We start from the raw sequence: 230,686 nt of genomic DNA, 5'->3' as shown, positions 1-230,686 counted from the left end.
CCAGGAGACAAAGCCCCAAACGATGGAGAGTACACGGAAGTTGGGGAAAAAAGCTTTGTCACGGAAATTCAGAACCCAAAGCGGGTAACGTTGCAAAAAGGTGAAGCTTTTCCCGAAACAAGCAATCATAATCGCAAGTGGAAGAAGCTGACCAAAGCCCGCGTCCATTAATCGCAATACTTTTTTACGATCCATGTATATAAAACGGAATAAAGCACATAATACAATCAGGCGGTGCACGAGAGAGGTGTGGTTCCGTTGGACAACGAAGCCGATCATTCGCTGTTGGAGATTCATCACGTAATTTAAGAAGCAAGTGGTTATGTGTAGTAAGGCCCTTCGTCTGAAGCACGCGTATTGCTACGTGCAGTACACCAAGTGTCTGATTGTTACGACCGATTGTTTCCTAACAAACAAATGCACCGCCGGATAAAGAGCCCTTCGGGGCTCTTTGTTTTTCGTTCGAGTCATTAATGATGCATCTGATATGGATACATGTTCAATACATATTCGATAAAACGTTATACCAAAAAAGACTTTCCTAATGGAAAGTCTTCTTATCGATCTTTTTATTAAACTCAATGTGTATTGAGTAAATTACAATTGAAGTGGCGGAAAGGGTGGGATTCGAACCCACGCACGCTGTGACACGCCTAACTGATTTCGAGTCAGCCCCCTTGGGCCTCTTGGGTACCTTTCCGCAGCAATATTGATTATAGCATGATCATTTACAGAACGCAACACTCCTACGGAGCCTGCATGTAAACGTTATTACGCATACTGCATACCGAATTATTGCAAGATCAGGATTCAGTGGAATCTTCGGCTGAACGCAGTACCTTCTTCATGTTTTTCTCGAATTTCGCTCTAGGAATCAACACGCTGTGTTTACATCCGACACACTTAATCCGAATATCCATACCCATACGAATGATCTCCATCTCATTGCTGCCACAGGGATGCTGCTTCTTCATCTGCACGATATCCCCAAGCTGGAAACTTTTACGCTCCACCTGTGCCATCCCCCTCATCTTTCTCCAAAGCTACTGCCTGTTCCAATACAGCTTGATTGCTCATCTCATGATACTCCAGCGTTTTCTTCACATCGCCCTGAATCTGACGTTCCACCGAAGCACGAGAGTTAGGCATACATTCAGCCACAATTCGCACCACATACTCAGATGTAGACATCGACTGTATACCGAGCACATCCGGCACCTTCACAATATTTAGGTCACGCTCTTCAATCCCAACCAAAGACTTTTTCACCAGATGTACTGACTCATCGAGACTTAAGTCCGCCTTCATCGGAATATCCACTACAGCCAGCGAATTCGACATGGAGTAGTTCGTTACACTTGCAATCGCCCCGTTTGGGATAATGTGCACTTCGCCTTGCCAGCTGACCAGTTTCGTTGTTCTAAGTCCGATCACTTCAACCGTTCCCTTGTAGGTTCCCGTCTGAATAACATCCCCCACAGCGAACTGGTCCTCCAATATAATGAAGAAACCGGTAATAACATCCTTGACCAGACCCTGTGCACCAAAACCAATGGCAAGCCCGAGCACACCGGCACTCGCGAGTAGAGGTCCAACTTGGATATTGATCTCAGATAACAGTAGCAGAATCATAATAAAATTACATGTTATGGAGGTCGCATTTTTCAACAGTTCCCCTACGGTTACGAACCTGCGCGGATTCACGCGAATCTTGCCTTCCTGCTTGCGTTCCATGGAACGATCTATAATCCGATAGACTACCTTAATGACAATACGGGTGATGATAAAAATAATGATGATCCGGATTGAGCTGAACATAATGTTAAGCCACATATCGGGATCTGCAATTTTGTTCCAGACTTTATCCGTCCAACGAAGGGCTTCACCAACGGCGGTTGCGGCACCACTAGCTGTAGTCCCTTGAGCAAACTGAAATGGCAGCATCCATCATGCCTCCTCTACATCGGTATGTTATCATAGCTGTCTTCTGTTTTGAAATAGAGGCCTCGGATCTCTACGAACTCATTACGAATGATCTTTTGCACTCGCTCCAGATCCTCTTTTGGAAACTGAATACATAGCGCACACCCTGCTGTAATTTCTTTTGGTGTAGGGAACAAATCAATCTCTATCTCAGCGAACTCCAGCAGCATTTCAGCACGCAGTGCCTGCTGGGTTGAATCAAATGCAATCAGCATCCAATCGTTAATCCATTCGTCCATGTCCGGCTCCTTTCGCCATACGTCCAACCCTAGAGAAAAAGCTTGTCCTCGTGAAGTATAAAACGCTCTACCTTTCCATATACTGTTACTACTATTCCAAGGGAAAGGATAGATCCTATGAATCCTACTTCGCGTTCCTTTTCATCACAAGACATGACCAGTTTGAAAATCCCCCATACCGATCCAAGTATTCACTCGGCCATTACCCATCGTTTAATGTTCCATCTCTATAAAGCCCATTCTCTGCAAAATGTAGTGATTGTCTGCATCGGCACAGATCGCTCAACAGGCGACTGCCTTGGTCCTCTGGTCGGATCAGCCCTTTCCAAGTGGGACAGCCCTTTATTCCATCTATATGGTACCTTGGATGAACCAGTCCATGCGATGAACCTGCAAGATACACTCCACAACATACAGAAAACACACCATAACCCTTATGTGATTGGCATTGACGCCTGTCTCGGTCAATCATCCAGTGTGGGATGCATTCAAGTTGTGAATGGTCCACTCAAGCCGGGTGCGGGGGTAAATAAAGAATTACCGCCGGTCGGCGATATCCATCTGACAGGTATCGTTAACGTCGGCGGCTTTATGGAATACTTTGTTCTACAGAACACACGGCTCAGTCTTGTTATGCGCATGTCCGAGATTATTTCCAGCAGTCTATACTCGGCCATTCGGGAATGGCATACACGTTCTACTCTGCTTGCTGTGCCAGAGTAATAGCTTCCTTTTCCTCTGGGGACAGAGTATACGTGGACTCTCCCCCTTTAAGAGGTTTGGCATATACGTAAGAACCGTCACGGTTATATATCCCCGTAAGAATCATGCCATCCTGGCTATCGTTAATCATGGCCATTGAGAAGCTCAGATCACTGCCACGCTCTCCATATGCATTGTACCTTTTCACGCCAACTTTACCTTGAATGCGGGTCAGCTTTTGCATGACAACTTGCAGCTGATTCGTTTGCAGTTTGTGTTCATCCTCAATGCTGTCCATCTGAATTTTCAGATTAACCAGCAACGATTCCAGGTCCTCTACTCCACTGCCAGCCATCATGGCTTCATATTTACGTTTAAACTTTCGTAACTTTGCCCCTTGAACAATACTCACAATCAGCAAGATCACCGTAAGTAATGCCATTCCGCCAATAATCCATAACAGCTGTTCCAGAATCAGCTCGTTTAATTCAGCCATGTAATTGCAACTACCCCTCTATATTTTTGATCAGATTAACGTCTGTCCTGTAATATTATCATTCATTATAAATCAACCCGATATCCATAAGCTTAATCAAGCAACCCTGTATCAAATGAGTTCATCATTTCAACTCTAATCTAGTCTGCCTCAGTTAATTCCAACACTGCCTTAACGAGTGCTTCCACATGTTCTCTAGTTGAATTGTATCCCACACTGGCCCTTACTGCTCCGGTAGCGGTTGTACCAGCAGATTCGTGTGCAAGCGGTGTGCAATGAAAACCGGAGCGAACCGCAATCCCATAATTCCGATCTAAACGGAAGGCCAGTTGTGCTGAATCATACCCATCTACAGTAAAAGATACTAATCCGGTGCGTGGCTGTCCAATCTCTGGACCAAGCATTCGAATGCCCTTAACGGATGACAGCCCATCCATCATAAGTTGGGTCAGTTCCCACTCATGTTGGTAGATGACCGCTGGTGTCATCTCAAGTACATGTTTCACACCCGCATTCAGCCCTGCGATCCCGACTGTATTCGGCGTCCCCGCTTCATACCGATCAGGACGCACCTTTGGCTGCTCTAGAGCTTCTGACTGACTTCCTGTTCCTCCATGAAGTAAAGGCTCTATATCGAGCTCTGGAGCAATGTACAAGCCCCCTGTACCCTGAGGACCGAGCAGTCCCTTATGCCCTGGAAAAGCCAACATATCAATGCCCAATTGTTGTACATTCACAGGTATAACCCCAGCACTCTGAGCTGCATCTACCAATAAGATCGCCTGATGTTTACGACATAGGAGCGAAATTTCTCCAATAGGAAGAATACTGCCAAGCAGATTCGAACTATGTGTACATACCACCAATCTGGTATTAGAACGAAACATACGTTCCATTTGCATCAGATCAATGGCTCCCGCAGCATTAACAGGTACATAATCAATCTCGACATTTCGGAGTCTGCGCATATACTCTAGTGGTCGTCTGACTGAGTTATGTTCAGCCATGGTGGCAATCACATGGTCGCCCTCTCTGAGCGAGCCTTGAATCGCTAGATTTAGCGCTTCTGTCGTATTTGATCCGAATGCAATATCATTCGCATTTTTGATTCCAAAGATATTGGATATGGATTTTCTCGCCTCGAACAATACACGACTTGCCTGAACAGCCATACGGTGACTTCCTCTGCCAGGATTAGCTCCGGCAATCTCCAATGCACTCAACATCGCATCACCGACAGCAGGTGGTTTGGGCCAAGATGTTGCTGCATGATCTAGATAGATAACTCCCTCCACCTCACAACCACCTCTGTCCCATAAATTAATAATTCGCCTGCACGTATTGCACATATAACCCTATAAACAAAGAATGACATATCGTTTCTCCATGGTACAGAGGCGATATGTCATGACATGAGTAAGCCCCGCATGTTGTTAATGAATCATAGACCCGACTGTTATTGTAACAATTCCAATAGCCGTTCCAGATCCTGTTGACTGTAGTAGTTGAGCTCAATTTTACCTTTATCTTTATTGTGCTTGATTTTCACTGTGGTTTTGAAACGTTCACGAAGAGATTCTTCCAATGTATCAATGAATGGATCTTTCTTTTTTAACTTCGATTTGGCTTTAGCCTCACCTGTTTTGGAGCGATCCAGTTGTTGAACAGCTTCCTCCAACTCACGTACACTCCATTGCTGATCAATGGTCTGTTTCGCAAGTTGCTTCACTATAACCTCGTCTTTAACACCCACGATCGCACGTGCATGTCCCATAGATAATGTTCCACGTGAAACATGGTCTTTTACTTCTTCGGGCAATGATAACAGACGCAAGAAGTTAGCAATGTGAGAACGTGATTTACCTACTTTTACAGACAACTCTTCCTGAGTCAACGCGAATTGATCCATTAACCCCTGATAAGCAACTGCAACTTCCATAGCGTTCAGATTCTCCCGTTGCAGGTTCTCGATCAACGCAATCTCCATTACCTGCTGATCACTGAAGTTGCGGACTACAGCCGGTACCGTGGCATTACCACAATATTGCGAAGCTCTGAACCGTCGTTCTCCGGCGATAATCTCATAACCTCGTAATACAGGACGAACAATAATGGGTTGTATGACACCATGCTGACGAATGGACTCAGCCAGTTCATGTATTGCGCCCTCATCAAATACTTTACGTGGTTGATAGGGGTTAGCCCGCAGTTGACTAATCGGGATTTCTACGACTTTATCATCGTCATTAATTGAAAGCGAAGGAATGAGGGCATCAAGACCTTTTCCAAGCCGCTTACTCATAAGAAATCACTTCCTTTGCGAGCTCTAAATACACTTCCGCCCCTCTTGAACGAGGGTCATACGTGATAATGGATTGACCATGAGATGGTGCTTCACTAAGCCGTACGTTACGCGGAATAATCGTTTGATATACTTTTTGTTGAAAATACTTTTTCACTTCTTCAATAACCTGAATTCCCAGATTGGTCCGCGCATCAAACATCGTCAGCAATACCCCTTCAATCTGCAGGGATGTATTCAGATGTTTCTGTACCAGACGAACCGTATTGAGCAACTGACTTAATCCTTCAAGTGCATAATACTCACACTGAATCGGAATGATCACCGAATCGGAAGCAGTCAACGAATTGATCGTTAACATACCAAGAGATGGTGGACAATCGATCAGTATGTAATCATAGTTTTTTTTCACCATGGCGAGTGATTTTTTCAGGCGAACTTCCCGTGATATCGTGGACACCAATTCGATCTCGGCTCCGGCAAGCTGAATCGTTGCAGGTATGATATGAAGGCCTTCAATCTGAGTCTCCAAAATTGCTTCTTGAGGAGGAACCTCATTAATAATGACATCATATATACAATTAGCCACATCTGCTTTATTGATTCCGACTCCGCTGGTTGTATTCCCCTGAGGGTCAATATCGACAAGCAATACTCTTTTCCCGAGTGAAGCCAGTCCTGCACCCAAGTTAACAGATGTCGTCGTTTTCCCCACACCGCCCTTTTGATTTGCTACGGCCATAATCTTAGACAATTACTTCACCTCAAATAAAATAGGAGTCTTTTCTGTAGGTTGTGAGATATTGTTAACAAAAAGCAGGCGGCTATCGTCCACACAAACAACAACTACCGTTCCATCAATATACCGTTCTTTAAAAATGTTTGACCTAACTTGCTTTATAGACATAAAAAGCGGCCCATTGCCGCCATAAGCTTCAATTATTTGCGTTTTGGAATATGGATAACGATCTCATAATGATCCTCATGGTCTGCTTCTTTGGTTTTGATGTCCAGACCAGAGCCAGTTACCATATCAATGGATTGGCGAATTGTATTAAGTGCAAGCCTTACATCCTTGGTAAAGGAAACACGTCTAGATTTTTTAATCTTGGAAGATTCCTTGTAGAAGGCAACACGTGCCTCTGTCTGTTTCACATTCAATTCTTTTTCGATAATCTCACCGAGCAACTTCATCTGCAGTTCTTCCGTATCCAGAGAAAGTAATGCTCTTGCATGCCGTTCAGAAATTTTGCGTTCCATCAATGCAGCTTTAATGCCGTCCGGAAGCTGTAACAACCGAATTTTGTTCGCGATGGTTGACTGGCTTTTGCCGAGTCGTTGTGCCAGACTTTCCTGTGTCAATTGATGCAAGTCGATGAGCTTCTGATAAGCGACAGCTTCCTCAATGGAAGTCAATCCTTCACGCTGCAAGTTCTCAATCAGTGCAATGGATGCGGCCTGAGAGTCGTTGAATTCACGCACAATAGCCGGAATCGTATCCAAACCCAATTTTCGAACTGCACGCCAGCGACGTTCCCCGGCAATAATCTCATATGATCCATTTCGCACGCGAACGACAATAGGCTGAATTACACCATGTGTTTTGATCGTCTGCAACAACTCATCAATTTTATCATCATCAAAAATAGTACGGGGTTGATATGGGCTGCTCACAATTTCATTAACCGGAATCTGTTTGATCTCATCTCCGTTATTGCGCTCCGCCAAACCAAACAACTTCGAAAATTGTTCTTTCATTCCGCAGATTACCACCTAGTTTCGTAATAGCTCCCACAGTCTTTGCAGGTGCTTCTTATTCAATAAGCGACCTTTCACATGCATCGTTCTTGGAATAAGTTTTGCCTTTCATAACGCTTTCTGTCATGCAACATCGAACGCATATCCATCTATCTATACATATAATCTATGATCGCTGTGACCCAGGATCGGATACTTCTATTCTATCATCTTTTCTATCATAATCCTATGCTTACCTATTCTTTAAACTCTGCTAATTATCCTGCTTTTTCTTTGTGAATATTGGAAATATGACGACTTGCACACATTCAATTAATGAAATTGTTCATGAGTTACTGTGCGTAAAATTCATCAATACAGGTTCTTTAAAAGATATGTAATACGAAGTATTTGTAATGTTGATCCAGTCCTCCATTTTAGAAAACAAAAAAAAGAGAATGTTTCACGTGAAACATCCTCTTCATCCATGTCTAAAATTCTATTTTGTTTTGACTTACTTCAAAACCATCACGCAACTATATCAGCGGAGTCTTCATTGGAGTACCTGGTTTACGCGGATACTTATATGGTGTCTTATCAAATTTCTGAATCAGAATGATGTGACGCTCTGATTCTTCAACCGGCAGCTGGAAAGGATGAACGGCCTTAACCCGTCCTTTCAGCTGATTGAAGCTGAACTCCGCTTCCTTCATTTCTTCACGCGGGTCTCCGCCCTTCATGGCAGCGAATATTCCACTTTTACGAACAAACGGAAGGCAGAATTCATTCAGCACAGCCAGCTTGGCTACTGCACGCGCCGTAACGAGATCGTAGCTGTCACGATACCCTTCTTTGCGTCCAATCTCTTCAGCACGTCCATGGACCAATTCCACATCAGTCAGACCAAGGATATCTACCACATGCTGTAGAAAGCCAATACGTTTATTTAATGAATCAATGATCGTAAGCTTAATATGAGGAAAACAGATCTTCAGTGGCAATCCCGGAAAACCCGCTCCTGATCCAATGTCAGCAAGCTTATTCACTTTGGTCATGTCAGTATAAAAAGCCAGCGATACCGAATCATAGAAATGTTTTGTATACACTTGCTCCCGATCCGTTATGCCCGTCAGATTCATCTTTTCATTCCAGGATACCAGTTCCTGATAATACAGTTCGAATTGCTCCAACTGGAGTTCGCCCAGCTCTAATCCATGTTTCTTTAAGCGCCGCTGCAGTTGCTGTTGAATATCGTCCATTATTGTCCCCTTGCTGCGGTTACACGGTTATAATGCTCCAGGTAGACCAGCAGAATGGAGATGTCGGCAGGAGTAACTCCAGCAATACGAGAAGCCTGACCAATCGAGATTGGACGAATCGTAGCGAGCTTCTGTTTGGCTTCCATAGCAAGACCATGAATCTCATCATATACGATGGTGTCCGGAATTTTCTTTTTCTCCATCTTTTGCAAACGTTCCACGTGGATCAATTGTTTCTCAATATAACCCGCATATTTAATTTGTATTTCCACTTGTTCTTTCATATCTGCTGTCAGTTCTACCTCAGATGGTGAGAGCTGTTCAATCAGTTCATACCCCAGCTCCGGGCGACGCAGCAAGGTAAGCAACGTACTGCCATCCTGAATAGGTGTAGATCCGTACTCTTCCAGCTTGGCATTCACTTCAACCGGGCGAGCTTTAGCCACTTTCAGACGTGCAACTTCCTGCTCGACTTTCGCCTTTTTATCCAGGAATTTCGCATAACGCTCTTCAGGGATCAGGCCAATGTCATGTCCGATTTCCGTCAAACGCATATCTGCATTATCATGGCGAAGCAACAGACGATACTCAGCGCGTGAAGTCAACAGACGATACGGTTCATTTGTACCCTTTGTAACCAGATCATCAATCAGCACGCCAATATAACCTTGGGAACGATCCAGTATTACCGGCTCTTTCCCCTGTACTTTGAGTGCAGCGTTGATTCCAGCCATAACACCTTGTCCTGCTGCTTCTTCATAGCCAGAGGTACCATTAATCTGACCCGCCGTAAACAGACCTGGTAGACGTTTAGTTTCCAGTGATGGCCACAATTGTGTAGGCACCATCGCATCGTATTCAATCGCATAACCATTACGCATCATTTCCACTTTTTCCATACCTGGAATGGAACGCAGCATAGCCAGTTGAACGTCTTCTGGCATACTCGTAGACAACCCCTGTACGTAATACTCGGATGTGTTCTTGCCTTCCGGCTCAAGGAATATCTGATGTTTCGGCTTGTCGCTGAAACGAACAATTTTATCTTCAATGGAAGGGCAATAACGTGGTCCGGTTCCTTCAATAAGCCCCGAGAACATCGGAGCACGATGCAGATTATCATTAATAATCTGATGTGTATCCACAGATGTATACGTCAACCAGCAAGGCAACTGCTCATTATCGGAAGATTCTGTTTCATAGGAAAAGAACTTCGGCTTGTCATCACCAGGCTGAATTTCGGTTTTGCTAAAATCAATCGTATCCTTATGCACACGTGGTGGTGTACCCGTTTTGAAACGAACCAGATCAAAGCCCAGTTCACGCAAATTCTCTGACAATTTAAGAGAGGGTTGTTGATTGTTCGGTCCACTCTCATACATCAACTCGCCCATAATTACTTTACCGCGCAAGTATGTGCCTGTTGTCAGAACGACCGCTTTAGCCCGATACTCTGTTCCGGTCTGAGTCACAACGCCTACACATTTTCCGTCTTCAACGATCAGTGAATCAACCATACCCTGACGCATCGTCAGATTACGTTCATTCTCCATTGTTTCCTTCATTTTATGCTGATAAGAGAATTTATCTGCCTGAGCACGAAGCGCGTGAACAGCAGGCCCTTTACCCGTGTTAAGCATCCGCATCTGAATAAAGGTTTTATCGATATTCCGTCCCATTTCTCCACCAAGTGCATCAATCTCACGGACAACATGTCCTTTAGCCGGTCCCCCAATAGATGGGTTACAAGGCATAAAAGCCACCATGTCCAGATTGATCGTAATCATTAGTGTTTTGGACCCCATACGAGCTGCGGCCAGCGCGGATTCCACACCAGCATGTCCTGCACCAACGACGATTACATCATAACTGCCGCCATCAAAAGCCATTCCCGTTTACCTCCTTATTCCGCTGCATTTGGTGTAACTCACGCAGACGGATCATGTTCTACAATAATGAAACTACTTCTAACCGTTCATCGGAACTTGCATTCCTATCTATATGAAACCAACACGTAATGGCTACAATATCATTCTATCCTTTGACAACAGGCAGAAATTGTACCTTTCTATCATACACTACGATTTAAGTCAATCGGCAGTATATTTTTTTACTTTCCTAGACAGAACTGGGAGAAAATCTGATCAATTAATGCATCATGTGCTGTATCTCCAACAATCTCGCCTAAATGCTCCCACGCCAAACGAACATCAATCTGTATCATATCAATTGGAATGAACTGCTCTGCTGCTTCATAGGCATCAACCAGGGACTGCTTCGCTTTTTTGAGCAAGGCAATATGACGCACATTACTGACATAGGTCAGATCTGCGGACTCCAGTTTACCACTGAAGAATAGCGTAGAGATGGCATCTTCCAGTCGATCCACACCCAGATCATCTTTCACCGACATCGGTACAAGCCGTTCTTCCGGAATGTAACGAAGCAGCACGTCACGTTCTACCTGTGGCGTTAAGTCCATTTTATTCATAATGATTATCGATTGTCTACCACGGATTTGTTCCAATAATTCAATCTCATCGGGATGAAGTGGCTCCGCAGCATTCACAACCATCAAGATCAGATCGGCTTCACTTACCGCAGAGCGAGAGCGTTCTACCCCGATCTTCTCAACAACGTCCATCGTTTCCCGTATTCCTGCCGTATCAAGCAACTTGAGCGGGATATTATTGATCGTAATGAACTCCTCGATTACATCACGAGTTGTTCCTGGAATGTCCGTGACGATGGCCCGGTTGTCTTGCGCAAGTGTATTCATCAATGAGGATTTACCTACGTTAGGTCGTCCAACGATAGCCGTCGTGATACCTTCTCGCAGGATCTTTCCTTGCTCTGCTGTAGTCAGCAATTTATCAATTTCAGTCATAACCTGACTGGACTTTTCTTTAATAAAATCAGACGTTAACGATTCCACATCATGCTCGGGATAATCGATATTCACTTCAATATGTGCCAGTGTTTCCACCAGTGTATATCGTAGATCACGCAATTTGGAGGACAGCTTGCCTTCAACCTGTTTCAGCGCAACCGAGAAAGCTCGGTCCGACTTGGAACGAATAAGATCCATGACACCTTCCGCCTGAGACAGGTCAATCCGCCCATTAAGGAAAGCACGCTTCGTGAACTCACCGGGTTCAGCCAGACGAATATCAAGCTGCAATAGGAGGTCCATGACCCGTTTTACGGACACCACACCACCATGCGCACTGATCTCCACCACATCTTCTGTTGTGAACGAGCGTGGTGCTCGCATGACCGTAACCAATACTTCCTCAATCTTTTCCCCATTAACGGGATCTATGATATGACCATAATGAACCGTGTGAGATGCTGCCTGAGTTAAAGGGGTTTTGCTGCGAAAAATCTTTTCCGTCTCCGACACTGCTTCCGGGCCGCTGACCCGGATCACGGCGATACCCGCCTCTCCGACAGCCGTTGATATCGCTGTGATCGTATCACTGATCATGGTTATCTCTCCTTGCTCTATTTTAAAATTGCCGCCCCTCAGGGGACGCCATATCCATTTTCAAATCTATTAATGATATATCATATGACATGTTGTTTATCGTATTAAGTCCACTCTTTACTTGTTCTACGCACCTTATCAAATTGCTTCTGTACGAAAAAAGCAATGGCTTCTGCACCGGGCAGGAAGCCATTGCGTCTTCAATTTCGTGTTATTTCGTCGTAATAACCACACGCCGATTAGGCTCCTCGCCCTTACTTAACGTCTTAATCTGCGGGTGATTTTGCAGTTTTGCATGGATGACTTTTCGTTCGAGCGGTGGCATTGGTTCCAGTACAACTTCCTTACCGGTACGGATTGCTTGTCCAGCCAACCGTTCAGCCAGATCCTCCAGCGTCTTCCGCCGACGTTGACGGAAATTCTCCGCGTCGAGCACAATTCGAACGAAGCTTTCCGAATATCGGTTCGCTACAATGTTCGTTAGATACTGAAGCGCATCCAGCGTCTGTCCACGTCTGCCAATAATCATGCCCAGATCTTCGCCGGCAATATTGAAGATATGTCCATCCCGCTGTTTTTTGATATGCACTTCAACATCCAGTCCCATACCTGCTGCGACCTCTTTCAAGAAAGCAGCCGCTTCTTCATAGGGATTTTTAGCTGCAACATCCTCGAGTAATGCATCTACTTCAGACTTGTATGCAGCTGGCTTGATCGGCTGTGGAACAACTTCCGGTACAGGCAATAATTTCACTTCAACTTTGGCCGCCCTCACCCCGAACAAACCCAGGAATCCTTTTGACGGCTGCTCTAACACTTGTATCTCGACCTTGTCCCGACTTACGCCAAGCTCGGTCAATCCTTGGTTTACAGCATCTTCAACGGTTTTTCCTGACGTAATGACTTTGGTCATTTCGATTTTTTGGCCCCTTTCGACCCTTTTCCAGAGACGGTCGCTTTGCCACCGTTTTTGCGTTTAGCTCCATTTTTGGAAGAGCTATTCTGCTTCACGTTGACCTCAGCTACGATTTTATCATTATTCCGGTAAAGGAAATAGTTTTGCACGATCGTGTAGATGTTACTGTAGAACCAGTACAGCGGAAGTGCTGACGGGAACTGATAAGACATCACGAAGATCAAAATCGGGTACACCCACAGCATAAACTGCATCGGACCAATTTGCTGTGCAGGGTTCATACGCATCATCATCCAAGTTTGAATGAATGTTGTGATGGCAGCCAGCACTGGCAAAATAAACAGGTGATCGGGTGATCCGAGCTGGAGCCACAAGAAATCATGCGTTCTCAGACTGGAGTTTCCGTAAATTGAGTTATAAAGTGCGATGTAAATCGGCATCTGAATGATAAGTGGCAGACAACCGGCCATCGGATTAACTTTGTTCTCCTGGAACAACTTCATCGTTTCTTGCTGAACTTTCTCAGGTGTATCTTTAAACTTGGCTTGAATCTCCTTCAGCTGCGGCTGAATCGCCTGCATAGCTTTGGAGCTACGGACTTGTTTCATTGTTAGTGGTAAAATCAATGTCCGTACAATAAGCACCATCACGAGGACGGCCAGTCCATATTCACCTTTGAACCAGTTGGCGAATGTATCCAGCGCCAGTGAGAACCAGTACACAACATTGGCTTGCCAAAAAGAATCACTATTCTTTAGATCTTCCGTAGTAACCCCAGCTCCTTGTGGAGTACATCCGGCGAGTACAGTGACCATTGCAATGACTGCAATGAGGAGAATCCACTTCCCCTTTGATGTCTTCAATCGCGACACTTCATAACCCCTCTCTTAACCAATCCATTCCATCGTAAAATCATACCATAATTAGGAGGACAAATAAACCGAAGCTTACCGCTTGCTCGACTTCAAAAGAGAGCCCTTTCGCATCGCATGTAGCAGGCTTTTTTCCATTTCCTTATAGGGCATGTCCAGTGCACCTTTTCTGACGATAAAAATCAGATCCATCTGCGTGACGATCTCATGCTCATGATGACGAACAATTTCCTTGATCATGCGTCTCATCCGGTTGCGTACGACAGCGTTTCCGATTTTCTTGCTGCATGATACGCCGACCCGAAATTGTTCCGTATCTTTACGGCGACAGCCATACACCACGAATTGATGATTGGCAAACGATTTCCCATACCGGTATACGCGACTAAAGTCCGCCCGGTTTCGTAGACGCAGTCTTTTATACACGGCGCTTCTCCTTGCTCTTCTCCACCAATGATATTGACGGAGGCCTCATTACTGATTTAGTATAGGCTTTCTTGAATGACGGTAAACCGCCTTGGCGACAACTTCATTTGGGATGATTGTTAATCAGCTACTTGAACTGATACGCATTCATCCGGGATGAATGTTGATTGGCCATTTAAACCTATCAACGATTCATCATTATATAAGGTAAGTTTTCGAAAAATGGAAAACTCACTCAACATACATTCGCGTGTGTGTTCAGCACTTTTTCGCAGACCATTCAGACCTGATCTATAGCAGCATCCAGTCTGATTTGAGCTAATTAAGAAAAAAAAGACCACCACGGTGGTCTTCAATGCATTAAGCACTCAGGTTTTTACGGCCTTTAAGGCGACGTGCGGCCAAAATTTTACGGCCGTTGCTCGTGCTCATTCTTTTCCGGAAACCATGAACTTTTTTACGTTTGCTAACGTTCGGTTTGAATGTAGGTCTCAATGTATTGCACCTCCTCACAAGGAAATACTTATGTGATGAATCACTTTCATCTTCACAGAAAACACCTTTATATATTTAACCATGATCACCTGGAAAAGTCAACTGCATGGCGCAAGGCTTCTCCCTCTTTTATATACACTCTTCATCCCACCCATAGTAATGACCACAGTCCGTTCACTTCAATACCAATTTCAAGCCCCGAAGAGAGTCCTGAAAGTTATCCCCAGACCCCGATCAGATGACCATATTTCAGCATTTATAGTTATCCACACCCTCCAATACCCGTTATCATCTTTATTACATCCTGTTTAAAGTTATTCACATGTGGATAATGATTATAGGCTATTATTATCGTCGAATTCTAAACAGGTTGTATCCGCTTCAATTAAGGTTTACAAGCTTTTGAGAAAGGTGTAGGATAAAAATCACATCTTGTATACAAGTATATGGATGAAGCCGATTTACTTATCCGCCTTTAGTAGTCCTTTGAAAAAAACATTAGCCGTTAGCTTGTAGCTACAGACTATGGATTGAACTGAATGTCCAGTCCGCAAAATAGTTATGCTATGATCAGTAATGAACTGATTACTTATTAATAGGAGCGTTAGCCATATGTTATTTCCTTCTTCCTGGCTCCAAGGGGCTTCCCGTGGTGAAGCCATTGCCTGCGAATTAAGGCTGCGGATCATCAGCGGTACCCTTCGACCTGGAGAGATTTTGTCGGAAAACCGAATTGCGGCTGATTTTGACAGCAGTCGTTCACCTGTCCGTGAAGCGTTACGAACATTGTCCAATGAAGGACTTATTCGACTTGAACGTATGGGGGTCGTTGTCATTGGACTACGAATCAAGGATGTTGAAGAATTGTATGATGTCCGTTTCCTGATTGAAAGTTTTGTGCAGCAGCGACTTGCTGGTGATGTCCCAGAATCATTAATCACCCAGCTGCGTAACGTGATCGACAAAATGCAACTTGCTGGACGGCATCAGGACGCCGTCGAATTCGCCTATCAGGATCTCGTTTTCCACGAGACCATCATTGAGGCTGCTCAGCATTCCCGTATTTCACATCTATGGAAGAGTATTCGATATGTTGTGATGACCGTTATGCTGCTCACAACGCGCAGAGTATTTGTTCAAGGCGAGCAGAAAGTAAGCGCTGTAATTGAGAAACACCTTTTGCTCGTTGAAGCTCTTGAATCAGGTGACAAGATGCTCATTCAGGCTGGAGTCCGCACGTATTTCCAAGATTCTGGCAAAACCCTGCACGAAAGCTTTGATTCCTAATCGATGCAAGGCGTTTGCAATCATATCCGTCGTGAATGATTGCGACTTAACTTGTCGACAAGTATACAAATGCGATTTTGTTTCAAATTTGGGCATGATAAAACTACATTTTTCGCCAACACCTTCTGCGGTACTGGTACAACTTTAATTGTTGACGCTAATTTCACTTGTAAGCGTTCTATATCAGAAATAAAGGAGCACACAACATCATGAGCACTCTTTTTGGACTATCCCACAACGCAACATTATTGGTTTGGACGTTAATTGCGATCGTTTTTCTGATCGTTTTGATCTCCAAGTATAAATGGAATCCCTTTATCACCCTGCTGTTGTCCGCATTAATGCTCGGTTTGCTTACAGGCATGAAACCTGCCGATGTGATCTCTTCCATTACCGGGGGACTTGGCGGCACACTTGGAACCATCGCAATTGTTATTGCTCTCGGTACAATGCTTGGTAAGATGATGGCCGAATCTGGTGGTGCCGAGCGCATTGCAACTACATTGGTTGATCGGTTCGGTGTAAAACGTGTGCACTGGGCCATGATGATCGTTGGATTTATCGTTGGTATTCCCGTTTTCTTCGAAGTTGGCGTGATTTTGATGATCCCCATCATTTTCACCGTTGCACGTAAAACCAACATGTCTTTGCTGCAGATTGGTATTCCCATTTTGGCCGGTTTATCGACTGTACACGGTTTGGTCCCACCCCACCCAGCGCCAATGATAGCGATTGAAGCCTTCAGCGCGGATCTGGGTAAAACCATTTTGTACTCCCTTATTGTTGGTATTCCTACAGCGATTATTGCAGGTCCTTTGTTTGGTAAATTTATTGGTAAAAGAATACACACCGAACCGCCAGCAGAACTGGCTGAACAATTCGCAACCAAAACAAACAGCAACATGCCTGGGTTTGGTATTACCCTGTTTACCATATTGCTGCCGGTTATTTTGATGCTGATTGGTTCCATAGCAAGCATCATTGACCCAAATGCCACGAGCGGTTTCACCGTTTTCAGTGAATTTATCGGTCATGAGATCATTGCTTTGCTCATTTCAGTTGTATTTGCCCTCTTTTCACTCGGCTTTGCACGTGGATTCACCAAACACGATATTTCCCGTTTCACCAGTGAATGTCTGGCGCCTACGGCGACCATCATTCTCATTATTGGTGGAGGCGGTGCCTTCAAACAGGTATTGATCAATAGTGGTGTGGGTAACGCGATTGCTGAAGTCGCTACCCATGCCAACATCAACGTGATCCTGTTTGCCTGGCTTGTCGCTGGTCTCATTCGTGTAGCTACCGGTTCAGCAACCGTAGCCATGACAACAGCCGCCGGTATTGTCGCTCCAGTGCTTGCACTCACACCAGGGGCCAATATTGAGCTGGTTGTACTCGCCACAGGTGCGGGGTCACTCATCTTGTCTCATGTAAACGATGCGGGATTCTGGATGATCAAAGAATTCTTTAATATGAGCGTTTCCCAGACATTGAAAACGTGGACCGTTATGGAAACACTATTATCTGTAGTGGGACTGATCTTTATTTTGCTCCTGAGTACAGTGGTATAAATGGAGTATCTATAGTAGAAAGAAATTAAAATCTCATCGCTTTCTGGAGAAAGAAGGATTAAATACATGAACAACTATATGATTGGGATCGATATTGGTACCACCAGTACCAAATCCGTATTATTTACCGAGCAAGGCTCTGTCGTCAGTACCTCAACGCAGGAATACCCTTTGTATACCCCGGCACCCGATGTTGCCGAGCAGGACCCTGAAGAGATTGTGCAAGCAGCCCTCCGTTCTGTGCGAGGAGTTATGGATCAGAGTGGTGTTGCTGCCGAGCAGATCCTGTTTGTATCCTGTAGCTCGGCTATGCATAGTGTCATTGCCATGGGACAGGATAATAAACCCTTAACCCGTTGCATCACCTGGGCGGATAATCGAAGTGCAGCTTGGTCTGCCAAGCTGCAAGAGAATGGATTGGGCCATCGCATTTATCTGCGCACAGGTACACCGATCCATCCCATGTCACCGCTGACCAAATTAATGTGGCTGCGCCACGATGAACCTGAACTTTTTGAGAGTACCGCCAAATTTATTTCGATTAAAGAATATCTGTTCTTCCGTCTATTCGGACAATATGTCGTCGACCATTCCATCGCTTCCTGCACAGGTTTGCTCAATCTGGAACAACTGGACTGGGACGCAGAGGCCCTTGAGGTTGCAGGCATTACACCCGACCATCTCTCGAAGCTTGTACCTACAACACATATATTAGAAGGAATGAATCACGAATCGGCTGAAAAAATGGCTCTCTCCCCCTCTACGCCCTTTGTTATTGGCGCAAGTGATGGGGTTTTATCCAATCTCGGCGTAAACGCCATTGAACCTGGTGTTGTCGCAGCAACCATCGGAACCAGCGGGGCCATTCGCACTGTCGTGGACCGTCCGGTTACCGATCCCAAAGGTCGAACCTTCTGTTATGCCCTCACAGAGAATCTTTGGGTCATTGGTGGACCTGTGAATAACGGTGGCATGCTGTTTCGTTGGGTGCGGGATGAATTCGCCGCGTCTGAAGTGGAGACAGCGAAACGACTTGGCATCAATTCCTATGATGTACTGACCAAAATTGCCGAACGTGTCCGGCCGGGATCGGAAGGGCTTCTGTTTCATCCGTACCTTTCGGGCGAACGTGCCCCTTTATGGAATCCGGATGCCCGTGGCTCCTTTTTTGGCTTAACACTCCATCACCAGAAAGAGCATATGATTCGTGCTGTCCTGGAAGGGGTTATTTTCAACCTATATACGGTACTGCTCGCCATGGAAGAACAGATTGGGCAACCTACCTCCATTCAAGCCACCGGTGGGTTTGCACGCTCTCCTCTCTGGCGCCAGATGATGTCTGATATCTTCAATCAGGAAGTGGTTGTACCCGAGAGCTTCGAAAGTTCCTGTCTGGGTGCCGTCGTGCTTGGTTTGTACGCTACAGGGCGGATCCAATCGCTTCATGCCGTTTCTTCCATGGTCGGTACAACGCATCGGCATACCCCTGTCAAAGAGAATGCTGTACTCTACCAAGAGCTGCTGCCCATCTTTATTCGGATTTCTCGCAAACTGGAAGAGGAATACGCAGATATCGCTGAATTCCAGCGTAAGATGTCCCTTCCCCGTCTCTAAATCATCAATCCATACTTCGTCTCCGCACCAAAAAAAGAGGGTGTCCTCTAAAACCAAAAATCGGTTTTAGAGGACACCCTCTTTTGCTATACACGCATAATCTATCCTTTGATTTCATATTATACATTTATACACTTCAACCTCCATATTCGAGTATCAGCTTACCTCTTGATCCTGATAATTCTCATTACATATGTCTCAAAATGAAGTCATCTATGTCCATTATTCTTATACATTGCCATCACAGAATTACCATCTGCTCAGAAAATACACCACTGATCTTGTTCAATTAAAAGCATGAGTTTACTCCCCTCTCCGTCTCCCATCCAGACACTGAATTCGTCGCTTTCATCATCGCCCCATTGGCAAGAAAAACGCGAGGGTGAGAGGTCACTCTTTTTCTGATCTCAATCATGCTTCGTTTTTACTTCACGGTTATCCACAGACAGGTTATTCACAAACGAAGAATACTTTTACACACAATTTGGCATCATTTGACGGATAACCTGTGTATAAGACATTTTTGGTTTTTGGGTCATTCTGTCGAAAATTAAACAGTTTATAAACAATATATTGTGTTGTGACTAAAAATTATACACAAGTTATTGAATTTGTGGATAAAATCACGCGATACGTTGAAATGCGGGGTTTCTTTTGCTATGATTGTATTACTTTTGGATGTGAATATGTGATCTGACCCATAATATTATCAACAGCCTGTGGATAAAGTTGTGAACAATTTTCCGTTGTTCATACTTTTTTTGTTTTCGACCTGCGGGGGTTTGGGGATAAATTCAACAATATATCTCGTATTTCGACACTGCATCATGGCTTAAGCCACACTTGGAACATGTAAAAGGAGTGACAGTCTGTGGACAGCCATACTTCTGATTTATGGCAGCAAATTTTATCAATCATACAAAACAAACTCAGCAAACCCAGCTTTGACACCTGGTTCAAAGCAACCAAAGCCACCAAGCTGAATGACCGTTCAATCGTCATTTCCGCACCAACCACGTTTGCCGTCGAATGGCTGGAGAGCCGTTACACCAAATTGGTTGGCTCGACGGTATACGAGTTGCTTGGCAAGCAAGTCGATGTGAAATTTGTCATCGAAGAGAACAAGCCTGCTGAACCGGACCCGCAACTGCCGGCTCCAACGCCTACAGTTGTACAGGAAGAAGCCGTACTCAGCATGCTGAATCCGAAATATACGTTCGATACATTTGTCATCGGGCCGGGCAACCGTTTTGCCCATGCCGCATCGCTGGCGGTCGCTGAAGCGCCCGCCAAAGCTTACAATCCTCTCTTTCTGTATGGAGGAGTAGGTCTCGGTAAAACTCACTTGATGCATGCGATCGGACATTATGTTCTGGAGCATGATCCGGGCAGCAAAGTCGTTTATTTGTCGTCTGAGAAATTCACGAACGAATTCATTAACTCGATCCGTGACAACCGCGGGGAGAGCTTCCGTAACAAATACCGGAGCGTCGACATTTTGCTCATTGATGATATTCAGTTCTTGGCGGGAAAAGAATCAACACAAGAGGAATTTTTCCATACGTTTAATGCGCTGCATGAGGAACGGAAGCAGATTATCATCTCCAGCGACAGACCACCGAAGGAAATTCCGACATTGGAAGAACGGCTTCGTTCTCGCTTTGAATGGGGGTTAATCACGGATATCCAGCCTCCAGATTTGGAGACAAGGATCGCAATTTTGCGGAAAAAGGCACGTGCGGAAAACTTGGATATTCCGAATGAAGCGATGATGTACATTGCCAACCAGATTGACACCAACATCCGTGAACTGGAGGGCGCCCTGATTCGGGTCGTTGCTTATTCTTCACTGACTAATCAAGATGTAACCACTCATCTGGCAGCTGAAGCACTGAAGGATATTATTCCTTCCAGTCGTCCCAAAATGATCACTATTCATGACATCCAACAAAAGGTCGGCGAGTATTATAGCCTTAAGCTTGAAGATTTCAAAGCACGGAAACGGACCAAGGCAGTTGCTTTTCCAAGACAGATTGCCATGTATCTCTCTCGTGAACTGACAGACTTTTCTCTGCCCAAAATTGGGGAAGCATTCGGAGGACGAGATCACACCACTGTCATACATGCTCACGAAAAAATCTCCCAAGCGATTAAAAACGATCAGGATCTGTATAAAGTTATCAACAACTTAACCGAAAAAATAAAGAATCCAACCTGAACAAGTCCCAAGCCTATGCACAACGTATACACATGTGGATAGGCTTGGGTGTACGGGTTTATACCCACTTATCCACATATTCAGTGCCCCTATTACTATTATTACTAAAAAGATCTTAAAGATATCATCTCCAAAATAGCCATTTCGGAGCTTAGCCTTCGGCCTTTGAAAAACACCTTTTAACACCCCAACACCCAAAAAAACAGCTAGGAGTGAAACCATGAAAATCAGCATAATGAAAAACTACTTAAACGATTCCATACAGCAAGTATCCAAAGCGATCTCAAGCCGTACGACGATTCCGATCCTGAGCGGTATTAAATTCGACGTGAATCATCAAGGTGTAACGTTGACAGCAAGTGACACCGATATATCCATTCAATCCTTCATCCCGCTTGAAGATGGAGATAAAAGCGTAGTTCAGGTAGATCAACCCGGCAGTGTAGTTTTGCCAGCCAAGTTTTTTGTGGAGATCATCAAGAAGCTGCCATCACAGGAAGTGCACATGGAAGTCAAAGAGAACTTCAACACCTTTATCTCCGCAGGTGCTACCGAAATTCAACTGGTAGGTCTGGATCCGGAAGAATTCCCGGTACTGCCAAGCATCGAAGAAAACCAAACCGTCTCCATTCCAGGAGATTTGCTGAAAAATATGATCAAACAAACGGTCTTCTCCATTTCCACACACGAGACTACTCCAATCCTGACAGGTGTACTCTGGAGTTTGGGTGACAACGAATTGAAATTTGTGGCAACAGACCGTCACCGTCTTGCTACTCGATCAGCAATGCTGGATAATGCAGAAGGTATCCGCTTCAACAACGTGGTCATTTCCGGTAAAACGCTGAACGAACTCAGCAAAATTGTTCCGGATCAAAACACCCTTGTGGATATCGTTGTTGCAGATAACCAGGTTCTGTTCAAAATCGACCGTGTATTGTTCTACTCCCGTATTTTGGACGGAACATATCCGGATACTTCTAGAATTATTCCAACGTCATACAAAACAGAACTTGTTTTAGATACAAAAAAATTAAGTGAATCCATTGACCGGGCTTATTTGCTGTCGCGTGAAGAGAAAACAAACATCGTGCGTATGCAAACGATGGATTCGGGATCCGTTGAAATTTCTTCAAGCTCTTCCGAGCTAGGTAAAGTAAGAGAAGAAATCGAACCTGCCGAGTTTACAGGAGATCCGTTAAAAATCTCGTTCAACTCTAAATACATGCTGGATGTGCTGAAAGTTGTTGAAAGTGAGCAACTGATGATCGCTTTTACAGGAGTCATGAGTCCAATTATCTTGAAACCGCTGGATGACAGTCACAGCCTTTACGTGATATTGCCATATCGGACGACCAACTAACGAAAGGAAGATCATAGTGAACCAAGTTACGATTCGTACGGAATATATTAAGCTTGATCAATTTTTGAAACTGGCTGATTGCATCCCAACTGGAGGTATGGCCAAAGCTCTGCTTCAGGAAGGACTTGTACGTGTGAATAAAGAGCCTGAGGAACGCCGGGGACGTAAGTTATACCCTGGGGATATCGTTGAAGTGGACGGAGAAGGCACATTCGAAGTTGCTGCAGAATAAGAAGACCAGTTCGATCCTGCTGCCTCCTGACGGACGGGATAAAAGGGAGGTTACCGCGTGTTTGTGAACAGCATTGATCTGCAGAATTTCCGCAATTATGAACATCTGAGACTGGATTCTTTTGGTCCCGTAAACTTGTTGATCGGGCAAAATGCCCAAGGCAAGACCAATCTTGCAGAGGCGATTTTTGTACTTGCACTCACCAAGAGCCACCGTACATCCCGTGATAAGGAGTTAATCCGTTTCGGTGAGGAACGTGCCAGACTTGCAGCAGAGGTCGACAAAAAGTACGGATCGGTCAAGCTTGAACTATCTTTGTCGCAACAAGGCAAAAAAGCAAAGATTAACGGTCTGGAGCAGCGCAAGTTAAGTGATTTTGTCGGAGCGCTCAATGTGGTGATGTTTGCACCGGAGGATCTGGAGATTGTAAAAGGCACACCGGGGGTCCGCCGCCGGTTTCTTGACATGGAGATTGGACAGGTTGCACCTGGCTACCTGTACCACCTGCAGCAATACCAAAAAGTGCTCGTCCAACGAAATAATTTGCTTAAGCAGTTATGGGGAAAAGGGGCATCGGCCCAGACCATGCTTGAGGTGTGGAATGAACAACTGGTCGAGCATGGTGTTAAAATCGTCAAAAAAAGGAAACAATTCATAAAGAAACTGCAAAAGTGGGCAGAAACGATTCATCAGGGGATCACTGGAGGCGGAGAAGTCTTGCGGCTGGCCTACCTTCCTTCCTTCAGCGAAGCCGCTGAGGAAGATGAAGCTGTCTTAATGGACCAATTTATGATAAAATTATCACAAATGAAAGAGCAGGAGATTCGCCGAGGCACAACCCTTAGTGGGCCGCATCGGGATGACCTGTCCTTTTTCATTAACGATCGGGAAGTACAAACATATGGCTCGCAGGGGCAGCAGCGCACAACGGCGTTGTCCCTTAAACTTGCGGAAATTGAACTGATTCATGAAGAAATCGGAGAATATCCAGTTCTGTTGCTGGATGATGTTCTGTCCGAGCTGGACCCTTTTCGCCAGACGCAGCTGATCGAAACGTTCCAGAGCAAGGTGCAAACCTTTATTACGGCTACGGGGATCGAGAGCCTGAACGTTGACAAGCTCAAAGATGCCAGTATTTATCACGTTCATGCCGGACAGGTTGAACGCTAAGGAGTGAGGGGCTTATGTACATTCATCTGGGCGGTGAGAAGATCATCCGTTCTTCCGAATTGGTCGCTATTTTTGATATATCGATTGAAAAATCCTCAAAGATCTCCAAGCAGTATGTCACGCATGCCGAGCAGGAAAAAACAGTGGAACACATCGGCGAAGAGGAAGCCAAGTCCATTGTGGTGACCAAAAACATTGTGTACTACTCGCCTATTTCCTCAGCCACGCTGAAAAAGCGGGCTCACATTTTTCCAGATCTCTAGCGTTGTGTGGCATAAAATTAGTTAACGCATATTTACGATATTGAATCTATAGAAGTAGGTGAAAGGCATGTCTATGAATCAACCGTCATATGATGCGAATGAAATTCAGGTCCTTGAAGGATTGGAAGCCGTACGGAAGCGTCCGGGCATGTATATCGGTTCCACCAGTTCCAAGGGCCTGCATCATCTGGTCTGGGAAGTAGTGGACAACAGTATTGACGAAGCGCTTGCAGGTTACTGCGACCACATTGAGGTCAGTATCCATGAAGACAATAGCGTGACTGTAGTCGATAACGGACGGGGTATTCCTGTCGGCGAACATACCAAAATGAAACGTCCTGCACTTGAGGTAGTTATGACTGTCCTCCATGCAGGGGGAAAATTTGGCGGCGGTGGATATAAAGTATCCGGTGGTTTGCATGGTGTTGGTGTGTCCGTTGTGAATGCACTCTCTGAAAAAGTGGTTGTAACGGTTAAACGTGAGGGACATATCTATCAACAGGAATATCGCCGTGGAGCTCCACAGTATGACCTGAAAGTGATCGGTACAACCGACGAAACAGGAACAACGGTTAGATTCCATCCGGACCCTGAAATTTTCACGGAAACAAGAGTGTTCGAATATGACATCTTGCTTGCCCGGATTCGTGAGCTGGCATTCCTGAACAAGGGCATCGGTCTTACATTGACGGATGAGCGTACAGGTGCAACCAACTCGTTCATGTACGAAGGCGGCATTATCGAATACGTCTCCTACCTGAACCAGAAGCGCGAAGTCCTGCATGAGAATCCAATTTACGTCGAAGGTTCCAGAGATAACATTCAGGTGGAAGTTGCCCTGCAATACAATGACAACTACACCGAGAATATCTATTCCTTCGCGAACAATATCAACACGCATGAGGGCGGAACGCACGAATCAGGTTTCAAGAGTGCCCTTACACGGATCATCAACGACTATGCTCGTAAGGCGGGTGTAATCAAGGACAGCACGGGGAACCTTTCCGGAGATGACGTGCGTGAAGGCTTGACAGCTATTATTTCGGTCAAGATTCCGGAACCGCAATTTGAAGGACAGACAAAGACCAAGCTGGGCAACAGCGAAGTGCGTGGGATTGTCGAATCCTTGTTTGCCGAGAAGCTGCAGGAGTTCCTGGAAGAGAATCCTTCCGTATCCCGTCGCATTTTGGAAAAAGGGCTGCAAGCAGCACGTGCGCGTGAAGCTGCCCGTAAAGCCCGTGAACTGACACGTCGTAAAGGTGCACTCGAAGTAAGCTCACTTCCAGGTAAACTGGCAGACTGTTCATCCAAGGATGCTTCAATCAGCGAATTGTACATCGTCGAAGGTGACTCTGCAGGCGGATCAGCAAAGCAAGGTCGGGATCGTCATTTCCAAGCCATTTTGCCACTGCGTGGTAAGATTTTGAACGTGGAAAAAGCTCGTCTCGACCGGATCTTGGGTAATGCGGAGATTAGAGCAATTATTACGGCAATGGGTACGGGTATTGGTGATGACTTCGATATTGCCAAAGCACGCTATCACAAAATCATTTTGATGACCGATGCCGACGTTGATGGTGCTCATATCCGAACACTATTGCTGACATTCCTGTATCGGTACATGCGTAAAATCATTGAGGCAGGTTATGTATATATTGCACAACCGCCATTGTTCAAGATTGAGCGTAACAAAGTGATTCGTTATGCCGGTTCAGAGAGAGAGCGAGATGAAATTATTGCAACGCTCGGCGAAAATGCGAAATTCAACGTTCAGCGTTACAAAGGTCTTGGCGAGATGAATGCCGGACAATTGTGGGAAACGACGATGGATCCGGAGAGCCGGACCATGATGCAAGTATCGATTAATGATGCCATACTTGCTGATACCATGTTTGACACCCTGATGGGGGATAACGTTGAACCGCGTCGTGACTTTATCCAGGAAAATGCAAAATACGTGAAAAACCTCGACATTTAACATATTCGAAGAGGCGCCTGAGAGGGCGCCTTTTTTATATTAGGGAAGGTATGGAACAGGGAAGGCGTATACTTAGATCTCCGTAACCCTTTGTTATCTGCGTACACGTTTTTTGGCAGATGAAGCCTGTGCTTTAGGGGATGGCCGGGAGCTCTTACCCTTTTTGGAGGGCAAACGACCGTACGCAATCGCATAACGTTTGATCTTCCGGTACGCCTCCTTGTCCGGTAATAAGCCAAAGGCGTAAATGCCTGGCAGTGTGTTGACTTCAAGAATCCAGGGACGCCCTGCTTCGTCTAGCGCAATATCAATACCAATCTCTTTGAGTCTTGGAAATGATGTTTGCAATTGCACAGCGGTATGAATACCTAAGCGGTACAGCTCAGTGCGAAGTTTTTTGAAGCCATCCTGGTGAAGATGGGGGAGTACGAGTTCTTCAAACGTGGCCAATCGCCCACCGCCATGAATGTTGGTGATGATTTTACCAGGGGCAGCAACACGTCCCAGAACACCTGTTGTTTCCCAGTTGTGTTGCAGATTTTTCTGAGTTAACACACGCAAGTCAAAAGGCAAATCTTCATGCTTCATCAGCGATATTCCCTGTTGAATGATATAATCACGTTCCTGAATGCGATCATTCAGTGCTCGTTCGAGTTCGTACAGAGAATGAAATGATCTCTCCTCTGTACCGTATTGGAGATGATATGTTGTTGTGAGATAGGTAGCTCTGGAGATAATAGCACTTGCTTCGGGTTCATCAGGCAGGTTTCGATCATTGGTTTCTTCCGAAACCTCTGCATCTGTGGTGGAATCTTCGGAATTAACAACAGGTTCGTATAAACGGGTTGTTCTCACCCGCATAACGCCATTACCGTAAGTGCCACGGTCCGGTTTGATATAGTTGGACTCAAATAATTCAGTCATTCGTTCCAGAGTTTGACGGCTATATTTTCGGGTCACTGGGATATATTCATTCACAATGCGACTGCGTTGTAACACGGCTGTTTTGGCCCATTTGCTGGAGACGCGTTGGATACCCAAGATTCATCAGTCCTTTCATGTTTTGTTCAGTTCTAAAGAGGGACCAGACACGGAGAAATCAAAGGACAAGAGACGATTTCAGTGGTATAATAGAGAAATATGGCGTTTTGTGCGATGAGCTGCACAATTTGCAGTTTGATCGTAGGACGGGAATGGCTTTAGCCTCGGTAGGCACAGTACATATGCCGTTTTTCTAGCATTGTATGTGCAATTGGGGAGGAAGGCAGGGCGTATCCCCAGACACGCAGAAGTTCCCGGAAGAAAGGCTATTGCCCAGCGGACGTTTAATTGTGTAACTTTTGTGAAAGTAATATAATAAAGAGTAGCGTTCTTGCGCGGTTTTAGCCTTGTTAGGCTTTTCACATATAATCAACTTTTTTGCATGACGGAATGGAACGTTTGTTGAAGGACAAGAAGGAGGTCCAGCATGGCGGAAGAAATGAACTCTCAGATTACAGATCGGGATATAGGCGTCGAGATGCGTGAATCGTTTATGGATTATGCGATGAGCATCATCGTTAGCCGTGCCTTACCTGACGTGCGTGATGGATTGAAGCCGGTTCACCGGCGTATTCTGTACGCGATGTCAGAGCTCGGCATGACACCCGATAAACCACATAAAAAATCAGCCAGAATCGTCGGCGAAGTTATCGGTAAGTATCACCCACACGGTGACTCTGCTGTTTACGAGACGATGGTACGGATGGCACAGGATTTCTCCCTGCGTTATATGCATGTAGATGGACATGGTAACTTTGGATCGGTCGATGGTGATATGGCAGCAGCCATGCGTTATACCGAAGCACGTTTGTCCAAGATTGCTATGGAAATGCTCAGAGATATCAACAAGGATACGATTGATTTCCAACCAAACTATGACGGTGAAGAACATGAGCCAATCGTTCTGCCTGCTCGTTTTCCTAACTTGCTTGTCAATGGGGTCGGCGGGATCGCGGTAGGTATGGCTACCAATATTCCTCCTCATAACCTGGGTGAGGTCATTGATGGTGTACAGGCCATGATTCAAAATCCGGACATTACATCCATGGAACTCATGGATTACATTCAAGGACCAGACTTCCCTACGTCCGGCTACATTTTGGGCCGCTCAGGCATTCGCCAGGCGTATCAGACCGGACGTGGTTCAGTAACGATGCGGGCTAAAACCAACATCGAAGAGAATAACAACAAGGCACGAATTATCGTTACAGAGTTGCCTTATCAGGTAAACAAGGCGAGACTCGTTGAGAAAATCGCCGAGTTGGTACGTGATAAAAAGATTGATGGTATTACTGACCTTCGTGATGAGTCTGACCGTAATGGTATGCGGGTTGTAATTGAGCTTCGCAGAGACGTGAATCCGGGGGTTGTCCTGAACAACCTGTACAAACATACATCGATGCAATCCACTTTCGGGATTAACATGCTTGCGATTGTTAATAAAGAACCTAAAATCCTGAACTTGCGTGAAGTGTTGTATCACTACCTGCAGCATCAGATTGAGGTTATTCGCAGACGTACGCAGTTTGAACTGAAAAAGGCTGAAGCTCGTGCACACATTCTAGAAGGTTTACGTATTGCGCTGGATCATATCGACGAGATTATTACGTTGATTCGTTCATCCAGTAATGCGGATGCAGCAAGAGAAGGTTTGATTGAGCGCTTCTCACTCAGTCATGATCAGGCTCAAGCTATTCTCGATATGCGTTTGCAACGACTCACAGGTCTGGAACGCGAACGTATTGAAAATGAATATAACGAACTGATGGTCAAAATCAGAGAGTATCGCGAAATTCTGGCCAATGAGCATCTGGTGCTTGAGATTATCAGTACGGAGCTGCAAGAGATCCGCGACCGCTTCAGCGATGATCGTCGTACGGAGATCACTGTAGGTGAAGAGAGTATTCTGGATGAGGACCTGATTCCACGTGAAGAGGTTATCATTACGATTACTCATACAGGCTACGTGAAACGTCTGCCGGTATCCACATACCGCAGCCAGAAACGTGGTGGACGTGGGGTCGTGGGTATGGATACGAAAGATACCGACTTTGTCGAACATCTGTTTGTGACCAACTCCCACAATTACCTCATGTTCTTCACTGACAAAGGTAAAGTGTACCGTCTCAAAGCTTACGAGATTCCAGAGCTTGGACGTACCGCACGGGGAACGCCGATTATCAACCTGATCCAGATCGAGCAGGGCGAGTCGGTCAATGCCGTAATTCCGGTCCAGGAATTCGAAAGTGACAGATACTTGTTCTTTGCTACCCGCCAAGGGGTTGTGAAGAAGACGCCACTTGAGGATTACACCAATATTCGCAAAGGCGGCTTGATCGGTATTTCCTTACGTGATGATGACGTTCTGATCGATGTTAAGCTGACCGATGGATTGCAAGAGATCATCATGGGTACAGCTCACGGAATGTCTATTCGATTCTCGGAAGGTAACGTACGTTCCATGGGACGAAGCGCAACCGGGGTTAAAGGGATTACATTGGATGAACAGGATGCTGTTATCGGCATGGATGTAGTTGATAAAGAGCTTGATGTTCTGATCGTTACAGCCAAAGGTTACGGTAAACGTACACCTGTCAGTGATTATCGGATGCAGACTCGTGGCGGTAAAGGGATCAAGACTATTAATGTCACAGAGAAGAACGGCTCAGTAGTCAGCCTCAAAATGGTTAAAACCGAAGAGGATCTGATGATTATTACGTCCAGCGGTACGTTGATCCGGATGAGCATGGAAGGCATATCCACTATGGGTCGATACACGCAGGGTGTGAAGCTGATTCATATTCGTGACGAGGATTCAGTAGCTACAGTCAGCCGAATTGACAAAAATGAAGAGGAACCAGACGATGAGTCGCTTGAAGGCTTGGAAGGCGAGGAGTCCCAAGCTCCGGAAGTAAGCTTGGAAGAAGGCACCGTTTCTGACGCTGAGGTTAATGAAGTTGAGGGCGACGACGATTCCGGTTCGGAAGCATAAAATAGAATTTTATAAAGACTGATCTCTTTGAGATTGGAAGAAGATTGCGAGGGCTCCCACCGGGAGCCCTTTTGTTTGTATAAAGGAATCTCTTCTTTTATTCTTCCGAATCTGGGATGTACAGCCTGATTCCTGAGTAATATAATGGGAAATATCATGAAAAACCGGGACTATGGTCTTGTTTGTATTAACATAGAAGAACGATGAGTGAGGGGAATACACATGGGATTAATCACCCTGTCAGAAGTCAAACCAGGACTCAAACTTGGGAGTGATGTGCAAACACTTCGCGGCAACGTTCTGCTTCAGAAGGGAAAAGTCATTTTACCCAAGGATATGGAAGTGCTCAGAGCTTTTATGATTCAACAGGTAGATATTGAACAAGAAAGAACGGTGTCGAGTAGTACAGGAACCAAAGGTGCATCTGTGTCCGCAGGAAGTTCTGCCAATGACAACAATGGTGAACGGGCAGGGAAGACAGGGAACGTCACCACAGCTCCTGTAGTAACGTCTTTGCAGGATGAGTATGAGAAGATGGTCGGACTAACCAAAAATGCTTTCCTGTCCTCTCTGGCGGCTGAATTACCGGTCTATGAGTTACGTACACAGTTGGAGGCAGTGTTTGCACATCTCAAACAATATAATGTGCTTACCTTCAGTCCACGAGTAATGCAAGAACATGATTATGTATATCACCATGCCGTACTGAGTGCGATCACATCCTATCAACTGGCTCAATGGATCGATCTCCCCTCCAAGGATTGGATGCAAGTGGCTTTTGCAGGCTTGTTCCATGATATTGGTAACAACAAGGTAGATCCGCAGATACTCCATAAACCATCCACGTTGACGGCTACAGAGCAGGAAGAGATTCGTCAGCATACGAAATATGGTTATCAGATCCTTAAACAGGCAAAGGCCATTAATGAGGGAGCCAGACTTGCAGCTTTACAGCATCATGAAAAAGTGGATGGTTCAGGCTACCCGTTGCAGCTTAGTGGGACGCAGATTCATATCTATGCGAAGATTGTAGCTATCGCTGATATTTTCCACGCCATGACGCTGGAGAAGATCTACCGCAAGGCACAATCACCATACCTAGTCCTAGAACAGATCCAAAGTGAGGCATTTGGGAAATTGGACCCTGCAATTGTAAGAGTATTTGTTCAACGGTCGACCCAGATCCATAATGGCATCCGAGTAAAACTCAGCAATAACCAGATTGGAGAGATCGTATTCTCTGATCGAGATCATCCTACACGGCCTATGGTGTCAGTAGAAGGAACCATCATTAACCTGATGCAGCAACGGCAGCTTCACATCCAAGAGGTTATCGGATAACAATAGATATTAAAGTAACTTGATGAGAGGGCCTTTCTTTTATAGAGAGGCTTTTTATGTGAGATAAATGTGGAAATGTAGAAAAAAACAAAAAGATTATAGAAAGATATATAATTAATCAAAAAAAGACTTGCATTCAATATCTGTACATGGTATATTCTAATTCCGGCCAAGAAAACACGCTTTACACGGTGCGGCAAGCAAAAGAAATAAGATTCGAAAGAAACTTAAAAAAAGAGCTTGCAAAGTTGGTTCGGATGTGATAAGATATAAAAGTTGCTGAAGAGAACGACATTCGGTAAAAAAATAAGTTTGATCTTTGAAAACTGAACAACGAGTGAGTAAACATTCTGCTTGCAGAATGAACGCGAAAGTTTGAGACAAGCCTTGGCTTGAATCGGCTGGAGCACAAATGAGATTTTTAATCTCGTCAGATTCAAAATGAGCTTATCGCTCTTTTCAATACTTTATTGGAGAGTTTGATCCTGGCTCAGGACGAACGCTGGCGGCATGCCTAATACATGCAAGTCGAGCGGAGTTGATAGGAAGCTTGCTTCCTTGATACTTAGCGGCGGACGGGTGAGTAACACGTAGGCAACCTGCCCTCAAGTTTGGGACAACTACCGGAAACGGTAGCTAATACCGAATAATTGTTTTCTTCGCCTGAAGGAAACTGGAAAGACGGAGCAATCTGTCACTTGGGGATGGGCCTGCGGCGCATTAGCTAGTTGGTGAGGTAACGGCTCACCAAGGCGACGATGCGTAGCCGACCTGAGAGGGTGATCGGCCACACTGGGACTGAGACACGGCCCAGACTCCTACGGGAGGCAGCAGTAGGGAATCTTCCGCAATGGGCGAAAGCCTGACGGAGCAATGCCGCGTGAGTGATGAAGGTTTTCGGATCGTAAAGCTCTGTTGCCAGGGAAGAACGCTTGGGAGAGTAACTGCTCTCAAGGTGACGGTACCTGAGAAGAAAGCCCCGGCTAACTACGTGCCAGCAGCCGCGGTAATACGTAGGGGGCAAGCGTTGTCCGGAATTATTGGGCGTAAAGCGCGCGCAGGCGGTCATTTAAGTCTGGTGTTTAATCCCGGGGCTCAACCCCGGATCGCACTGGAAACTGGGTGACTTGAGTGCAGAAGAGGAGAGTGGAATTCCACGTGTAGCGGTGAAATGCGTAGATATGTGGAGGAACACCAGTGGCGAAGGCGACTCTCTGGGCTGTAACTGACGCTGAGGCGCGAAAGCGTGGGGAGCAAACAGGATTAGATACCCTGGTAGTCCACGCCGTAAACGATGAGTGCTAGGTGTTAGGGGTTTCGATACCCTTGGTGCCGAAGTTAACACATTAAGCACTCCGCCTGGGGAGTACGGTCGCAAGACTGAAACTCAAAGGAATTGACGGGGACCCGCACAAGCAGTGGAGTATGTGGTTTAATTCGAAGCAACGCGAAGAACCTTACCAGGTCTTGACATCCCTCTGATCGATGCAGAGATGTATCTTTCCTTCGGGACAGAGGAGACAGGTGGTGCATGGTTGTCGTCAGCTCGTGTCGTGAGATGTTGGGTTAAGTCCCGCAACGAGCGCAACCCTTATATTTAGTTGCCAGCACTTCGGGTGGGCACTCTAGATAGACTGCCGGTGACAAACCGGAGGAAGGTGGGGATGACGTCAAATCATCATGCCCCTTATGACCTGGGCTACACACGTACTACAATGGCCGGTACAACGGGCTGCGAAATCGCGAGATGGAGCCAATCCCAACAAAGCCGGTCTCAGTTCGGATTGCAGGCTGCAACTCGCCTGCATGAAGTCGGAATTGCTAGTAATCGCGGATCAGCATGCCGCGGTGAATACGTTCCCGGGTCTTGTACACACCGCCCGTCACACCACGAGAGTTTATAACACCCGAAGTCGGTGGGGTAACCGCAAGGAGCCAGCCGCCGAAGGTGGGATAGATGATTGGGGTGAAGTCGTAACAAGGTAGCCGTATCGGAAGGTGCGGCTGGATCACCTCCTTTCTATGGAGAATCGTTTCCTGCAACGGAAACATTCAAATACGCAGCTTAGCTGCAAAACACTCACTCGTTGTTCGGTTTTGAGAGCTCAAACTCTCAAAACAGCTTGCTTTTGCATGGAGCTTGTTCTTTGAAAACTAGATATCGAAACGAAACAAACGCGAATTAGAACATTCCTTTTTAGCTGAACTTGTGTTAAACAAGTTTCAATAAAAACGGTAGTCAAATTGCTTTTGTGATGGTATCGGGTGAGAGCGACTTTTGGCTTTGCGCAAGTAAAACAAGGGAAGCGAGCGACCGAAACCGGAACAAAATGGTTAAGCTACTAAGAGCACACGGAGGATGCCTAGGCGCTAGGAGCCGATGAAGGACGTGGCGAACAACGAAACTGCCTCGGGGAGCTGTAAGCAAGCTTTGATCCGGGGGTGTCCGAATGGGGAAACCCAGCTGGGGTAATTTCCAGTTACTCATAACTGAATACATAGGTTATGCAGAGGCATACCAGGGGAACTGAAACATCTAAGTACCCTGAGGAAGAGAAAACAATAGTGATTCCGTCAGTAGCGGCGAGCGAACGCGGAGAAGCCCAAACCAAAGAGCTTGCTCTTTGGGGTTGTGGGACGTCTCACATGGAGTTACAAAGGAACCGGTTAAGCGAAGAGGTCTGGAAAGGCCCGCCAAAGAAGGTAAAAGCCCTGTAGTTGAAAGTCTGTTCCCTCCGAGACGGATCCCGAGTAGTGCGGGGCACGTGAAACCCCGTATGAATCCGGCAGGACCATCTGCCAAGGCTAAATACTTCCTAGCGACCGATAGTGAAGCAGTACCGTGAGGGAAAGGTGAAAAGCACCCCGGAAGGGGAGTGAAATAGAACCTGAAACCGTGTGCTTACAAAAAGTCAGAGCCCGTTTTAGGGGTGATGGCGTGCCTTTTGTAGAATGAACCGGCGAGTTACGTTCCCGTGCAAGGTTAAGGTGAAGAGCCGGAGCCGCAGCGAAAGCGAGTCTGAATAGGGCGACTTAGTACGTGGACGTAGACCCGAAACCGGGTGATCTACCCCTGTCCAGGGTGAAGGTGCGGTAACACGCACTGGAGGCCCGAACCCACGCATGTTGAAAAATGCGGGGATGAGGTGGGGGTAGCGGAGAAATTCCAATCGAACTCGGAGATAGCTGGTTCTCCCCGAAATAGCTTTAGGGCTAGCCTCGGAAAACAGAGTCGTGGAGGTAGAGCACTGATTGGGTGCGGGGCCCGCAAGGGTTACCAAGCTCAGTCAAACTCCGAATGCCATAGACTTACTTCCGGGAGTCAGACAGTGAGTGCTAAGATCCATTGTCAAAAGGGAAACAGCCCAGACCATCAGCTAAGGTCCCCAAGTGTGTGTTAAGTGGGAAAGGATGTGGAGTTGCACAGACAACCAGGATGTTGGCTTAGAAGCAGCCACCATTGAAAGAGTGCGTAATAGCTCACTGGTCGAGTGACTCTGCGCCGAAAATGTAACGGGGCTAAACACACCACCGAAGCTATGGCTTGATGCTTTGCATCAGGGGTAGGGGAGCGTTGTATAAGGGTTGAAGGTGTACCGTAAGGAGCGCTGGACATTATACAAGTGAGAATGCCGGTATGAGTAACGAAAAGATCAGTGAGAATCTGATCCGCCGAAAGCCTAAGGGTTCCTGAGGAAGGCTCGTCCGCTCAGGGTAAGTCGGGACCTAAGGCGAGGCCGAAAGGCGTAGTCGAAGGACAACAGGTCGAAATTCCTGTACCACCGTAAGCCGTTATGAGCAATGGGGGGACGCAGTAGGGTAGTGACGCGGACTGATGGATGTCCGTCTAAGCAGTAAGGCTGATGTGTAGGCAAATCCGCACATTGTAAGGCTGAGCTGTGATGGGGAGCGAAAATTATAGTAGCGAAGGTCATGATCTCACACTGCCAAGAAAAGCCTCTAGCCAGGTGATGGTGCCCGTACCGCAAACCGACACAGGTAGGCGAGAAGAGTATTCTAAGGCGCGCGGAAGAACTCTCGTTAAGGAACTCGGCAAAATGACCCCGTAACTTCGGGAGAAGGGGTGCCCCGGTAGTGTGAATAGCACGAGGGGGCCGCAGTGAAAAGGCCCAAGCGACTGTTTAGCAAAAACACAGGTCTGTGCGAAGCCGTAAGGCGAAGTATACGGGCTGACGCCTGCCCGGTGCTGGAAGGTTAAGGGGAGTGGTTAGGAGCAATCCGAAGCTGTGAACCGAAGCCCCAGTAAACGGCGGCCGTAACTATAACGGTCCTAAGGTAGCGAAATTCCTTGTCAGGTAAATTCTGACCCGCACGAATGGCGTAACGACTTGGGCGCTGTCTCAACGAGAGATCCGGTGAAATTTTAATACCTGTGAAGATGCAGGTTACCCGCGACAAGACGGAAAGACCCCATGGAGCTTTACTGCAGCTTGATATTGAATTTGGGTACGATCTGTACAGGATAGGTGGGAGCCTTTGAAACGTGAGCGCCAGCTTGCGTGGAGGCAACGTTGGGATACCACCCTGATCGTATCTAGGTTCTAACCTGGTACCGTAATCCGGTGCGGGGACAGTGTCAGGTGGGCAGTTTGACTGGGGCGGTCGCCTCCTAAAGAGTAACGGAGGCGCCCAAAGGTTCCCTCAGAATGGTTGGAAATCATTCGAAGAGTGCAAAGGCATAAGGGAGCTTGACTGCGAGACCTACAAGTCGAGCAGGGACGAAAGTCGGGCTTAGTGATCCGGTGGTACCGCATGGAAGGGCCATCGCTCAACGGATAAAAGCTACCCTGGGGATAACAGGCTTATCTCCCCCAAGAGTCCACATCGACGGGGAGGTTTGGCACCTCGATGTCGGCTCATCGCATCCTGGGGCTGAAGTAGGTCCCAAGGGTTGGGCTGTTCGCCCATTAAAGCGGTACGCGAGCTGGGTTCAGAACGTCGTGAGACAGTTCGGTCCCTATCTGTCGTGGGCGTAGGAAATTTGAGAGGAGCTGTCCTTAGTACGAGAGGACCGGGATGGACGTACCGCTGGTGTACCAGTTGTTCCGCCAGGAGCACCGCTGGGTAGCTATGTACGGACGGGATAAACGCTGAAAGCATCTAAGCGTGAAGCCCCCCTCAAGATGAGATTTCCCAGTATGTAAGACCCCTTGAAGACGACGAGGTAGATAGGCTGGGGGTGGAAGTGCAGCAATGCATGGAGCTGACCAGTACTAATCGGTCGAGGGCTTATCCAATTAGCAAGTTGTAATTCGCATGTTTCGTTTCGAATCTAGTTTTCAGAGAACAACAACTCTGAAATGTAAGCTATGCGTTTGGTGGCGATGGCGGAGGGGTTCCACACGTACCCATCCCGAACACGACCGTTAAGCCCTCTAGCGCCGATGGTACTTGGACCGCAGGGTCCTGGGAGAGTAGGACGCCGCCAAGCAAAGAACCACTGCCGATGATATTCGGTGGTGGTTTTTATTTGTTTATAAGAATTAAATATGATAAGTGGAAGCTCTGACATGATCGATACTGGAAGGTAACATTTTTGTTACGGATAACAGCGGCAAAACCAGTATAATAGGACTATGTTAAATATGCTAAAAGTACCTGACCACAGAGCTGGAATGTGCAGCTGTGAAAAGGAGGGTGTGTGTGTTAAGTTGGCGGAGACTTGGACTACAATCATTTCTGTTGCTTTGTCTGACCGTTGTTCTAGCAGGATGCGGTGAAGCTTCAGGATCTGTATGGACTTCATATGAAGGCGCGGTGAACGAGAAGAGTTTTCCGGTGCCGAAAGTAGCGAATAAATCTGACCAGTCTGAAAATAATTCGGATATGGATTATGTTCGATATACGCTGTCTGGTATTAGTGAGAGTACTAGCTTGCCTGAGGTATATCTAGACGAGATTAAAAGCTGGGGTTGGACAGAGAGGCAAGCCAAGGGTACATCCAATGAATCCAGTACCTTGCGTGTATTTGCAAAGGAAGGACATACTGTGCATTTAGCAGTTCATGATGGTTTCTTTACACTAATGGTTCCTAGAAATGATGCTACTCAAACGACAGTTAAATCATTGGATGAAGATGATTGAGCTGGTTCAGGTATGGTTTGGTATGATTAATTAACGCTGTGATGTTCCTTATAATATAGTAAAGCTCCCGTGTACTTGATCGGGGGCTTTTTGTTATTTGGCGAATTAGGTTTTAGTAATGATTGGAGAAGCTATCACGTATGGTGGATCAGTGGTCATACATGTTCAGAAGGAATGGAGCAGCTTCTTTTGTACACGTATAGGTGGTATGTGTGCTTGAAGCATAGGGGAGTGTGGAGCGCTAAAAGTAGAGGGGGAGAGATATAAGTTGCATAAAGGTATTGAGGTAATGAAAGGCTGATGGAAGCGACCATAAGGGGGATAGAGCTGAGACTGAGTGAGAGATCGCTTAAAGGTGTAAGATCTACGAGATATCTGGGGTTATGAGGATATGGAGCAGCGGGAGGAAAAGAGGAGAAGAACGGAGCCACGAGTGGGGATAACTCATTTAACTATGCCCATGCTGTGGATAATGGATGAGAAGGGAACAATAAATAAAAGTTATCCACAGTGGATAACCTTTATTTGAGCATGTGAGGCTGAGTCAACTGAACGATACACGATTATGTTTTTGCATCAGATTATTCGAAGGGCTCAGCGGTTATGTATTACAAGTAAGTAAGGTACATTGAGTATTGCATAAATGAGGGAGTGTTATTGCAGATAATATGAGACATCTTGTTCATTCAATTTGATGAGTCCGTCTTTGCGCTCGCGGGAGAGAACCATTACAACATATAAGCGAGGACCCAGCAACCACAAATGCCAGAAGATCAGCGAGAGGGTGAAGGACAATGGCGACCATATCAAACATACTGTAATGATACATAATCCAATCCAGCTCATGTTAAGGTGTACCCGGACAAACATACGGAAGCTAAAATGCTGATCAGGGATATAACCTAACCAGGGCATACGCATATTCCAGCGCCAGCGTTTGGCGTAAGAGGTACGGACCAGCAGTAATATGGTTCTGGCGATGACATAATGAATCCAGATGGTGATTGGACCTGCCAGTACAAAAAAGAAGAGGCCAGTCCAGGAGAATGCGAGTAGATTGAATAAGAGCATGATGACCGGCAGACACAGATAGCTGTAAATGACACTGCGGGCGATAGCCTTTTTTTTCAGAAGCCGGTATTGATAAAATGTTGCTTTATTCTCCGGTTCGGCGATCATACGATTATATATCCTCCTTCGGATTCACGTTTGTGTGGGGTAGGTATTCGTTTTTCTTACACGAGTAAAAGGGAATGAATCATACATGTATGTATATATGAACCTTGTATCTCACGCCATGACGATTGTACAAGATATTGAGATTCGACGGAGCTTATCTCAGTATACTCCCGAATACAAGGACTGTCAGGCTTTGATATCGTTATCATGTATTATATATCGGCTGGGATTCCAAGTTTTTTTAAGGAAATTAAATATAAGTTTGAGTCAGGCCAAGGGATACGTGATGTAGAGGTAAATGCGATGGAATGTAGGATAACTGTATATACATAAGCAGGTGAATGTTCTTGTAGGGAGAATGAATGTATTTTTCGGTACAGACACCCAAGAGGGGGTGGGCGAATATATATATTTTATAGAAAGAAAGCACTATGAAAATGTTTAAAATAATAGAAACTGTGCAATACTGATAGTAAACGTAAAACAAGGTGGGATGGTTCATGGAAGAACATGCCGAACACACATGTATTATCTGCGAGCAAAGAAAAAGAGAAGGCATTTTTATTGTATCTGAATTCATATGTGACACTTGTGAAGCAGAAATGGTTCATACTGACGCGCAGGATGCCAAGTACAATTATTTTATTCATCAAATGAAGCAAATTTGGGTACAAAAAAACGCATAATAAATGTTGCTAATAGAAGTAGAAGCGAAACATCACATTGTAACGATGCTGATGTGTATAGAGGCCCAATGGGCCTTTTTCTGTTTTTAAGAGGAGAGATTGTCTTGTATGCCATCTTGGGAAGGCGTATGCTGATATAATGGTATAGATCATTTGCAGTAGAGCGTGTGGAGATGGGGAAGAAATGCTTTCCTTGGATTAGGAAGCATTTTGGAGCGCATAGGGCGCACATTATATATGTACAGGATGGTTATTTCATGGATCATAAAAATAAATCAAGTAGAGCCCCTTTATATGAAGCGTTGCTTGCGTATCGTGATTCGAAGCAGCGTTCTTTTCATGTGCCTGGGCATAAGAATGGACAAGCTTATCGACATTTGGTAGAACAAGCAGAAGCAGGGCAATCTCCAGCTAAGGATTTCGTTAATGAGGAACACCAGCACAACGGTGAGATTCAGAATGATGGAGATAAGAATGTTAATCATAAGGTAGAGCGTTTCAGTTCGGTGGGTGAACATGGGGCTGATCTAGAGAGCGGGAAACATTTTGGTGACGAAGGGGTTCGTTTGGAAATAGAACTGACACCAGTGCGTTCATTTCTGGAGATGATGGAGATGGATGTTACGGAGATTACGGGCACCGACGATTTGCATCATCCGGAAGGTGTGATCCAGGAAGCACAGGAGCTTGCGGCAGATTGTTTTGGTGCGGAGGAGAGTTTCTTCCTTGTGGGAGGCAGTACGGCAGGTAATTTGTCTCTATTGCTAACTGTGTGTGATGAGCCAAACAGTATTGTGCTGGTGCAACGGAATGTGCACAAATCGGTTATTCACGGGTTAATGCTGGCAGGCGCAAGAGCTGTATTTCTGGAGCCGTGGGTCGATCCTGCGTCTGGACTTGCGGTCATGCCGTCGGTGGAGACGGTTCAGGCTGCTGTCCAGTCCTATCCTGAGGCAAAGGGAGTATTAGTCACGTTGCCCAATTATTACGGCATGGGCGCTGATCTGACGCCCATAGCCGAGGTATGCCACGCCGCTGGCATGCCATTGCTCGTGGATGAAGCGCATGGCGCGCATTATGGGCAGCATCCGGAGCTGCCTGTCTCTGCACTGTCGTGCGGAGCAGACGGTGTCGTGCAGTCGACACATAAGATGCTGACGGCTTTCACCATGGGTGCCATGTTGCACATTCAGGGACCACTGTTAAACCGGTCCCTGTTAAGGCAACGCCTGGCCATGGTGCAAAGCTCAAGCCCATCATACCCGGTGATGGCTTCGCTTGATCTGGCGCGCAGGCTACTGCATGTGCAGGGCGCGAGCACATTCACGGCGGGGTTCGCCGCCGTGAATGCCTTTAAGCGCGGCCTCGCGGAGCTGCCGCGCTTTCAGTTGCTGCAGCCTGCACAGCCGCTGCAGCCAGAACCGCCAGCCGGAACAGCGAAGCCGGCTGGCATGTCCGTGTCCGCTGCGCAGCAGACACGGGAGGGTCTGACCGCGGCGGCGATGCCATCTGCCGCGGGGTATACCGCTCAGGACCCATTCAAGGCCGTCATCTATGACGGCGCAGGGGTGCTGAGCGGTTATAGGCTACAGCAGCAGCTGGAAGCATGCGGCTGTGTGCCTGAGATGAGCGACGAACGGTACGTCGTCTTGCTCTTCAGCCTGGGCTCAACGGTGCAAGATGCTCAGCACCTGTTGCAAGCTTTACACCATATCAGCTCTGCCGATGGGCATGAGCAGAACCAATCCAATACAGAGCCATCGCAACAGATTGCGAAAGGTTCGGCACATTATATTTCCACGTGGAACAATTTACAAGAAACCACTCGCTACTCGGAACCGATCTCCTTTACACTGCAACCAATTGTGGAGACGAATACGATCAATGTGCCGATAGAAGAAAGCGTAGGCTGTCGATCAGCTGAGATGGTAGTCCCGTATCCTCCAGGGATTCCGCTTGTATATCCGGGTGAACGTATTAGTCTATCGATGGTGGCACGTATACAACTCCTGCGGGATGAGGGTGCAAAATTTCATGGGGTATCCGATGCATCTCTACAGTCATTGAAGGTTATGAAGGAATGAAGGGAACACATGAGGATCTGAATTGCATTCACCAATAGGTAGGCAATATGACCAATACGGATAGCGATACCGGACCCTACACATGTGAGGGTCTCTTGGTCATTAATCTAGTTGCTAGGGCGTGTCTTCAAAATCAGGCATGCAATACGTTGAAGGATGTCAGGGTCCAACAGCTTGAAGTCAAGGATTGCTGATCCTGGCGAATTGTCCAGACGATTTTCTAAGAAACCGAGGACGTCTTATTTAGCCTTCGAGTCCTCCTTTTATTTTGTAAGGAACCTGAGACACGTTATTAACCATATTGACCTAACAAACACGCTGTAAACGGCTGGTTATTCCAATATACCGTGTTTCAGATTCCTTAGATTGCTGCGGGCGCTTCAAATCGCTGAATAAGACGTCACAGGGTCGTTAGCCCTCCCGCTCCGTGCCCTGCTCCAGACACATTCAGTTTGAAGACACGCTTTAGTTCAACTTATATAGATAGACATAAGAAAGAAGGGAACACTTTGGGTATTCCGCTAAAAAAATATACAGGAATAGTCCTGCAAGTTTTGTTGATGTACGGTTTTTATTGGATTGGCAACTTGATTCAAGCTGTATTACATCTGCCGTTAACAGGCAGTATTGTGGGCATGATGGTATTGTTTGTCACCATTCAACTGGGATGGATCAAAATGAGCTGGGGAGAAGAAGGGTCGACGTGGCTTCAATCTCATCTGCAATTGTTGTTCATCCCGCCAACTGTGGGCATTATTAATCATTTTGATTTTTTTAGAGCGAGCACCTTGTTATTGGTTCTGGGTTTGATCGTTAGCACATTAATCACATGTCTGATATCTGCCAAATTAAGTGAGTGGCTTATGACATGGAGATCGTCTCATTCAGGCAAAAAGGAGGCGATCACTTGTCAGCATTCATCCTCGGAATTGGAATGATCGCGCTAACCATCGCTGTATATATTCCAGCTACTCGTCTATATAAAAGGCTGAAATGGCCGATCCTTATGCCTGTACTCACAACGACTGCCATCCTGATCCTGATCTTGGTAATCTCCGGTATAAAGCTGGATACGTACATGCTGGGTGGCAAATGGATACAGGAGCTCTTGGGTCCAGCAGTTGTATCGCTCGCTTTTCCCTTGTCCAGACATCTGCATGTGCTGAAGCAAAATATCATTCCAATTGTGGGTGGAACAATCGGGGGCAGTATTACAGGTGTCTCCACGGGGGCGTTGATCGCCATTCTGCTTGGCTATCCTCAAGAGATGGTCATCGCTTTATTGCCAAAATCAGTGACAACTCCTGTGGCTATTCAACTCGCTAATCAGGTTGGGGGGAATGCCTCATTCACATCGCTGTTTGTGATGATTGCAGGATTCTCAGGGATATTATTAGGGCCGATGCTCTTGAAATGGGCCAAGGTCCGCAGTAAACATGCCTATGGAATTGGACTGGGTTCAGCGTCTCATGCCCTCGGCATGGCAAGGTCTTTTGAATATGGAGAGAATGCGGTAGCCCTCAGTTCAGTTTCCATGATTGTCAGTGCTATTGCCGGATCAATTATGCTTCCATTATGGGTATGGATTATCTACGGTTGAACGCTTTACTTTGTTGTTCATGTTGGAGTAACTGCTGACCTATAGTATGATAGAAAGAAACAAGCTTGTATGATCTTGGTGTTATTAATACGTACCGATATAGCTGTAGCTATACACCTCTGGGCGGGGGATATCATATCTTGTAGCAAGAGGGTCTAAGCATATTCAATTACAGCAGCAATAGATGCAATTATCGACATAGAAAGCAGGGAAGCATATGCAGGGCAGAGGTAAATTCATTACGCTGGAAGGGGGAGAGGGTTCCGGTAAAACAACGATGATCGGTAGAATAGGTTCTTATTTTGAAGAACGGGGTATACCTTACGTAGTTACGCGAGAGCCTGGTGGAATTGAGATTGCGGAGAAAATACGTTCAATTATTCTGGACCCTCTTCATACGGCAATGGATGCTCGAACCGAAGCGCTATTGTATGCAGCTGCACGCAGCCAGCATCTGGCGGAGAAAGTAGAGCCTGCGCTGAGAGCTGGAAAAGCAGTCATCTGTGACCGATTTGTCGATAGCAGTCTGGTCTATCAAGGCTACGCCCGTGGACTCGGGATAGAGAATGTATGGGCCATTAACCGTTTTGCGATTGGTGATCTCATGCCGGATGTGACCTTATATCTGGACATTGAGCCTGAAGTGGGGCTTGCCCGGATCGATGCTCATGATGGCCGCGAAGTGAACCGTCTGGATCTGGAAAATCTGGAGTTTCACCGTAAAGTGCGAGAGGGTTACTTCCTATTAAAAGAGCAGTTCCCGGAACGGATCAGAGTTATCGATGCTTCCATGAAGCAGGAGGATGTCTTGGCAGCAATGATTTTGTCGCTGGAGACAGGGATTTTGAAGGATTTTGACGAGTAATTGTCTAATATATAGACAGGGCATTTGATAAAGGTGCTTATTCTAAAGGAGGTTATGCAGGATGAAACTGATTGTTGCGATTATACAGGATAAAGACAGCAACCGATTATCCAGCGCATTGGTCAAAGCAAACTTTCGGGCAACGAAGCTTGCCAGTACGGGCGGATTTTTGAAGGCAGGCAACACGACGTTTATGATCGGTGTCGATGATGGTCAAGTCGAATCCGTAATGAACGTCATTCGCAGCAGCTGTAAGGTTCGTGAACAGCTCGTGACTCCGGTCACACCGATGAGTGGAACAACCGACTCTTACCTGCCGCTACCTGTTGAAGTTCAAGTAGGCGGAGCTACTGTATTTGTTCTCCCGGTAGATCGCTTCGAACATTTCTAATTAAACCTATTGCATGGATCCCATGAGGGTCCTTCATGATTGATAGCATGTTGGAAACGATGGATGCAAGAAGAGTTAACAGAGTTCGTGCGTGCCACTTACGGAACGCCTTTTTTGACGAGAAAAATCAGCATACTCTTTCCGGATGAGCATTTCCCAGCTGGGGGAATGGTTCATTTCGGAAAGAGGTTGACTACAAAGAACTAGTCCTTGATGGTGATGTGTATCTACCATTATATATAGAGTGTGATCAGCATATATAAAAGCCTCATTCTCACGCACAGGCGCAACGCGCACTGTGCTGATGGGCGATTGGCTAACTATGATAGAAAGCGGGCGTATCCATGAAAATCAATCCTGGATTCAGACCGATTCAGAGCGGGATCAGTTCTACTGATTCAGGTTCCAAACCGGTTCAATCCAAAAATTTCTCTGATATGATGAATCACCAGGGGGAACGGGCCTCACAAGCTGAACTGAATCGCCGGTTTAGTGAAATCCAGCTTCAGGGAGATCGCTTGGCACGTTCCATGACGATTCGTGAACTGAAGGCGTATAAGCAACTTGTTAAAAGGTTCCTGGAAGAGACCGTTCGTCGCGGTGTATCCATGAAAGAGACAAGGGGTTGGGATCGTCGTGGCAGAGGTAAGCGGTATAAGCTGATTGATGAAATTGACTCCGCTCTGTTATCCATGGCTGATGAATTGCTGGATACAGAAGAAGGAAAAATCTCTCTATTACAACAAGTAGGCGAAATTCGGGGGATGCTTATTAATTTAAGCTTCTGAGGAGGAAGTATGTCCTTTCAACAGATTATGGGTCAACAAGCGGCCAAGAAAATGTTACAAAGCAGTTTGAGACGTAAGGCAATAAGCCATGCGTATTTGTTTAGCGGTCCAGCTGGTAGCGGGCAACGGAAGACGGCAATTACCTTTGCCAAGGCAATATTCTGTACAGAGCTTGAAGATGACGCTTGTGGGCAGTGTCTTGAATGTCGTAAGGTAGATCATGGTAACCATCCGGATCTAACCATGCTTGCACCAGATGGAAACAACATTAAAATAGATCAAATCCGGGATCTGCAACGTATCTTTTCATACCGATCAGAGGCAGGCCATCCCAAAGTATATATTATAGAACAAGCCGAGAAAATGACGGTGCAGGCAGCAAACAGTTTGCTCAAATTTCTGGAGGAACCGCAGGTACCAGCAGTCGGCATCCTGATTACAGATAATGGACAGGCCATGTTGCCAACGATCCGCTCACGCTCCCAATTGGTACCGTTCAGCGCACTGAATCCGGAAGAGATGCTGCAATCACTAATTGAGGAAGGGCACCCTGCCAATCTGGCTCGCTCTGCCGTCCATTTAGCGTCAGGATTGGAAGCATGTAGAGAAATTCTCCAGCAGAATTGGTTTGCAGAAATTAGAAACGTAATGTTACAATTAGGGAAGGAGTCCCTGGGTAGAGGAAGTACATCATTGATCTCTGCACAGCAGAAGCTTTTTAAAACCGGACTCTCTGAACACCTGGACATGCTGCTTAGTTTGTTCCATCTATGGTTTAGGGACATGCTGTATGTTCAGTACGATAGGCATGAACATATCGTTTTTATAGATCAGTTAGACATGTTATCTCAGTTGGCACATACCCGCAGCACAGAGCAGTGGGTCTCCTATATGGATATGGCCGCAGCATGCAGAAAAAAATTGCGTTTCAACGTCAATGGCCAGCTTTGTCTGGAGCAATTTTTGATCGGTTTGGCATAAGACTGGGAGAGGGCAAAGTCAGCTCCAATCATATGCAAACGGTTATAACTTCGGCCGGTTCCCTAAGAAGACGGGGCTTCAGACGAAGTGGGGTTGGCTTACAAGGGGGTTAATTTTTTGTACAGTGTAGTGGGTGTCCGTTTCAAAAAAGCGGGCAAAATTTATTACTTCGATCCCCTGGACCTTCCCATTGAGAAAGAAAACTGCGTTATCGTGGAGACAGCGCGGGGGGTTGAGTACGGTAAGGTTGTCGTAGGTAAGAAGGAAGTGGGCGAGTCCGATGTGGTGTTGCCGCTGAAGAAAGTCATCCGCGTTGCGGGCGATACAGATGCCCGTGTGGTTGATGAGAACAAACGTGCAGCCAAAGAAGCATTCGGTACTTGTTTAAATAAAATCAAAGACCATGGCCTCAAAATGAAGCTGGTCGATGTGGAATTTACGTTTGATCGCAATAAAATTATATTTTATTTTACAGCTGAAGGAAGAGTTGATTTCCGGGAGCTGGTCAAGGATCTGGCAAGCATATTCCGGACACGAATCGAGCTGAGACAGATTGGTGTACGTGATGAAGCGAAGATGCTTGGCGGAATCGGACCTTGCGGCCGTGTGTTGTGTTGTTCTTCCTGGCTGGGAGACTTTGAGCCGGTATCAATCAAGATGGCTAAAGATCAGAGCCTGTCACTGAATCCGACGAAAATTTCAGGGTTGTGCGGAAGACTCATGTGCTGTCTGAAATTTGAGCATGATAACTATGAAAGTGTGAGAGAAGAACTGCCAGCTGTAGGCAAATTGGTCGTCACCTCATTGGGTGAAGGAAAAGTTGTCGGAATTAATGCCGGTAGCCGCACAGTCCATGTTCAACTGTTCGACATCAGTAAAGTCAAAGAACTTCCGCTGGATGACGTCGTTATCAAGTAAACCATAAAGGTTGCTTCGGGGTGGAAACTTGGAAAAGAAAAATCTGTTTACGCACATTCATGAAATGGAAACCCAACTGGGTCAGTTGCACGGTGATTTAGGAGAGTTAAAAATGATTGTGAAGGAGCTGCTTGAGGATAATCAGCGGCTTACCATCGAGAATGAGCAGTTACGCAAACTGCTCAAACGTGAGGCTCCGGCAGATCTGCCGATCTCTTCAGCACTCGCTCCTGTAGCAAGACCAGCAGGTCCGGCTACAGGCGAGGATGTTGTGGGTGAAGGGTATGATAATCTGGCCCGGTTGTATCACGAAGGCTTCCATATCTGCAACGTCTATTATGGACATTTGCGGACGGAAGGCGATTGTCTGTTCTGCCTGTCTTTTTTGAATAAATGAAGTGACCGTAGGGATCCCCTACGGTTTTTTTTCAAGGTTATAAACCTAAACTAAACAAACATGAGATATAGAGTACCGGAGGATGAGCGTAACATATGGAAGAAAATGAAGTTGTGTTACATGAGTCAGAGCGGATTGATGATCTGCTCTCTCATGATCTGAGAATCATTCAAAGTGATGAAGTGTTTAGTTTTTCGATGGATGCCGTATTATTAGCCCGGTTTGCTTCCGTACCTAAACGGGGTCGTATACTTGATTTGTGTACGGGTAACGGGGTGGTTCCCATTTTGCTTACAACGCGTACGCAGGCTAGTCTGGAAGGGATCGAGATTCAGCCACGTTTGGCTGATATGGCGCGTCGCAGTGTGCAATTAAATGCATTGGATGAGTCGATTATGATTCGTGAAGGTGATTTGCGAGAACTGGTGAAAGAAACAGGACATGCTGTATACGATGCAATAACGGTTAATCCTCCATACATGCCCCTGAATGGCAGTGATCTCAAGATGAATACACATCAGGCAATGGCACGTCATGAGATCGGATGTACCCTGGAAGAAGTGATTCAGGCGTGCAGTCGACTTGTACGTAATGGCGGCAAAGTATCGATGGTTCATCGTCCACAGCGCCTTGCAGAGATTATCTCACTCATGCGCGAATATAAGCTGGAACCAAAACGGATTCGGATGGTACATCCCCGTGCTCATCTGGAAGCCAACATGGTGTTAATTGAAGGAATGAAAGATGGTAAACCGGAAGTTAGGATGCTTCCTCCACTCATTGTCTACAATGAAGAGGGGAAATACTGCGAAGAGATTATGGATATTTACTATGGTCAGCAACATGCTGAGCGTACTACGAAAGGAGGGCTTTAGATGACTTTGCATATTCAAAAAAGCTATGCGGAGCAGCCTGAAGGATCAGGCAAGCTCTATCTGGTTGGAACACCCATTGGTAATCTGGAGGATATGACCTTCCGTGCCATCAAGACATTGCAGAGTTGTGACATCATTGCAGCAGAAGATACACGCCAGACCCGAAAGCTGCTTACCCATTTTGAAATTACACCTTCGATGCTGTTTAGTTATCATGAGCATAATAAGGGGGCGAGTGGACCTGAACTGATACGCTATATAATAGAAGGAAAAAATTTGGCACTCGTCAGCGATGCCGGTTTGCCAGCCATTTCGGACCCTGGTTCTGACCTTGTACAGCTTGCATTGGAAGCCGGAATAACGGTCATTCCCATCCCGGGGCCCAATGCTGCGTTGTCTGCTCTGATCGTGTCCGGATTACCGACGGAGCGTTTTACATTCGGCGGTTTTTTGCCGCGGGAGAAAAAGGACATGCGAAAAGTGCTGGAGGCTTTTGACGAATCCAACGGGACTTTGTTATTTTATGAATCGCCTCACCGTATTCGGAAAACATTAGTCCACCTCGAAGAAATTCTGGGTGATCGCTCGATTGTCCTGGCACGTGAACTAACCAAGCGTCATGAGGAATTCGCAAGGGGTACTGTGAGGGAATGCATAGACTGGCTTGAAGAACATCCACCTCTTGGCGAGTACTGCTTGCTGGTAGAAGGCATTAAGGAAGAGGAGCGTAAGGCTGAGCGCGAAGCATGGTGGCAGCTCATGTCACTCGCGGATCATGTCAGCCATTATGAGGGTGAAGGACATAACCGCAAAGATGCAATGAAAAAAACGGCTACCGATCGCGGTCTGGCGAAGCGTGATGTATATAATGCATTAATCGAGTAGTAATCTAACCAAATATCTTCTGTTGTGGTTAACATAACCTGAAAAGAAGCTTATATCCAACCTTAGTGGAATATTAAAAAGAGCAGAGTGGCTAAAAAAAATTCCGAACAAATTTCATCGTTCTCTCCCAGTTCGCGTGTGACAGAATCATTTTGGGTAATGGAACCCATAACAAGGCAAAAAAATACCTTCCGCGGTGGGGTTCACACCGGGAAGGTCATTAAGGAATATTAAAAAGGTTAGAAATAACAATTTAGATAAGTCCAGTATACCTGGTTTTTCTTATTTTGTCACAGGTGCAGGGATTTCGGAAATACATTCGTTACAAACAATTTTACCTTTGAAGTAAGTAACGTTCTCTGCATTACCACAGAAGATACAAGCAGGCTCGTATTTTTTCAACATGATGCGCTCGCCGTCAACGTAGATTTCCAGAGCATCTTTTTCACCAATACCGAGCGTACGGCGCAATTCAATTGGAATAACTACCCGTCCCAGTTCGTCCACTTTTCTTACAATACCTGTTGATTTCATCATTATAATCAGTGCTCCTCTCAGCTAACTATCTTTGTCATTATTCGACATTATTTTATGTTTTATGATACTCATCATACCAACGATTCCCAAATCAGTCAACCTTAAAATTAGCTTAAAATTAAGGCTGTTTTTCACAAGGTTACTGGTGGTAAGGGATTGGAAGCCATTTTTCGCATTTAAACCTCAATGTCAGCTTTGTCGATTTGGAAAACGACAAAACTACTTCATTCGACAAAGTTCGTCATATGGTGTCGAATCTTAGGTGAATCGCAGAGCTCAAAGCGTTAATATAAAAGAAATTAAAGGAGTGAGTCGACATGGAACAACGTTTAACGGAAGAGAAAGTATTCAAAGATCCGGTACATAATTATATCCACGTGCAAGATCCGGTTATATGGCAGTTAATTAACACCCCGGAATTTCAGCGTTTACGCCGGATTCGTCAACTAGGTACTTCTTACCTTACCTTTCACGGAGCAGAGCATAGTCGGTTCTCACATTCACTAGGTGTTTATGAGATCACACGCAAGATCATCTCTCAATTTGAAAGAAGTCATTATTCGGATTGGCCGAAGGAAGAAAAGATTGTAGCTCTGTGTGCAGCTCTACTTCATGATCTCGGGCATGGGCCATTCTCTCACTCCATCGAGGAAGCTTTTGACATGAATCACGAAGATTGGACTTGTCGCATTATTACAGGTGATACCGAAGTAGGGGCGATCTTAAGACGGTATGCTCCTGATTTTCCTGAGAAAGTAGCGTCTGTCATTCAAAAAACGTATGAAAAGCCGATTGTGGTGAACTTGGTGACCAGTCCGCTTGATGCAGACCGAATGGATTATTTGCTCAGGGATGCCTATTTTACAGGTGTAAATTACGGCACGATTGACCTTGATCGTATCCTTCGGATGCTGCGTCCTTATCATGGGCGGATTGTAGTCAAGGAGTCAGGCATGCATGCTGTGGAGGATTACCTAATGTCTCGGTATCAGATGTATTGGCAGATTTACTTCCATCCGGTAACTCGTAGTTCTGAAATTATATTGCGGCAAATATTCAAGCGAGCGAAAACACTCCTACAACATGGTTTTCAATTCCGCTTCATGATTGATCCACTCCCTCAATTATTTGAAGGAGAATTATCCGTGGATGAATATTTGCAGTTGGATGAAGCATTAATTCAGACGGCATTTACGCAGTGGCGCAAGGAGGACGATACTGTTCTGAGTGAGTTATGCGAACGTTTTATGGATCGCAAGTTATATAAGTATGTAGAGCTTGAACAGGTCGACTTGACAATGATGGAAGAGATTCGGGAAGCTTTTGTACAGGCTGGCCTCGATCCCGAATATGATCTTGAAATTGATTTTCCTTCGGATAATCCGTATGATGTGTTTCGTCCGGATGAATCCACAGATAAGCAGATTCTTCTTCTGGATCGACAGGACAATTTACGTGAGTTGTCAGAAGTATCTGACATTGTCCGTTCCATCAGTGGGCTTCACCGAGGGAAACATCATTTGTATTACCCGCAAAACAAGGTGGATGCGATTATTCACGAATTACCGTCACATATACGCCCCTATTTCTTGTAATCGTGTGGGTATAATCCGATGAAGAATTTCGATATCAAAACACTTTCTAAAAGAGCTATTTTCCATGATACAGTAATCTGCTTTAATGGGGAGTATATGTAGATCGACATAATTTTGTAAATACAAGCAGGCAGAATGAGCACAATTAGCAATATATAGATCAGAATATCCGTATATCTTCTATATATTGTAGTTGTGAAGAAACAAGCGTAATGATGTAATACACAGATTACCCAAAATGTTTTATGTATGAGTCATTGAATTATTGAATTTTACAAATTGGATTTTGAAAAAGAAGATAGTCGTTATTTCGACATGAAGGGAGATACAGACATGATGCTGTTCGACACACATACACATCTGGATGCACCACAATTCGACGAGGACCGCGAGGACATGATTCAGCGTGCTGTGGATGCAGGAGTTGGTCGCATGATCAACATTGGCTTTAACCGGGAGACAATTCCAACCACAATGAAACTCGCTGAAACATATGACTTTATATATGCAGCTGTAGGGTGGCATCCCGTAGATGCGATCACAATGCAGGAGGGCGATTTGGAGTGGATTGCATCTTTATGCAAGCATGAAAAAGTGGTTGCGATCGGTGAGATTGGATTGGATTATCACTGGGATACTTCACCAAAAGAAATACAGCATCGCGTATTACGACAACAAATTGCTTTGGCGCGTGAAGTGAACATGCCAATTGTCATCCATAATCGGGATGCACATGAGGATATCATAAGAATTTTGCGTGAAGAGAAAGCGGGTGAAGTTGGTGGTGTGATGCACTCGTTCTCAGGCAGCTGGGAAACAGCAAAAAGTTGTCTCGATATGGGCTTCCATCTCTCCTTCGGAGGACCGATCACATTCAAAAATGCAAAGCAGCCCAAAGAGGTGCTGGAGAAGGTTCCTATGGACCGTTTTTTCATTGAAACAGATGCTCCATATTTGACACCTCACCCTTATCGTGGGAAGCGAAATGAGACAGCGCATGTACGTCTGGTTGCAGAGGCAGCTGCGGAAATTAAAGGCATTTCGGTGGAGGAAATTGCTGCAATAACAACCAAAAATGCCATGGAACGATTTGGGATTCGTTAAAAAAACGAGCAAATGAGGTGAAAAAGGCAGGTAAGCGGAGGTAATTTGCCCTTTGATCCAAATAAATCAAGAATATTACAATATTTTAACCAAATATTCAGAAAAACGTACTTGATCAACGCTTTACAACATGCATCAAAACAGGATATCATCTTTTCAGTGAATTGTTGTGCGGAAAATTGGACAGATGTTCGGGGGATGAACAAAGGGACACTTTCCGATGAAACAACATTACTTTCATGAATCAGTCTCGCTGAGTCTCCGTTATCGGAGAGCGGGGGAACCAATAGGGCTTAAACATCGGTGTATTTGGCCGATGCGCAACGTTCGCTGACCCAAAAGCAGCGAAGGGAACTGCGAAGCCGTATTTGATTTCTTCTTTGGGTCTCGGGGTGAATTCAAGGGCGTCCGCCATGAGCGGGTGACCCAAGATAGGGCGGCTCTCTTTCGCCCGAACCCGACAGCTAACCTCGCAAGCGGAAAAAGAGAGGCAACCTCGTGCATGAATTTCCGATATTCAGAATCATTCGGAAGCCACGGAAGAGTTCCTCTTACACTCTTTCTTTGGCTTTTTTGTTTTTGAATAAAAGAAATATTGTCATCATACGGTAGGTATTCAGGAGGATGACATCATGTTGCGAAGATTGATTCATGGTGCAGAATCGGATTATGTTGGTCCAATCTGTGTTCTGTAGAAAATTTGGTATAGTCACGTCAAAGACATCATGCATTACTTTAGACGGCGAGGCTATGAAGGAGGACGGAGAAGTGGGCACATTCCAACCAGAAGAGACCCATGAGTCACGATCATCCAGTAAGTCTTTCGCGTTGCGGTGGAAGCATGAGAACATGCGTCAAATGGCATTGATCGCGATTTTCTCAATTGCGCTTACAATCATGATCTTGTTAGTCGTTTACGGTCAGGCCGGGAAACAAATTTCGCTGGTTATTGATGGCAAAGCTCAGGTGGTAGAGACTCGTACAGGAATGCTTCAGGAAATGCTGGAGGAGCAGTCGATCACAGTCAGCCCTCACGATAAGGTATCCATGTCCATGAATGGGGCGATTACAGATGGAGACCGAATCGTTATTGAGCGGGCCGTTCCAGTTAACATTACGGCAGACGGAGACACCAAGACTCTGTATACAACCGATTCATCGGTAGAAGATGCAATTCAAAAATCAGGTATTCAAGTTGAAAGTAATGATAAAGTGTATCCGGCGCTTGGAACTGCGATCAAAGCGGAGATGAAGATCCGTGTAGTGCGCGTAACAAAGCGTACAGTGGAAGTAGAGCAACCGATCGCTTACAAAGTCATTAAAACGGCTGACCCTAGCTTATACAAAGGGGATAACCGTGTCGTTGTGAACGGCAAAGAAGGCACAATTGTGCAGCATATCGAAAAGGTATTTCAGGATGGAGAATTGGTCTCCAAAAAAATGGTCGGCAAATCTGTCGCGAATAATCGTGTAGATAAAGTGATCGCTGTCGGCACCAAAGCAAAACCGGTCGTGAAAGAACCTGAGATTCAGACCGTATCGGCTCAAACGTCAACAACCAAAAAGGCTACAACAACGAACTCGAAGAAAACATCTGCCTCGGGCAGCAAAGTGATTACCGTATCCGGGACTTCTTTTAAATACTCCAAAGTACTTAAAAATGTATCCATGACTGCCTACTCTTCCGAAGAGCCTGGCATTGGAACTAAAACAGCTTCCGGTACTCGTGTAACGGAAGGACGCACCATTGCGGTTGATCCCAAAGTCATTCCAATTGGCTGGTGGGTATATATCGAAGGTCTGGGATTCCGTCGTGCGGAAGATACAGGCGGTGCCATTAAAGGCAACAAAATTGATGTGTATTATGACAGTGTGAAGCATGCCCTGAATTTTGGACGTAAGAAAGGCAAGACGGTCTACGTGATCGGTCCGGTGAAGCCGGAAGCGAACTAAAATCGTTTTACTTTGAAATGGGAATGCTATAAAATAGTTGCATGAATGATTCATGCGGAATATGCGGCGGAGGAGTCTGAATTCAGTCTCCCCCGCCGTTTGGCAGAGAAGAGGATATTCCTCTTCTTTTTGCGTTAGAAAGGAAGAAATGGAACATGATAAAAGAAATCATTGTGGTGGAAGGCCGTGACGATACGGTAGCTATCCGTCGGGCCGTGGAAGCCGATACCATAGAAACAGGTGGATCAGCAATCAACCAACGCATTCTGAAGCGGATTGCGCTTGCTCAGGAGAGACGGGGAGTCATTGTACTGACAGATCCGGATCATGCTGGCGAACGCATTCGAAAAATTATTGCGAACAAGGTGCCAGGCTGCAAACATGCCTTCATTCCGGAAGCCGATGCAACGCGCAAAGGGGACATTGGGGTGGAGAATGCCTCACCAGAGGCGATCCGTCATGCTCTGGCGCGCGTACATACTTCATACGAAGGTGCTCCGAGCCTGATCGATTGGGAGGACCTGATCGCGGCAGGACTTATTGTGCATCCGCAGGCTGCTGCACGTCGCATGGAGATGGGCAATCTGCTGGGCATCGGTTATTGTAACGGTAAGCAGTTCCACAAACGCCTCAGTGTATTTCAGATTACACGGGAAGAGTTCTCTACAGCATTAGCGCAAATTGAACGTGAAGGATTGTGAGCATATGAAGAACATGGAAGAGACGATTGAAATTGCAACGCCCAAGCGTACGAAAGAGATTATTCAAAGACACGGATTCTCATTTAAGAAAAGTCTGGGTCAGAACTTTCTGATCGATCAAAATATACTGAACAAAATTGTTAATGCAGCCGATCTGGACGAGTCCAAGGGCGCACTGGAGATCGGGCCGGGTATTGGAGCCCTCACGGAGCGACTGGCTCGGGTAGCCGGTCCCGTCACAGCCGTAGAGATTGACCAGCGCTTAATCCCAATCCTGGGAGAAGTGATGCAGCCTTATTCGAATGTACGTGTTCATCATGGGGATGTGCTGAAGCTTGATCTGGCTGAGTTGTTTAATACGGATTTTGCATCCGTGGACAAAGTCAGTGTTGTGGCTAACCTGCCTTATTATGTAACGACTCCAATCATGATGAAACTGCTGGAAGAGAAACTGCCGGTAGACAGCATTGTTGTCATGATCCAAAAAGAAGTGGCTGAACGCATGGCTGCTGCACCTGGATCAAAAGACTACGGTAGTCTAAGCATCGCAGTTCAGTACTACAGTATGCCGGAACTTGTGTGTATTGTGCCTCCTACGGTCTTCATTCCGCAACCTAATGTGGAATCAGCTGTCATTAAGCTGAAAGTGCGTGAGCAACCACCAGTGGAGATTCCGGATGAAGCACACTACTTCGAAGTGGTACAGGCTTCTTTTGCCCAGCGGAGAAAAACAATCTCAAACAATTTGAAGGCACGTTTCTTCACAAAGGAGAACCGGGAACAGGCAGACATTCTGCTGGAGCAGGCAGGTATTCAACCTTCCCGACGTGGAGAGACGTTGAGTCTGCAAGAGTATGCCACACTCAGCACCGTAATGTGGGAAGCAGGGGTACGTGCAGCGCTGTAAAATTTGAATGAACCAAACCGGGTCTTTGCCCATACGATGGGGTAGAGGTGATTACGTTGATGAATATCGGAGACTTGGTCGTTCGGAAGTCATACGGCGGCGATGTGACTTTTCGGGTGGAAGGCCTCCAGTTGGATGCTGCGGTCATTAAAGGGACTGAGTTCCGGCTGATTGCCGATTCCCCGGTGGACGATTTGATACAGGTTCCCTACGAACCACAAAGCGCCAAGACCAGACAGGCGCATATTAAAGCACATCAGACCCTGTCCCGTCTGCAGCAGAATCGTATGGAACAGGCTGAGCGGAATCGTGAAGGTCTGGTACAGGATTGGTCTGCCCAGCAGGAACCGGCTTATTTTGAAATGCCTGGAAAGGTGCTTCATCTGGATGGAGATCCGAACTATTTGAAAAAAAGTATGGATCTCTATGAGCAACTTCGTGTACCCGCAGAGGGACAGTATGTCCATGAATCGGCAATGGCAGATACCTTATACCGCTTATTACCCAAAGTACGTCCGGATATCGTAGTTATTACGGGTCATGATGGGGTGTTAAAGACACGTCAGCCCTATGACTTATATAGTCTTGGTAGCTACAAGAACTCGCAAAATTTTGTATCGGCCATTCAGGTGGCCAGACAATATGAACGCCATCTGGACGCCCTCACTATTGTTGCAGGGGCCTGTCAGTCCCATTTTGAGGCACTGTTGCGCGCTGGAGCGAACTTTGCCAGTTCCCCAGGCAGAATTCTCATTCATGCACTTGATCCGGTCTATGTGGCAGCCAAGGCCTCCTTTACTTCTGTGCGCGATACGGTCAACATGAGTGATGTTCTGCACAATACCATCAGTGGTAGCCAGGGTGTGGGTGGTGTCGAGACACGGGGGAGTTACCGGGTAGGTCTGCCTGGGCTGAATGATTTATCTACGCTAAAAGTGAACCCGTCGGCAGTCTGATGTAGGCCATTTAAAGTCCCAATTTGGGGCTTTTTTTGTTTGCAAAAAAATTCATTGACAACAACTTTTTGATGCTGATATAATAATTAGTTTTGATTTGACAATGACTGTAAAATCCGGTATAATGGACAAGAAAAGAGGTGGTCGTCGACAATGGCTAAAAACACGCTGTTGGATATCAAACGCAATCTCGATGCACATATTGGTCAGAAAATTATGTTGCGGGCTAATGGTGGCCGCCGTAAGACCATTGAGCGTACGGGTGTATTGGAAGAAACGTACCCTTCTGTTTTTATTGTTAAGCTTGATGAGGAGCAAGAAACCTTCAAGCGAGTATCTTATAGTTATGCGGATATACTTACGGAATCGGTGGAAGTCATGGTTTATGACCCGGGCAGCCAGACGCATAGCTCCTATATGGAGACGTAAGTATCGATTTACAGGCGATTCGCCCCACAAGGCGGATCGCTTTTTTGTTTTCTTTAAACATCAATTCACCCTCTATCGTAACCCATACATACTCAGGAATGAGCGAGGAACGGTCACGGCATACTATATGGACAGGTGAAGGGACAGTTTCTTAAGCAATGCAGGAAACTGAATATAGCTTGGTGACAAAATGTCCAAAACGTGAACGAACAACGAACTCATCACATTATGAAGGATACTTTGGAGGAGGATGGTTCATGAGTCGCAGAAGAAGAAGTGTCATGTCAGAGGATCTGAAGAATGAGCTCGCGAAAGATCTGGGCTTCTATGATACGGTGCAACAGGAAGGCTGGGGCGGAATTAAAGCCAAGGATGCAGGAAACATGGTAAAACGTGCAATTCAACTTGCTGAACAGGCTGCGCGCAAATCTTAATCCGTTTCAAGCAGACTGAAAAGCGGGGAAATCCGTCAGGAACAACCCCGCTTTTTCCCCTTAGATGCGGAATACAAATGACTTGACAGCCCCATTTTGATATAATATGTTAAGTTGTCTTAGGGAAAAGGTGAGGACGGGTGAACGCCTTGAAAATTTACGAAAAAGCGCCTGCTAAAATTAATTTGATGCTGGACGTTTTACATAAAAGAAGCGATGGATTCCATGAAGTTGAAATGATCATGACCATGGTCGATCTAGCTGATCGGCTGGAAATGTCGGAGCTGCCGCGAGATACTATTTTCATCTCCAGTCAGGCAGGTTATATCCCGCTCGACGAGAAGAATCTGGCTTTCCAGGCAGCCAGACTCATTAAGGAGCGCTATAACGTGCGTACGGGCGTCCATATTCATCTGGATAAAAAGATTCCAGTTGCAGCTGGTCTTGCCGGCGGCAGCAGTGATGCAGCAGCAACGCTGCGTGGATTGAACCGTCTGTGGCGGTTGAATATACCGGATCACGAACTGCAGGAGCTTGGAGCTGAACTCGGGTCGGATGTTCCATTCTGTATCACAGGAGGGACTGCACTCGCTACAGGCCGTGGTGAGAAGTTAACTCCCATTCCTAATCCGCCGCAATGCTGGGTAATTCTGGCCAAGCCTCCGATTAATGTGTCTACAGCCGATGTGTACGGAAGGTTCCGCAGTGACAAGATTGTTCGTCATCCGAGTGCAACTAAAATGGAGCAGGCTATACGCAATCAATCATTTACGGAAGTCTGTGACCAGATGGGCAATGTGCTTGAAGATGTGACGTTGAAGCTGTATCCGGAAGTTCAGCATCTGAAGGATGCCATGATTCGATTGGGTGCAGACGGCGTGTTAATGTCTGGTAGCGGTCCAACGGTATTTGGCCTGGTTTCCAAAGAATCCAAGGTTGCCCGGATATACAATGGTCTGCGTGGGTTCTGTAAAGAAGTGTACGCTGTACGTATGTTAACGTAAAATTCGCTTTTATAATGTACAAACACGTATAAAGGTGTTATATTCTTAAATAATTATTCGGATTTGGATGTTTCCGTGATCGTGAGGATGGATCTCTGTGAAGAAGTTAAAACGAAGCGCAAGGCTGGTTGAAATGACGCAATACTTATTGTCCAGACCGCATACGGTTATTCCGTTGACCACATTTGCCGAACGTTATGGTGCCGCAAAGTCTTCAATTAGTGAAGATTTGGCGATTATCAAAGAAGTGTTCGAAGAAGGTGGGTCAGGAGAACTGCATACACTGGCTGGAGCAGCCGGGGGAGTAAGATGGATTCCGAAGGTATCCCGAGAACTGGCACTGGCATTTGCGGAGCGGCTCTCGACCCAGCTCGCGCAACCTGATCGGATCTTGCCTGGAGAATACCTGTATATGTCCGACTTGCTTGGTCAGCCCGCATTGATGAATGAAGCCGGCAAGATTTTTGCAACGGCCTTTGGCAATATGAATATTGATGTGGTTATGACGGTAGAAACCAAAGGAATTCCATTGGCTTATGCAACCGGTGCCCAGCTCAACCTGCCTGTCGTGCTCGTACGCAGGGACCATCAGGCTACAGAAGGATCGGCCGTAAGTATCAATTATGTATCCGGGTCCCATAAAAGTCTGCATACCATGTCCCTCTCTCGTAGAGCGATGCGTGAGCATTCCAGAGTACTTATTGTGGATGACTTCATGAAGGCCGGGGGTACGGTGCAAGGAATGATCGATCTTTTGGCCGAGTTTAATGCTACAGTAGCCGGGGTAGGGGTACTGGTGGAATCTGGTTCTGTAGATTCAGAAGAACGCTTGTTAACAGATTATGTATCTCTGGCGAAACTGACAGCGGTTGATGCCAAGAGCAGACAGATTTCCGTCAAGCCTGGCAACTATTTTGACCTGTAGAAAGATGACGAATGTTATGTCGTTAAAAGGTCTTTTCCATCGACCTGGCACTAACGTTGTCGAATTGTGTATTAAATAAAAAAATTCCTGAAATTAGGAAATTTTTGTGGTTATAAAAAGAAGGAGTTCGTATATGCTGTGTGGAATTATACACCAAGTTCTGATGGAAAAAGGTGGTGAACACACACATGCAAATTACGGATGTCAGACTCCGCCGTGTTAACTCGGAGGGGAGAATGAAGGCTATCGCATCCATTACCATCGATAACGAATTCGTCGTTCATGACATTCGTGTCATTGATGGTAACAACGGAATGTTTGTTGCTATGCCGAGCAAACGTACTCCTGATGGAGAGTTCCGTGATATCGCCCACCCGATCTCTTCCGGTACGCGTGAGAAGATTCAGGCAGCAGTTTTGACTGAATACGATCGTGCGGCAACTGAGGAAGAAGTCATTGAAGAAGGTGCCTGAGAACATTATTGGGGTTCGAAGGAAAAGAGAGCCATGTCTTATGGCTCTCTTTTCTTTTTGACCGGAATAAGATATATTCAGTATTGAGTTTATTAGCAGAGAACAAAAAGCGCATCGTGCGCTTGGTGGCAGGGCGGCATCTTAGGAATCATTGGGATTCGGTTAAGCTCGCAGGTACACGGCGTATACATATAGGTCACGATTCGTTGGTGTCCGCGTTGTTACGTGTGATTACAGAGACAGCAGGCGATGAACAGGACCGGCTTGAAGCCGGCTGAACGATACTCATTGGATATAGATCAGCAATGCATTTCAATGGGATTTTCAGAACAGGAGGTCGTTAATTTTGAAACGAATGGCAATCGTTCTTGCCGCAGGGCAAGGAAAACGAATGAAATCAAAATTGTACAAAGTACTGCATCCCGTATGCGGTAAACCTATGGTTGGACATGTGCTGGATGCAGCACTCAGCGCAGGCGTTGAACGCAGTGTGGTTGTAGTCGGTCATGGTGCCGAAGCGGTGCAGTCATTTTTGGGTTCCAGAGCGGAGTATGCACTTCAGGCGGAACAACTGGGTACAGGTCATGCAGTGAAGCAGGTTAAATCCTTGCTTGGCGGCGAAACAGGCTCTACGATTGTGGTCTGCGGAGATACACCACTTGTGACCAGTGAGACGTTGGAAGGTCTGATGAAGCTGCATGAGAGCAGCGGAGCAGCAGCCACAGTTCTTACGGCTCAGTTGGACAATCCCAAAGGTTATGGCCGCGTCATTCGCGGAGAAGATGGATCTGTACAACGGATTGTGGAACAAAAGGATTGCACAGAGCAGGAAGATGCTGTGAATGAGATTAACACAGGCACATACTGTTTCGATAATGCAAAATTGTTCGCTGCCTTGGAAAAAGTGACGAATCAGAACGCTCAGGGAGAGTATTATCTCACAGACGTAGTTGGCATTTTCCGCAATGATGGAGAAGTGGTTGAAGCTTACATGTCGGATGACATCGCAGAATCCATCGGGGTTAACGACCGACTTGCACTTTCGCAAGCCGAAGCCTTCATGCGTGAACGTCTTGCCGTACGCCATATGTTGAACGGTGTGACAATCATTGATCCGTCATCGACATATATCGGAGCGGATGTTACGATTGGATCAGATACAGTTTTGTATCCGGGGACAATCCTCAAAGGCACAACTTCCATTGGTGAAGCATGTCATATTGGTCCTCAGGCAGATGTGGAAGACAGCGTTATTCAGGACGGAGTTACGATTAAACATTCGGTAGTATCCAATGCCGAGGTTGGTTCTGATGCAACGGTAGGTCCATTTGCTAATTTGCGTCCAGGGACTAAACTGGGTCGCAACGTAAAAATTGGTGACTTTGTTGAAGTGAAAAATGCTACAATTGATGAAGGATCCAAAGTATCTCATCTCAGCTATATTGGGGATGCCAAAGTAGGGAAAAACGTAAATGTTGGATGCGGGGCAATAACTGTCAATTATGATGGTTATAATAAAGCTGTGACAACGATTGAAGATGATGCTTTTGTAGGCAGCAACGTCAATCTGATTGCACCAATTACGGTAGGAAAAGGCGCTTATGTGGTTGCTGGCTCTACCGTTACCCATTCCGTTCCCGAGAATGATCTGGCCATTGCTCGTCCACGTCAGGAGAATAAACCTGGTTATGCGGAGAAGATTCGCGGACGTGCCAAAGCCAAGAAACAAAATGCCAAACCCCAATAAGGGGTTTTGATAACAAGATTGCCTCCCGAAGATCGGGGAGGTGCCGACATGTCGCAGACGCTTATTGATTCCAATGAACCAGCACGGAGGGTTTTTATTTTATGACTTATTTTGATTCGAAATTAAAAATATTTACTTGCAATTCTAACCCCAAGCTTGCCCATCAAATTGCTGATTATATCGGGATCCCCATGGGTGAATCTCACACAACCAGCTTTAGTGATGGCGAGATTCAAGTGAAACTCTCCGAGAGTGTTCGGGGTTGTCACGTTTATATCGTGCAGTCCACTTGCTTGCCGGTTAATGATAACCTGATGGAAATGCTCGTTATGATTGATGCACTCAAACGGGCATCTGCCAAGACGATTAACGTCGTTATTCCTTACTATGGCTATGCAAGACAGGATCGCAAGGCACGTTCACGTGACCCGATTACAGCGAAACTGGTTGCTAACCTGATTGAAAAAGCGGGTGCAACCCGTGTCATCGCGATGGACTTGCATGCAATGCAGATCCAGGGATTCTTCGACATTCCAGTCGACCATTTGCTTGGCGTGCCAATTCTGGCTCAATATTTCCGGTCGAAACAGATCGAAAATCCGGTTGTTGTGTCGCCTGACCATGGTGGCGTAGTGCGCGCACGTAAACTGGCTGATTTCCTGAATGCACCCCTGGCGATTATCGATAAACGTCGTCCTGAGCCAAATGTGAGCGAAGTGATGAACATTATCGGTAACATCGAGGGTAAAACAGCTATCCTGATCGATGACATTATTGACACGGCGGGAACGATTGTACTGGGGGCGAATGCTCTGATGGAAGGCGGCGTAAAAGAAGTATACGCGTGCTGTACTCACCCGGTATTGTCCGGACCTGCGATGGAACGTTTGGAGAATGCACCATTGAAGGAAGTCATCGTGACGGATACCATTCCAATTACGCATGCTAATCCGACAAGCAAACTCAAAGTGTTGTCTGTAGCGCCTTTGCTCGGAGAAGCGATTATCCGGGTTCATGAGGAATTGTCAATCAGCAAGCTGTTTGAAATTGAATAAGGATGTCTGCATAAAGTAGTAGAGGGGTTACGTTTTCCGGTTCAATGGAAAATGTAACCCCTGTCGGCGTGCCGTTTTATTAAAAGTGAAACAGACGCTGGTCAGCTAATACCCCGGGCGGGAGATAAATCGGAAACGACGCCGATGAAAAAGCGTGTCGGCAATTTCGACGAATTGATTATCGAAACGTGTGATTAGACCAATCTCAATATGGGTGTCGCGGTCGTATACCTGTACAGGTACGTGATATTCGAGATGATAGATAAAATCGCTATGTTGAGTCAGTTGTCCATTGTCTTCGCGCAAAACCCGCTCACCTTCCTGGGTCGATAAAATATTAACTGTGAACACTACAGTAAATCGATCTTTACTTTCTTGATATTATATGAAATATAAGATTCGAAGTCTATGCCTCACCTCAGGCTAATCCGAAGGAGGGAACAAGATGAAGTGGATTGTCGGACTTGGAAATCCAGGCTCGAACTATGCCAAAACCCGTCATAATATCGGTTTTATGGCACTGGATCGGTTGGCTGATCGTCATAATATCTCCATTACACAGAATAAATGTAAAGCGCTGATTGGAGAAGGCAATATTGGCGGTGTGAAAACCGTACTGATCAAACCAATGACCTATATGAACTTGTCTGGTGAATCGGTTCGAGCATATATGGATTTTTATAAAGTTAGTCTTGAAGATCTGATTGTTGTGTACGACGACATGGATACAGAGATTGGCAAAGTCAGATTGCGTTACCAAGGTAGTGCAGGCGGACATAATGGAATCAAGTCCATTATTCAGCATACCGGTACACAGCAGTTTAACCGGGTGCGCATGGGAATATCCCGGCCTGAACCAGGACATGCCATTGTTGATTATGTACTGTCGACATTTATGAAGAAAGAAAAGGAAGCCCTTGATCAGACCATTGAGCAAACATGTGATGCCCTGGAGCATAGCTTGACTCATACGTTTGAACAAACAATGGCGAAGTTTAACGGTTAATTTTGTAAGACATACTGGTAAAATGATCATAAAGACGGGTTCGATTCAGCCATACTGGACATACTGGATGTATAAACCATGTTCAGGAGGCATAAACATGTCAGTGAATTACGTATGTAGGCATTGCCGTACCTTTATTGGACGAATCGATTCTGCCCGGATAACGGAAGTAGAGCTCGGCTTTCATTTCTTGACCCCCGACGAGCGGAGGGATATAATAGCGTATAATTCCGGTGGTGACATTACCGTTCGGATTACATGTGATTACTGTAAGGAAGCCCTGGAGCACAATCCGGAGCTTAGCCTGCTCGCGAGTCCGCTTCAGTAGACATCGCCTGTACAGGATCGAATGACAGTTGAGGGCGGTTGCGTAATAACGCTCCACCTTTTATAGCCTTGGCAGCCTGCTGAGGCTTCTTTTCAGTTGGCATGAAAGTCATGGCTATCTCGAAATCAGGCTCAGCCGCATCAACAGATGTGGCAATGTTGCGAGTAATCCGATATGATGAAACAGGACAAAAAGGAATTTGTATCCATTTTAATAGTGATGCTACGCGTATGCGTGAGATAATCAAGTAAGTTATAAGAGAGGTGCCCCTTTTGTTACAAGCACTTATACAGGCTTTTTCCAAAGATCCGGACTTCGGATCCATTACAGCCGGAATCAAGTCCGGCATGAAGGAACAATTGGTTTCGGGTTTATCCGGCTCGGCGCGTCAGATTATGCTGGCTGCCTTGCATCAGGAAATGAACCGACCATTGCTCGTAGTAACACATAATATGTTTTCAGCTCAAAAAATTGCAGAAGATTTACAGGAAGCGCTTTCACCTGATCAGGTGTTGATCTATCCTGCCAACGAACTTGTCGCTGCGGAAGCTGCTGTTTCCAGCCCGGAAACATTGGGTCAGCGTATTGATGTGTTGGTCCGTTGCGCCCAGGGATTCAGGGGCGTTGTTGTTATTCCTTTTTCGGGGGTAAGACGTTATGTTCCGCTTCCGGAAGTGATGGCCAATGCTCGAATTTTGATCAAACAGGGTAACACACTTCAACTGGACTCCTTCCTGCTGGAGATGGTAAAGCTCGGATACGAGCGTGTGGAACGCGTGGAATCTCGTGGTGAGATGAGTGTACGCGGAGGTATCATCGACTTCTATCCGGTTACTTCATCGATCGCATATCGGGTGGAGTTATTTGATGATGAGATCGACTCCATTCGGACATTTGATCCAGCAGATCAGCGTTCGATTGAACGGATTGAAGAAATTACGGTTTTACCATGCAAGGAGTTAATTGCAGATCGTGAACGTATGGAAAAGGCTGCCGATGCGGCTGCTCTTTTGCTGGAGCAACAGCTGGAGAAAATGACGGACCGGCAGGCGAAGCTGCGTCTTCGTGAGGAAATTCACCGGGAGATCGAGCTTTTGCGGGAACACGTGTATTTCTCCGAAATGTATAAATATATTTCTCCGCTCTATCCGGAGAACAAAACGATCTACGACTATATGCCGGAAGATACCCTGCTGGTTCTTGATGAGCCTGCCAGACTATCGGAGACATCGAAACAGCTGGACCGTGATGAATCAGAGTGGAACCTACATTTGATGCAAAACGGAAAAACACTTCCGGATCTTCCATTATCCGCAGACGGTGATGAACTCTTGTATGAGCGTCCATTCCAGACGCTGTTTATGTCGATCTTTTTGCGCCAAGTTCCACACACTCAACCACAAAACATTCTGAACTTCATCAGTCGTGGTATGCAGGATTTCCATGGACAGATGAACGTACTGAAGGCAGAGATGGAGCGTTGGCAGAAGGCCGGAGTCAAAGTGCTCATGCTGGCGAACGGTGAGGAGCGACTCGAGCGGATGCGCCGGGTACTGATGGACTATGATATTCTAGAGCCAGAGATGATGATCGGTAATTTGCAAACGGGATTTGAAATGCCGTCCATTCATTTGGCTGTTGTGACCGAGGGCGAGATGTTCTCGCAAAAACAGCGTAAAGTACGCAAACCGATTCGGAATGTGGATAATGCTGAACGGATCAAATCCTATAGCGAGCTAAAAGTGGGCGATTATGTCGTTCATCAGAACCACGGGATTGGTAAGTACCTGGGGATCGGCACCCTCGAGGTTGGCGGTATTCATAAGGACTACATGCATATTCTCTATGCGGGTGGAGACAAACTGTCTGTACCTATTGAGCAGATCGATCTGATTCAAAAATATGTTGGATCCGAAGAGAAAGAACCGAAAATATACAAGCTGGGCGGCAATGAGTGGACACGGGTTAAAAATAAAGTCCGCACATCTGTACAGGATATTGCTGATGATCTGATTAAGCTGTATGCAGAGCGTCAGACCTCCAAAGGGTTTGGGTTCGACAAGGATTCTGCGGAGCAGCAGGAGTTTGAGGACATGTTCCCTTACGATGAGACACGTGATCAGGTGCGTGCGATCGAAGAAATCAAAAAGGACATGGAACAAAACCGTCCAATGGATCGTTTATTGTGTGGGGATGTTGGCTACGGCAAAACCGAGGTGGCTATTCGGGCTGCATTTAAAGCAGCTATTGAAGGCAAACAGGTGGCTGTACTCGTGCCAACAACCATTTTGGCACAGCAGCATTTTGAGACGTTCCGTGAGCGCTTCTCCGGTTATCCGTTCAACATTCATGTGCTTAGCCGGTTCCGTTCCCGTAAAGAGCAGAATGAAACAGCCAAAGGCATCAAGGCAGGCACAGTGGATATTGTCATCGGGACGCATCGATTGCTGTCGCAGGATCTGGTGTTCAAGGACCTGGGACTGCTCATTGTTGATGAAGAACAGCGCTTCGGTGTAACCCATAAGGAAAAACTGAAGAAGCTGAAAACCAATGTGGATGTGCTGACACTGACGGCAACGCCGATTCCGCGGACGCTTCATATGTCCATGCTGGGTGTGCGTGATCTGTCCGTTATTGAGACTCCACCAGAGAATCGTTTCCCGGTGCAGACCTATGTGGTTGAACACAGCCAGGCGCTTGTGCGTGAAGCCATTGAGCGTGAGCTTGCCCGTGGTGGGCAAGTGTATTACCTCTACAACCGTGTTCAGGGAATCCAGGAGATGGCAGCCGAAATTTCTGAACTTGTGCCTGAAGCCAAAGTTGGTGTAGGACATGGTCAGATGTCGGAAACAGAGCTGGAGAAAACGATTCTGGACTTCCTGGATGGTGAATATGACGTGCTTGTGAGCACAAGTATCATCGAGACCGGGGTAGATATTCCGAACGTAAATACACTGATCGTACATGATGCGGATAAAATGGGACTCTCCCAGCTGTATCAACTGCGCGGACGTGTAGGTCGTTCCAACCGTATTGCGTATGCCTATTTTACGTACCAACGGGATAAAGTGCTTACTGAAGTTGCTGAGAAACGTCTGCAATCAATCAAAGAATTTACCGAACTGGGTTCAGGATTCAAAATCGCCATGCGTGACTTGTCGATTCGTGGTGCGGGAAATCTGCTAGGAGCGGAGCAGCATGGTTTCATCGCTTCCGTCGGGTTTGATCTGTATTCCCAGATGCTTGCGGAGGAGATCAACAAACGCAAAGTTACGATGCTTGGCGAGGAGCCGGTACCTTCAGATCAGTGGAATACAACGCTGGATCTCAGTATCGATGCCTACTTGCCGTCCGATTATATCTATGACAGTATTCAGAAGATTGAGATCTACAAAAAAGTGGCGGTCATTGCATCTTTCGACGATGCGATGGAATTGGAAGACGAATTGGTTGACCGATTCGGTGATCTTCCGGAAGCCGTCATTAACTTGCTGGCTGTTGCGCGGATGAAAGTATACGGCAAAATCTACGGTATTGAGTCCATTTCCCAACGTGGTGAGGACATTACCGTGAAGTTCTATGAAGGGCGTGAACATGCCTTTGAACTCTCGAAAATCGCGCACATTGGAAATCAGTTCGAAAGACGTGTACAATTTGAACAAGGACCCCATATGCTGATTCACGCTAAAGGCAAGGGGCTTGGGGATAAGCAACTGATGGAGCTGGTAGAGAAAATTCTGGAGTCCATGAAAACTGCTTTTAAATCAAAGGGGGAACTAAAGGATGTTACCAAAGTATAAAAAAGTAGGAAAAGTACTGTCTGTGAGCATGGTTGCAGTACTATCCTTATCACTGCTTGCTGCATGTGGCAAGAAGGAAGAAGCAAAAACACCTGAATCCACGGATACAAGTGCTGTAGTCGCTACGTATGATGGTGGTACTATTACAGCCAATGAATTCGACATGGAGCAACGTGTCATGAAATTCCTCTATCCGGAGTATGCACAAATGATGGATATGGACGATTTCAAAGAGTATCTGGTAAAACAGGAAGTTGCTTATGAATATCTGAGTGGCAAAGCAAGTGAAGAAGCCAAAACAGCAGGTACAAAAGCGGCAACTGAGCAATTCGATAAAATGAAAGCTTCTGTTCAGGCAGATCAATGGACAGAAATGCTCAAAGCTCAGAAACTGACTGACGACAACATTAAAGACTACATGACTCGGATCATGACAGTAATCAAAGATAAAGAAACAGGCGTTACGGACGATGCAATCAAGGCTGAGTTTGAGAAAAACAAAGATCAGTTCACAACGGCTTCCGTTCGTCACGTGCTGATTAACTTCACAGATCCAAAAACGCAAAAAGAGCGTAAAAAAGAAGATGCACTTAAAATTGCAAAAGAAGTAAAAACCAAGTTGGATGGCGGAGCTGATTTTGCTGAAATTGCAAAAAAATATTCTGAAGATCCAGGTTCTGCTGAAAAGGGTGGACTGTATGAAAATACACCTGTAGGTAGCTGGGTAGAAGCATTCAAGGAAGCTGCAAAAACGTTGCCACTGAACAAAATCAGTGATCCAGTAGAGACAGAGTACGGTTACCACGTCATGAAAGTGGAAGCTCGTACAGAAGCTGACTTTGCCAAACTGACGGCTGAACAAAAAGAAAGTCTGAAGAGCCAATTGGCTGCAGCCGAAATCGATACGTTCATGCAAAATGAATTGGACAAAATCGTAAAAGAAGTTAAACTGCCAAAAACAGAAAAAGCTGAAGAAGGTACAACTGAAGGTACTACAGGTACAGGAACTGAAGGAGAGAAAACAACCGAACCAAAAACGGATGACTCCACAGGTACGGATACCAAGACTGACCAAGGTACGACTGGAACAGACAAAGATGCAACTACGGATGAAGGTACAAGCAGCAAGTAAGCTGGTAAAATTGCTGTGTTAGCATACGTTCAGGGGTTAAATTCGCCCGAATGAATGCCTTATACTGCGTAAATATGGACAACCATACAGAGAAGCAAGGGGAGGACTTAGGACCTCCTTCTTGCTTCTTCTTTTATATATTCAAGTCATATGGGTACATGGTCGCCTTCTTCGAAAGTTACACAACTATATTCTCCGAAGCATGTATAAGGAAATGGGAACAGATGAATACTATGGTCAAGATATCACACTAAACGTTCTGGGACTTTCCTCTACCCATTAAGGAACAGTAGTTGAAAAATCTTCTCGAGAAAGTGGGGCAACATGTGAAATGAAAGCTACTGGTATTGTCCGCCGTATAGATGACCTTGGTCGTGTGGTCATTCCAAAAGAAATCCGCCGTACGTTACGTATTCGTGAAGGTGATCCACTGGAAATTTTCGTGGATCGTGATGGAGAAGTTATCCTTAAAAAATATTCGCCAATTGGCGAACTTGGTGATTTTGCCAAAGAATATGCAGAATCCCTGTATGAGAGTACAGGACATGTAACGATGATTTCTGACCGGGATACCATTATCACGGTGGCAGGCGGCTCCAAGAAAGAATATTTGGACAAGCAGGTGGGTCAACTGTTGGAAGGTTGTATGGAAAACAGGAAGACCATTCTGGAAACAAACAATGGTTCTTATGAACTTAGCAAAGATCATGACGAGACGTTATCCTCTTTTGTTATTGCGCCGATTATTTCAGGTGGTGACCCCATCGGAACGGTTATTCTGTTCAATAAGGACGAATCAGTTAAGATGTCTCAGATGGAAGTGAAGATGTCTGAGACGGCTGCTGGTTTCCTTGGCAAGCAAATGGAACAATAGATAGCAGATCAACTCCTGGTGCCCTGTCTTGGGCATACGGGAGTTTTTGCATTTCAAGTGACAACGAAGATAATCCGGATGATTGTGATGGGGAGGGTTAGTCTGTGTGCCTTCAGGCAGTTATAATAGCAAGGTATGCTTAAAAGGATTACGCAGGAGGGACTTATGAAACAGCCATCTACAGGCTCAAGGCTGCTACAGGGTGCATTTATACTTGGTCTTGCCGCCATTATCTCCAAAATCATTGGTGCTTTTCAGAAGATTCCGCTGCAGAATCTGGGAGGAGACGGTGTATTTGGCATTTATAATACGGTGTATCCGTTATATATGCTCATTATCACGCTTGCTGCTGCAGGACTGCCGCTGGCCGTATCCAAATTCGTAGCAGAACAGAACGCACTCGGAAGACCAGACGAGAGCAGAAGAATTATTCGACTATCTTCCCTACTGCTCGGGGGAATTGGAATTATAATGGCGCTCTTGATGTATGCAGGTGCGCCGCTGATCGCTGACATGATTGGCAACCGTCATGTGGTTCCATCAATTCGTGCTGCTTCATGGGCGTTGTTGTTCGTACCGGTGATGACAGGGCTGCGTGGATATTTTCAGGGATTACAGCAGATGGTTCCAACAGCGGTATCACAAGTGGTGGAGCAGACGATACGTGTCACCGTCATGATTGTTCTGCTTCTGTGGTTGATGAGACGGGACGCTTCGCTTGAGACTATTGCCGCTGGTGCAATGATGGGCTCCGTTGCTGGTGGAATGGTTGGGCTGTTAACCATGTTAGGGTACATGGTGCGTCATCGGCGGAAAGACAGGGAAGTGGTCACAGGGCAATTGGATTCGGAATGGAGCAGTAATAGCGGAGAGGTTGGATCAGAACGTCAGGAGCATCAAGAGCATCAAGAGCATAGACCGGTTACGCCACAGAGGAAAATGGTGAGTGCTGTTAGCCCCGCTCTGGCAGAACGATCACGATCCAATGGGGAGTGGATCAAGGCGCTACTCATGTATGCCATTCCCGTCTGTCTCGGGTCGCTGGCCGTACCGCTGATGAATCTGGTGGATACCTTCACCGTGCCCCGATTGCTGCGAGGAGAAGGACTGGATGAGCTTCAGTCGATGGTTTCCTTCGGCATCTATAACCGTGGATTGCCGCTGGTTCAACTGGTGACGATGCTGGCCACGTCACTGTCTGTGCTCTTTATTCCGGCGATGGCGGAAGCCCGGTTAAAGGGCGGGCCAGAAGCCGTGCGGGAGCAAGCAGGCCTCGCGCTGCGCTGGTTCTGGTTGATCGGCCTGGCGGCATCCGCGGGTCTCGCGGTGCTGGCGGAGCCGATTAACCGCATGCTGTACGGAGATGCCGCAGGCACCGAAGCACTGCGGTACATGGCGCTGACGGCTGCGGGCAGCACCGTCAGCATTATTGCGGCGGCGCTGCTGCAAGGCCTCGGCGCCGTGCGCGCACCCGCGTTCAGCATGCTGGCCGCCGCAGGCGTCAAGGCGCTGCTGAACGTCATGCTTGTGCCGGCGCTGGGCATCAGCGGCGCGGCTCTGGCAGGCGCAGTCGCCTACATGCTGGCGGCTGGCCTGAATGTGGCGCTGCTGGCGCGACTTGTCGCCCTGCGCCCTGCCCCTGGCGCCGTCCTGGCGAAGCCGGCGCTGGTGATCGCCGCCATGAGTCTGGCGGCGTTAGGCACGGCCTGGGCCGCCGAAGCCGTGCTCGGCGGCATGGGTGTCACGGCCGACCGCAGGCTGGCCGCGATGGGCGTGAGCCTGCTGGGCATTGCCGCAGGCTCGGCCGTGTTCTTGCTGGCGGCGGCCCGGACAGGGCTACTGACCGCCGCGGAGCTGGCGGCTGTGCCCAAGTTGGGGCCTCGCCTTGCCAAGCTGCTGGGCAAACTGCGTGTGCTGCGCTAGCTTCATGCTCACGGTGCTTCTACACCCAGCACAGCGAATATGCAATTATAGGATATCGAATGATTCTGGTATAATACGTGTAATTAGTCCTGTTCAGGCATGATGAATCAGTGAGCCTGGACAGGATAGTCCGGATGGAGGTTTACGTAATGAGTGCAGCTTTAACCGTAGTGGGTCTTGGATCTGGAGATGCAGACCAACTGACCGTAGGTATTATCAAAAAAATGAAACATGCAGCTACGCTGTATGTACGTACCCTGGATCATCCCGTTTTGAATGATCTGAAGCAAGAGGGACTGGTAATGACCTCATTTGATGCCATCTATGAGGCGAAGTCCTCCTTCCCCGAGGTGTATGATGAGATCGCGAACCAACTGATAGAGGCTGCTCGTAAGGGTGAGGCCGGAACCGAAGTTGTGTATGCCGTTCCGGGTCATCCCATGGTGGCAGAAGCAAGTGTGCGCCTACTCAAAGAGCGTTGTCCGCAGATGGGTATTTCACTGCGTGTGATGGGCGGGGAGAGCTTCCTAGATGAAGCTTTTATACGACTTGGATTCGATCCAATCGAAGGTTTTCAACTTCTGGATGCCAGCAGCCTGAACACGGAACTGGTACAACCACAGCTACATACGTTGATCGGACAAGTCTACGATGTGTTCACTGCTTCCGATGTGAAGCTATGCCTGATGGAGGTTTACCCGGATGATTATCCGGTATTTGTGGGTCATGCGTTGGGTGTGGAGGGTCAGGAGGTCATTCACAAGATTCCATTGCACGAACTGGACCGGATCGAAGGGTACGGCAATCTGTCACTGATCTATGTACCGAAGAACACCGATGATGCCTTGCGTCGCAGATCCTTTGCGCGTTTGCATGAGATCGTCAATATTCTTCGTAGTCCGGGTGGCTGTCCATGGGATCAGGAGCAGACGCATCAATCCATTCGCAAAAACCTGATTGAAGAGACCTATGAGGTCATTGAGACGATCGATGAGGATGACCCCGACCATATGAAAGAAGAACTGGGTGATCTGCTGCTGCAGATTTTATTGCACTCCCAGATGGAAGAAGAAGTGGGTACATTTAATGTGTATGATGTCATCGAAGGTTTGAATGATAAGCTGATCTTCCGCCATCCACATGTTTTTGGCGATAATCAGGCAGAAGATGCGAATGAAGCTCTTCAGAACTGGGAACAGATGAAGGCAGAGGAGAAGAAGCGCAAAGGCCAGGATCAGCAGAAGGTTTCCGTGCTGGATGGTATACCGCGTGACTTGCCTGCATTGATGAAGGGATACAAGTTGCAGAAGAAAGCAGCCAAAGTAGGCTTTGACTGGGATGATGTTGAAGGTGTATTTGCCAAGATCGAGGAAGAACTGGCGGAGTTGAAAGAAGCGGTGCAACAAGGCCAGTCTGCGGAAGAACGGAAGCTTGAACTGGGTGACTTGTTATTCGCAGCCGCAAACGTTGCAAGATTCATCGATACGGACCCGGAAGAGGCGCTTGCTGCGACCAACCGCAAGTTCATCGGGCGGTTCCAGTACATCGAAGAGCGTCTTCGCGAACAGGGAAGAACACCAGCAGATAGCAATGTAGAAGAGATGGAGCAATTCTGGCAGGATGCGAAGAAGGCAGGATTATAACAGGTTCAATTTTCTGGGAAAAGCCAGATAACCTTATTCCATTCATGCTATGCAGTGTGTTATGATAATACGAACATGTGTTCATCTGTGTAAACTGGGGTTGGTGTTTAGCGACGGATGGTTTCGGGTACTGGTCTTAGACTGTTGCCTGCGGACCATCGACAAAAAGCTAAAAAAAGTCGCGGACTAAGGCAGGATTTCAGATGCCAAGCCAGAATACATGTGTAGTGACCTAACGCGAATCAGCGGCAATCGATGTATTGTCAGGAATCGCAGATACTTTTTTTTCAATTTGGGAGGCTTTTAAAAATGAACAAAACAGATCTGATTAACAACATTTCAACCAAAAGTGGTTTGACTAAAAAAGACGTTGAGTCCGTATTGAACGGCTTTTTGGGAGAAATTACAGATGCACTTGCCAGCGGAGACAAAGTACAATTGATCGGCTTTGGCACTTTTGAGACCCGCAAACGTTCCGGTCGTACCGGACGTAACCCACAAACAGGGAATGAAATCGTGATTCCTGAGTCCACTGTTCCTGCATTCAAAGCAGGCAACAAACTTAAAGAAGCCGTAAAATAATGCGTCTTGATAAATTCCTGAAGGTCTCCCGGCTAATCAAACGCCGCACTGTGGCCAAGGACGTCTCTGAACAGGGACGTGTTCTGGTGAACGGACGTGAAGCTAAGCCCAGCGCCGCTGTCAAAGTGGGCGATGAGCTGACGGTTCAGTTCGGTCAGAAACTGGTCACTGTGAAGGTGGAACGAATTGCCGAGAGTACCAAGAAGGATGAGGCGAGCAGCCTCTACACCTTGGTGAAGGAAGAGCCGATCGCCAAGGATAACGGGATGAACTGGTAACAGTACATCTGGTATTAAATATTCATTCAATGTAAGTTGAATCGAAACGTCCTCCTGTAACAGGGAAGGGCGTTTTTGTTTTTACTGGAATGTCGGGTTATTTGTTCAACAACGCTGGTTCTATTCCAACCTCCACACCCATAAGCTAGGTGTAAGAAGGAGGGGTACATGCCATGGTTGAGCACGGTAAGGCCAAACAGCATCATCTGAGCATGCAGAATCGGAAACTGCTGGATCTGACGGGTGTCTCCAACGTGGAGAGCTTCGACAGTGAGGAATTTTTGCTGCAGACTGAACTTGGGCATCTGACCATCCGGGGGCACAATTTACATATCAAAAACCTGAGCCTGGAGGAAGGTCTGTTATCCATTGAAGGCACAGTCAGTTCGCTCCAATATCTGGACCCCGGTTCCCAGTCCAAAAATGGTAAAGGCCTGTTTGGCAAGATGTTCCGATGAGTCCGGATACTCAATGGATCACATTGATGTGGATGCTTACCTCGGGGGTCGTGATGGGAATGGCCTACGACAGTTACCGGGTACTGTCCGGACAGCTGCGGTTTCCGAGATGGAGTATACACACGCTCGATCTGTTGTACTGGGTTGCTTCCGCGCTGTTCGTTTTTCGGATGCTATACGCCGGAAACCACGGACAGTTGCGGTTTTATGTCTTTTTGGGGCTGATTATAGGGGTTTGCTTCTATTTTTGGCTTTTAAGTGTTACAACCCAGCGTTTTGTGGTAATGTTAATTAAACTCGCAAGAACGCTGATTCATTGGTGTGGACATATCCTTAACATCCTGATCGTTATGCCGGCTAAAGGAATTTATAAGTTAATTCGCGTATTATTTGGTTTTGTAATTGCGATACTATTATTCCTGGGCAGGCTGGTGCTACAGTGTTTGGTACCTTTCGGCAAGTTGTTCCGCTGGATGTTTAGGCCGCTCCTGAAACATTGGGTAACGCCACGCTTCATGATCCGTGTGGGTACAAGAATTGCAGCGATGTGGAAACGCTGGTTTTAAGGAGGTCCGTAATGGGTAAAACACCTGTGGGCAGATCAAAGGCTCCAACTAACCAAGGAAAATCTGCCGGTGCAAAAAGGCGCCTCATGCTTTGGATGACGTTTATGGTTGTATTTGTAATATGGGCAGGATATACATTCCTTGTGCAGACTGCACAAATTTCGGACAAGAGTTCTCATCTGGCCACTCAGCAAGCTTCAAAGGAAGATACGTTGAAGAAGCTGGAACAGTTGAAGTACGAAGTCAGCCGGTTGAATGACCCTGAATACATAGGACAGCTGGCACGGAAAAAAGGATATTATCTTCCTGAGGAAACGCCGATCCAGGTTGAAGAGTCAGGGAACTGATGGAATTCGGTCTATTACCGAGCTAGGTTTGTTATCCGTGTGTCTGAAGCCGTTAAACCGGAAAAAATAGGCTCTCTGATGGGGTAGTGTTCAGTTGACCTTGGTTTACGGCATAAGGTATAATTACATTAGCGCAGCATTGATTTTGGCATTCAAAAAATCGGGTTGTATATTTTTAAGGGAGGATCATTTTATTCTATGGCAATTGAAGTGGGCACCAAGTTAGAGGGCAAGGTGACAGGAATCACGCATTTTGGAGCATTTGTGGATCTGTCAGGAGGTGTCACGGGTCTCGTTCACATCTCGGAAATCGCCGACAATTATGTCAAAGATGTCAACGACCACCTGAAGCTGAATGACCTCGTTACAGTGAAGGTTATCAACGTTGACAAGGATGGCAAGATCGGACTTTCCATTAAGCAAGCTGTTGACAAACCGGTTGAGCAACAAACCCAATCTAGACCCCCGAGAGCTCCTAGACCGGAACGCAGTGGAGGAGATCGCGAACGATTCAGCGGCGGAGGCCCAAGTGGTGGCCAAGGTCGTGGTGGTGGCGGCGGTGGATTTAACCGTGGTGACCGCGGAGGCCGTTCTTTCAAGCCCGCAGCAGGCAAACCTTCATTTGAGGATAAAATGTCACGCTTCCTGAAAGATAGTGAAGAGCGGATCTCTTCGCTTAAGAAGAACACAGAAGGCAAACGCGGAGGCCGTGGAGCCAAGCGTGTGTAATCTGTCACAACCTGATCTAAACATATAAGTAAAACCGTTAGCCCATGGGCTAACGGTTTTTTGCGTTTCTTTCACAGATAAGTAGTTGAATAGCTTTTTTTGTAAGGTGAAGCTCCATATCCCCAGTTTTTCTGCACGGCAAAATGAAACCATAAGAACATTTGTCGTCTACCATTTTTTACCGACAGGTTTCCGTGGCATTCCACAGTTATCCTGCTCAAATGGTGGCGAGACCAAACCATCTCCGGTTCAAAATCAGACATTCCGATTGTCGGAATCAAGTAGGAGAATGAATGAAACCACAATAAGGCCGGGGGTTTCGCTCCACCGCGCCAGGCTTGTTTCTTTTGTCGTAAACTTTTTGGACCCTGTCCACCTATTCTGACAAACTACGTCTTCTAATCTATCTATAATCAGAACCATCGAGAACGAAACACGAAAATTCAAATTAATCGAATGGGGTGCCTTGAGGATGATGGAAAAGTGGAATGTCATTCAATTTCCGGGAATGAAAGCAGGTAAAGGAGGTACGGAAGCTCGGGAGGAGCTGTCGGTACGTCTGAAACAATGGCTTGGCTCCCGCAAGGCTGTCCAGATGGTTGCTTCCCGCAAATGGGTACTGCTGCTTACGTTTATGGGGTTCCTGCTCGGAAAGGCAATGATCCTGAATGAGTTATCTCCCTTTGCCATTGCTTACTTCGCCGTAATTGCTTTCATGCGCAGGGATTACATCATTCCGGTAGGCGTTGCACTTCTCGCAGGCAGTCTCTTTGCACCGTTTCCGGTACCACTCATTGTTGCATCGGAGATCGCCATCTTTTATCTGCTCTTCCGCGGTCTGGAGTCATATGATCGTGCTGAATTATCTTATGCACCAACGATGGTATTTACGACTACATTTATGGTCAAGTTATTCGCGGTTGTGATTGGACCATCCTTCAGCTGGTACGCGATGCTGATGCTCACGATGGATTCCGTACTAAGTTTCGTGCTCACCCTAGTTTTTATACAAGCCATACCGATCTTCACTTACCGCAAAAAAAAGTTCAGCCTAAAGAACGAGGAGATCCTCTGCCTGATCATATTGCTCGCTTCCGTTATGACGGGAGCCGTAGGGTGGACCATTCAGTCCTTATCCGTCGAGCATATGCTCTCCCGTTATCTCATATTAATCTTTGCGCTGGTGGGCGGAGCCCCCCTCGGAGCCTCAGTTGGGGTTATTACCGGCTTGATTCTGAGTCTGGCTGACATGTCAGCGGTGTATCAGATGAGCCTGCTTGCTTTTGCCGGGATGCTGGCGGGTATGCTTCGAGAAGGCAAACGTGCGGCGGTTGCACTGGGCATGCTGCTGGGTTCGTCCATTCTATCCATATATCTGGGCGGACCGGGCGATGTGATGAACTCATTATGGGAGACGTGTGCAGCTATCGCACTATTCATGTTGACACCTAAAAGCCTGATGACGGCGATATCCAAGTATGTACCGGGTACGCAGGATCATACAAAATCCCAGCATGAGTATGCCAAACGGATACGGGATATCACGGCAGAACGGGTAACCCGGTTCTCACAGGTATTCCGTCAATTGTCACGTAGCTTCGATCAGATGTCGGGTGCAGGGGAGCAGGTACAGAAAGAAGGTGGAATGGACCATTTCATGAATGCGGTTGCCGAGAGCACATGTGCAAGCTGTTTCAAGCGTACACAATGCTGGGATGCGAAGTTTATTCAAACCTACAAATATATGACGGACGTGATGAGTACGATTGAAGGAAACCCGGAGATCTCAGGCAAGCAGATTCCAGTGGACTGGAACAGGGTGTGTGCGAAACCGGAAGAGGTCCTTGAAGTCATGCGTGCCCAGTATGGACTGCATCAACATAACATGCAATGGAAGCGTCAAATTATTGATAGCCGGCAGCTGGTTGCAGAGCAATTGTCCGGTGTATCACAGGTCATGGAGGACCTGGCCAAAGAAATTCAGCGGGAAAGTGATGAGATGGTACAGCAGGAGGAGCAGATTCGGGACGCACTGGAGTCATTGGGCTTGTCCATTCACTCCATTGAGATCATCAATCTGGAAGCGGGCAATGTAGAGATTGAGATTGTACATGCATATACACGTGGATTCGATGAGTGCCGGAAAATGATTGCTCCGCTGATCTCGGATGTACTGGACGAGCATATTGCCGTCTTGCATGAGACCATGACCGATCCTCGTCAGGGACTGGCAACCGTCACGTTTGGTTCGGCCAAAACGTTCGAGGTAACCACGGGTGTTGCTGCCGCCGCAAAAGGGGGAGATGTGATGTCAGGCGACAGCTTCAGTACGGTTGAGTTAGGTAACGGTACATTCGCGGTGGCGCTCAGTGATGGAATGGGCAATGGAGAACGGGCACGCATGGAGAGCAGCGCAGCGCTGAACATACTGGAACAGTTGTTACAGTCCGGCATGGACGAGAAACTGGCGATCAAATCCGTGAACTCCGTTCTGATGCTGCGCTCCCCTGAAGAGATGTATGCCACAGTAGATATGGCGCTGATTGATGAATATACGGCAGAGACCACGTTTATGAAAATCGGATCGACGCCAAGTTTCATCAAACGAGGACAGGAGGTTATTCAGGTTTCGGCCAGCAATTTGCCAATCGGTATTATTAAAGATATTGAAGTGGATCTGGTGACGGTGCAGCTTCAGCCGGGGGATATCCTCATTATGATGACGGATGGCATCTATGATGCACCGGGGTATGCGGTGAACAAAGAGTTATGGATGAAACGGCTCATTCAAGAGATTGATACAGATGATCCGCAAGATTTGGCCGATTGCCTGCTTGAAAGTGTCATAAGATATCAGCAGCATGAAATTTTGGATGATATGACCGTCGTTGTTGGAAAAGTAGAGCATTTCCGCCCTGAATGGGCCACACTGCGTGTGCCTGGCATCAACCGGATGGAGCGCCCACGAACCGTGAGTTAATTGCATATTCTTCTGTTTGAAGTCTCTTCATTCTGGCAATGCTAGTCATAGAGTTGGAGAGTAACGAATAACGGAGGGATATCGGATGAAGCAAATCTTATTGATCACCGACGGTTGTTCCAATGTAGGACCAAGTCCGGTGCTGGCAGCGGCCGAAGCGCAGGAAGAGGGAATTACGGTTAATGTGGTTGGCGTGATTGATTATGGAACCATTGGTGAGCTGGGTAGCCGGGAGATTGAGGATATTGCCAGAGCCGGAGGTGGAATCAGCCAAATTGTAGGTACACGGCAGCTTGCCCATACGATGCAGATGATGACAAGGAAAACGGTGGTTCAGACCATTCAACAGGCGGTTAATAGAGAGTTAACACAAATTTTGGGAGAGAAGGAGCCCAAAACGGTAACCGATCTGGAGCCTGCACAACGCGCCCGGGTCGTGGAAGTGATGGATGATATGGCTGAAACTACAGCTTTACAAGTTATATTGCTAATAGACGTCAGTGCCAGTATGAAGCCCAAACTGGCTGCGGTAGAAGAAGGCATTCGCGATTTAATGTTGAGTTTGCAGGCGCGTATAGGTCAAAGCAAGCTTTCCGTATTTCATTTTCCGGGACGACACAGTGGAGAAGATGCGGTAATGGATATTGACTGGACAACGGATCCAAGCCGTGTTCGGTCCTTGTTTGGAAGGTTGCAGATGAAGGGTGCAACGCCGACAGGTCCTGCAATTCAGAAGGTGATTGATTTTTACCGTTATGGTACACTGGAGAAACAGCAGGAAATAGAAGGGAACTATCGCATTGAAAGAGAAGGGATGCTCGGTGACAACGTTGTCTGACGCCTCTTTCCCACCAGGAACAGTGGTTACAGGGAAATGGAATCGCAGTCGTTACACGATTCGGAAGCTACTGGGCAAAGGAGCTAATGGCATCGTTTTTCTTGTCCAACGGGGTGAAAATGGCAAACACTACGCGTTAAAAATGGGATTTGATCCGGTTGATCTGCAATCGGAAGTCAATGTGCTCAAATCTTTTCAACTACAGCGTAATCATGAGGCCCTTCGGCAGAGCGGCATTCCTTCCTATCTTAAAGATGTGGATGATTATGCCGTTCGTGGCCGGGATATTCCCTTTTATGTGATGCGTTACGTTAGAGGTGAGGCACTTCATCACTTTATTCGGCGTCAGGGGACAGACTGGACACTTCTGGTGGGACTTAGACTCTTGCAGAAGCTGGCACAATTGCATCAGGCGGGATGGGTGTTTGGTGATCTCAAACCTCAGAATGTGTTGGTATCCGACTATGGGCAGGTGGAATTGATCGACTACGGCGGAGTTACGTCGATTGGTCGAAGCGTCAAACAGTTCACCGAATGGTATGATCGGGGCTTCTGGAATGCAGGCAGCCGTACGGCAGATGGTACCTATGATGTATTTGCATTTGCATTATTATTGATTCATGTACTTGAAGCAGACGCGCTCAAGGCACTGGCGGCCGAAGGATTACCGCAACTGCGAAGTGTGAATCAGCTCGTAGCGCTGGTGGAGCGCAGTGAACGACTGGGTCCTTTTCGCAATTGGACGACTCAGGCATTACGAGGTCAGTTTCGTGATGCAGGTCATGCGGCACAAGGGTGGAAGGAAATGATGGCACGCCCCACGCCTCTCCGCCGTCGTTCCAAAAGTACAACACCGCGCTGGCTTATGAACGCATTCGCTGTATCTGTGATATTACTTATTGGAGTGCTCATCTATGCACTACTTTTCTGATCTGTGAGAGTGCATATACATAACGTAAGGAATGAGGAACAGGTATGGAGGCTTTACGCTGGAACATGCTGGTGAAGAACGTGCTGGATGCAGCGGAAGAGCATCAGTTATGGGTTCCCGGGGATCGGATTGTCGTCGCAGTATCGGGCGGGCCGGACTCGGTAGCTTTTTTGCATATCATGCACGAGATCAGCATACGGCATGTCCCGCTTGAATTAATTTGTGCCCATGTACATCATGGTTTCCGGACCGAATCTGATGACGAAGCGGAGAAAATGATGGAACTGGCACAGCAGCTTGGTATTACATTTGAATGGACCAAGGCCGATGTACCTTCATATATGGAGCTGACGGGTCAAGGACCACAGGAAGCAGCCCGCAACAAGCGATATGCCTTTTTGCACGAAGTGGCTTCCAAATATAATGCGGCAAGCATCGCTTTGGCACATCATGCCGATGATCAGGCGGAGACGGTCATGCTTCATTTGCTTCGTGGAACCGGCTTGTCGGGACTCTCAGGAATGAAGTTTAAAAGACGAGAAAAAAATGTGGAACTTATTCGTCCATGCCTTCGTATAAACAAGACAGACCTTGTAGAAGCTTGTAATACCCAGGGTTTTATGTATTTCAATGATGAGAGCAACGCCCTGCGTAAATATCGGCGTAATGCCATTCGCTTGGATGTGCTTCCTTTTTTGGGGCAGTATAATGGACAACTCACGCCGTCATTGAATCGGCTTGCCGAAATTGTGGGTGATGAAGACGATTTCATGGAGCAGAGTGCATATGACACATACAGGTGTCTAGTGCAGGTGAACGGCGGAAGGCAAACCTTTGAGGTGCCTTCCTTCTTGAAGTTACATGTCGCTTTACAACGAAGGTTGATTAAACTAATATTGAATTATCTGCCTTTGGACAGTGATTTTGTCGACTTTACCCGTATAGAAACCATTCGGCGCAAGGTCATGGAGACCCATGTGACGACCTGGAGCCTGGATATAGGACAGACACTCGCCTGCACTCGGGAGTATAATCTGATTTCTTTTGGCATACGGACGGACGTACAGGATCAATCTTACGAGTATCGTCTTGCGCAATGGAGTGGAACTTATGAGCTTTCACTCACCCCAATTAACCGGTATATTCGGTTGATGACGGTGAGTCCCGAAGACTATCATGTACCGGAATCGGCGGATCAAGCCGCGTTTGATGCGGATCAACTGCTTATGCCGCTGGTTGTGCGTTCACGGTTACCTGGAGATACCATGAAAGTGATGGGATTAAACGGAAGCAAAAAGGTGAAAAATATTTTCATCGATGAGAAAATCCCCCCATCTGTCCGTCCACGTATTCCTGTGGTATGTGATGGAGCAGGTCATATCATCTGGTTACCGGGTGTTCGACGGTCCAGTGTGGCTCCTGTCAGGGAGGGCACTTCCGCAATCCTGTACATGACTGTAGGCGATTCAGCGATTCAGGGGTAGTGGTTATGGTTCAGGTAAGGCTTTCATAGTATAACTTAGGAGGTTCGCACAGTTGCAGAACGACATTCAGGAAGTATTGATCAGTGAAGAAGAAATTCAGAGTAAAGTCAAGGAATTAGGCGCAACACTAAGTGCCGAATATGCAAATCGCAATCCTTTGGTCATTTGTGTGCTCAAGGGTGCGTTTATATTTATGGCTGATTTGGTTAAAAACATAACGGTACCTGTTGAAATGGATTTTATGGCGGTATCCAGTTACGGCGCTTCCACCAAGTCATCAGGTGTTGTCAAAATCATTAAGGATCTGGATGTATCCGTAGAAGGACGGGAAGTTCTGATTGTCGAAGATATTATCGACAGCGGACTTACACTCAGCTATCTGATTGAACTGCTAGAAAACCGCGGTGCCGAGTCGGTGCGAGTGGTTACGCTGTTCGACAAGCCTTCAGGCCGTAAAGTTGAGTTGGAAGCTCATTACACAGGCTTTGACATTCCTGACGCGTTCATCGTTGGTTACGGTTTGGATTTTGCGGAGAAGTACCGGAACCTGCCCTATATCGGGATTTTGAAGCCGGAAGTCTATAGTAGCTAATATCCTGCCCGACCCAAGCCTTGAGCTGTTCTTGGCTTCTGTTGAGAAGCCATGTCGGGCTATGTTAAAATAATTAAAGTGTCTCGAGAGGAGGTAGGGGATGAATCGGTTCATCCGGAATTCTGGTTTTTATTTGATTCTTTTTTTAGTTGTGGTGGGGATAGTCCAGTTCGTCAGCAATGGCGGCGAAGCCACCGATAATCCTAGATATGATCAGTTGCGTGCAGCGATCAAAGCCAACAATGTCTCTGAATTGACGGTTCAATTCAACGGTCAAACGTATCTCGTGACCGGTCAATACAAGAAGGCACCTGATGGCGCCAAATCAGAAAATTTCTCAACGTATATTCCTCCTACGGATGAGGCAATTAGTGAGCTTGTAGCTGCAAGTGAAACTAACAATTTCCAATATCATCAGGAGCCAATGAAAGGTGACAGCATCTGGTTGACGTTGCTGACTTCCTTTATTCCTTTGATCATTATGTTCCTGCTGTTCTTCTTCCTGTTTAATCAGGCTCAAGGCGGCGGCGGTAAAGTAATGAACTTTGGTAAAAGCCGTGCTCGTCTCTACAATGAAGAGAAGAAGCGGGTTACATTTGAAGATGTTGCGGGTGCTGACGAAGAGAAACAGGAACTTGTTGAGGTTGTAGACTTCCTCAAGGACCCTCGTAAATTCGCAGCAGTAGGTGCAAGGATTCCTAAAGGCGTATTGCTCGTAGGGCCTCCAGGTACCGGTAAAACATTGCTCGCTCGTGCCGTAGCCGGTGAAGCGGGTGTACCATTCTTCACGATTTCAGGTTCCGACTTCGTTGAAATGTTCGTCGGTGTCGGTGCATCACGTGTACGTGATTTGTTTGAAAATGCGAAGAAAAATGCCCCATGTATCATCTTTATCGATGAGATTGATGCTGTAGGACGTCAGCGTGGTGCTGGTCTCGGTGGTGGTCACGATGAACGTGAACAGACACTCAACCAGTTGCTCGTTGAGATGGACGGATTCGGAGTTAACGAAGGTATTATCATCATAGCCGCAACGAACCGTGCAGATATTTTGGACCCTGCCTTGTTGCGTCCTGGACGTTTTGACCGTCAAATTACGGTTGACCGCCCTGATGTAAGAGGTCGTGAAGCTGTCCTGAAAGTACATTCCCGTAATAAACCACTGACCAACGATGTGAAGATGGATATTATCGCGAAGCGTACAACAGGTTTCTCTGGTGCGGATTTGGAGAATCTCTTGAACGAAGCGGCGCTGATTGCAGCACGTCGTAACCGTAAAGATATTTCCATGAAAGAAGTCGACGAAGCGATTGACCGTGTTATTGTCGGTACGGAGAAGAAAAGCCGTGTCATCAGTGATCGCGAGAAACGCATTGTTGCTTATCATGAAGCAGGTCATACCATTGTAGGATACTTCCTGGAACATGCCGATATGGTACATAAAGTGACCATCATTCCGCGCGGACGTGCGGGTGGATATGTAATCATGTTACCTAAAGAAGACCGTATGCTGGTTACCAAAAACGAGTTGCTTGATAAAGTAACCGGCCTTCTCGGAGGTCGTGTAGCTGAAGAATTGTTCATCGGAGAAATTGGTACTGGTGCATATAGTGACTTCCAGCAAGCGACAGGTATTGTTCGCAGCATGGTTATGGAATACGGTATGAGTGAGAAATTGGGACCTATGCAATTCGGAAGTTCACAAGGACAGGTATTCCTTGGTCGGGATATCGGTCATGAACAGAATTACTCGGATTCCATTGCTTACGAGATTGATCAGGAAATGCAACGCTTTATTAATGACTGTTATGAGAAGTGTAAGGACTTGCTTGTTAAACATTCAAAAGAGATGCACCTGATCGCTCAAACTTTGCTTGAGGTAGAGACTTTAGAAATGGATCAGATCAAGCAATTGATCGAAACAGGTTCTTTGACTCCAAAAGCAGAGAATGACAATGATGGTGAAGGCACACCAACTGAAGGCGGAGAGCCAATCATCGACACCATCGGTGATGTGCGTGTTCGTATTCAAGGTAAAGATGAAACGCCTGAGCCACCAGCCGGAGATATTCCAAACGAAGCTCCGAATCTGGAAAAGGGTAATAACAATAACCCGGATGATGGCGGAACGAAGCCAACGTCTTAATGCACAATACATCTGGCTAATGATAGCAGGTGAAATCAAGAGAGCCCTCGGGGCTCTCTTTTTTTTATCCATTATTTTAAATAAGGATAGATAAAGATAAACGGGAGTTAGATGGCGAACCAGTTAGCAAACAGGTGATTACAGCGCTGTTCCGGGCCTTTTTCATTTATTGACAGAGTCGTGAACGTTGTGTAAATTAGTTGTTAAACCGCTTGTGATTCGTTTCTCAAGCGAAGATAACGACTTAGGTTAGCCCACGAAACAGCGCATGACGCTGTCCCGATAAAGGAGAGGATCACAGGTGGAAGCTCTGGCTTTAGAGCGCAAGGCTGAGATGAACCGCGAGCTGCGTGAGCGGCTTATGGAGTTGAAGAAGGAACGTAATGCCATTATTCTTGCCCATTATTATCAACGTGACGAAGTACAGGAGGTTGCCGACTTCCGTGGAGATTCGTTTCTGTTAGCTCAGAAGGCAGCACAAACAGATGCGGATGTGATCGTTTTCTGTGGTGTTCATTTTATGGGTGAAAGCGCTAAAATTCTGGCGCCAAATAAAACAGTTATTATCCCGGACGAACGTGCGGGCTGCCCAATGGCAGATATGGTGAATGTGGATGGACTACGCAAATTGAAAGCACAGCATCCTAATGCCAAGGTAGTTACTTATATTAATTCCTCGGCTGAGATCAAAGCAGAGACTGACATCTGCTGTACTTCAGCGAATGCGGTACGGGTTATTCAATCGGTGGATTCCGACGAAATTATCTGGGTACCGGATAAAAACCTGGGACATTATGTGCAGCAGCATACAGACAAGAAAATGATTATCTGGGAAGGCTACTGCAACACTCACGATATGCTTACAGTCAAAGATGTGGTAGAGATGAGAGCCAAGCATCCAAATGCAGAGTTTGTTGTCCATCCAGAGTGTCGCCCTGAGGTTGTAGAAATGGGTGATTTTGTAGGCAGCACAACAGCCATTCTGGAGTATTGCAAAAATTCATCAGCGAAGGAATTTATCGTAGGTACCGAAGATGGTACAGGATATCAGCTTCGTCTGGATAGTCCGGATAAACAGTTCCACTTTGCTACCAAGTTCCTCGTATGTCCCAACATGAAGGTGAACAACTTGAAGAAACTGGTGAAATGCCTGGAAACGATGAAGCCGCAAATCTACGTGCCACCGGCCGTTGCCGACAAAGCCAGAGAATCACTAGAGCGCATGTTGTTGGTAAAGTAGGATGCGCTACTCTTGCTCCAAGACAGGTGAATAACATGATACCGCAATATTTAGTTGATTTTGATCTGTCTGCGCTACCCATGGTAGAGACGGATGTACTGGTTATAGGCTCAGGGATTGCTGGTCTGTTCACCGCCATTAAGGCAAGTGGACAACAACGTGTATTAATGATTACGAAGAAGTCATTACTTGAAAGTAACACCAGATATGCGCAGGGAGGCATCGCTGCGGTTATTGCTGAGGATGATTCACCTGCTTACCATTTGCAGGATACACTTGTAGCAGGAGCGGGCTTATGCCGCTCCGAAGCGGTAGAGGTATTGGTGAATGAGGGTCCTGACGGAGTGAAGGAACTGATTCGTTTGGGTACTTTATTTGATCTGGAGAACGGCGAGTTGGCGTTGACGCAGGAAGGTGCGCATAGCCACCGCCGTATTTTGCATGCCAACGGAGATGCAACGGGATATGAGATTGTACGTGCGCTTGCTGTTGAAGTGAATGAGCATCCGGGGATTGAAGTATGGGATGAGCATTTTGTTGTTGACCTGATTACAGATCGAGATCGAGGGGAATGCATTGGCGCTCTGGTTCAGAAGGATGACGGATCGCAAGTGTTCGTGAAGGCACAGGCAACCGTTCTTTGCTCTGGTGGGGCAGGACAACTGTACCGATACACGACGAATCCCGATGTAGCTACTGCCGATGGTGTAGCCATGGCTTATCGGGCTGGGGCTATTGTTCGTGACATGGAATTTATCCAATTCCACCCCACCTCTCTTTGTTACCCTGGGGCCCCGCGCTTCCTTGTGTCAGAAGCCGTACGCGGCGAAGGAGCATATTTGCGCAATGTGAAGGGTGAGCGCTTCATGGATCGTTATCATGCCCAGCTTGAACTGGCCCCACGCGATATCGTGGCACGAGCGATTGTTAGTGAGATGGAGTCTACCAACAGTACCTTTGTGTACCTGGACATTACACATGAACAGCCAGAGATGATCAAGCATCGGTTCCCTACCATATATGAGACTTGTATGCGTTATGGATTGGACATGACAACGGACTGGATTCCCGTTGCACCTGCTGCCCATTACATGATGGGTGGAGTGAAAACGGATTTAAGTGGAGAGAGCAGCCTCTCACGATTATTTGCTTGTGGTGAGGTGTCTTCTACAGGAGTGCACGGAGCTAACCGTCTGGCAAGCAACTCTTTATCAGAAGCGATTGTATTTGGCCGGAGAATTGTTGATCGCATTCAATCACTTTCCCCGCTCGGTTCATTACAAGTAAGAGGGGCTACGCATTCATCTGTGGACATGAATAACAAGGTCAATAAGATCACGGAAGAGCAAAAGCCGGTATCCGAAAGACGTTTACGATTACAGAAAATGATGGTTCGTCAGGTAGGCTTGCGCCGGAATGGTGAGGACCTGCAGAAGGCCATGGACAAGCTGCAACAGGAATTGCAATTTTTTGATCAGACACTCACGCATAAGGAAGAGCTGGAGTATGCCAACCTTCTGACCTGTGCCTGGTTAGTTACCAGCGGTGCATTACATCGCGAGGAGAGTCGGGGGGCTCACTATCGTGAGGATTTCCCGGCACGTGATGATATCGTGTGGCAGAAGCATAGTCTGCAGCAGCGAGAACAAGCGATTGTGGAGGAATTGATGTCATGATACTGAATGGATATAATGAAGGGCTTATCGAATCAATCAAAAACTGGCTTCGTGAAGATGTTGGTGCAGGTGACGTTACAACAAGTGTGACGATTCCAGCTGGCAATCAATCCAAGGCCATTATACACGCCAAAGACAATGGTATTATTGCAGGCATGACCGTAGCTGAACTTGTATTTCAAGTCGTTGATCCTGATCTTGTATTTACACCGAAGGTAACAGACGGAGACCAGGTCACCCATGGCACGATTTTGGCCGAGGTAGAGGGAAGTACACATTCACTGCTTACGGGGGAACGACTTGCACTTAACTTGCTGCAACGTATGTCCGGAATAGCTACGCGTACGCGTGCCTACGTGGATGTGTTGGATGGTCTTGAGACCAGGCTCGTGGATACACGTAAGACAACGCCGGGCCACCGATTACTTGAGAAATATGCGGTGCGCGTGGGTGGCGGAGCGAATCATCGATTTGGACTGTACGATGCCGTTATGATTAAGGATAACCACATCAAGGGTGCAGGCGGAATCACCGAGGCGGTACAGCGTGCGCGAACCATTATCCCACATACGATGACGATTGAAGTGGAGACTGAAAATCTGGAGCAGGTGAGAGAAGCCTTGCAAGCCGGGGCAGATATCATTATGCTGGATAACATGCATCCAGAGCGGATGCGTGAAGCGGTTGAACTTATTCGTGAACAGGCTCCTCATGTGAAGGTTGAAGCATCCGGTAACGTGTCTCTTCAGACCATTCGTGGCATTGCAGAGAGTGGTGTGGATGTAATTTCGGTTGGCAGGTTAACCTATTCCTTTGAGAGCCTGGATATTAGTCTGGATTTAAATGAAAAGAAAGAGGGGTGAACCTCTTTGATTCTAGTTGTAGACGTGGGGAACAGCAATATGGTGCTCGGCGTATATCAAGGCCGGGAATTGCTGCACCACTTTCGTCTGAGTACATCACGTCAGTCAACAGTGGATGAATACGGCGTATTGATTTATAATTTATTTCATATGTCCGGCATCAGGGCAAGTGACATCGAAGGTGTCATCATCTCATCTGTGGTCCCGCCACTGGTGAATGTAATCGAAGCGATGTGTGAGAAGTATGTAGGCAAAAAAGCTTTGCTCGTTGGGCCTGGTATTAAAACTGGCTTGAACCTGCGATACGAGAACCCTCGTGAAGTGGGTGCAGATCGTATTGTTAATGCAGTGGCAGCCGTTGAGAAGTATGGCGGCCCTCTCGTCGTGGTCGATTTCGGTACTGCAACGACCTTTGACTGTATTGACGAGAAAGGTCACTACCTGGGGGGAGCTATTGTACCTGGCATTCAGATCGCCACTGAAGCGCTCTATGAGCGGGCATCCAAGTTGCCTCGTATAGAGCTGGAGAAACCTAAAAAGGTCATTGGCCGTAATACTATTCATGCTATGCAAGCGGGTATTATATTTGGCTATGCAGGGCAGGTAGATGGTATTGTAGAACGTATTCGCGAGGAGATGGGAGCGAAGCCCCGAGTTATCGCGACGGGTGGTCTCGCTACACTTATCGCAGAAGAAACCCGTAGTATAGAGGAAGTTGATCCGCTGCTTACGCTTGAAGGGCTGCGTATTATATATGAGCGGAACCGGGAAAGGTGAGCATAGTGACGGCATACAGCGGGCTGAGATTACAGCTTAAGTGTTGTGCCGTTTTTTCTGTGTTACGACTATTATGGCGATACGCCAAAGGAGGCTGAATGACTTGGAAAACAACAACAAGCATGACCGGTTAATTCGTGGTACAGCAATGAATGGAAAGGTAAGAGCCTTTGCTATCCAGACTACGGAACTGGTTGAGGAACTACGCAGAAGACACGATACGTTTCCCACGGCTACAGCTGCCATGGGGCGTACGGTTACAACAGCAGCCATTATGGGTGCAATGCTCAAAGGTGAAGAGAAGTTAACGGTACAAGTCAACGGTGATGGGCCCATTGGACAGATTGTAGCTGATGCCAATGCGAAAGGCGAAGTACGAGGATATGTTTCTAATCCGCATGTACATTTGCCAAGCAATAGTGTGGGAAAACTGGACGTTGCAGGCGCAGTTGGAACGGAAGGTTTCATCAACATAACGAAGGATTTGGGACTGAAAGAGCCATATCGTGGCAGTGTGCCTATTATTTCAGGAGAACTGGGCGAAGACTTCACGTACTACTTTGCTCAATCGGAGCAAACCCCTTCTGCTGTAGGCGTTGGTGTGCTCGTTGATACGGATAATTCCGTTATTGTCTCAGGTGGATTCATTATGCAGCTGTTGCCGGGATTGACAGATCCAGAGATCACGGCGATCGAAAACGCCATTAGTACGTTGCCGCCAGTGACGACGTTGCTGGAGCAGGGACTTGAATTGGAAGAGTTGCTTCGCCGATTGTTGCCAGATGTACAAGTGATGGAAGGACTGGATATTCATTTTAGCTGTGAGTGTTCACGTGAGCGGGTAGAGAAGACACTAATCAGCCTGGGCCAAACGGAGATGGAGCAATTAATTGAAGAAGAGGGCCAGGCTGAAGTGGTCTGCCAATTCTGTAATGAAGCCTATGACTTTAACAAAGAACAACTTGAGACCATCCTAGAGCAAGCCAAGAACTGATCTATGCGGGGACGGGATGCGGAATGACAAGACAGGAAAAAGGGTTGTGGACGGCTGTAATTGTCTTGACGCTAGGTATGCTGGTCATGGGTAGTGTGATGGCTATGCATGGTCTCAGACAGGGCAAAGACGAGGCAGATGCATCCCATGATGCCAATACGGAAGAAGGAAGCACCGTAGCGACGATCAACGGAGAAGTCATCACGGACAAAGAGTGGACCGATGCGCTGAAAAGACGCTATGGCAGCGAGTTATTACTCCAGATGTTAAACCGTAAAGCAGTATTTGCCGAAGCAATTGAACGCAAGCTGATCGTCACTCCCCAAGAGATTGCAAGAGAACTTGCCGCCGCGATGGATGGGTACGATTCAGAGAAATCATATTTTGACGAAATGAAGTCCCAATTGGGCCTGACGAAACAGGAACTTGAGTTGGAAGCCGGCTACAGGCTGCTGCTTGAGAAAATCGCAACGATCGGCATACAGATCAAGGATGCAGATATTGAGCATTACTGGACTGAACACCGTGAGGATTACGTTTCCCCCGAGAAATATGACTTGTCCATCATCGTAGTGAAGGAAGAAGAGGAAGCCGATTCCTTACTGGATGCGTTGGAGAAGGGACAAGATTTTGAAGAAGCTGCTCGCAGTCAATCGACGGACAGCTTCTCTCGTGATGCTGGTGGGAGGCTGGGATGGATTGAGCAGAATGATCCATTCCAGTCAGAAGAAATCCTTCAACTTGCTGCCGGGCTGGATGTAGGCGATATTGCTGGTCCAGTTCAAGTGGAAGAAGAAGGCTATGTTATTATCAGACTTAATGATAAAGAAGAACGCCAGGTGCAATCGGCCGAAGAAGTCCGTGAGGAGATTCGAATGCAACTGGCTCTGAGTCAGGCTGATCCGTTGCCGCAGGTAGAGCAAATGCTGCGTAACAAGTATGAAGCCGTAATCCTGTCCGAGATTCCTGCCTCCTGAATTCAAAGATTGTATCGTACTGCTGCATCTTGATAAAAATACTCTGTCTGCGGTCTTAGGGCCAAAGGCAGAGTATTTTTTTTGAGTACTCATATTGACAATAAGGGTTAACGTTGATAAGATGAAAATAATAAATACCTACTCGTTTACTCGGATATAAAAGATTTATTTATGAACAAAGAAACTTTCGGAAACCTCCGCCCTGTCTAGAAATCTTAGCAGTAAGGGATAGGATCAACAGGATTTCCGCAGTTCTTCTATAACAGCTAGAGGCCACCGGCCGCACAGTATAGGTTAACAGGACTCAAGTTTTATTCATCCACTAAGGAGGGCATTCATATGGCTAAAGTAGTTAATAACGTAACAGAACTCATCGGAGGTACTCCGCTTGTTCGTCTGAACCGTATCGTACCTGAAGGCAGTGCTGAAGTATTCGTGAAGCTGGAGTACCAGAATCCAGGTTCAAGCGTGAAAGACCGTATCGCAATTAGCATTGTGGAAGAAGCGGAAAAAGAAGGCAAGCTAAAACCAGGTGATACCATTATCGAAGCAACAAGTGGTAACACGGGAATTGGACTCGCGATGGTGGCTGCAGCCAAAGGCTACAAGTCCGTTATTGTAATGCCTGAGACGATGAGCTTGGAGCGTCGCAACTTGCTTCGTGCGTATGGTGCTGAGCTTGTGCTTACACCTGGAGCTGAAGGTATGAATGGTGCTGTTAAAAAAGCCGAAGAACTGCTGAAAGAAAACCCTTCCTATTTCATGGCTGAGCAATTTAAAAATAAAGCCAACGTGAAGATCCACCGTGAAACGACTGGCCCTGAGATTGTTGAAGCAATTCAATCTGTAGGCGGTACGTTGGATGCTTTCGTTGCAGGAATCGGTACAGGTGGAACAATTACAGGTACAGGCGAAGTGCTGAAAGAAGCTTTTGCTGGTATTAAAATTGTTGCAGTTGAGCCAGCAGCTTCGCCAATTCTGGCGGGCGGCAAACCAGGACCACATAAGATCCAGGGGATTGGTGCCAACTTTATCCCTGAGATTCTGGATCAGGAAATCTATGATGAGATCATTCACATTGAGAATGATGATGCATTCGAGACGGCTCGTCAGGTAGCGAAGGAAGAGGGCATCCTGTCCGGTATTTCTTCCGGTGCGGCGATCCGTGCAGGTCTTCAGGTTGCGAAACAGTTGGGTGAAGGCAAGCGCGTTGTGGTAATCGTGCCAAGTAACGGCGAACGTTACCTCAGCACACCTCTTTACAACTTTGAAGGCTAAGTCTACAAATGACAAAACCAATCCTCCTTGCCCGTATGACGGGTATGGAGGATTTTTGGCGTAATGCTTTTAAAAGGGGCGGCGCTTTAGTATACTATCAGACAATAGAACTAGCGACAGATGGAGGGCGGCGCACCGCAATGACACACCTGATGACAACATACGCCGACTGGATGGAGTGGGCTGAACAAGGCTGGACCATGATGCCCTATATTACGAAGTCGGATGAGGGACCGTATCATGGCGGTTTACCGTTATCGTGGGAGGCAGCCTGGCAGCAGGCGTCACCATACGCAATTGTGCTGGAGAATGGCAAAGGCGGGAGATATACATTTCTGGGGCTAGACCCCGTATCTGTTATTTCCGGCAAGGGTCAAGAAGCGGTTATTCATGATGTGATTCAAGGAACCACCTCGACAGACAGCGGCAAGCCGTTAGATGTATTGAAGAGATGGACTGCCCCGTATAGCGCACCCAAGGTTAATGGGGCTCCAGACTTTGGGGGTGGATACGCGGGTTATCTCAGCTACGATGTAGCAAGATCATTGGAGAAGCTTCCAACTTTGGCTGAGGATAACCCGGCTCTTCCGGATTATTGGTGGATGCGCTTTGAAGAAATATGGGCGTATGACCATGAGCAGCAGGCGCTTTTCTGCATGGTTCATCTGGCTATAGAGCCTAACCGGAACGAAACGGATATCCGTAGCCTATATGCAACGGCCGAAGTACGAGCGACAGCGATGCAGAAACGTTGGCTTCATATTATGGGGGCTGCACAGGCCGAGGAACAACAGCAGGCACTGGAACGCCGCAACAAGCAGGTCAATCGTACACCGCAGCCTGAAGATGCGGAAAGGGAATCGGAAGGATGGGAAACCTCCTTTCCCCAGGAGGACTTTGAACAAGCTGTGCGTACGGTACAGGAATATATCAGGCAGGGCGATGTGTTCCAGGTGAATCTGTCCTTAAGACAGGAGAAGCGGCTTCATTCGAGCGCTGAGCATATTTATGAATGGCTGCGCCTTGTGAATCCATCACCATATATGGGTATGCTGCGTAGTCCAGACTTTCAACTGGTAAGCGGTTCTCCTGAACTTCTGGTCAAAGTGGAGAATGGCAAAGTCAGTGCACGTCCCATTGCAGGGACCCGCAGAAGGGGCCGCGATGAAGCAGAGGATAAAGCTATGGCGGATGAACTGCTCAGCAGTGATAAGGAACGGGCGGAGCATATTATGCTCGTTGATCTGGAACGTAATGATATCGGACGGATTGCGGCCTATGGTTCGGTTCATGTGCCTGAATTGATGACCATCGAGAAGTATTCCCATGTCATGCATCTCGTTTCCCAGGTGGAAGGCAGGCTGGCAGAAGGGTTATCCGTATTTGATGTGATCGCTGCGACATTCCCGGGTGGAACGATTACAGGAGCCCCAAAAGTCCGCACCATGGAGATTATCGAGGAACTTGAGCCTGTGCGGCGTGGGCCTTATACGGGTTCCATCGGGTGGATGGATTACAGTGGGAATATGGAATTGAACATCGTCATTCGTACACTTGCCATTAAGGACGGTATTGGTTATGTACAGGCCGGGGCAGGGATTGTTATTGATTCCGATCCATATCGGGAATACAAGGAATGCCGCAACAAGGCAAGAGCCATGATGAGAGCTGTGAATTACAGCGAAGAGGCGGAAGCAAGCAGAGCTATTGAACAAGAACAAGCGAAAAGAACAGAAGCTGTTAACTAAACTAAACTAAAATAAAACGAAGCAACCGTCACTTGCATTGACGGAAGATGAGGAGGAGCACGCATATGATACTGGTTATCGATAATTACGATTCCTTCACGTACAACCTGGTTCAATATCTGGGTGAACTGGGCGAGACGGTGGAAGTTCGCCGCAACGACGAGATTGATCTGGCAGGCATAGAGGCACTGGCACCTGATCATATTCTGATCTCTCCGGGCCCGTGTACACCGAATGAAGCAGGCATTAGCTTGGCAGTCATTGATCATTTCAAGGGAAGCATTCCGATCTTTGGTGTTTGTCTTGGGCATCAGTCCATTGGACAAGCATTTGGTGGCAATGTCATTCGTGCGGAGCGCATGATGCACGGCAAAACATCCGAGATGCACCACAATGGAACATCGGTATTTGCCGGATTGCCATCTCCATTTACAGCTACCCGTTACCACTCCCTGATTGTCGAGCGCAGCAGCTTGCCTGATTGCCTGGAGGTTACAGCGGAGACAGCTGAAGGTGAAATTATGGGTTTGCGCCACAAAGAATATGCGATTGAAGGTGTTCAATTCCACCCGGAATCCATTATTACAGACCATGGTCATCAGATGCTTCGTAACTTTTTGTCCCAACAAGTGAAGGTTTAACATGCAATATGCCGCGATAAACGGAGAGTTGGTCAATATGGCGGCGGCCGTGGTTCCTGTAACGGATCACGGCTTTTTGTACGGACTTGGACTGTTTGAGACGTTCCGGACGTATCAAGGTGTCCCATATCTTTTGGAACGGCATCTGGAGCGCATGGCTTCGGGGTGTAAGGAACTTGGCATTCCTTTTACAACGACCGCGGCAGAGGTGACAGGTGGGCTTCAACGTTTGATGGATGCGAACGGACTTAGGGATGCGTATGTGCGATACACGGTATCAGCCGGTGAAGCACCGCTAGGCTTACCTTCTGGTGATTATTCGAAGCCAAATCATATTGTATTGGCAAAAGCATTACCTGAACCTTCTCCCTCTTTATATGAAAGCGGCAAAATGCTCCAACGGTTGTCTACACCTCGCAACACGCCCGAAGGAGAAGTTCGGTTCAAGTCGCTGCATTACATGAACAGCATTCTGGCCAAACGGGAGCTTAATGGATACGGTCAGCATGTGCTGGGTGCAGAAGGGCTACAATTAACCCGTGATGCTTATGTGGCTGAGGGTATTGTTAGCAATGTGTTTTGGGTACGGGAAAATGTGCTTTACACGCCAGCACTCTCAACCGGCATTCTGCCGGGTATCACGAGAGCTGTGGTAATGGAGATTGCCTCGCAGCAAGGAATTCCCTGCATAGAAACGCTAGCCTCTTGGGAGGATCTCCTGCAAGCAGATGAAATATTTCTAACCGGCTCGGTGGCCGAACTGGTTCCGGTGACAACTCTGCGGGATCAGGACGGAGCCGAAACGATAATTAGCAACGGACATATTGGCCCGGTTACAGCAGTCCTTCTGGGTATGTACCGGCAGAAAGCGGGGTATACTTCATGACACTTACACCTGTAATCTATGAACGGAACTATGCATGGGGGCCAGCTGAATTGAAGCTGGGTACAAGAACACAGATTATGGGCATTCTTAACGTCACGCCTGACTCGTTCTCGGATGGTGGACGTTATACCAACGTGGAGCGGGCGGTTGCCCATGCCAAGCAGATGATGGAGGATGGGGCGGACCTGATTGATATCGGCGGGGAGTCCACCCGGCCAGGTTCAGATATTGTGGGCGCCGATGAAGAGCTTAGCCGGATTATTCCGGTTATTGAAGCATTGCATCAGCAAGCCCCGGACATTCCGATATCGGTAGACACGTATAAAGCTGATGTTGCACGTCAGGCTATTCTGGCAGGTGCCCATATTATTAATGATGTGTGGGGTGCCAAGGCAGATGCAGATATGGCCCGCACGGCAGCAGAGCTGGGGTGTCCCATCATTCTGATGCATAATCGGCAGGATCGGAATTACACCGATTATCTGAGTGATGTCGTCATCGATTTGCAGGAGAGCATACAGATTGCATTAACAGCCGGCGTGAAAGCAGAGCAAATTATCCTGGACCCGGGCATTGGTTTTGTGAAGGATCTCGGAGAAAATCTGAAGCTCATGTCATCGCTCGGTTTGCTCAATGAAATGGGATATCCCGTTCTGCTAGCCACCTCACGCAAAAGATTCATCCAGAACACCCTGGATGTCGGGGCGGATGATGCGCTGGAAGGAACGGCTGCGACCGTTGCATTTGGCATTGCCCAAGGCTGCCAGATGGTTCGGGTTCATGATGTGAAACCGATTCGGCGGACGGCAGACATGTGTGATGCCATGTTGTATGCTTCTCCGGGTATACGGAGGAAATAATGTGGCGGGTCCCTGGTGACCCGTCCAGTGGAAGCGCAGCGTTTTTCAAAGGCGAAGCTAAGGCATAACTTCAAATAGATTAAAATTTCAATATATATAGAGGGCAGGCGGATCGTATGGATAGAATGGTATTGCATCGTATGGAGTATTACGGATATCATGGTGTTTTTGCAGAAGAACGGAAGCTTGGGCAGCGGTACTATATTGATCTGGAGATTGATATGGACCTGGGTGAGGCCGGACGTAACGATGATCTGACCAAAACGATTAATTATGCGGAGATCCATGAGCTGGTAAAACAGATTGTAGAGAATAAGTCATTCCAGTTAATTGAAGCTTTGGGCGAACATATTGCATCTTCTTTACTAGACACTTATACTATTATCAATGCATTGACAGTCAAGGTGACGAAGCCACATCCGCCATTCGATATTCATTTTGAGGGCGTAACGGTAGAGCTTCGCCGCACAAGAAAGTGAGAACCGATCATGATTGCACATTCGACCTCTGAATCTTCAGAGGCTTATATTGCTTTAGGGGCCAATTTGGGTGACCGGGAACAGACGCTGTTTGAAGCATTGTCTTTGCTGGATGAACACCCTCATATATCCGTTCTGCGTTGTTCTGCACTATATGAGACGGAGCCTGTAGGATATGTAGATCAGCCTGCGTTTCTGAATATGGCAGTCGCCGTACAGGCGATACTGACACCTGAGCAGTTGCTCACGGAATTATTGGATATCGAGAATCGGCTTGGCCGTGTTCGTGATATTCGCTGGGGACCGCGCACCGTTGATCTGGATCTGCTCTGGATGCAAGGTGAGACGCGAGATACCGAATTGCTTCAATTGCCTCATCCCCGCATGGGAGAACGGGCTTTTGTGCTGGTCCCACTGTCGGATATCGTACCGGAGGGCGAGATTTCAGGTTTGTATACCTTTGTACACTCATCGTTGTCTGTACTGGATGGAAAGGATGGAATACAGCTTTGGAAAACATGCAATTGGCCAACCGAATCCGGGCATTCCGGAAGCTGAAAGGTTTAACACAACATGAACTTGCGGCCGAGACCGGCATCTCGCTGGCCATTCTGGGAACCATTGAACGGGGAAACCGTAAGGTATCACAGCAAGAACTCGATCGAATTGCTGGTGTGCTGGCAATCAGTATCGAGGAGTTGCGGGGCAACTAGGACCGTTTCGGTTTCGCCATGTTACAACAACCAAGACACCGATCAAACTTTATATCGTGATATATATACAGAATTAAAAAAGGAGTGGAACGACTACCGTGCTTAACATTGGTGGCATTGAAATGAAAAACCAGGTCGTACTTGCGCCGATGGCTGGCGTATGTAATCCGGCTTTTCGTTTGATCGCAAAAGAATTCGGAACAGGTCTCGTATGCGCGGAGATGGTGAGTGGCAAAGCCATTGTCCATGGCAACCAGCGTACACGTGAGATGTTGTTTGTAGATGAGCGTGAGAAACCGCTGAGCCTTCAGATTTTTGGGGGAGATCGTGATTCCCTTGTAGAAGCAGCCAAAATCGTGGACAAAGAAACCAATGCAGACATCATCGATATTAACATGGGATGCCCTGTGCCAAAGGTAACGAAATGTGATGCCGGTGCACGTTGGTTGCTTGATCCGAACAAAATCTATGAGATGGTATCCGCTGTCGTGGACGCGGTGGAGAAGCCGGTGACGGTCAAGATGCGTATCGGCTGGGATAACGAGCATATCTTCGCGGTGGAGAATGCGCTCGCGGTTGAACGTGCTGGCGGACAGGCGGTAAGTGTACACGGCCGCACGCGTGAGCAACTCTATACAGGCACAGCTGACTGGTCACACATCAAAGATGTAAAAGAAGCTGTCTCTATCCCAGTGATCGGCAATGGTGATGTCCATACACCGGAGGATGCACGCCGTATGCTGGATGAAACGGGTTGTGACGGAGTTATGATCGGTCGTGCCGCCCTGGGTAACCCATGGATGCTGTATCGTACCATTCAATACCTAAGCACGGGGGAATTGCTTCCTGACCCGAATGGCGAAGAGAAGATCCGTGTTGCCATCCTGCATATGGATCGACTGATCGCATTGAAGAATGAGACAGTTGCCGTACGCGAGATGCGTAAACATCTGGCTTGGTATTTGAAAGGCCTGAAAGGATCTGCCCGCATCAAGGATGTTATTATGGAAGGAACCAAGCGGGACGAGATGGTACAGATTCTGGAGAACTTTGTGAGTCAGCTGAAAAGCGAAGGTAATTTGGAGTCAGAACCGGTAATCACCGGAAATGCATCTTAATTATAAACGCATCTGTAAAACGTTTACACCTATAGGGGACGTAACATTGACTTTTCGAGATCGTTCCCCTATAATTTCTCAGTATAAATTCGCCATGTGCGTTAATAAGGATATAGCATCAGGAGGAATATTCTATTCCTCTGGAGAACTTCATATAGTTTTGAAGATGTATGCGAGCGGAGCTCTGTAACAAGCACTGATTCCGTTGCCGTACAATCAAATTTATTCCCATGACAGGAGAATCGGTTGAGATGAGCGACAAGGAAGTTATCCTTACACCAGAAGGACTCAAGAAGCTGGAAGAAGAATTGGAAACATTGAAATCAGTGAAGCGCCGCGAAGTGGCTGAACGGATTAAGGTAGCCATCGGGTATGGAGATATCAGTGAAAACTCTGAATACGAAGACGCGAAGAATGAGCAAGCTTTCATTGAAGGACGTGTAATCACGTTGGAGAAATTGCTTCGTAACGCGCGGATTATTAACAGCGACGAGATCGATACCGATGCCGTAAGCGTGGGTGCAACCGTCACTGTAGAAGATCTGGAGTTTGGCGACATCACGGAATATACGATTGTAGGTACTGCGGAGGCAGACCCGCTTCAGAACAAGATATCGAACGAGAGCCCTGTAGGTAAAGCGATTCTCGGCAAGAAAAAAGGTACAGTTGTTGATGTAAGTGTGCCTGCTGGCGTAATTCAATATAAAATTATGGACATTAAAAAGCTATAGCAACGAAGCAGTTGGGCGCGGTAAACAAAAGCTTCCTTAGGGAAGCTTTTTCAACATTAGAGGAAAAACGTCCTCTCGCGATGCCTGCAATGTAAATAAGGAGATGAATACAGATCATGACGGATGAAGTCTTGAATCAGGAAACCGAACTTAGCGAGCTTTTACAAATTCGCCGTGACAAATTGGACGAGCTCCGCAAATTGGGAATCGACCCTTTTGGCCAAAAATACGTACGTACCGAAGAAGCCGGCTCCATTCTGAAGAAGTATGAAGAACTGACCAAGGAAGAGCTGGAAGAGAAGCACATCGAAGTCAGTATTGCCGGACGGATTATGGCGAAGCGGGGAATGGGTAAAGCAAGCTTCGCACATATTCAGGACCTGAGCGGCAGAATCCAGATCTATGTTCGTCAGGATAGCGTGCCTGAAGACAAGTATGCGGCATTTAGCCTGCTGGACCTTGGCGATATCGTTGGAATAACAGGTGTGATCTTTAAGACCAAAACAGGTGAAACTTCTGTCAAAGTGAAAGATCTTGAAGTGCTGTCCAAATCGCTCTATCCGCTTCCGGATAAATTCCATGGTCTCACTGACGTAGAGCTGCGTTACCGCCAGCGTTATGTTGACCTGATTATGAGCCCGGACGTACAACAGACCTTTATCGCACGTTCCAAAATCATTCAATCGATGCGTCGTTACCTGGATTCCCTTGGATATCTGGAAGTGGAAACACCTACGTTGCATACGATCGCAGGAGGAGCGGCAGCACGTCCGTTCATCACACATCACAATGCGCTGGATATGGAACTGTACATGCGGATTGCGATTGAACTTCACCTGAAACGTCTGATTGTTGGCGGGCTGGAGAAGGTATATGAGATCGGCCGTGTATATCGGAATGAAGGTATGTCCACACGTCACAATCCGGAGTTCACCATGATTGAATTGTATGAGGCATATGCCGACTACAAGGATATTATGCAATTGACGGAGAACCTGGTTGCTCATATTGCACAGGAAGTACTGGGTACGCAAGTGATCCAGTATGGAGATTATGAAGTAGATCTTACGCCACAGTGGCGCCGTGTTACGATGGTGGATGCAGTTAAGGAAGTTGTAGGCGTAGACTTCTCCGTACACATGACGGATGAGGAAGCACACAACTTGGCGAAGGAACATAAGGTTCCGGTTGAAAAACATATGACATTTGGTCATATTCTGAACGCGTTCTTTGAAGAATTTGTAGAAGAGACGTTGATTCAACCGACATTCATTATGGGACATCCTCTTGAAATCTCACCACTAGCGAAGAAAAATGATGTAGATCCGCGTTTCACGGATCGCTTCGAATTGTTCATCGTTGGACGCGAGCATGCCAATGCCTTCACAGAGCTGAATGATCCAATCGATCAGCGTCAGCGCTTTGAAGCACAGATGCTGGAGAAAGAACATGGGAACGACGAAGCTCATGAGATGGATGACGACTTCATCCGTGCGCTCGAATATGGTATGCCACCAACAGGCGGATTGGGAATCGGGGTTGATCGTCTGATCATGCTGCTTACCAACTCCCCGTCGATTCGTGACGTACTGCTCTTCCCGCACATGCGTCCTCGTACGCAAGATTAAATAAGGAACGTAGGATACGTTCATAATAGAAGAGGAACCTGCCGTTCAGTATCATGCTGGGGCAAGTTCCTCTTTAGGTTTACATAGACGCTAAAAATAAAGTTTGTCAGAAGGCCCTTGCTCACAGCACATCATTAGGGTAACACCGCGTCTTGAAATTGTTAGATTAACCTGTTCGTATTTTTGTTAAAAGAGGTGCCCTTCATGAAGTTCAGGCTTCACTTTGCCAAATTCTTATCTCCTCCGTTAATTCTGGTCGGTGGTTTTCTGCTTATCATTGCGATTGGAACGGTGCTTCTCATGTTGCCAATCTCCAACCAAAGCGGTATGCATTTGGCGTTTATTGACGCGCTCTTTACATCAACCTCTGCCGCATGTGTAACTGGACTTGTCGTTGTGGATGTAGGGACGACCTTTAATTTGTTTGGTCAGATCGTCATTATGGTACTGATGCAGCTTGGTGGACTCGGATTCATGACCATGGCTACCCTCTTTGCGCTTGTATTGGGCAAGCGAATCTCACTCAAGGACAGGTTATTACTCAAAGAAGCCATTAATGCAGACAGTATGGAAGGGATAGTACGCATTATCCGCAAGGTGTTGATTTTCTCCTTTACCATTGAAGGGGTGGCGGCTGTCATACTTGCGCTGCGCTGGGCAACGGAGATGCCATTGGGTCAGGCCGTATACTATGGAATATTTCATTCCGTTTCATTGTTTAATAATGGCGGCTTTGATTTGTTCGGCAACAGCTTTCAATACTACACCGGAGACTGGATATTCAATGTGACTGCTTCTGTGCTCGTTGTCTCTGGTGGACTGGGTTTTGTTGTATTGAATGACCTGTTTGAGTATCGCAAACGCCGCCGTTTATCTCTTCAGTCCAAACTGGTGCTGTCTGTATCCGGAGCGCTGATCGGTATAGGAGCGATTGTCTTGTTTGTTTTCGAATTCACCAATGGACATACACTGGCTTCACTCACATGGAGCGAGAAGATCTATGCGTCCTTCTTCCAGTCTGTCTCTACACGTTCGTCGGGAACGAGCACAATCGATATCACGGAGATGAGGCAGGCTACCCAATTCTTCTTCATTCTGCTGATGTTTATCGGGGCTTCCCCAGGATCGACCGGGGGCGGAATCAAGACGACTACATTCCTGATCATGATTGGTGCGGTGTATGCCATGATTCGGGGAAATAAGGATATTGTGTTTTTCCGCCAGCGTGTTCCGAAAGAACTGCTGATGAGGGCGTTGACCATTATTATGGTTTCTCTGATCATATTCATGATCGTGGTGATGCTTCTGCTTACGACAGAGGATGCGCCATTCCTTTCACTGATGTTTGAAGCTGCATCCGCAATCGGTACCGTGGGTCTTTCTGTGGGAGTGACTGATGAGTTGACCAATTGGGGAAAAATCATTATTACCTTTACCATGTTTGTAGGTCGGATTGGGCCATTAACCATCGCGTATGCCCTTCGTCCGCGCAAAGAGAAGAAACTGTATCGTCATCCGGAGGGCCGGATCATTATCGGATAAAAAGAAAAACCGTCAGACATTCAGAACTAACTCCTGTTATCGTAACGGGCTTTAGTCACAACGAATGTGCTGCGGTTTTTTTGGTTTAACGACACAAGGAAGCAAGATGCAAAGTGAGAACATCGTCCATGAGCTTGGCATTCATCTGATCCGGTCTAAGCACGGCATGTATGCCTAAGCCATCCACCAGTGCATACAATCTCTCGATCTCCAGTTCTTTGTCCAGATCGGGTCTGGAGAGGTCGAGCTTTATCAGGTAGGTGATAACAGAGCCTACAGCTTGTCTGAGTTCATCATATACGGTATTAGCAAGTTCTTTGAGTGTAGGATCGGTATTCGCTCTGGCTGTAAAAGCGTACCACACCTCCATTTCGGCCAGTTTTTCTTCCGTGTTTGGTAAGAATTCGAGCAATAGGCATTTCATATTGTCCATGGGAGAGCCAGTAAAGGACATTTTTTGGACTCGATGAGACACCCGTTCAGATACCAAATTCATGGCATATCGTAGTAGTTCCGATTGAGTAGAAAAGTAGTGACGCATCGAACCAACCGAAACTCCAGCTTCTTCAGCAATATTCCGAACAGAGGCCTGTTCCATGCCATCTCTTCGTATAATACGCCAAGCTGCCTCGGCCACGAGCACGCGCTGTTTATCGTGATCAACAATTTTAGGCATAGGCATATTATATCACTGTTGATTATTATAGTACACACGTGCTAAATTATATTTAATACATTTGTATCAAAAAAGGAGAGGCTGAAATGATTGGTTATTTCATTATAGGTTGTGAGATTGCCTTTTGGGTGTTTGTGTTCGCAGGTCTGAGTGTCAGGTATCTCCTTGGCATGAAGCGAATAGGCATCGGTTTGTTAATGGCGACGCCGGTTATCGATCTGTTATTGCTGGTAGCTACAGTTATGGATCTACAGCGAGGAGCTACAGCAAGTATGATTCATGGTATAGCTGCGGTGTATATAGGAGTAAGCATTGCCTATGGTCACCAGATGATCGCTTGGGCGGATCGATATTTCCTATATTGGTTCAAAGGTGGAGAAAACCCTCGTAGTAACAAGTTATATGGTAGAGAACATGCGAGTCGTGAGCGTAGTGGATGGTTTAGACATCTATTGGCTTGGGCTATAGGAAGTGCTTTTTTATTGGCCATGATATGGTGGATTGGAGATGCTGAACGTACAGCTGTCTTCAATAATCTGATCAGAGTGTGGGGAATGATACTCGGTATCGATTTTCTGATAAGTTTTAGTTACAGTTTATGGCCAAGAAAGGTTCCTGCTAGGAATGTTAAACGTTAAAGTAAAAATGGACGCGCGTATGAACTTGCTAAGTTGGGAGAATACCATATGTACGTTCGTATTAGATCAAACCGATTGTTAATATAGTTTCAAAAAAAGACTTGCATTCAATATCTGTACATGGTATATTCTAATTCCGGCCAAGAAAACACGGTTTACACGGTGCGGCAAGCAAATGAAATAAGATTCGAAAGAAACTTAAAAAAAGAGCTTGCAAAGTTGGTTCGGATGTGATAAGATATAAAAGTTGCTGAAGAGAATGACATTCGGTAACAAAATAAGTTTGATCTTTGAAAACTGAACAACGAGTGAGTTAACATTCTGCTTGCAGAATGAACGCGAAAGTTTGAAACAAGCCTTGGCTTGAATCGACTGGAGCACAAATGAGATTTTAATCTCGTCAGATTCAAAATGAGCTTATCGCTCTTTTCAATACTTTATTGGAGAGTTTGATCCTGGCTCAGGACGAACGCTGGCGGCATGCCTAATACATGCAAGTCGAGCGGAGTTGATAGGAAGCTTGCTTCCTTGATACTTAGCGGCGGACGGGTGAGTAACACGTAGGCAACCTGCCCTCAAGTTTGGGACAACTACCGGAAACGGTAGCTAATACCGAATAATTGTTTTCTTCGCCTGAAGGAAACTGGAAAGACGGAGTAATCTGTCACTTGGGGATGGGCCTGCGGCGCATTAGCTAGTTGGTGAGGTAACGGCTCACCAAGGCGACGATGCGTAGCCGACCTGAGAGGGTGATCGGCCACACTGGGACTGAGACACGGCCCAGACTCCTACGGGAGGCAGCAGTAGGGAATCTTCCGCAATGGGCGAAAGCCTGACGGAGCAATGCCGCGTGAGTGATGAAGGTTTTCGGATCGTAAAGCTCTGTTGCCAGGGAAGAACGCTTGGGAGAGTAACTGCTCTCAAGGTGACGGTACCTGAGAAGAAAGCCCCGGCTAACTACGTGCCAGCAGCCGCGGTAATACGTAGGGGGCAAGCGTTGTCCGGAATTATTGGGCGTAAAGCGCGCGCAGGCGGTCATTTAAGTCTGGTGTTTAATCCCGGGGCTCAACCCCGGATCGCACTGGAAACTGGGTGACTTGAGTGCAGAAGAGGAGAGTGGAATTCCACGTGTAGCGGTGAAATGCGTAGATATGTGGAGGAACACCAGTGGCGAAGGCGACTCTCTGGGCTGTAACTGACGCTGAGGCGCGAAAGCGTGGGGAGCAAACAGGATTAGATACCCTGGTAGTCCACGCCGTAAACGATGAGTGCTAGGTGTTAGGGGTTTCGATACCCTTGGTGCCGAAGTTAACACATTAAGCACTCCGCCTGGGGAGTACGGTCGCAAGACTGAAACTCAAAGGAATTGACGGGGACCCGCACAAGCAGTGGAGTATGTGGTTTAATTCGAAGCAACGCGAAGAACCTTACCAGGTCTTGACATCCCTCTGATCGATGCAGAGATGTATCTTTCCTTCGGGACAGAGGAGACAGGTGGTGCATGGTTGTCGTCACTCGTGTCGTGAGATGTTGGGTTAAGTCCCGCAACGAGCGCAACCCTTATATTTAGTTGCCAGCACTTCGGGTGGGCACTCTAGATAGACTGCCGGTGACAAACCGGAGGAAGGTGGGGATGACGTCAAATCATCATGCCCCTTATGACCTGGGCTACACACGTACTACAATGGCCGGTACAACGGGCTGCGAAATCGCGAGATGGAGCCAATCCCAACAAAGCCGGTCTCAGTTCGGATTGCAGGCTGCAACTCGCCTGCATGAAGTCGGAATTGCTAGTAATCGCGGATCAGCATGCCGCGGTGAATACGTTCCCGGGTCTTGTACACACCGCCCGTCACACCACGAGAGTTTATAACACCCGAAGTCGGTGGGGTAACCGCAAGGAGCCAGCCGCCGAAGGTGGGATAGATGATTGGGGTGAAGTCGTAACAAGGTAGCCGTATCGGAAGGTGCGGCTGGATCACCTCCTTTCTATGGAGAATCGTTTCCTGCAACGGAAACATTCAAATACGCAGCTTAGCTGCAAAACACTCACTCGTTGTTCGGTTTTGAGAGCTCAAACTCTCAAAACAGCTTGCTTTTGCATGGAGCTTGTTCTTTGAAAACTAGATATCGAAACGAAACAAACGCGAATTAGAACATTCCTTTTTAGCTGAACTTGTGTTAAACAAGTTTCAATAAAAACGGTAGTCAAATTGCTTTTGTGATGGTATCGGGTGAGAGCGACTTTTGGCTTTGCGCAAGTAAAACAAGGGAAGCGAGCGACCGAAACCGGAACAAAATGGTTAAGCTACTAAGAGCACACGGAGGATGCCTAGGCGCTAGGAGCCGATGAAGGACGTGGCGAACAACGAAACTGCCTCGGGGAGCCTGTAAGCAAGCTTTGATCCGGGGGTGTCCGAATGGGGAAACCCGGCTGGGGTAATTTCCAGTTACTCATAACTGAATACATAGGTTATGCAGAGGCATACCAGGGGAACTGAAACATCTAAGTACCCTGAGGAAGAGAAAACAATAGTGATTCCGTCAGTAGCGGCGAGCGAACGCGGAGAAGCCCAAACCAAAGAGCTTGCTCTTTGGGGTTGTGGGACGTCTCACATGGAGTTACAAAGGAACCGGTTAAGCGAAGAGGTCTGGAAAGGCCCGCCAAAGAAGGTAAAAGCCCTGTAGTTGAAAGTCTGTTCCCTCCGAGACGGATCCCGAGTAGTGCGGGGCACGTGAAACCCCGTATGAATCCGGCAGGACCATCTGCCAAGGCTAAATACTTCCTAGCGACCGATAGTGAAGCAGTACCGTGAGGGAAAGGTGAAAAGCACCCCGGAAGGGGAGTGAAATAGAACCTGAAACCGTGTGCTTACAAAAAGTCAGAGCCCGTTTTAGGGGTGATGGCGTGCCTTTTGTAGAATGAACCGGCGAGTTACGTTCCCGTGCAAGGTTAAGGTGAAGAGCCGGAGCCGCAGCGAAAGCGAGTCTGAATAGGGCGACTTAGTACGTGGACGTAGACCCGAAACCGGGTGATCTACCCCTGTCCAGGGTGAAGGTGCGGTAACACGCACTGGAGGCCCGAACCCACGCATGTTGAAAAATGCGGGGATGAGGTGGGGGTAGCGGAGAAATTCCAATCGAACTCGGAGATAGCTGGTTCTCCCCGAAATAGCTTTAGGGCTAGCCTCGGAAAACAGAGTCGTGGAGGTAGAGCACTGATTGGGTGCGGGGCCCGCAAGGGTTACCAAGCTCAGTCAAACTCCGAATGCCATAGACTTACTTCCGGGAGTCAGACAGTGAGTGCTAAGATCCATTGTCAAAAGGGAAACAGCCCAGACCATCAGCTAAGGTCCCCAAGTGTGTGTTAAGTGGGAAAGGATGTGGAGTTGCACAGACAACCAGGATGTTGGCTTAGAAGCAGCCACCATTGAAAGAGTGCGTAATAGCTCACTGGTCGAGTGACTCTGCGCCGAAAATGTAACGGGGCTAAACACACCACCGAAGCTATGGCTTGATGCTTTGCATCAGGGGTAGGGGAGCGTTGTATAAGGGTTGAAGGTGTACCGTAAGGAGCGCTGGACATTATACAAGTGAGAATGCCGGTATGAGTAACGAAAAGATCAGTGAGAATCTGATCCGCCGAAAGCCTAAGGGTTCCTGAGGAAGGCTCGTCCGCTCAGGGTAAGTCGGGACCTAAGGCGAGGCCGAAAGGCGTAGTCGAAGGACAACAGGTCGAAATTCCTGTACCACCGTAAGCCGTTATGAGCAATGGGGGGACGCAGTAGGGTAGTGACGCGGACTGATGGATGTCCGTCTAAGCAGTAAGGCTGATGTGTAGGCAAATCCGCACATCGTAAGGCTGAGCCTGTGATGGGGAGCGAAAATTATAGTAGCGAAGGTCATGATCTCACACTGCCAAGAAAAGCCTCTAGCCAGGTGATGGTGCCCGTACCGCAAACCGACACAGGTAGGCGAGAAGAGTATTCTAAGGCGCGCGGAAGAACTCTCGTTAAGGAACTCGGCAAAATGACCCCGTAACTTCGGGAGAAGGGGTGCCCCGGTAGTGTGAATAGCACGAGGGGGCCGCAGTGAAAAGGCCCAAGCGACTGTTTAGCAAAAACACAGGTCTGTGCGAAGCCGTAAGGCGAAGTATACGGGCTGACGCCTGCCCGGTGCTGGAAGGTTAAGGGGAGTGGTTAGGAGCAATCCGAAGCTGTGAACCGAAGCCCCAGTAAACGGCGGCCGTAACTATAACGGTCCTAAGGTAGCGAAATTCCTTGTCAGGTAAATTCTGACCCGCACGAATGGCGTAACGACTTGGGCGCTGTCTCAACGAGAGATCCGGTGAAATTTTAATACCTGTGAAGATGCAGGTTACCCGCGACAAGACGGAAAGACCCCATGGAGCTTTACTGCAGCTTGATATTGAATTTGGGTACGATCTGTACAGGATAGGTGGGAGCCTTTGAAACGTGAGCGCCAGCTTGCGTGGAGGCAACGTTGGGATACCACCCTGATCGTATCTAGGTTCTAACCTGGTACCGTAATCCGGTGCGGGGACAGTGTCAGGTGGGCAGTTTGACTGGGGCGGTCGCCTCCTAAAGAGTAACGGAGGCGCCCAAAGGTTCCCTCAGAATGGTTGGAAATCATTCGAAGAGTGCAAAGGCATAAGGGAGCTTGACTGCGAGACCTACAAGTCGAGCAGGGACGAAAGTCGGGCTTAGTGATCCGGTGGTACCGCATGGAAGGGCCATCGCTCAACGGATAAAAGCTACCCTGGGGATAACAGGCTTATCTCCCCCAAGAGTCCACATCGACGGGGAGGTTTGGCACCTCGATGTCGGCTCATCGCATCCTGGGGCTGAAGTAGGTCCCAAGGGTTGGGCTGTTCGCCCATTAAAGCGGTACGCGAGCCTGGGTTCAGAACGTCGTGAGACAGTTCGGTCCCTATCTGTCGTGGGCGTAGGAAATTTGAGAGGAGCCTGTCCTTAGTACGAGAGGACCGGGATGGACGTACCGCTGGTGTACCAGTTGTTCCGCCAGGAGCACCGCTGGGTAGCTATGTACGGACGGGATAAACGCTGAAAGCATCTAAGCGTGAAGCCCCCTCAAGATGAGATTTCCCAGTATGTAAGACCCCTTGAAGACGACGAGGTAGATAGGCTGGGGGTGGAAGTGCAGCAATGCATGGAGCCTGACCAGTACTAATCGGTCGAGGGCTTATCCAATTAGCAAGTTGTAATTCGCATGTTTCGTTTCGAATCTAGTTTTCAGAGAACAACAACTCTGAAATGTAAGCTATGCGTTTGGTGGCGATGGCGGAGGGGTTCCACACGTACCCATCCCGAACACGACCGTTAAGCCCTCTAGCGCCGATGGTACTTGGACCGCAGGGTCCTGGGAGAGTAGGACGCCGCCAAGCAAAGAACCACTGCCGATGTTATTCGGTGGTGGTTTTTATTATATAGTTTTATTATGCAGTATGGGATTAAAATACAGATTGAATTTGGTGATTTCTCAGCACAATAGGATGTATACAGGTAACGTTATTCGATACGAATTGACGTTTTTTTGCGTAATAACTAGACTTGTCCGCTCTGGAAAAACAGTTGTGTTCATCAGGCAATACACCTGATATAACCAAGTACTTTTCCTTGACAGTCTAAATATCGCTTTGCTAAGATGGCAATAATAAATTTTTCAGAAAACGTATTTTCGGCGTAAAATACAGCCTGGAATCTTCGGGTTTTGGACCGTAAAGCTGAGCAAACATAAGGAGGAACACTTGCGTGTGGGAAGATAAATTTGGTAAGGAAGGCCTCACCTTTGATGATGTATTGCTAGTGCCACGGAAATCCGAGACACTGCCTAAAGAAGTAGATGTATCTATTCGTTTGAGTGATACTGTAAAGCTAAATATTCCTTTGATCAGTGCGGGTATGGATACGGTAACTGAAGCGACATTGGCTATTGCTATTGCACGTGAAGGCGGTATCGGTATTATTCATAAAAATATGTCGGTTGAACAACAGGCAGAAGAAGTAGATCGTGTTAAACGTTCGGAGAGTGGTGTTATTACGAATCCATTCTCACTGACGGCAGATCATCTGGTATCTGATGCGGAAGCAGTAATGGCGAAATATCGGATCTCCGGTGTACCTATTATTGAAGGAGATCAGAAGCTGGTTGGTATTTTGACCAACCGCGATCTGCGTTTTATCCATGATTACGGCATCAAAATTAGCGAAGTCATGACTCATGAGAATCTGGTTACCGCTCCTGTTGGCACTACACTGCAAGAAGCTGAAGGTATCCTTCAGAAGCACAAGATTGAGAAACTTCCATTAGTTGATGAGACAAACACGTTGAAAGGTCTTATCACGATTAAAGATATTGAGAAAGCCATTCAATTCCCTCATGCAGCCAAAGATGCTCAAGGACGTTTGTTGGTTGGTGCAGCGATTGGTATTTCCAAAGATACATTTGAACGTGCAGATGCTTTGGTACAAGCTGGTGTCGACCTGATTACGGTAGACTCGGCTCACGGACACCACATCAATATCATTGAAGCTGTACGTCAGCTTCGTGAACGTTTCCCTAGTCTGACCATCGTTGCAGGTAACGTCGCTACTGGCGCAGCCACTCGTGACCTGATCGAAGCAGGGGCTTCGGTAGTCAAAGTAGGTATTGGTCCAGGTTCGATTTGTACAACACGTGTTATCGCTGGTATTGGTGTACCTCAAGTAACTGCAGTGTACGATTGTGCAACAGTGGCACGCGAATATGGAGTTCCGATTATCGCGGATGGTGGAATTAAATATTCTGGTGAAATTACAAAGGCACTGGCTGCAGGCGCACACGCGGTGATGCTGGGAAGTTTGTTTGCCGGCACAGCAGAAAGCCCGGGAGAAACTGAAATCTTCCAAGGACGTAGCTACAAAGTATACCGCGGTATGGGTTCAATGGCTGCAATGAAACAAGGTAGTAAAGATCGTTACTTCCAAGATGATGACAAGAAACTGGTTCCGGAAGGAATCGAAGGTCGTGTCGCTTACAAAGGACCATTGTCTGATACGATCCACCAACTGATTGGTGGTCTGCGTTCGGGTATGGGATACTGTGGTACAAGTAACTTGGAGCAACTTCGTAACGATACAGGCTTTATCCGAATTACAGGTGCGGGACTGCGCGAAAGTCATCCCCATGATGTACAGATTACCAAAGAAGCACCTAACTACTCGTTGTAATCTGAAGAGAGTTAATCATTTCCAGGACAGGCTCGGTGATTTTCACCGGGTCTGTCTTTTTTTGCAGATACCCCTGTGATAGAATAGAACAAGCGGTGACGATCCATGGATGGATTAAGGCGTTGCGGCGGCTTTTTGACGTGAATCTATGAATATGGTTTTGAAAAGCAAATGCAGTGCCAGAAAAGGCTGCCAGGTAAACAGAAGCGCGGACGTCCTTTTACATAAGCATTTGCAAAATGCGGACTAAGTGACAATCGATAACGAACTTTAGGAGCAATAATATTGCTCGTTCGATACAGCGCATATAGCACACATCTCATACATCAAACACACAGATTAGGGAACAAGAAAATCGCAGCATAAGCTGCACTGAAGCAATTAATAATGCTTTGGATCGAAGGGAGTATTCATCATTGAAAGCCAAACACATGAATAAAAAGAAACGCCAAATGCTTAAAAAGAGCGTAGCCTCGGTAATGCTAATTAACATGCTTTGCATGTCTGCAGTAATGCCGGTCATGGCTGCTGCGGACAACTCCAGTCAGGTTCTGACTGCTGCGGCAACAACAACGAAGACGGAAAAAGCCGTAAAGGTGCCTGGGGTAGACTCACTTGGGCTTGAGGTTAGATCAGCGGTGCTAATGGAAGCCTCAACGGGACAGATTCTACTAAATGTTGATGCGGATAAAGCGATGCCACCTGCAAGTATGACCAAAATGATGACAGAGTACATTGTCGCCGAACAAGTCAAACAAGGTAAATTCGGTTGGGACGATATTGTAACTGTTAAAAAGAATGCTGCACAAAGTATCGGGTCGCGAATTTTCCTCGCGGAAGGTGACCAGCACACAGTTAAGGATCTCTATATTGCTATGGCTGTTGGCTCTGCCAATGATGCTACGGTTGCTTTGGCTGAACATGTTGCCGGTTCGGAAGAAGCTTTCGTGAAAATGATGAATGATGAAGCGAAGCGTATGGGCATGAAGGATACGTTCTTCATCAACTCTTCGGGTCTGGATCGAGCAGATATGCCTGCTGATTTCCGTCCAGCCTGAAGACAAGGAAACAGTGATGTCCGCTCTGGATGCTGCAATTCTATGCCGATACATCATTATGGATCACCCGGACTACACAGAATTTACAACGATTCAATCCTACAAGTTCCGTCCCAATGATAAAGCTCCAATTATCAATTACAACTGGATGCTGGAAGCGAATGAAAATATAACCAATTTCAAAAGCTATGCCTATGAAGGTCTGGATGGAATGAAAACAGGCCATACCACGAACGCAGGTAATAACTTTACAGGTACAGCAGAACGTAACGGTATGCGTCTAATTAGTGTTGTTATGGGCACAGATTCGGAATCCGCACGTTTCAGAGAAACTAAAAAGGTATTGGACTATGGATTTAACAACTTTGAAGTGAAACAGGCTGTTGCAGGCAAGACCAAAGTGACGGGCTGGGAAGCGGTACCTTTGAAAAAAGGGAAAGAAACAACCGTTCCTGTTGTAACAGATAATGCGGTAAGTTTTGTTGTACCCAAAGGTACTCAGAACTTGGATGTGACATTCAAAGCCAACGTAACTGAGGCTGACAAGCTGGTAGCACCACTCAAGGCAGGTACGAAGGTTGGTACGGTAACGTACACGTATAAAGCAGATGGAATTGAGCCACAGGAAAAAACAGTGAACTTGATCACTGCTGAAGAGGCTGAAAAAGGCGGATGGTTCCGTTTGTTCTTCCGTGCCGTGAAGGATTTCTTCGTGGATCTTTTTGACGGAATCAAAAACTTGTTCTAACCCTTAGCAAACTTCATGGAAAGAGTATGATCATGATTTTAATGCTTACATGGTCATATCATTGACAAAATACAAGTTATTCCGACCGGATGGATTGTATATTTACAATTTTTCCGGTAAAATATCAAGTTAGAATTCACGTATGATGAAGTAAAAAAGTACAATGTTCGTTTACCGTATGCAAGATCGTGGCTGGTAAGAGAAGGGGAATGAGCGTATGAAGATCGGCGTTTTAGCACTTCAAGGAGCCTGTCACAGAGCATATTCGAAGTATTGAACGTGCTGGAGCAGAAGGTATAGCTATCAAACAGGTTCAGCAATTGGAGGACTTGGATGGTCTTATCCTTCCTGGCGGGGAAAGCACGACGATTGGTAAACTGATGCGCAAGTATGGGTTTATGGATGCCATTCGGGCGTTTGCTGCTGAGGGCAAACCGGTATTTGGTACCTGTGCTGGCTTGATCGTTATGGCTAAACACATTGCAGGGCAAGAAGAAGCTCATTTGGAGCTAATGGATATGACAGTATCCCGAAATGCATTTGGACGGCAGAGAGAAAGTTTTGAGACGGATTTGCCAGTCAAAGGCATTGAGGAAACGGTAAGGGCTGTATTTATACGGGCGCCCTTGATCGAGAGTGTCGGAGACCAGGTGGAGGTTCTCTCCACATACAAGGATGAGATTGTTACGGCTCGTCAGGGACATTTGTTGGCTTGCTCCTACCATCCGGAATTGACGGATGACTATCGTCTGCATACTTATTTTGTAGACATGGCCAGATCCTACAAACACACGGTAGACTCTAAATAATGCATGATGTACAACCTATGATCTCCCGGTCATCGGATCACTTCACCAGAAGCCGTGTAAGGGCCACTGGTTGGCAGTTGCATCTGAACGGATGCCTGATGTTGCCTGTATCTGCTTCATAGCGGGAATCGCAGCGGAGGGTGACAAGGGGGATATAGGTTGTTTTTTGGGTTACAGGTTCCGATAAGTATATAGTAAGGTGTATACAGTAGAGTTATGAGAATGGATTTAACATAAGGCTTCACGTTGTGAGGTTATTTAGGAGGGGTATATCGTGCTTGATGTGAAAATATTGCGGAATGAGTATGCACGTGTAGAAGAAGCATTGACTAAACGTGGCAAATCGCTGGATCTTATCGCTGGATTTACCGAGATGGATGCCAAGCGTCGGGAATTGCTTCAAGAGAGTGAAACACTGAAGAGCCGTCGGAATACAGTTTCCGCAGAAGTTGCTAGACTGAAGAAGAATCGTGAGAACGCTGATGATCTGATTGTGGAGATGCGTGAAGTGTCTGATCGAATCAAAGCCATGGACGAAGAAGTTCGGGAACTGGAAGTGAAGATCAACGATCTCACAATGGCGATTCCGAACATTCCTAACGAAAGTGTACCTATTGGAGCTTCTGAAGACGACAATGTTGAGATTCGTCGTTGGGAAGAGCCGAAGTCATTTACTTTTGCACCAAAAGCACACTGGGAAATTGCGCAGGATCTCGATATTCTTGATTTTGAAGCGGCTGCCAAAGTAACAGGTTCCCGTTTTACCTTTTATAAAGGTCTGGGCGCACGTCTGGAACGTGCATTGATTAACTTCATGATGGATCTGCACAGCGATCAACATGGATATGAAGAGATTTTGCCTCCATACATTGTTAATCGGGACAGCTTGTTTGGAACAGGTCAACTCCCTAAATTCGAAGAAGACCTGTTCAAGTTGAAAGATACTGAATATTATCTGATTCCTACTGCTGAAGTTCCGGTAACGAACTACCATCGCGAAGAGATTCTGAATGTAGATCAATTGCCTAAACACTTTGTGGCATACAGGCTCTTGTTTCCGTTCTGAAGCCGGTTCGGCTGGACGGGATACACGCGGCTTGATTCGTCAGCATCAATTCAACAAAGTAGAGCCTGCTCAAGCTCTCTACTCCGGAGACTTCGTATGAAGAGCCTGGAGCAAATGACTCAAAATGCGGAGCGTGTGCTTCAATTGTTGGGCTTGCCGTATCGCGTCCTGACATTGTGCACGGCAGATATGGGCTTCACTTCAGCTAAAACGTATGATATTGAAGTGTGGTTGCCTGAAAGCGACACTTATCGTGAGATTTCTTCGTGCTCCAACTGTGAGGACTTCCAGGCGCGTCGTGCCAATATCCGTTTCCGCAGAGAGCCAAAAGCCAAACCGGAATTTGTTCATACATTGAACGGGTCAGGATTGGCTGTTGGACGGACGGTAGCCGCTATCCTGGAGAACTATCAACAGGAAGATGGTACGGTTGTTATTCCTGAAGCATTGCGTCCTTATATGGGCGGTGCAAGCGTGATTGCACGTCGCTCTTAAGTTAGAGTTAGCTAACCATCCTCGTCAAGAGGAATACAAATTCAATCCGTCATTTTGGAATGGCGGATTGGAGTGTTTTGTATAACGGAGGCAGTTGTCTGATACGGGATTATCAATTTTAATATAAAAAGGTTGCATTATAATGTCGAGATGTGGTATGATACTTTTCGTGGCAAGTTTATAAAAGTTAATTTCCCTGGAGAGGTACCGAAGCGGTCATAACGGGGCGGTCTTGAAAACCGTTAGGGGGCAACTCCACGTGGGTTCGAATCCCACCCTCTCCGCCATACTACACTTATAACAAGGATTCGAGCGATCTCGCTCGGGTCCTTTTTTGCGTTGTGAGTTTGTCCAGCGTAGTGAGCATACAGGTTGGTGACCGATGTATACGTTGCTCAGTACAACTTTATATTTTGAATAAGGCTAATATGTATAAAAACATCTTCATCGCCGCACTTTATAAGAGTGGAGGTGGTAAGATGAACCGCGAGTTAAACATCGATCAAACAGAGCTTGTAGGGGCTTGGCAAGAACGTTTGCCTCAAGTCCTGAATGTTGGAGACCAGGCTCAGGTAATGGCCGATGAAGCCGATCAGCAGGCGATTCGGATACACATTGCTACAGCAGGGCACGAGATGTACTCTTTTGATTTCAAATGTGCATATGTCGATTCCCGTGAAGTCAGCGTACAGGCTGATTGACGTGGAACGGGATGGACAAACGACGGATGAGCGTACAGAACCGATTCAGGAACTGGCTCACGATTATACACGGCACATTCATGAATGCGCCCAGTCGTTACAATCCCAGACGAGATAATAGCGTGAAATTTGAAGGAGTAAACTCAATTGACTAAAGCCAAAGCGGGAGTAGACAAAAACCTGCAAAATGTAGTCGATGATCTGGAGCAGCCTGCCGTAAACAGTCATCATGCCCAGCAAATTCAGCAAGATATTAATGATCGCCGTCATCAGGATGCACTGAATCATGATAAAACGGAAGATAGGGACCCATCCCATTCCTAACAATGATGAGGGGGCAATAATATGAGCAAACCAAAAACAATTCCCGTACCGGAAGCGCAAGCATCCGAACAGCATCGTCATTCATCCAAACGATCTTCCATGCAGGAACCATTATCCGGTTCCAAAAAAGTAAAAAATCAAAATCATGTGGATCATTTGAATCCTCAAGGTTAATAGAAGAAACAGATTCACGCAAAAGTCCCTTGTTACCTAACAGGGGGCTTTTGCGTATTCATACATATATAAAGACAGGCACATGGTTATTCCCAAAGCTGACATAGGTCTTTGTAGCCATTTTAAAGAGGAAAGATCACATTTTTCCCAAATTAGGTTTCGGTATCTGGTGATATGGTATATCATTGATATTGAATTACTTTTTTTTGGGGTTATCACGAGAGGAGAGAAACAAATGACTAAACGTATGGGGGCGCTTCTTCTCACGTTGCTGTTGACCGTATCTATGGCATTAACAGCATGTAGCAGCAAGCAGGAACCAAAAGAGGCATTGAAGACGGCTGCGGCCAATGCTTCCAAATTGACTTCGTATGAAATGAGTTCTAATTTCACTATTAATGAATTGAGCTATAAACCTGGGGATGCTTCACAAACTGATCCTACTATGACTCAGTTTATGAGCATGCTGAAGGATGCTCAGTTGAATGTAACAGGTGTATACCAAAGTGAGCCAATGCAGACAGAGATGACTCTTGGCATCGAGCTTAAAGGCGACATGGGTATGACCTTTAACATCCCAATGGTGATGACGGCAGAGAAACTCTATGTGAAAGTGCCGAACATTCCGTTCTTCCCGATTCCGGAGAATGTTGTTAACAAGTTCCTGGAGCCTGGACCTGAAAGAACTGGCTGAGCAAGAGGGTACAGAATGGAACCCTGATGCTATGGACGCAGCCAAAACGCAAAAGCTGAGCAACGAAGTTATGGACGCAGTGCTGAGCGAGTACGATCAAGCTAAATTCTTCAAAAATCTAGACACCAAAGATGCAAAACTTCCTGAGGGTGTAGATGCGAAGCAAGTTGTACAATTCTCGGTGAATAATGACAATGTTAAAGAAGCAGTTACTGTACTGGTAACAAAAGCTATGCCTAAAGTATTGGATATTCTGTCCAAAGAGGAATATCGTGAAATGCTGCAAATGGATCAGGCTGATATCGACAAAGCTAAAGAAGATCTGAAGATCACTGAAGCAGATCAGGCTGAAATGGCTAAAGACTTGGATAAATTGAAAGATGTTCTGACAATCAACCAATTCAACATCGATTTCGCATTGGACAAAAACGACTTCCCTGTATATCAAAAGATGGTCGCTGATGTGCTGATCAAGCCAGAAGGTACAAAAGACGAAGTGAAATTGGCATTTACCGGTTCCAATACGTACACCAAGATTAACGAAAAAGCAGCATTCAAAATCAACATCCCTACTGGCGATGACGTAATTACTATGCAAGAGTTCGAAGAATTGATGAACGCTTCATACGGATACTAATCTCGCTGAGTTCAAACCGTCTGTGATTCAAGTGAAGGATAATCTCCTTCCGCTTGGGTACAGGCGGTTTTTTTTAGACAGCGCAAGAGGGGATACCCGAAAAATAATTGATCTTTGTAGTTGAATCGTGGCTGGTGATCTATACAAATAAAACCGCACTCTCTCCTACATAACTAGGGTAGTGCGGTTTTGTACATTAACTTTGTATATAGTTAAATTGGGAATACAGACAGCTTTATTGGGAAGCTTCTAAATCAATTAATTCGTAAGTTCGTCCAAGTCTTCAGCAAGTACAGCATAGATCTGATGATCCTGATATTTGCCGTTGATCTTGAGGTATTTGCGAGCAGTACCTTCAAACTGGAATCCGTTCTTCTCCAGAACGCGCTGTGAACCTTTGTTGGAGGGCAATACTGCAGCCTGAATCCGATTTAACTTCAGCGCACGGAAGCCATAAGCTGCGGCCAGTTTAACCGCTGCTGTCATTCGTCCGCCACCCTGATAATCTGGATGGATAAAGTAACCCATATCCGCATAATTGGCAACGCCTAATACGACATTATTGATACTTACTTGTCCAATTAGCAGGCTGTCTTTAATAGTATAGATTCCAAATTGATATCCTGTACCTTCTTCTGCTGCCTTGACCCGATCCTCAATCCGCCGAGTCTGAGCATCCAGTGTATAGAACTCATCGTCTCGCACGGGTTCTACAGACTGGTATGGGACGCGTGTGATCTGAATCAGGTCCAGATAGGACTGTGTATCCTGGGGTGTGAGCAACCGAAGGCTAATGCCATTGGCTGTATCATAGAGTGTTAGTGCCATTACAGCACACTTCCTTTCTAAATTGGGATGTTTGTAGTCGGTGGCTACTTTAACTTTTGGCGCAGACTTCTGAAAAATTGAGTTAGCATCGTGGAGCATTCAGGCTGAAGGATATCCGGAATCACCTCGGTACGATGGTTAAAACGAGGCTCCTGTAACAGGTTCATCAGTGTACCTGCACAGCCTGCCTTGGGATCAGCCGTACCATAGATTACGCGGGGGACCCTGGATTGTACAATTGCACCTGCACACATTGGACAAGGTTCCAGTGTGACGTACAGAGAACAATCCAACAAACGCCAAGCTCCGATGGTCTCGCTGGCCTGACGAATAGCCACCATCTCTGCATGGGCGGTGGAATCCAGTGTAGTTTCACGCAGATTGTATCCCCGACCAATAATTTGGTTATTTTGTACGATTACAGGCTCCAATCGGCACTTCCCCAAGAGCCTCAGCTTTGTAGGCCTCGGCAATGGCCTCTCGCATCCAGTGCTCATGCTGAGCTTCCTCAGATAAATGCGCAAGATCGGTCTGAAGAAAATGGTCAGTCATTACTATATAACTCCTTCCAAAATCGTTTATTCAGCGAACAAATATTCGGGTTGTTAACATGTTGTGTATAGAATTGTGGATAACCGTGTAGTTGCTCACATAGTTATAAACAAACTATCCACAAGCCTGTGGGTATGTGGATAAATAAAGTGATTAATTTCATTGTAGAGTTCGAAAATGCAAAAAACAACGAATTTCGAGCTTTTCAGTCATTCGGTAACTTTTGGACACGGGTCAATTATCCTTTTCAAAAAGACATACAAGCGTTATGATGGAGATAGGTTTTGCCATATATCGCCAGAGGGTACAAGCCGAGAGGTGAACAAAAAACTTGTCTATTAAAACGAAATTATCCATGATTATGTCGTGCTCAGTGCTCGTTATTTTAGTGTTGAATATCGCACTGAGTTATTATACTACAGAAGAGAATCTGAGGCAGGACAGTGAAACCAAGATGGTGCTCACTGCAAAGCAGATTGCAATTGCTGTCGAACAGAATCAATACAGTTCGGATTATGTAAAACGGCAGATTGGAAACAATCTGTGGCTTGCTGCTGTCATGGCAGCGGAAGAATTGGACCCGGATATTAATAATATCACAAATGAAGAACTTGTACGCTTGAGCCAAAAGGTCGGCGTCTCACATATTTCGTTAATGGAGCAGACGGATGATGACATCGTTGTTAGCCGCTCCTCAGATCCGAGAGAAATCGGGCTATCCACTAAATCTATGACTTATTGGTATCAGGCCTTTAAGCAATTGTTTGAAAAACAACAGGTGACGATCCCCCAAGGGCAGAAGTTGGAGCATTTCTGGTCAGATGGATTCGAATATTCGACATCCAGTCCTTCGGATATTGATATCTGGGGTTACTACCATGATGGAAAGAGAAACTACATAATCAATCCCTTCTATAATAATACGGAAGTTGATGACTATGTGAAAATCTCTAGTCCGGATGAGATTTTAAATAAAATTCGTGAGGTCAATCCCTCCATTCTGGAGATTACAGGCATCAATCCGTTGACTTTTGGCAGCCCGAACATGGGTGATGACGGAAGAGATTCGAACTTTAGCAAGTTGAATAACAGACCGATTCGTTTTGGTACATACCAGTATGGTTCTACGGATGAGGATCATCGTGCTGTGGTGCGCGCCATTCGAACAGGGCAAAATGTATCTTTTGTCAGTGAAACGCACGAACAGAAGGTACTGAAGAGTTTTATTCCCATTTTCACACCCAATCAGTCTTCCTATGTGATCAGTATTGTCATGGACTATAAGCAAATATCCTCCATGGTATCTGAGCAGTTGGTGAGCCATGCCTCCATATCGTTGGTTTTGCTGGAGATTGTGATCTTTGGCAGCTATTTGCTCGCAGGGTATATCACACGTCCGATCCAATCCATACTGGGCAAAGTGAATGATGTAGCGGATGGGCACTTTGATTTCCGTCTGAAAGTAAAGAGGAAAGATGAACTTGGCCCTGGCCAATCGTATTAATGCCATGATTCGTAATCTGGGCCATTATACGAGCCGTCTGAAACAGATGTATGAAGAGAATCGGGCGGTGAAAGAACATCTGGAATCCATTATCAATCAGACAGCGGATGCCATTCACATTACGGATCTTGAAGGAAAAGTGCTGCGGGTTAACCGGGCATTTGAACAATTATATGGCTTTCGAAGTCGTGAGGTGGAAGGTCGTAATCTCAAGATCATCCCGCCAGAGGCAGAAGAAGAAATGAAACGTCAGCATGCCCAACTCGTTGAGGGGATGTCCATTACGTCCAACGAAACTACCTGGATGAAGAAAGACGGGACCCGAGTAGAGGTCAGTGTCAGTACGGCTCCGGTACGAGACGAGGCTGGAGAGATTACCGCACTCATTAGCGTCTCTAGGGACATTACAAGTCGTAATCGGATGGAAGAGCCTGCTCAGACGTTCTGAGAAGCTAACAACCGTGGGCCAGCTTGCAGCAGGTGTGGCACATGAGATTCGTAATCCACTGACCACGCTGCGCGGGTTCCTACAGTTACAGCAAGAGAGCAATAAGCTGAATCATCGTCATCTGGATCTGATGTTATCGGAACTGGATCGAATCAACCTTATTGTTGGTGAATTTCTGATTCTGGCGAAACCGCAGGCGGTTCATTTTCAGAATCGGGACATTCGTTTTATTCTTGGCGATGTCATCTCGTTACTGGATAGTCAGGCGCATCTGCATGGTGTAGAATTTGTACTGCGTGCCTCATCCGATTCGGCTATGGTACACTGTGAAGAAAACCAGTTGAAGCAGGTATTCATCAATTTGCTGAAAAACGGTATGGAGGCCATGCCAAATGGAGGAAACATTCATATCAAGCTCAAGCATGACGAGCAGTCGAAACGCGTCAGAATTGAGATCAGGGATGAGGGCATTGGTATCCCGGAAGAGATGATGCCCAAGCTTGGGGAACCTTTCTTTACGAATAAAGAGTCTGGAACAGGGCTTGGCCTCATGGTCAGTCAGCGCATTATTCAATCACATAAGGGCATGATGGATATTAAAAGCGTCATGAACAAGGGAACAACAGTTATTATTGAACTGCCTGCATCCGAGCAACAACCGGAAGTTATTGAGGTAGATCAGGTAACAGATGACACACTTACAGATGAAGAGAAATAGATGAGGTGAGATTACCTTTTGCGTATTAATAAATTTATTAGTGAAACAGGTTATTGCTCCCGGCGTGAAGCCGACAAGTTGGTGGATAGTGGTCAGGTAACCATTAATGGAGTTAAGGCTGAACTGGGCAGTCAGGCAGAAGAAGGCGACGATGTAAGAATTAATGGCAAGCCAATCAAGGAAAAGAGAAAACACGTATATATCGCGCTGAATAAACCGATCGGGATCACAAGTACAACCGAGCAGCATATTCAGGGCAATATCGTTGATTTTGTCGGGCACGATGAACGTATCTTTCCAATTGGGCGCCTGGATAAGGACTCAGAAGGTTTGATCCTGATGACCAATGATGGTGATATCGTTAACCGGATTCTTAGATCAGAAGGGCGCCATGAGAAAGAGTATATCGTTACTGTTGATCGATCTGTAACCCCGAGTTTTCTTAGAGGTATGAGCACTGGGGTGAAGATCCTGGGTGAAATGACCCTGCCTTGTACAGTGACCCGGATGACGGATCGAGTATTCCGTATCATCCTGACTGAAGGAAAGAACCGTCAGATTCGGCGGATGTGTAGTGCCTTTGGTTACGAGGTTCGTAAGTTGAAGCGTATTCGGATCATGAACATCCATCTTGGAGAAATGGCGACAGGTTCATGGAGAGAGCTTACCCCTGCTGAAAAAGCGGAGCCTGGGCGGTCTGTTAGACTATTCACTGGAATAGTTGATTCGAGTTCCACTAATTAACTGATTGAAGCCCTGCTTTCCGAAAAGGAGCGCAGGGCTTTTTGGTGCAGATTTAATGAAGACTAGTCAATAATACCGAATAGTACGGAAATATGTAGATGAACCAGGCATAAGCCTTATATAAACCAAAAAGACCGTTCTCCTTGTACCTGGAGAACGGTCTTTGGTTAATGAATCGCTGCAGGCCTCTAGTTTCCTCCGCCAACGGCTTTTACATTTGTATTGTTACTTTGATACTTCCGAATGATAGATACCTCTACACGGCGATTCTGTGCCCGTCCCGTATTGGTGTCATTGCTGGCAATCGGATGATACTCTCCATAACCACTTGGTGTGAATTTGGAAGGGTCCAATTGCGAGTTCAGCAACAGGATTTTCAGGAAGTTGAGCGCACGATCTGCGCTTAGATCCCAGTTATCCTTATATTGGTTGTTCGAAATGGGAATATTATCGGTATGACCGGATACAACCACTTCATATTCAGGAAACTCCTGCAGCATGCTTGAGATTGCTTTGGCCAGGGATCGTGATTCAGGCTTCACATCTGCTCGGCCTGAGGAGAACAGGGCGTTATCACTGATGGTGATCTTCAATTCAGACTGATTCAGCTTGGTGTTCAAATTTGGTCCGAGAGCCCGTTCTTCGATATATATTTGTCGAGTCGCTCTTTGAGTTTCTCCAGGTCTTCTTGTTCTTTCTTAGCCATCTGTGCATCTGTAATCTGGCCTGGTGTTTTCTTGGTGATTTCTGTAGGTTCCTGTTTGTTCTTACCCAGATCAGCACCTGGCGTATCCGGATTCATGGACGAATGGTCCAGAATTCCGGAACCTCCATTTAATGCACTGTTCAGTGCGGAAGCCATCTGCTCGAACTTAGCTGCATCGATTGAACTCATACCGAACAATACAATAAACAGAGCGAGCAACAAGGTCATCAAGTCGGAATAGGGAAGCAACCAGGCTCTCGTCTATATGCTCTTCATGTGGTTCGTGCTTCTTAGCCTTTTTCACCTGGTGATCCCTCCTTCTCTTCCAGTTGTTTACGTTCGGAAGGTGTCAGGAATACGGATAACTTTTGGTTGATGGCGATGGTGGAGACACCGGATTGTATGGATAACAGTCCTTCAACCATCATCAGCTTGATCTCCATTTCTTGCTTGGACATCCGTTTCAGCTTGTTAGACATCGGGTGCCATAACACGTAACCACTAAATATACCAAGGAGTGTTGCGATAAATGCTGCCGCAATCGCATGGGAGAGTTTCTCCATGTCACTGAGATCGGCAAGTGCTGCGATGAGACCTACAACGGCCCCGAGAACCCCGAGCGTTGGTGCGTACATCCCCGCCTGAGCGAAGATCAAGGCACTGCCACGGTGGCGCTCCTCTGTAGCATGAATATCTTCCATGAGCACATCACTTACAAATTCCTGATCGTTGCCGTCTATAATCATACGCATACCGCCACGAAGGAACTGATCGTCAATCTCTTCTACTTTTGATTCCAGTGCAAGCAAACCTTCACGACGGGTAGTGGAAGCCCAATCCATAAATGTGCCGATCAGGGATACGCGATCAATAAGTACTTGATTTTTGAAAACAATCCCGAAAAGCTTAGGGATTTTCTTAACTTCAGACATCGGAAATGCGATAAAGATGGTTCCTGCCGTACCAACAAAGATAATAATGTAGGCTGCGGGATTGTTAACTAGGTTGATTAAGGGCGCACCCTTCAAGAACATACCAAATACAAGGGAGACCAGCCCCAAAATTAGTCCAATAATCGTTGAAATGTTCATCATACACCTCATCCATGAGATAAAATTGAATCCTTTCAAGCGGCTGTGTTCGGGCTTCCGGACGAATTTTTGGCCGCAATCCGTTCAATGTTAGGCATTCCTTACGGTTGCTAAAACAGTTAAAACGGTCATATATGTATTTATCGACCAGAAGGCCTTTTTTTTTAAGGGCTATTTTCAGGTATAATAAGATCAAATCCGCTCCTTAGGGGCCGAATAGGAGTGAAAAGCCAATGGGCGTAAAGCATGGACGGGATTATGAAGGAATTTTGACAGATCTGACAACAGCAATCGGACGTATACCGGATCGGTATGTTTTCTTTGAAATGGACGCGGAAGAGTGGGAGAGACTGGCTGCATCTGACCAACTTGAAGTGGATGAGGCGTTGGCGGAGGATCTGTTCTATGCGCTGGGCGAGGAGTCCGTTATTCCGGTTGGAAGTGGCGTGGTCATCCATGATAAGGAACAGCACCGCATTCATATTTTGATCGGGGAAGAAGAGTTGACATTTGTACCTTTAATTTAGTGTGTTTACATGCATTTTCAGGGGTGTAAATGGAATTGGAATTCCCCTCAAAGCCTTATGGTTATTGGTTCTATGCCATATAGTTGATTGGATTTTGAAGCTTGTCCGTGGTAAGATGTTAGTCGTGAAATGGGCCAACCGCATGGCGGTGAGCCTGGCCTTTGAGGTTGCTGTTGATTGCGCCGAAGGTGTCGGTGGTTATACGGACGCATGTCTGTAATATACCATCCTATGGGGAGGAAGATAACGCATGGTTTTTTCGCAAGAGGAAGTCGAAGCTCATCTGGGAAGGCTGGAAGGCTGGGAACTGGAAGAGGGACGGTGGATTGTACGTAAATTCGTGTTCTCCAACTACATGAAAGGGATTGCATTTGTGGATGAGGTCGCTGCGATCTCGGAAGCATTCAATCATCATCCTTTTATTACGATTGATTATACAACGGTTACGCTGCGTCTCACATCATGGGATGCGGGTGGTATTACATCTGTAGATATCAAGGAAGCAGGGCAATATAACGAAGCTTATGACAAAATGAGGTCGCAATAACGAGGTCGGTTATTATCGCGCGGCCAGAAGTGAGTGAACCATACATGTCAGACTATAATCAGAAACAACCTCTTATTGCTGTCGTAGGCAGTCTCAATATGGATCTTGTGGTGAAGACAGACACGATTCCGGAAGAGGGAGAGACGGTGAGCGGTGAGGAGCCTGCATTATCTCGCTGGTGGCAAAGGGGCCAACCAGGCTGTTGCCGCTGCGCGTCTGGGTGGACAGACTACGATGATTGGTGCGGTGGGATCGGACGGTTTTGGCGAAAGTCTGCTGCACAGTCTGACGGAAAGTGGTGCAGATGCCTCGCAGGTTCGCATATTGGAAGACACGGTTACAGGGACGGCTTCCATCTGGCTCTCTCGGGGAGACAACCGGATTATCGTTATTCCTGGTGCGAATGGGCAAGTGGTGCCTGAGATGCTGGAAGAGGCGGATACGGTAAAAAGCCTGACTGCAGCCGCAGCGGTGCTGCTACAGCTGGAGATCCCGCTGCCAGCGGTTACCCGCGCCGCCCAACTGACGGCTGAAGGCAGCGCACTGGTGGTGCTCAACCCGGCTCCCGCGGTGCCGGGTCTGCCCCAGGAGGCTCCTGCGGTGCGTCGACGTTGTCACGCCGAACCGCAGTGAGCTTGCCGTGCTTACCGGCCGGGATCATCTCCGGCCGGAAGACCTGGATGCGGCGGTCGCAGAGCCTCGCCGCATCCCTCGGGGCCGCTGTCGTCACGACGCTCGGCCCCGAGGGGGCTGTCTACGCGGCGGCGCCTGGTGGCCGCGTACAAGCAGGGCGTGCCGGCGCGTGCCGTGCGCCCGGCTACGCCGTAAGCGCCGTCGATACGACCGGCGCTGGCGATTGCTTCAACGGCGCGCTGGCGGTAGCCCTCGCGCGCGGTGAGACTTTGGACGCGGCCGTAGGCTTCGCCATGGGTGCGGCCGCGTTATCCGTGACAAAGCTCGGCGCCCAGTCCGGGATGCCGTCCGCACGTGAAGTTGAGGCCTTTTTGGCTGAGCATGCCGCAGAGGCTTAATAATTGATATAACAAAGAGGCTCTTATTCTCCGAAAAGGGGATTAAGCGCCTCTTTGTTATGCATGTGCAGAGATTATTTCTTCTCTGACAGCCACATGGCGATATTTGCAATCTCTTCGTCCTGCAGTTTGCCCTTGAAGGAAGGCATGCCACCTTTACCCTTGACAATCGTAGAATAGATCTTCTCCAGATCATCCTGGCTGCCGATGTTTGCCAGAGCAGGTCCTACGCCACCTTGAAGCTGATCCCCGTGACAGGAGATACAATTGGCTTTGACCAGTGCTTCAGCCTGTCCGGCATCCAATGTTACTTCCGGCATGGTTGGTTTGGCTTCTTCAGCCACTTCTTCTTTCCCTGGAAGCGTAAACATTAAAACAATAGCTAAAGCGCATGCTGCAAAAAATACTCCGCTCATGATCCATTTGTGCATCCCTTATGTCCCCTCCAGAATGAAAGATCATCTAACCTGAAACTATCCATATCATTATAACGGAACCTGTACTGACATCATAGCATTTTGTGGGAATTTTTTGAACTAATCACATAACAAGGGGCAAATTTGGTTGTTTTGCAATGGATTCTAACCGCGAGGCCCTTCATAAACCATACAGTGAAAGGGCTTCAAGCCGCTGGGGGTCTGTCGTTCGTATGTATCCTGGGTGACAAATCCACTCTTCAGATAGACTTGAATGGCACGAGCATTCCAAGTGAGTACTTCCAGATCAATCTCATTCGTGGGATTTCGGCGAATAGCTTCTTGTACAATGGCAGTGACAAAAGCTGTCCCTTGACCCTGACCACACAGCTCTGGATGCATGCCAAGGCCAATCCGGGTTACCCCTTGAAGTGGGAAGTATTGAGCAAACCCACATATACGATCGTTCTGATCCAGGACGATCGCATATTGCTCCTGCCGCAGCTGTGCATCTCCGAATTCCACTTCCAGAGCTTTCATCTGCTCCCAGGGGAGCCAGCTGTAGATATTGTAAGGCGGATCATACTGCCAACTGCAGATAAGCTCCGCATGTTCTTCTCGCATGGGTACAACGTGAAACGTCACAGGGGTTTCCTTCATACACCTGCATGCTCCTTTCCTTGAAACAGAACTCTTTGTCCACTCTACAAAAGTGATGTTCATTTAGCAAGTCTTCCTTCCCAAGAAAAAAAATGAAACAAAAGTTCCGGTAATTTCGTTTATATTATAACGGGATGGGTAAAAACATCATAAGGGCACGGACGAACGAACGCAAAATGAACCTGTTGATGTCGCAGGATATACCCCGAGTATAACTTGCAACATGAATAAGGATTGAAGCACAAAAAAACCGCCGGATACATTCCTGCGGAGAATGTACCGGGCGGTTCTGTTATGCTTCTTGCTTCGTTCCAGTATGGTTAATGGTTACAGCATCATGTTGCTCAGCTTGTCCCTAGTCAAGGGCCAGTGATTCATATGCGTCCGTGCTCATAATCCGTTTTGCGCCAACATAACGATTGGCCCAGTAGTTTTCACTCAATGCACTGATCGTAACGCCTTTGGAAGAAGAGGAGTGTGCGAACTTTCCATCCCCTACAAAGATTCCTACATGAGATACGCCTTTACCTGTTGTATTAAAGAACACCAGATCGCCAGCTCTCATTTCCATGCGGGATACGGAATCGCCCATGTCGAATTGGGAACTGGATTGGCGTGCCAAATCAATACCCAACTTGTCGAATACATACCGGGTAAATCCGGAGCAGTCAAAGCCGTTAAGCGTTGTTCCCCCACTTTTGTATGTAGTTCCCATTGCTGAATCAATTACTGTGTCCATCTTTGAATCTGCGAATGCGCTACCTGCACCAAGCGATAAAGCGAATGTGATGCTAAGTACAGCTGCGGTTAATTTCTTCTTGAACAAGAGATATTCCCCTTCCAATGCCTGCGAGGTTAGCTTAAGGATTCGGTTGAAGGTCCCCTATGATCCCTCTGTAGCAAGATCAATTCACCCATAACTGGTTCCCCCGCTTCCCAGGTGCCAGGAATTTGGCTATGCTAGTTATGCACCTGCGAAATCAAGAAATGACGATTTAATTTTAAGTAGTTACAAATATGAATGTAAAGATTACAAAGTTGTTACTAAAAACTCACTGCGATTATTGTAACAGAGGAGTACGGCTTTGGCAACGTTTAGCAACAAAATTAGCAAAAAAAACCTCGACCTTTGACGGGGAAAGGTTGAGGTTTGCCTATTTATAAGTACATATTAGGCCATGAGTTTAACATGTGATGGTAACAATTTTTAAACTATCTGCTCTCACCTTTGGATATTTTGGACTGCCATAATCGGAAATGGCTGCATATTTTCCACAGACTCAATAGACATCTGGCAAGTGGATACGTCTGTTGTAGTATAAGTCCGGTCAGTCCCGTTAATAACCATGAGGCTGTAGTGAACGCCCCAAAGACGAGCAGGTGTACTCCGCCCAGCAGTAATGCAATGCCGATTACAGCGATGATATGACGCAGTGCAATCCAGAGTGCTTTGAGGGTACCGTGAGCCCCGCCTTCTCCTTCTGGTGCCGAAACACCGAACTGCATATAGAGTATGACATGGTGGATGATCCAACCATATACAATCCAGGCAGCAACATAAGGTATGCCAGGCAAAAGTAATTGAAGGGAATGAAATCCGTCCATGAGAATCGAGTAGAGCTTCGGTATGAGCCAGTAGGCGGGCAGAAGTATCAATAATGTACGTATGGTGTGGAGCAGCAGCATCGGTTTCCACAGATTTTTGATTCCGCGGACAAAGGGGATACGCTCTTCTGTAGAATTAAAGTGCTGAAGTGAGTAGAGCAGTCCTGCCTGAATGAGGGGGCTGATCAACATGCGAACCAGCAGCATGCCCCCGAGAATCCATAGATAACGATGAACCTCCGGATGGGTAGACAGGTTAAGTTGACTTTCCATTTTGAACAAAAGTGTACTCAGCTCACCGGCATCAGCATCTGGATAGCGAAGGAGCAGTGGGATGACGGCCGATTGTACCATTCGATAGAAGAAATATCCCCAAATGAGTTGATAGAGAAATAAGAGTGCGGCAATGAACATATGCTGACGGACGAGAAACCAGCCTTCACGTATTTTCGCTTTCACCGTTTCCACCTCACCATGACAGACCTCCGAATATGGCTTCTATTAGTTTGGTTACACTCATGCTCCAGCGGGACTTCGTCTGCTCATCCAGTCCGGATTTCAGGAAATTGTTCATATGGCGGTTCTCCAACACGATCGAGTACAGGGGATCGGTCATGGCCCAGGATACGGGGGATGTGTGAGTTAATTTATACGTGATGCGATCTTCTTTGCCATTCCATTGCTTGGTGAGGATATGCCCGTCTTCAAAAGCAATGCGAACAGGAACGGCGCTGTAATCACTACCTTTTTTTGCGATCGTCACGGATGACTCGTACAATGTTTGACCGTCTTTCTGTACGGGCGTAACACGAATCTTCTCTACAGCAAAGTCAGCCATCCCGTTACTATAGACGTATTGATCAAAATAATCAGACCAGGAAGTACGGGTCACTTGTTCCACAACGTTTTGAAAATCAGCCGAAGTGGGATGTTTGAAGCGGTACTTCTTCACATAGGTAGAGAGAATGCGTTCCATCTTTTTTGCGCCGACTTGATGTTCGATACCAAGCAATACAAGTTTGCCACGTGTATAGACATTGGCTGCATACTCATTCTGTGAATCGAACTTCCAGGATTCTTGTGTTAAGGATGAAGGAGACGTAATCAGTCCCGATTGTACCGGCAGATTCGGAATCAATCCGTATTCCTGCTCCATCAGTTTGTCTTCTGCATAAGAGGTGAATCCCTCATCCAGCCAGGCTTCCTCGAATTCGTTGCTGGCAACCATGCCGTAGAAGTACTGGTGTCCAATCTCGTGGACTACGGTACGTTCCAGGTCATAACCCGGAGTAGTATCATCGGCTCCAAAGGCCGTAACTAGCGTAGGGTATTCCATACCTCCAGCGCCGTTCCCCGCTTTGGGTGGAACTACGATGGATAAGGTAGCGTAAGGATATGGGCCAAACCATTTGCTATAATTGGCTAGAGCGGCCTTCGCGGCGTAGAAGTAACGTTCTTTCAGATCCTGATGAGCAGGGTCCAGATATAACTTGATTCGTACACCAGGCACATTGGGTGCAGAGAAGGGTTCCTCGGCGTAGACAAAATCCGGTGAAGCTGCCCATGCGAAGTCATGCACATCATCGGCGTAAAATTGATAGACCTTTTCTCCATTCTTCACCACGGCTTGCTGCGTCGGAAATCCAGTAGCAGCTACTTTGTATGTTTCAGGCACCCGAATACGCACACTATATATACCGAAGTCAGCGTAAAACTCTGAATTGCCATGGTACTGGTGCAGATTCCAGCCTTCCGTTGTTCGTCCACGTCTGCCCACAGGTTCATAGGCACTTAATTTGGGAAACCATTGACCTGCCATGACAAAATGATCAGCAGTTCCCATCCGGGCAAAAATCTTCGGCAGATTCACTTCAAATCGGGTGTGGAGCGTGATGCTTTCCCCGCCTTTGACGGGTTTGGGCAAGCGTACTTTAATGAGGGTGGTGTCCTTGATATTTCCGTCATCTGGTTGCACATACTGCATCCGGTGTAGCAGAGAGAGCCCGTCCTCCGTTTTCATTTCGGTAATGTTCATAGAGCCGTAGCCATTGGTAGGCATGACATCACCCCGAAGCTTTCCACCGGATTCCTTCATAAAGGTGGTGTCAGCAGAAGAGAAGGCGTTGGGATACATATGAAAGTAAAGCTCGCTGACGGTTTTTTTACCTGGATGTGTCCAGGTAATCGTCTGAGTCCCTTCCAGTACATTCCCTTCGACCAGTTTTACATCCATGTGATATTCCACAACACGGTTGCTGTACACTTCGGCAGTAGGGGTCTGTACACTTTCTGGAGGTGCTGGCGTTGGGGCTATTGCCTTAGGCTTGCCCGATTCGGGGGCGAGTACTGGCAATTCGGAATGAGTTGAGCGATTATAACCCAGAGTGATCCATATCCCTCCGGCAAGTACACACAGGGCCAGGGATGCAGTGAGCCAGCTCTTGGCGCGTCGTGGAATCATCGTTAAATACCTCCCGTTGACAAGCATCTACAGCATGTATATGTTTGCAATGGGGCAATTATTAGTTAAAATATTTGTATCAACCCTTGGAGGTTATAAACATGGACCAAAATGAGCAAAACGGCAAAAAACAGATTGCCTTGAATATCGTTAGTGCAAAAAGCAAGCATAAAGGCTTCGGTGCAGGCTCCATTGAGCTGAATAACCTTTCCCCGGTCATTATTGATAATGGCGAAGCCAAAATCGATATCGGTGCGATGCATGCGAAGAGCAAAGTGGAACGCAATATCAAGTTCTCTACCAATCGTGAGGATGTGCCCAACGGACGCCAGGTATGGCTGGTGTGGGTAGCTGTCGATCGCACGGAGGAAGGACAACTGTATGGTGGAGCAACGGCATGTGAGATGTGGATTGATACGGAAGCAAGACGTGGATGGAAACTGCTGGCCGAACATGTGAATCGCATGGATTATGCCTTGAAGCGTCGCTTCATGTTGGATGAGCTTGGACCTGAAGCTCGAGCTGCACTTAAGACACTGTTGATCTCACACAACGAAGACTGGTGGAATGCTTCTCCAGATGTATTGAAGGAAGCACTCGCCTAAGGCAGATCTTTCAACACAGTCTAAAAGAAAAAAAGCAAAAGGCCCCTTGACCGGAAAGTTCGGTTGGGGGTCTTTTGCTTGTGCCTTAGTCGTATTCATCGATCTGAATAATTATGAGTTTTCATCCAAAGTGAGTTTCCAATTGTTCAATATAACCAGATGTTATAGGTGACGCAATTAAGTCATCGCTCATTTACGTCATTCTACCCACCAACGTTTGAAATCTCCCCACCAAGAATGTTTCTCTTCCTGTATGCCTTGTTGATTCTGTACCTGACGAGTCTTCTCATCTTCTCCAGAATCCGAATCATCCGTCGTGCCATGGCATACCTCTGTCGGTTCAGTACCATCAATAAAAACTTCCAATCGTTTCTCTTCACAACCGTTGCCTGCCAGCTTGCCGGATTCCGGATCAATATATACACTTACGACATGATCAGGCACGGTGAAGATTTTGGGTGGTACGCTCGCAAGGGCCTGTTCTGTGAACTGGGCAAAGATCGGAGCTGCCCGGCGGCCATCCGAAGTCGAGATGGATTTGCCTTGATCGTAACCAACCCATACCGCGGTGGAGAGCTCCGGTGTGAATCCAACGAGCCAGGCATCCGTGTTGGTTGTTCCCGTTTTTCCCGCTACCGGACGTTTGATCGCCTTAGACACCCGGTTGCCCGTTCCTCCATTTTCGAAGACACTTTCCATTAAACGAGTTAGGACATAAGCTGCCGCAGGTTCCACAACGGTCTCAGCCTTCGTCTGAGGCGATTCATAGAGCACACGTCCTGCGGCATCTGTCACTTGTAGAATGGCTACAGGTGGCGTCCGTTGTCCACCAGCAGCAATGACGGAAAAGGCCGATGCCATCTCCAGCGGGCTGACAGGTGACGTTCCCAGTGCAAGAGAAGGTACGGCGCTCAGGTTGCTTGTAATACCAAGGTTTTTTGCCATACTCACAACCTCCTCAGGACCGATCTGCATAATGGTGTTCACCGCATAAATATTGTCTGAAGCGGCGATCGCCTGTCTTAGATCAATCTCACCCAGATACTTGTCTCCAAAGTTGCCGGGTTTATAGGTTTTGCGGTCATTGTCATAGTGAAAAAGGGTAGGTTCACTGTTAAATATTGATGCACTGGTGAGCTGCTTGGATTCCAGGGCTGCCAGATACATAATCGGTTTAAACGCCGAACCTGGCTGGCGCGTTGTCGCTAGAACATGGTTAATCTGATTGGTACGGTAATTCTTGCCGCCTACCATGGCTTTGATGTAGCCCGTACGAGGGTCGATGGACACGAGGGCCGTCTCCAGCTCACTTTTGGCATCCATACCCTTCGCTATGGCGTCTTCCGCTGCTTTTTGTACACGCAGATCCAGGGTGGTGTAGATGTTCAATCCCCCATGGTCCAGCATCGCTTCACTGATTCCCAACTCTTTGATGGCCAGATTCCGGATATAGTCACGGAAATACGGGGCGCTTTCCACCGTTTTACGCTCACTTTCCGGTTTGAACGAAAGCATTTTCTCATAGGCCTTATCCGCTTCGGCCTGGGTGATCTTGCCGATATCAGCCATGGCATTCAGCACAATCTTTTGTCGGTCTTTGGCATTCTTCATATGGTTATAGGGTGAATAGTAGGTAGGTCCTTTCGGGATTCCTGCCAGCATGGCACTCTCTGCGAGATCCAGCTGTTTGGCTGATTTGCCAAAATACATTCGTGAAGCCGCTTCAATTCCGTACGCACCATGCCCATAATAGATTTCGTTCAGATACATCTGCAAAATTTCATCCTTGCTGTATTTCATCTCCAATTGCGCCGTGTACATGGCTTCCTTGGCTTTGCGAGTCCATGTTTTCTCATGAGATAGATACAGGTTACGCGCCAGCTGTTGAGTCAATGTACTTGCACCTTGCGACATCTGCATATGTTCGAGGTTAACGAGCACAGCCCGTCCCATCCCTTGCACGTCGAACCCGTAGTGATTATAGAATTTGCGGTCCTCTACAGCCAGAGTGGCATTGACCAGATTTGGAGCGATATCCTCCAGTTGAACGGGTACAGAGTCTTTGCCACCTGCGGAGAAGGTAGCGATGACTTCACCCTGACTGTCCAGTAATCTGGAATTCCGATCAGAGTCTGCTAGGGGAAGGCTGGTTGCGTATAGATAGACCAATCCTGCAGCGGTAGCAAGTATGGCGAGCACGGCGAGCAGAGACAGGTTTTTAAACAATTTACGTACACGGAACCCGCGTTTGCGGGTCTTTTGATTTGGCTTGGTCATGGAACGGGCTCCTCTCTTTTCTTCCAGTATGGGACTTGATTGGCAGGGATATTCAATCGGGTGCATAAGCAAACAAAATGTAGCATTTTCGCCTTAAAAACCGTTTTGCAGTATAAACGTCAATCGCGTATAATGCAAAAGGGTAATGAAAAGGTAAGATTCGGCACAAGATACTATCTATATAATGAAGTGAACCGCGGACCTTTCCCGCAGGCCAGCAATGATAACGCGATATGGCGCCGAACGCTGGACGTGCTTGGGCGAACCGATTATAGTGCACAGCGCTTGGTCGGGTATGGCTGATCATTAACTTTACGGAAAGAAGGTAGAGATTATGGAATTGTGGTTTACGGAGAAACAGACCCCGGTATTCGGGATCACCGCGAAGATTAAGCAGACCTATGTTACAGAGAAAACGGATTTTCAAGATTTGGCCATGGTAGAGACCGAAGAATTCGGTAACATGTTGCTTCTTGATGGCATGGTGATGACGACTGTAAAAGACGAATTCGTATATCACGAAATGGCGGCACATCCTGCGCTGAACACACACCCAAATCCGAAAAAAGTTCTGGTTGTCGGTGGCGGCGATGGCGGAGTCATTCGTGAAGTCATCAAGCATGCTGCTGTAGAAAAAGCAGTTCTCGTCGAAATCGACGGTAAAGTCATTGAATACTCTAAAAAATATTTGCCTGAAATTGCCGGCAAGTTGGACGAGCCTAATGTTGAAGTGCTTGTAAACGACGGCTACATGCATATTATTGAACATAAAAATGAATACGATGTGATTATCGTAGACTCCACGGAGCCTGTAGGCCCGGCTGCTCCATTGTTTGAGCGTGGTTTCTACCAAGGCATCTACGAAGCACTCAAAGAAGACGGAATCTTCGTTGCCCAAACGGACAACCCTTGGTTCAAGGCGGATCTGATCCAGAAGGTGAACAAAGACGTCAAAGAAATCTTCCCGATCGTACATGTGTACGGCTGTAATATTCCAACCTATCCAAGTGGTTTGTGGACATTCACCATGGGTAGCAAGAAACATGACCCGCTCGAAGTGGATGAGACTCAAATCCCGGAGATGGATACCAAGTATTACTCTCCGCGTCTGCACAAAGCAGCATTTGTACTTCCTAAATTCGTGGAAGATTTAACGAAATAAAAGGGGAAATCATTAATGAAACTGGATCAAGCTTATTCAGGAAACGTATTTATTTGCAGCTCTGAGGATTATGAGAACTCCAAAGCGGTTATCTATGGCATGCCGATGGACTACACCGTCAGCTTCCGTCCGGGTTCCCGTTTCGGCCCATCTCATATCCGTCAAGCATCGGTTGGACTTGAAGAGTACAGCCCATATCTCGACAAAAGCATTGTAGACATGACATACTTTGACGCTGGAGACCTGCTCTTGCCTTTCGGTAACGCGGGACGCAGCCTTGAAGTAATTCATGAATACATCGGCAGTCTGCTCGCTGACGACAAATTCCCAGTTGGTCTCGGTGGCGAGCATCTGGTTACTTGGCCAGTCATCCAACAGATGTACAAGAAATACCCGGATCTTATTCTGATTCATATTGATGCACACGCTGACCTTCGTGAAAACTATGAAGGCGAGCCATTGTCACACTCCACACCAGTGCGTAAAGCAGCTGAGTTGATGGGTGGCAAAAACATCTATCAGTTCGGTATCCGTTCTGGCTCTCGTGAGGAGTTCCAGTACGGTCGCGAGAACATCAACTTCTATCCATTTGAAGTGGCAGCTCCGATGAAGGAAGCTCTTCCGAAGATGGGCAACCGTCCGGTGTATGTGACCATCGACATCGATGTGCTTGATCCGTCAGCAGCGCCAGGAACAGGTACAGCAGAAGCGGGCGGCATTACGTCCAAGGAACTGCTGGAAGCCATTCATATGATCGCAGGATCTGATGTAAATGTAGTTGGTTGTGACTTGGTTGAAGTTGCACCAATCTATGATCCAACACAACAGACACAGATTGTAGCTGCGAAGCTGATCCGTGAAATGCTTCTTGGATTCGTGAAATAATCACAGAATAATCGATAAGTATGACGCTCTCTGTCTGCGCGGGTTCAAATTTGCGCAGGGGAGGGCGTTTTGTATTGTTAACTTTTGTACAGAGCTGTGCTATACTGACTACATAAGTATTCAGTAGTATACTAATTGATATATTACATTCGTGAAGTATATGGTGATCGGGTTCGGTCATATACTAAAAAGAGCCTTTACCGCTACCAACGGTAAAGACTCTTAGGACCCGAAGGCTGTGGATTGCCACGGCGCGCATGAACTAAATAATGCTATTCAAGCGAAACCCACCGTCAGGCTTCCGACCTTATGAGGTGGGTTTTCGCTTGCTACGAAACTTTTTGCGTAACCAACGGTAAAGCTTTCGCCCACTCAGTACAATACTGAGGATCGCAGCAATCCATCGAATTACATCAAGCAACGCCACAAGTTTGACCATCGACGTCACCCCCTTTCGGGAAGCTGCGCCGTGGTCTGGAAAACATCCACCGATATTCAAAAGTCCATAACATTAATTATAGCACGTATGTTCCCTTGACTCTACCATTTATTTCATGTATTAGTATGGACTCTCCTCTTACGCAGATATTGTGCCTTGGTATGACTCTATCTTAATATTTGTGTATAATATGGAAATAGAGGAAGGGAAAGGTGGATGTGAATGCGTGTGATTCGGACTCAATTGAGTATGTATCCCAAGTGGCTGACTGCAGTTTTTATAGTGTTTGTCATCAATTTTGTATTAGCAGTGACGATATTTCTCAACTTTACGTTGATGTTGGCTGATCTGGCTATGCTTTTTGCTGCATATAGTATTCGGGAATATAAATACAACAAAATATATTTTAGTTTATGCCTTTTATTAAGTATCAGTTTTGTTATCCTTGCTATCAGGACATTTCCCATTTAATTTAGAGTACACAATGTTTGGTGATGAACCACCCTTGCCTACATGATCCAATCATGGGTAAAGGTGGTTTTTTTCTTGCGAAATTGTCATCGGGGTTAATCAGTTTGTTACGTTAGAACCATCAAATTTGGGTAAAACCATAGAAGGAGGTGTTACGATGACAACCAAGAGTACAATGACATGGAAACGGATTGGTGCACTCGCATTATCGTTAACGCTGGCTTGGGGGATGGGTCCGGTACATACGCTATCAGGTGCTAACGCTGCATCCTCACAGGCATGTGGAAAGGGAGATCATGGACTATCTGCTACACTGAAAAAAGGTAGTGGTGTGGAAGAGCAACACCTGCAATTTACTGACATTGATTTTCTTAATGATACGACTGGACGAGCTGGGGGTGAGGGCTTCCTGATCGGTACCTCGAATGCAGGATGTACGTGGCAGTCCATATATACCGGGCAGTGGCAATTCACACAGCTTGATTTTCCGAATAATGTGAACGGTTATGCGCTGGCGCGAGTGAAGAATTCACCTGCAACTTATCTGATCCGTACCCATGATGGGGGATCGCACTGGACGCGGCTCGATACGCCGGGCATTCAATTCAAGCGAATTGATTTTCGCAATAAAGATGTAGGTTATGGTTACACCTATAATGGTGCATATCAGACGAAGGATGGCGGGGTAACCTGGAGTAAAATGAATACACCTGCCAACACGCGTGCAGCTGCCTTTGCAACAGAGAAACAAGGGTATGCCGTCGTGGTTGTACCTGGATCGGGATATCATCTGAAGCAAACGAGTGATGGCGGCAAGAACTGGACAACCTCTCTTCGAGTTGTCTCAGACACATGGAGCGGAGGGGATCTGTATGCACATGGCCAGCAAGTATGGGCCCTTTTGTATGGTGATGTAGGCATGTCCCAACAATCGTACTCCCTCTATGCGAGTGGTAATCAAGGCAAGAACTGGACCCAAGTATTTGCACAATCCACAGCAGGGGGAGGTCCTGCACCGGGTACAAACAGTACGGGCAAAGGAAACGGACCAGCCAACCCGGGTGGTCATCCCGGCAACATGGCGTTGATTGGTAATCAGACGGCGTATCTGTCTGCAGGTTCACCCGCAGCTGGCAAAGTGGGTATTGGACGTTCTTATGATACAGGTTCCACGTGGAAAAATATTGACCTGAAAGATCCGGGATACAGTTCCCGTATCTCGTTCCCATCGGCCAAGACGGGTTGGCTCGTAGTCACAAGTGATAACTCTCCTGCGATCTATCAGACTACAGATGGTGGAACGACGTGGACACAAAAAATGTTGTTGCCTTCAGAGCAGGATTAAGTAGCCTGTTATTCTGAAATAATAAACGGGCAAATCCAAATTAGAAATGTATAAAAATCAATTTGGTAAGTCTCTGTATGAATTTCTATAACAAACAAGCCTCTTCCTAATCAATTACACAGGAAGAGGCTTGTTTGTGTAGAAATAAAAACGGTTGAAACCTACTCTAAAACGAGTTATTGTAAGCGATAACAATACATTATATGGAGGTTGAAATCATGGTTGATGTTATTTTAAAGGCGGATTCTGATAAAGGATTAATAAATCGCAATATATATGGTCACTTTTCCGAACACTTGGGACGTTGTATTTATGAGGGGCTGTGGGTAGGAGAAGATTCACCTATTCCGAATACGGATGGGATTCGAAATGATGTATTGACGGCCTTGCAGAAGCTTAATATTCCAGTACTTCGCTGGCCAGGCGGTTGTTTTGCCGATGAATATCACTGGAAAGATGGTGTAGGTCCGAAGAGTGAGCGTGCTCGTATGATCAATACACACTGGGGCGGTGTGGAAGAGAACAATCACTTTGGTACACATGAATTCTTGAGATTATGTGAGTTGCTCGGCACGGAGCCATATATTAGTGGCAATCTGGGTAGCGGTACAGTGCAGGAGATGCAGGAATGGGTGGAGTACATCACGTTTGATGGCGAATCGCCGATGGCGAACTGGCGTAAGAGTAACGGTAGGGAAGAACCGTGGAAAATGAAGTATTTTGGCGTGGGAAATGAGAACTGGGGATGCGGCGGCAATATGCGTCCTGAATATTATGCGGATGAATATCGCCGGTATGCTACATATGTACGTAACTATTCCGGAAACGAGATTTATAAAATCGCTTGTGGACCCAACGAAGGTAACTATGAATGGATGGAAGTCCTGATGCGGGAAGCTGCTCGCTTTATGGATGGAATCAGTCTTCATTATTACACCATCCCTACAGGAGAGTGGAATGATAAAGGCGCAGCTACAGGATTTGGTGAGGCTGAATGGTTCACTACCTTGAAAAAGACGCTCCATATGGATGAATTACTGGTGAAGCACTCCGAGATTATGGACAAATATGATCCAGAGGGCAGAGTCGGCATTATTGTGGATGAATGGGGCACGTGGTATAACGTTGAGCCGGGAACCAATCCAGGGTTCCTGTATCAACAGAATACGATGCGGGACGCTGTGCTTGCAGGTGTTAACCTGAATATTTTCAACCAACATAATAAACGGGTACACATGGCAAATCTTGCGCAGATCGTCAATGTGCTTCAATCGCTTGTGCTCACGGAAGGGGACAAAATGCTCCTGACCCCTACGTACCATGTATTTGATATGTATCAGGTTCATATGGATGCACAGCGACTGGATTTGAATTATGAAAGCCCAGGATACACATTCGGAGAAGAGACCATTCCGCAGCTCAGCTTATCAGCTTCCCGCAACAAGGATGGGGTCATTCATGTGACAGCTTGTAATCTGAGTCACACGGATGAGTTGGAAGTTGTGTGTCAGCTGGACGCAGCTCAAGCGGCTAAAGTAACCGGGCAGATTCTGCACCATACTGATTTTGGTGCATTTAATACCTTTGAACAGCCGAATCATGTTCACCCTGTGGCGTGGGATGGAATCACACTGGAGAATAACACACTGCGTTTTGTCCTTCCACCAGCATCGGTTGGGGTGCTCGCTGTCGAGGGTTAATGCATGAAAAGGCAGGAACCTTGCAAAGGCTGTAATGATCAGTACGATGTGAAGATTAGCGATGCCAAAATGGCCAGACTTGTGGAGATTGCCTCACGTTCGCGTCCGACGGTACAGGATGAGGAATATGAACGTCGGCTATCCATCTGCTCTGCTTGTCCGGGATTGCAATATGGCACAACTTGTCGGCATTGTGGTTGTCTCGTACAGGTGCGAGCGAAGCTGAGTGAGTCGACATGTCCTTTTCCTTATGAATCGCAATGGGCCTGATCGGAGGAACGAATCTTATTATAATGAAGCAAAAGGGAGTTGCACTTTACAGGTGCGGCTCTTCTTTTTGGCTTGATGAGGAAAAAACTCTGAATTTGGATTTGAATTGAGCGAGGGAACTGGATATAGTTATACAGTAGAGTGTAGGATAGCGAGCTATCCGGGAATATGAGCGCGTATAGCGACACAACAATACGGGAAGGGCTGTTCTCACCAGCCGTGCCTGATTTTGCGTCGCCTCGAATATAATGGAGGTTAACATTCATGTCGAACATGCGACCGGTACACATCCGGCTGCACAGCCGTTATGAAGGTGAAGATGTGCTGCAGGAAATGCAGGGTGAAGCCGTGTTAAAAGGGTCTGTTCTTTATGTTCGTTATGAAGAACCACAGGTTGGACCTGAGGGAGGTAAAACCCGTACAACATTGAAGCTGGGCGGACAATCCATCAAGATTATACGTCATGGTGAGGTGGAATCGGAGCAGACTTTTGAATTGAATCGGAAGCTTCCTGGTTTCTACCGATCACCATACATGTCGTTTGCCCTGTCCACGCATACACAGAAGCTGGAACTTTCCATTCAGGGATTGAGCGCACGCGCAGCGTGGAGCTACGACTTTTACCGCTTTGATGAAGAATCTGGACATTTCACGATTAGTTTGCATATACAGGAGGAACCAATTTCATGACACGTAATCCACTAGATACGATTAACGAACGGGTAAGTACGGCCATCGGCAACGCCATTGTGACGGCCGGAATTGTTACGCAGGACGAATTGCCAGCCATCACATTGGAAGTGCCACGTGAGAAAACACACGGGGACTTGGCGACCAATGCTGCCATGCAGCTGACCAAGATTGCCAAGCGTAATCCGCGTCAGATTGCTGAAGAGATCATTGCCAATCTGAATCTGGCTGAAGCCGGAATCGAGAAGGCTGAGATTGCGGGCCCAGGATTCATTAACTTCAAATTGGACAAGAGTTACCTTTATCCAGTACTTGCGCTTGTGCAGGAGCAGGGTGAAGATTACGGAAGAATTAACATCGGAGAAGGACGCAAAGTCGAGATGGAGTTTGTCAGTGCCAACCCGACAGGCAGTTTGCATCTGGGTCATGCCCGTGGAGCGGCTGTAGGTGATGCGCTATGTAACATCCTTGACTACGCAGGATATGATGTAACCCGTGAATACTACATTAATGATGCAGGTAATCAGGTGTTTAATCTGGCTCGTTCCATTGAAGCTCGTTATCTGCAAGAGCTGGGTCAGGATGCTGAGATGCCTGAAGACGGTTATCACGGTGAAGATATCAAAGGATTCGCCAAGCAGCTTGTTGCTGAAAAGGGTGACGAATTGCTGTCCATGCATCCGGGTGACCGTGCGGCTTATTTCCGTGACTTTGGTCTGGAGAAGGAACTGGACAAGATCAAACGTGACTTGAATCGCTTCCGTGTTAACTTTGACATCTGGTTCAGCGAAACTTCCCTGTATGACAACGGAGAAGTGCTGCGAGTGCTTGATGAATTGCGTGACCGCAATGAGATCTATGAGCAAGATGGAGCAACTTGGTTAAAAACGATGCAGTACGGTGACGACAAAGAACGTGTATTGATTAAGAACGATGGCACGTATACTTACCTGACGCCAGATATTGCTTATCACCGCGACAAATATGCTCGTGGATACGATACGATGATCAACATCTGGGGTGCCGATCACCATGGATATATTCCACGGATGAAAGCCGCGATGCAAGCACTGGGTAATGACCCTGAGAAACTGGTGGTCTTGATTGCACAGATGGTGAGCTTGTTCCAGAACGGTGAAAAAGTGAAGATGTCCAAGCGTACAGGTAAAGCTGTAACGATGGAAGACCTGATGGATGAAGTCGGCATTGATGCGATCCGTTATTTCTTCACAATGCGCAGCATGGACTCCCATCTGGACTTTGACATGGACCTTGCGATCTCTACATCCAATGAGAATCCGGTATTCTACGTACAATACGCGCATGCACGTGTATGCAGCGTATACCGTCAGGCTGAAGAACAAGGTATTGAACTGCTGCCACTGGCACAGATTGACCTGTCCAAGCTGACAACAGAGCACGAGTATGACCTTCTCCGCAAAATGGGAGAGCTGCCTGAGGAAATCTCGGCAGCAGCAACAGGATATGCGCCTCATCGTATCATCCGTTATGTATACGAGTTGGCATCCCTGTTCCACAGCTACTACCGTGCAGAACGTGTCATTACGGAAGACACGCAGCAAACTCAAGCACGTCTGGCACTGATCGGTGCTGTACGTACCGTTATCGCAACAGCGCTTCGTCTGGTAGGCGTAACCGCTCCTGACAAAATGTAAATTCCAGGCTCGCGGCCTATCCGCCGCTCTGCCTAAGGCAAAAAGTCTCCATGTCCACGTTGAGTGCCTTCAACGTGGTACATGGAGACTTTTTTTGTTGTGTACCCGGAGTTGAAGAAAACGAAATGCCTGACCCATCCAAGGCATACTAGCCTGCTCTGACATCACAGTGGGCGTAACCTAGAGTTTCAGCCGCTACGTACGTAATACTCCTTCGTGCGTACTGCCTGGGCCGGGCTACTGCGTTTCGCCACGAAGCCTCAATCAAGTTCTGCTGACGCCTGACAGAGCTGGCTCACTCCCCGCCCTCCTGCATTAGCTTCAGGGCATCAATCTCACCACCACGCACCTTGCTCTTTGCTGTGGTAGTCTTGCGAGCGCGCAAAGGGATCGTAGCACGTTTGACGAGTGTCTTGATTTCACTAGGGGATAACCCCGGATGTTTGGAGAGTAACAAGGCTATAGCGCCACTCACATGGGACGTCGCCATGGATGTGCCGCTCATCTCGTGATGCTTTCCTTGTACCCAGGAGGAGACAATTTTATCACCGGGTGCATAGACATCCACATATGCGCCACGATTGCTGAAGGACGCAATACGTCTGTTTTTGTCGGTTGCCCCAACAGATATGGTCTGGGGATACCGTGCAGGGTAATCAATACTGCGGCGTTTGCCGTCATTTCCTGACGAAGCAACAATAACGATTCCGGCATGGTACGCACGGTTGACAACGTCAAGAAGCGCCTTGCTACGTGTTTTCATGCCAAAGCTCATATTGATGATATCGACCTTGTTGCGTACACACCAGTCGATGCCAAGTACAATGTCGGATACATAAGCCGATCCGTTGTGGTCAAATGCTTTCACCGGATAGATCAGGGAGCGTGGAGCTACACCAATCATGCCTGCGGTACTGTTGGCAGCCGCGATAGTCCCTGCAATGTGGGTGCCGTGTCCGTTATCATCATGAGGAAGCAGGCTGCGGTTTAACAGGTTGATTCCACGTGCCAGAGAATAACGAAGATCAGGATGGTGATAATCAGCACCTGTATCAATCACACCGATTTTAATCCGGTGTCCGGTAGACACAGACCATACTTTGGGCGCCCGAATCTGCTTCACTCCCCAGGGTATGCCTTGAGCATTGCTTGGTTTGCTGTGGAGTGCGTTGGCATGAAGGGAGATGGGAACGTCTTCTTCAATCGTAATTTCATCCCCATAGCGGTATAGGTCCTCCGGGCGTTGGACTGGAGCGATAATGGAACGAGCTAGTCGCGAGGAACGGACAGCCCCAAGGTCGGTGAATTCATTCCGCATTCGGGACAATTCTACGAGACAGGCCTCGTACTGCTGCGGTTTGGCAAATCGGATCAAATATCGCCCTCCCTGTTCTGGTTCAGGGCGTCGCATTCCGTCAATCAATTGATGCAATAAACCAGTATAGTCCATAATGGGCAGCCCCCTTCGGGATGAACATGCTGAGGTATTCTATGAATGCGCTCATCCCGCCGCATGGGGAACTTGCCCTTTTTTTACAAAAACACATTCTCTTCGTGTCAAAACGGGCGCAGGGACATATGATGGATGGAGAGCTAGAGGGCTCTTGCGGGGAACCTGGTGAGGAGTAATCCTCCAAGGGTATACAGTCAGAAGGCGGAGGGGACTCCGTCTTTTTTATTATGGAGTTGTCTCTTTGGCAAAAGAGGATATTCCTGTGGGTTTGATGTCACTTCACGTTTAATATGTGGACATATTGTTGCTGCTCTCCGCATTTGCGTCACATCCGTACATAAAAACTTGCTTTTTAACGCTAAATAGGTTTTACTTAGGTTTGTTAATGGATATGTTATACGTAACAGTCCAGTTCGTAGGGGTTAAAAAGTGAATTTTGTGTGAGAGGAAGTGTCTGCAGTGAGTACCTCGCTCAATTTGAAAATTGATAAAGAAAAGGTAAAAGAGATCCCTTTGGTGGACCTTGCCTTTATGGTGCTGAAAGCGGCTAATACGCCGTATTACTATCGTGACTTAATGAATGAGGTAGCGAAGCAGCGCGGAATGACTGATGAAGAAATCAACGAGTTTATCGCCCAGCTATATACCGAGATTAATATCGATGGCCGTTTTGCTTGCGTCGGTACAAGTCTGTGGGGCTTAAAGCGCTGGTATCCGGTAGCTGGAACAGAAGATTCCATGACGGGTGCGAAGCGTCCGCGTATCATCAACGATGAAGACGATGATCTGGAAGATGAAGACTTCGGTGAAGAAGAAGACAGCTATAGCAGCGATGAAGGCTTCGACAGCACGGATAAAGACGAAGAAGAAGACGAAGAAGAGGAAGAAGAAGACGACATCTTTGACGAAGAAGACAGCGAAGAAGAAGTGCTGGTTGAAGATGACGATCTGGAAGATGAAGACCTCGAAGAAGACGAAGAAGAGTCCGAAAACGAGGATGAATTTGACGACGATTCTGATAATCGGTAGTCATTTTTGACGTCTATAATTTACCCGTTTCCCCGGAATAGTCAGCCTTGACAGCAGACGGGGTAACGGGTAAACTATTGCATGGGCTTATGAATGAGCGACAATATATTTATGTTTTTTATAGAAGGTGCCCCGTCCTGCGGGAGTACTTTTTTTTGTATTTTTAGAGGCATAATTTTGCAAAATTATTTTTTTCCGTATGCTCCCGGCCAACATTTCGTGGCCCGTTTTTGTATATCAAAAACACCAAATGGAATGAAGGCCATCGGAATATTTGCACCATTTTTTGCTGTAGAACAACGTGTATTTAAACCGACTTCGCAGAAAGAGCAGTTCGCAGATGCAGGGAATTTCTGCCATTGCTCTTTTTAACGATGATTACCTGGGAAACAGGTTACGATAACACCATATATCACCTGAATTTCTGTACTTATATTAGGAGGGTAATAACAGTGACAAAGTATATTTTCGTGACGGGCGGAGTTGTGTCCTCCCTGGGCAAAGGGATTACGGCTGCTTCTCTGGGCAGATTGCTGAAAAACAGAGGGCTTAAGGTAACGATCCAGAAATTTGATCCATATATTAACATCGACCCGGGAACAATGAGTCCTTATCAGCACGGCGAGGTTTTTGTAACGGATGATGGCGCGGAAACAGATCTGGACCTTGGCCACTATGAACGTTTTATTGACATCAATCTCTCCAAAAACAGCAACGTCACGACTGGTAAAGTATACTCTTCCGTCATCAGCAAAGAGCGGCGCGGGGAATATCTGGGCGGAACGGTACAAGTTATTCCACACATTACGAACGAGATCAAAGAGCGTGTATTCCGCGCTGGACGTGAAGCGGGTTCGGATGTGGTTATTACGGAAATTGGTGGAACAGTGGGCGACATTGAGAGTTTGCCTTTCCTGGAAGCTATCCGTCAAATCAAGAGTGATGTAGGTCGCGACAATGTGATGTACATCCACGTAACACTTATTCCTTATATCAAAGCAGCTGGTGAAGTGAAAACAAAACCAACGCAACATAGTGTTAAGGAATTACGCAGCATCGGTATTCAACCGAATGTGATTGTATGCCGTACGGAGTATGAATTGTCTAAAGACATGAAAGCCAAGATCGCTCTTTTCTGCGACATTGATGAGAATGCCGTGGTTGAATGTCGTGATGCAGACACCTTGTATCAAGTACCTTTGAACCTGCGTGAAGAAGGCTTGGATGAGATCGTGGTAAATCACCTGAAACTGACTACTCCTGCACCGGATATGAGCGAGTGGGAAGGGCTGGTTGACCGGATCAACAAGTTGGAGCATACAGTTGAGATCGCTATTGTTGGTAAATATGTAGCGTTGCATGATGCATACCTGAGTGTTGTTGAGTCGTTGTCTCATGCAGGATTTGCATCCAATGCTGATGTGAAAATCCGCTGGGTTCCTTCTGAAGATATTACGGATGAGAATGTAGGCGACCTGTTACATGGTATTGGGGGTATCCTTGTTCCTGGTGGATTCGGAGATCGTGGTATTGAAGGTAAAGTATCGGCAATCCGTTATGCTCGTGAGAAACAAATTCCGTTCTTCGGTATTTGCCTGGGTATGCAGGTTTCCGTTATTGAGTATGCACGTTCCATTGTTGGTTTGAATGGTGCGAACAGTTCCGAGATTAATCCGGCTACGGAATTCCCTGTGATCGACCTGTTGCCTGAGCAAAAAGATATTGAGAATCTGGGTGGCACGATGCGTCTGGGTCTGTATCCTTGTAAGCTTCAGGAAGGTTCTTTGGCGATGGCTTGTTATGATGACGAGCTGGTGTATGAGAGACACCGTCACCGGTATGAGTTCAACAATGAATACCGTGAAACGATCGAAAAAGCAGGACTGGTTATCTCGGGTACATCCCCGGATGGACGTCTGGTTGAGATCGTGGAACTTCCAGGACACCCATGGTTCCTGGCGGTACAATTCCATCCGGAATTCACTTCCCGTCCGAACCGTCCGCAACCATTGTTCCGTGATTTTGTAAAAGCTTCTCTGGTGAATGCGCAGAAGTAATAAATTTTTTTGTGTTAACGTAATAGATATTAGGGATGTTCCTGGCAACCATAGCGGCTGCCTGAACATCCCTTTTTTTGCGTAAAGAGCAGGTGGGAATGCTTTTTTGTCATTTTGTGAAGGTAGCAGGATTTTAATGGAAGAGGTAGAATACTTATCATGACGACTATGGGATAGTTATCCAGATTCGAAGGTGTGCATGCTTTCCTAATTCTAGGAGGTTACAGAGTGGAAGATAAAAAAGTTTTGATTGTTGATGACCAGAATGGTATTCGAATCCTGTTAATGGAAGTGTTCAGCAGTGAGGGGTATAACACGTTTCAAGCACCCAACGGCAAGGTTGCTCTGGAGATTGTGAATAATGACAAGCCTGACCTGGTATTGCTCGATATGAAGATTCCTGGGATGGACGGTCTGGAAATCCTGAAGCATATTAAAGAAATTGATCCGGGTATCAAGGTGATCATGATGACCGCTTATGGTGAACTGGACATGATTAAGGAAGCCACGGATCTCGGAGCGCTCATGCACTTTACGAAACCGTTTGATATCGACGAGATGCGAGTGGCTGTGAATATGCAACTTCGCAACGGTACCGCCAATAAATGCAGCTGAATCCTGTTGATACAGGATTTTTTTGCGTGTGGAGAACATAGAAGGTACTTGGTGGGAAAATGAGGTATTTCACTCCTTTATCCGGGGAATATTGGAAATGGGGAAGTTATAAAGCGGTGTCTATGAAAACTGTGCTGCAAAGCACAGCATTTTTGCAAATGCTTGTTTAGTATTTGACATGGGATGTGGTATAATAAGCCCGTATGTGATTTCGGCTAAAAACCATAGACACAACCCAAACCCCTAGGAGGATTGAAACCATGCCATTAGTATCTATGACAGACATGTTGAACAAAGCACTTGAAGGAAAATATGCAGTTGGTCAATACAACATCAATAACCTTGAGTGGACTCAAGCGATTCTTGGTGCTGCTGAAGAAGAGAAATCCCCAGTAATCTTGGGTGTATCCGAAGGCGCAGCACGTCACATTGGTGGCTTCTACACTGTAGTTAAAATGGTAGAAGGACTCATTCACGACATGAAAATCACTGTTCCAGTTGCAATTCACCTGGACCACGGTTCAAGCTTCGACAAGTGTAAAGAAGCGATCGACGCTGGATTCACATCCGTAATGATCGACGGTTCCCACCACTCTATCGATGAGAACATCGAAATGACTAAAAAAGTTGTTGAATATGCACACGCTAAAGGCGTTTCTGTAGAAGCTGAAGTAGGTACTGTAGGCGGACAAGAAGACGACGTTATCGGCGGTATCATGTACGCTGACCTGAACGAGTGTATCCGTATCGTTAAAGAAACAGGCATCGATACATTGGCACCAGCTCTTGGTTCCGTACACGGTCCTTACCATGGCGAGCCTAACCTGGGCTTCAAAGAAATGGAAGAAGTTCGTGACGCGGTACAAGTTCCACTCGTATTGCACGGTGGTACAGGTATTCCTAAACACGACATCGACAAAGCCATTTCCCTGGGTACGTCCAAAATCAACGTAAACACAGAGAACCAAATTGCTTTTGCAAGAGTGGTTCGTGAAGTGCTTGCAGCTAAACCAGACGCTTACGATCCACGTACATTCATCGTACCAGGCCGTGAAGCAATTAAAGAAACCGTTAAAGGTAAAATCCGCGAGTTTGGTTCTAACAACAAAGCGTAATTTATCTTTACCAGTTCCATACTGTGAAATGGAAAAACACCGCCTAGCCGGTGTCTTTCCATTTTCACACCTTATTTCTACATCGGAAGCCAACAGCACGTATTGCCGTTCATCGGCTGCAAAACACGTAGGGGGACATTAAGCTTTATGGAAAAATTGATGATTAGTGGCGGACGTCCGTTACAGGGAACTGTAACTATAAGCGGCGCCAAGAACAGCGCCATTGCGCTTATTCCTGCAGCATTGCTTGCCGAGTCAGAAGTCGTGTTGGACAACCTGCCGCTTTTGAGTGACGTGGCGGTTTATGCAGAAATTTTGGAGGAACTCGGAGCACACGTGACTTGGGAAGGCAGTCAGATGAAGATTGACCCTTCTGACATCAAATCCATTCCTATGCCGAATGGTCCCGTGAAGAAGCTTCGTGCTTCGTATTATATGATGGGTGCATTGCTAGGGCGTTTCAAAGAAGCGACCATAGGTTTACCAGGGGGCTGTAATTTTGAGCCTCGTCCAATTGATCAACATATCAAAGGGTTTGAAGCGCTTGGCGCAACCGTAACAAACGAACACGGCTCCATTCATTTGCATGCCAAAGAGCTGCGCGGAGCAAAAATCTATCTTGATGTAAGCAGTGTCGGCGCAACCATTAATATCATGCTGGCGGCTACTCGTGCCAAAGGCTCTACAATTATCGAAAACGCGGCTAAAGAGCCTGAGATTATAGATGTAGCAACACTTCTGAATTCCATGGGTGCCAGCATCAAGGGTGCAGGTACCGAAACGATCCGTATTGAAGGGGTCTCGGAGCTTAAAGGCTGCCGTCATTCCATTATTCCGGACCGTATCCAAGCAGGTACGTATATGATCGCTGCAGCGGCGACGCGCGGAGATGTTCTGATTGACAATGTGATTCCCAAACATCTGGAAGCTTTAACGGCAAAGCTGCTAGAAATGGGTGTTGGCATTGAGGAATTGGATGAAAGTATACGTGTCATTGGTAAACCAAGCTATAACCATGTGGACGTGAAGGCACTTGTATATCCTGGTTTCCCAACGGATCTACAGTCACCAATGACCAGTGTTTTGACACAGGCAACTGGTGTGAGCGTCCTGAGCGACTTTGTATACAGTAATCGATTCAAGCATGTGCCTGAGTTAGTGCGGATGGGTGCAAAGATTCGAGTAGAAGGACGGTCAGCGATTATTGAAGGCAGTGCATTAAACGCGGCTAAAGTAAAAGCATCCGATCTTCGCGCTGGAGCAGCGCTGGTGATTGCAGGTCTCACCGTCAGTGAAGGTGTGACTGAAGTAACGGGGGTCGAATATATCGACCGCGGTTATGATCATCTGGTGACTAATCTGCGCCTGCTCGGTGCAGATGTATGGCGGGAAACTGATTAATAGGAAGCATTATGCATGATTCAGTCCTACACATGTTTATTTTAACTGAACTGCATATCTTTTTGATGATTAGGTAAACCTGTTTTAATAGAGTTCTCAGTCTCTCCGGCATAAGACGAAATGTTTCTGTTTCCTTTACCGGAGGGTCTTTTTTTGAAATAAACTTCATATGGCTGTAAGAACATCATTTCTCATCCCCAACCCCCGGTTTTGTTTGAACTGCGCTCCATAGCCGGTCTATCCGGATTGATCGCCTCAATGCATCGTTCACTCAATAGCGGATCTTGCCGAATGTTGGCCATCCCACCCGGAAACTTACACTCAAAGACAAGTATTTGCATTATAACGGTTACATTCCGTACAATGGACAGAAGGGATTGTGGCAGACGCCACTCTCTATAGCCGGAACATCTAGCGAAACTATCCATTTCACACGGACTTATTAATTGAATAGGTGGTTATTATATGGATCTACAAATTTCCGATTTGGAAGAAATGAAACTAACGGACCTCTACAAACTGGCCAAAAAATATCAGATACCTTACTATGGTACGTTAAAAAAGAAAGAATTAATCTTTGCTATACTACGTGCACAAGCTGAACAGAGTGGCCTGATGTTCATGCAAGGCGTACTCGAGATTTTACCTGAAGGTTACGGATTCTTAAGACCTATCAACTACTTGCCAAGTACGGAAGACATCTACATCTCAGCTTCTCAGATTCGCAAGTTTGACCTAAGAACAGGTGACCTCGTATCTGGTAAGTGTAGAACGCCTAAGGAAAACGAGAGATACTTCGGTTTGTTGCAAGTCAACGCTGTAAATGGTGAGAATCCATCGGCGGCTGCAGAGCGACTTCACTTCCCGGCACTAACCCCACTGTATCCGCAGAAAAAACTGGTTCTCGAAACATCCCCCAACCATTTGTCCACACGCATTATGGATGTGCTCGCCCCGGTAGGATTGGGACAGCGCGGATTGATCGTAGCACCTCCCAAAGCGGGTAAAACGCTTCTCCTCAAAGAAATTGCCAACAGCATCTCAACTAACAATCCTGAAATTGAACTGTTTGTCCTGTTGATTGATGAACGTCCAGAGGAAGTAACGGATATGTCGCGTTCGGTAAAAGGGGAAGTTGTGGCTTCGACATTTGATGAACTGCCTGAGAATCATATCAAGGTGGCGGAATTGGTGCTTGAGCGTGCGCTTCGTCTGGTTGAGGCCAAAAAAGATGTTGTTATCCTGCTGGATAGCATTACACGTCTTGCCCGTGCATATAACCTGGTTATTCCACCATCCGGTCGTACACTTAGTGGTGGTATTGATCCAGCTGCGTTCCATCGTCCGAAACGTTTCTTTGGTTCTGCTCGGAATGTGGAAGAAGGCGGAAGCCTGACTATCTTGGCAACGGCATTAATTGATACTGGATCACGTATGGATGACGTCATTTATGAAGAGTTTAAGGGTACAGGTAACATGGAGCTCCATCTGGACCGTCGTCTGGCAGAGCGCCGCATATTCCCGGCGATCGACATTCGTCGTTCGGGTACACGTCGTGAAGAAGTGTTGCTGAGCAAGGAAGAGTTGGATACAATCTGGGCAATTCGTAAAAACATGAATGATTCCCATGACTTTGTTGAAGGATTCCTGAAAAAACTTCGTAACAGTAAGACAAATGCAGAGTTTTTGGCCGCATTTGATTCGGCTGGTAATAGCCCGACAAGCAATTCGGGTACAACAACAACCCGTCGCTCACCTAGACAGACAGCAACGTCAGGTACATCGACGTAAGTGTCGTTCGACCAATAACATACTTTTACAGCGTTGCTGTGAATTTTACAATACACTCGTCGTTAGGTTTAACCCATTAGATGTGAGGAGAACATCATGTATTTAGTATACGCAGATGAAAAAGGTAATGTATTTGATCATCCTTCCCTGTACGGGCTTGCCCGCAGTGGAGATATGATCGTTGAGATTATGGAGGATGAGTTGATTCCTCTGCCAGAAGGTGCAACCTTGGTTGGACTCCCGAGTACCCGGCCCATTGGTATGGACCCGGATACCGGTGAGATGTTGCCAATGCCAACGGACACACAGGCTGTAGGTGCTTTGCTTCCACAGGGATTCACTCGTTTGTGTCTCCCTGGATACGTGAAGACGGATAAGGAGTATAAGTTGCCTTTGTTCGGTTATTCCGCAGTAGTCTGGAAAGATGGCGGTTTCTATGTCACCGCTTCGAAATCGGATAGTCCTGAAAAATGGAATCCACTCAACTGTGATCGTGACGATGTGCGTTCCGGGGTCAAAAGATTGACGGAGCAATACCCCGAGAACCGACTTTACACCCATCTATCCAACTGTGCGCTTGGATATGAATGTCTAACTTCATCAAACACGTTCCTGAATCGTTGGGAAGGTGGAGTGCCGGTATCCTATTCTTGCAATGCGGGCTGTTTCGGGTGTATCTCCGAGCAACCGGATGATAGCGGCTTTGTTTCCCCGCAGACACGTATGAACTTCCGACCACGTGTGGATGAGATTGTGGAGGTTATGCTGGAACACTTGAAGACGCCGGAGTCCATCATTAGTTTTGGACAAGGTTGTGAAGGGGAGCCTTCCACACAGGCCAAGCTGATTATTGAAGCGATTCGCGAAGTGCGTTCCGTAACGGACATGGGGTATATCAACATTAATACCAATGCCGGTCTGAATGATCACATTAGAGGTATTGTAGATGCTGGATTGGATCTGATGCGCGTAAGTACAATTAGTGCACTGGATGACCATTATAACGCCTACTATAAACCACGTGGTTATACCTTAGCCAATGTTGAGAAGTCGATGAAATACGCAGCGCAGCAGGGTGTATACACGTCCATTAACTATCTGATCTTCCCAGGTGTAACAGATCGTGAAGAAGAGATTGAGGCGATGATTGAGTTTGCGAGAAGAACCGATCTACGCTTGATTCAGATGCGTAATCTCAATATTGATCCAGAGAGCTATCTGGAATTAATTCCTCCTGCTCAAGGTGATATCTTGGGCATGAAGCAGATGATTGAGATTTTTGAAGACGAGTTGCCTGATGTTGTGATCGGATCGTACACCCATGTTCCGCCAGCTGGAATGGCACGTCCAAAACGGTTGATTACCTCTTAACAATAAGGATTGCAACAGGCACAAGGTCGTGTTATAATCTCAGGGTTGTGCCATTTACTCTGGGTCCGCTTGAGGCTCAGGGCGGAAAGAGGTGAAAGGTAATGAAAGAAGCAATTCATCCTAATTACACGATTGGTCAAGTATCTTGCGCTTGCGGGAATACTTTTGAGACAGGTTCGGTTAAAGACGGACTTCGTGTAGAGATTTGCTCCGCGTGCCACCCGTTCTTCACAGGTAAACAGAAGTTTATCGATGCTGGCGGCCGTGTTGATCGTTTCAAAAAGAAATACGGAATCTAATTGGACAATTCTTGGAGTTGTCTGCTAATTGCATCCAACACACCTCTGCTGATCTGGCAGGGGTTTTTATATGTTATATGTTAAGCATAATCGCATTCACGTTCCTCTGGTTGCAATTTGGATAACCTTACGTTATACTATTTCTTACCGTGCTAGATGGGGAGGTAGCGGTGCCCTGTAACTCGCAATCCGCTATAGCGAGGTTGAATTCCTGCTAGAGGTTTTGCCGATGTGAGGTTTGGTCCCTAAACGTGGTGTTGACGGTTGGGTCCTCCGCAATGAGTACTCATGAACCTGGTCAGGTCCGGAAGGAAGCAGCCATAAGTGAGATCACTCTTGTGCCGGAGGGTTGCCTAGCCCGAGCTATTGTTCAGGGGTGCCACTTGGATCGCAAATATCGATAGCAGGTGCACGGCTTACCTTTTAAATGTAGAGACCTTTGCAGTTGTATGTATGCAGAGGTCTTTTTGATATGTCTTAATAAACCACGCATGAATGAGTCAGATAAAGTTTGGATTCACCCTAGAATATAGTATAATAGGGGAACGACAAAGGACTCGAATGCGAAGTGGAAGGAAGGTAACGCATCATGGAGCATATCGCGTTATACCGGGCTTGGCGTCCCCAGTCGTTTCAAGATATGGTGGGGCAACAGCATATTATTCAGACCTTGCAGAACGCGATTCGTGAACAGCGGACTTCCCATGCCTACTTATTTAGCGGGCCCAGAGGAACGGGAAAGACAAGTGCCGCCAAGATTTTGGCCAAAGCTGTGAACTGCGAACGTGGGCCTGCGCCTGAACCTTGTAACGAGTGTGAAGCTTGCCGCAGAATTACGACTGGCGCTGTGATGGATGTGCAAGAGATTGATGCTGCATCCAATCGGGGCGTTGAAGAAATCCGTGATCTTCGGGAAAAGGTTAAATATGCGCCAACCGAAGTCCGGCAGAAAGTCTATATTATTGATGAAGTGCACATGCTGACAACGGAGGCATTCAATGCTTTGCTTAAAACATTGGAAGAGCCACCACCACATGTGATGTTTATTTTGGCAACAACGGAACCGCACCGCCTTCCGGCTACCATTATATCGCGCTGTCAGCGATTTGATTTTCGTCGGGTGTCCCTGGAAGAGCAGACAGCGAGACTTACACTGATCTGTGAACAGGAAGGCATGGAAGCTGACCAGGATGCGCTCCAATACATTGCCCGTTTATCGGACGGTGGAATGAGGGATGCACTTAGTGTGCTGGATCAGATCTCTTCATTTACGGATGGACGAGTAACGTACCAGCAGGTTATGGACATGACGGGTGGAATTGCTTCAGAGCAATTTGCCAAACTGGCTGCTTCGCTGCTCAAAGGTGATGTTGGTCATATTTTGCAGATGATTGAAGGTTTCATGCATGAAGGAAAGAGTGCAGACAAGTGCATGGAGAATTTACTGTATTATTTCCGTGATTTGCTTATGATTAAGATGGTACCTGATGCAGATAAACTGACGGACCGGGTACTTAATCCGGAGTCTTTCCGTGATATGGCGGAGTCATTCACCAAGGAACAACTGTTCCACATGATTGACACCCTTAATCGGTACCAGAGTGAAATGAAATATGCAGTACAACCACAGACATTATTTGAAGTTGCATTGCTTAAACTGTGTAGTATTCCAGCTCAAGGTGAGGCTTCTGTTCAGGTGGGAGCTTCAGCTCATGCAGCACCTGCTGATGGGGGAGAGATCAACCGCTTGAAGCAGCAGCTTGCTGAGTTGGAGAAGAAGTTGGATCGTGCACTGAAAAGTGGTTTGTCTGGTGGAGAAGGTTCATCGAGTGCTCCATCTCGCCCGGCAACAAGAGCGCCGGTATCGAGAGGCAATTCACCTGCGAAGCTTCCTGCACAGTTGGATCAGTATGTTGCGCGCAAGGGAGCCCCTGAGTTCGCAGAGATCAGCAAAAAATGGAGTCAGATCCTGCAACGAGTGAAGGAAGAGCGGGTTACCGTTCACGCCTGGTTTGTGGATGGTGAGCCGGTATCATTGCTTGAAGACAATGTGTTGGTTGCTTTTAAAAACAATATTCACCGTGAAACGACGGAGAAGCAGGCTAACCGCGAAGTCATTGAGCGGGTGTTGTCGGAACATCTTGGGCGTTCGGCACGATTGGTGACGATGATGCTCAAAGATTGGACCGGAGCAATGGAGGGAGCTTCTGAAGCGCCAAAGGAGGACTTTAAGCTTGAACCTGAGCATGAAGACGGCGGTTCAGGCAACAAACAGCCTTGGATTGATGAAGCCATCCAGCTCTTTGGTGAGGATCTTGTAGTGATCAAAGAATAATGCGCATAGCGCGATAAACATAACAAAGGAGATGAACAATTATGAACAACATGAACCAAATGATGAAACAAGTGAAGAAAATGCAGGAGCAAATGCTGAAAGCACAAGAGGAACTGGCGGACAAAACAGTCCAAGGTACTTCTGGTGGCGGTGTAGTGACGGCTGAAGTTAACGGACACAAGAAATTGCTTGCTATCACGATCAAACCTGAAGCGGTAGATCCGGAAGATGTTGAAATGTTGCAGGATCTCGTTATGACAGCTGTTAATGATGCTATGGCCAAAGCCGATGAGATTGCCAACAAGGATATGGGCAAGTTCACAGGCGGCATGAATATTCCGGGATTATTTTAATTAAAAAATTGATCCTGTCAAAGGAGACACAATCGATTGTATTATCCCGAACCAATAGCCAAGCTGATTGATGCCTTCACCCGGTTGCCGGGTGTGGGTCCCAAGACGGCAGCGCGTTTAGCTTTTCATGTGCTTAACATGAAGGAAGATGACGTTATCGATTTTGCCAAAGCGCTCGTTAGTGTGAAGCGTAATCTTCATTACTGTTCTGTATGTTGTAATATTACTGATACGGACCCATGTCGCATCTGTCAGGATAAGTCCAGGGATGTATCTGTTATCTGTGTAGTTCAGGATTCGAAAGATCTGGTGGCCATGGAGCGCACCAAGGAATTCGATGGGTACTATCATGTGTTACAGGGCGCGATTTCACCTATGGAGGGAATTGGCCCAGACGATATTCGTTTGAAGGAACTCCTGGTTCGATTAAGTGATGAACGTATAAAAGAGATCATCTTGGCAACGAACCCCAACATTGAGGGTGAGGCTACAGCGATGTATATCTCCCGGTTGGTGCGTCCGTTTGAGATCAGTGTGACTCGTATTGCGCATGGATTGCCTGTAGGGGGCGATCTTGAGTATGCGGATGAAGTGACCCTTTCCAAAGCGTTGGAAGGTCGCAGGGAGATGCGTTAGTGTGATCAATTTGTATTACGCAGCGGACTTCCTTGGAAACTTCGGATGCTAAATAAGTTTCGATATGCAAAGAGAGCCTTAGGGCTCTCTTTTTTTTTTTATGGAAAAAATGAATGTCCGAGTTCTAAGTTTGTCCTTTCCCTGATAAGTATGAGAATATGCTGTGCTGATCAGGAGGGGGAGAGATTATGTTTTTGTGGCGAAACACACGGAACTCGGTAGAGAAACACAACAGAATGTTGAAGGAACTTGAGGCGGATCAGATCTATGCAGATATTCAGATGGCTAAGCAGGAATGGGAACGGGCTATGAGACAGTTTGAAGATGCACAGGGACAGGATGAGATTGATTATGCTATTTATGTATTGGAGGCAGCTGAGCGGAAGTACCAGATCCACTTGAGAAGAGCAAAGCGAGCCAGAGCTAATGATGATGTTACATCACAGCGAGGGGTTAGTATGTAGAGTCACGTTTACATTAAACACGGAGGTGAAACATATGAAGAGTATTATACTGGGAAGTGTATTGGTTATATCGTTACTGGGGCTTATCGTTATTTTATTCAGAAAGCGGATAGGGTTATCGTTTTTCACGTCATTTGGAATTCATCTGGTGCTGGCTGCAGTAGGGATATATATCGTGAATTATTCCGGCTGGATTACAGGAACCTACATCCCGCTGAACCCTGCAACGATAGGGACTGTAACTGTTTTGGGATTGCCAGGTGTGGGGCTATTATTAGGGCTGAAAATTTCTTTGTTCGGATAGTTGACTCGCAGGATATTTATATGGTACATTATATCTCGTTGCTTTGCTTGCTTGGTTAGATGCTTTAGATGAAATCAAGGAGTTCATTACGAACTTCGAAAAAGAATTTCAAAAAAACACTTGACCAAAACAAACGAAGTATGATATATTATAAAAGTCGCCGCTGAGAGAAAATGGTGACGAAAAAACGAGTTTGATCTTTGAAAACTGAACAACGAGTGAGTAAACATTCTGCTTGCAGAATGAACGCAAAAGTTTGAGACAAGCCTTGGCTTGAATCGACTGGAGCACAAATGAGATTTTTAATCTCGTCAGATTCAAAATGAGCTTATCGCTCTTTTCAATACTTTATTGGAGAGTTTGATCCTGGCTCAGGACGAACGCTGGCGGCATGCCTAATACATGCAAGTCGAGCGGACTTGAAGAGAAGCTTGCTTCTCTGATGGTTAGCGGCGGACGGGTGAGTAACACGTAGGCAACCTGCCCTCAAGTTTGGGACAACTACCGGAAACGGTAGCTAATACCGAATAATTGTTTTCTTCGCCTGAAGAGAACTGGAAAGACGGAGCAATCTGTCACTTGGGGATGGGCCTGCGGCGCATTAGCTAGTTGGTGAGGTAACGGCTCACCAAGGCGACGATGCGTAGCCGACCTGAGAGGGTGATCGGCCACACTGGGACTGAGACACGGCCCAGACTCCTACGGGAGGCAGCAGTAGGGAATCTTCCGCAATGGGCGAAAGCCTGACGGAGCAATGCCGCGTGAGTGATGAAGGTTTTCGGATCGTAAAGCTCTGTTGCCAGGGAAGAACGCTTGGGAGAGTAACTGCTCTCAAGGTGACGGTACCTGAGAAGAAAGCCCCGGCTAACTACGTGCCAGCAGCCGCGGTAATACGTAGGGGGCAAGCGTTGTCCGGAATTATTGGGCGTAAAGCGCGCGCAGGCGGTCATTTAAGTCTGGTGTTTAATCCCGGGGCTCAACCCCGGATCGCACTGGAAACTGGGTGACTTGAGTGCAGAAGAGGAGAGTGGAATTCCACGTGTAGCGGTGAAATGCGTAGATATGTGGAGGAACACCAGTGGCGAAGGCGACTCTCTGGGCTGTAACTGACGCTGAGGCGCGAAAGCGTGGGGAGCAAACAGGATTAGATACCCTGGTAGTCCACGCCGTAAACGATGAGTGCTAGGTGTTAGGGGTTTCGATACCCTTGGTGCCGAAGTTAACACATTAAGCACTCCGCCTGGGGAGTACGGTCGCAAGACTGAAACTCAAAGGAATTGACGGGGACCCGCACAAGCAGTGGAGTATGTGGTTTAATTCGAAGCAACGCGAAGAACCTTACCAGGTCTTGACATCTGAATGACCGGTGCAGAGATGTACCTTTTCTTCGGAACATTCAAGACAGGTGGTGCATGGTTGTCGTCAGCTCGTGTCGTGAGATGTTGGGTTAAGTCCCGCAACGAGCGCAACCCTTATATTTAGTTGCCAGCATTTCGGATGGGCACTCTAGATAGACTGCCGGTGACAAACCGGAGGAAGGTGGGGATGACGTCAAATCATCATGCCCCTTATGACCTGGGCTACACACGTACTACAATGGCCGGTACAACGGGCTGCGAAATCGCGAGATGGAGCCAATCCCAACAAAGCCGGTCTCAGTTCGGATTGCAGGCTGCAACTCGCCTGCATGAAGTCGGAATTGCTAGTAATCGCGGATCAGCATGCCGCGGTGAATACGTTCCCGGGTCTTGTACACACCGCCCGTCACACCACGAGAGTTTATAACACCCGAAGTCGGTGGGGTAACCGCAAGGAGCCAGCCGCCGAAGGTGGGATAGATGATTGGGGTGAAGTCGTAACAAGGTAGCCGTATCGGAAGGTGCGGCTGGATCACCTCCTTTCTATGGAGAATCGTTTCCCGAGTGGAAACATTCAAATACAAAATCTAGCCAGGTCGGCTAGTTACTCACTCGTTGCTCAGTTTTGAGAGCTTAAACTCTCAAACGTTTGGTGGCGATAGCGAAGGGGTTCCACACGTTCCCATCCCGAACACGACCGTTAAGCCCTTCAGCGTCGATGGTACTTGGACCGCAGGGTCCTGGGAGAGTAGAACGCCGCCAAGCGTAACCCATTTTGGGTTCGAATAGTATATGTAATGTGGGCCCTTAGCTCAGTTGGTTAGAGCGCACCTCTGATAAGGGTGAGGCCGGTGGTTCGAGTCCACCAGGGCCCACCATCTATACCTTTAAACTTTATATGGGGCCATAGCTCAGCTGGGAGAGCGCCTGCCTTGCAAGCAGGAGGTCAGCGGTTCGATCCCGCTTGGCTCCACCAAAAATGTTTTACAAGTTTGTTCTTTGAAAACTAGATATCGAAACGAAACAAACGCGAATTAGAACATTCCTTTAAGCTGAACTTGTGCAAACAAGTCAAGTGTATAAAGGTAGTTAAATTGCTTTTGTGAGGGTATCGGGTGAGAGCGACTTTTGGCTTTGCGCAAGCAAAACAAGGGGAGCGACCGAAACCGGAACAAAATGGTTAAGCTACTAAGAGCACACGGAGGATGCCTAGGCGCTAGGAGCCGATGAAGGACGTGGCGAACAACGAAACTGCCTCGGGGAGCTGTAAGCAAGCTTTGATCCGGGGGTGTCCGAATGGGGAAACCCAGCTGGGGTAATTTCCAGTTACTCATAACTGAATACATAGGTTATGCAGAGGCATACCAGGGGAACTGAAACATCTAAGTACCCTGAGGAAGAGAAAACAATAGTGATTCCGTCAGTAGCGGCGAGCGAACGCGGAGAAGCCCAAACCAGAGAGCTTGCTCTTTGGGGTTGTGGGACGTCTCACATGGAGTTACAAAGGAACCGGTTAAGCGAAGAGGTCTGGAAAGGCCCGCCAAAGAAGGTAAAAGCCCTGTAGTTGAAAGTCTGTTCCCTCCGAGACGGATCCCGAGTAGTGCGGGGCACGTGAAACCCCGTATGAATCCGGCAGGACCATCTGCCAAGGCTAAATACTTCCTAGCGACCGATAGTGAAGCAGTACCGTGAGGGAAAGGTGAAAAGCACCCCGGAAGGGGAGTGAAATAGAACCTGAAACCGTGTGCTTACAAAAAGTCAGAGCCCGTTTTAGGGGTGATGGCGTGCCTTTTGTAGAATGAACCGGCGAGTTACGTTCCCGTGCAAGGTTAAGGTGAAGAGCCGGAGCCGCAGCGAAAGCGAGTCTGAATAGGGCGAATTAGTACGTGGACGTAGACCCGAAACCGGGTGATCTACCCCTGTCCAGGGTGAAGGTGCGGTAACACGCACTGGAGGCCCGAACCCACGCATGTTGAAAAATGCGGGGATGAGGTGGGGGTAGCGGAGAAATTCCAATCGAACTCGGAGATAGCTGGTTCTCCCCGAAATAGCTTTAGGGCTAGCCTCGGAAAACAGAGTCGTGGAGGTAGAGCACTGATTGGGTGCGGGGCCCGCAAGGGTTACCAAGCTCAGTCAAACTCCGAATGCCATAGACTTACTTCCGGGAGTCAGACAGTGAGTGCTAAGATCCATTGTCAAAAGGGAAACAGCCCAGACCATCAGCTAAGGTCCCCAAGTGTGTGTTAAGTGGGAAAGGATGTGGAGTTGCACAGACAACCAGGATGTTGGCTTAGAAGCAGCCATCATTGAAAGAGTGCGTAATAGCTCACTGGTCGAGTGACTCTGCGCCGAAAATGTAACGGGGCTAAACACACCACCGAAGCTATGGCTTGATGCTTTGCATCAGGGGTAGGGGAGCGTTGTATAAGGGTTGAAGGTGTACCGTAAGGAGCGCTGGACATTATACAAGTGAGAATGCCGGTATGAGTAACGAAAAGATCAGTGAGAATCTGATCCGCCGAAAGCCTAAGGGTTCCTGAGGAAGGCTCGTCCGCTCAGGGTAAGTCGGGACCTAAGGCGAGGCCGAAAGGCGTAGTCGAAGGACAACAGGTCGAAATTCCTGTACCACCGTAAGCCGTTATGAGCAATGGGGGGACGCAGTAGGGTAGTGACGCGGACTGATGGATGTCCGTCTAAGCAGTAAGGCTGATGTGTAGGCAAATCCGCACATTGTAAGGCTGAGCTGTGATGGGGAGCGAAAATTATAGTAGCGAAGGTCATGATCTCACACTGCCAAGAAAAGCCTCTAGCCAGGTGATGGTGCCCGTACCGCAAACCGACACAGGTAGGCGAGAAGAGTATTCTAAGGCGCGCGGAAGAACTCTCGTTAAGGAACTCGGCAAAATGACCCCGTAACTTCGGGAGAAGGGGTGCCCCGGTAGTGTGAATAGCACGAGGGGGCCGCAGTGAAAAGGCCCAAGCGACTGTTTAGCAAAAACACAGGTCTGTGCGAAGCCGTAAGGCGAAGTATACGGGCTGACGCCTGCCCGGTGCTGGAAGGTTAAGGGGAGTGGTTAGGAGCAATCCGAAGCTGTGAACCGAAGCCCCAGTAAACGGCGGCCGTAACTATAACGGTCCTAAGGTAGCGAAATTCCTTGTCAGGTAAATTCTGACCCGCACGAATGGCGTAACGACTTGGGCGCTGTCTCAACGAGAGATCCGGTGAAATTTTAATACCTGTGAAGATGCAGGTTACCCGCGACAAGACGGAAAGACCCCATGGAGCTTTACTGCAGCTTGATATTGAATTTGGGTACGATCTGTACAGGATAGGTGGGAGCCTTTGAAACGTGAGCGCCAGCTTGCGTGGAGGCAACGTTGGGATACCACCCTGATCGTATCTAGGTTCTAACCTGGTACCGTAATCCGGTGCGGGGACAGTGTCAGGTGGGCAGTTTGACTGGGGCGGTCGCCTCCTAAAGAGTAACGGAGGCGCCCAAAGGTTCCCTCAGAATGGTTGGAAATCATTCGAAGAGTGCAAAGGCATAAGGGAGCTTGACTGCGAGACCTACAAGTCGAGCAGGGACGAAAGTCGGGCTTAGTGATCCGGTGGTACCGCATGGAAGGGCCATCGCTCAACGGATAAAAGCTACCCTGGGGATAACAGGCTTATCTCCCCCAAGAGTCCACATCGACGGGGAGGTTTGGCACCTCGATGTCGGCTCATCGCATCCTGGGGCTGAAGTAGGTCCCAAGGGTTGGGCTGTTCGCCCATTAAAGCGGTACGCGAGCTGGGTTCAGAACGTCGTGAGACAGTTCGGTCCCTATCTGTCGTGGGCGTAGGAAATTTGAGAGGAGCTGTCCTTAGTACGAGAGGACCGGGATGGACGTACCGCTGGTGTACCAGTTGTTCCGCCAGGAGCACCGCTGGGTAGCTATGTACGGACGGGATAAACGCTGAAAGCATCTAAGCGTGAAGCCCCCCTCAAGATGAGATTTCCCAGTATGTAAGACCCCTTGAAGACGACGAGGTAGATAGGCTGGGGGTGGAAGTGCAGCAATGCATGGAGCTGACCAGTACTAATCGGTCGAGGGCTTATCCAATAGCAAGTTCTAAATCGCATGTTTCGTTTCGAATCTAGTTTTCAGGGAGCAATCCTTGAATGATGTTGATGATTGTTAGTTGGAGAGATACCCAAGTGGCTATAAGGGGACCCTCTGCTAAGGGGTTAGACTGCGTAAGCGGTGCGAGGGTTCGAATCCCTCTCTCTCCGCCATCTTTACCTAAAGATGGACAAGCAATCAAGACACAATTAATATGGCGGTGTAGCTCAGCTGGCTAGAGCGTACGGTTCATACCCGTAAGGTCGGGGGTTCGATCCCCTCCGCCGCTACCATATTACCCAGGAGGCTTAGCTCAGCTGGGAGAGCATCTGCCTTACAAGCAGAGGGTCGGGGGTTCGATCCCCTCAGCCTCCACCATATACGCCGGTGTAGCTCAACTGGTAGAGCAACTGACTTGTAATCAGTAGGTTGGGGGTTCAAGTCCTCTCGCCGGCACCATTAATGCCTGGAACCGTGGTGTAGTTGGCCTAACATGCCTGCCTGTCACGCAGGAGATCGCGGGTTCGAATCCCGTCGGTTCCGCCATTAATCCTAAAAATTAAATATGGCTCGGTAGCTCAGTCGGTAGAGCAGAGGACTGAAAATCCTCGTGTCGGCGGTTCGATTCCGTCCCGAGCCACCTTTAATCCCTGGAGGATTAGCGAAGTGGCCAAACGCATCAGACTGTAAATCTGCTCCCGTACGGGTTCGGTGGTTCGAATCCATCATCCTCCACCAGTTTTATGAGTCATTAGCTCAGTTGGTAGAGCACCTGACTTTTAATCAGGGTGTCGAAGGTTCGAGCCCTTCATGACTCATCTTTAAGAAAAGAGTGATTAATCATTAATTTGATTAGTTGCTCTTTTTTTGTTATGTAATTTTAGCTCAATATGGATATTTATTAATGCTGGGCAAGATATGATAAACTAATAGAAAACATGCAGAGTGGTGACGTTCATTATATGAAGCTCATACCTGATCTAAAACAGCAAATTGAAGTCATTATAGGCACAAATTTGGACGAATATGAAATTACAATAGAAGAATGGATGCAATCCGTTGCGAATCTGGTTGGTCGACATGAAAATTCAGAGATCTTTGGTGATGAGGGTGAGCATCAGGAGTTATCTGATCAATCTGCATCTCCAATTTCATCCGATGTGATCAGTTTGAATACGGGAAAGCGTATATTTTTTAAGGTTCGGATGAATGAGCAAGAAGAGACTGTCGTGTGTTGGGGATGCCCTGCAAAATCTATTACCGTGGAGACACGACAATTGATTGAGCTTTTGATCCGTACTAACACGGCTCTACCCGATGAGGTACAACCTGTTGTATATGAGAATGATAGGGAGCAGTATTTGACTGAATTGGGTCTCTGGCTTAAAGAGCAGATCGAAGAACCAACCAAGCAGGAATCTGAAGTGGTTCCTGATCGCTTTGTGGTGCCCGCAGGATTAAATGCTGAGAAGATTCTCTTCTTGCTGCAAGGGGATACACCGGATGCACATCGTTTACGATCCAAGGAACTCAACAAGTTGCTTGAGAGTTACTTTGGCGAGGAGATAGTCTTGATTCCTTTGGGGGAGCAAGAGTGGATTTTCATGGGTGATAAAGAAATTGTTACAGAAGAAGCCGAGGAAGATACAACGGAAGCCAAAAAGGATTCACTGAACGCTTTTTGTCTGGGGTTACATGAATTGGTTGCCAGTGAGTGGGCTGGGGTGTTCCATCTGTCTGCATCTCTGCCATGCATTCCTGCGCAACAACTTGTATCGGTCACAGTTCTTCTTAAAGAAAGTGTTCACTTAGGGAGAGCATTCCATGTTACGCAGCATATTCATCTCTCATGGGATCTTCACCTGGAGAGGTTGGTAGCGAGCATTCCAGATGATCAACGTATACGTTTTATAAAGGAAACTGGTAAAGACACGGTAATCTTCAATGACAGTGAGACACTTGCTACGCTGGAGACCTTTTTTAGCCTGGACTGTAATGTCAGCGAGACAGCGAAACGACTTTTCATTCATCGTAATACGTTGGTTTATCGTCTGGACAAGATAAAACAGGAGATTGGTTACGATGTGAGGCACTTCGAAAGTGCTGTTCTAGTGCAGTTTTTACTACTAATGTACAAAGTGACGAAAAAGCATTGATATTTTTGTGCAGTTTGCGAATAGTCAAACCTCACGTAGATAGGGTATTATAAAAATACAAATTGTATTCGATTACAAAATGATCTCTGAGGAGGCAACAATCATGGCTGGAGTACGTTTAGAGCATATTTTCAAAAAATACCCGGGTTCTGATAAAGCAACTGTAGTTGACATTAACCTGGACATTAAAGATAAAGAATTTCTGGTACTGGTAGGTCCGTCCGGTTGTGGTAAATCAACAACACTTCGTATGATCGCAGGCCTTGAGGAAATTTCTGAAGGTAAACTCTATATCGGTGACCGTGTCGTTAATGATGTTGCACCTAAAGACCGCGATATCGCGATGGTATTCCAATCCTATGCCTTGTATCCGCATATGAGCGTATATCAAAACATGGCGTTTGGTTTGAAATTGCGTAAGGTTAAAAAAGATGAGATCGACAAACGTGTACGTGAAGCAGCTAAAATCCTGGATATCGAACATTTGCTTGAGCGTAAACCTAAGGCATTGTCCGGTGGTCAACGTCAACGTGTCGCTTTGGGACGTGCGATTGTCCGTGATCCACAAGTGTTCTTGATGGATGAGCCTCTCTCCAACTTGGATGCCAAACTGCGTGGTCAAATGCGTGCTGAGATCACTAAACTTGCGAAACGTTTGGAAACAACTGTTATCTACGTAACGCATGACCAGATCGAAGCTATGACGATGGGTGATCGGATCGTTGTTATGAAGGATGGTATCATCCAACAAGCAGCTTCTCCGGAAGAGTTGTATAACCTGCCGGCTAACCTGTTCGTAGCTGGTTTCATCGGTTCCCCGACAATGAACTTTATCTCGGGTAAACTCGCTGAGCAAGGTACTAGCATGCATTTCATAGCTCCTGGTGTGGATGTTGAAATCCCGCAAGGTAAAGCACAAGTGTTGAAATCTAGAGGATACATTGGTAAAGAAGTGATTCTGGGTGTTCGTCCAGAAGACATTCACGAAGAGCCAGTATTCCTGGAAGCATCCCCGAACTCTGTATTCTCTACACACGTAGATGTTACAGAGAACCTGGGTCACGAAATGCTCCTCTACTTGAGCGGTGTTGGTAATGATACAACGATCGCACGTGTAGACGGACGTTCTAACACTCGTGATGGTTCTACAGTTAAAATGGCCATCGACATGAACAAAGTTCATATCTTTGACAAAGAGACTGAAGTGAACGTACTTCTTCAAGACAAATAATACTGGGATTCCTCGGTGACGATGGAACCTGACAGTTAACGCAATTATACATTGTAATGAGAGCCCCTTCCGTTATTGCTGGAAGGGGCTTTTTTAAGATTAATGAATTTATAAGTTTCGGCAGAGTTGAAGGATTAATAATCGTAAGAAAAACACCCCTTAAACTACGAGTGTAGTATCCTAGAAGGTGCTTCGATCAGAAGACTTTTCTTACTAATGGTTGTCGGAGGCTGCGATTGCATTCATCCCGGAATTCATTTAAGATTATTTGAAGGTCTGTCTTCATATATTTGAGAGAATCGACTGTTGGAAGGGTATGCATTCTGTACCCCATGTTGTGAATGCGCTAATAATGGAAATAACTGATACACGATCTGATGTACATAGAGGGACAGCTAATGCTGAAAGGAAGAGACAAATGGCGAAAAAAGTGAAAGTATCTGAACTGGTGCAGCAATTTCAGTTGGAGGTTGTTTCTGGATCTCACGGATTGAAAAGAGTCATTACGGTAGATGACCTGAACCGTCCTGGTCTGGAAATGGCCGGTTATTTTGAATACCATCCACAAGAACGGGTACAGCTGCTTGGAAGAACGGAATTAGCTTTCTTTGCAATGTTACCTGAGCAAGAGCGGCGCGATCGTATGCAACGTCTTTGTACGGAAGAGACGCCTTGTATCGTTGTCACGCGTGGACTGGAAGTTCCGCAAGAGCTGATTGATATCAGTGAAGAGCAGAATCTGGCTGTACTTCGCAGCAACATGGCTACTACGATTCTATCCAGCCGGATCACGGGATTCCTGGAAAAGAAATTGGCACCAACAGCAACCATTCACGGTGTACTTTGTGATGTCTATGGCGTAGGTATGCTGATTACAGGTAGCAGCGGTATTGGTAAGAGTGAAACAGCGCTTGAACTGGTGAAACGTGGACACCGACTGATTGCCGATGATGCGGTAGAGATCCGCCAAACGTCAGATTTTCAGTTGCACGGTACTGCACCTGAATTGATCCGCCACTTGCTCGAGATTCGAGGTGTCGGTATTATCAACGTCATGACATTATTCGGGGCTGGTGCGGTTCGGAATAACAAACGGATTACTTTGGTTGTACGTCTGGAAGCATGGCAGCAGGATAAACAATATGATCGTCTGGGTCTGGATGAAGAGACTACACGTATCATTGATACGGATGTACCTCTCGTTACGATTCCTGTTCGTCCGGGACGGAACTTGGCGGTTATTATTGAAGTGGCAGGTATGAACTATCGCCTGAAACAGATGGGTCTGAATGCTGCACTGCAATTCACGAATAAGCTGACAGCAACCATCTCGGAAGATATGGAAGACATGGATTAAGAAACATTTTATACAAGGAAATGAAGATAAATGGTTGACATGTACTGCTTCTCTTAAGGCGCAGTGTATGCCAACCATTCGTCATGCGTGCGATTGATTGAATAAATAGGAGTGTGAATGAATGGATACATTATTACTGTTGAACCCGATTGCGTTCTCTATTGGAGCGTTAAAGGTTCACTGGTACGGGCTTATTCTTGGTGCCGCGGCACTTATAGGACTCCTGCTCGTGATCCGGGAGGGCAAACGATACAATATTCCACAGGAAGTGTTCATGGACATGGTCTTGCTGGGCGTGCCTTCTGCCATCATTGGTGCCCGCATCTACTACGTCGCATTTAAATGGGAAGATTATAAAGATAATTTCTGGGATGTCTTTAAAATATGGAATGGCGGTATAGCCATCTATGGTGCCCTTATTGGTGCTATTATCTGTGCAGTTATTTTCTTCCGTCGTAAAGGATATAACTTCTGGCGTATGGCCGATATCTGTGCGCCTGGACTGCTCGTTGGACAGTTGATCGGACGCTGGGGGAACTTTGTGAATCAGGAAGCCTACGGCGGTCCTGTAGAAGAATCATTTTTGAGAGACAAGCTTCATCTGCCGGACTTTATTGTGAATCAAATGAACGTAGAAGGCGTATTCCACCATCCTGCGTTTTTGTATGAATCGATGTGGAGTCTCGTTGGTCTGGTCTTACTCTTGGTTCTGCGTCGTCAGAAGTTTCTGCGTTCAGGCGAACTGTTCATGTCTTATTTCATCTGGTACTCTATCGGTCGTTTCTTCATTGAAGCTCTACGTACGGATAGTCTTGGCTTCCAGGCTCCGCAATGGGGCGCTTCATTAGTGAACGGGCTATGGTCTCCAATGACTGCAATGGGCTTTGAACAAGGATATCTTGATCCTGCTTACGGTAACGTAAGAATCTCGCAACTACTCGCGATTGGCATTATTATTGTTGCTGTTGTATTCATTGTGGTGAGAAGAGTGACAGGTAAAGCAGATGTTCGTTATAGTGATCCGATTGTATCGTCCAAAGTTACCTCAGATGATATGGAGCATACGGAAACAGTTGCTGGCAAAGAGAATAAGGTAACACCTCCAGCCAAAGATGAATCCAAGCAAGTTGATGATAAAAAGGAGTAATGCAACATGATTGACACGGTATTGTTTGATCTGGATGGAACGATTATTGACACCAATGAGTTGATTATCAGCTCATTCCAGCATGTCATGGGGGGGTGGAAGCATTCAGCTCCATGGACTCGGGAACAGATCATTCCACATATGGGTGGCACACTGGAGCAGCAAATGCGCACTTTCTCTGGCCAGGAGGAAGTCTCCGAGTACGTGAAAGGTTACCGTGCTTATAATGATATCCATCATGAAGCGATGGTTAGACCATTTCCACATGTTATTGAGGTAGTAGAGGCGCTGCATCAGGCTGGCATTGTTATGGGTGTGGTCACAACCAAGATTCGTCCATCTACATTAAAGGTGTTGGAGCGTTTTGACCTATTGAAGTATATGAAGACGATTGTAACAGTGACCGATGTAACGAATCCGAAGCCGCACGCTGAACCGGTACTGAAAGCGATGACGGAACTGAGTGCAGATCCTGCCAAAACGTTAATGGTGGGTGACAGTCCAGTGGATATCCAATCGGCACAGAATGCGGGCGCACTCTCGGCGGGGGTTGCATGGTCCCTTAAAGGGGAAACAATCCTGAACGGATATGGACCCGATCATATGTTGCATGACATGAGAGACTTGTTGAAACTCATCCGTATTGAAACGGGACGTTCATGAGAAAAGTAACCCGCTATCCGGTAGAGGACCAGAATGCACTTTGGCATATCTACAAGACAGTGAGTCCGTGGAAGGGCGTTCGTAATTTTATCTGGATCCAGTTGTCACGCTATTGTCCGATCCTATCGGTGAAGAATTGGATTTACCGCCGAATGCTCGGTATGAAGGTGGGAAAACATACGGCCTTTGGCCTGATGGTGATGGTGGATGTGTTTTTTCCGGAGAAAATAACGGTCGGCGAAAACTCGGTCATCGGTTACAACACAACGATTCTCGCTCATGAGTATCTCATTAAGGAGTACAGGCTCGGTGAGGTGATTATCGGGGAAAATGTACTGATTGGTGCTAACACAACGATTCTTCCCGGGGTAACCATAGGAGATGGAGCCGTTGTGGCTGCTGGAGCAGTCGTACATAAGGATGTTGCACCAGGAGCTTTTGTTGGAGGTAATCCACTTCGTGATTTATCCCGTGCGGCAACTTCTACGGAAGAAACTGTCTTTAACACGGATGGTTCTTCTCAGGGTAGTGTGCATTGAGTCAATAAAGTAATGAATGAAGATGGGTTGAAGTAAAAAGCTGCTTATGGCAGCTTTTTTCGTATATAAATACCGATTGGTGAGGGGAACGGCGTCTGTATAAAACGATATGTCGATCCAAGGGCAATCAAGCTTTGGTATTGTTGACGGTAGTACGGATTTCATGTTATCATATCCCATATCCTTTAGTTTGTTAGCACTTTACCATGTGAAAGTATTCTTGGAGAAATGAAGCATGATAAAGATTGAACTAAACCAATAGTTGAAGGCTTTTGCAGCAATACTGTGATTCAGGTTTATAAGATAGAATGGGGATTTACACTACATAAATCCTGTTGAAATAGAACGAGTGAAACTCTTAAATTACTGACTCGGGGTGAATATTACCAATGTCCAAACCAAAAGGTTTTGAAAAACCGACCGGATTCCGCGATTATACACCACATGTAGTATCCAAGCTGCGGACGATTGAACGCAATGTACTGGAATGTATGGAACGCTGGGGTTACCGTCAGATCATCACACCAACGATTGAATATTACGACACGGTAGGTGTGGCAAGCTCTACATCAGATCGTAAATTATTTAAATTGCTAAACAGCAGGGGAACCACACTGGTACTCAGATCGGATCTAACGGCTCCGATTGCACGCGTAGTTTCATCCATGCTCAAAGATGAGCAGTTGCCACTGCGTCTGTCCTATCATGCGAACGTATTCCGTTCTATTGAAGAGGAAGCTGGGCGTGAGGCTGAATTCTTTCAGACGGGCGTGGAGTTGGTTGGAGACGACTCACCTGAGGCGGATGCAGAAGTTGTTGCGCTTGCGATTGCCTCTTTGCAGGCAGCGGGTGTGTCTTCTTTTAAAATAGCGATGGGCCATATGGGATTCCTGAACGGATTACTGGAGGAAGTGATTCCAGGCCAGACCGCTGAGCAGGAGCAATTGAAAGAAGGGCTGCTCGGACGTGATTATGTCGGCTATCGCCAGTCAATTGAAGCATTGAATCTGGAGCCGAAGTTGAAAGAACAGCTTGAAGCGATCCTGCGTCTGCGTGGTGGTAAGGAAGTATGCACACATGCGGTAGAGCTAAGTTCAAGTGCTGAAGCAGCACAGTCGATTGCACATCTGTGTGCCGTATTCGAAGTGTTGGAAGCGTACGGTGTATCCGAGCATGTGCTGATTGATCTGACGATGATCGGTGATTTCTCCTATTATACGGGCATGACCTTTGAAGGGTATGCAGCCGAACTGGGATCTCCGGTATGTAGCGGCGGACGGTATGATAATCTGTTACAACAGTTTGGTCGTTCATTGCCAGCTACAGGATTTGCACTGAAAACGAACCGTATTATTGATGGTGTTCATGGCATTACCATTGAAGAGAAAAAACCGGTACTTATCCAATATACCCCGAAACGTCGGGCCGAGGCACTAACAGAAGCGGCAAGATTACGCAGTATGGGACAAAATGTAGTGACACTCCTTCTTCCTGAAGACGGGGCTGGGGCAAGTGCCGTATCGGTTGAAGCAAGAACTGCTCAGGCTGAGCAGGTTATTACTTACGGATCTGAAGAAGGAGGACGCTGAGATGTCGGATATTCTGAAGGTGGCCATGCCGAAGGGCCGAATCTATAAAAAAGCCTCCAAATTGTTCCGTGAAGCGGGGCTGGATATTCCAGAAGACGTGGACGATACACGCAGATTGGTCATTGAAGTGCCGGAAGCTGGAATGGAATTCATTATGGCTAAGCCAGTAGATGTTCCAACATATGTGGAGTACGGTGTTGCCGATATCGGAATTGTTGGTAAAGACGTGCTGCTGGAGGAAGATCGGGATGTGTACGAACTGTTGAATCTGGGAATCGCCCAGTGCCGTATGTCTGTGATCGGACTTCCAGACTGGAAGCCAGGCATCCAGCAACGTGTTGCAACGAAGTATCCAAGGATTGCTTCACAGTATTTCCGGGAGCAGGGGCAACAGGTCGAGGTGATCAAGCTGAATGGTTCCATTGAGCTAGCGCCCCTGATTGGTCTGGCAGACCGGATTGTCGATCTGGTGGAGACAGGTCAGACACTGCGCGAGAACGGATTGGTGGAGATGACAAGCATTCTGGACATCACCAGCCGTCTTATCGCCAATCGGGTAAGTTATCGGATGAAAAATGCACGAATTCAGGCTTTGTGTGATGCACTTCAGCAGGTCATACCGGCATCGAATGAGATATCGGCGGGAAGCTTTCGGGGATAAATTAATGCGTTGGAAACATAGATGAGAAACATACAAAGCAGAAGCAAAATTAAGAGTAAGAGACAAAATAAAGAAGCAAATCGGCCACAAGAAGGCAGGTATTACAGAGGATGAGGAGGTTGTACGTATGAAAATTGTACCTGCACGGGAGTTTGATCTGAAGCGGGAAGTGGAGTATGGCACGCCGGAGCAAAATGAAACGGTCCGGCGTATTGTCAGCGACATTCGCCGTGAGGGTGATGCGGCACTGCTACGTTACACGGAGCAGCTGGACCGCACAAAGCTGACGGCCGCGGAATTGCGCGTGCCGCAGGAAGAGCTACAGGCGGCTTATGCAGCCGTGGAGCCATCCTTTGTGACGGCGATTCGGCAAGCCGCCGCCAACATTCGTGCGTTTCATGAGAAACAGAAACGCAACTCGTGGATGGATTGGCAGCCGGACGGCAGCCTGCTGGGCCAGGTCATCCGACCGCTGAAGCGGGTCGGCGTCTATGTACCTGGCGGCAAAGCAGCGTATCCATCGTCTGTGCTGATGAATGTGATTCCGGCACAGGTGGCAGGCGTGCCGGAGATTGTTCTTGTGACACCGCCGTCTACGAACGGTGGCGAAGGTATTAACCCGTACATCCTCGTTGCTGCTGCGGAAGCAGGCGTGAGCGAGATGTACCGGGTTGGCGGCGCTCAAGCTATCGCCGCCCTGGCTTACGGCACGGAGAGTATTGCACCGGTCGACAAGATCTGTGGACCGGGCAATATTTACGTGGCGCTCGCGAAGCGCGAGGTGTACGGTGCGGTCGATATCGATAGTATCGCCGGGCCGAGTGAGATTGTGGTGCTCGCCGATGATACGGCGAATCCAGTGTACGTCGCCGCCGACCTGTTGTCGCAGGCGGAACATGACGAGATGGCATCGGCCATTCTCGTCACGAATTCGGCCACGCTGGCGGAAGCCGTGCAGGGCGAAGTGCAGCGGCAGCTTGAAGTGCTGCCGCGGCGGGATATCGCTGCTTCTTCCGTGGAGCAGTATGGCGCGATTATTGTGGTCGATTCCATCGATGAAGGGATCGACGTGGTGAACCGGCTTGCACCGGAGCATCTGGAGATCATGGTGCAGGAGCCGATGGCTTACGCTGGCCGGATCGAAAATGCCGGCGCGATCTTCCTCGGCCCGTACAGCTCTGAGCCGGTAGGTGATTATTTTGCCGGACCGAATCATATTATTCCGACCAATGGAACTGCGCGATTTAGTTCACCGGTGGATGTGGATGATTTTATCAAAAAATCGAGTCTGATCTATTATAGTAAAGAAGCGCTGCTGAAGAACGGAGCGGCTATTATAGAGTTGGCCCGCCATGAGGGTCTTGAAGGGCATGCCCGTGCAATCGCTGTACGGTTAGAACAGGAAGGAAAGGCGGAATCGGACAATGGATAAGCAAAATAATGGTGTTGAACTTGAAAACAAAGGTGCAGTGCGCCAAGCAGAGGTTGACCGCAAAACAAACGAGACCAATATTCAATTGGCCTTTAATGTAGATGGAACAGGACAATCCACGATTGAAACGGATGTACCTTTCCTGAACCATATGCTGGATCTGTTCACCAAGCACGGACAATTCGACCTGAACGTGCAGGCTCGCGGAGATATTGATATTGACGATCATCACACGGTTGAAGACATCGGAATCTGTCTCGGACAGACGTTGCGAGAAGCGTTGGGTGACAAACGTGGAATTAAGCGTTACGCCAGTGTTTTTGTACCAATGGACGAGGCACTCGCTCAGGTCATTATTGATGTGAGTAACCGACCTCACTTTGAATACCGTGCAGAATACCCTTCCCAACAAGTAGGCAGTTTCTCCACGGAGCTGGTACATGAATTCCTGTGGAAATTGGCGCTGGAAGCTCGAATTACGTTACATGTCATTGTGCACTATGGTCAGAACACCCACCACATGATTGAAGCGATCTTTAAGGCGCTGGGACGTGCACTGGATGAAGCAACGTTGATTGATCCACGTGTAACGGGTGTGCCTTCCACGAAGGGAGTGCTGTAGACGATGGCGATTGCAATTGTCGATTACGGTATGGGTAACCTGCACAGCGTCGGCAAAGCGGTCGAACGTCTTGGCTACGAAGCGCTGGTCACGGGTGACCGGGAAGAGATTCTTGGCGCAGATGGTGTCATTCTGCCAGGCGTAGGTGCTTTTGGTGATGCGATGGTTCATCTGCGGGAGAGTGGACTGGATACGGTGGTGAAGGAAGCCGCTGCCGGGTCCAAGCTACTGCTCGGTATCTGTCTGGGCATGCAATTATTGTTCAGCTCAAGTGAAGAGCATGGCGAGCATGAGGGACTGGATATTTTGCCAGGTAAAGTGGTGCGATTCGCACCAGGAGAGCTGAAAGTTCCTCATATGGGATGGAACCGTTTGGAATTCCTGCACGCGGAAAATCCTCTATTTACGGGGCTTGAGGCAGGTCACGTCTATTTTGTCCATTCCTATCATGCGCTTACTGAAAACAGGGACGATCTGCTGGCCGTAACGGATTACGGACATCCGGTGACAGCCATTGTAGGCAGAGGATCGAACTTCGGCATGCAATTCCACCCGGAGAAAAGTGGAGAGCTTGGTATAAAGCTGCTCGGTAACTTTTTGGCTCTGACAGGAGCACCTGTACAAAGGTAAAGCATCATCTCTTCTTAACTATAGAAAGCGTACAAATCTAATTCATATTCAGGAGGCCTTGTATGTCATCTTTTATCCTATATCCGGCGATTGATATCCGGGACGGCAAATGTGTAAGACTGGTGCAGGGAGATTATAATCAGGAGACCGTGTATAACGATGACCCGGTTCAAGTAGCTCTATCCTGGGAGAAACAAGGCGGTACATATGTCCATCTGGTGGATCTGGATGGTGCGAAAGCGGGTCATCCTGTTAACGATGAGCTGATCGGGCGGATTGCCTCGGCTGTGAACGTACCTGTTCAGGTGGGCGGCGGACTTCGTACGGTAGCGGATGTAGAACGTTTGCTGGGTCTGGGTGTTAGCAGGCTGATTATTGGAACAGCAGCGATTGAGGATCGTGCTTTTACAGAGGAAGTACTGGGACGTTATGGCGACAAAGTGGCAATTGGCATCGACGCTCGTAATGGTTACGTGGCAACCCGCGGATGGCTTGAAACATCGGAAGTACAGGCAGAGGTACTCGCGAAGGAATTGGCGGCGTATGGGGCAGAAACGTTTATCTTTACGGATATTTCCCGTGATGGCATGATGCAGGGTCCTAATGTGGAAGCGATTGTGTCTCTTGCCAAGGCAAGCGGACGGACGGTTATTGCTTCTGGCGGTGTGAGTGTAATGGATGATCTGCTTCGTCTGAGTCGCCACGCGGATGATGGTGTTGGTGGAGCAATTGTGGGTAAAGCACTGTATACAGGAAGCATCGATCTGTCTGAAGCAGTACGTGCGGTCAATAAGTAAGGGATATTCGGATAGAGAGGAAGAGGTAGCATGCTGGCAAAAAGAATCATCCCCTGTCTGGACGTGAAGGACGGCCGGGTCGTCAAAGGCGTCAACTTCGTTAATCTCCGCGATGCGGGTGATCCGGTAGAGCTGGCGGCACTATATGACCGCGAGGGCGCGGACGAATTGGTGTTTCTCGATATCTCCGCTTCGGTAGAAGGTCGCGAAACGATGGAAGAAGTCGTGCGGCAGACGGCGGGCGAGATCGCTATTCCCTTTACGGTAGGTGGTGGCATCTCCAAGGTAGAGGACATGAAGCGGATTCTCCGTGCAGGAGCGGATAAAATCGCAGTGAATACAGCCGCGGTACTTAATCCGCAGTTGATTGCAGATGGTGCACGTCGCTTTGGCTCGCAGTGTATCGTGGTAGCGATCGATGCCAAGTATAACGAAGCTTGGGGCGAGTGGGAAGTCTATACCCATGGTGGACGGAAACCTTCCGGGATCAAGGCGCTGGAATGGGTTAAACAGGCTGAGAGCTTGGGCGCGGGGGAGATTCTTCTCACAAGTATGGACGCGGATGGAACAAAAGACGGCTTTGATCTGAAGCTGACGGCAGCGGTATCCGAATCTGTGCGTATTCCAGTCATCGCATCGGGCGGTGCGGGCAAGGAATCTCATTTCTATGATGTGTTTACCACAGGCAAAGCGGACGCAGGGCTGGCCGCAACGATTTTCCATTACAAAGAAATCGCCGTACCGGCGTTAAAACAACATTTGAGAGAACAAGGGGTGGAGATCCGTGACTAAAGTAAGTGATGAAATCAAGGAACAGTTGTCCTTGGAACAGGTTGTGGAACACATTCGTTGGAGTGACGGATTGGTTCCTGCCATTGTACAGGATGTGGATACTCGGGAAGTCTTAATGATGGCTTATATGAATCGCGAATCTCTGAAGTTGTCGCTTGAATCCGGTGAGACGTGGTTCTGGTCACGCTCGCGTCAGGAGTTGTGGCATAAAGGAGCAACATCTGGCAACGTGCAGACGATTACTTCCCTAAAATATGATTGTGACGGCGATACCTTGTTGGTTGAGGTGAAACCGAAGGGTCCGGCTTGCCATACAGGGGCGGTAACTTGTTTCCATAATGAGATCATTGGTTTGCCAGAGAAATCGGCAGACAAGGCTTCGGATGAAGAGGGTGCAGCATCTGCTTCTGCAAGTTCCGGTTCCGAAAGTCGCTTTGAGGTATTGGCTGAACTGGAATCCGTTATTGCAGAGCGTGAACGTGAGCGCCCTGAGGGTGCATATACAACGTATCTGTTTGATAAAGGTGTAGACAAAATACTGAAAAAAATCGGTGAAGAAGCGTCCGAGACAATCATCGCCGCCAAAAATAAAGATAATGACGAGCTTCGTCTGGAAGTCAGTGACCTGATGTATCACCTGCTCGTCCTGTTACAAGAACGCAAGCTGCCGCTGGACGACATTATGTCAGAGCTGAGCCGCCGTCATGAACGGCCTCGCCGCGATTAGGAGGCGAGTTTCGTGCGTATAGACTATCATACACACCATGAGCGGTGTGGACATGCCGTTGGCAAACTGGAAGAGTACGTACAGCGTGGTGTGGAGATCGGACTATCCCAGATTGGATTGTCCGATCACATGCCATTGTTGCATGTCGATCCGGCTCAATATTATCCGGAAATGGCGATGCCTATGGATGAACTGCCGCGTTACGTAGAGGAGTGTTTCTCCCTGAAAGAACGTTACCGTGGGCAGATTGACGTACGTGTTGGTCTGGAAGGTGACTATATTGAAGGTTGGGAAACAGAGATCCGTGCAATCATTGAGCGTTATCCATGGGACTATGTGATTGGCTCTGTTCATTTCCTCGGGGAATGGGACATTACGGATTTCCGCCAGACCCATCACTGGGAGGGCAAAGAGATCCTTGAAGTATATCGTCAGTACTACGATGCCGTAAGCAAGGCAGCCGCCACGGGCATGTACGATATTATGGGCCATACGGATGTCATTAAACGCTTCGGTTTTGTTCCTTCAATAGAGCAAACAGAAGAACGTATCTCACTGGAGAACGCAGCGTTGCAGGCTATTGCCAAAAGTGGCTGCGCCATGGAACTGAATGCTTCCGGGTTATCGAAGCCTTGTGCCGAGATGTTCCCTAGTCGCAGAATGCTGACGGAAGCCATTCGCTTGGGTATTCCATTAACCATGGGCTCTGATGCACATGACCCACTGAAGCTGGGCGATTATTTGCCTGAAGCTGAAGCACTTTTACATGAGTTGGGCTGTACGGAAGTCGCTGTTTTTGAAGGCCGTCATCGCTCGTTCATTCCTTTAAATGTATAAGCCATTAGAGTATAATGAGGGTAGGAAATAACCTTTTAGAGGTAGTTCAAAAAGTCCGCCTTTGATTACGAAGGATGCCTAATGGCATCTTCAGCATCGAAGCTGGAATTCAGCCGAAATGTCCGTTGCTCACGTAGTTTTGCCTACGCTCCGCTACTCCATTTCTAGCTTTATCCCATCTTCTCGGTACTGAAAACCGGTCTTTTTGAACACTCGCTTTTAGATAAGGGATTATATAGGGATTTCAACCCTCGGGAGGGCATTATGCAGCATTCGTTACGTATTTTTTCCGGTTCATCGAACCCTAAGCTGGCAGAACAGGTATGTGACAAGCTGGGTGTACAACTGGGCAAGATCAAGCTGTCCAGGTTCAAGAGCGGAGAAATATACGTTCATTATGAAGAAACGATCCGTAATTGTGATGTGTTTCTGGTACAGTCGTTGTCTCATCCGATCAATGAGCTGTTTGTCGAGTTGCTTGTGATGATTGATGCCGCAAAGAGGGCTTCAGCGCGCACTGTGAACATCATTGTTCCGTATTACGGCTATGCTCGTCAAGAGCGTAAATCCGCTCCACGGGAACCGATCTCGGCCAAGATGGTAGCAGATGTATTAACTACGGCTGGCGCCAATCGAGTGGTAACGATCGACCTGCATGCAGCGGCCATTCAGGGATTCTTCAACATTCCGGTTGACCATATGACATCACTGGATCTGATTAGTGATTATCTGTTAAGCAAAGGAATCGAGAACCCTGTTGTCGTCTCCCCGGATGCGGGACGAGCATCGATGGCAGAGAAGCTGGCGAACCGTCTGGATTCTCCATTTGCCATTATGATCAAGAAACGTCCAAGCCATAATGAATCGGTGATTACCCATGTCATTGGTGATGTAGAAGGACGGACACCTATTATTATTGAGGATCTGATCGACACTGGAACAACCATTCTGAATGTTGTGGAAGGGTTGAAGGAACGTGGCTCCAAAAATGTATATGTATGTGCAACACACGGGTTGTTCTCGGATGGGGCAGTAAGTAAATTGAATCACCCGTCCATTGAAGAGGTGGTCGTTACGGATTCGATCGCACTGCCAGATGACCACCCTGAATGCTTCAAAGTGTTACCTGTTGCACCAATGCTGGCCCGCGCCGTACGCATTATTGTGGATGGTGGCTCTATGGCCACATTGTTTAAGGATTCTGGCATTTAGATCATCGAAGATATAACGGTGTGCTGCCAGATGAACTGTTCCGTGTCTGAGTTGTTATCTGCTCAGCACGGTTTTTTTGTTTTGGCTCTTTGAATTCAATTCTTGCTTTGCTGCTCAGAGGCTTGTGCTATAATAACATAAAATCAGTTATGATAGCGTTATCATATAGTGTTCAGCCCCTAAGGTGAGATGGATGCTGAACATTAGAACCACGGCTGAGAACATTGGCATCGTGGAGTGAGGAGTGGGGTCTATTGTCTCGTAATTGGTACTACCGGTTATTGTTCTCGTATTTCCCAATTTTTTTTCTTACGGTGACCATACTCATTTTCATCGCGTTTGTATTTATCAATGACATCTCTAAAGAGGAAACTAAGAAAGCAGACCGAATCTCCTCCAGTTATATGATAGACACGGTGGATCGCACAATCAGGGATATTGAACTATCCATCCTGGAAACGGTACAGAGTCAGCAGGCATACAAACTCTATTTTAATAACACAAACCTGACCAGCTCGGACACGGTGTATGCAATTGCGCAGAATTTACGTGAGTTATCCAATTCGTCCTCATGGATTCAATCCATCTATCTATATGACAAGCGAAATAAACATGTTCTGACCGTAAGTGGTTCCAGAGAAGTGGAAGGTTTCTCGGATAAGGCATGGATTGATCAGATGGGTACCGGGTCGATCGGTTCAGGCTGGCAACCGGTCCGGGAATTCGATGCGGACTCTGTTCAACGTACCCCTATTCGCGTATTAACCGTGAACAAGGACATGCCTTTGCCTTTTGGCTCTCAGGGCACATTGGTCATTAATATCAAGATGAGCAGCATTGAACAGAGTGTAGATAGTATGGTTAATGGTCAGCTCTCATTCCTGACGATTACGGATCGGGACGGTAAGGTTGTGTATAATGCACATTCGGACCAAGAGGGCTCGATAGATGGTCAGGAACTGAATAGGCTAGCGCTAGAAAGACTGGGCTGGACAATATCCAGTGGAATTAAGGCCGGCAACTTATTTGGCTGGGTATCTGTCATATCTTATGTATGGGTAATCATTGCTATTGTGACTGTCATCTGTGCGATTGTATATATCGTGTATATTACTCGCCGTAACTATAAACCCATTCAGATCATCATGAACCGGATTGAGTCTCATCAGATTCGGGCGTTCGAACACTCAGGTGCTCGCACGGATGAGATGAAGATGATTGACGGTGTGCTTGAGAATCTGATTAATCATATGATGGATTATGACAAGAAAAGCAGGGAAAATGTACTTATGCAGCGCAGCAAGTTGTTCAATGCCCTGTTGCATGGTGAACACATGGAAAATGCAGCAGAGCAATTAAAAGAGCTCTCTCCCCTGAATGACGTGCATGACTCGTCGCGTTTTGTCGTTGTTGTTGGAGAGATTAACCGTTATGAGAAGGGATTTCAGGAGAGGTACACGAGAGGTGAACAAAATACGCTGAAATTTGCCTTGATGAACGTTTTGCAAGAGCTGTCACGTAATACGGGAGTCCAATGCTGGACGGAATGGATTAGTGTGGATCGAATTGCAATCCTTTTTGTGTTCAAAGAACAGAATGATAACAACTTGGATATGTCTGGGCAGATTCGTGTTGTAGCTGAGGAATGCAAATCTTGGGTAGAACAAAATCTACGCATTTCCTTAAGCTTTGGCATTGGACCTATCGCTCAGGGAATCGGTACAATACGAGATTCCTATGCGGCCGCAGAAGCAGTAATGCAACGTAAACTGTTGATGAATGGAGATGTCGGTCAAGCCGACTGCGGTGAAACACAGCATCCTTTGCTGGATACCTATACCTATCTGCAGATGATTGCGGACTTTGTTAAGCGGTTCCGGATGTCGAGTGGACAGTGGCGGGAACAGTTGGAGGAGATTTTTACAGCGTTTGAACAGAACAAACTGCCGGATGATGAGATTCGTTCTCTGATTCAGGCCATGTTACAGATGCTCAGCCGAGAGGTGGCCATGATGTCGGAAGGACTCCAGGAAGAGCTGTCCGAAGAAAACATCAACAGATGGTTGAGTGCTGTAGAAGAGGCGGAGACGCTTACGGATGTGAAAAGTCTTTTGTTTGATGGTCTGACAGACTTGTTCAGAACGTATGTAGCGGTAACGGAAACCAAGAGTTACAAAGCCATGGTCAACGAAATGAAAAATTATATCGAAGAACAGTTTGCGAATCCTGATCTTTCATTGAAACATCTGAGCGATCGATTCCAGATTACGGGCAAACATGCGAGTTATTTGTTCAAGACAGAATTCAACATGAAGTTTGTTGATTTTGTTACAGAGCTTCGCATGAAGGAGACGGAGCAGCTTCTGCTCAATACCGATTACTCTTTGCAGGATATTGCCCTGAAGGTTGGGTATGCAAATGGAATTACGCTGGGACGTGTATTTAAGCGGGTAACGGGTATTACACCAGGAGATTATCGTCGTTTGAAACGTGAACATCGAGAACCCGAAGAGTAACGCAAAAGTGATCCTATTCTGAGATCTGTACATCAGGATAACACAGGGTGAATTTCATGCAGTCACTTTCCACTTAGGAGAGAGGCTTGCAGAGGTTCACCCTGTTTTCGTTGAACAATACTCTTATACTGAGATCGATGTAACTGTTTTCGCAGGAAGCAAGCTAATATTCCTGTTTTTTCCCGTTTACGAATATAGGCAGTGTGTGAAAATGGTTTATCCGACTTGGGACAGGCAGTTCTGATCCTCGAGGTGAAGAGTGCCGTCAAAGCCTAGAGCAGCGTGGCTTTGGGAAAAGAATCAGTCTGCGAAAATGGGCTTAACATATAAACCATAATCCGTTTGTAAGCGCTTCCGAAAGAGGTTTATTGCAGGATGACGGAAAAATGTGAAATACTCTGGGCAAGCTTTAAACATTCACGCAAAGCCAAAGGGGATGACAAAATGAGAAGCAAAGCAACCAAAGGGAGTCTAAAGAAATGGATGGGTTTGGCGCTTACGATGGTAATGGGAGTTTCTTTACTTGCGGGATGCTCATCAGCATCAAAAGAATCAGCTGAAGGCGGAACATCAGGCAATGGCGAGCGCGTTACTTTAAAGGTGGAGATTTTCGACCGTGGTAACAGTCCTTCACCGTACACAATTACGAACAACTATCTATCTAAAATGATTCAGGAGAAGTTCGGTGATCCCAACAATATTGATGTACAGTTTGTACCCGTTCAGCGTTCTGAGGAAGTTACCAAGCTGAACGTCCTGATGGCTAGCAATACGGATGTCCCTGATATTGTCTTTGTTTATGACTCAAGCGTGTTTTATCGGTATGCCCAGCAGGGTGGATTGACTGATGTTGGAGAGTTGATTGATCAGCACGGTCCGAACCTGAAGAAGTTCCTGGGTGAAGATACTTTGAAGTTTGGGCAAGTGGAAGGACAACAGTTTGCTGTTCCGGGTAAACGTGCTATCACAGGCCGATACAGTTCTTACATTCGTCAGGATTGGCTCGATAAGCTGGGATTGCCAGCGCCGAAGACCACGGATGAATTATATACAACTTTGAAAGCGTTCAAGGATAAAGATCCTGGTGGTCTCGGAAGCAAAAACATCCCAATGGGTATGGCTCTTGCACCAGCTCAATTCGAAACGCTCATCTACTCATTCATCAAGCCAGTTAGTGGCGACCTGACCTATGGTCAACGGTATGAGTTGCCGCTGCATGAAGGATTCAAAGAATCGATGCAGTTCCTGAACAAACTGTACAACGAAGGTTTGATCAGCAAAGACTTCAGTTTGGATGAAGACAAAACGCAGTTAGGGAAAGACATTCAAAACGGTAACGTAGGTTACTGGTCTGAAGATGTGGATGCCATGTTCTACGGAGATGGCACACTGGATAATTTGCATAAAAATGTGAGTGGCAGTGAAGTGTTGCCGGTTGATGTATACACCAATCCAAATGCAGACAACAAACACATCAAGTCACGCTACGGAACAAATGGTATGTACATTATGATTCCGAAGAGCAGCAAACGTTCTGTCGAAGCGATCAAATATCTCGACTGGATGGCATCTGACAACAATCTGATTGATATCTACAGTGGTGTGGAAGGCGAGAACTATGATCTGGTAGACGGCATTCCGGTAGTGAAAGAGGATGCATCCCAGGAAGCGCAGGATCGTCTGTTTAACGCAGGGGATACAGCCATTATCTCGAACGGTAAAAACATTGGTGATCAAGCGACGAATGAAAAGGCATGGATTATGGGCTTCCCGCAAAATAATCAGGAGATGCTGAAACAATCCATTGATATTGCTAACACCGATACGGTAGGACCAATCATTTTCGACAAACCGATTGAAGCAGAGATGAAGTACAGCACAGCTCTCAAAGACAAATTAAATGTCATTATCGTAAAAACAGCGATGGCTAAGCCAGCAGAATTCGATGCGGTATATGAAAAAGAATTGGCTGATTTCATGTCTCTGGGTGGTACTGAACTGAAAAAAGAACTTGAAGAAGCAGTTCAGGCACTTCCTGCAAATTAAGTAGCTCCACATTTCAATCCAAGACAGATACCCATACTACGGCTTAACTAGAAGGAACGTGTGCCGCCGAACTGGCGGCACAGCCGTTTCCTTGTTGATAGGAGGAAACCGACTTGACCACCACATACTTGAAGAGGTATTGGCAATTATACGCTCTGATTTCACTGCCCATTATCTACTTTTTAATCTTTCGTTATGGACCGATGTACGGTGTACAGATCGCCTTTAAGGACTTTAACCTGTTTCAGGGAATCAGCGGCAGTGAGTGGATCGGTTTTGATGCTTTTCGCGAAGTATTTGGAATGCGGGACTTCTACACGACATTGCGCAACACCTTTATGCTGAATTTTCTTGATCTGGTCGTTTCATTTCCAGCTCCTATTATTCTGGCAATCATGCTTTATGAAGTTCGATTCAAATGGTTCAAAAAAATCTCACAAACGATATTGTACATTCCTCACTTTATCTCATGGGTAATCATCGGGGGAATTGTGTACCAATTGTTCGGTAATCAATCCGGTATGGTTAACGGTGTACTGGAGAGCATGGGCTTAAATTCGATACCATTTTTGACAGAAAAAAATCCATGGCTTGTGACGTATCTCTTCACAGGTGTCTGGCAAAGTGCAGGATGGGGAACCATTCTATATCTGGCCGCATTAACCGGCGTCAACAAAGAATTGTTTGAAGCAGCTGAGATCGATGGAGCATCGCGGCTGAAGAGAATCTGGCATATTACATTGCCAAGTATTAAACCAACCATTGTGACCCTGCTCATTCTTAATCTTGGACATATGGTCAGCATCGGTTTTGATCGGCCTTATATCATTGGTAATACGGCCGTGCGTGAATATTCCGATGTACTCAGTACCTTTGTATACAGAGTTGGTCTTGAATCAGGACAATACACGCTGGCAACTGTCGTCGGACTGTTCCAAGCAGTGGTGGGACTCATATTCGTGCTAGGATCTAACTATATTTCGAAGAAAGCAACCGGTGAAGGTATTTTGTAGGTTGTGGATGAACGGAAGAGACGCCAATCGGCTTGTTTGTATAGACCATCAGTAAAGGAGCTGTGCGCATATGAGTGAACGCACCTCAAACCGGATTTTTGATATCGTTAATATCTCCTTTATCACCTTGTTTGTTATATTCTGCCTGGCTCCATTTCTGCACACGATCGCGATCTCATTCAGTTCTAACCGTGCGATTACGTCAGGAGAAGTGACCATATTCCCGAAAGAATTCAATTGGGATGCGTATATTCAGGTGTTCTCTGATCAGTCGATGATCTATTCACTGGGTTACACGACAGTTCTGACCATTGCTACTACTGTGCTGTGCATGGTGTTCACACTGGCAGCTGCTTACCCGTTAACCAAGAAAAAACTGAAAGGGCGCAAGCTCTTCATGTATGTCATCATCATTACGATGTTCTTCAGTGGCGGAATCATTCCCGAGTACTTGCTCATTCGTGACTTGAACTTGCTTAATTCCGTGTGGGCACTGATTCTGCCAGGACTGGTCAGTCCGTTTAACCTGATTATCCTGATTTCTTTCTTCAGAGGTATTCCTGAAAGTCTGGAAGAATCCGCTGAGATTGACGGCAGTTCCCATGTACACACGCTATTCAAAATTATATTGCCACTATCCATGCCTGTACTGGCTACATTAGCTCTTTTCTATGCGGTTGGACGCTGGAATGGGTTCCAGGATTCCCTGATGTATATTAATGATCCGAAGCTGTACCCGCTTCAACTGAAGTTATTCCAAATGGTACAGAACAATATGGTCAGCGAGCTTACCCAAATGGAGGGTGCTAACCGTACGCCATTGACTCCCGAGAGTCTCAAGGCCGCAACCGTTATTTTTGCAACCGTTCCGATTCTACTCGTCTATCCGTGGCTGCAAAAGTATTTTGTCAGTGGTGCGATGCTTGGCGCGGTAAAAGGTTGAGTTAAGGCTGATGTAAAAAGTTTAGCCAGAGGGAGGAGAAGGAAAACAGATGCAGCACATAGACAAGGGCGAATACTCATTCTCGACATGTTGGAACATCAGGAAACATACCGTAGGGGAAGACATGATTCAGGAAATCGGGGAACTTGGCTTTCGGCGGGTTGAACTCAACTATAATGTGACGAAGGAAATGCTCAAGACCATTGAGCCGATGATTGAGCGTGGAGAGATCGGAATTTCTAGTGTCCACAACACCTTTCCACATGACCCTGATCCAGACTACGGTACGGATTCCATCTTGCTCGGCTTCGAAGATGAAGTGAAACGCAAGCGAGCGATCGAACTGCTGGTAGAGTCGGCTGAATATGCCCAACGTTATGGGGGAGAAGCTGTTGTTGTACACCCGGGAGAGGTACCTTTTCCTGAGGATATCAGCAAAGACCTTGGAAAGATCTATAACGAGGAAGGTCCGGATTCACCGAAGTATCACAGCAAATGGGCTGAATTGATGGAGCGGCGGGAAGCTCTCAGTTCAGGGTATGTAGAGAAAATTATCGCCAGTCTCGATGAGGTATGCAATCGGGCGGCAGCTAAAGGTCTGGATGTTCGTTTTGGTATCGAGACGAGATCCCGACCACAACAGATTCCTACCCTTTCCGAAGCCAAGACCATCATCACAGCTCTCAAAGGGGCTCCGGTTGGTATCTGGTACGATACAGGTCATGCCATCATGATGGACCGAATGGGCCTTTATGACAGTGTGGGAGAAATGCAAGGCCTGATGGATGATATCGTAGGGGTCCATATCCATGAGACACTTGGTCTCTCTGACCACTGGTGCCCGTATGTACACAGTAAGGATATGAACTTCTATGATGCCTATCTGCCGATGATTCGTCGCGCACAGGTGAAGGTGTATGAGTTGAAGTCTGCCTGTAAGGCAGAAGAGATTCATGAGAGTCATGACTTGCTAATGAAGAAGCTTGGAGTGACAGAGTAGGCGCGGTGAAGTGGGGAACAGTTTGCATGTTCACAGCCTGTGTTCAACGACTGTTTCCTCAGTGACGGAGACACATGAGTATTTAGTAAAACAAGCACAGATTTTCTGGCGACTTTTGTAGAAATATGATATATACTGACGAGAAAAATGAACTCACCTACGGGCGGTATGAGAAGGCTTCCGGTCTGAATTGAAGGCACTGAAGCAACATACTCCGCACATCGGGAGAATGCATTGGTATGGAGGGGACTGCACATGTACAAACAACTGGTGGACAGTAATGACAGAGCGGTAGAAAGAGGCATATCCCGGCAGATGCTTGACCCGGAAAGCCGTTTCTATGGAGGGACAGTTGATCCCTTCACAGGTGTTGCCTGGGTTAACCATACGACTGGAACGCCCACGGATATGTGTTACTGGGGAGCTGCGCTCTCCAATCCGGACTCTATCTATTACCGGGATGAATCGTTGTTAAATCGACTGCTGTTAGCTACGGAATTTGTACTCCGTTTCCAGCATGAAGACGGTTCAATATCGCCTGGCTGGACCAATTACCATTCCCCTCCGGATACTGCATTTGTCGTTGTAGGGTATTCACAGTTGTATCAGCTTCTTCAGCAGCAAGAATGGGAGCCGCTTCAACCTGTATTGAACAATATGAGGCTGTTTCTGGAACGTACAATCCCAACCATGCTTACAGGAGGTTGTCATACGCCCAATCATCGCTGGGTGCTATGCGCGGCGCTTGGTTTCCTGCATAAAATATTTGATCTGGAGGAAGCTGTGCAGCGCGCAGAGCAGTGGATGGATGAAGGCATGGATATCACACCCGATGGGGAGTGGACAGAACGGAGCAACGGGATATACAGCGCAGTTAGCGACATCATGTTAATTCATGCTGCGCGCCTGCTCAATCGTCCTGAACTGCTGGAACCAGTGAGGCTTAATCTCCGCATGATGGTGTATCTGGTCCATCCAACGGGTGAAATTGTTACGGATTATTCAGGGCGACAGGATCTGGGCAGTGTTCATGATCTGTCACCTTATTATCTGCCTTATGCCATTTTGGCTCGGCTGGACGGTGATCCACTCTTTGCAGGTATGGCAGCCTGGGCTGGAGATACATTGACAGATCCGGGAGTATGTTCTGTGAATACGCTCATTCGATTAATGCTTGAGCCGGAGCTTCAGCAGACGAATGATACACGTGATGCATTACCGGAACAGTATGAGGTCATGCTGAATGAACATTTTGTACGGGAAGAATATTTGGAGCAGATGGACTCAGTGGGGCATCACGGACGGATCTCTCACAGTCGGATGCATACGGATTTTGGTGCTCCGGTAGCCCGAATTCGGGATGGTGCTACTAGCGTGACTGTGATGACAGAAGTTCCTTCTTTCTTCGCGCTTCGTCATGGCAAGGTGCGTCTGCTGGCTGTGCAACTGGCCTCGTACTTTAATCCAGGGTATGTACCTATGCAGCAAATGACGAGGCTGTCCGAAGGGTATCGACTAACTGGTGAGCAGAAAAAAGGTTATTACGGCCCAATTCCTGCGAACCTGCTGCCAGAATCGGCTACATCAGCCATCAGTCCATGGTACTTGTTACCTCATCAGAGTCGTCAGCTTACTCATGAGCAGACCTTCCGTGTAGGAGCAGAATTACAGCCAACGGAAAACGGATGGAACATGCATCTATCTGGACAGGAACCGGAAGACATTATGATGCAGTTGTCCTTTGTATTCGGAAGCGAAGGTGAACTGACCTGTGAGGACGCAATTGAAACGAGTGAGGGTCATTATTTGTGGAAAGGCGGTACATTACGCTATACCTGCGGAGAAGACTGGCTGGAGATCACCGGGGGCGAGCTGGGGCATCTGGCTGCCACGGTACGTGAGGCAAAACTGCCGGACAAGTGTAAGGTTGTGCTGGTCAATTTCATGACGCCGTTTGATAAAACCCTTCAAATTTCACTTTCTCCTTCGATGGCGTCGAAGATCTAGATTTATTAGATATTTAAGCCATAATAGTTAGAAGACCGAGCCCAAATGCTCGGTCTTCTTTTTTTACGAACGACGAATGACTGGAATTAACGTTCTAAAATGATATTCCCACTGTCGAGCTCAGTCCAGTAATATATGAACTAGTATCATTTCAGTTGCTCTAACGCAGTTTCGATTAGTTTAGCAAACAGAGAATTATCTTTGGTTTTGCTCCAGTAAACGATAAGAACATTTCCTTTCTCATATAGAAAAGGGAATGTTGTAAATTGGGCGCCTTCCATGTGTTTATTGAATTCTTTTGTCCCGTTGATGCGATCCTTTTCAGAATTGAAAATATAAAAATGTATAAATTCAGGGCTATATGGTTCTTCTTCCACGGGCACCTCAACGGAGTACACCTCAGGTACAACATCATTTAATTTCAAAGGATACCCGGTTATACCAAAGGACACTAAATCCAGTTCTTGAGACTCGAGCGCTCTCAGTACATCCTCTAATGTGAACTTATTTTCTATGTTTTCTATATCTTCTGAACATCCATTCAAAGCAAACAAGCATATTAAGATGAATATAAGTGGTTTTATCTTTGAGATCCTCAATATAACATCCCCTTAAAATATTTATTTTTTATTACATACGCGAAAAAGAGGCTGACCGTCAGAGCTAATATACGTTGTTTGATTTGATTTTTAATGGAGATAAACTACTAAAAAGGACAATAAGGATAATAATACCATAGGCCACTCATCTCATTATAACCGGTCCGAATCCAGTTAGACGCCGCGTAACCGACAAGAATGTACTAATGCAATACTACAAAGAGAGTCTATGGCAAGTGAGTGTAGGAGTCTCTAGGTAAACATGGTTTTCCTTTGAATAAACAACGCTCCAAGGTGATAGGTTTCCGCAAAATGGAATATCATCTTCTTTTGCATTTTTTTCATAAACGACATGAAACTACATATTGAGAAGTGGGCCTTAAGATGTGGTATACTGAAGAGTATGAATGAAATGCAAAGAGGAGGTGCCTTGGAAGATGAAGGGCAAGCTAGTGCGGGCTGAGGGACACCTTGCCAATATTATACCGATTCACTTGGATGCTTCTTTCTTCTTTGAAAGAGCTGTCCGCTCGCTGGACCGTAATCATGTCGACAAGGCATTAAAATATTTTCGCAAAGCTGTTGAATACGAACCGGAAAATCCGGTAAATCATTGTAATATGGCGGGTATATTATCGGAGAAGGGGGATTACGAAGCCTCCAATGCCATTCTGGCTAACGTGCTGGAAGTGGTAGATCCGTCGATGACGGAATGTTATTTTTATATGGCGAACAATTATGCAAATATGGATCGGTTTGAGGAAGCCGAGCAAGCACTTGTTACCTATCTGGAGGAGGACACTCAAGGTCAGTTCATGACGGAAGCCGAAGAGATGATGGAGCTTCTGTACTATGAGCTGGATCGTCCGACCAAACTGAATCGAATCAAATCACGCAAAGGTGTAGTGGAGCACGATCAGGCACGGGAACTGCTGGAAGAAGGAAAATTTGCACAGGCTGCTGAATTGCTCGAAGGCATGTCTTCTGATTATCCTGATTACTTGGCTGCCCGTAACAATCTGGCACTCGCCTACTATTATATGGGTCTGTTTCCCAAAGCAAAAGAGACTATTGCCGAAGTGCTTGAACAGGAACCAGGTAATCTGCATGCACTCTGTAATCTGGCCATTTTCCATCAAAATGAGAACCGGGCTGATCAGGTTTTGCTTCTGATCAAAAAATTGCGGGTCATCGTGCCATTCCAGCACGAACAAGTCTACAAACTGGCGACAACGATGGGGATTCTGGGCCAACACGATACGGCTTATGTTCACTTCCGGCGTTTGCTCAAGGACGAAGAGACAGCTGCTGATCCGGCACTTGCTCACTATGCAGCCGTGGCGGCTTATAATACAGAACGTTATGATGCTGCTGAGCGTTTATGGCATCATGTGTCCAAGCTTGATCCGGGTTCCGAAGTATCCCGGTATTATCTGTCAGGTCTTGAGGCTGTAAAACAAGGCGAGCAAGAGCCAGAGAAGCTAAGTTATCACTATCATCTGCCATTTGATGAGCAATTCAGACAGTGGGAGAACTACGGTAGTGGCATACCTGAAGAAATGAAGAATGATCCACTGATTCGCTCATCCTTCTTCTGGGCATTGCGTCATGGTGATCGGGCAACCAAGCTACAGGTTATTCATGCGCTTGGGATGATCGGTGACTATGAGGTGCAGCAGGCTCTGCAATCCTTTATTGAAGAGACTGGAGAAGAAAAGGATCTGCTTGAAGCAGCACAAACTGTACTGAACGGATTGAAATCGGCTGAACATGAGGATCGTAATACTCAGGTGGTTCGACCCTTTTCTCCTGTAGCCTTGAAGTCTATTGGGAAGGTTCAATCCACATCAGAGCAATCGGACACTGGATCAACATCCCATTGGCAAGCTGTTGTTGATCGTGCGTTACAGATGTCTGAAGCAAAGGCTGAGTTGCAGCAAGAGATGGAACGGCTCTGGACAGATTATGTATCCCGGGTACATCCGGAGGTTACGGGTACGAAGCAGATTGAGGGTTGGGCTGCAGGACTTGAATATTTGGCAGCGAAGAATCACAGTCGGCCCGTTACCTATCAAAGCATTGCTGAGCGGTATGGGATATCGGCATCAACGGTTAGCAAGTATGCTAAACAGATTCATTCGGTTTGTAACAGCAAGCCACCACTTGTATAGAAAGTTCGCTTCAACTCGTTTTCAGAAAGACATCATCAGGTGAAGGATACAACAACCGGGAAAACGGGTAAACTTAACGAATGGGCTTCGTAAACGCCTGTAGGATATCATCTTGGCAAGTTCATCGCTAGTACAACACATTCTCACCTTAATTAAGGAGGCTGTATCTATATGTCTAAATACAGAACGATTGTGATCGGAACGGGACCTGCGGGTCTGACAGCAGCGATATATCTGGCTCGTGCTAATCTGAAACCACTGGTTATCGAAGGTCTTCAGCCGGGTGGTCAATTAACGACGACAACGGAAGTTGAGAATTTCCCCGGTTTCCCGCAAGGTATCATGGGTCCGGAACTGATGGACAACATGCGTAAGCAAGCTGAACGTTTTGGAGCGGAATTCAAAAACGGTTGGGTGGAAGAGGTTGATTTCAGCAAACCGCCCTTCAAGGTCAAAGTTGGAGGAATCAGTGAACTGGAAGCTGAATCGATCATTATCTCCACAGGTGCTTCCGCTCGTTATCTCGGTATTCCGGGCGAGCAGGAAAATGTGGGACGTGGTGTAAGTACATGCGCGACATGTGACGGTTTCTTCTTCCGTGGCAAAAAAATCGTGGTCGTGGGCGGTGGAGACTCCGCGATGGAGGAAGCGAGTTTCCTGACTCGTTTTGCAACAGACGTGACATTGGTTCACCGCCGGGATGAATTGCGTGCATCCAAGATTATGCAGGATCGGGCTCGCAGCAATGAAAAGGTGAAGTGGGCGCTGAACCGTACTCCACTCGAAGTCGTACCAGAAGCTTTGGGTGTCAAAGGGCTGAAAGTGCGCAACAACGAGACGGGGCAGGAAGAGTTGCTTGAAGCAGATGGCGTATTCGTTGCCATTGGTCACACACCGAATACCGGATTCCTGGGTAATGCGATCGCACTGGACGAACATGGCTATGTTGTCGTTAAACCGGGAACAACGGAGACTAATATTCCGGGTGTATTCGCCTGTGGTGATGTTCAGGATACGAAATATCGTCAAGCTATTACGGCTGCAGGATCAGGATGTATGGCGGCGATGGATTGTGAGAAGTTCCTTGAAGGAAGCATTGTCCATGATTGGAGCGAAACGTTGGATAAATAAGCATTACATGCGTGAGGTTAGGCATATGCTGGGAATAAGAGACAACGGGAAGTCTCATGAAATGAGAGAAGCCGGAAGGCTTCTCTTTTTTTGAAACTACAGTGGGCATGAGATCGTATACATATAGGGCATATTAGCTGTGAGGTGAAGATTTTGGGGGAAATGATAAAAGATTGGTTACAGAATGCGACAGTGAGACGATTTTTGATCCTGCTCTTGTTCTGTTTAATTTTGTTCAGTATGGGGAGTATGCTGCATATGATTCTGCTGTTGTTCCTGGTGACGTATGTCATGAACAGGTTACAGCATTTCATTACAGGTGGTTTAAATCGGTTGTTTCCAATCAATTATAAAGTTGTAGTCATCCTACTCTATATGATTGTGATCGCAGTCATTGTGCTTGGCATTTCCAGATATTCACCACGGATCGTGGATCAGGTCGTTCAGTTGACGAACGAGATTATGAAATTTCTGGATAGTGCAGACGGTGATAATTTTGCGTCCAAAATTGCGGGTTATCTTCAATCCTTCGATATTAAAAATTACACCAATGATGCATTGAAATATATTTTCGCTTTGAGCAAATGGCTGGAGTTTATTCTGCTCGTCATCATTCTGAGTCTGTTCTTCTTGTTGCAGAAGCAGGAGATATCCAAGTTCACGTCCAAGTTCAAAACAAGTAAAATTGGATGGTTCTACAATGAAGTTGCTTATCTGGGAGACAAGTTCGTATCTTCTTTTGGTAAAGTCATTGAGGCACAGCTTCTTATTGCGGTGTTTAATACGGTACTGACGATACTGGGCTTATGGATTCTGGGTTTCCCGTATCTGTTCGCTCTGACTATTCTGGTGTTCATGCTCAGTCTGGTTCCCGTTGCGGGGGTTATCATCTCACTTGTACCGCTCTGTCTGATTGGGTATCAGATGGGTGGACTGAAATTAAGCATTATTGTGATCATCATGATTATTGTTATTCATGCTTTGGAGACGTACTTCCTGAATCCAAAACTGATGGCACACAAGACCAAATTGCCAATGTTCTACACCTTTATCGTACTAATTCTGTCGCAACACTTCCTGGGGATCTGGGGACTTATCATTGGTATTCCGATCTTTGTCTTCCTGCTCGATATTCTGGATGTGAACAAGATGGAGAAGACAGAAGAGCCGGTACGTGTGGAAACGAAGTTATAACGTAGAAAAATCAACTGAGTCAGCCCAATTTCTACAATTTCAGATTTTCATAAAAGTAAGGGAGCCTTCCTGTGGATGGAAGGCTCTTTTTTTGTTGGCAATACCGCCATTAGATAACTTTCTGCATGAGAATGGCAGGTGGTGGGGGGCATAAGACGAGTCACCACTCTGAGGGGACGATGTTGATCTTTTATGAATGGAACGAGTGAAGATGCAATATCATGAGTTGAGGCTTCCTCTGTTATGGAGGAAGGAATAAAGCATGCGTTTATAAATGAAGGTAATGAGGATGTATACGTATTCAAAAACGGTGCGTGATGTGGTTCACAACCCCGGCGGAGCAGGAGGCACTAGAGGTCTTATCGTCTTGACCCAGGCGTATCCTTCAATTATAGTTGGTACGTAGGACTTAAACTATTTTAGATAGATAAAGGTGGCTTGCAGCATGTCTGAGAAAATCTACGTTGGGGTCGATCTCGGCGGAACAGCAATCAAGGTCGGTATATGCGATGAACAAGGTCAGCTAATGCATACGTATGAAGGACCGACTGAAGTGGATAAGGGCGTAGACACGGTCATCGCCAACATCGAGAAGTATGTCCGACATATCGTAGCCGAATCACCTTACAGTTGGGAACAGCTTGAGGGTGTAGGTGCTGGAGTGGCCGGTTTCACGAATGTACGCGAGGGAATTATCGTTCATGCCCCTAACATCGGATTTCGGAATGTGGCCATTCGTTCGATTCTGGAAGAACGTCTGGGCAAGCCAATCAAAATAGATAACGATGCAAACGTGGCTGCACTGGGTGAAGTCTGGGCAGGTGCCGGCAAAGGCGTAGACAACTGCGTATGTTATACACTCGGTACGGGTGTTGGCGGAGGCTTGATCCTGAATGGTAACATTTATCAGGGTTTCTCCGGTATGGCGGGAGAACTGGGTCATATCAGTGTTGTACCTGATCTGGAAGCCATCAAGTGTGGTTGTGGTAAAATGGGATGTGTAGAAACAGTATCGTCTGCAACGGGTATTATCCGTATGGCAAAGGATGCCGTAGAGCGCGGGGATCATACGTCACTGGCACTCGTCGACAAGATTGCAGCCAAAGAAGTATTTGATGCTGCCAAGGCAGGCGATGAAGTGGCACAGCGCATTGTGAATCGTGCGGCCTTTTACCTGGGCAAGTCCATGGCTACTGTAGCAGCTGTCATTAACCCGGAGATGTTCATCATCGGTGGCGGTGTATCCAAAGCGGGCAATTTCTTGTTTGATGAAATCCGTACTGTGTTTGCTAAGCTGACGCCAGAACCGTTGCAAGATGGGGTTCAGATTCTGGAAGCTACACTTGGTAATAATGCAGGTATTGTGGGTGCAGCAGGTCTTCTCTTGCGTTCCTAGTATCCTCGTAACAATATATGAAGACAGCAATATGATAAGGAGGGGACATTTATGCTTGAAGGTGAAGGATCACCAGGCACAGGCGCCACGCTCATTATCATTACGGGCATGTCCGGAGCAGGTAAAACCATTGCAGTACAAAGCCTGGAGGATCTGGGTTTCTTCTGTGTGGATAATCTGCCGCCGGTATTGATTCCGAAATTTGCGGAACTAATTGAACAGTCAAACGGCAAGATTGGTAAGGTTGCATTGGTTATCGATCTGCGCGGGCGTGAATTCTTTACGGCTCTGTCCGAGTCTTTGAACTATATTAAAGATCATTTTACCATTCATTGCGAAATTTTATTCCTGGATGCTACAGATTCTGTACTTGTTCAGCGTTACAAAGAAAGCAGGCGCAGACATCCTCTGGCTCCTGAGGGCATGCCGCTGGATGGCATCCGACTGGAACGCAAGATGTTGGAGGAACTCAAAAACTCTGCGACTCAGGTACTGAATACAAGTACAATGAAGCCTGCTCAACTGAAAGAACGCATCATATCCCGTTTTTCTCATCTGGAAAGCCAAATGCTGTCGGTGAATATTACGTCGTTTGGATTCAAGTATGGGATTCCGATTGATGCTGATCTGGTGTTTGATGTACGTTTTTTACCGAATCCGCATTATATTGATCATTTGCGACCGAATACGGGACAGAATAGTGATGTGTATGAATATGTTATGAAATGGCCAGAGACACAGGCGTTTCTGACCAAGCTGCTGGATATGCTGCATTTCCTGATTCCGCAATACCGGAAGGAAGGCAAAAGCCAGGTTATTATTGGAATCGGCTGTACCGGAGGCAAGCATCGTTCGGTAGCAATATCGGAATATTTGGGCAAGATGTTGGGAAGCAGCGAGACAGAAGCTGTTACCGTGAGCCATCGCGACGCTGACCGGGACCGTCATTGAAGAGGGTGAAGGGATGAAAGAGGCCGGACCACGAAGAGAACGTCCGAGAATAGTTGTAATGGGCGGCGGAACCGGATTATCCGTGATGCTGCGCGGTTTGAAAGAGAAGCCGCTGGATATCACGGCCATCGTCACAGTTGCAGATGACGGTGGAAGTTCAGGCATCCTGCGCAATGAGCTACAGATGCCGCCTCCGGGCGACATTCGCAACGTGCTTACGGCACTGGCTGATGTAGAACCATTGCTTTCAGATATGTTGAAGTACCGTTTCAATACAGGCGCGGGGCTTGCCGGCCACAGCTTGGGAAATTTGATTTTGGCTGCAATGACGGATATTTCGGGCGACTTTGTGACCGCAGTGCGGGAGCTTAGCCGCGTGTTTGCCGTTCGAGGTGAGGTATTGCCAGCCGCAGGCCAGGCCGTTGTGTTGCATGCCGAGATGGAAGATGGGACAATTATTACAGGTGAGTCCAAAATCCCTGAGGCGGGTGGACGCATCAAACGTGTTTTCCTTGAACCGGATCACGTGGAGCCGTTGCCAGAGGCAGTAGAGGCCATTCGTCAAGCTGATGCTATTCTGATCGGGCCAGGCAGCCTCTATACAAGCATCCTTCCCAATTTACTCGTACCTAAGCTTGCAGAAGCTGTGGTAGAGGCTGATGCGGTGAAGATGTTTATCTGTAATGTGATGACACAGCCGGGAGAAACAGATAACTATACGGTAAGTGACCACCTTAAGGCGGTACACGAGCATATAGGTCATCAGCTCTTCGACTATGTTATCGTAAATAATGGTGATATTCCGCTGCAAGTGCAAAATAAGTATGCGGAAAAAGGAGCAAAACCGGTTGTACTGGATATGAATGTACTCGAAAGTGCCGGCTATCAGGTGGTTGCAGATACCCTTGTTCTGTTCAAAACCTATCTGCGTCATGATGCTGACAAGTTAAGTCATCACATCTACCAACTGGTACAAAATTGGATGTTACGGAAGAGGTGAAGTCCCATGTCGTTTGCAGCACAGACCAAAAAAGAATTAACCATGATCGAGAGCGAACCGTGCTGCGAAAAGGCGGAACTTTCAGCCCTCATCCGTATGCTTGGTGCAGTGCAGTTATCGAATAAAAAAGTGATCTTGGATATTTCGACGGAGAATGCCGCGATTGCAAGACGGGCATACTCTCTGCTTAAAAAGCATTTTCAAGTGCATACGGAATTACTGGTCCGCAAAAAAATGCGGCTGAAAAAGAACAATGTATATATTGTTCGTATTCCAACCATGGTACAGGAGATTCTCAATAGTCTTCATATTGTATCGGAGGGCTTTCTCTTTACCCCAGGGATCAGTACGGAATTGTTTCAGCAAAACTGTTGTAAACGGGCCTATCTTCGCGGTGCATTTCTGGCCGGTGGATCGGTTAATAATCCGGAAGGTTCCTCGTACCATCTGGAGATTGCGTCTATGTATGAAGAGCACTGTCAGGCACTGGTTGATCTGGCCAATGAATTTCATCTGAATGCCCGGTGTATAGAACGGAAAAAAGGATTCATCCTATACATTAAGGAAGGCGAGAAAATCATTGAGCTGCTCAGCATCATTGGTGCTCATCAGGCCTTGTTCAAGTTTGAAGATGTACGAATTATGCGAGACATGCGTAACTCCGTTAACCGGATTGTCAATTGTGAGACCGCTAACCTGAACAAAACGATTGGAGCGGCGGTAAGACAAATCGATAATATCCGGTTGTTACAAAAGGAAGTTGGTCTGGAATCTTTGCCTGAGAAACTTCGCGAAGTGGCGGAGGTTCGACTCGCTCATCCGGATATCAACTTGAAGGAAGTTGGCGAGCTCCTTAAAGGTACAGTCAGCAAGTCGGGAGTGAACCATCGGCTTCGTAAAATTGATGAGCTGGCTGAGAAAGTACGCACAGAACGTTATGGTTAAGACGCAGTAGGGTAAAGTAACAAGGTCGGCTGTTTCTGCTGAACAGAAAGGTCGGGAAAGTCAGCCGTTAAGGATCTGGGAGACTCACTTAGGTCATTGGATGCGCTGTGCAAAAGATGAAATTAGGGCAAGATAATGTCCTCCAAAGCACCCTGAGTTTTTTCTTCTAGTGTCCTGCACGGGTTAATGGTATAATGTTGTATAAATATAATTGTGTATTTAATGTCCAGATTTCATAATAGGGGGTAAGTTTCCATGACAAAGCACCCGGTAGTTGTCCGTTTGAAAACGGGTCTCCATGCCAGACCTGCGGCACTGTTCGTTCAAGAAGCGAATAAGTACTCGTCTGAAGTGTTCGTCGAGAAGGACGACAAAAAAGTTAATGCAAAAAGTATCATGGGGATCATGAGCCTTGCAATTAGCACAGGTACGGAAATCCAGATTAGTGCAGAAGGCGCGGATGCCGAACAGGCTGTAAACGCTTTAGTTAGTCTGGTAAGCAAGGAAGAACTCGAAAACCAATAAGATATGATCAATCCAATGAAGAAGTCCCGAAAGGGGCTTTTTTGCGTTATTGACGTATTTGCTATCGTCAAGTGCAACATTATGGAATTTGTCCCGTCTGTTAAGGTATCAAATCGTTTAAAGTTTGAGATGTTAACACATAAGGAGGCTATCGTGATGGGTAAACAATGGATGAAACCGTTTGGTGCGGTGCTGGTGGCAAGTACGTTGCTTGTTGGAGGAACAGCATGGGTTGCACCAGGTAACTATGCTTACGCTGCAGAGGTTCAGGGAGTACAACAGAATGTGATTAATGTTGTGGGTAAAGGTGAGATTCAGGTGAAGCCTGATATCGCGTATCTGTCCATTGGTGTGAACAGTACTGCAGAGACAGCTGCATCTGCTCAAAAAGCGAATGCTGCCAAAGTTCAAAAAGTATCCAATTTGCTGAAGAATACGTGGAAGATCAGTGCAGACGACATTCAAACGAGTCAGTTCTCTGTACAACCCAACTATACGTATAGTGAAAAAGACGGACAACAAATTAAAGGATATACAGCGCATCATACGCTGACAGTCACATATCGTCAGATGGACAAGATTGGCGAGTTGCTCGATGCTGCTTCGGGTGCCGGTGCCAACAATATTGAAAACGTACGCTTTACTGTAGAAAATCCGGAAAGTTATGAATCCCAAGTGATTGAAAAAGCTGTTGCCAATGCAGATGTGAAAGCGGGCGCCATTGCAAAAGCAGTTAAACGTCAACTGGGTGCTGTTCTTTCCGTGAGCCAAGGTGATGCCGATGTGCCTGTATTCTATGCAAGCGAGGCGTTGATGTCCAAAGCACAAGATACAGCAGGTGGTACTGAGATTGAAACAGGCCAGGTTAAAGTAAGTACAATTCTGAATATCACGTATGAAATGAAATAAACAAGATCGAACTAAGGATTGTAAACTCAAGAACCTTTTTAAGTGTCATTTGAAGGGTACAACGAAATAATGACAAAGACTTTGTCCTGTGGACAGAGTCTTTTTTTGTTGGAAAAGCAAACTTTGATGAAGTTATATAGAAGGGTACCTTTTTGAAGCAACATGAAATGCTGTATATTGGTATCTTTTTTGTATAGTTGTTCGTGACAAAAAGGTCATATCCCCATATATTTTCCTACTGATATTCATCAACATTGTAACTCGAGCTGTAAACCTTTCCGAAATCGGGTTAATTATAATAGAGAGGTGAGCGTATGAGATATGCGATCAGGTCAGGATTACATACGCAATGATCCCTAATTGTGAATTCAGAGAGGAGTTTTATATATGACATCATGGAAAAAATGGACAAGTGCGTTGCTTGCAACAGGAATTATTGTAGGTAGCGGTTCGGTGTGGCAGGACAGTTCGGTTCAGGCGGCATCGGTATCCTCGAAAGTGACAACCACAGCTGAGGTGACCCTGAAGTCGGGTGGAAAAACACTGACTCAAAAAGGACTTCTTCAAGGTGGTTCAACTTGGGTATCTCTTACGGCAGTTAAAGATGTGGCAGGTGGAACGCTGAAATATGATGCGAAAACGAAGTCATATACGGTAACAGCAGCCAACAATGCGATGACCGTTAGCCTGATGGATGGACAGCCAAACGTTTATATTAACGGTTATTACCCTCAAGTGGAAGCGAAATTGATTCAGGGTCGATTGTATATTCCATTCTCAGCAATGAGAGATTATCTGGGTGTACAGGGGAATTGGGATGCCAAAACCAAAACGTTGACACTCAGCAAGGTGAAACAAAATAACGTTAAAATTAAAGCGGCAACAGTTAATGTTACTGTAAAAAATGCTGAAGTAGATGTTCAATATCCGCAAGTGAGTGGACTTGCCAGCAAAGAAGCTGAAGCGGCGATCAACAAAGTGCTGAAAGACGAAGTGGATGCTTATGTAGCTGACTTCAAGAAACAGACATCTGAATTCGGCGGTGCAACAGCCAACCGTCCATATGCATTTGAGAGCTCTTATGTAGTGACGTACAACGAAAAAGGCGTGCTGGGACTCATTACACAACGATACGAAGATTATGCTGGCGCTCATGGTATGACATACCGTACGGGCCACACCTTTGCACTGGACACAGGTAAGGAGCTTACGTTAGATGATGTGCTGCAAAATAACAAAACCATGCGCGAGACGTTGAGTAAAAAAGTGGGTGAACAACTGAAAGCCCGCGGTGGATACCTCGACGGTTATAAAGGGTTGAATAAAGATCAAGATTTCTATGTGACACCAACGGGTGTAGTTGTGTTCTTCCAGTTGTATGAGTATACGGCGTATGCAGAGGGATTCCCTGAAATGCCATTTACGTATAAAGAGCTTCTCCCTAAAGGCACGGAACCTTTCAGTAATGTAAATGGAACCAAATAAAGAATCATTATTATGCACTCTCAAGTTTTTCTTCCTTATAAAATGAAAAAAGAAGCCTTCATCATAATTATGATGAGGGCTTCTTCTCGTATAGACAACACAATTATATGTTGCTGATTACGTTAGGTGTTGATTATGTTAACGCATAGACCGTGGTCTACGTCACACTTAGATGCCTTGTGATCCTACGTTTTCGATAACTTTATCAATGATACCGTAATCGGCGGCTTCAGCAGCACTCATGAAGTAGTCACGATCTGTATCTTTCTCAATCCGCTCCAGCGGTTGACCTGAACGCTCAGAGATGATGCGGTTCAACGTATCACGCATTTTCAGGATGCGGCGAGCACGGATTTCGATGTCAGAAGCCTGACCTTGTGCACCACCAAGTGGTTGGTGAATCATAATTTCACTGTTTGGTAATGCAAAACGTTTACCTTTTGCACCGGCATTCAGCAAGAATGCACCCATGGAAGCCGCCATACCTACACAGATGGTAGATACATCCGGTTTGATGAATTGCATTGTATCGTAAATCGCCATACCGGCTGTAATCGATCCGCCTGGGCTGTTGATGTATAAGTGAATGTCTTTCTCCGGATCTTCCGCAGCCAGGAACAACATCTGTGCCATAATGGCATTAGCCACTACGTCATTAACATCGCTACCAAGGAAAATAATACGATCCTTCAGCAATCTGGAGTAGATGTCGTAGGCGCGCTCACCCCGGTTGCTCTGTTCAACGACCATTGGAATAAAACTCACGTGAAAAACCTCCTTGGAATGTAAATGTTATTGGTGTTTATACTTAAACTGTTACCGTATTACCCACATAATAAACAATTCCAAACAAAAAGTCAAAGAAAGTCAAACTAACTTGCAAAAAAAAGAAACCTTTCCGGTTTCATTGGTTAAATGGGTTATGAGCTGTTAAATAAAAGTGGCGCGCCCGCCAAGAATCGAACTTGGATCTCAGGCTTCGGAGGCCTACGTCATATCCATTGGACCACGGGCGCACATTATGTGACAGCAATAATGATTATAGCTCATGAAATATTTAATTGCAAGCAGTTCGTTGTGGTATTGGTTTGGATTAACCTAAAAATGATCATGATGAAGAAGAGTGGATAAAGAGTGCATTTAAGTAAATGCTATTAGAGGTTTTGGACATGCTGTATGAAATGTGATTGTGAGCGATATGTAGATTGAATTCATTTGTTTCTTCTATATATGGTATGCGTGAGCTAGTCCTAGATCATGGAAGTCTAGGATTGTGAAAATAGGCGCGTACAAACGCTGCATGCGTGTCGAAATAACACGTTGAAACACTTGCATGTCACGTCAGTTTTAGGTAGAATAGACGTGGGACTTAAAAAGTTAACCCGGGACGTTTTAGGGCCACGAAAGAGAGCTTAGAACGAGAACTTGCGGGAGTGGAAAGCATGCGAACGATTTTAGAAGTACAAAAGCAGCTTCTGCCTGATCTCATGGATATCTTGAAAAAGAGGTATACGATTCTGCAACAGATCATGTTATCGGATGTGATCGGACGGAGAACGTTAGCTAATTCCATGCAGATGACCGAGCGGGTTCTGAGGGCTGAGACCGATCTGTTAAAGGCTCAGGGACTTATTGAAATTGACAGTGCAGGAATGAAGATCAGCGAGGCAGGGTATGATTTGCTGCAGCAGTTAGAGCCCGTAGCCAAAGAGCTGTTCGGATTATCCGAGCTGGAAGAGCGCATCAAGCAAGCCTACGGTCTGCAAAAGGTAGTTGTGGTTCCTGGCGATTCGGACGTTTCTCCATTTGCCAAAAGGGAACTGGGCAGAGCCGGAGCGAAGGCTCTCGGCAATATCATGAGTGACAACGACGTTGTCGCCGTTACTGGCGGTTCAACAACGGCCGAAGTCGCAGAACAACTAAATCCGCCAACATCGCTCAAAGGTGTCTGGTTCGTACCGGCACGCGGTGGACTTGGGGAAAGCCTTGAAATTCAGGCTAATACGATCGCATCCACAATGGCAAAACGGGTAGGGGCGCAATACAAACTCCTGCATGTACCGGATTTGCTCAGTGATCATGCCTATGAATCATTAATCCAGGACCCTAGTGTTCAGGAGATTCTGCAACTGATCAGGCAATCACGGATTGTTATTCATGGAATTGGTGATGCCGTAGAAATGGCCAAAAGACGCAAACTTGCGACGGAGATTATAGATGAACTTCAGGAGCAAGGGGCCGTATCTGAATCTTTCGGTTATTACTTTAATGATCAGGGTGAGGTGGTACATACCATGCTTACACTGGGTATGCGACTTCAGGATATTGAACGAACCGATGTTGTGATTGGAATTGCAGGTGGCAAAAGCAAAGCTGCTGCAATACACTCCGTGTTACGATTTGGTCAGGAAGATATTCTGATTATTGATGAGGCTGCTGCCGAAGTCATCGTTGCTGAAATGGAATAAGGTTTTACTTTGTATCACAACTATTGTTGTCTTGACGGACTTCACCGTCTGTCTTGAATATATAAGTTTCATAAAAAATTAATCAAAACTTGGGAGGAACTTACTCATGATTAAAGTAGGTATTAACGGTTTTGGACGTATTGGACGCTTGGCATTCCGCCGTATTCAAAATGTAGCAGGCATCGAGGTAGTAGCAATCAACGACTTGACTGACGCTAAAATGCTCGCTCATTTGCTCAAATATGATACAACTCAAGGTCGCTTCGATGGCGATGTTGAAGTACACGATGGCTTCTTCAAAGTGAACGGCAAAGAAGTTAAAGTATTGGCTAACCGTAACCCGGAAGAACTTCCTTGGGGCGACCTGGGCGTAGATATCGTTCTGGAATGTACTGGTTTCTTCACAACTAAAGAAGCAGCTGAGAAACACTTGAAAGGTGGAGCTAAGAAAGTTGTTATCTCCGCACCAGCTACTGGCGACATGAAAACCATCGTTTACAACGTAAACCATGAAATCCTCGACGGTACTGAAACTGTAATCTCCGGCGCATCTTGCACAACAAACTGCCTGGCACCTATGGCAAAAACACTGCAAGACAAATTCGGAATCGTTCAAGGTTTGATGACTACAATTCACGCTTACACTGGCGACCAAAACACGTTGGATGCTCCACACCCTAAAGGTGACTTCCGTCGTGCTCGCGCAGCAGCTGAAAACATCATCCCTAACACAACTGGTGCTGCTAAAGCAATCGGTCTGGTAATCCCAGAACTGCAAGGCATCCTTGATGGTGCAGCTCAACGTGTACCAGTAGCTACTGGTTCCCTGACTGAGCTCGTAACTGTTCTGAACAAAAAAGTAACTGCTGAAGAAGTTAACGCAGCTATGCAAGAAGCTTCCGATCCAGAAACTTTCGGATACACAGAAGACGAAATCGTATCTTCCGATATCCAAGGAATCACTTTCGGTTCCCTGTTTGATGCAACTCAAACTAAAGTTCTGACTGTTGGCGACCAACAATTGGTTAAAACTGTAGCTTGGTATGACAATGAAATGTCCTACACTGCACAATTGGTTCGCACTTTGGAGCACTTTGCAAAAATGATTAAGTAATATCTGTAATAACATAGAGCGGAAACAGATGCTATATTGTTTCCGCTCTTTATATATCTACATTTTGCAAATTTCTCAAAAACACCAGGATTGACGAGGGATTTCAGCTCTTGATTGGTCCACCAAATACATGGGTGCGGAGGAAATACAGATGAACAAAAAAAGTGTACGCGATATCGAATTGACAGGAAAACGGGCTTTTGTCCGTGTAGATTTCAATGTGCCGCTCGAAGATGGTAAAATTACAGATGACAAACGTATTCGTGCAACGCTTCCTACAATCAACTACTTGATTGAAAAAGGCGCTAAAGTCATTTTGGCAAGCCACATGGGTCGTCCTAATGGCGAAGTGGTTGAATCCTTGCGTTTGACTCCAGCAGCTGAGCGTTTGTCTGAATTGCTTGGTAAAACAGTTGTTAAAGCTGACGGTTCTGTTGGTGACGCTGTTAAAGCTCAAATCGCTGAACTGAACAACGGCGACGTTTTGTTGCTTGAAAACGTTCGTTTCCACGCAGGCGAAGAGAAAAACGATCCGGAACTGGCAAAACAATTTGCTGAACTGGCTGACGTTTTCGTTAACGATGCGTTTGGCGCGGCTCACAGAGCACACGCTTCGACTGAAGGAATCGCTCACTTGCTTCCAGCAGTGTCCGGTTTGTTGATGGAGAAAGAACTTGAAGTGTTGGGTAAAGCAATTTCCAACCCTGAGCGTCCTTTCACAGCTATCATTGGTGGATCCAAAGTTAAGGACAAAATCGATGTAATCGACAACCTGCTGAACATTGCAGACAACGTAATCATCGGTGGAGGTCTGACTTACACGTTCTTCAAAGCACAAGGACATGAAATTGGACAATCCTTGCTGGATGATTCCAAACTTGATGTTGCTCTCGGTTTTATCGAAAAAGCGAAAAAATTGGGCAAAAACTTCTACCTGCCGGTAGATATCGTAGTGTCTGACGATTTCAGTGCGAAAGCAAACACACAAATCGTTGACATCGATGGTATCCCAGCAGATTGGGAAGGTATCGACATCGGTCCTAAAACACGTGAGATCTATGCTGATGTAATCAAAAACTCCAAATTGGTTGTGTGGAACGGACCAATGGGCGTATTTGAAATCGAGCCATTCTCCCACGGTACTCGTGCAGTAGCGGAAGCTTGCGCTGAGACAGAAGCTTACACTGTAATTGGTGGCGGTGACTCCGCAGCAGCAGCTGAGAAGTTCAAATTGGCTGACAAGATGAACCACATCTCTACAGGTGGCGGTGCATCGCTCGAGTTCATGGAAGGTAAAGTACTTCCAGGCGTAGTGGCATTGAACGACAAGTAAGTTTTAGTAGTCTATAGCATGAAGGAGTTGAAACCCATGAGAACACCGATTATCGCAGGTAACTGGAAAATGTTCAAAACGGTTTCCGAATCCAATGACTTCATTCAGGAAGTTAAAGGAAAAGCGGAAGTTGAAGGCGTGGAAACTGTAATCTGCGCACCGTTTACAAATCTGCCATCCCTGGTAGAAGCCGTTAAAGGCACAAACATCAAAATTGGTGCACAAAATCTTCATTTTGAAGATAACGGTGCATTCACAGGTGAAATCAGCGGTGTAATGCTGAAAGACCTGGGTGTGGATTATGTCATTATTGGTCACTCGGAGCGCCGTCAATATTTTGCGGAAACCGATGAGACTGTCAATAAAAAGTTGCATGCAGCATTCCGTCACGGATTGACTCCAATCTTCTGCCTTGGTGAGACGCTTGAAGAGCGTGAAGCGAACCAAACAAAAGACGTATGCAAAGTGCAAACAGTAGCTGCTTTTGCAGGTCTGTCTGCAGAGCAAGCGGCACAAGTTGTTATTGCTTATGAGCCGATCTGGGCGATTGGTACAGGCAAATCCTCCACTTCCCAAGATGCGAATGAAGTTATTGCTTACATCCGTACGCTGGTGAAGGATCTGTACAACGAGACGGTAGCGAATGCAGTTCGTATTCAATACGGCGGCAGTGTTAAACCAGAGAATGTAACAGAATACCTCGGACAAAGCGACATCGACGGCGCACTTGTTGGCGGTGCCAGCTTGCAGCCGGCTTCGTTCATCGCGCTTGTTGAGGGGGCGAAGTAAGATGACAGCTCCAAAACCTGTAGCACTGATCATCATGGATGGCTTTGGTCTGCGTAACACGGTGGAAGGCAATGCGGTAGCGCAAGCCAAAAAACCGAACTATGACCGTTTCATGAGCCAATTCCCACATACAACACTCACTGCATGCGGTGAAGCTGTAGGTTTGCCAGAAGGGCAAATGGGAAATTCCGAGGTAGGTCACCTGAACATTGGTGCCGGCCGGATCGTATACCAGGATTTGACCCGTATCTCCAAATCCATTCGTGACGGCGAGTTCTACGACAATGAAACACTTGTCAAAGCCGTTCGCGAAGCGAAACAAAGCGGCAAAAAACTTCATCTCTACGGCTTGTTGTCTGATGGCGGCGTACATAGTCACATCGACCACCTGTTTGCTATGCTGGATCTGGCCAAAAAAGAAGGAATGAATGATGTATATATTCATGCTTTCATGGATGGCCGTGATGTTATGCCAGACAGTGGTAAAGACTTCATGCAGAAACTGATCGCCAAGATTGAAGAAGTCGGTGTAGGTAAAATCGCTACGGTTCAAGGTCGCTATTACGCGATGGACCGTGACAAACGTTGGGAACGGGTTGAGAAATCATACCGTGCCATCGTTTATGGAGATGGACCAAAATACACTGACCCACTCAAAGCGGTTGAAGAATCGTATGAGAAATCCGTATTTGATGAATTCGTTGAACCAACGGTTATCGTCAAAGCGGATGGTGAGCCGGTAGGTTTGGTAGAGAGCGGCGATTCCGTTATCTTCCTCAACTTCCGTCCTGACCGTGCGATCCAGTTGTCGCAAGTATTCACAAACCAGGATTTCCGCGGTTTCGAGCGTGGTCCGAAGTTCCCTGTGGGCTTGCACTTTGTATGCTTGACTTTGTTCAGCGAGACGGTTGAAGGTTATGTGGCTTATTCGCCGAAGAACCTCGACAACACCCTGGGTGAAGTCCTGGTACAGAACAATAAAAAACAACTGCGTATTGCAGAAACTGAGAAATACCCGCACGTTACCTTCTTCTTCAGCGGTGGTCGTGATGTGGAGCTTCCGGGCGAAACTCGCGTACTGATCAACTCACCAAAAGTTGCAACGTATGATCTGCAACCAGAGATGAGCGCGTATGAAGTTGCTGACGCATGTGTTCGCGAGATCGAAGCAGACAAACATGACGCCATCATTCTGAACTTTGCTAACCCTGACATGGTTGGACACTCCGGCATGCTGGAGCCTACCATCAAAGCGGTTGAAGTAACAGATGAGTGTATGGGCCGTGTTGTGGATGCAGTACTTGCCAAAGGCGGCGTTGTACTGATCACGGCGGATCATGGTAACGCGGATATGGTGTTCGATGAGAAAGGACGTCCGTTCACAGCTCATACAACGAACCCGGTTCCATTCATCGTTACGGATGCCAATGTAACTTTGCGTGAAGGCGGAATCCTGGCAGATATCGCGCCAACGATCCTTGACCTGATGCAATTGCCTAAACCGGCTGAGATGACAGGTACATCCGTCATCGCTACCCGTAAATAAGTTACGCAACAACATATATAATTGGACGGTTTGGCGTTTGCACATTGAACGAAGGCAGCAGAAATAGTCTGAAGAAGCGAAGCGCTCGCCTTTATCACATGATTTCAACTTATGAAAGTAAGTTCAAAGAAATCAGGGGATAACAGCGATCGGAAGACGATTCTGCTGACATAGTGAAATAAGGGCAAACACAAGTTGGTCCAAAAATTAAATCCCAACTATAAAGGAGATTATCACAAATGACTATTATTTCTGACGTGTACGCTCGCGAAGTCCTCGACTCCCGCGGTAACCCTACAGTAGAAGTTGAAGTATACCTGGAGTCCGGTGCAATCGGACGCGCAATCGTTCCATCCGGTGCATCCACTGGTGCCCACGAAGCCGTTGAGCTTCGCGATGGCGACAAATCCCGTTACCTCGGTAAAGGCGTTCTGCAAGCTGTTAAAAACGTAAACGAAACAATCGCTCCAGAAGTTATCGGTATGGATGCATTGGATCAACTGGGTATCGACAAATTGATGATCACTTTGGATGGTACGCCAAACAAAGGTAAACTGGGCGCTAACGCAATCCTGGCTGTATCCATGGCAGTAGCTCGCGCAGCTGCTGACGCTCTGGACCTGCCATTGTACGTTTACTTGGGCGGATTCAACGCTAAAGCATTGCCAGTTCCAATGATGAACATCATCAACGGTGGTGAGCATGCTGACAACAACATCGACGTTCAAGAGTTCATGGTTCTTCCAGTTGGAGCACCAAGCTTCAAAGAAGCTCTTCGCGTAGGTGCAGAGATCTTCCACAACCTGAAATCCGTATTGAGCTCCAAAGGCTTGAACACAGCTGTAGGTGACGAAGGTGGTTTCGCACCGAACCTTGGTTCGAACGAAGAAGCAATCACTACAATCATCGAAGCAATTGAAAAAGCTGGTTACAAACCAGGCGTTGACGTATTCTTGGGTATGGACGTTGCTTCCACTGAGTTCTACAAAGATGGTAAGTACACACTTGCTGGCGAAGGTAAATCTTACACTTCCGCTGAGTATGTTGACCTTCTGGCTTCATGGGTTGAGAAATACCCAATCATCACAATCGAAGACGGTATGTCCGAAGATGACTGGGATGGTTGGAAATTGCTCACTGAGAAATTGGGAGACAAAGTACAACTCGTTGGTGATGACCTGTTCGTAACAAACACTGAGCGTCTGGGCAGAGGTATCAACGAAGGTATCGGTAACTCCATCCTGATCAAAGTTAACCAAATCGGTACATTGACTGAAACATTTGATGCAATCGAAATGGCTAAACGCGCAGGATACACAGCTGTAATCTCTCACCGTTCCGGTGAGTCCGAAGACAGCACAATCGCTGATATCGCTGTTGCAACTAACGCTGGTCAAATCAAAACGGGTGCTCCTTCCCGTACAGACCGTATCGCGAAGTACAACCAATTGCTCCGCATTGAGGATCAACTGGGTGAACTGGCTCAATACAATGGTCTTAAAGGATTCTACAACCTTAAAAAATAAGCTGGATATCCAGCTTTTACGGGCAAGCCGGGTAACCGGCTTGTCTTTTTTATTGCAACGAAGTAATGGTATAACGTAAGGATCACGCAGATGGTGAAATTTAGGGCATTGTATAAACTGTACTACTTGTAGTACAACCATAGCTATGTTACAATTAAAGTAACTGTTTTTATGGTGAGATGTATGCCCACATGGGTAGGAGGTGGAAAGAATGGATATTGCTTTGAAATTGCTGCTCGTTGTTTTCTCGATCGGTCTAATCACTGTAGTATTGCTGCAGCACGGGAAAAGCGCTGGTTTGGCGGGTGCCATCTCCGGTGGTGCGGAACATCTTTTCGGTAAAACGAAAGCGCGCGGATTGGATCTCTTCCTGCAACGTGCAACGGTGGTACTGGGTGCAGGATTTATGATTTTGTCTATTGTTGTTACGGTGGCTTCCAAGTAAGAATTGGAACTGCTGTTCAATGAATAGCTTAAGCTAATGGCTTAATTGATGAACCTTCGTTTCGTGAAGAAACGGGGGTTTTTTAATAAATTCTTACGCGTCCAAACTTTTCCAACAATTTAATCTATAGACTCCATGATTTTCGGTCTTCTTCTCACTTCTGTTTGGTTTTCCTTCCTTAACATGCAACACACCCCTATCATGTATGGTATGTCCCTCGCTTATTCGTTACGCGAACTCACTCCCTATAATGAATGTCATGTGTACAGAAAATTTTCGGATGTAGTCCTTTTCCAGATGCGCACAGCACGTGTATCGCATAAAATGTCTGTAGAGATACGTGAAAGCGTGATTTTAGAGGAGCGCCCGGCAACTGTGGTTTTTTTGCGAGGTACGGATGGGCCGGATTGAATTCGTGTATACTAGGGTATGAGATAGTATGGTTGTACCACTACACTCTTCACAACAGTGATATTGTATTGCATGAAAATGGTAAGAATTCCGATACATAAAGAGATGAGACTTGCTTACACTTTTATGTTTCCCGAGGTGAATATATTAATGATAACAGAACAACAATTGCTCGACTTCATGCGGGAAACCGCTTATAAACCTATGACTTATCAGGAGTTGGAACAGCACTTCGCTATTGAAGATGCAGCTGATTTCAAAGCCTTTTTGATTATGCTTAATACGCTGGAGGAATCCGGTAAAGTTTTGCTGACCCGCAACAATCGCTATGGCATGCCAGAGCGCATGGATTTGGTACGTGGACGTTTACAGGCTCACGCCAAAGGTTTCGCTTTCCTTATCCCTGAGGATCGGGAGCACCCGGATGTGTACATTCACGCCAATGATATGAAAAGTGCGATGAATGGTGATACGGTATTGGTTAAAGTCACATCTCAAGGACCTTCAGGTGGTCGTTTGGAGGGTGAGATCGTCCGTATTGTTACTCGTGCTGTGACACAAGTCGTTGGTGTGTTCCAGAGCCATGAGGTGTACGGATTTGTCATTCCGGATGATAAACGGATTAATCGCGATATTTTCATCCCACGTACCAACTTTGCTGGGGCGGTTGATGGACAGAAGGTCGTAGCCAAGATCGTCAGCTATCCGGAGGGCCGTGCGGCTGCCGAAGGTGAAGTGATCGAGATTCTCGGTCATAAGGATGAGCCGGGTATTGATATTTTGTCCGTCATTCGCAAGCATCAGTTGCCTGAAGCTTTCCCTGATGAAGTGGTAGAAGAGGCGGAAAAAGCACCCGACTCCATCACGGATGAAGAGATTGTACAACAGGGTCGCCGTGATCTGCGCGGACTTAACATTGTCACGATTGATGGCGAAGATGCCAAGGATCTGGATGATGCTGTAAATGTAGAGAAACTGCCTAACGGGAACTACCGTCTGGGTGTTCATATTGCCGACGTTGGCTATTATGTGCAGGAGAATTCCAAGCTTGATCAGGAAGCCTACAACCGCGGATGCAGTGTGTATCTGGTAGACCGGGTTATTCCTATGCTGCCACAACGTCTGTCCAACGGAATCTGTAGTTTGAACCCGCAGGTAGACCGCTTGACACTGTCTTGTGAGATGGAGTTTAACGACCAGATGAAGGTTGTTAAACATGACATTTTCACAAGTGTAATCAAAACCAAAGAGCGGATGACGTATTCCAACGTCCGTAAAATCCTTGAAGGTGAAGAGCCGGAATTGCTCGAGCGTTATAAGGATCTGGTAGATGATTTCCATCTGATGAAAGAGATCGCTTTGAAGTTGCGTGCTATGCGTATGCGCCGTGGTGCGGTTGACTTTGATTTTGAAGAATCCAAAATCATTGTGGACGCAGAATGCAAACCGGTAGATATCGTGAAACGGGAGCGTTCGATTGCAGAGCAAATCATTGAGGAATTCATGTTGGCAGCGAACGAAACAGTGGCAGAGCATTTCCACTGGTTGAAGGTTCCGTTCATTTATCGTGTGCACGAAGACCCGGATCAGGAAAAACTGCAAAATTTCCTCGCCTTTGCGGCGAATTTTGGACACCAGGTCAAAGGACGTGGCAATGCGATTCATCCACGGGCGCTTCAATCGTTGCTTGAGGATATCAAAGAAACGAAAGAACAAACCGTGATTAGTACGATGATGCTCCGTTCGATGAAACAGGCGAAGTATGATTCTGAAATGTCGGGTCACTTTGGCCTCGCGGCAGAATTCTATAGTCACTTTACGTCTCCAATTCGTCGTTATCCCGATCTTGTCATTCACCGGGTGATTCGCGAAGTCATTGAAAATAATGGTGCATTGCCGGAGAACCGTCAGGAGTATTTGGCAGCACGTATGTCCGATATTGCGCAGCAGTCTTCGGAACGTGAACGTGTGGCGGTAGAAGCTGAGCGGGATACGGAGAAAATGAAAAAAGCCGAGTACATGCTCGACAAAGTAGGCGAAGAGTTCGAAGGCATGATCAGCAGTGTGACCAGCTTTGGTATGTTCATTGAACTGGAGAACACGGTTGAAGGTCTGATTCGCCTGAGCGCACTCACGGACGACTATTACCATTTTGACGATCAGCATATGGCTCTGATTGGTGAACGTACCTCGAAAGTCTTCCGCATCGGTGATGAAGTGAAGATCCGTGTGGCACGTGTAAGCATGGAAGAGTATACGATTGATTTTGAAATGGTCGATATGAAACCTCGCGGTGAACGTCCTGGCGGCTTCGGTGGCGGACGTGGCGGTAAAGGTGGTCGCCCAGCAAGTGGTGGCGGTCGCGGCGGTGCCAAGGGTGGACCAGGTGGATTCAGCGGTTCGCGAGGCGGCAAAGGCGGCTCATCCGCTGCTGGAGCCAACCGTGGTGGCAGATCAACGGAAGAAAGCAGCAAAGGTGGACGTGGCGGTCGCAGTGGAGCAGCAAGTGCAGGCGCGGGCGCAGGCTCATCTGGTGGCTACGCAGGTAAAGGCGGCGGCAAACCAAAAGGTGAGCGTCGTGCGGGTGATGCTGGTGGATCAACTGGCCGGGGCAAAGGCGCAGTGAGCTTTGGTTTTGGCTCAGGTAAAGGCGGATATAGCTCTACATCGGGTGGATCAGATACTAGTTCAACCGGTGGACAAGGAAGTGGCCTGAACAGCGGCAGCGGTCGCGGTGAAGGAAGCTTTAAGTCCGGCAAGGGCGGCAATAAAGGTGGCAAAAGCGGAAGTGGACGCAAAAACACTTCGCCAAGCGGCGTATTTATTGGAGAGAATGCAACTCCTGGTGGCGCTCAGGAAGGCGGAGCACCACGACGCAAGCGGAAGAAGAGCAAAGGTGCAGCTGGTAACGGCACGGCAGCTTTTGTACGGAAAAAGAAAAAATAAAGCTAACGTAACTTTGGAGAGATGGATTACAATTCGTTCCTTCAGGTTAAGCGTTGGAGAAAATAGTCACTTCAGCCGGTGTGTTGTTTCGCACAGTCTGAAAGTGGTGTAATGAGGAGGGGCGGCAGAGGTCGCCTCTTTCTTGATTTTAACAGCCGTACTTGCTACAATTAAGGTCTGGCACGTGGTACCTTGGTGCAACATTGGGTGCGCTGCTATAGAGCATGGTACCGGCTTATTTTACGGAGAAGGAGTGAGGACATGGGCAAGAATGATGGACAGAGTAAAGTGCTCGCACAGAACAAAAAGGCTTCCCATGACTACTTCATTGAAGATACGTATGAAGCGGGCATGGTGCTTACCGGAACGGAGATCAAATCTCTTCGTAACGGCCGTGCGAATATTGGTGATGCATTTGCCACCATTCGAAACGGTGAGATTCATATTCACAATATGCATATTAGTCCTTTTGAACAAGGGAACCGAAATAATCCGCTCGATCCAACACGTACGCGCAAGTTGTTGATGCATAAAGTGCAGATTCACAAGCTGCTCGGGCTGTCGAAACAGGATGGGTACAGCATTGTTCCGCTGAAAATCTATATCCGCAATGGTTATGCAAAGCTTTTGCTTGGACTGGGTAAAGGTAAGAAGCAATACGACAAACGTGAAACTGCCGCGAAGCGCGATGCTCAACGTGATATCCAACGGGTACTTCGCGAGAAGCAGAAGGTTGCGCGTTAAGTGGAGAACTGGGCGGCTTTACTTTAGGTGTATAAGTTAGTTTTTGTGATGAAGTTAGGAAAATTGATGTATGAGTTAAGGAGTCTCAAGGTTTGTCCTGCAATGGGCAAGATTGAGGCTTTTTTATTTTTAGTGGGAAGGGGATGTGGTGTGAATAGCTGAAGTGTATTGTGTCGTGATTTCCTTTGATATGTGTTGAAGGGAATTCGGTAGGAGCATGGAGTTTGGCGCGTTGATGATCCAAATTTTTAGCCTTTGCGTAGTTTGCCTGAAACGTGGGTAAGATACTTAGGTGCGTTGTTCATGATCCAATCTGGGTAAACTTTACTTCCGATTGGTGACGCGGTATAATATGTAGACGATTGAGCCTGTTGTATTGGATAACCTTGTACACATGCTCAGCCTGCTGGAATGTCTTCCAGCAATCTGTACTATTTCGGTGATGTGTCCTGTGTTATGATTACTCATGTAGCAGACAGGAATGCCGAGTTTGAAAGAAGCATCTTTTTACCTTGGAGGAAAAAGATGTGCAGCACCTTTGCTCCGTATTCACGGATTAATCCTGGAGCCCTTCTTCATTGAGGGGGCGTTTATGGATTCGACGGGGATAGTTCGAGCATGGGTAGCGGGTAGTGGGGACGCGTCCGCTTTATCAACGCTAAAGCCTATTAAACGGCAAACAACAAACAAACTACGCTTTCGCAGCCTAAGAAACTGTGTGCGTGCTTCTACCCTGCATCGCCCATGTGACAGGGATAGGGGCTAACTAGTAGTGGGATACGCTGTCACATCTCCGCCTGGGGTGTGCTGAAGAAGACAATCAGGCTGACCCAACGTATAGCCGGTTACGGGGCGATACTCGGGTGACATCAAAACTGTGACTACACCCGTAGAAGCTTATGTGCCGTTATCTTCGGACAGGGGTTCGACTCCCCTCGCCTCCATTAGAGTCAAAAAACCATCAACCAGTAATCTGGTTGGTGGTTTTTCTGTTTATGATATAATAAAACATAAATTTAGATTGGGGGACTCAGGATGTTTACAAATCGAAAACAACTCCAAGAAATTTTAAACAAAGCAAGTCAACATGCACGGAAACAAGCTAAAGAATCAGGCGCCTCTATTTATTATATAAAGAATAACAAACGCGTTCGTGAGGATGCTGCGGGTAATAAATTTGAAATTATATTTGATGCTACTGGGAAACGCCAGGAGTTTGAGTATCATGAGTGAAATCAGACCAGTCATGACGTTATTTGCTGGAACCAATGGAGCAGGGAAAAGTACACTCAGTATGCAAATGAGAGAGTGGCTTGGTGAACTGGTTGATCCGGATCAAATTGCAAGAGAGTTGAAGCCAGAGAATCCGCGCAGTGCTGACCTGTCTGCTGGCAGGGAAGCTGTGAAAAGAATCCGATCTCTCATTAAAAGTGGTGTAAACTTCGCTATTGAAACGACATTGTCCGGATCATTTGTTTTAAAACATATGGAAATTGCAAAAGAAAACAGTTACGAAATTGTCGTATACTATATCGGCCTTGAGGATGTGCAAATGCATATAGATCGTGTTGCCTCTCGTGTTGAACAAGGTGGACATTGGATTGCAGAAGAAGACATTCGTTATCGATATGGTCAGTCTTTGAAGAACCTTAAACCGGCTCTATCTATCGCAGATCGGGTTATCATCATTGATAATACATACGAGCCTTTAATTGTTGCTGAAATCATACAGGGTGATTTGATCTATTGTGTTGAGTCCATACCTGCTTGGGCTAATCCTGTTCTTGTGGGTTACTGATACACGGGACATCACAACAGTGACTATACCCGTAGAAGCTTTTGTTCCGTTATCTTCGGACATGGGTTCGATACCCCCTCACCTCCATTAGAGTAAGCAAAATCCACCAACCATTGTTCTGGTTGGTGGATTTTTATTTTATGATATAATAACCTAAATTATATAAATGAAGGGAATCGAGGTATATGTAGGTCGAAAAGCTTTAAGAAAGTATATCAGGTACATTTAGGTTCTGAAACGTATATAGGTATCTATAGCCTGCTTTAACTAGACCAAATTATGATAATAGAAAATACATACGGGCCATCCATTGTTATGAGGATTTTTAATAGCTTGTTGATTCTATTTTGTGGAGCCTACGTTGATTTGTGCTCGAATTTAGTATTAAGAAATTAGATTAGGTAACATCCATACTGAGACTACTCCCCGCAGATCTTTGGAAAAGGTTCGACTCTCAGGGTCTTTTATATGAAAAAATTAATTTATAATGTTTAACATTAAATACAATATTTATAATAATAATAGAGTAAAGGAGTAGTTCTTTTGGATCCGTACTTATATTTGTTGTTTCATCTTCTATCACATGCTCTTCTTGGGGCGGTAATTGCATACTGCTTTTTGCCAAGGGATACATGGAAAAATCTTATAATATGTCTATGTTCGGGTGCTCTGTGTGGAATAATTCCTGATATTTTTGGGGATAGAAGTGTAGCTCCGTTGTCCCATTCTATTTTGTTTACACCCCTTTTAGCTTTAGGAATAGCATATTTGACAAAACTGTTCTATAAAACGACAAGTTTCAAATTAATCTGGGGATCTTCTATTTTGTCTGTCTTGTTTGGACACTTATTTTTAGACTATATGGGACATGATTTACCAGCATTCTATCCCCTTAGCGATAAATTATATATTATGGAAGCCATTACATTGGGAGATCCATGGATATGGTTTCCGTTAATTATTGGTCTTGGATTGAGTGTTTTTTTGAGGAACAAGCCTAAATTACCTGTAATTACTTCGATACTATTCATATTGGTATATTTAGTTTTTCGAATAATATCAAAAGAAATAATCGAGCACAAAGTTCAAGTTCAACACCCGGTTCCTGAAAAGTCATACATTATAGTGGAGCCCGATAGTCATTATGAATTTCCTTTAGATCCCAGAAAGTGGTTAGAGTTCAGGTTTCGAGTCATCAGTCCTCATTTCTCTAAAGGTGGTGATGCGGGTATACTGGGAGAGAAATCAGACAAACTATTCTGGTACGATTTTTATCCAGTAGCCTTTGAGATAAATTTATCAAGAGGAAAGTATGTTCCAATAAATTTACAGGATTCTAAAGTTGTGATATCTGTTACTAAGGAATGGAAAGAAGCGGGTTCTAACTATATTCAGGGAAAGTATGATGGAAACCTTCTTACCTACAAAGAAACCACCAATGGTCAGTGGGAAGAAGTTATACCGCAATAGTTTTCTATAGTTTCTATCCACCATCAACCAGCGGTCTGGTTGGTGGTTTTTCTGTTTATGCTATAATCTTTGTAAAATAAGCTGATGCAAGCCTAATTTACTCTGTAATCTCCCAAAGGAGGCAAAAAAGCATGAGCCAAACGCAGCAACAGATCCGCGAGTTTGTTGCAGGGGTGCAAGCATATGTCTCGCCAGTAAATGTGATTAATCCTTGGAGCGATTATGTGGCGGGCTATGATATCGGCCCCGAAGCGGTAAAGATTCGTTGTGAACATTTGGTCAGGTATTTGGGGCCACGAATGTCCAAGGCTCGGTACATTTTTATTGCTGAAGCCGTAGGCTATCAAGGGGCGAGGTTCTCCGGCGTACCCTTGACGTCCGAACGAATGGTTACCGGGAATCACTCGCTGGTGAATCACCAGATGATTTTTGCAGGCGAGCCGGGTGTCCGAACAAGCCTGCCCAATATCGTCAAACCTAACCGAAGTCAGGCGCTGTATGGTTTTGCAGAACCGACAGCATCCATCATATGGGGTGAAGTGTTATCCAGTTCAAGGTGGAAACCAACGGATTTTATATTTTGGAACATCTATCCCTTTCATCCATATCAATCTTCTGAAAACAGGATGACGAATCGAACGCCGACTTTGGCAGAGTTGGAGGATGGTGTGGTATTCGCCGGACAGCTTATGCAACTGAATCCTGATGCTCAGATCGTGGCTATTGGCAGAAAGTCAGCAGACACGTTAAGCTCACATCTCATTAAAAATCACCATGTTCCCCATCCTGCAAATGGAAGGGCAGTACAATTTCAAAAAGCTGTGAGGTCAATTATCTAGCCCATTTTTAACTGGAGGAATGTAAGGCTGACATATGCGTTTTTATCGTCCAAGTGCTATACACATAACGTAATGCCCTATCATATAAAGATTGGTTGGTGAAGCTAAATGAGTGAAAAATACTGGCTTGTGGTGCAATATCCACTGAAGAGCGCGCAGGGCAGCAAACGAGATCATTGGTTGAAGGAAAAGGTGATGGAATATCTGGAAACCGTTCTGACCCAGGCGGAGTTGGGAGAGGTGGATGGATGTGACCTGGGCAGCCGTGTGGCTGATCCGAAGGAATATGTAATGAACATTTTCTGTGTGGTAACGGACGAAGATCGGAGCTTAGCGCTAATAAAAAAAGTGCTGAGAGAGAGTCGGCTGGATTACACCCGCATCCAAATCGCTACGATGCCATATGGCACAGAAGGAAGCTACACGCTGAAATATGCCTCCAAAAAAGGCGTTACCGAATTCTCGCTTTGATCACGCTTCGTTGTTTCTTACCATAACGAACTCTATGCTTGTCCTGCCCTCGGGTAGTTTGCCCCCGACACTTTCCCCACTTAAATTCATCATACGAGAAGACCATAATTGGACTTCCCAACCTTAATCACTCGATCAGCACTCTGTAAGTAGTAAGATTATGCCCGTAGATATTGTAATCTTGCTCAAAAGTATGCGCATCTCAAGCTAGACGTTTATCATCGTCTTTTGTGTGTTCAGACCCTCCGCTTCTCCCCCGCTTCACTCTCCATCCGGCACAAACCACAGCTTATTATCTGTACCTCCAACATTTTATAAAGCAGTACTTCTTGCGGCTCCAATTAGGGGCCCCTACCCGCAGCATTCACCACGATCAGATCCCCAAAGCCTCATTCTACTTCACTCAGTCAAGCCATCCCCAAGCGATAAAAAGAGTTGAGCCTCCTCCATGCACAGTCCTATAATATACAATTGTATAAAATCCGAGAGAGTGGTGGATATCACAACAGGTCATCCGATCACAACCGATAAACCCATCACAACCGATAAACCCATCACACATCGGAACCAAAGGAGGGTCACATTGAATCAATGAGCAAAAGATGCAACAACAGATGCAGGAGCAGTACAAGAAGGAGATGAAAAATAGAAGTGAAAGCAACAGCCCAATCAGATATTAAGATCGATGCAGAAGCAAACGAAAATGCAAAAGCGAACAACAGTGCAATGAAGAAGAATTGGACTCCCCGTTTCAAAGCGTTCATTCAACGCAAGCCCAAGACGCTCGCTTTTAAAATTCCGTTTGCCTACTTTGTCATTATTCTGCTAACGGTGGCGTTTAGTGCGTTGGTTTTGAATCGAATCTCGGAAAATGACGCGCAACGAAAGATCAATGAAGCATCACTGCAGACGATTACATCCATTGAGACCAACGTTAATCTGATGATCGAGAACGTGAACAATTATTCGAAAATGATTTTCTCCGATCCCAACTTGCAGAACCTGCTGCGGCAGGGTAATGTGTACTCCAATTTACAGACACAGTCCAAGGTCAGCGCGTATTTGACCAACCTTATGCAAGCGGTTCCAATTATCGATTCAGTATATATTTACGATAATTCGGGGCACCGATTCTCGGTTGGTACACAAGAATGGCCCACGTTTATGGAAGCAAATGTGAAGGAAGCGCCGTGGTACGAACAGGCACTGAAGCACAACGGACGATATCTGCTCAGGCTGAATGGTGGCAACAACGACAGCGGAGTTTCGGCGACGGGGGTGAATGATGGGCAAGAGGTGGTCTCGTTTATTCGCCTCATTCGGGATTTGGATGATACGTCTCCGCTTGGGTTTTTGGTCATGAACATCAAGGGCAAATCCATCGCTCAAGCCTATGCTAACCTATCTGCACCGGATTCATTTCAGGTCGCCATTCTGGATGAGCATCAGCGGGTGATCGCAACGAACGCAACCGATGGAAAGAAGGCTGTACCTGCTGTATCCGACGAATCCATGTCTGTGGCTTCTGAACAGGAAGGGATGTACGAGATGTTAGAGGCCAATCAGGCCAAGTTAAAACAAACATTTCAAGAGCAATCCTCCGGCTTCATCACCTTGCAATCGGGTGGTCAGGAATATGCTGTGACCTATCGTTCGTCTGGTGATGATCAGTGGAAATTCATCAGCATGAGCCCATACCAGGCTACCGATACCCGCAATAAATCCATGGTGCTGCTTGCGCTGATCCTACTGGCGGTAAACGGGACTGTCTTTTTTGTCAGTTCATTCATCATCTCGCGCAGCGTCATTAAGCCGATTCACAAGCTGCTTCGCTCCATGCAGAAAGCGCCAAGTGGCAACTTCCGCAAAGTGACGGTTGAGCTGAACAGTTACGAATTCGCACAGCTATATGGAGGTTACAACCAGATGATCGAGCAGATTGACCAGATGCTGAAACGCATCATTCAGGAGCAGCAGACGATCCGCCGAGCAGAGCTGAATACACTTCAGGCGCAGATCAAGCCACATTTTCTATATAACACACTTGATTCCATTACCTCCCTGGCGATGTCCGGCATGAACGAAAAGGTATGTGAGTTGTTAGAAGCGCTCGGAAGTTATTATCGGCTGAGTGTCAGCAAAGGGCGTGAACTGATTACACTGCACGAGGAGGTTGAGATTGTACGCAATTATCTGACGATCCAGCAGGTGCGATACCCCGGTGTATTTGAGGTGCAGTACGATATCGATTCAGGCTGTGAACGCGTGATGATTCCCAAGCTTGTGCTCCAGCCGTTGGTGGAAAATTCGCTGTATCACGGTATTCGTCCCAAAGGCAGCCCGGGCACGATACGCATCCAAGCTCGTCGATCCAAGGAGGGAGTACTTCTAACGATCACTGACGACGGAGTCGGCATGTCCGAGGAAGAAGTGAAGCAGATTCAACGAACAGAAATGAACAGGTCTAATCGCTCGAACTCATCTAACCCATCTAACTCTTCTAACTCTTCTAATCCTTCTAATCCTACCCATAACTCTAAATACAATCCAAGCTTTGGCTTATGGGGGACGATGGAGCGGCTTCGCATTTTCTATGACAGAGAAGATGGACTTAAGCTGCATAGCGAGGTTGGAAAAGGAACCACCATTATCATAACGATCCCGAAGGGAGCCGATGAATCATGGAACTAACTGTGGAACCATTAAAGGTATTGATTGTGGATGACGAGTACCTCATCCGTAATCTGCTGCGCATGCGTATCGATTGGGAGCAGCAAGGCATGAACATCATTGGAGAGGCCTCCGATGCTGCAGAGGCTTTGGAACAGGTCGAGCTGTTGCGCCCGGACATCGTGTTCACGGACATATACATGCCAAAGATGGACGGTATTGAACTGAGCGGCATCCTCATGGAGCGTTACCCAAACTTAAAAATCGTGGTTGTGACGGGACATGATGAATTTGAATATGCTCGTCAGAGTGTGAAGCTGGGCATATCCGATTTTATTTTGAAACCCATTCGTGCTTCTGAGTTATTACAGGTTACGGCGAAGCTGCGAGCGGCAATCGAGCAGGAGATCGGGCGTGAGTACGAGCTGATGAAGCTGCGGGAGGAGATGAAGCAGAGCTTGCCTTATCTCAGGGAGAGGTTTGTAAATCAATGGTTAAGTAACGTGATACCTGAGGATGAACTACAAGAGAAGGCGCGTTTCTTCGGTATTCCTATCTCGTCTGGTGAACCAGGATCACGCATCGCAGTAATGGAGGTGGAGGTTGCTGTACCGCAAGCTAAGATAGCTGCACCAGAGGTATATCCACATCTGTCCGAATCATATCACCAAACACACCAAGCACAACGAGGGCCTCAACAACAACACGGTCAGTCCCAATTAAGCCAGCATCAGACAGAAGGTCATCCACATACTGCCGAGGAAATACATATTCTGCTCCGAATGGTAGGCATGAAGCAGGTGCAGGCTTTTTATCCGCAGGATTCGCAAACCATTATCGTCATGGACCCGCATAACCGGATAGTTGTGCTCTCATTTGGTGAGGATACGGAATTTGCCAATCAGGTGCAGCAGCTTCAGGAAGAACTTCAACATACACTTAAGCTCGAAGGGTGTGAAGTTGATGTGACCGTAGGGATTGGCCAATGGCAATCAGGATGGGGAAGGGCCTGTGTGGGATACCGGGAAGCTTGTCGTGCACTCGATTATCAGGCGTTTGTGGGGAAAAATCAGGTCATTTGCTTCGAGGATCTGGTCATCGAAGGCGGAAAAAGCCGGTACCACTCGGATGCTCAGCTGCTCCAACAACTGCAATTTTACGTCAGTGTTGGTGCGGGGGAAGAAGCCGTATTGTTGCTGGAGCGTATGCTGTCTGTGCCGTTCTCGGACGTTTCACAGTTTCGGATGGCAGCCATGGATGTGGTTACGGAGTGCCAGCGTGCTGCCATAGAGCAACAGCTTGAGGGAGAGCACGCATTGAACAAAGAGGCCGTTGCGGCCATTTTTACAGCAGATCATTTGCCCGAACTAAAAAGCATGCTGGAGCAGCATGTCCGCACCGTATCGGATGTCATACAAGCCAAGCGACAGGCCAAGGAAGGCAATCTGATCGACCGGGTGATCGCTTATCTTGAAGAGAACATGGGCAATGCGGAAGTGGGGCTTTCCAGCACCGCGGCTGCTTTTTACGTAAGTTCGGGCCATCTGGGGCGGCTGATGAAAAAAGAAACCGGGCAGACATTTGTGGAATATCTGACTCAACTCCGCATGAAGAAGGCTGAAATGCTGCTGAAACAGACGGATATGAAAGGGTATGAGATTGGGGAGCAGGTAGGCATCCCGGACCCACATTATTTCAGCGTCTTGTTCAAAAAACATATCGGCCGATCCATGAATGAGTATCGGAATGTAAAAACCTGAAAAACGAGAATGCAAAAATGGGGAGTGTGGGGGAGTGCAGAGAAGGTGTGAGCGCACCCCCTCTCCAATTCCACATATGTTCGAATATTACAAATCGATGCCTGTTTTCTAAATGGAGAACAACGCACAGTTCACCTAAAATATGGGCTAGAACGAACTAAAACACATAGGGAGGTCCATAGAGATGAAAGCGCTATTAAAAAAATCAGCAAGTCTAATTCTGACTCTGGGAATTGTAAGCAGTCTGGCGGCATGTTCATCCGGTTCGTCCGGTGGTACACAGGGGGAAAGTAATGGCAAGATCAAGCTGACGCTATGGGATCAATCGGTTGGCAATACCGATCCTTCGGCCAAGCTGCTGCCCGAGATTGTTGAGAAATGGAACAGCGAGCATCCGGACATCCAGGTTGAACGTACGGGCACGACAGGAGAACAGTATAAAACCAAAGTCAAAACATCGATTGCGGCTGGTGAGGCGCCAGACCTGTTCTATGGCATGGGTGGCGGCAGCTTCATGCAGCCGTACATCAAATCCGGCAATGTGCTGGAAATCTCAAGTTACCTGACGGACGATATCAAAGAACGAATGGGCCCGGGAATGGCTGAGGCCATTAATATGGACGGCAAAATCTACACATTGCCCGTGTACACACATATCGCCAATCTTTACGTGAATACAGAACTGTTCGAGCAGGCGGGTGCCAAGATTCCGACCACCTATAACGAACTACTGGATGCAGTCTCCAAGCTGAAAGCGGCAGGAATCACACCGGCTGTGATTGGAGAGAAGGACCGCTGGCCGGGCATGTACTGGTACGACATTATTGCGATGCGTCAGGCAGGCAATGCTGCGGTGATGGAAGCCTTTAAAGATCCGTCGAAATGGGATTCGCCCGACTTTGTAGCCGCTGCGACTAAGATGCAGCAGCTCGCGCAAGCAGGAGCGTTCAACAGCAGCATGTTCAGCATGAGCTATGACGAGATGCTTGGGGCATTTAATGCAGGCAACGGGGCGATGATGTTCCAGGCCAACTGGGTAAATGCAGGAATTGAGGACCCTTCCTCCGCAGTCAAAGGCAAAGTGAAAGTGATTCCGTTCCCAGTGTTTGAGGATGGCAAAGGCACAAATACCGAAATCTTCGGCGGAGCCGTCGATGGTTTCTACATCAACCAGAATACCAAGCATTCGAAGGAAGCCGTGGAATTCCTCATGTATCTGAGCGAGCAGCTTGGTACACAAGGTTTCCTGGCTGGAGCCGGCCTGCCAAGCTGGAAAACAGATGCACTCGACACATCCAGCCTGTCCTCCCTTGATCTGTCTGCGGCAGATATTATGAAAACGGCGACCTCATTCATTGCTTGGTGGGATAACATTCTTCCAGCGGAGTCTGCCGAAGCCCACAAAAATCTGATTGCCCAGCTGCTTGCCGGAGATGTAACACCGGAGGAGTTCTGCAAACAGATGGCACAGCTCAAACCAACAGAGCTGAGCCTGTAGGACACGCAGGTTAATATACGCGCAATTGCAACCCTTACATGTGTAAGCTCGTGAGCTTGCCAAGTTGAAGCCTGTTAACAATGAAGATGAACCCAAACAAGGCGTGGTCCGGCATATCCCGGTCACGCCTTTGAGAGGAGAACAACAATGAACTCTGTATTTTCCAATAAAGGCACGATAGCCGTCTTTGTACTACCCACACTGATTCTCTTCTGCGGAATTGTGCTTATTCCAATCTTTGTCTCCAGTTATTACAGTCTGCTGGACTGGAACGGCGTAGGCAGGGGTACATTTATCGGCCTGGACAACTATGTAGAGATGTTTAAGGATACCCGGGTGCTGAATTCGATCAAGAACTCCCTGTTATTCGCAGGTGCTTCGGTGTTCATTCAATTGCCGATCTCGCTGGTGCTCGCACTGATTCTGGCGTCCAACGTCAAGGGTGAAGGTTTCTACCGGACCGTGTATTTTATCCCGGTGTTGATCTCAACGGTGGTTATTGCCCAGTTGTGGTCAAAAATCTACAATGCCGATTACGGCCTGCTGAACGTGCTGCTGCAAAGTATCGGCTTATCCAGCCTGGCGCAGGACTGGCTGGGGCAGAAGGACACCGCCCTGGCGGCATCGTTTATTCCAACCTTGTGGCAGTACGTGGGGTATCACATGCTGCTGATGTATGCAGGTGCGAAGTCCGTGTCCCAGGATGTGCTCGAAGCTGCTCGAATGGATGGTGCTTCCCGTATTCGCACGGCGTGGTCCATTATGATCCCGCTGATGAAGCCAATTCTGAAGGTAAGCCTTGTATTTTCGGTCATCGGCGCATTCAAAGTGTTTGACCTGATCTATGTGCTGACAGGTGGTGGGCCATTTTACACAACTGAAGTGCCAAGCACGCTGATGTACGCTACCATTTTTGATACGTTCCGGTACGGATATGGCAGTGCGATCTCAGTCTTTATCATTGTGGAGTGTTTGGTGTGTACGATCCTCATTAATTCATTGTTCAAAACGGAGTAGAGGGAGGCAAAAGGCATGAGTACCGTAGAAGTTATGTTGCAAAAAAAGCCCAAGCCGAGGTCCATCTCCGGACCGATCGGGAAAGTGTTCCTGCAAGCGTTTCTGATCCTCGTTGCGATTGTGCAGATCTACCCGCTCATCTGGCTGGCGCTTTTTTCCCTGAAGGATAACAGTGAGATTTTCAGCGGTGATGTAGCCGGGTTGCCCAAAGCATTTCTGTGGAGCAACTACACCAAAGCAATGTCTGACGGCCATGTGCTGACCTATTTTATGAATAGTGTGCTGGTTACTGCGGCCTCCATTGTCTTGGTACTGATCCTGTCCTCCATGACGGGATACGCAATCACAAGAATGAACTGGAAGCTTAGCGGGTTGACGATGACGATTATTTTGCTGGGCATGATGGTGCCGATTCATGCGGCTCTGCTGCCATTGTTTATTATTTTGAAGAATCTAAGCCTGCTCAACAGCTACTGGTCTCTGATCATTCCCTATGTGGCATTTGGCATTCCGATGGCGGTATTCATTCTGGGCAGTTTTTTCAAAGGTATCCCAAGAGAGATGGAGGAGTCGGCGGTTATTGACGGCTGCGGCATATACCGGACGTTTTTCTCTATTATTCTGCCTCTGGTAACCCCGGCTATATCAACGGTAGCCATCTTCACATTTCTGTCCTGCTGGAATGAGCTGATGTTTGCAGTTACGTTTATCAATAACACGGCTTACCAGACATTGACGGTGGGCATGATGTCGATGGTGGGAACGTACATTACGCAATGGGGTATCATTGGTGCTGGACTGATGATTACGACGGTGCCGACGGTGGTCATCTATCTGCTGCTGAACAAACAGGTGCAAAAGAGTATGATCGCAGGTGCGATCAAAGGTTAGCTGGAGGCTGGGCTGGACTGGAGGGCGTGGCGGTAGAAGGGCTTGCTGCTCGCTCGCTGTGCTCTCTTTCTGGTGGGTATCGGCTTGATTCGGAATTTCGCAAGGTGTGATCTCTGGACTAGACCGGAGCCTGCGGTCATGGAATAATAAGGGGGTATGTAGCTAGGCAGTTGCAGAGAGGGGTCATTATAGTATGGTCAATATCGCGATGGTAGAGCAGGAGTCTGTTCGGGAAAAGGTTGTGGCGTTCACGTTTGATGATGGGCCGCATCCGGTGTATACACCTCAAGTGCTTGAGATTTTCCGGCGTGCCGGTGGGCGGGCGACGTTTTTCATGATTGGCCAAGAGATGGAGACTCACCCGGAGATTACGGCGGAGGTGCACCGTGAAGGGCATGAGATCGCCAACCATACGTACACGCATCCGGATCTGACCAAGTTGACGCTGGAGGAAGCTGGGGAGGAGCTGCAACGCGCAGAAAATCTTGTTCAAGAAGTTACGGGGCAACCTGCCCGCTGCTTCCGCCCGCCGTATTTTGGCGTAAACGATGATATATTATCTCTGGCGGCGGAGCGTGGATATCGTACGATTGGTGCGGTCAACGGTGATGCAAGGGATTGGGACAATCCCGGCGTTGAGCACATTCTGGAGCATACTCGGTCTGTAGTGAAACCCGGCAGCGTGCTTATATTCCATGACGGGTACGGGGATCGTTCCCAGACGGTGGAGGCGGTTCGTGTGCTGGTGGAGGAACTGGTCGCGGAAGGGTACCGTTTGGTGACGGTGAGTGAGCTATTAGACATTTCTCGTGAGCATGATGAAAAGACGACATAATCAAGTGGGCCCATCATTCTTTGAATGACAGGGTCTTTTTTTAATATATATAATGCATAGGAAGAACAGAGCGGAAGCACAAACTTTGCTTGCCCTCTCAAACTACTTTATAATAATAGGCTAAACTAGATTATGTCAGGAGGAAACAATGGACTTTATCAGAAATCAACTAGAAGAACTCGGCATGAGTGAACCCTCCATTGGATACCTTTCGAATGTGATTATGATTATTT

192 protein-coding genes, 13 tRNA genes, 9 rRNA genes, 2 other RNA genes, 9 pseudogenes and 2 riboswitches (2 of these 227 running past the window's edge) are annotated in these 230,686 nt (G+C 46.9%); of the genes and pseudogenes, 189 read left to right on the top strand and 36 right to left on the bottom strand.

Annotated elements, in window-relative coordinates:
- Positions 1-171 carry the 3' portion of a YjzC family protein gene (locus MHB71_RS25285; protein WP_036671877.1) on the top strand. It extends 24 nt beyond the left edge of the window, so 171 of the gene's 195 nt are visible here — the last part of the coding sequence; its start codon lies beyond the left edge, outside the window; its stop codon occupies positions 169-171.
- Between the two features lie 438 nt (positions 172-609).
- On the opposite strand, the gene MHB71_RS25280 is transcribed toward MHB71_RS25285, so the two are convergent.
- The 4 genes from MHB71_RS25280 to MHB71_RS25265 form a co-directional block, all read right to left on the bottom strand.
- A tRNA-Ser gene (locus tag MHB71_RS25280) sits at positions 610-700 on the bottom strand.
- A gap of 103 nt (positions 701-803) precedes the next feature.
- A complete protein-coding gene (locus tag MHB71_RS25275) occupies positions 804-1,013 on the bottom strand; it encodes a DUF951 domain-containing protein (protein WP_036611950.1) in 210 nt (69 codons plus the stop codon).
- On the bottom strand, positions 1,003-1,833 hold the full coding sequence (locus MHB71_RS25270; protein WP_223200026.1) for a mechanosensitive ion channel family protein: 831 nt from the start codon (positions 1,831-1,833) through the stop codon (positions 1,003-1,005). The genes MHB71_RS25275 and MHB71_RS25270 overlap by 11 nt, the downstream gene beginning before the upstream one ends.
- Positions 1,834-1,958: 125 nt before the next feature.
- Entirely contained in the window at positions 1,959-2,222 is a 264-nt protein-coding gene (locus MHB71_RS25265) for a DUF3343 domain-containing protein (protein WP_017691427.1), read from the bottom strand.
- Between the two features lie 117 nt (positions 2,223-2,339).
- Between MHB71_RS25265 and yyaC the strand changes: the two genes are divergently transcribed.
- Positions 2,340-2,945 carry a spore protease YyaC gene (gene yyaC, locus MHB71_RS25260; protein WP_017691426.1) on the top strand — a complete coding sequence of 202 codons (606 nt, stop codon included), beginning with the start codon at positions 2,340-2,342 and terminating at the stop codon, positions 2,943-2,945.
- On the opposite strand, the gene MHB71_RS25255 is transcribed toward yyaC, so the two are convergent.
- From MHB71_RS25255 to rpmH, 12 genes are all read right to left on the bottom strand, one after another.
- Positions 2,920-3,420: a DUF4446 family protein gene (locus tag MHB71_RS25255; protein WP_036611960.1), complete on the bottom strand. Its 501-nt coding sequence runs from the start codon at positions 3,418-3,420 to the stop codon at positions 2,920-2,922. The two genes, yyaC and MHB71_RS25255, sit on opposite strands and share 26 nt — an antisense overlap.
- 140 nt (positions 3,421-3,560) lie before the next feature.
- Positions 3,561-4,715 carry an aminotransferase class V-fold PLP-dependent enzyme gene (locus tag MHB71_RS25250; RefSeq protein ID WP_340027962.1) on the bottom strand — a complete coding sequence of 385 codons (1,155 nt, stop codon included), beginning with the start codon at positions 4,713-4,715 and terminating at the stop codon, positions 3,561-3,563.
- A gap of 161 nt (positions 4,716-4,876) precedes the next feature.
- On the bottom strand, positions 4,877-5,722 hold the full coding sequence (locus MHB71_RS25245; RefSeq protein WP_036611964.1) for a ParB/RepB/Spo0J family partition protein: 846 nt from the start codon (positions 5,720-5,722) through the stop codon (positions 4,877-4,879).
- A complete protein-coding gene (locus tag MHB71_RS25240; protein ID WP_036611966.1) occupies positions 5,715-6,476 on the bottom strand; it encodes an AAA family ATPase in 762 nt (253 codons plus the stop codon). The genes MHB71_RS25245 and MHB71_RS25240 overlap by 8 nt, the downstream gene beginning before the upstream one ends.
- Positions 6,477-6,661: 185 nt before the next feature.
- Positions 6,662-7,480, bottom strand: coding sequence for a nucleoid occlusion protein (gene noc, locus MHB71_RS25235; RefSeq protein ID WP_036611968.1), 819 nt, complete (start codon positions 7,478-7,480; stop codon positions 6,662-6,664).
- A 515-nt stretch (positions 7,481-7,995) separates the two neighbouring features.
- Positions 7,996-8,718 (bottom strand): 16S rRNA (guanine(527)-N(7))-methyltransferase RsmG, encoded by a 723-nt coding sequence (gene rsmG / locus MHB71_RS25230; RefSeq protein ID WP_036611970.1) that lies wholly within the window; start codon positions 8,716-8,718, stop codon positions 7,996-7,998.
- Positions 8,718-10,607 (bottom strand): tRNA uridine-5-carboxymethylaminomethyl(34) synthesis enzyme MnmG, encoded by a 1,890-nt coding sequence (gene mnmG, locus MHB71_RS25225; RefSeq protein ID WP_036611972.1) that lies wholly within the window; start codon positions 10,605-10,607, stop codon positions 8,718-8,720. Before mnmG ends, rsmG begins: the two co-directional genes overlap by 1 nt.
- 221 nt (positions 10,608-10,828) lie before the next feature.
- Positions 10,829-12,205, bottom strand: a complete 1,377-nt coding sequence (mnmE, locus tag MHB71_RS25220; RefSeq protein WP_036671881.1) for a tRNA uridine-5-carboxymethylaminomethyl(34) synthesis GTPase MnmE — start codon at positions 12,203-12,205, stop codon at positions 10,829-10,831.
- A gap of 211 nt (positions 12,206-12,416) precedes the next feature.
- Positions 12,417-13,118, bottom strand: a complete 702-nt coding sequence (gene jag, locus MHB71_RS25215) for an RNA-binding cell elongation regulator Jag/EloR (protein ID WP_036611977.1) — start codon at positions 13,116-13,118, stop codon at positions 12,417-12,419.
- Positions 13,115-13,993: a YidC/Oxa1 family membrane protein insertase gene (locus MHB71_RS25210; protein WP_076252192.1), complete on the bottom strand. Its 879-nt coding sequence runs from the start codon at positions 13,991-13,993 to the stop codon at positions 13,115-13,117. The genes jag and MHB71_RS25210 overlap by 4 nt, the downstream gene beginning before the upstream one ends.
- 75 nt (positions 13,994-14,068) lie before the next feature.
- Entirely contained in the window at positions 14,069-14,419 is a 351-nt protein-coding gene (rnpA, locus tag MHB71_RS25205) for a ribonuclease P protein component (RefSeq protein WP_036611981.1), read from the bottom strand.
- Positions 14,420-14,779: 360 nt separating this feature from the next.
- A complete protein-coding gene (gene rpmH / locus MHB71_RS25200) occupies positions 14,780-14,914 on the bottom strand; it encodes a 50S ribosomal protein L34 (RefSeq protein WP_017691413.1) in 135 nt (44 codons plus the stop codon).
- A gap of 612 nt (positions 14,915-15,526) precedes the next feature.
- Between rpmH and MHB71_RS25195 the strand changes: the two genes are divergently transcribed.
- The 9 genes from MHB71_RS25195 to gyrB all read left to right on the top strand — a co-directional run bounded on the left by MHB71_RS25195 (position 15,527) and on the right by gyrB (position 26,610).
- On the top strand, positions 15,527-16,201 hold the full coding sequence (locus tag MHB71_RS25195) for a GntR family transcriptional regulator (protein WP_036611983.1): 675 nt from the start codon (positions 15,527-15,529) through the stop codon (positions 16,199-16,201).
- Positions 16,202-16,410: 209 nt separating this feature from the next.
- Entirely contained in the window at positions 16,411-17,772 is a 1,362-nt protein-coding gene (locus MHB71_RS25190) for a gluconate:H+ symporter (protein WP_036671886.1), read from the top strand.
- Between the two features lie 66 nt (positions 17,773-17,838).
- Positions 17,839-19,386, top strand: a complete 1,548-nt coding sequence (gene gntK, locus MHB71_RS25185) for a gluconokinase (RefSeq protein ID WP_074092902.1) — start codon at positions 17,839-17,841, stop codon at positions 19,384-19,386.
- 871 nt (positions 19,387-20,257) lie between these two features.
- Entirely contained in the window at positions 20,258-21,604 is a 1,347-nt protein-coding gene (gene dnaA, locus MHB71_RS25180) for a chromosomal replication initiator protein DnaA (protein WP_036611990.1), read from the top strand.
- Positions 21,605-21,824: 220 nt separating this feature from the next.
- The gene (dnaN, locus tag MHB71_RS25175; protein WP_017691408.1) at positions 21,825-22,967 is read left to right on the top strand and encodes a DNA polymerase III subunit beta; all 1,143 of its coding nucleotides are present in this window, start codon (positions 21,825-21,827) and stop codon (positions 22,965-22,967) included.
- A gap of 16 nt (positions 22,968-22,983) precedes the next feature.
- Positions 22,984-23,199 (top strand): S4 domain-containing protein YaaA, encoded by a 216-nt coding sequence (gene yaaA, locus MHB71_RS25170; protein WP_036611994.1) that lies wholly within the window; start codon positions 22,984-22,986, stop codon positions 23,197-23,199.
- Positions 23,200-23,256: 57 nt separating this feature from the next.
- The gene (gene recF / locus MHB71_RS25165) at positions 23,257-24,369 is read left to right on the top strand and encodes a DNA replication/repair protein RecF (RefSeq protein ID WP_017691406.1); all 1,113 of its coding nucleotides are present in this window, start codon (positions 23,257-23,259) and stop codon (positions 24,367-24,369) included.
- 14 nt (positions 24,370-24,383) lie between these two features.
- On the top strand, positions 24,384-24,632 hold the full coding sequence (locus MHB71_RS25160; RefSeq protein WP_017691405.1) for an extracellular matrix/biofilm biosynthesis regulator RemA family protein: 249 nt from the start codon (positions 24,384-24,386) through the stop codon (positions 24,630-24,632).
- Between the two features lie 67 nt (positions 24,633-24,699).
- Positions 24,700-26,610: a DNA topoisomerase (ATP-hydrolyzing) subunit B gene (gene gyrB, locus MHB71_RS25155; protein WP_036611997.1), complete on the top strand. Its 1,911-nt coding sequence runs from the start codon at positions 24,700-24,702 to the stop codon at positions 26,608-26,610.
- Positions 26,611-26,703: 93 nt separating this feature from the next.
- Here the strand turns inward: gyrB and MHB71_RS25150 are convergent, their stop codons facing one another.
- Positions 26,704-27,651, bottom strand: a complete 948-nt coding sequence (locus tag MHB71_RS25150; protein WP_340027961.1) for a YheC/YheD family protein — start codon at positions 27,649-27,651, stop codon at positions 26,704-26,706.
- A gap of 427 nt (positions 27,652-28,078) precedes the next feature.
- Between MHB71_RS25150 and gyrA the strand changes: the two genes are divergently transcribed.
- The 6 genes from gyrA (at position 28,079) to MHB71_RS25120 (ending at position 38,089) form a co-directional block, all read left to right on the top strand.
- Positions 28,079-30,643, top strand: coding sequence for a DNA gyrase subunit A (gene gyrA / locus MHB71_RS25145; RefSeq protein ID WP_036612002.1), 2,565 nt, complete (start codon positions 28,079-28,081; stop codon positions 30,641-30,643).
- 222 nt (positions 30,644-30,865) lie between these two features.
- Positions 30,866-31,984, top strand: a complete 1,119-nt coding sequence (locus MHB71_RS25140) for an HD-GYP domain-containing protein (RefSeq protein WP_076329291.1) — start codon at positions 30,866-30,868, stop codon at positions 31,982-31,984.
- Positions 31,985-32,451: 467 nt separating this feature from the next.
- Positions 32,452-34,004, top strand: a 16S ribosomal RNA gene (locus MHB71_RS25135).
- A gap of 312 nt (positions 34,005-34,316) precedes the next feature.
- Positions 34,317-37,242, top strand: a 23S ribosomal RNA gene (locus tag MHB71_RS25130).
- A gap of 77 nt (positions 37,243-37,319) precedes the next feature.
- Positions 37,320-37,436, top strand: a 5S ribosomal RNA gene (gene rrf / locus MHB71_RS25125).
- Together the 16S, 23S and 5S rRNA genes form the textbook arrangement of a ribosomal RNA operon.
- Positions 37,437-37,648: 212 nt before the next feature.
- Positions 37,649-38,089, top strand: coding sequence for a hypothetical protein (locus MHB71_RS25120; protein ID WP_340027960.1), 441 nt, complete (start codon positions 37,649-37,651; stop codon positions 38,087-38,089).
- A 654-nt stretch (positions 38,090-38,743) separates the two neighbouring features.
- Here MHB71_RS25120 and MHB71_RS25115 read toward each other — a convergent pair.
- On the bottom strand, positions 38,744-39,268 hold the full coding sequence (locus tag MHB71_RS25115; protein ID WP_036606136.1) for a hypothetical protein: 525 nt from the start codon (positions 39,266-39,268) through the stop codon (positions 38,744-38,746).
- Between the two features lie 500 nt (positions 39,269-39,768).
- On the opposite strand from MHB71_RS25115, the gene MHB71_RS25110 reads away from it, so the two are divergent.
- The 12 genes from MHB71_RS25110 to rsmI all read left to right on the top strand — a co-directional run bounded on the left by MHB71_RS25110 (position 39,769) and on the right by rsmI (position 49,738).
- Positions 39,769-39,954, top strand: coding sequence for a sigma factor G inhibitor Gin (locus MHB71_RS25110; protein ID WP_017691396.1), 186 nt, complete (start codon positions 39,769-39,771; stop codon positions 39,952-39,954).
- Positions 39,955-40,211: 257 nt separating this feature from the next.
- Entirely contained in the window at positions 40,212-42,038 is a 1,827-nt protein-coding gene (locus tag MHB71_RS25105; protein ID WP_340027959.1) for an aminotransferase class I/II-fold pyridoxal phosphate-dependent enzyme, read from the top strand.
- A gap of 509 nt (positions 42,039-42,547) precedes the next feature.
- Entirely contained in the window at positions 42,548-42,976 is a 429-nt protein-coding gene (locus MHB71_RS25100) for a CidA/LrgA family protein (RefSeq protein ID WP_340018840.1), read from the top strand.
- Complete coding sequence (locus tag MHB71_RS25095) at positions 42,946-43,638, top strand: LrgB family protein (RefSeq protein ID WP_051449580.1); 693 nt, start codon at positions 42,946-42,948, stop codon at positions 43,636-43,638. Before MHB71_RS25100 ends, MHB71_RS25095 begins: the two co-directional genes overlap by 31 nt.
- A gap of 217 nt (positions 43,639-43,855) precedes the next feature.
- Positions 43,856-44,503: a dTMP kinase gene (gene tmk / locus MHB71_RS25090; protein WP_017691392.1), complete on the top strand. Its 648-nt coding sequence runs from the start codon at positions 43,856-43,858 to the stop codon at positions 44,501-44,503.
- Positions 44,504-44,564: 61 nt separating this feature from the next.
- Entirely contained in the window at positions 44,565-44,894 is a 330-nt protein-coding gene (locus MHB71_RS25085; RefSeq protein ID WP_017691391.1) for a cyclic-di-AMP receptor, read from the top strand.
- A 344-nt stretch (positions 44,895-45,238) separates the two neighbouring features.
- Complete coding sequence (locus tag MHB71_RS25080) at positions 45,239-45,682, top strand: YaaR family protein (RefSeq protein WP_017691389.1); 444 nt, start codon at positions 45,239-45,241, stop codon at positions 45,680-45,682.
- 9 nt (positions 45,683-45,691) lie between these two features.
- The gene (gene holB / locus MHB71_RS25075; RefSeq protein WP_036606132.1) at positions 45,692-46,663 is read left to right on the top strand and encodes a DNA polymerase III subunit delta'; all 972 of its coding nucleotides are present in this window, start codon (positions 45,692-45,694) and stop codon (positions 46,661-46,663) included.
- A 117-nt stretch (positions 46,664-46,780) separates the two neighbouring features.
- Positions 46,781-47,581: a stage 0 sporulation family protein gene (locus MHB71_RS25070; protein ID WP_017691387.1), complete on the top strand. Its 801-nt coding sequence runs from the start codon at positions 46,781-46,783 to the stop codon at positions 47,579-47,581.
- 28 nt (positions 47,582-47,609) lie between these two features.
- Positions 47,610-47,978, top strand: a complete 369-nt coding sequence (gene yabA, locus MHB71_RS25065; RefSeq protein WP_017691386.1) for a DNA replication initiation control protein YabA — start codon at positions 47,610-47,612, stop codon at positions 47,976-47,978.
- 95 nt (positions 47,979-48,073) lie between these two features.
- Entirely contained in the window at positions 48,074-48,853 is a 780-nt protein-coding gene (locus MHB71_RS25060) for a tRNA1(Val) (adenine(37)-N6)-methyltransferase (RefSeq protein WP_036606131.1), read from the top strand.
- Positions 48,854-49,738: a 16S rRNA (cytidine(1402)-2'-O)-methyltransferase gene (gene rsmI, locus MHB71_RS25055; protein ID WP_036606130.1), complete on the top strand. Its 885-nt coding sequence runs from the start codon at positions 48,854-48,856 to the stop codon at positions 49,736-49,738.
- 282 nt (positions 49,739-50,020) lie between these two features.
- On the opposite strand, the gene MHB71_RS25050 is transcribed toward rsmI, so the two are convergent.
- Positions 50,021-50,275 (bottom strand): AbrB/MazE/SpoVT family DNA-binding domain-containing protein, encoded by a 255-nt coding sequence (locus MHB71_RS25050; protein ID WP_024633700.1) that lies wholly within the window; start codon positions 50,273-50,275, stop codon positions 50,021-50,023.
- A gap of 317 nt (positions 50,276-50,592) precedes the next feature.
- On the opposite strand from MHB71_RS25050, the gene MHB71_RS25045 reads away from it, so the two are divergent.
- The 14 genes from MHB71_RS25045 (at position 50,593) to MHB71_RS24980 (ending at position 63,558) form a co-directional block, all read left to right on the top strand.
- Positions 50,593-51,870 (top strand): HD domain-containing protein, encoded by a 1,278-nt coding sequence (locus MHB71_RS25045; RefSeq protein WP_036606129.1) that lies wholly within the window; start codon positions 50,593-50,595, stop codon positions 51,868-51,870.
- 333 nt (positions 51,871-52,203) lie between these two features.
- Entirely contained in the window at positions 52,204-52,974 is a 771-nt protein-coding gene (locus tag MHB71_RS25040) for a TatD family hydrolase (protein WP_179087975.1), read from the top strand.
- 241 nt (positions 52,975-53,215) lie between these two features.
- A riboswitch (cyclic di-AMP (ydaO/yuaA leader) is annotated at positions 53,216-53,469 on the top strand.
- A gap of 273 nt (positions 53,470-53,742) precedes the next feature.
- The gene (locus MHB71_RS25035) at positions 53,743-54,927 is read left to right on the top strand and encodes a 3D domain-containing protein (protein WP_036606128.1); all 1,185 of its coding nucleotides are present in this window, start codon (positions 53,743-53,745) and stop codon (positions 54,925-54,927) included.
- Between the two features lie 155 nt (positions 54,928-55,082).
- Positions 55,083-55,628 (top strand): ribonuclease M5, encoded by a 546-nt coding sequence (gene rnmV, locus MHB71_RS25030; RefSeq protein ID WP_036668473.1) that lies wholly within the window; start codon positions 55,083-55,085, stop codon positions 55,626-55,628.
- Between the two features lie 4 nt (positions 55,629-55,632).
- Complete coding sequence (gene rsmA / locus MHB71_RS25025) at positions 55,633-56,535, top strand: 16S rRNA (adenine(1518)-N(6)/adenine(1519)-N(6))-dimethyltransferase RsmA (RefSeq protein ID WP_100528122.1); 903 nt, start codon at positions 55,633-55,635, stop codon at positions 56,533-56,535.
- Between the two features lie 59 nt (positions 56,536-56,594).
- Complete coding sequence (gene yabG, locus MHB71_RS25020; RefSeq protein WP_017691377.1) at positions 56,595-57,491, top strand: sporulation peptidase YabG; 897 nt, start codon at positions 56,595-56,597, stop codon at positions 57,489-57,491.
- 153 nt (positions 57,492-57,644) lie between these two features.
- Positions 57,645-57,920, top strand: a complete 276-nt coding sequence (locus MHB71_RS25015; RefSeq protein ID WP_017691376.1) for a Veg family protein — start codon at positions 57,645-57,647, stop codon at positions 57,918-57,920.
- A gap of 257 nt (positions 57,921-58,177) precedes the next feature.
- Positions 58,178-58,354 (top strand): small, acid-soluble spore protein, alpha/beta type, encoded by a 177-nt coding sequence (locus MHB71_RS25010; protein WP_017691375.1) that lies wholly within the window; start codon positions 58,178-58,180, stop codon positions 58,352-58,354.
- 149 nt (positions 58,355-58,503) lie between these two features.
- Complete coding sequence (gene ispE, locus MHB71_RS25005) at positions 58,504-59,358, top strand: 4-(cytidine 5'-diphospho)-2-C-methyl-D-erythritol kinase (RefSeq protein WP_036668482.1); 855 nt, start codon at positions 58,504-58,506, stop codon at positions 59,356-59,358.
- A gap of 97 nt (positions 59,359-59,455) precedes the next feature.
- Positions 59,456-60,283, top strand: coding sequence for a pur operon repressor (purR, locus tag MHB71_RS25000; protein ID WP_017691373.1), 828 nt, complete (start codon positions 59,456-59,458; stop codon positions 60,281-60,283).
- Positions 60,284-60,471: 188 nt separating this feature from the next.
- Positions 60,472-60,756: a septation regulator SpoVG gene (spoVG, locus tag MHB71_RS24995; protein WP_017691372.1), complete on the top strand. Its 285-nt coding sequence runs from the start codon at positions 60,472-60,474 to the stop codon at positions 60,754-60,756.
- An 83-nt stretch (positions 60,757-60,839) separates the two neighbouring features.
- Entirely contained in the window at positions 60,840-61,034 is a 195-nt protein-coding gene (locus MHB71_RS24990; protein ID WP_124118801.1) for a hypothetical protein, read from the top strand.
- A 68-nt stretch (positions 61,035-61,102) separates the two neighbouring features.
- Complete coding sequence (gene glmU / locus MHB71_RS24985) at positions 61,103-62,503, top strand: bifunctional UDP-N-acetylglucosamine diphosphorylase/glucosamine-1-phosphate N-acetyltransferase GlmU (protein WP_036606127.1); 1,401 nt, start codon at positions 61,103-61,105, stop codon at positions 62,501-62,503.
- A 101-nt stretch (positions 62,504-62,604) separates the two neighbouring features.
- Positions 62,605-63,558, top strand: a complete 954-nt coding sequence (locus MHB71_RS24980) for a ribose-phosphate diphosphokinase (protein ID WP_017691370.1) — start codon at positions 62,605-62,607, stop codon at positions 63,556-63,558.
- Between the two features lie 105 nt (positions 63,559-63,663).
- Here the strand turns inward: MHB71_RS24980 and MHB71_RS24975 are convergent, their stop codons facing one another.
- Complete coding sequence (locus MHB71_RS24975) at positions 63,664-63,864, bottom strand: hypothetical protein (protein ID WP_024633712.1); 201 nt, start codon at positions 63,862-63,864, stop codon at positions 63,664-63,666.
- A 139-nt stretch (positions 63,865-64,003) separates the two neighbouring features.
- On the opposite strand from MHB71_RS24975, the gene pth reads away from it, so the two are divergent.
- From pth to MHB71_RS24790, 37 genes are all read left to right on the top strand, one after another.
- Positions 64,004-64,564 carry an aminoacyl-tRNA hydrolase gene (gene pth, locus MHB71_RS24970; protein ID WP_036606126.1) on the top strand — a complete coding sequence of 187 codons (561 nt, stop codon included), beginning with the start codon at positions 64,004-64,006 and terminating at the stop codon, positions 64,562-64,564.
- 97 nt (positions 64,565-64,661) lie between these two features.
- Entirely contained in the window at positions 64,662-64,892 is a 231-nt protein-coding gene (locus MHB71_RS24965; protein WP_017691368.1) for an anti-sigma-F factor Fin family protein, read from the top strand.
- A 272-nt stretch (positions 64,893-65,164) separates the two neighbouring features.
- On the top strand, positions 65,165-68,692 hold the full coding sequence (gene mfd, locus MHB71_RS24960) for a transcription-repair coupling factor (RefSeq protein WP_036668468.1): 3,528 nt from the start codon (positions 65,165-65,167) through the stop codon (positions 68,690-68,692).
- Positions 68,676-69,824 carry a peptidylprolyl isomerase gene (locus MHB71_RS24955; protein WP_340027958.1) on the top strand — a complete coding sequence of 383 codons (1,149 nt, stop codon included), beginning with the start codon at positions 68,676-68,678 and terminating at the stop codon, positions 69,822-69,824. Before mfd ends, MHB71_RS24955 begins: the two co-directional genes overlap by 17 nt.
- Before the next feature lie 331 nt (positions 69,825-70,155).
- Positions 70,156-70,698 (top strand): stage V sporulation protein T, encoded by a 543-nt coding sequence (gene spoVT / locus MHB71_RS24950; RefSeq protein WP_036606123.1) that lies wholly within the window; start codon positions 70,156-70,158, stop codon positions 70,696-70,698.
- A gap of 165 nt (positions 70,699-70,863) precedes the next feature.
- The gene (locus MHB71_RS24945) at positions 70,864-72,621 is read left to right on the top strand and encodes a polysaccharide biosynthesis protein (RefSeq protein WP_340027957.1); all 1,758 of its coding nucleotides are present in this window, start codon (positions 70,864-70,866) and stop codon (positions 72,619-72,621) included.
- A 149-nt stretch (positions 72,622-72,770) separates the two neighbouring features.
- Positions 72,771-74,264 carry a nucleoside triphosphate pyrophosphohydrolase gene (gene mazG / locus MHB71_RS24940; RefSeq protein WP_340027956.1) on the top strand — a complete coding sequence of 498 codons (1,494 nt, stop codon included), beginning with the start codon at positions 72,771-72,773 and terminating at the stop codon, positions 74,262-74,264.
- A gap of 309 nt (positions 74,265-74,573) precedes the next feature.
- Positions 74,574-74,846, top strand: a complete 273-nt coding sequence (locus MHB71_RS24935; protein ID WP_017691362.1) for an HU family DNA-binding protein — start codon at positions 74,574-74,576, stop codon at positions 74,844-74,846.
- Complete coding sequence (locus MHB71_RS24930) at positions 74,846-75,124, top strand: RNA-binding S4 domain-containing protein (RefSeq protein WP_036606120.1); 279 nt, start codon at positions 74,846-74,848, stop codon at positions 75,122-75,124. Before MHB71_RS24935 ends, MHB71_RS24930 begins: the two co-directional genes overlap by 1 nt.
- 173 nt (positions 75,125-75,297) lie before the next feature.
- Complete coding sequence (gene yabP, locus MHB71_RS24925) at positions 75,298-75,582, top strand: sporulation protein YabP (protein WP_036606119.1); 285 nt, start codon at positions 75,298-75,300, stop codon at positions 75,580-75,582.
- Positions 75,579-76,148 (top strand): spore cortex biosynthesis protein YabQ, encoded by a 570-nt coding sequence (yabQ, locus tag MHB71_RS24920; RefSeq protein WP_017691359.1) that lies wholly within the window; start codon positions 75,579-75,581, stop codon positions 76,146-76,148. Before yabP ends, yabQ begins: the two co-directional genes overlap by 4 nt.
- A gap of 11 nt (positions 76,149-76,159) precedes the next feature.
- The gene (locus tag MHB71_RS24915) at positions 76,160-76,495 is read left to right on the top strand and encodes a septum formation initiator family protein (protein ID WP_340027955.1); all 336 of its coding nucleotides are present in this window, start codon (positions 76,160-76,162) and stop codon (positions 76,493-76,495) included.
- Positions 76,496-76,693: 198 nt separating this feature from the next.
- Positions 76,694-77,224, top strand: a complete 531-nt coding sequence (locus tag MHB71_RS24910; protein ID WP_017691357.1) for a S1 domain-containing RNA-binding protein — start codon at positions 76,694-76,696, stop codon at positions 77,222-77,224.
- Between the two features lie 472 nt (positions 77,225-77,696).
- Positions 77,697-80,204: a stage II sporulation protein E gene (gene spoIIE, locus MHB71_RS24905; protein WP_340027954.1), complete on the top strand. Its 2,508-nt coding sequence runs from the start codon at positions 77,697-77,699 to the stop codon at positions 80,202-80,204.
- 85 nt (positions 80,205-80,289) lie between these two features.
- Positions 80,290-81,042 carry a VWA domain-containing protein gene (locus MHB71_RS24900; protein ID WP_340027953.1) on the top strand — a complete coding sequence of 251 codons (753 nt, stop codon included), beginning with the start codon at positions 80,290-80,292 and terminating at the stop codon, positions 81,040-81,042.
- A complete protein-coding gene (locus MHB71_RS24895) occupies positions 81,026-81,973 on the top strand; it encodes a protein kinase (RefSeq protein ID WP_036606117.1) in 948 nt (315 codons plus the stop codon). The genes MHB71_RS24900 and MHB71_RS24895 overlap by 17 nt, the downstream gene beginning before the upstream one ends.
- A gap of 44 nt (positions 81,974-82,017) precedes the next feature.
- On the top strand, positions 82,018-83,457 hold the full coding sequence (tilS, locus tag MHB71_RS24890; protein ID WP_340027952.1) for a tRNA lysidine(34) synthetase TilS: 1,440 nt from the start codon (positions 82,018-82,020) through the stop codon (positions 83,455-83,457).
- 52 nt (positions 83,458-83,509) lie between these two features.
- Positions 83,510-84,049: a hypoxanthine phosphoribosyltransferase gene (hpt, locus tag MHB71_RS24885; protein WP_017691352.1), complete on the top strand. Its 540-nt coding sequence runs from the start codon at positions 83,510-83,512 to the stop codon at positions 84,047-84,049.
- Between the two features lie 100 nt (positions 84,050-84,149).
- A complete protein-coding gene (gene ftsH / locus MHB71_RS24880) occupies positions 84,150-86,195 on the top strand; it encodes an ATP-dependent zinc metalloprotease FtsH (protein WP_100528131.1) in 2,046 nt (681 codons plus the stop codon).
- Between the two features lie 301 nt (positions 86,196-86,496).
- Positions 86,497-87,435 (top strand): quinolinate synthase NadA, encoded by a 939-nt coding sequence (gene nadA / locus MHB71_RS24875; RefSeq protein ID WP_017691350.1) that lies wholly within the window; start codon positions 86,497-86,499, stop codon positions 87,433-87,435.
- A 35-nt stretch (positions 87,436-87,470) separates the two neighbouring features.
- Positions 87,471-89,111, top strand: a complete 1,641-nt coding sequence (gene nadB / locus MHB71_RS24870; protein WP_340027951.1) for an L-aspartate oxidase — start codon at positions 87,471-87,473, stop codon at positions 89,109-89,111.
- A complete protein-coding gene (gene nadC / locus MHB71_RS24865) occupies positions 89,108-89,974 on the top strand; it encodes a carboxylating nicotinate-nucleotide diphosphorylase (RefSeq protein WP_340027950.1) in 867 nt (288 codons plus the stop codon). The genes nadB and nadC overlap by 4 nt, the downstream gene beginning before the upstream one ends.
- Positions 89,975-89,980: 6 nt before the next feature.
- Positions 89,981-90,751 carry a type III pantothenate kinase gene (locus MHB71_RS24860; protein ID WP_026081372.1) on the top strand — a complete coding sequence of 257 codons (771 nt, stop codon included), beginning with the start codon at positions 89,981-89,983 and terminating at the stop codon, positions 90,749-90,751.
- A gap of 103 nt (positions 90,752-90,854) precedes the next feature.
- Positions 90,855-91,745 carry an Hsp33 family molecular chaperone HslO gene (gene hslO / locus MHB71_RS24855; protein WP_036606110.1) on the top strand — a complete coding sequence of 297 codons (891 nt, stop codon included), beginning with the start codon at positions 90,855-90,857 and terminating at the stop codon, positions 91,743-91,745.
- 23 nt (positions 91,746-91,768) lie between these two features.
- Entirely contained in the window at positions 91,769-92,722 is a 954-nt protein-coding gene (locus tag MHB71_RS24850) for a peptidyl-prolyl cis-trans isomerase (protein WP_340027949.1), read from the top strand.
- Positions 92,723-93,061: 339 nt separating this feature from the next.
- Positions 93,062-94,000 carry a cysteine synthase A gene (gene cysK, locus MHB71_RS24845; protein ID WP_036668448.1) on the top strand — a complete coding sequence of 313 codons (939 nt, stop codon included), beginning with the start codon at positions 93,062-93,064 and terminating at the stop codon, positions 93,998-94,000.
- A 140-nt stretch (positions 94,001-94,140) separates the two neighbouring features.
- Positions 94,141-95,748: an anthranilate synthase component I family protein gene (locus MHB71_RS24840; RefSeq protein WP_340027948.1), complete on the top strand. Its 1,608-nt coding sequence runs from the start codon at positions 94,141-94,143 to the stop codon at positions 95,746-95,748.
- Positions 95,749-95,813: 65 nt separating this feature from the next.
- The gene (gene pabA / locus MHB71_RS24835; protein ID WP_222215853.1) at positions 95,814-96,389 is read left to right on the top strand and encodes an aminodeoxychorismate/anthranilate synthase component II; all 576 of its coding nucleotides are present in this window, start codon (positions 95,814-95,816) and stop codon (positions 96,387-96,389) included.
- A 1-nt stretch (position 96,390) separates the two neighbouring features.
- The gene (locus MHB71_RS24830; RefSeq protein ID WP_340027947.1) at positions 96,391-97,275 is read left to right on the top strand and encodes an aminotransferase class IV; all 885 of its coding nucleotides are present in this window, start codon (positions 96,391-96,393) and stop codon (positions 97,273-97,275) included.
- Positions 97,272-98,135, top strand: a complete 864-nt coding sequence (folP, locus tag MHB71_RS24825; RefSeq protein ID WP_340018852.1) for a dihydropteroate synthase — start codon at positions 97,272-97,274, stop codon at positions 98,133-98,135. Before MHB71_RS24830 ends, folP begins: the two co-directional genes overlap by 4 nt.
- A gap of 116 nt (positions 98,136-98,251) precedes the next feature.
- Entirely contained in the window at positions 98,252-98,614 is a 363-nt protein-coding gene (gene folB / locus MHB71_RS24820) for a dihydroneopterin aldolase (RefSeq protein ID WP_036606103.1), read from the top strand.
- A 9-nt stretch (positions 98,615-98,623) separates the two neighbouring features.
- A complete protein-coding gene (gene folK / locus MHB71_RS24815) occupies positions 98,624-99,172 on the top strand; it encodes a 2-amino-4-hydroxy-6-hydroxymethyldihydropteridine diphosphokinase (protein ID WP_340018853.1) in 549 nt (182 codons plus the stop codon).
- A complete protein-coding gene (locus tag MHB71_RS24810) occupies positions 99,133-99,327 on the top strand; it encodes a helix-turn-helix transcriptional regulator (protein WP_036668438.1) in 195 nt (64 codons plus the stop codon). The genes folK and MHB71_RS24810 overlap by 40 nt, the downstream gene beginning before the upstream one ends.
- A 98-nt stretch (positions 99,328-99,425) precedes the next feature.
- On the top strand, positions 99,426-100,445 hold the full coding sequence (dusB, locus tag MHB71_RS24805) for a tRNA dihydrouridine synthase DusB (protein ID WP_047844501.1): 1,020 nt from the start codon (positions 99,426-99,428) through the stop codon (positions 100,443-100,445).
- A 251-nt stretch (positions 100,446-100,696) separates the two neighbouring features.
- The gene (gene greA, locus MHB71_RS24800; RefSeq protein WP_036606099.1) at positions 100,697-101,176 is read left to right on the top strand and encodes a transcription elongation factor GreA; all 480 of its coding nucleotides are present in this window, start codon (positions 100,697-100,699) and stop codon (positions 101,174-101,176) included.
- Between the two features lie 116 nt (positions 101,177-101,292).
- A complete protein-coding gene (gene lysS / locus MHB71_RS24795; protein WP_076329924.1) occupies positions 101,293-102,804 on the top strand; it encodes a lysine--tRNA ligase in 1,512 nt (503 codons plus the stop codon).
- A gap of 204 nt (positions 102,805-103,008) precedes the next feature.
- Positions 103,009-104,346, top strand: coding sequence for a TrkH family potassium uptake protein (locus tag MHB71_RS24790; RefSeq protein ID WP_036606097.1), 1,338 nt, complete (start codon positions 103,009-103,011; stop codon positions 104,344-104,346).
- 85 nt (positions 104,347-104,431) lie between these two features.
- Here the strand turns inward: MHB71_RS24790 and MHB71_RS24785 are convergent, their stop codons facing one another.
- Positions 104,432-105,022 (bottom strand): TetR/AcrR family transcriptional regulator, encoded by a 591-nt coding sequence (locus MHB71_RS24785; RefSeq protein WP_340027946.1) that lies wholly within the window; start codon positions 105,020-105,022, stop codon positions 104,432-104,434.
- A gap of 86 nt (positions 105,023-105,108) precedes the next feature.
- Between MHB71_RS24785 and MHB71_RS24780 the strand changes: the two genes are divergently transcribed.
- The 13 genes and pseudogenes from MHB71_RS24780 to MHB71_RS24720 all read left to right on the top strand — a co-directional run bounded on the left by MHB71_RS24780 (position 105,109) and on the right by MHB71_RS24720 (position 119,616).
- Positions 105,109-105,660 carry a hypothetical protein gene (locus tag MHB71_RS24780; protein WP_036606096.1) on the top strand — a complete coding sequence of 184 codons (552 nt, stop codon included), beginning with the start codon at positions 105,109-105,111 and terminating at the stop codon, positions 105,658-105,660.
- A 437-nt stretch (positions 105,661-106,097) separates the two neighbouring features.
- Positions 106,098-107,649, top strand: a 16S ribosomal RNA gene (locus tag MHB71_RS24775).
- 312 nt (positions 107,650-107,961) lie between these two features.
- A 23S ribosomal RNA gene (locus MHB71_RS24770) occupies positions 107,962-110,891 on the top strand.
- A gap of 77 nt (positions 110,892-110,968) precedes the next feature.
- Positions 110,969-111,085 (top strand): 5S ribosomal RNA (gene rrf, locus MHB71_RS24765).
- A 367-nt stretch (positions 111,086-111,452) separates the two neighbouring features.
- On the top strand, positions 111,453-112,910 hold the full coding sequence (gene guaB, locus MHB71_RS24760; RefSeq protein ID WP_036607306.1) for an IMP dehydrogenase: 1,458 nt from the start codon (positions 111,453-111,455) through the stop codon (positions 112,908-112,910).
- Between the two features lie 416 nt (positions 112,911-113,326).
- Positions 113,327-114,716, top strand: a pseudogene (locus MHB71_RS24755) (D-alanyl-D-alanine carboxypeptidase family protein).
- Between the two features lie 217 nt (positions 114,717-114,933).
- Positions 114,934-115,525, top strand: a pseudogene (pdxT, locus tag MHB71_RS24750) (pyridoxal 5'-phosphate synthase glutaminase subunit PdxT).
- Positions 115,526-115,799: 274 nt separating this feature from the next.
- Positions 115,800-117,086, top strand: a pseudogene (serS, locus tag MHB71_RS24745) (serine--tRNA ligase).
- Positions 117,087-117,284: 198 nt separating this feature from the next.
- Positions 117,285-117,373, top strand: a tRNA-Ser gene (locus tag MHB71_RS24740).
- Positions 117,374-117,565: 192 nt separating this feature from the next.
- Positions 117,566-117,905, top strand: a pseudogene (locus tag MHB71_RS24735) (hypothetical protein).
- Positions 117,906-117,934: 29 nt separating this feature from the next.
- Positions 117,935-118,111, top strand: coding sequence for a hypothetical protein (locus MHB71_RS24730; protein ID WP_017691325.1), 177 nt, complete (start codon positions 117,935-117,937; stop codon positions 118,109-118,111).
- 21 nt (positions 118,112-118,132) lie between these two features.
- Positions 118,133-118,285 (top strand): small acid-soluble spore protein P, encoded by a 153-nt coding sequence (locus tag MHB71_RS24725; protein WP_036607296.1) that lies wholly within the window; start codon positions 118,133-118,135, stop codon positions 118,283-118,285.
- Between the two features lie 235 nt (positions 118,286-118,520).
- A pseudogene (locus MHB71_RS24720) lies at positions 118,521-119,616 on the top strand (hypothetical protein).
- Positions 119,617-119,874: 258 nt separating this feature from the next.
- Here MHB71_RS24720 and MHB71_RS24715 read toward each other — a convergent pair.
- Positions 119,875-120,444, bottom strand: coding sequence for a GNAT family protein (locus MHB71_RS24715; protein WP_340027945.1), 570 nt, complete (start codon positions 120,442-120,444; stop codon positions 119,875-119,877).
- A 44-nt stretch (positions 120,445-120,488) separates the two neighbouring features.
- A pseudogene (gene tadA / locus MHB71_RS24710) lies at positions 120,489-120,996 on the bottom strand (tRNA adenosine(34) deaminase TadA).
- 331 nt (positions 120,997-121,327) lie between these two features.
- On the opposite strand from tadA, the gene MHB71_RS24705 reads away from it, so the two are divergent.
- From MHB71_RS24705 to rluF, 4 genes and pseudogenes are all read left to right on the top strand, one after another.
- Positions 121,328-122,500: a HAMP domain-containing protein gene (locus MHB71_RS24705; protein ID WP_340027944.1), complete on the top strand. Its 1,173-nt coding sequence runs from the start codon at positions 121,328-121,330 to the stop codon at positions 122,498-122,500.
- Positions 122,478-122,948 carry a PAS domain S-box protein gene (locus MHB71_RS24700; protein WP_340027943.1) on the top strand — a complete coding sequence of 157 codons (471 nt, stop codon included), beginning with the start codon at positions 122,478-122,480 and terminating at the stop codon, positions 122,946-122,948. Before MHB71_RS24705 ends, MHB71_RS24700 begins: the two co-directional genes overlap by 23 nt.
- A 13-nt stretch (positions 122,949-122,961) precedes the next feature.
- Entirely contained in the window at positions 122,962-123,666 is a 705-nt protein-coding gene (locus MHB71_RS24695) for an ATP-binding protein (protein ID WP_340027942.1), read from the top strand.
- 18 nt (positions 123,667-123,684) lie between these two features.
- A pseudogene (gene rluF, locus MHB71_RS24690) lies at positions 123,685-124,387 on the top strand (23S rRNA pseudouridine(2604) synthase RluF).
- Positions 124,388-124,598: 211 nt separating this feature from the next.
- On the opposite strand, the pseudogene motB reads toward rluF, so the two are convergent.
- Positions 124,599-125,420 (bottom strand): annotated as a pseudogene (gene motB, locus MHB71_RS24685) (flagellar motor protein MotB).
- Positions 125,407-126,207: a flagellar motor stator protein MotA gene (motA, locus tag MHB71_RS24680; RefSeq protein ID WP_036607291.1), complete on the bottom strand. Its 801-nt coding sequence runs from the start codon at positions 126,205-126,207 to the stop codon at positions 125,407-125,409. Before motA ends, motB begins: the two are co-directional and overlap by 14 nt.
- A gap of 233 nt (positions 126,208-126,440) precedes the next feature.
- On the opposite strand from motA, the gene MHB71_RS24675 reads away from it, so the two are divergent.
- The 3 genes and pseudogenes from MHB71_RS24675 to MHB71_RS24665 all read left to right on the top strand — a co-directional run.
- Positions 126,441-126,734, top strand: coding sequence for a hypothetical protein (locus tag MHB71_RS24675; RefSeq protein ID WP_074092938.1), 294 nt, complete (start codon positions 126,441-126,443; stop codon positions 126,732-126,734).
- A 250-nt stretch (positions 126,735-126,984) separates the two neighbouring features.
- Complete coding sequence (locus tag MHB71_RS24670) at positions 126,985-127,281, top strand: 4a-hydroxytetrahydrobiopterin dehydratase (RefSeq protein ID WP_017691315.1); 297 nt, start codon at positions 126,985-126,987, stop codon at positions 127,279-127,281.
- 153 nt (positions 127,282-127,434) lie between these two features.
- Positions 127,435-128,291: pseudogene (locus tag MHB71_RS24665) on the top strand (PfkB family carbohydrate kinase); the annotation flags it as partial.
- A 95-nt stretch (positions 128,292-128,386) separates the two neighbouring features.
- On the opposite strand, the gene MHB71_RS24660 reads toward MHB71_RS24665, so the two are convergent.
- The 5 genes from MHB71_RS24660 to MHB71_RS24640 all read right to left on the bottom strand — a co-directional run bounded on the left by MHB71_RS24660 (position 128,387) and on the right by MHB71_RS24640 (position 133,454).
- Positions 128,387-128,743, bottom strand: a complete 357-nt coding sequence (locus tag MHB71_RS24660) for a cytochrome c (protein ID WP_036607288.1) — start codon at positions 128,741-128,743, stop codon at positions 128,387-128,389.
- A 150-nt stretch (positions 128,744-128,893) separates the two neighbouring features.
- Complete coding sequence (locus MHB71_RS24655; protein ID WP_036607287.1) at positions 128,894-129,388, bottom strand: GNAT family protein; 495 nt, start codon at positions 129,386-129,388, stop codon at positions 128,894-128,896.
- Positions 129,389-129,743: 355 nt separating this feature from the next.
- Positions 129,744-130,178, bottom strand: coding sequence for a C40 family peptidase (locus tag MHB71_RS24650; RefSeq protein ID WP_223199955.1), 435 nt, complete (start codon positions 130,176-130,178; stop codon positions 129,744-129,746).
- A gap of 39 nt (positions 130,179-130,217) precedes the next feature.
- Positions 130,218-130,355, bottom strand: a riboswitch (cyclic di-AMP (ydaO/yuaA leader).
- A 245-nt stretch (positions 130,356-130,600) separates the two neighbouring features.
- Positions 130,601-131,452 (bottom strand): hypothetical protein, encoded by an 852-nt coding sequence (locus MHB71_RS24645; protein WP_076329959.1) that lies wholly within the window; start codon positions 131,450-131,452, stop codon positions 130,601-130,603.
- A 10-nt stretch (positions 131,453-131,462) separates the two neighbouring features.
- Entirely contained in the window at positions 131,463-133,454 is a 1,992-nt protein-coding gene (locus MHB71_RS24640) for a M1 family metallopeptidase (protein WP_340027941.1), read from the bottom strand.
- A gap of 101 nt (positions 133,455-133,555) precedes the next feature.
- On the opposite strand from MHB71_RS24640, the gene MHB71_RS24635 reads away from it, so the two are divergent.
- Complete coding sequence (locus MHB71_RS24635) at positions 133,556-134,059, top strand: YwhD family protein (RefSeq protein WP_017691308.1); 504 nt, start codon at positions 133,556-133,558, stop codon at positions 134,057-134,059.
- A gap of 198 nt (positions 134,060-134,257) precedes the next feature.
- On the opposite strand, the gene MHB71_RS24630 is transcribed toward MHB71_RS24635, so the two are convergent.
- The gene (locus MHB71_RS24630; protein WP_340027940.1) at positions 134,258-136,336 is read right to left on the bottom strand and encodes a PBP1A family penicillin-binding protein; all 2,079 of its coding nucleotides are present in this window, start codon (positions 136,334-136,336) and stop codon (positions 134,258-134,260) included.
- A gap of 334 nt (positions 136,337-136,670) precedes the next feature.
- Between MHB71_RS24630 and speE the strand changes: the two genes are divergently transcribed.
- Positions 136,671-137,498 (top strand): polyamine aminopropyltransferase, encoded by an 828-nt coding sequence (gene speE / locus MHB71_RS24625; protein ID WP_017691306.1) that lies wholly within the window; start codon positions 136,671-136,673, stop codon positions 137,496-137,498.
- 15 nt (positions 137,499-137,513) lie between these two features.
- On the top strand, positions 137,514-138,383 hold the full coding sequence (speB, locus tag MHB71_RS24620; protein WP_036607280.1) for an agmatinase: 870 nt from the start codon (positions 137,514-137,516) through the stop codon (positions 138,381-138,383).
- A 307-nt stretch (positions 138,384-138,690) separates the two neighbouring features.
- On the opposite strand, the gene MHB71_RS24615 is transcribed toward speB, so the two are convergent.
- Positions 138,691-138,822, bottom strand: coding sequence for a hypothetical protein (locus tag MHB71_RS24615; RefSeq protein WP_017691304.1), 132 nt, complete (start codon positions 138,820-138,822; stop codon positions 138,691-138,693).
- Between the two features lie 628 nt (positions 138,823-139,450).
- Between MHB71_RS24615 and MHB71_RS24610 the strand changes: the two genes are divergently transcribed.
- The 5 genes from MHB71_RS24610 (at position 139,451) to argS (ending at position 144,974) form a co-directional block, all read left to right on the top strand.
- On the top strand, positions 139,451-140,638 hold the full coding sequence (locus MHB71_RS24610; protein WP_340027939.1) for a hypothetical protein: 1,188 nt from the start codon (positions 139,451-139,453) through the stop codon (positions 140,636-140,638).
- Positions 140,639-140,856: 218 nt separating this feature from the next.
- Entirely contained in the window at positions 140,857-142,338 is a 1,482-nt protein-coding gene (locus tag MHB71_RS24605; RefSeq protein ID WP_339196370.1) for an alpha-N-arabinofuranosidase, read from the top strand.
- Positions 142,339-142,341: 3 nt separating this feature from the next.
- On the top strand, positions 142,342-142,608 hold the full coding sequence (locus tag MHB71_RS24600; RefSeq protein ID WP_036667692.1) for a DUF6171 family protein: 267 nt from the start codon (positions 142,342-142,344) through the stop codon (positions 142,606-142,608).
- Between the two features lie 264 nt (positions 142,609-142,872).
- The gene (locus MHB71_RS24595) at positions 142,873-143,298 is read left to right on the top strand and encodes a DUF1934 domain-containing protein (RefSeq protein ID WP_340027938.1); all 426 of its coding nucleotides are present in this window, start codon (positions 142,873-142,875) and stop codon (positions 143,296-143,298) included.
- Positions 143,295-144,974 carry an arginine--tRNA ligase gene (gene argS / locus MHB71_RS24590; protein ID WP_047841138.1) on the top strand — a complete coding sequence of 560 codons (1,680 nt, stop codon included), beginning with the start codon at positions 143,295-143,297 and terminating at the stop codon, positions 144,972-144,974. Before MHB71_RS24595 ends, argS begins: the two co-directional genes overlap by 4 nt.
- A 295-nt stretch (positions 144,975-145,269) precedes the next feature.
- Here the strand turns inward: argS and MHB71_RS24585 are convergent, their stop codons facing one another.
- Positions 145,270-146,424, bottom strand: coding sequence for a S8 family peptidase (locus MHB71_RS24585; RefSeq protein ID WP_036667694.1), 1,155 nt, complete (start codon positions 146,422-146,424; stop codon positions 145,270-145,272).
- A 462-nt stretch (positions 146,425-146,886) separates the two neighbouring features.
- Between MHB71_RS24585 and rpoE the strand changes: the two genes are divergently transcribed.
- The 49 genes from rpoE (at position 146,887) to MHB71_RS24340 (ending at position 191,576) form a co-directional block, all read left to right on the top strand.
- Positions 146,887-147,456: a DNA-directed RNA polymerase subunit delta gene (rpoE, locus tag MHB71_RS24580; protein ID WP_047841137.1), complete on the top strand. Its 570-nt coding sequence runs from the start codon at positions 146,887-146,889 to the stop codon at positions 147,454-147,456.
- Between the two features lie 452 nt (positions 147,457-147,908).
- Entirely contained in the window at positions 147,909-149,513 is a 1,605-nt protein-coding gene (locus MHB71_RS24575) for a CTP synthase (protein WP_036607266.1), read from the top strand.
- A gap of 228 nt (positions 149,514-149,741) precedes the next feature.
- Positions 149,742-150,128 (top strand): response regulator, encoded by a 387-nt coding sequence (locus MHB71_RS24570; RefSeq protein WP_017691292.1) that lies wholly within the window; start codon positions 149,742-149,744, stop codon positions 150,126-150,128.
- A 260-nt stretch (positions 150,129-150,388) separates the two neighbouring features.
- Positions 150,389-151,243, top strand: coding sequence for a class II fructose-1,6-bisphosphate aldolase (gene fba, locus MHB71_RS24565; protein ID WP_036607263.1), 855 nt, complete (start codon positions 150,389-150,391; stop codon positions 151,241-151,243).
- Positions 151,244-151,390: 147 nt separating this feature from the next.
- Positions 151,391-152,644, top strand: coding sequence for a UDP-N-acetylglucosamine 1-carboxyvinyltransferase (locus tag MHB71_RS24560; protein ID WP_036607261.1), 1,254 nt, complete (start codon positions 151,391-151,393; stop codon positions 152,642-152,644).
- A gap of 465 nt (positions 152,645-153,109) precedes the next feature.
- On the top strand, positions 153,110-154,435 hold the full coding sequence (rho, locus tag MHB71_RS24555) for a transcription termination factor Rho (protein ID WP_036607258.1): 1,326 nt from the start codon (positions 153,110-153,112) through the stop codon (positions 154,433-154,435).
- A 96-nt stretch (positions 154,436-154,531) separates the two neighbouring features.
- On the top strand, positions 154,532-155,806 hold the full coding sequence (locus tag MHB71_RS24550) for a radical SAM protein (RefSeq protein WP_074092949.1): 1,275 nt from the start codon (positions 154,532-154,534) through the stop codon (positions 155,804-155,806).
- Between the two features lie 101 nt (positions 155,807-155,907).
- Entirely contained in the window at positions 155,908-156,105 is a 198-nt protein-coding gene (gene rpmE / locus MHB71_RS24545) for a 50S ribosomal protein L31 (protein WP_036607255.1), read from the top strand.
- A gap of 147 nt (positions 156,106-156,252) precedes the next feature.
- Positions 156,253-156,520, top strand: an RNA gene (gene ffs, locus MHB71_RS24540) — signal recognition particle sRNA large type.
- 174 nt (positions 156,521-156,694) lie between these two features.
- Positions 156,695-158,440 carry a DNA polymerase III subunit gamma/tau gene (gene dnaX / locus MHB71_RS24535; RefSeq protein ID WP_036607251.1) on the top strand — a complete coding sequence of 582 codons (1,746 nt, stop codon included), beginning with the start codon at positions 156,695-156,697 and terminating at the stop codon, positions 158,438-158,440.
- A 41-nt stretch (positions 158,441-158,481) separates the two neighbouring features.
- Complete coding sequence (locus MHB71_RS24530; RefSeq protein ID WP_036607248.1) at positions 158,482-158,793, top strand: YbaB/EbfC family nucleoid-associated protein; 312 nt, start codon at positions 158,482-158,484, stop codon at positions 158,791-158,793.
- 36 nt (positions 158,794-158,829) lie between these two features.
- The gene (recR, locus tag MHB71_RS24525; protein WP_036607246.1) at positions 158,830-159,429 is read left to right on the top strand and encodes a recombination mediator RecR; all 600 of its coding nucleotides are present in this window, start codon (positions 158,830-158,832) and stop codon (positions 159,427-159,429) included.
- A gap of 188 nt (positions 159,430-159,617) precedes the next feature.
- A complete protein-coding gene (locus tag MHB71_RS24520) occupies positions 159,618-159,893 on the top strand; it encodes a DUF2508 family protein (RefSeq protein WP_036607244.1) in 276 nt (91 codons plus the stop codon).
- 34 nt (positions 159,894-159,927) lie between these two features.
- On the top strand, positions 159,928-160,197 hold the full coding sequence (locus tag MHB71_RS24515) for a pro-sigmaK processing inhibitor BofA family protein (protein WP_036607241.1): 270 nt from the start codon (positions 159,928-159,930) through the stop codon (positions 160,195-160,197).
- A 348-nt stretch (positions 160,198-160,545) separates the two neighbouring features.
- Positions 160,546-162,098 (top strand): 16S ribosomal RNA (locus tag MHB71_RS24510).
- 105 nt (positions 162,099-162,203) lie between these two features.
- A 5S ribosomal RNA gene (rrf, locus tag MHB71_RS24505) occupies positions 162,204-162,320 on the top strand.
- Between the two features lie 36 nt (positions 162,321-162,356).
- Positions 162,357-162,433 (top strand) — tRNA-Ile (locus MHB71_RS24500).
- A 22-nt stretch (positions 162,434-162,455) separates the two neighbouring features.
- A tRNA-Ala gene (locus MHB71_RS24495) sits at positions 162,456-162,531 on the top strand.
- Between the two features lie 202 nt (positions 162,532-162,733).
- Positions 162,734-165,659 (top strand): 23S ribosomal RNA (locus MHB71_RS24490).
- Positions 165,660-165,740: 81 nt separating this feature from the next.
- Positions 165,741-165,832 (top strand) — tRNA-Ser (locus MHB71_RS24485).
- Positions 165,833-165,875: 43 nt separating this feature from the next.
- Positions 165,876-165,952, top strand: a tRNA-Met gene (locus MHB71_RS24480).
- Positions 165,953-165,961: 9 nt separating this feature from the next.
- Positions 165,962-166,037 (top strand) — tRNA-Val (locus MHB71_RS24475).
- 5 nt (positions 166,038-166,042) lie between these two features.
- Positions 166,043-166,118: transfer RNA gene (locus MHB71_RS24470), tRNA-Thr, on the top strand.
- A 9-nt stretch (positions 166,119-166,127) separates the two neighbouring features.
- Positions 166,128-166,205: transfer RNA gene (locus MHB71_RS24465), tRNA-Asp, on the top strand.
- A 21-nt stretch (positions 166,206-166,226) separates the two neighbouring features.
- A tRNA-Phe gene (locus tag MHB71_RS24460) sits at positions 166,227-166,299 on the top strand.
- 12 nt (positions 166,300-166,311) lie between these two features.
- A tRNA-Tyr gene (locus tag MHB71_RS24455) sits at positions 166,312-166,397 on the top strand.
- A gap of 7 nt (positions 166,398-166,404) precedes the next feature.
- Positions 166,405-166,477, top strand: a tRNA-Lys gene (locus MHB71_RS24450).
- A 144-nt stretch (positions 166,478-166,621) separates the two neighbouring features.
- Positions 166,622-167,815 (top strand): helix-turn-helix domain-containing protein, encoded by a 1,194-nt coding sequence (locus tag MHB71_RS24445; RefSeq protein ID WP_340027937.1) that lies wholly within the window; start codon positions 166,622-166,624, stop codon positions 167,813-167,815.
- A 103-nt stretch (positions 167,816-167,918) separates the two neighbouring features.
- The gene (ugpC, locus tag MHB71_RS24440) at positions 167,919-169,046 is read left to right on the top strand and encodes a sn-glycerol-3-phosphate ABC transporter ATP-binding protein UgpC (protein WP_017691279.1); all 1,128 of its coding nucleotides are present in this window, start codon (positions 167,919-167,921) and stop codon (positions 169,044-169,046) included.
- Between the two features lie 418 nt (positions 169,047-169,464).
- Entirely contained in the window at positions 169,465-170,403 is a 939-nt protein-coding gene (gene hprK, locus MHB71_RS24435) for an HPr(Ser) kinase/phosphatase (RefSeq protein WP_017691278.1), read from the top strand.
- 121 nt (positions 170,404-170,524) lie between these two features.
- Complete coding sequence (lgt, locus tag MHB71_RS24430) at positions 170,525-171,550, top strand: prolipoprotein diacylglyceryl transferase (RefSeq protein WP_340027936.1); 1,026 nt, start codon at positions 170,525-170,527, stop codon at positions 171,548-171,550.
- 6 nt (positions 171,551-171,556) lie between these two features.
- On the top strand, positions 171,557-172,213 hold the full coding sequence (ppaX, locus tag MHB71_RS24425; protein WP_127546290.1) for a pyrophosphatase PpaX: 657 nt from the start codon (positions 171,557-171,559) through the stop codon (positions 172,211-172,213).
- Positions 172,210-172,752, top strand: a complete 543-nt coding sequence (locus MHB71_RS24420) for a DapH/DapD/GlmU-related protein (protein WP_076254316.1) — start codon at positions 172,210-172,212, stop codon at positions 172,750-172,752. Before ppaX ends, MHB71_RS24420 begins: the two co-directional genes overlap by 4 nt.
- Before the next feature lie 389 nt (positions 172,753-173,141).
- Positions 173,142-174,341 (top strand): ATP phosphoribosyltransferase regulatory subunit, encoded by a 1,200-nt coding sequence (locus MHB71_RS24415; RefSeq protein ID WP_076254314.1) that lies wholly within the window; start codon positions 173,142-173,144, stop codon positions 174,339-174,341.
- Between the two features lies 1 nt (position 174,342).
- A complete protein-coding gene (gene hisG / locus MHB71_RS24410) occupies positions 174,343-175,002 on the top strand; it encodes an ATP phosphoribosyltransferase (RefSeq protein WP_036616167.1) in 660 nt (219 codons plus the stop codon).
- 127 nt (positions 175,003-175,129) lie between these two features.
- The gene (hisD, locus tag MHB71_RS24405; RefSeq protein WP_340027935.1) at positions 175,130-176,434 is read left to right on the top strand and encodes a histidinol dehydrogenase; all 1,305 of its coding nucleotides are present in this window, start codon (positions 175,130-175,132) and stop codon (positions 176,432-176,434) included.
- Positions 176,427-177,056, top strand: a complete 630-nt coding sequence (hisB, locus tag MHB71_RS24400) for an imidazoleglycerol-phosphate dehydratase HisB (RefSeq protein WP_278297403.1) — start codon at positions 176,427-176,429, stop codon at positions 177,054-177,056. Before hisD ends, hisB begins: the two co-directional genes overlap by 8 nt.
- 3 nt (positions 177,057-177,059) lie before the next feature.
- On the top strand, positions 177,060-177,686 hold the full coding sequence (hisH, locus tag MHB71_RS24395; protein WP_340027934.1) for an imidazole glycerol phosphate synthase subunit HisH: 627 nt from the start codon (positions 177,060-177,062) through the stop codon (positions 177,684-177,686).
- A gap of 62 nt (positions 177,687-177,748) precedes the next feature.
- Positions 177,749-178,483 carry a 1-(5-phosphoribosyl)-5-[(5-phosphoribosylamino)methylideneamino]imidazole-4-carboxamide isomerase gene (gene hisA, locus MHB71_RS24390; RefSeq protein WP_047841450.1) on the top strand — a complete coding sequence of 245 codons (735 nt, stop codon included), beginning with the start codon at positions 177,749-177,751 and terminating at the stop codon, positions 178,481-178,483.
- A 30-nt stretch (positions 178,484-178,513) separates the two neighbouring features.
- Entirely contained in the window at positions 178,514-179,275 is a 762-nt protein-coding gene (gene hisF / locus MHB71_RS24385; protein WP_017691268.1) for an imidazole glycerol phosphate synthase subunit HisF, read from the top strand.
- Entirely contained in the window at positions 179,268-180,002 is a 735-nt protein-coding gene (gene hisIE / locus MHB71_RS24380) for a bifunctional phosphoribosyl-AMP cyclohydrolase/phosphoribosyl-ATP diphosphatase HisIE (RefSeq protein ID WP_340027933.1), read from the top strand. Before hisF ends, hisIE begins: the two co-directional genes overlap by 8 nt.
- 12 nt (positions 180,003-180,014) lie before the next feature.
- The gene (gene hisJ / locus MHB71_RS24375) at positions 180,015-180,839 is read left to right on the top strand and encodes a histidinol-phosphatase HisJ (protein WP_340027932.1); all 825 of its coding nucleotides are present in this window, start codon (positions 180,015-180,017) and stop codon (positions 180,837-180,839) included.
- A gap of 264 nt (positions 180,840-181,103) precedes the next feature.
- Entirely contained in the window at positions 181,104-182,051 is a 948-nt protein-coding gene (locus MHB71_RS24370) for a ribose-phosphate pyrophosphokinase (RefSeq protein WP_036616184.1), read from the top strand.
- A 254-nt stretch (positions 182,052-182,305) separates the two neighbouring features.
- A complete protein-coding gene (locus MHB71_RS24365) occupies positions 182,306-184,567 on the top strand; it encodes a helix-turn-helix domain-containing protein (protein ID WP_340027931.1) in 2,262 nt (753 codons plus the stop codon).
- A 444-nt stretch (positions 184,568-185,011) separates the two neighbouring features.
- Positions 185,012-186,613, top strand: a complete 1,602-nt coding sequence (locus tag MHB71_RS24360) for an extracellular solute-binding protein (RefSeq protein ID WP_340027930.1) — start codon at positions 185,012-185,014, stop codon at positions 186,611-186,613.
- 113 nt (positions 186,614-186,726) lie between these two features.
- Entirely contained in the window at positions 186,727-187,626 is a 900-nt protein-coding gene (locus tag MHB71_RS24355) for an ABC transporter permease subunit (protein ID WP_036616191.1), read from the top strand.
- Positions 187,627-187,696: 70 nt separating this feature from the next.
- Positions 187,697-188,569, top strand: coding sequence for a carbohydrate ABC transporter permease (locus MHB71_RS24350; RefSeq protein ID WP_036616194.1), 873 nt, complete (start codon positions 187,697-187,699; stop codon positions 188,567-188,569).
- Positions 188,570-188,618: 49 nt separating this feature from the next.
- The gene (locus MHB71_RS24345) at positions 188,619-189,569 is read left to right on the top strand and encodes a TIM barrel protein (protein ID WP_340027929.1); all 951 of its coding nucleotides are present in this window, start codon (positions 188,619-188,621) and stop codon (positions 189,567-189,569) included.
- A 255-nt stretch (positions 189,570-189,824) separates the two neighbouring features.
- Positions 189,825-191,576 carry a hypothetical protein gene (locus MHB71_RS24340; RefSeq protein WP_340027928.1) on the top strand — a complete coding sequence of 584 codons (1,752 nt, stop codon included), beginning with the start codon at positions 189,825-189,827 and terminating at the stop codon, positions 191,574-191,576.
- A gap of 146 nt (positions 191,577-191,722) precedes the next feature.
- Here MHB71_RS24340 and MHB71_RS24335 read toward each other — a convergent pair whose 3' ends face one another.
- Positions 191,723-192,175 (bottom strand): hypothetical protein, encoded by a 453-nt coding sequence (locus MHB71_RS24335; RefSeq protein WP_340027927.1) that lies wholly within the window; start codon positions 192,173-192,175, stop codon positions 191,723-191,725.
- Between the two features lie 437 nt (positions 192,176-192,612).
- Between MHB71_RS24335 and MHB71_RS24330 the strand changes: the two genes are divergently transcribed.
- The 10 genes from MHB71_RS24330 to MHB71_RS24285 all read left to right on the top strand — a co-directional run bounded on the left by MHB71_RS24330 (position 192,613) and on the right by MHB71_RS24285 (position 203,882).
- Positions 192,613-194,346 (top strand): tetratricopeptide repeat protein, encoded by a 1,734-nt coding sequence (locus MHB71_RS24330; protein ID WP_340027926.1) that lies wholly within the window; start codon positions 192,613-192,615, stop codon positions 194,344-194,346.
- A 171-nt stretch (positions 194,347-194,517) separates the two neighbouring features.
- Positions 194,518-195,477, top strand: coding sequence for a thioredoxin-disulfide reductase (trxB, locus tag MHB71_RS24325; protein WP_340027925.1), 960 nt, complete (start codon positions 194,518-194,520; stop codon positions 195,475-195,477).
- Between the two features lie 162 nt (positions 195,478-195,639).
- Positions 195,640-196,671 carry an AI-2E family transporter gene (locus MHB71_RS24320; protein ID WP_036616412.1) on the top strand — a complete coding sequence of 344 codons (1,032 nt, stop codon included), beginning with the start codon at positions 195,640-195,642 and terminating at the stop codon, positions 196,669-196,671.
- A gap of 445 nt (positions 196,672-197,116) precedes the next feature.
- Complete coding sequence (locus MHB71_RS24315) at positions 197,117-198,067, top strand: ROK family glucokinase (protein WP_017691252.1); 951 nt, start codon at positions 197,117-197,119, stop codon at positions 198,065-198,067.
- Positions 198,068-198,118: 51 nt separating this feature from the next.
- Entirely contained in the window at positions 198,119-199,018 is a 900-nt protein-coding gene (rapZ, locus tag MHB71_RS24310) for an RNase adapter RapZ (protein WP_017691251.1), read from the top strand.
- 13 nt (positions 199,019-199,031) lie between these two features.
- Positions 199,032-200,018 (top strand): YvcK family protein, encoded by a 987-nt coding sequence (locus MHB71_RS24305; protein WP_017691250.1) that lies wholly within the window; start codon positions 199,032-199,034, stop codon positions 200,016-200,018.
- A gap of 6 nt (positions 200,019-200,024) precedes the next feature.
- Positions 200,025-200,963 (top strand): DNA-binding protein WhiA, encoded by a 939-nt coding sequence (gene whiA, locus MHB71_RS24300; protein WP_036616210.1) that lies wholly within the window; start codon positions 200,025-200,027, stop codon positions 200,961-200,963.
- A gap of 255 nt (positions 200,964-201,218) precedes the next feature.
- Entirely contained in the window at positions 201,219-201,488 is a 270-nt protein-coding gene (locus MHB71_RS24295) for an HPr family phosphocarrier protein (protein WP_017691248.1), read from the top strand.
- Positions 201,489-201,644: 156 nt separating this feature from the next.
- On the top strand, positions 201,645-202,397 hold the full coding sequence (locus tag MHB71_RS24290) for an SIMPL domain-containing protein (protein WP_340027924.1): 753 nt from the start codon (positions 201,645-201,647) through the stop codon (positions 202,395-202,397).
- 387 nt (positions 202,398-202,784) lie between these two features.
- Positions 202,785-203,882, top strand: a complete 1,098-nt coding sequence (locus tag MHB71_RS24285) for a DUF4163 domain-containing protein (RefSeq protein WP_340027923.1) — start codon at positions 202,785-202,787, stop codon at positions 203,880-203,882.
- Positions 203,883-204,050: 168 nt separating this feature from the next.
- On the opposite strand, the gene clpP is transcribed toward MHB71_RS24285, so the two are convergent.
- Together clpP and MHB71_RS24275 are read right to left on the bottom strand one after the other, a co-directional pair.
- On the bottom strand, positions 204,051-204,647 hold the full coding sequence (gene clpP / locus MHB71_RS24280) for an ATP-dependent Clp endopeptidase proteolytic subunit ClpP (RefSeq protein ID WP_017691245.1): 597 nt from the start codon (positions 204,645-204,647) through the stop codon (positions 204,051-204,053).
- A 176-nt stretch (positions 204,648-204,823) separates the two neighbouring features.
- Positions 204,824-204,898: transfer RNA gene (locus MHB71_RS24275), tRNA-Arg, on the bottom strand.
- Positions 204,899-205,324: 426 nt separating this feature from the next.
- On the opposite strand from MHB71_RS24275, the gene MHB71_RS24270 reads away from it, so the two are divergent.
- From MHB71_RS24270 to MHB71_RS24165, 22 genes are all read left to right on the top strand, one after another.
- Complete coding sequence (locus MHB71_RS24270) at positions 205,325-206,350, top strand: sugar-binding domain-containing protein (RefSeq protein ID WP_017691244.1); 1,026 nt, start codon at positions 205,325-205,327, stop codon at positions 206,348-206,350.
- Positions 206,351-206,456: 106 nt separating this feature from the next.
- Positions 206,457-207,464 carry a type I glyceraldehyde-3-phosphate dehydrogenase gene (gene gap / locus MHB71_RS24265; RefSeq protein WP_017691243.1) on the top strand — a complete coding sequence of 336 codons (1,008 nt, stop codon included), beginning with the start codon at positions 206,457-206,459 and terminating at the stop codon, positions 207,462-207,464.
- Positions 207,465-207,615: 151 nt separating this feature from the next.
- Positions 207,616-208,797 carry a phosphoglycerate kinase gene (locus tag MHB71_RS24260; RefSeq protein WP_340027922.1) on the top strand — a complete coding sequence of 394 codons (1,182 nt, stop codon included), beginning with the start codon at positions 207,616-207,618 and terminating at the stop codon, positions 208,795-208,797.
- A 36-nt stretch (positions 208,798-208,833) separates the two neighbouring features.
- Positions 208,834-209,586: a triose-phosphate isomerase gene (gene tpiA / locus MHB71_RS24255; protein WP_036616221.1), complete on the top strand. Its 753-nt coding sequence runs from the start codon at positions 208,834-208,836 to the stop codon at positions 209,584-209,586.
- A gap of 1 nt (position 209,587) precedes the next feature.
- Complete coding sequence (gene gpmI / locus MHB71_RS24250; protein ID WP_036674740.1) at positions 209,588-211,132, top strand: 2,3-bisphosphoglycerate-independent phosphoglycerate mutase; 1,545 nt, start codon at positions 209,588-209,590, stop codon at positions 211,130-211,132.
- Positions 211,133-211,371: 239 nt separating this feature from the next.
- Positions 211,372-212,658, top strand: a complete 1,287-nt coding sequence (gene eno, locus MHB71_RS24245) for a phosphopyruvate hydratase (RefSeq protein WP_036616228.1) — start codon at positions 211,372-211,374, stop codon at positions 212,656-212,658.
- 211 nt (positions 212,659-212,869) lie between these two features.
- Complete coding sequence (secG, locus tag MHB71_RS24240; protein ID WP_017691238.1) at positions 212,870-213,103, top strand: preprotein translocase subunit SecG; 234 nt, start codon at positions 212,870-212,872, stop codon at positions 213,101-213,103.
- Between the two features lie 561 nt (positions 213,104-213,664).
- A complete protein-coding gene (rnr, locus tag MHB71_RS24235; protein WP_340027921.1) occupies positions 213,665-216,460 on the top strand; it encodes a ribonuclease R in 2,796 nt (931 codons plus the stop codon).
- A 261-nt stretch (positions 216,461-216,721) separates the two neighbouring features.
- Positions 216,722-217,204: an SsrA-binding protein SmpB gene (smpB, locus tag MHB71_RS24230; RefSeq protein WP_036674736.1), complete on the top strand. Its 483-nt coding sequence runs from the start codon at positions 216,722-216,724 to the stop codon at positions 217,202-217,204.
- Positions 217,205-217,786: 582 nt separating this feature from the next.
- Positions 217,787-218,151, top strand: a transfer-messenger RNA (tmRNA) gene (gene ssrA, locus MHB71_RS24225).
- 88 nt (positions 218,152-218,239) lie between these two features.
- Positions 218,240-218,437, top strand: a complete 198-nt coding sequence (locus tag MHB71_RS24220) for a hypothetical protein (protein WP_036674733.1) — start codon at positions 218,240-218,242, stop codon at positions 218,435-218,437.
- Entirely contained in the window at positions 218,430-219,002 is a 573-nt protein-coding gene (locus MHB71_RS24215) for a zeta toxin family protein (protein ID WP_340027920.1), read from the top strand. The genes MHB71_RS24220 and MHB71_RS24215 overlap by 8 nt, the downstream gene beginning before the upstream one ends.
- A 543-nt stretch (positions 219,003-219,545) precedes the next feature.
- A complete protein-coding gene (locus MHB71_RS24210) occupies positions 219,546-220,472 on the top strand; it encodes a metal-dependent hydrolase (protein ID WP_340027919.1) in 927 nt (308 codons plus the stop codon).
- Positions 220,473-220,603: 131 nt separating this feature from the next.
- On the top strand, positions 220,604-221,311 hold the full coding sequence (locus tag MHB71_RS24205) for a uracil-DNA glycosylase (RefSeq protein ID WP_340027918.1): 708 nt from the start codon (positions 220,604-220,606) through the stop codon (positions 221,309-221,311).
- A 108-nt stretch (positions 221,312-221,419) separates the two neighbouring features.
- Positions 221,420-221,782 carry a hypothetical protein gene (locus MHB71_RS24200; protein WP_340027917.1) on the top strand — a complete coding sequence of 121 codons (363 nt, stop codon included), beginning with the start codon at positions 221,420-221,422 and terminating at the stop codon, positions 221,780-221,782.
- Between the two features lie 651 nt (positions 221,783-222,433).
- Entirely contained in the window at positions 222,434-224,473 is a 2,040-nt protein-coding gene (locus MHB71_RS24195; protein ID WP_340027916.1) for a sensor histidine kinase, read from the top strand.
- Positions 224,464-226,212, top strand: coding sequence for a response regulator (locus MHB71_RS24190; RefSeq protein ID WP_340027915.1), 1,749 nt, complete (start codon positions 224,464-224,466; stop codon positions 226,210-226,212). Before MHB71_RS24195 ends, MHB71_RS24190 begins: the two co-directional genes overlap by 10 nt.
- Before the next feature lie 184 nt (positions 226,213-226,396).
- Positions 226,397-227,710 (top strand): extracellular solute-binding protein, encoded by a 1,314-nt coding sequence (locus MHB71_RS24185; RefSeq protein WP_036616255.1) that lies wholly within the window; start codon positions 226,397-226,399, stop codon positions 227,708-227,710.
- A gap of 147 nt (positions 227,711-227,857) precedes the next feature.
- Entirely contained in the window at positions 227,858-228,727 is an 870-nt protein-coding gene (locus MHB71_RS24180) for a sugar ABC transporter permease (protein WP_076210184.1), read from the top strand.
- A 15-nt stretch (positions 228,728-228,742) separates the two neighbouring features.
- A complete protein-coding gene (locus MHB71_RS24175) occupies positions 228,743-229,618 on the top strand; it encodes a carbohydrate ABC transporter permease (protein WP_017691224.1) in 876 nt (291 codons plus the stop codon).
- A 193-nt stretch (positions 229,619-229,811) separates the two neighbouring features.
- Positions 229,812-230,453 carry a polysaccharide deacetylase family protein gene (locus tag MHB71_RS24170; RefSeq protein ID WP_340027914.1) on the top strand — a complete coding sequence of 214 codons (642 nt, stop codon included), beginning with the start codon at positions 229,812-229,814 and terminating at the stop codon, positions 230,451-230,453.
- A gap of 148 nt (positions 230,454-230,601) precedes the next feature.
- Positions 230,602-230,686: the 5' end (the start) of a mechanosensitive ion channel domain-containing protein gene (locus tag MHB71_RS24165; RefSeq protein ID WP_340027913.1), read on the top strand. Its footprint extends 1,169 nt past the window's final position; the window shows 85 of its 1,254 coding nt (coding positions 1-85); the start codon lies at positions 230,602-230,604; its stop codon lies beyond the right edge, outside the window.

The sequence above is a fragment of the Paenibacillus sp. FSL H7-0940 genome (assembly GCF_037979415.1).
GTDB classification, from domain to species: Bacteria; Bacillota; Bacilli; order Paenibacillales; family Paenibacillaceae; genus Paenibacillus; species Paenibacillus amylolyticus.
This window is presented reverse-complemented; position numbering and strand designations above follow the sequence as displayed.

Coding starts and splice junctions, on each gene's coding strand:
- MHB71_RS24320 (WP_036616412.1), top strand. CDS start 195,640: ATGATAAAAGATTGGTTACAGAATGCGACAGTGAGACGATTTTTGATC.
- MHB71_RS24445 (WP_340027937.1), top strand. CDS start 166,622: ATGAAGCTCATACCTGATCTAAAACAGCAAATTGAAGTCATTATAGGC.
- nadB (WP_340027951.1), top strand. CDS start 87,471: ATGATACCGCAATATTTAGTTGATTTTGATCTGTCTGCGCTACCCATG.
- MHB71_RS24175 (WP_017691224.1), top strand. CDS start 228,743: ATGAGTACCGTAGAAGTTATGTTGCAAAAAAAGCCCAAGCCGAGGTCC.
- MHB71_RS24530 (WP_036607248.1), top strand. CDS start 158,482: ATGAACAACATGAACCAAATGATGAAACAAGTGAAGAAAATGCAGGAG.
- hisB (WP_278297403.1), top strand. CDS start 176,427: ATGGATAAGCAAAATAATGGTGTTGAACTTGAAAACAAAGGTGCAGTG.
- MHB71_RS24220 (WP_036674733.1), top strand. CDS start 218,240: ATGTTTACAAATCGAAAACAACTCCAAGAAATTTTAAACAAAGCAAGT.
- MHB71_RS24315 (WP_017691252.1), top strand. CDS start 197,117: ATGTCTGAGAAAATCTACGTTGGGGTCGATCTCGGCGGAACAGCAATC.
- MHB71_RS24660 (WP_036607288.1), bottom strand. CDS start 128,743: ATGCACAAATGGATCATGAGCGGAGTATTTTTTGCAGCATGCGCTTTA.
- jag (WP_036611977.1), bottom strand. CDS start 13,118: ATGACCAAAGTCATTACGTCAGGAAAAACCGTTGAAGATGCTGTAAAC.
- MHB71_RS24260 (WP_340027922.1), top strand. CDS start 207,616: ATGAACAAAAAAAGTGTACGCGATATCGAATTGACAGGAAAACGGGCT.
- MHB71_RS24935 (WP_017691362.1), top strand. CDS start 74,574: ATGAACAAAACAGATCTGATTAACAACATTTCAACCAAAAGTGGTTTG.
- MHB71_RS24415 (WP_076254314.1), top strand. CDS start 173,142: ATGTCCAAACCAAAAGGTTTTGAAAAACCGACCGGATTCCGCGATTAT.
- holB (WP_036606132.1), top strand. CDS start 45,692: ATGTCCTTTCAACAGATTATGGGTCAACAAGCGGCCAAGAAAATGTTA.
- MHB71_RS24295 (WP_017691248.1), top strand. CDS start 201,219: ATGACAAAGCACCCGGTAGTTGTCCGTTTGAAAACGGGTCTCCATGCC.
- tilS (WP_340027952.1), top strand. CDS start 82,018: ATGGAGGCTTTACGCTGGAACATGCTGGTGAAGAACGTGCTGGATGCA.
- MHB71_RS24330 (WP_340027926.1), top strand. CDS start 192,613: ATGAAGGGCAAGCTAGTGCGGGCTGAGGGACACCTTGCCAATATTATA.
- gntK (WP_074092902.1), top strand. CDS start 17,839: ATGAACAACTATATGATTGGGATCGATATTGGTACCACCAGTACCAAA.
- smpB (WP_036674736.1), top strand. CDS start 216,722: ATGGGCAAGAATGATGGACAGAGTAAAGTGCTCGCACAGAACAAAAAG.
- MHB71_RS24270 (WP_017691244.1), top strand. CDS start 205,325: ATGCGAACGATTTTAGAAGTACAAAAGCAGCTTCTGCCTGATCTCATG.
- MHB71_RS24170 (WP_340027914.1), top strand. CDS start 229,812: ATGGTCAATATCGCGATGGTAGAGCAGGAGTCTGTTCGGGAAAAGGTT.
- MHB71_RS24340 (WP_340027928.1), top strand. CDS start 189,825: ATGTACAAACAACTGGTGGACAGTAATGACAGAGCGGTAGAAAGAGGC.
- MHB71_RS24640 (WP_340027941.1), bottom strand. CDS start 133,454: ATGATTCCACGACGCGCCAAGAGCTGGCTCACTGCATCCCTGGCCCTG.
- MHB71_RS24675 (WP_074092938.1), top strand. CDS start 126,441: ATGGGCGTAAAGCATGGACGGGATTATGAAGGAATTTTGACAGATCTG.
- greA (WP_036606099.1), top strand. CDS start 100,697: ATGAGCGACAAGGAAGTTATCCTTACACCAGAAGGACTCAAGAAGCTG.
- folP (WP_340018852.1), top strand. CDS start 97,272: ATGACACTTACACCTGTAATCTATGAACGGAACTATGCATGGGGGCCA.
- rapZ (WP_017691251.1), top strand. CDS start 198,119: ATGCTTGAAGGTGAAGGATCACCAGGCACAGGCGCCACGCTCATTATC.
- MHB71_RS24585 (WP_036667694.1), bottom strand. CDS start 146,424: ATGGACTATACTGGTTTATTGCATCAATTGATTGACGGAATGCGACGC.
- tpiA (WP_036616221.1), top strand. CDS start 208,834: ATGAGAACACCGATTATCGCAGGTAACTGGAAAATGTTCAAAACGGTT.
- MHB71_RS24515 (WP_036607241.1), top strand. CDS start 159,928: ATGAAGAGTATTATACTGGGAAGTGTATTGGTTATATCGTTACTGGGG.
- MHB71_RS25115 (WP_036606136.1), bottom strand. CDS start 39,268: ATGATCGCCGAACCGGAGAATAAAGCAACATTTTATCAATACCGGCTT.
- MHB71_RS24840 (WP_340027948.1), top strand. CDS start 94,141: ATGACACACCTGATGACAACATACGCCGACTGGATGGAGTGGGCTGAA.
- MHB71_RS24900 (WP_340027953.1), top strand. CDS start 80,290: ATGAAGCAAATCTTATTGATCACCGACGGTTGTTCCAATGTAGGACCA.
- rsmA (WP_100528122.1), top strand. CDS start 55,633: ATGAAGAACATGGAAGAGACGATTGAAATTGCAACGCCCAAGCGTACG.
- ftsH (WP_100528131.1), top strand. CDS start 84,150: ATGAATCGGTTCATCCGGAATTCTGGTTTTTATTTGATTCTTTTTTTA.
- MHB71_RS24420 (WP_076254316.1), top strand. CDS start 172,210: ATGAGAAAAGTAACCCGCTATCCGGTAGAGGACCAGAATGCACTTTGG.
- pabA (WP_222215853.1), top strand. CDS start 95,814: ATGATACTGGTTATCGATAATTACGATTCCTTCACGTACAACCTGGTT.
- mazG (WP_340027956.1), top strand. CDS start 72,771: ATGAGTGCAGCTTTAACCGTAGTGGGTCTTGGATCTGGAGATGCAGAC.
- MHB71_RS24550 (WP_074092949.1), top strand. CDS start 154,532: ATGTATTTAGTATACGCAGATGAAAAAGGTAATGTATTTGATCATCCT.
- MHB71_RS24290 (WP_340027924.1), top strand. CDS start 201,645: ATGGGTAAACAATGGATGAAACCGTTTGGTGCGGTGCTGGTGGCAAGT.
- MHB71_RS25080 (WP_017691389.1), top strand. CDS start 45,239: ATGAAAATCAATCCTGGATTCAGACCGATTCAGAGCGGGATCAGTTCT.
- argS (WP_047841138.1), top strand. CDS start 143,295: ATGACACGTAATCCACTAGATACGATTAACGAACGGGTAAGTACGGCC.
- mnmG (WP_036611972.1), bottom strand. CDS start 10,607: ATGGCTTTTGATGGCGGCAGTTATGATGTAATCGTCGTTGGTGCAGGA.
- mnmE (WP_036671881.1), bottom strand. CDS start 12,205: ATGATCAGTGATACGATCACAGCGATATCAACGGCTGTCGGAGAGGCG.
- hisA (WP_047841450.1), top strand. CDS start 177,749: ATGTCATCTTTTATCCTATATCCGGCGATTGATATCCGGGACGGCAAA.
- MHB71_RS24180 (WP_076210184.1), top strand. CDS start 227,858: ATGAACTCTGTATTTTCCAATAAAGGCACGATAGCCGTCTTTGTACTA.
- rho (WP_036607258.1), top strand. CDS start 153,110: ATGGATCTACAAATTTCCGATTTGGAAGAAATGAAACTAACGGACCTC.
- gyrB (WP_036611997.1), top strand. CDS start 24,700: ATGTCTATGAATCAACCGTCATATGATGCGAATGAAATTCAGGTCCTT.
- MHB71_RS24285 (WP_340027923.1), top strand. CDS start 202,785: ATGACATCATGGAAAAAATGGACAAGTGCGTTGCTTGCAACAGGAATT.
- speB (WP_036607280.1), top strand. CDS start 137,514: ATGAAACTGGATCAAGCTTATTCAGGAAACGTATTTATTTGCAGCTCT.
- speE (WP_017691306.1), top strand. CDS start 136,671: ATGGAATTGTGGTTTACGGAGAAACAGACCCCGGTATTCGGGATCACC.
- MHB71_RS24810 (WP_036668438.1), top strand. CDS start 99,133: ATGCAATTGGCCAACCGAATCCGGGCATTCCGGAAGCTGAAAGGTTTA.
- dnaN (WP_017691408.1), top strand. CDS start 21,825: ATGAAAATCAGCATAATGAAAAACTACTTAAACGATTCCATACAGCAA.
- MHB71_RS24350 (WP_036616194.1), top strand. CDS start 187,697: ATGAGTGAACGCACCTCAAACCGGATTTTTGATATCGTTAATATCTCC.
- secG (WP_017691238.1), top strand. CDS start 212,870: ATGGATATTGCTTTGAAATTGCTGCTCGTTGTTTTCTCGATCGGTCTA.
- MHB71_RS25255 (WP_036611960.1), bottom strand. CDS start 3,420: ATGGCTGAATTAAACGAGCTGATTCTGGAACAGCTGTTATGGATTATT.
- rnmV (WP_036668473.1), top strand. CDS start 55,083: ATGATAAAAGAAATCATTGTGGTGGAAGGCCGTGACGATACGGTAGCT.
- MHB71_RS24635 (WP_017691308.1), top strand. CDS start 133,556: ATGGACCAAAATGAGCAAAACGGCAAAAAACAGATTGCCTTGAATATC.
- MHB71_RS24930 (WP_036606120.1), top strand. CDS start 74,846: ATGCGTCTTGATAAATTCCTGAAGGTCTCCCGGCTAATCAAACGCCGC.
- lgt (WP_340027936.1), top strand. CDS start 170,525: ATGGATACATTATTACTGTTGAACCCGATTGCGTTCTCTATTGGAGCG.
- tmk (WP_017691392.1), top strand. CDS start 43,856: ATGCAGGGCAGAGGTAAATTCATTACGCTGGAAGGGGGAGAGGGTTCC.
- MHB71_RS25160 (WP_017691405.1), top strand. CDS start 24,384: ATGTACATTCATCTGGGCGGTGAGAAGATCATCCGTTCTTCCGAATTG.
- MHB71_RS25195 (WP_036611983.1), top strand. CDS start 15,527: ATGTTATTTCCTTCTTCCTGGCTCCAAGGGGCTTCCCGTGGTGAAGCC.
- motA (WP_036607291.1), bottom strand. CDS start 126,207: ATGAACATTTCAACGATTATTGGACTAATTTTGGGGCTGGTCTCCCTT.
- MHB71_RS24200 (WP_340027917.1), top strand. CDS start 221,420: ATGAGTGAAAAATACTGGCTTGTGGTGCAATATCCACTGAAGAGCGCG.
- MHB71_RS25270 (WP_223200026.1), bottom strand. CDS start 1,833: ATGTGGCTTAACATTATGTTCAGCTCAATCCGGATCATCATTATTTTT.
- MHB71_RS24360 (WP_340027930.1), top strand. CDS start 185,012: ATGAGAAGCAAAGCAACCAAAGGGAGTCTAAAGAAATGGATGGGTTTG.
- MHB71_RS24980 (WP_017691370.1), top strand. CDS start 62,605: ATGACTTATTTTGATTCGAAATTAAAAATATTTACTTGCAATTCTAAC.
- yabG (WP_017691377.1), top strand. CDS start 56,595: ATGAATATCGGAGACTTGGTCGTTCGGAAGTCATACGGCGGCGATGTG.
- MHB71_RS24715 (WP_340027945.1), bottom strand. CDS start 120,444: ATGGCACTAACACTCTATGATACAGCCAATGGCATTAGCCTTCGGTTG.
- MHB71_RS24600 (WP_036667692.1), top strand. CDS start 142,342: ATGAAAAGGCAGGAACCTTGCAAAGGCTGTAATGATCAGTACGATGTG.
- MHB71_RS24185 (WP_036616255.1), top strand. CDS start 226,397: ATGAAAGCGCTATTAAAAAAATCAGCAAGTCTAATTCTGACTCTGGGA.
- spoVT (WP_036606123.1), top strand. CDS start 70,156: ATGAAAGCTACTGGTATTGTCCGCCGTATAGATGACCTTGGTCGTGTG.
- MHB71_RS24670 (WP_017691315.1), top strand. CDS start 126,985: ATGGTTTTTTCGCAAGAGGAAGTCGAAGCTCATCTGGGAAGGCTGGAA.
- MHB71_RS24615 (WP_017691304.1), bottom strand. CDS start 138,822: ATGGTCAAACTTGTGGCGTTGCTTGATGTAATTCGATGGATTGCTGCG.
- hisH (WP_340027934.1), top strand. CDS start 177,060: ATGGCGATTGCAATTGTCGATTACGGTATGGGTAACCTGCACAGCGTC.
- dnaX (WP_036607251.1), top strand. CDS start 156,695: ATGGAGCATATCGCGTTATACCGGGCTTGGCGTCCCCAGTCGTTTCAA.
- eno (WP_036616228.1), top strand. CDS start 211,372: ATGACTATTATTTCTGACGTGTACGCTCGCGAAGTCCTCGACTCCCGC.
- hprK (WP_017691278.1), top strand. CDS start 169,465: ATGGCGAAAAAAGTGAAAGTATCTGAACTGGTGCAGCAATTTCAGTTG.
- folK (WP_340018853.1), top strand. CDS start 98,624: ATGATTGCACATTCGACCTCTGAATCTTCAGAGGCTTATATTGCTTTA.
- hisF (WP_017691268.1), top strand. CDS start 178,514: ATGCTGGCAAAAAGAATCATCCCCTGTCTGGACGTGAAGGACGGCCGG.
- hisD (WP_340027935.1), top strand. CDS start 175,130: ATGAAAATTGTACCTGCACGGGAGTTTGATCTGAAGCGGGAAGTGGAG.
- MHB71_RS25140 (WP_076329291.1), top strand. CDS start 30,866: ATGGGATTAATCACCCTGTCAGAAGTCAAACCAGGACTCAAACTTGGG.
- MHB71_RS24215 (WP_340027920.1), top strand. CDS start 218,430: ATGAGTGAAATCAGACCAGTCATGACGTTATTTGCTGGAACCAATGGA.
- MHB71_RS25110 (WP_017691396.1), top strand. CDS start 39,769: ATGGAAGAACATGCCGAACACACATGTATTATCTGCGAGCAAAGAAAA.
- yabQ (WP_017691359.1), top strand. CDS start 75,579: ATGAGTCCGGATACTCAATGGATCACATTGATGTGGATGCTTACCTCG.
- MHB71_RS25190 (WP_036671886.1), top strand. CDS start 16,411: ATGAGCACTCTTTTTGGACTATCCCACAACGCAACATTATTGGTTTGG.
- MHB71_RS25015 (WP_017691376.1), top strand. CDS start 57,645: ATGGCTAAAAACACGCTGTTGGATATCAAACGCAATCTCGATGCACAT.
- yabP (WP_036606119.1), top strand. CDS start 75,298: ATGGTTGAGCACGGTAAGGCCAAACAGCATCATCTGAGCATGCAGAAT.
- MHB71_RS24830 (WP_340027947.1), top strand. CDS start 96,391: ATGCAATATGCCGCGATAAACGGAGAGTTGGTCAATATGGCGGCGGCC.
- hisG (WP_036616167.1), top strand. CDS start 174,343: ATGTCGGATATTCTGAAGGTGGCCATGCCGAAGGGCCGAATCTATAAA.
- spoVG (WP_017691372.1), top strand. CDS start 60,472: ATGCAAATTACGGATGTCAGACTCCGCCGTGTTAACTCGGAGGGGAGA.
- MHB71_RS24595 (WP_340027938.1), top strand. CDS start 142,873: ATGTCGAACATGCGACCGGTACACATCCGGCTGCACAGCCGTTATGAA.
- MHB71_RS24370 (WP_036616184.1), top strand. CDS start 181,104: ATGCAGCATTCGTTACGTATTTTTTCCGGTTCATCGAACCCTAAGCTG.
- rsmI (WP_036606130.1), top strand. CDS start 48,854: ATGACTTTGCATATTCAAAAAAGCTATGCGGAGCAGCCTGAAGGATCA.
- rpmE (WP_036607255.1), top strand. CDS start 155,908: ATGAAAGAAGCAATTCATCCTAATTACACGATTGGTCAAGTATCTTGC.
- fba (WP_036607263.1), top strand. CDS start 150,389: ATGCCATTAGTATCTATGACAGACATGTTGAACAAAGCACTTGAAGGA.
- MHB71_RS24205 (WP_340027918.1), top strand. CDS start 220,604: ATGAGCCAAACGCAGCAACAGATCCGCGAGTTTGTTGCAGGGGTGCAA.
- MHB71_RS24945 (WP_340027957.1), top strand. CDS start 70,864: ATGAAACAGCCATCTACAGGCTCAAGGCTGCTACAGGGTGCATTTATA.
- MHB71_RS24780 (WP_036606096.1), top strand. CDS start 105,109: ATGATTGGTTATTTCATTATAGGTTGTGAGATTGCCTTTTGGGTGTTT.
- MHB71_RS25040 (WP_179087975.1), top strand. CDS start 52,204: ATGATGCTGTTCGACACACATACACATCTGGATGCACCACAATTCGAC.
- MHB71_RS24965 (WP_017691368.1), top strand. CDS start 64,662: ATGTCAGTGAATTACGTATGTAGGCATTGCCGTACCTTTATTGGACGA.
- MHB71_RS24610 (WP_340027939.1), top strand. CDS start 139,451: ATGACAACCAAGAGTACAATGACATGGAAACGGATTGGTGCACTCGCA.
- ugpC (WP_017691279.1), top strand. CDS start 167,919: ATGGCTGGAGTACGTTTAGAGCATATTTTCAAAAAATACCCGGGTTCT.
- MHB71_RS25060 (WP_036606131.1), top strand. CDS start 48,074: ATGGAAGAAAATGAAGTTGTGTTACATGAGTCAGAGCGGATTGATGAT.
- yyaC (WP_017691426.1), top strand. CDS start 2,340: ATGAATCCTACTTCGCGTTCCTTTTCATCACAAGACATGACCAGTTTG.
- MHB71_RS24850 (WP_340027949.1), top strand. CDS start 91,769: ATGACAAGACAGGAAAAAGGGTTGTGGACGGCTGTAATTGTCTTGACG.
- lysS (WP_076329924.1), top strand. CDS start 101,293: ATGACGGATGAAGTCTTGAATCAGGAAACCGAACTTAGCGAGCTTTTA.
- MHB71_RS24305 (WP_017691250.1), top strand. CDS start 199,032: ATGAAAGAGGCCGGACCACGAAGAGAACGTCCGAGAATAGTTGTAATG.
- MHB71_RS24785 (WP_340027946.1), bottom strand. CDS start 105,022: ATGCCTAAAATTGTTGATCACGATAAACAGCGCGTGCTCGTGGCCGAG.
- MHB71_RS24910 (WP_017691357.1), top strand. CDS start 76,694: ATGGCAATTGAAGTGGGCACCAAGTTAGAGGGCAAGGTGACAGGAATC.
- noc (WP_036611968.1), bottom strand. CDS start 7,480: ATGAAAGAACAATTTTCGAAGTTGTTTGGTTTGGCGGAGCGCAATAAC.
- MHB71_RS24725 (WP_036607296.1), top strand. CDS start 118,133: ATGAGCAAACCAAAAACAATTCCCGTACCGGAAGCGCAAGCATCCGAA.
- MHB71_RS24345 (WP_340027929.1), top strand. CDS start 188,619: ATGCAGCACATAGACAAGGGCGAATACTCATTCTCGACATGTTGGAAC.
- gpmI (WP_036674740.1), top strand. CDS start 209,588: ATGACAGCTCCAAAACCTGTAGCACTGATCATCATGGATGGCTTTGGT.
- gap (WP_017691243.1), top strand. CDS start 206,457: ATGATTAAAGTAGGTATTAACGGTTTTGGACGTATTGGACGCTTGGCA.
- rsmG (WP_036611970.1), bottom strand. CDS start 8,718: ATGGACGATATTCAACAGCAACTGCAGCGGCGCTTAAAGAAACATGGA.
- MHB71_RS24630 (WP_340027940.1), bottom strand. CDS start 136,336: ATGACCAAGCCAAATCAAAAGACCCGCAAACGCGGGTTCCGTGTACGT.
- MHB71_RS25010 (WP_017691375.1), top strand. CDS start 58,178: ATGAGTCGCAGAAGAAGAAGTGTCATGTCAGAGGATCTGAAGAATGAG.
- MHB71_RS24190 (WP_340027915.1), top strand. CDS start 224,464: ATGGAACTAACTGTGGAACCATTAAAGGTATTGATTGTGGATGACGAG.
- folB (WP_036606103.1), top strand. CDS start 98,252: ATGGATAGAATGGTATTGCATCGTATGGAGTATTACGGATATCATGGT.
- MHB71_RS24560 (WP_036607261.1), top strand. CDS start 151,391: ATGGAAAAATTGATGATTAGTGGCGGACGTCCGTTACAGGGAACTGTA.
- whiA (WP_036616210.1), top strand. CDS start 200,025: ATGTCGTTTGCAGCACAGACCAAAAAAGAATTAACCATGATCGAGAGC.
- MHB71_RS25050 (WP_024633700.1), bottom strand. CDS start 50,275: ATGATGAAATCAACAGGTATTGTAAGAAAAGTGGACGAACTGGGACGG.
- MHB71_RS24605 (WP_339196370.1), top strand. CDS start 140,857: ATGGTTGATGTTATTTTAAAGGCGGATTCTGATAAAGGATTAATAAAT.
- MHB71_RS25265 (WP_017691427.1), bottom strand. CDS start 2,222: ATGGACGAATGGATTAACGATTGGATGCTGATTGCATTTGATTCAACC.
- MHB71_RS24520 (WP_036607244.1), top strand. CDS start 159,618: ATGTTTTTGTGGCGAAACACACGGAACTCGGTAGAGAAACACAACAGA.
- spoIIE (WP_340027954.1), top strand. CDS start 77,697: ATGATGGAAAAGTGGAATGTCATTCAATTTCCGGGAATGAAAGCAGGT.
- gyrA (WP_036612002.1), top strand. CDS start 28,079: ATGGCGGAAGAAATGAACTCTCAGATTACAGATCGGGATATAGGCGTC.
- nadC (WP_340027950.1), top strand. CDS start 89,108: ATGATACTGAATGGATATAATGAAGGGCTTATCGAATCAATCAAAAAC.
- ppaX (WP_127546290.1), top strand. CDS start 171,557: ATGATTGACACGGTATTGTTTGATCTGGATGGAACGATTATTGACACC.
- MHB71_RS25085 (WP_017691391.1), top strand. CDS start 44,565: ATGAAACTGATTGTTGCGATTATACAGGATAAAGACAGCAACCGATTA.
- MHB71_RS25105 (WP_340027959.1), top strand. CDS start 40,212: ATGGATCATAAAAATAAATCAAGTAGAGCCCCTTTATATGAAGCGTTG.
- MHB71_RS24655 (WP_036607287.1), bottom strand. CDS start 129,388: ATGAAGGAAACCCCTGTGACGTTTCACGTTGTACCCATGCGAGAAGAA.
- MHB71_RS24955 (WP_340027958.1), top strand. CDS start 68,676: ATGTTACCAAAGTATAAAAAAGTAGGAAAAGTACTGTCTGTGAGCATG.
- MHB71_RS24915 (WP_340027955.1), top strand. CDS start 76,160: ATGGGTAAAACACCTGTGGGCAGATCAAAGGCTCCAACTAACCAAGGA.
- pth (WP_036606126.1), top strand. CDS start 64,004: ATGAAGTGGATTGTCGGACTTGGAAATCCAGGCTCGAACTATGCCAAA.
- MHB71_RS25245 (WP_036611964.1), bottom strand. CDS start 5,722: ATGAGTAAGCGGCTTGGAAAAGGTCTTGATGCCCTCATTCCTTCGCTT.
- rnr (WP_340027921.1), top strand. CDS start 213,665: ATGATAACAGAACAACAATTGCTCGACTTCATGCGGGAAACCGCTTAT.
- MHB71_RS25045 (WP_036606129.1), top strand. CDS start 50,593: ATGGAACAACGTTTAACGGAAGAGAAAGTATTCAAAGATCCGGTACAT.
- cysK (WP_036668448.1), top strand. CDS start 93,062: ATGGCTAAAGTAGTTAATAACGTAACAGAACTCATCGGAGGTACTCCG.
- MHB71_RS24790 (WP_036606097.1), top strand. CDS start 103,009: ATGAAGTTCAGGCTTCACTTTGCCAAATTCTTATCTCCTCCGTTAATT.
- trxB (WP_340027925.1), top strand. CDS start 194,518: ATGTCTAAATACAGAACGATTGTGATCGGAACGGGACCTGCGGGTCTG.